Origin of the sequence: Herbaspirillum sp. GW103, assembly GCF_000261365.1 — a bacterium.
In the GTDB taxonomy this organism is placed as follows: Bacteria; Pseudomonadota; Gammaproteobacteria; order Burkholderiales; family Burkholderiaceae_D; genus Herbaspirillum.
This window is the reverse complement of the sequence record NZ_AJVC01000003.1, coordinates 743910-974595: the sequence shown is the minus strand read 5'-3', so window position 1 is coordinate 974595 and position 230686 is coordinate 743910. Positions and strand designations below refer to the sequence as shown.

The following is a 230686-nucleotide window of genomic DNA, read 5'->3' as shown; positions in this document are numbered from 1 at the left end:
AGGCGGCTGTAACCCTCCAGGCCGAAGAAGGCGAACGACGGGAAGATGAACAGCAGCAGCAGGAACTGCATCAGGCGCTGGTGAGTACGAATGAAATCAAACATGTATAGCCAATCAATAAACGATCTGGTCAATGAAGGACAGCGGGGATCAGCGAAGACTGCCGCTGGCGCGCGCCGATAAGAAAAAAGGCGAACTCGCGTTCGCCCTGATCCGGCGCAGGCCCGTCAGGCCCGGGAGACACAACGCACACCGTCATGCTCGCGCGACATTATACACATGCCAATGCCGGCAGGCATCTTTGCCGGGAACCGCTATCGGTCCATCTGGGCCAGCGCCACGCTGCGCAACTGGAAACGGCCATCGTTGTTGAACAGCCAGCTCTCCGAGAGTTCGATACGGCCCTGCTTGAGCAGCGCCGGTGGCGGCTTGGGAAAGGGCGCCGCGGTTTTCAGGCTGCCCAGGGCGCTGGCCTCGGCGTGCTTGTCGCGGTTGCTGCGCAGGATCTCGCTCCTGACCAGGTTTCCCTCACCATCCACCACGTACTTGATGACGATCACCGAGCGCAGCAAGGCTTGCGGGCGCTCTATGTAGACACTGGTGAAATTGACCTGGGAAATGCGCCTGGCCAGGTCGACCTTGTAGCCCTCCACGGTGGTGGCGGTGGAGGTGGCGTCTTCGGTGGTCTTCTTCTGCTCGATCAGGGCGCGTGCCAGTGCGTCACGCTCCTGCTGGGTGCTCTCCGGCGCCGAGCAGGCCGCCAGCATGGCGGCCACGCCCACGCCTGACATCGCCAGCCGCATCCCGGGTCGCCGCCCGGGCTTGCCGTTTTTGTTCATTTGCTCCTCCAAAGGACTGAATGATCTTGCTTCACCCGCCGTACGGCGTCAATGAAGGATCTGACCAAATTTGGACAGTCATTTCCGCCGCGGATTCCCCCGCCGCGAGAGCCCGAAGGCCGATCCATAGCTTCAATCTATAGCAAGGATTCCAGTCCGCTATCACAGCAGGGGGTGTCATCCAGCAGTCATATTAGGCCCGTACCATCCGCTTGCCTTTGAACGGGTCGGCCCGTCAGGCGCAAGCCCGCATGGGCGCTGCGTTTGGGCAAAACCACGAGCCAGCCAGACACCTTCCGAGATGATGCCCACACCCTCTTGCGCCGCCGCCCTCGCGATGCCGGTTTGTCCGCCTGATGATGCCGATGCCGGCGAGCGTTTCCTGTCGGTACGCGGTATCGAAAAACGCTTCGGGGCCTTTACCGCGCTGGACGGGGTGTCGCTGGAAGTGCACCGGGGAGAGATGGTCTGCCTGCTGGGCCCGTCGGGCTGCGGCAAGACCACCCTGCTGCGCACCATCGCCGGGCTGGAGCGCCAGGACGCCGGCCAGCTCGTGGCCGCCGGTCGGGACATTTCCGGTCTGCCGCCGCAATCGCGCGATTACGGCATTCTGTTCCAGTCCTATGCCCTGTTTCCGAATCTGACCGTGGCCGACAACGTCGCCTATGGCCTGCGCAATATGAAGCGCCAGGCACGCCAGGCGCGCGTCACGGAGATGCTGGCCATGGTCGGCCTGGACGGCAGTCAGTCCAAGTATCCCGGCCAGCTGTCCGGCGGCCAGCAGCAGCGCGTGGCTCTGGCGCGTGCACTGGCGCCGTCGCCTTCACTGCTGTTGCTCGATGAACCGCTTTCGGCACTGGATGCGCAGGTACGCGAACACCTGCAACTGGAAATCCGCCGCCTGCAAAAGCAGTTCCGCATCACCACCCTCATGGTCACGCATGACCAGGAAGAAGCGATGGTCATGGCCGACCGCATCGCCGTCATGCAGCACGGGCGCATCGAGCAGTTCGGCACGCCCGCCGAGATCTACCGCCGTCCGGCCACACCTTTCGTGGCGGACTTCATCGGTCATGCCAACTGGCTGCCGTTTTCGCGCATCTCGGGGTCGCAGGTCACCGTGGGGGCCTTGCGCCTCGAAGTGCGTCCCGAAGAAGCGGAGCTGCAAAGCGGCCGCCTGTTCTGCCGGCCCGAGGCCGTGGAACTGTTCGCCACCGAAGACTGTGCCAACCGCTTCCGGGCGCGTGTGGTCGATCGCATCTATCTCGGGCACCGCTACCGCCTGGCCTTGTCAGCGGATGCGCTGCCGGGCCAGACCCTGCTGGCCGACGTCAGCGGCGATTCGCACGAGCGCCTGACCGCCCTGTCGGCACACGACGATCTGTGGGTGGCCTTGCCGCGCCAGGCACTGCGGGTCTTTGCCTGAGCCGCAACATTCATGACGATGCAATCTTCCCTGCCCCCTGCCCGCTCACTGACTGCCATGGCACTCGACCAGACCCTGCCCGCCACGGCACAGGCCGGCCGCGCCGGCACCGACCGCAGCCAGTGGCTGCCGGGCGCATTGAAATGGCTCTTGCTGGTGCTGCTGTCGCTTGGTCTGGGCGGCCCCCTGTTGTTCATCCTGGCACAGGCTTTCCTTACGCCCGAGGGCAACTGGGCCGGTATCCAGCCCTTCGTAGCCCTGTTTGCCAATATCAATTTCCTGCCGCTGCTGGGACGCAGCCTGTGGGTCTCGGCAGTCACTGCCGTGGTCACGGTGCCGCTGGCCTATGTGTTCGCCTACGCCCTGCAGCGCAGCTGCATTCCCTGCAAGGGCCTGTGGCGCGGCATCGGCCTGTTGCCGCTGCTGGCGCCGTCGCTGTTGCCGGGCATCGCGCTGATCTACCTGTTCGGTAATCAGGGACTGTTCAAGGAATGGATGGATGGCAGCATCTACGGCTTCTGGGGCATCCTGCTGGGTGAAGTGTTCTACACCTTCCCGCATGCCATGATGATCCTGCTGTCGGCGCTGTCGCAGGCCGACGGTCGCCTCTACGATGCGGCCCATGCCATGGGCGCCTCGCGCTGGCGCGTCTTCACCACGGTCACCCTGCCGACCACGCGCTATGGCATCTTTGGTGCGCTGTGTCTGGTCTTCACGCTCACCATCACCGACTTCGGCGTGCCCAAGATCACCGGTGGCGCCTACAGCGTGCTGGCCGTGGAAGCCTACAAGGCCGTGGTCGGTCAGCAGCAGTTCGGGCGCGGTGCGCTGATCGGCTTGCTGCTGCTGGTGCCGGCCCTGTTGACCTTCGCCCTGGACGCCTGGCTGCAGCGCCGCCAGCGCGCCACCATGAGCAGCCGTTCGGAAGCCTACATACCGCGTCCCGACTGGCGCCGCGATGGCCTGAACCTGCTGGCGGTGGCGCTCATCGCTGCGGCCATCCTGATGATGATCGTGGTCGCCATGGGTGCGTCGGTGGTCAAGCTGTGGCCCTACAACCTGCAGCTGACCTGGCAGCACTACGACTTCGACAACATGGATGGCGGCGGCTGGCTGGCCTACTGGAACAGTCTGAGACTGGCCTGCGGCACCAGCGTGGCTGGCACCGTGGTCATCTTCACCGGTGCCTGGCTGATGGAAAAGACGCGCGGCCAGCGCTGGCTCTCGCCCCTGCTGCGCATGCTGTGCTTCCTGCCCATGGCCGTGCCCGGCCTGGTGCTGGGCCTGGGCAGCCTGCTCTTCTTCAACCGTCCGGCCAATCCGTTCAACTTCCTCTACGGGACGATGACACTGCTGGTGCTGTGCTGCATCGTGCACTTTTACACCACGGCGCACCTGAGCGCCGTCACTGCCCTCAAACAGCTCGATCCGGAATTCGAGGCCGCCTCGCTGTCGCTGAAGGTGCCACTGCTGCAGACCTTCCTGCGCGTGACCGTACCGCTGTGCCTGCCGCAGATGCTGGAGATCTTCCGCTACCTGTTCGTGTCCTCGATGACCACGGTATCGGCGGTGATCTTCCTGTATCGCCCCGATACGGTGCTGGCCTCGGTGGCGGTACTCAACATGGACGATGCCGGCGACGTCGGTCCGGCGGCGGCCATGTCCACGCTCATCCTGCTGAGCTCGGCGCTGGCCTCGCTGCTCATGCACCTGGCCGGCAGCGGCTGGCTGGCGCGGGCCCAGGCCTGGCGCCGGGGCCGCGCCCACTGAACCGGACTGACTACACCACGATTTCCCCACCTAGCGTCCTCGACGCGTTTTCAACCCAGCCATTCACAGACGAAGGCCATCATGAAAAAAACCAAGCTGTTTTCCCTGCTCGCATCGCTGATCGGCGCCGGCATGCTGTTCTCGGCCCAGGCCCACGCCGCCACCACGCTGACCGTCTACACCGCCCTCGAAGCCGACCAAATCAAGGCTTACCAGGCCGCGTTCCAGAAGGCCAATCCGGACATCGAGATCAAGTGGGTGCGCGACTCCACCGGCATCGTCACGGCCAAGCTGCTGGCCGAGAAGGCCAACCCGCAGGCCGACGTGATCTGGGGCCTGGCTGCCACCAGCCTGGCCCTGCTGGACAAGGAAGGCATGTTGACGCCCTACGCCCCGCACGGCCTCTCGGCCATCGATGCCAAGTACCGCAGCGCCGCCAATCCGCCGGCCTGGGTCGGCATGGACGTGTGGGCTTCGGCGATCTGCTTCAATACCGTGGAAGCACAAAAGCAAGGCTTGCCCAAGCCGACCTCCTGGGCTGACCTGACCAAGCCGGTCTATGCCGGCAAGATCGTGATGCCCAATCCGGCTTCTTCGGGGACCGGCTACCTGGATGTCTCGGCCTGGCTGCAGATGATGGGTGAAGAAAAAGGCTGGGCCTACATGGACGCCCTGCACAAGAACATCGGCCAGTACACCCACTCCGGCTCCAAGCCCTGCAAGCAGGCCGCGACAGGTGAATTCCCCATCGGTATCGCCTTCGAGTACCGCGCCGTCAAGACCAAGAAGGAAGGCGCCCCGATCGACGTGATCCTGCCCTCCGAAGGTCTGGGCTGGGATATCGAAGCCACCGCCATCGTCAAGGGTACCAAGAACCTGGAAGCGGCCAAGAAACTGGCTGACTTCTCGGCCAGCAAGGATGCCATGGCCCTGTATGAAAAGAACTTCGCCGTGGTCGCCGTTCCCGGCGTGGCCAAGCCGGATCCACTGCTGCCGGCCGACTATGAGAAGCGCCTGATCAAGAACGACTTCACCTGGGCCAGCACCAACCGCGACCGCATCCTGACCGAGTGGAGCAAGCGTTACGAAAGCAAGTCCGAGAAGAAGCAGTAAGACCAGAGCCAGTCGGCAACACCTCACCGTCACGGTGGCGCGTTCGTGCGTCACCGTGACGGTGCCAGGAGAGGATCGCAGGACGCCGCCAGAGTGTCCCCGCACAACAGGCAACACGACATCTCGCAACTGACTCCGACGGAGCAATCTCCCATGACCAATTCCCTCTCAGAACACGATCCGCAGCACTTCGACCTGGCCGTGGTCGGCTCGGGCATCCTCGGCCTGGCCCACGCCTACGCCGCCGTCAAGCGCGGCCTCAAGGTGGCCGTCTTCGAACGCACCGGTACGCCCCTGGGCGCTTCCGTGCGCAATTTCGGCATGGGCCTGGTGACCGGCCAGCCGCCGGGCATCATGCTGGACCTGGCCCGCGAAAGCCGCGCCCTGTGGCTGCACCTGTCCACCCGCGCCCATTTCAGCGCCCGTGAAGCCGGCACCCTGCTGTTTGCCCGCAGCCAGGCCGAGCATGACGTGCTGCTGGAATTCATGACCGTGCGAGCGCGCCAGTACGATTACCGCGCCAGCCTGCTCGAAGGCGACAAACTCAACACCCTCTACAACGGGCGCTTCCGCCATCACCGCTCGGCCCTGCATGGCACCGAAGACCTGCAACTCTATTCGCGTGAAGCCATGCCGGCGCTGGTGGCCTACCTGCACTCGCAGGGCGTGCATTTCCGCTTCAATACGCTGGTCCATGGCACCGCCGACGGACGTCTGTCGACCACCGCCGGGGAGTTTCACGCCGAACGCGTGGTGGTGTGCTCGGGCCACGATTACCAGACCCTCTTCGCCGATCGCCTGCAGCCGATGAACCTGAAGCAGTGCCGTCTGCAGATGCTGCGTCTGAAGACCGAGGAGCCGCTGCCGCTGACCCATGCGGTGCTGACCGGCCTGTCCTGCACGCACTATGGCGCCTTCTCGGACCTGCCGAGCGCGCGCGCGGTGCATGCCGAGATCGAGGCCAACGCCCCGCTGCTCAACAAGCACGGCATCCATCTGCTGGTCAGCCCGACGCCCTACCAGGAGCTCATCGTCGGCGATTCGCACCACTACGGCACCGATGCTCCCCCCTTCAACAGCGAAGAAGTCGATGAACTGCTGCTGGGTCTGGTGGAGCACACCCTGGCCACCCGCGTGAAGGTGATCGAGCGCTGGCAGGGTGTCTATGGCAGCAAGGGGCCTGGCCCCTTCTCGGCGCTGGCCATCGACGACCACACCTCGGTGGTGCTGATGCACACCGGTATCGGCATGAGCGTGGGACTGGGACTGGGCGAGCGTGTGGTCAAGGCGCTGCTGGAAGGTGAGGCCCTGCCCTCGCCGAGCGCGCAAGCCACGCCGGCCACCGCACCGGCCTGACGTCGCTGTCCCCGGCTGACAGGGCGATTTGCATCTGCATCGCCCTGTCACCGCCGTCACGACCGGCTTTCTGGCCGGTCAGGCATGCCGCTGACCCGCATGCCTGGCAAGATGCTTCACTTTCTGTTCCTCATTGCTGACAGAAAATCTTTTTTGCCCCCCCTCCCCAAAAGGCGAGCCCCCGACCGCAATCGCTGCGACGCAATATCCCCTGATACCCCGCAAGGTCTTGCCGGAAGGGCTTTGCGCTGCTGCATCGCAACTAGAAACCGGCTTGCTGCGCTGTAAGCTTGTGTAAGTTTGGAGCAAGTCCTGCGTAAGTTTGGCGTCGCACACTCGCCGCATGGACAAGTGGGTCCTTACGCAGGCAATGCGAAGTCAATATCGCGGTTTGTGTTAGACGGGGAAGCGAGGGGAGGCGATTCTTCATGCTCTGCATGCTCTGTTCTCCGGTGCGTTCCTGCATAACGCCCCATTCGGCCATCTGCTGCATTGTTGCCCCGAGTACCTGGCTGCATTCCATGTAGTAGCACACTCATTAAAACCAAGGAGACAAACATGACCACAGCATCAGTCAACACGACTGCGCGCGGCATCACCCCGGAGGAGAAGAAAGTCATCTTCGCCTCGTCGCTAGGCACCGTTTTCGAATGGTATGACTTTTACCTGTACGGTTCGCTGGCGGCCATCATCGCCAAGCAATTCTTCGCCGGCACCGATCCCAACACTGCCTTCATCTTCGCCCTGCTGGCCTTCGCCGCCGGTTTCATCGTGCGTCCGTTCGGCGCGCTGGTGTTCGGTCGCCTGGGTGACCTGGTCGGCCGCAAGTACACCTTCCTGGTGACCATCCTGATCATGGGTGCCTCGACCTTCATCGTCGGCGTGCTGCCCAACTACAACTCCATTGGCATCACCGCCCCGATCATCCTGATCGCCCTGCGCATCCTGCAGGGCCTGGCGCTGGGCGGTGAATATGGCGGTGCGGCCACCTATGTGGCCGAGCACGCACCGGAAGGCCGCCGCGGCGCCTTTACCGCGTGGATCCAGACCACCGCCACGATGGGCCTGTTCCTGTCGCTGCTGGTGATCCTGGGCGTGCGTACCGCGGTGGGTGAAGCTGCCTTCGCCGACTGGGGCTGGCGCATTCCCTTCCTGGTTTCCATCCTGCTGTTGGCCATCTCGGTGTGGATCCGCATGTCCATGAACGAGTCGCCGGCCTTCCTGAAGATGAAGGCCGAGGGCAAGACCTCCAAGGCACCGCTGACCGAAGCCTTCGGCCAGTGGAAGAACCTGAAGCTGGTCATCCTGGCACTGGTCGGCCTGACCGCCGGTCAAGCCGTGGTGTGGTACACCGGCCAGTTCTATGCCCTGTTCTTCCTGACCCAGACCCTGAAGGTGGATGGCCCGACGGCCAATATCCTGATTGCCGTGGCTCTGCTGCTGGCCACGCCCTTCTTCCTGTTCTTCGGTTCGCTGTCGGACAAGATCGGCCGCAAGCCCATCATCCTGGGTGGCTGCCTGATCGCCGCCGTGACCTACTTCCCGATCTTCAACGGCCTGACCCACTTCGCCAACCCGGCACTGGAATCGGCCCTGAAGAAGTCGCCGGTGATCGTCACCGCTGACCCGGCCAGCTGCCAGTTCCAGTTCAACCCGACCGGCACCAAGAAGTTCACCTCCTCCTGCGACATCGTCAAGGCCAAGCTGTCGGCGGCTTCGGTGAACTACCAGAACGTGGCCGGTGCACCGGGTTCGGTGGCCACCGTCAAGATCGGCGAGCGCATCATCACTTCATATGATGCGGCTGGCCTGTCCAAGGAAGAAGCGGCTGCCAAGGACAAGCAACTGTCCAAGGAACTGGCCGATGACATCAAGGCCGCCGGCTACCCGGCCAAGGCCGATCCGGAGCAGATGAACAAGCCCATGGTCCTGCTGCTGCTGTTCATCCTGGTGCTCTACGTGACCATGGTGTACGGCCCGATCGCGGCTTGCCTGGTGGAGATGTTCCCGACCCGCATCCGCTACACCTCCATGTCCATGCCCTACCACATCGGCAACGGCTGGTTCGGCGGCCTGCTGCCCACCACCTCCTTCGCGCTGGTGGCCTTCAAGGGCGACATCTACTATGGTCTGTGGTATCCGATCGTGATCTCGGTCATCACCGTGGTGATCGGCCTGCTGTTCGTGAAGGAAACCGTGCACAACAACATTCACCAATGATGCAATGATGATCTGATGCGCGTCCCTTTGGCCGACCTGGCTGAGGGACGTCGCAGGATAGGCAAGACGGCCGGACGCAATGAAGATTGCGTCCGGTTTTTTATTGCTGACGGGTGGGGCGCTGTGCGGGGCTCAGCGCATGCGCATGTAAAAAATTAGCCTTCCAGAAGAGACAGCGTAGCGCCGCCCTCGTCGTCTTGTTCCTCGTCATCGTCGTTGTAATTGAACTCGACCTTGCTCTGCACGACGATTTCATCCATGACACTCTGAAGCCCGCCCGACTCCACCACGGCATCAAAAGCTGTCATCAGGTCTTTGACGTTGATGATCTCTTCCACGGCCTTCATGTAGGTCTCCACGATCGCCTCGATCCTGTATTTGGCCAAGGCCTGCTGGCGAATAGCTGTTCGAATCTGCTCGGCGCTCTCGACCGACTTCACGACGAAGCTGATCGGGAAGCGCTGCACCTTGTCGATATCGAGGAAGTATTTGTTGACATCGATGGTTTCCGTCACCTGAAAGAATCGTCCCAGGGGCTTCATGACGAAGTCAATTCCGCCGTCATTGGCATTGGTGCGACCCGTCTTGTAGAGCACGAGAGCGGTCTTGGCAACCGTCTCCTCTGTCTCACCAATCCAAATGCTTTCCTGCCCGTACTTGGCTTTGAGAATTGCGTAGCTGACTATCTCAAAGACGCGCGCATCAACGTTCGACGCAAGCTGCTGCACAACGAATGCGATGGCCTTCTCCGGGGCCTGCTTGCCCAGCTCCGCGATTTGCCGGCAGGTTTCCAGGAACCCTTCAAAGGCGGCACGCTTGGCCTCCACGTAGGCATTGATGATCTCGATCACCGCTGGGGCAATGTTGTAGATGTGGTCCTTGCCATCTTTATGGCGGACAGCGACTTGCAGCAAATCTTCCTGGATCCAGTAGCGCTGGGTCGCCACGTCCCGAACGATAGGAGGCTTGCCGACAGAAGGGTAGAATTTCTTGAACTCGTCATTCAGGCGCGAATTGAGTGCATGATTCTGCAGCTTGGCGCCGAAAGGCAACTCGCGCTGGCGCCGGAACAAATCAGAAAAGCGAGCTCCCTCGTACTTCGCGTAGGACAGGCCAGCATTTTCCTTGGCGTAGCCCTTCTGGATGTAATCTTCAACGACGACGTAGAGCGCATAGTGATTGGCGAACGCGCCTCTGGCCTTCGATCCGCGGTTGGCTGCCCTGGTCTTGTTGTTCAGATAGCCCAGAATTGGGCTGCTCATGAAAACATCGAGGGCATAGTCTCCAAAGTGCTTCTTCAGCACGGCGAGGAGGGTCGGGGTGAAAGCGTGATGGGCACTGTCAAAGCTTGGCATCGAATAGCCCTCCCTGCTCCTGCGCACCTGCCCCGCCTCTTGCCCCGTTGCCGTTCTTGCGAACGTAGGTCTTGTCCGGAGCCGCCAAGGTTTCTCCATTGAGCTGGGTCGCTATGCCAAGCCTGCGCAGGCCGATCTTCACGTAATCGGTCTGCAGCTCGATACCAACGGAGCGCCGGCCCAGACGTTGCGCGACGGCGCATGTTGTAAACGTCCCGCCGAACGGGTCGAGAACCATGTCGCCAGGGTTGGAGCTGGCCTTGATGATGCGTTCAAGGAGCGCCTCCGGCTTCTGGCTCGGGTGCTCTTCGTATTCCGGCATACGGTACCGCACACGCGGCAGGTACCATGTATTGCCTGGCACTTTCGTCGTCTTGTAGGGGCTTGGGACCTCTTTTCGATAGTCCATGAGCTTTCGCACTGCCCCTGTCCGCGCTTCGACTTCAATGTCGGCCGCATTGAACGTGTAGGATTTCGCATCCTTGACGCAATAAAGAATCGGCTCATAGAGCGAGCCGAAAAATTTCTTCGCCTGCACTCCTGAGCTGTCGTAATGCCAGACGATGCGAGACAGTATGCTCATCCGTTGACGCAGCCACAGGTCAAGATAGGGCATCGCCTGTGTGCTGCTCATGACATACAGGCTCCCGCTGGGCTTGAGCTTGCGGATGCAGGCTTCAAGCCACCGATAGCACCACTCGGCATAGGCGAGGTCAGAAGGCCAGGCGTCCCTGAACTCACCGAACTTCTTGCCGATGTTGTAGGGCGGATCAGCAAAAATGAGGTCGACCGACGCATCTGGAATGCTGTCCAGAGCCTCAAGGCAGTCGCCATGAAAGACGGTGGTGACCTCGCCTTCGTATTTGTTTACCAACCCCGTACTCCTTGTAAGATTCGCCCGCACGGTCTGCATTGACGCGCATGCTGACCTGCCGTGAAAAGTCTTGCTTGCCGCTGCCAGCGCCAGCCAGCCCATCTCATTGAATGCCAGACCGAACAAGAAAAAGCCCGTGAAATCACAGGCTTGGGTGTTGTTTTCTGCCGATCAATGCCGGCAGTTTCCAGACATCAGGTCACTCCCACTCAATGGTCGCCGGCGGCTTCCCCGAAATGTCATAGACCACCCGGTTCAAGCCCCGCACCTCATTGATGATGCGGTTGGACACGCGGCCCAGCAACTCATGCGGCAGGTGCGCCCAATGCGCGGTCATGAAGTCCTGGGTCTGTACGGCACGCAAGGCCACCACGTATTCGTAGGTACGACCATCACCCATGACCCCAACCGACTTCACCGGCAGGAACACGGCAAAGGCCTGGCTGGTCTTCTCGTACCAGGTCTGGCCATCCTCATCCTTCGTATTGCGCAGTTCTTCGATGAAGATCGCATCGGCACGACGCAGCAGGTCGGCGTATTCCTTCTTCACTTCACCCAGGATACGCACGCCCAGGCCAGGACCGGGGAACGGATGGCGATACACCATCTCCGGCGGCAGACCCAGCGCCACGCCCAGTTCGCGCACTTCGTCCTTGAACAGTTCACGCAGCGGTTCCAGCAGCTTCAGGTTCAGCGTTTCCGGCAGGCCGCCGACATTGTGGTGGCTCTTGATGGTGTGGGCGGTCTTCTTGCCCTTGCCGGCGCTTTCGATCACGTCCGGATAGATGGTGCCCTGGGCCAGCCACTTGGCGCTGGTCAGCTTGGCCGATTCGGCCTGGAACACTTCCACGAACTCGCGGCCGATGATCTTGCGCTTGGCTTCCGGATCGGTCACGCCCGCCAGATGGCCCATGAACTGTGCGGTGGCGTCCACATGGATCACCTTCACGCCCAGGTTCTTTGCAAACATCTCCATGACCATCTTGCCTTCGTCCAGGCGCAGCAGGCCGTGGTCGACGAACACACAGGTCAGTTGGTCACCGATGGCGCGATGGATCAGCGCTGCCGCCACGCTGCTGTCCACACCGCCAGACAGGCCCAGGATGACTTCATCGCTGCCCACCTGCTGGCGGATCATCTCGACGGCTTCGGCGATGTAGTCCGGCATGTTCCAGTCCGACTGGCAGCCGCAGATCTCGTGCACGAAGCGGGCCAGCATGGCCTTGCCCTGCACGGTGTGGGTCACTTCCGGGTGGAACTGCACACCGTAGAAACGACGCTCCTCGTCGGCCATGCCGGCGATCGGACAGTTGCCGGTGGAAGCCATCAGCTTGAAGCCGGCCGGCATGTCATTGACCTTGTCGCCATGGCTCATCCAGACCTTCAGCATGCCGTGACCTTGGGCATTGGTGAAGTCGCTGATGTTGTCCAGCAGCTTGGTGTGGCCGTGGGCACGTACCTCGGCGTAGCCGAATTCGCGCAGGTGGCCGTTCTCGACCTTGCCGCCCAGTTGCTCGGCCATGGTCTGCATGCCGTAGCAGATGCCCAGCACCGGCACGCCCAGTTCGAAGACCGCTTGCGGCGCACGCGGGGTGTCGCCTTCGGTGACGCTGTTGGGGCCGCCGGAGAGGATGACGCCGGCCGCGCCGTAGTTGCGCACGAACTCGTCGGTCACGTCATGCGGGAATACCTCGGAAAACACACCGGCTTCGCGCACGCGGCGAGCGATGAGCTGGGTCACCTGGGAACCGAAGTCGAGGATCAGGATTTTCGAATGCGAATGCGTGGACATGGGCAGTGAGGTCTGGCTACGTTAAAAATGGACTTCTGAAAAGATCAACAGCCCGACAGCCTGGCATGATGCCGGTGGGCTGTCGGGCTGTGGCCGCATCGAAAATTACTCGGCGCGGTAGTTCGGGGCTTCCTTGGTGATCTGCACGTCATGGACATGCGATTCACGCATGCCGGCCGCGGTGATCTCGACGAACTCGGCGCGCTCGCGGAAGTCGTCGATGGAGCCACAACCGCAGTAACCCATGGAGGAGCGCACACCGCCCACCAGTTGATACAGGATCGCGACCACCGAGCCCTTGTAGGCGACGCGGCCTTCGATGCCTTCCGGCACGAACTTGTCGGCGGTGTTGTCGCCGTCCTGGAAGTAGCGATCGGCCGAACCGTCGGCCATCGCTCCCAGCGAACCCATGCCGCGATACGACTTGTAGCTGCGACCCTGGTACAGGATCACTTCGCCCGGGGCTTCTTCGGTACCGGCGAACATGCTGCCCATCATCACGGCCGAAGCGCCGGCGGCCAGCGCCTTGGCGACGTCGCCCGAGAAGCGGATGCCGCCGTCAGCGATCACCGGCACGCCAGTGCCCTTCAGGGCTTCGGCGACGTTGGCGATGGCCGAGATCTGCGGCACGCCGACACCGGCGACGATACGGGTGGTGCAGATGGAGCCGGGGCCGATACCGACCTTGACGGCATCGGCACCATGCTCGACCAGGGCCTTGGCAGCGGCGGCGGTAGCGATGTTGCCGCCGATGACTTCCACGTGCGGGAACTTGGTCTTGACCCACTTGACGCGGTTGAGCACACCAGCCGAGTGGCCGTGGGCAGTATCGACCACGATCACGTCCACGCCGGCGGCGACCAGCAGCTCGATGCGCTCGTCATTGTCCGGGCCCACGCCGACGGCAGCGCCCACGCGCAGCTTGCCGTGTTCGTCCTTGCAGGCGAAGGGGTGTTCGGTGGATTTCTCGATGTCCTTGACGGTGATCAGGCCGCGCAGCTCAAACGCATCGTTGACCACCATCACGCGCTCCAGGCGGTGCTTGTTCATCAGGCGCTTGGCTTCTTCGGGATCGGCGCTGGAGCCGTTTTCCTTGACGTAGACCAGCTTCTCGCGCGGGGTCATCTTGGCGCGGACTTCCGCGTCCAGTTCTTCTTCGAAACGCAGGTCGCGGTTGGTGATGATGCCCACCAGCGCCTTGCCTTCCACCACCGGGAAACCGGAGATGCCATGCTGCTTGGACAGCGCGATGACATCACGGATCTTCATGGTGGGGGGGATGGTGATCGGATCGCGGACCACGCCGGATTCGAAACGCTTGACCTTGGAAACCTCGCGCGCCTGTTCCTTGGGCGTCAGGTTCTTGTGGATGATGCCGATGCCGCCCTCTTGCGCCATGGCAATGGCCAGGCGAGCTTCAGTGACGGTGTCCATCGCCGCCGAGACCAGCGGAATGTTCAGCGAAATGTTGCGCGTCAGGCGCGTGGTCAGGGAAGTGTCTTTGGGGAGGATGTCCGAGAAGGCCGGAACGAGCAGCACATCATCGAACGTGAGTGCTTTTTGGAGAAGACGCATAGTGTTTCCTATAGGCGCAAAAGCGAATTATACAGAAAAGCTGATCGCGCGTCTTGCTCTACTTGCGTTTTGCCCTCCGGGCGTCGTAAAAATGCCGGAAGGCTGGGGCTCTGGGCCGGGCAGCAGCGCCGCTCAAGGGCGGTCGGCTTGCTCCCGGTGCGCGGCACGGCGGCGGCGCGACTGCTTGGGGTCCGCAATCAGCGGCCGGTAGATCTCGATGCGGTCACGCGCGCGCAGGGGCGTATCCATGGTCTTGAGCTTGCCGAAGATGCCGACCTTGCATACCGACAGGTCGATGGCCGGCTGCTCGCGCAGCAGGCCGCTCTCCAGGATGGCCTGCTGGATCGTGCAACCCGGCGCCACCCGCAAGTCTTTCAGAATCTGCAGTCCGGGCGCGGCGTAGCAGAGCTGGACTTGCAAAAAGGCATCGTCAGCCATATATCTGTTCGGCGCGTTTGCAGAAGGAATCGACGAAGCTGTTGGCGATCATGCTGAAGACCGGCCCGATCACTCCCTCCAGGATGCGGCTGGAAAATTCATATTCCATGTCGAATTCGATCTTGCAGGCATCCTCGCGCAGCGGTTTGAAGGTCCAGCGGCCTTCGAAATGCTTGAACGGGCCTTCCACCAGGCGCATGGTCATGCTGGTGGGGGGCACGTTGGTATTCTGGGTGCTGAAGGATTGCTTCAAGCCGTGATAATTGATCTTGATCTTGGCCGTGAGACTCTGGTCACTGCGTTCAGACACCTCGACACCGCCACACCAGGGCAGGAATTCAGGGTAGTCCTCAACCTTGTCGACCAGGTTGAACATCTGCTGCGCGCTATAGTTGATCAGAACGGTTTTGTGTACGACTGCCATCGAGGGTGATCCGTTTGATAAAATCGCAAAGGCACAATTTTAACCGACGAGACGAATTTTTATTTAGATGAGCATTATTGATAACAAAAAGGCCTTTTTCGATTACTTCATCGAAGAGCGATTCGAAGCAGGCCTCGTCTTGCAAGGTTGGGAAGTCAAATCGATCCGCGCCGGCCGCGTGCAACTCAAGGAAGCCTACGTGATCGTGCGCAATGGCGAGGTCTATCTGTTCGGCTGCCACATCAGTGCGCTGACCAGCACCTCCACGCACGTGCATCCGGAAACCACGCGCACCCGCAAGCTACTCTTGAATGCCGCCGAAATCAGCAAGCTGATCGGCAAGGTGGAACGTTCCGGCTACACGCTGGTGCCGCTGAACCTGCACTACAGCAAAGGGCGCGTCAAATGCGACATCGGCCTGGCCAAGGGCAAGAAGCAGCACGACAAGCGCGAGACCGAAAAGCAACGCGACAGCCAGCGTGAAATCCAGACGGCGATGAAGCAGCACCGCCGCTGATCCCGACCTGCATTCCCCCTCACTGCGACCACGGCTGCCTTGGGCAGCCGTTTTCATGTCGGCACGGTTGGCCTGCTCATGCCCACTCGGCAAAACGCGCACGACAAGCGGCAATGATCTCGTCGACGACACTGCCCCACTGCCCGCGCTCTTGCTGCCGGAACAGCTTCACCGAGGGATACCAGACACTCTGCTCCCCCTCCCTGCCCCAGCGCCACTCCCCCTCCAGCCGCTGCGGCAGAAAACAGGGCAAGCCCAGCGCACCGGCCAGATGCACCACGGCGGTATCGACGCTGATGATCAGGTCCAGCGCACAGGCCAGCGCAGCGGTATCACCCCAGTCTGCAAGAGGCAGAGTCGTGAGCCTGGCGGCCAGGGTCTGATGGAGCGCCTGATCGGTCAGCGGGATCTCCCTCTGCAGGCTGACCACTTCCACCGGCAGATCAAACAGCGGCAGCAGATCGGCCAGCGGCACATCACGGCTGGGATGCGGGGTGGCGTACTGGCGTCCGGCCCAGGCCAGCCCGATACGGGGAAGGCGGACCGGGCTTGCGGCACCGGCTCCCTCGCAGAGACGCCGTTGCCAGTCCTGCACGCGTGCCGGGTCGGCCAGCAGATAGGGAGGGGACGGTGCCTGGCGCGGATGCGGCCGCTCCAGCAGCAGGGGCAGGCTGAGCAGGGAAGCATGGCAATCGTGCGCTCCGACCTCGTCGACATGCGCCACGCAGCGCACCTGCGGAAAGGACGGGGCCACAACGGCCAGCAAGCCCGCCGGTGCACACAGCGTGACCCGGTCCGCCTGCTGCGCCACCAAAGGCAGATAGCGGACAAATTGCAGACAATCGCCCTGCCCCTGCTCGGACCACAACAGTACGTGCTTGCCGCCGAGCGCCTCGCCCGGCTGCCAGCGCGCACTGGGGCTGACAATGGCACGCCGCGCCAGCTCCGGAATCTGGAAGCGAACTTCATGTGCGCACCATCCCTGGACATAGTCCCCGCGCGTGAGCAGCATATGGGCGCGCCCCACCTGGGCTTGGGGGAAGTCGGGGTAGCAACGCAAGGCTTCTTCATATCCGGCCTGCGCCGCCTCGATCCGGCCCATGCGGCGCAGGATGTCGGCACGGTTGAAGGCGATCAGGGCGCGCGTCTCGCCCTCCTCTGCGTCGGGGGAATAGCAATCCAGCGCTTGCTCATGTCGATTGAGCCGCAGCAGGATGTCGGCGTACAGGGTCTGCTGGTCGAGCCAGGGCAGCGGGCAGGCGGCTTCGATGGCCGCCAGCGCCTGCTGCGGCTGGTCGAGCCGGTAATGCAGGCGCGCCAGCAAAACCAGCCTGTCGGTGCGCGACAGGTCTTGCTGGACGCGCCGGGCTTCCAGGGCATCGATCCATTGCAGCAGGACGGCGCGATGCGCCACCCGGGCTTCGTCGTAGTCAGGAACCAGATCGAGACAAGCTTCGTAGGCGGCGGCTGCGCCGGCCAGATCGGCGCGCTCCAGCAGCAGGGCAGCGCGCTGCATGTGCACGGGAAGAAAGCCGGCATCGAGCAGCAGGGCCTGATCCAGTGCGGCCAGGGCCGCGCCAGGCTGGCCGGCACCGCGCAGGGCGATGGCCTCGCACATCAGGCCCATGATGCCGGCCAGGGTGGCGGGGTCGGGAGCATTCATGGCCGGCAGCTTAGCACGGCCACCGTCGACCGAAGCACCCGTCCCCTCACGCGGTCGTGTCGATCAGGTTGCCGGTGGTCTTGCCTGCGGCCAGCTTGCTTTGCAGGTTCTGCAGGAAGCTGGAGAGAGACGTCGTGCTCGAGGACGCACCCAGCGAACTGAGCAGATTGCTGAAGGCGCTCTCCAGCGAAGACACGGTGCCATCGCTGGAACCGGCATCGGTCCCGCTGCTGCTGCCGGAAAGACTGGAAATGAGGCTCTGGAGATCGGTCTCCAGACCACCCCCGGGCGGCGGCGGGCGGCCGCCAGGCGTGTAGGAACGCACGGTAGTGTCGGTGCTGGCCGTGCTACTGGTGCTGGCAGTGCTGCTGGTATCGCTGGTCGCCGCCACGCTGTCGGTGCTGCTGGCGCTGTCCGTGGAAGAGGTCGCGCCGGACGGCGGCGGCCCCGGGGGCGAATTGTTCTGGCCCTGCAACGCCGCCATCAGCTCCTGCAGGAAGGCATCGAGCTTGGAATCGACATTGGAGGACGAAATGCTGCTGGAAGAGGAAGTCGAGGTGGCCGAACTGGCCGAAGTGGCACTGGTGGAGGTGCTGTCGAGCTCCACGCCCAGCGAGGACAGGATATCCTTGAGCGCACCGATCAGGCCGCCGCCCTTCTCTGCGCGCGGTGGCGGCGGCGGTGGCGGCACATCGGTGCGCGCGGTGGCGCTGGTGGAAAAGCCGCTGCTACCGGATAACGCCGACAGATTGGCGAGACTGAAATTGCTGGACGACACGCTGCTCATGGCCATGACGGACTCCTTTTATTGTGCGCGATGCCCCGTGCATCGCTCCCTTGTACATGCCAAAAGTATCGGTCATCAAGACGTGTTAAGTTCACGCCTGCTGCGTAAAGCCGAGTAAAGTCTTGTTAAGCCCGGTTCCCCACCATCCCGCTCCAGGCCAGGCGCGATGCGGGTTGCCGCCTGGCACTGGTGAATATCCGGGAAGCGAAATGCGAGTTCACCTGCTCTTCGGGCAGGTCGCCAAGCGCGGTAAATGAATGTAAAGATGCAATTGTAAAGAAGGACTGAAACACTTCTGCAAAACCTTTTACGGCATATTACGGGCTGCCGACGCCCTGCGGCCTGGAGGCAGGGCAATTCGAGAATGGAATGCAGCAATGTCTAAAGTGCTTTTGATCGACGATGACGTGGAACTCGTCGAGATGCTCAAGGAATACCTGGAGCAGGAAAAATTCGAAGTCAACGTCGCCCATGACGGTGAAGCCGGTGCCGCCGAGGCGCTTACCGGACAGTACGCCATCGCCGTGCTGGATGTGATGATGCCGCGCCTGAACGGCGTCGACACCCTGCGCCGCATCCGCGCCAAGAGCAACATGCCGGTGGTGATGCTCACCGCCAAGGGCGACGACACCGACCGCATCATCGGCCTGGAACTGGGTGCCGACGACTACGTCCCCAAGCCCTGCACCCCGCGCGAGATTGCCGCACGCATCCGTGCCATCCTGCGCCGCGCCTCGGCCGAGAACAGTGAGCAGGCGCCCTATTCCCCGCTGGCCGTGGGTGCCCTGTCGATGTGGCCGGAACAGCGTCGCGCCACCTGGAACGGCCGCCCGCTGGAACTGACCAGCAGCGAATTCAACCTGCTCGAAGTCCTGGCCCGCAACGCCGGCAAGCCGGTCAGCAAGCAGACCCTGTCCGAACAGGGCCTGGGCCGTCCGCTGGCGCGCTTCGACCGCAACATCGACGTGCACCTCTCCAGCATCCGTCAGAAGATCGCCGCGCTGGGCAGCGACAAGAGCTGCATTCAGACCGTCTACCGCCTGGGCTATCAGTTCATCAAGGAATAAAGTGGGCCGGCTTTTCTGGAAGTTCTTCTTCTTCATCGCGATCGCCCAGATCACTGCCACCTTCGGCGTGGGCGTGCTGTTCTGGATCGAGAATCTGGAACGCAGCAACCGCAATTCGGAGATCGACCTCAGTCCGCCGGCTTCCTTCATGATCCGCTCGGCCGCCGCCACCCTGCAGTTCGGAGGCCCGGAAGCCCTGCGCAGCCTGATCAACGAAGGTCGGCCACATCGCCTGCAACTGTATGCGGTCGACGAAAACAACCAGGACCTGATGGGCCGCGAGGTGTCTGCGCATCTGGTAGCACAGGCACGCCGGGTGCTGACCACCGAGCGTGATCGCCGGGTGGTGGAGCTGGTCAAGGCCGCCAACGGCCACAGCTACCTGATGTTCATTCCCACGCCCAACGACGAGTTCGGTCCGCCGCCGGGGGGCATGCCGGGTCCCGAGCCGCGCTTCATGAAGGAGCACGGTCCCAAGCCGCTGTTCTTCCCGACCATGCCCATCGTCGTGGCGCTGCTGGCCAGTCTGGTGTTTGCGCTGCTGCTGGCCTGGTACTTCTCGCATCCGATCCGGCATCTCAAGAACGCCCTCAACCAGGCCGCCAATGGCAATCTGGATCTTGAGCTGGAGCCGGTCATGAGCGCCCGCAACGATGAACTGGCCGACCTGGGCCGCGACTTCGACGTCATGACGAGCAAGCTGCGCACCCTGATGGAAAGCCAGCGCCGCCTGTTGCACGACGTCTCGCACGAGCTGCGCTCACCCATTGCGCGCCTGCAGATGGCCATCGGCCTGGCGCGCGTGCAAGACAAGGACAAGCTGGAACTGACCCTGGAACGCATCGAACGCGAGAGCGTGCGCATGGACAAGCTGGTGGGTGAATTGCTGACCCTCTCGCGCCTGGAAGCCAATGTGCCCGGCTCCATGGAAGAAGCCATCGCCATCCAGCCCTTGCTGGCCGACATGACCAATGACGCCAGTTTCGAGGCCGAGGCGTTGGGCAAGGAGGTGGAAAGCAGCATCGATTGCAGGGTGCAGGTCAAGGGCAATCCTGAACTGCTCTACCGCGCCATCGAAAACGTGCTGCGCAACGCCATCAAGCACACCGCGCCCGAGACGGCGGTACAGGTCGTGACCGAGATCGACGAAGACAACAAGCTGCTGCACCTGTCCATCCTGGATCGCGGGCCGGGCGTGCCGGAGGAAGAAATGGACAGCATCTTCGAACTGTTCTTCCGCAGCAGCCGTACCAAGAGCAACAGTGCCGGACATGGACTGGGACTATCGATTGCCCGCCGCATCGTGGAGGCGCACCAGGGCTTCATCCGTGCCGCCAACCGGCGTGATGGCGGGCTGCGGGTGGACATTACCCTGCCCTTCATGGCCGACGAGCCGGCACGCGGAGAAACGCTGGAGAGCTGAACGCCGCGGTCAGCATCCATCACATCAAGCCCCGTCCCGCTTCAAGCCGGACGGGGCTTTTCAATGTGCGGCTGATCCCTGGGTCAGGGCGCAGCCGGATTGATGATGGCATTCATCAGCCCGCGCTGCACCGCCACCTGGAAAGCCTGCAGCTCGGTCACGCCTTGCTCGGGCGGATAGGGAATCGGCAAGCGGTTCATCAGCACGGCCCAAGTCCAGCCATCGGCACGCCATTGCAGGTAGGCATAGGTGCCGGTAGTCAGTGCGCCGCTGTGGGAGAGGATCTCCACGCCATGGCTGCGGGTGACGACCCAGCCCAGCCCGTAGTTGTTCTCGGCCTGGGCGGGATTGCGCTGCTGCATCAGCGCCAGCGTCTGCGGCTGCAGCAAGGCCGGCATGCCGCGTCCTTGCGTGGCATCGGCAAAGCGCACCAGATCGGTGGCCGTGGCGATCCAGCCAGCGGTGGCATCCATGCTCCGGAAGTGCAGCCCCGAGTAGGACTCCGGACCGGTGGCGCCGCTGCCGTCGCGATCGGCGACCGCGGGCCAGCGCGGGTCATCGTAGTAGACAGTCTCATTGGCCGCGCGCTCGATGCGGCGGTCGCCGGCGATGGCGGCGTCCTCCACCCTGGAAGGCTGGAACACCAGCGACTGTACCGCCTGCTCGTAGGACATGCCGGACTTCTGCTCGATGATGCGGCCCAGGACGTTGTAGGCGAAATTGCTGTAGAAATATTCACTTCCGGGCGCTGCATCCAGCAAGCGTTGCTTGAGCACGTAGGCCATCACGTCGTACGCCGAGGCCGGGGCCGGCACCTGGCGCGCCCTGGCGATGTTGACCAGATCGTATTGCGGATCATAGTCGCTGCCACCCCAGCCGCTGGTGTGCTGCAGGAGTTCGCGCAGGGTGATCTTCAACACCCGCTGATCCAGCGGCTGGGCGAAATCGGGATAGGCCGAGTCCGGCAACAAGCCCTCCGGGCCGAACACGGGACGATCCAGCGCCTGCGGCAATTCCTTCTCGAACAGCTTGAGCACCGCCACAGCCGTCACCGCCTTGGAGATGCTGCCGATACGAAAACGTGTGATGGGCGTGACCGGCGTGTTGGTTTCGGTCACCGCCATGCCATAGCCGCGCTGGTAGACCGGCCTGCCCTGATAGGCAATCGCGATGCTGGCCCCCGGCACCGGATATTGCGCCAGCAATTGCGTCATCTGCTGGTCGACGCGTTCGGCCAGGGCGGCCTGGTCGACCTCCTGCGCGGCGGCGCCAACGGAAATGCACACCAGGCCAGCCGCCAGCAGCCTGACCATGAGAACGGACGTAAAACGTGGACGCATGACTTATTTCTGTTGTTTCACCACTTGCAGGGCCGAAGCGATCAGCCCGCTCATGTCCGACAGGTTGGCCGGCACGATGATGGAATTGTTGGTCTTGGCCAGCTTGCCGAAGGCTTCCACGTACTGCTCGGCCACCTTCAGGTTGACGGCGTCCGAGCCGCCCGGCTGCTCGATGGCGGCGGCGGTCTTGCGGATGGCCTCGGCACTGGCTTCGGCAATCGCAAGGATGGCGGCGGCCTGACCTTGGGCGCGGTTGATGGAAGCCTGCTTCTCGCCTTCGGAGCGGGCAATGGCGGCTTCACGCTCGCCGGTGGCAATGTTGATCTGCTCCTGCTTGCGGCCTTCGGAGGCGGCGATCAGGGCGCGCTTTTCGCGTTCAGCGGTAATCTGGGCCTGCATGGCATGCAGGATTTCCTTGGGCGGGGTCAGGTCCTTGATCTCGTAGCGCAGCACCTTCACGCCCCAGTTCTCGGCCGATTCATCGATGGCGCTGACGATGGCGGTGTTGATGTGGTCGCGTTCTTCAAAGGTTTTATCCAGTTCCATCTTGCCGATCACCGAGCGCAGCGTGGTCTGGGCCAGTTGCGTGACGGCGGCGATGTAGTTGGAGGAGCCATAAGAGGCGCGCATCGGATCGGTGATCTGGAAATACAGGATGCCGTCGACCTGCAATTGGGTGTTGTCCTTGGTGATGCAGACCTGCGGCGGCACATCCAGCGGGATTTCCTTGAGGATGTGCTTGTAGGCCACGCGGTCGATGAAGGGCACCACGATGTTCAGACCCGGGGCCAGCGTGGCGTGGTATTTGCCCAGGCGTTCGACCACCCAGGCGTGCTGCTGCGGGACCACCTTGACCGTCTGCACGACGAAGACGATGGCAAGGAAGAAAATGACCAGAGTAACGCTACCCAGCATGGAATTCTCCTGAAAACGAGAGGGGGGGGGAAGGAATGAAGATACCGATCAACGCGGCGCAACCAGCAAGCGGCTGCCACGGATTTCGCGGATGACGAAGCTGCCGGGACTGGCATGATGGCCGGGCAGCAGCTCCACATCCCACTGTGCGCCGCGATAAGGCACGCGCGCCATGAACTGGTTGCCGTGCGACTGCCAGGCCGCAACCTCGACACTCTGGCCGATATCCAGCAGCAGATTGGGATCATCGTTGGCGCTGCTGCGGCGCAGGCGGCCATAAGGACTGCGGCGCAAGCCCAGCACGGCAGCCACACCCACCACGGCGGCCATCAGCAACTGCCACTCCAGCACCAGCCCGCACCACGCGGCGATGGCACCGGCCGCCATGCCCAGCGCGATCATGAGCAGGTAAAAGGTGCCTGTGAAGAGTTCTGCACCCAGCAGCCCGCCAGCCAGCACCAGCCAGATAGCCCAGTCGGTCATCGTTGAACCCCCATGAAGAAAACTGCAAACACGGCAAGTCTACCGCAGCTTGGGAAAATAGAACTCATTTCACCAATAGGCGTGAGTGTGAGCGAGTCCGTTTGGGATGAAGTGCAAGGCGCGAATTAGGGTCAAGACTGGGCGTCTTGACCCTAATTCGTAACGCAGCAATTCGCCCAAACGGGCCGCTTGCGCTCACGCCTATTGGTGAAATGAGTTCTTAAAACAAAGGCGCGGACATTTCTGCCCGCGCCTTTTACTTCTTTCGAAGTCCGTCGTGAGTGACGCTTAAAGCTTCATCACTTCTTTGCCAGTTGCTGCCAGGTGTCGATGACGGTATCCGGGTTCAGCGAGATGGACTCGATGCCCTGCTCCATCAGCCATTCGGCGAAGTCCGGATGATCCGACGGACCCTGACCACAGATGCCGACGTACTTGCCCTTTTCGCGGCAGGTAGCAATGACCTTGGTCAGCAAGGCCTGCACGGCCGGATCACGCTCGTCGAAGTCAGCGGCCAGCAGTTCCATGCCGGAATCGCGGTCCAGGCCCAGGGTCAGCTGGGTCAGGTCGTTGGAACCGATGGAGAAGCCATCGAAGTGCTCCAGGAACTGCTCGGCCAGAATCGCGTTGGACGGCACTTCGCACATCATGATGACGCGCAGGCCGTTCTCGCCACGCTTGAGACCATACTTGCCCAACAGACCAATGACCTTCTCGGCCTGGCCCAGGGTACGCACGAAGGGCACCATCACCTCGACGTTGGTCAGGCCCATGTCTTCACGCACGCGCTTCATGGCCAGGCATTCCATCTGGAAGGCTTCGGCGAAGTCGTCGGCCAGGTAGCGCGCGGCGCCACGGAAGCCCAACATCGGGTTTTCTTCGTCCGGCTCGTAGCGCGAACCGCCGATGAGCTTCTTGTACTCGTTGGACTTGAAGTCCGACAGACGCACGATCACCGGCTTGGGCCAGAAGGCGGCGGCGATGGTGGCGATGCCTTCGGCCAGCTTGTCGACGTAGAAGGCCTTGGGCGAGGCATGGCCACGGGCCACCGATTCGACGGCCTTCTTCAGGTCGGCGTCGATGTTCGGGTATTCCAGGATGGCCTTGGGGTGCACACCGATGTTGTTGTTGATGATGAATTCCAGACGCGCCAGGCCGACACCGCCGTTGGGAATCGACTGGAAGTCGAAGGCCAGCTGCGGATTGCCCACATTCATCATCACCTTCAGCGGGATCGGCGGCAGTTCGCCACGGGCCACTTCGGTCACTTCGGTTTCCAGCAGGCCGTCGTAGATCTTGCCTTCGTCGCCTTCGGCGCAGGAGACCGTCACCAGGGTGCCATCCTTGAGCACTTCGGTGGCATCACCACAACCCACGACCGCCGGCACGCCCAGTTCACGCGCGATGATGGCGGCGTGGCAGGTACGGCCGCCACGGTTGGTGACGATGGCCGAGGCACGCTTCATGACCGGTTCCCAGTTGGGGTCGGTCATGTCGGCCACCAGCACGTCGCCAGGCTGCACGCGTTCCATTTCAGCCGGATCGCTGATGACGCGCACCGGACCGGCGCCGATCTTCTGGCCGATCGCACGGCCGGTGGCCAGCACGGTGCCCGAACTCTTGAGCTTGAAGCGCTGTTGCGCATCGGTGGCCTTTTGCTGCGACTTCACCGTTTCCGGACGAGCCTGCAGGATGTAGAGCTTGCCGTCGCGGCCGTCCTTGCCCCATTCGATGTCCATCGGACGCTGGTAGTGCTTCTCGATGATGGTGGCGTACTTGGCCAGTTCCACCACTTCAGCGTCGGTCAGGGAATAGCGGTTGCGCAGTTCCACCGGCACATCCACGGTCTTGACCGAACGGCCGGCCTTGGCTTCGCCGGTGAATTCCATCTTGATCAGCTTGGAACCCAGGTTGCGGCGGATCACCGGTTGCTTGCCCAGTTCCAGCATGGGCTTGTGGACGTAGTATTCGTCCGGGTTGACGGCGCCCTGCACCACGGTTTCACCCAGGCCATAGCTGGAGGTGATGAAGACCACATCCTTGAAGCCGGATTCGGTGTCGATGGTGAACATCACGCCCGCCGCGCCCACGTCCGAACGAACCATGCGCTGCACGCCGGCCGACAGGGCCACTTCCGCGTGGGTGAAGCCCTTGTGGACGCGATAGGAGATCGCGCGATCGTTGTAGAGCGAGGCGAAGACGTGCTTCATGGCTTCGAGCACGTTGTCGATGCCGACCACGTTCAGGAAGGTTTCCTGCTGGCCGGCGAAGGACGCGTCAGGCAGGTCTTCTGCAGTGGCCGAAGAACGCACGGCGAAGGACATCTCGGCGGTCGAATCGGCTACCAGCTTGTCGTAGAAGGCACGGATTTCCTGATCCAGGCGCGGCTGGAACGGGGTTTCGACGATCCATTGACGGATCTCGGCACCGGCTTGCGCCAGCGAGCGCACGTCATCGATATCCAGACCTTCGAGACGTTTGGCGATACGGGCGGCCAGGGTCGGGCCGCCATCGGCACTGTGCTCCAGGAAATCGCGGAAAGCTTGCGCAGTCGTGGCAAAACCGCCCGGCACGCGAACGCCCGCGCCGGCCAGCTGGGAGATCATTTCACCCAGCGATGCGTTTTTGCCACCGACGGACTCGACGTCCGTCATGCGAAGATTTTCAAAGGAGGCTACGTATACCGCCCCCTGGGTGTTTACTGCGTTGGACATGACAACCCCTAGCTTGATGATAAGAAATCTTCGCGGGCGCGGCATGGGTCGGTTTATTTTTGTTATTCTGCGACGGTTGCGGCAGCAGGTGCGGCATCGAGGACCAGCCCATGGACAGCATCAGGCGCGCAGCCGCACCGAGGACGTTTGCCAGTGCAAACATCATCAGGAACTCGGGCCAATTGCGCAGGTGCATGACGGTCATCAAGATGGGCTTCTCGAAAGTGTTGCCAAGCATTGTACCGCGTGAAATCATTTTTGTTCGTAGCACCTAATACTTTTTCTATTTTCCAAAAGACAACTAAATGCTCGACCCCATGCCGATCCCGCACCCTTCCCCCGTTCTGGCCGCCAACCGTACCGTGTTCTTCGTCTCCGACGGCACCGGCATCACGGCGGAGACCTTCGGGCATTCGGTGCTGAGCCAGTTCGAGCTGCGTTTCAAGCAGATCCGCCTGCCCTTCATCGATACCCTGGAAAAGGCCCACGACGCCACCCGCAAGATCAATGAAGCCTATGCGGTGGATGGCAAGCTGCCCATCGTCTTTTCTACGCTGGTGAAGTCGGAACTGTCCTCGGTGATCCGCCGCGCCAAGGCCATGCACATGGACCTGTTCCAGACCTTCGTGGAGCCGCTGGAGCAGGAACTGGAGATGAAGTCCACCCACACCATCGGCCGCAGCCACAACACCACCGATTCCGAGGAATACCGCAACCGCATCGAGGCCATCAATTTCTCGCTGGCGCACGATGACGGGCAATCCAACAAGAACCTGTCGGAAGCCGACGTAATCCTGGTGGGCGTGTCGCGCTCGGGCAAGACCCCGACCAGCCTGTACCTGGCCATGCAGTTCGGCATCAAATGCGCCAACTATCCGCTCATTCCGGAAGACTTCGAGCGCGAGAAGCTGCCCAGCGGCCTGGTGCTGCACAAGAAGAAGATTTTCGGGCTGACCATTGCGGCTGAACGCCTGTCGGAAGTGCGCAATGAGCGCCGCCCCGGCAGCAAGTACGCCTCGCTGGAGAATTGCCGCTACGAGATCAATGAGGCCGAGAAGATGATGCGGCGCGAAGGCATCCGCTGGATGTCCTCCACCACCAAGTCCATCGAGGAAATCGCCGCCACCATCCTGCAGGAGATCAAGCTGGAGACGCGCTGAGCGAAAATCGGCGTGAAAATTCAGTAAGCACGCGGGTGCGCTTCCTGGGGCCCTGGATGGACGTGTCCATGGTGAAGGAATTTTCACTATGGGCTGTATACGCCGCCGTATAGCAATCCGGGCCGCACAGGTGATCGGCGGCCGGCATGAGCGCCTGTCCTTGCAGCAGGTAGTCCTGGTAAGGCTGGCCGATGCGCTCGCCGTCGGCAAACAGCACTGCCAGGCGATCAGCGCTGAAACGATAGTCAAAGACGCGGGTAAAGGGGATCAGGCGAGCCGGCGCCGCTACCATGCGCAACTGCCCCTGCTCGCGATAGATCAGCTGGCCGGGCAGCGCGCCCGTGGTGAAGCTCAATTCACCCGTGGCCGTCGCCTGGGGGGACGCGCTGCCCTCCCAGATGGTCCGGGTGAAGAGCCACTCGCCGCGGAAATAGTCGGCCATGGCGGCCATGTCCTTGGGCGGAAAGACAGCCATGGTCGGCACCGCCGTCAACGCCCGACGGTGCGCTGACGCAGTTGTTCGAACAGGCAGACGGCGGCGGCAGCAGCCACGTTGAGCGACTCCATCTGGCCCAGGTGCGGAATCACCACTTCATGCGTGGCCGCATCCTGCAAGGCCGGCGACACGCCCTGCCCTTCATGCCCCAGCAGCCAGGCGACCGGACCGGACAGGTCACAGTCATAGATGGTCTGGGCCGCATGCGAACTGGTGGCCAGCAAGGGGATGCGGCTGGCGGCGCACAGGGCCACCAGATCGGCATTCTCGAAGATATCCAGCACGAAGTGCGCGCCCATGCCGGCCCGCAAGACCTTGGGCGACCAGGCGGCCGCCGTACCCGGCGAACAAAACACCTGTTTCACGCCCGCAGCGGCCGCACTGCGCAGGATGGAGCCGAGATTGCCCGGATCCTGCAGGCCGTCCAGCAAGATGGCCGACTCCTTCAAGGACGTGGGGGCAGCAGGCTCCGGCGTCGTCACCAACAGCAACAAGCCCACGCCGTTTTCCACCGTACTGATGGCGTCATAGAGCTTGTCGGCCAGCACCAGGCATTGCGCGCGCAATGCTTCACATTGCGTCAGAATGGGTGCCACTTCAGGGTGATACCGGGCACCCTCGGCCACCACGCAGACCTGTGGCGCGCCGCGATGCTGCAACCAGGCTTGCGCCAGATGCACGCCATCCAGCAGGCTCTGGCCGGCACGGCGGCGGGCCTGGCTGCTGGTGGCCAGTTGCTTCAAGTCCTTGAAGACCGGATTGTCCTTGGAGGTGATCAGTTTCGTGCTCATCACGTTCACGCCATCCTTGCGGCCTGGCTCGACAGCAAGGCCCTGACCGGCGCGTAGGAACGACGATGCACCGGCGAGACGCCATGCAGGCGCAGCATCTCCAGGTGCAGCGGGGTGGGATAGCCCTTGTGGCGATCAAAACCGTAATGCGGATAAGTGTCATGCAAGACCATCAGCGCCGCATCGCGCGCCGTCTTGGCCAGGATGGAGGCGGCCGAGATGGCGGGCACCTTGTCGTCGCCCTTGACGATGGCTTCGCAGCGAATGCTCATGACCGGGCAGCGGTTGCCGTCGATCAGGGCCAGCGTGGGCGGCGTGGAGAGCGCTTCCACCGCGCGCCGCATGGCCAGCATGCTGGCGTGCAGGATGTTGAGTTCGTCGATCTCCTGCTCGTTGCAGGAGGCAATGGCCCAGGCCAGGGCCGATTCCTTGATTTCCAGCGCCAGGCTGTCGCGCGCGGCTTCGGAGAGCTTCTTGGAGTCGCGCAGGCCCTTGATCGGACGTGCCGGATCAAGGATCACGGCCGCCGCAAACACCGGCCCGGCCAGCGGACCTCGGCCGGCCTCATCGACCCCGCAGAGGATCTCGCCGGTATGGTCGTCAAACAAAGCCAGGGTCTGGGGGGCCGCCTTGGGCATAGCAAATTCCTTCATCAAACTCTCAAACGGATCGCCGCAGCGATCCTTCTTCCCGGTAGATCCGCCGATCAGCGGCGCCGCGCACCCATGACTTCACAGACCGCATTGGCGGCTTCCCGGCTGGTATCGCGCAACAGGGACTGATGTATATCGGCAAAACGCCGCACCAGGCGCTGCTGGTGTGCATGGTCTTCCAGCTGGTGCCACATGGCATCGGCCAGCGCCTGGGGCGTGGCCTGGTGCTGCAACAGTTCCGGCACCAGGAAATCGCGCGCCAGGATGTTGGGCAGGCCCACCCAGGGCTGGTAGGCCATGTGCCGCATGATCTGGTACGAGGCCCAGTTGACCTTGTAGGAGATCACCATCGGTTTCTTGTACAGCGCCACTTCCAGCGAGGCCGTTCCGGAGGCCACCAGCACGGCGTCCGAAGCCTCCATGGCGCTGTGCGACTGGCCACGGATCACGCTGATGCCAAGATCTTCATATCCACGCTGGCGAATCTGTTCTTCAAAAAAGGCCATCTGGCGCTCGCCCGCCATGGGCGTGACGAACTGCAATTGTGCATCACGCTGCCGCAACAACCGTGCTGCGGCGAGGAAACCTTCGCCATTCTGCTTCAGTTCGCTCATGCGGCTACCCGGCAGGATGGCCACCACCCTGCCCGGCCCGGTCAGGCCCAGACGCTGGCGTGCGCCCTCGGTATCGGGTTGCAGCGGGATCACCTCGGCCAGCGGGTGGCCCACATAGGTGACCGGGACGCCCGCCTGGCGATACAGGTTTTCCTCGAAGGGAAAGATCACCAGCATGTGCGACACGGCGCGCTGGATCTTTTTGATGCGCCAGCCGCGCCAGGCCCAGATCTGCGGGCCGATGAAGTGGATGGTCGGGATACCGGACTTCTTGAGTTGCTCTTCCAGGCCCAGGTTGAAACCGGGGTAATCGACACCCACGAAGACGTCAGGCCGGTCCGCCAGCAGCTTGTCGCGCAGCGACTCCTGGATGCCCTTGATCTCGCGGTAACGCGGAATCACCTCGAACAGGCCCCGCACGGTCAGCTTGTCCATCGGCCAGTCGCTGGCAAAACCCTGGGCCATCATGTGCTCGCCGCCAATGCCATGCAGGCGCACTTCCGGCAGGCGCTCGCGCACGCCGGCCAGCAGGCGGCTGCCCAGCAGGTCGCCCGAGCTTTCGCCGGCCACCAGTGCGATCGACTGGCGGCGCGTGATGTCAGCGGATGATGCCACGGGCCGAAGCCTCGATGAACTCGCGCAGCAGGCGGATGTGTTCGGCGCTGTGGGTGGATTTGGCTTCCATGTCCGCCAGTTGCTGCTTGGCTTCTTCCAGCGGCAGGCCGGCGCGGTAGATCACCTTGTAGGCGCGCTTGATCTCCATGATCTGCTCGCTGCTGAAGCCACGCCGCTTCAGGCCCTCGCTGTTGATGCCGGCCGGCACCGCACGGTTACCGGCGGCCGTCACGAAGGGCGGCACGTCCTGGCTCACGGCCGCCGTAAAGGCGGTCATGGCGTGGGCACCGATATGGCAGAACTGGTGCACGGTGGTGAAACCGCCCAGGAACACGTGGTCACCCAGATGCACGTGGCCGGCCAGGGTGGCATTGTTGGCCAGGATGATATGGCTGCCCAGCTGGCAATCATGCGCCAGGTGGACGTAGGCCATGATCCAGTTGTCGTTGCCGATGCGGGTGGCACCGGCATCCTGGACGGTGCCCCGGTTGAAGGTGACGAATTCGCGGATGGTGTTGCGGTCGCCGATCTCCATGGTGGTCGGCTCGCCTGCGTACTTCTTGTCCTGCGGGGCCGCGCCGATGGAGGCGAACTGGAAAATCTCGTTGTCGCGGCCAATCGTGGTGTGGCCTTCGATGACCACGTGAGGACCGATGCGCGTGCCGGCACCGATGCGCACGTCGGGGCCGATGACGGCGTAGGCGCCGATCTCGACCGATTCGTCGATCTGCGCTCCGGGAGCGATCACTGCGCTGGGATGGATCTTGGACATGTCCTGTGCTTCGATGGGTTCACGAGTTGCACATCTTGCAATGAAGCAATCTGTACAATGAATCAGGCCCGGCGCGATCTTGCCGATCACCGCCGGGCCTGGCTTGATGCGTCAAGCCTTGCAGGGTGGCCTGTGGTCAGGCGCTCTGGCTGGCGTCGGCGGCGCTGCGCATGGTGCACATCAGATCGCCTTCCACGGCCACCTGGCCGTCCACGGTGGCCACGGCGCGATATTTCCAGATGCCACGGGCACGGCGGGTGATTTCCACTTCCATCTTCAACTGGTCGCCCGGCTCCACCGGACGCTTGAAGCGGGCATTGTCGATGCCGACGAAGTAGACCACGGTATTTTCATCGGGCTTGCGGCCTTCGGTCAGGAAGGACAGCAGCGCAGCCGTCTGGGCCAGTGCCTCGATCATCAGCACGCCCGGCATCACCGGCTTGTGCGGGAAGTGGCCGTTGAAGAATTCTTCATTCACGGTCACGTTCTTGATCGCGGTGATCGTCTTGCCGCTCTCCCAGTTCAGCACGCGATCGACCAGCAGCAGCGGATAGCGGTGCGGCAGGTACTGTTTGATTTGATTGATGTCGAGGCTATTCATTCTCTTCTTGATTCTCTGAAAGCAGGGCTTGGCCTGCTTGTTCTTGTGTCAACGTCTTAAGCGATTTTTCCAACGCCCGGATTTTCTCACGCATCGTGCCCAGATTGCGCACCAATGCAGCGGATTTTTCCCAGTCGCGGTGTTCGGTGATGGGATAGAAGCCGGTGTACTGCCCCGGCTCCAGGATGGAACGCAAGGCCAGCGTACCGGCCGAGACGTGCACCTTGTCGACGATGGTGATGTGGCCGTGGATCATGGCCGCGCCGCCGATGGAGCAGTATTTGCCGATTTTCGCGCTGCCTGCGATACCGGCGCAGGCGGCAATGGCGGTGTGAGCACCGATGTGGCAGTTATGGGCGATCTGGATCTGGTTGTCGAGCTTGACACCCTCCTCGATCACGGTATCGGCCAGGGCGCCACGGTCGATGGTGGTATTGGCGCCGACTTCGACGTCGTCACCGATCATCACACGACCTACCTGGGGAATCTTGATCCATTGTCCGCCTTCATTGGCAAAGCCGAAGCCATCGGCCCCGATGACGGCACCCGAATGGACGATGCCGCGAGCACCAATCTCGCAGGCGTGATGCAGCGTGGCACGGGCGTGGAAATGGGTGTCCTCGCCCACCCGGGCATGGTGGCCGATGAAGCTGCCGGCGTCGATGCGGGCGCGGGCGCCGATGACGGCACCGGCCTCGATCACCACCAGCGGGCCGATCACGGCATCCGCAGCCACCTGCGCCGATGGATCGACCACGGCACTGGGGTGGATCCCCGCCGGTGCGCGCACTTCGGCCTCGGCCTGGAACAGCTGGGCGGCGCGGGCGAAATAGGCGTAGGGGTTGCGGGTGACGATACGGGCACCGGCGTAGCCCTGCACCTGGGCGTCGTCAGCCTCGGACAGGATCAGCGCCGCCGCCTGGGTCTGGTCGGCCTGCGCGCGGAACTTGGGATTGGAAAGGAAGGTGATGTGGCTGGCACCTGCGGCATCCAGCGGCGCGATGCCCTGGACGGCGATGGTCGCATCCCCCTTCAACTGGCCGCCCAGGCGCTCGACCAGTTGCTGCAGTCGAATACTCATCTTGGCTTTTCCGAATGATAGGTCTTGCTTGGCGTTACGGTAGAACAAAGGCCGCCATCATGGCAGCCCCTGAAGCGACGTGCGGGCGCCAGGGTGTCGCCACCCCGCGCCCGCACGGTATCACAGCGATTACTTGGCCAGTTCCTTCAGGACCTTGTCGGTGATGTCGATGCGCTTGGAAGCGTAGACGGCTTCCTGGAAGACGATGTCGTACTTCTCGGCATCGGCGATCTGGCGGATCACCTTGTTGGTGCGCTCCAGGACCACGGCCAGTTCCTCGTTGCGACGCTGGTTCAGGTCTTCGCGGAATTCACGTTGCTTGCGCTGGAATTCCTTGTCCAGGTCGGACAGGTCACGCTGGCGCTTGGCGCGGTCGGAGTCCGACAGCACGGCGGCATCCTTGTCCAGCTTGTCGGACTGGGCCTTCAGGCGCGCAGCCATGTCTTGCAGGTCGCGGTCACGCTTGGCGAACTCGGCTTCCAGCTTGGCCTGCGCTGCCTTGGCAGGGGCTGCCTCGCGGAAGATGCGCTCGGTGCTCACGAAAGCGATTTTGGAGCCTTCCTGCGCATGGGCGGGGGCAAAGCTCAACAGGCAGGCAGCCATCACGATGGTCTGCAGGGACAGGAACGATTTGGTCATGAACTTCAAGATTACTCTCCGTATTACGAATCAATGATGACCGCTTTAGAAGCCGGTACCCAGTTGGAACTGGAAGGTTTGAGACTTGTCACCCGTCTTCAGGTTCAATGGCTTGCCGAAGCTGAGCTTCAGCGGGCCGATCGGCGATACCCAGCTGATACCGACACCGGCCGAATAGCGCAGGTCGTTGAACTTGATGTTCTGGCCGTCGGCGAAGACGTTGCCGCCGTCAAAGAAGGTGAACCAGCGCAGCGTGCGGTCCTGGCCCGAGCCCGGGAACGGGAACTGCAATTCGGCGTTGCCGTACAGACGCGAGGCGCCACCCATGGAGTCGCCGTACTGGTCTTTCAGGCTACCCAGGGACGAAGCTTCATAGCCGCGGACGGTGCCGATACCGCCGGCATAGTAGTTCTTGAACACCGGATAGGGTTTACCGCCGATGCCGCGACCATAGTCGACCTCGCCGTTCAAGGCCAGCGTGACGGCCTTGCTGAAGAACGGCTGGAAGTACTGGTGCTGGTAGCTGGCGCGGTAGTACTTCAGCGAACCCAGGTAGGAAACTTCCAAGTTGGCTCGCTGGTAGCGACCCGTGGTCGGCACCAGGGCCGAGTCACGACCGTCACGCTGCCAGGCGACGGTCAGCGGGATGCTGGTGGTACGGGCGCTGCCGATGCCGCAGGTAGCCGTCGAGGAAACGTCGGTCACGTCGCAACCGGCACCGCCGGCACCGCCGAAGTCACGCACATACTGGCGATACAGCGAGGGGCTGGTGCTGTCGGTGCTGACCTGGGTATTTTCCAGGCCGATACCAAAGAACACGCGGTCCAGTTCGGAGAACGGCACGCCGAACTTGATGCTGCCACCCAGCGTCTTGACGCGGTAGTCACCGGTCGCGTAGACCGAGGGACGAATCGTGCGCAGGTAGACTTCGTAGGTGCGGCTGATGCCGTCATCGGTGAAGTAGGGATTGGTGGTCGACACCGAGATCGTGCGATAGCGCGAGCTGGTGTTGATGTCGATCCCGACGGTATTGCCGCTGCCGAAGGCGTTTTCCTGCGAGATCGAGCCGGTCAGGCTGAGCTTGTCCGATTGCGAGAAGCCGGCACCGACCATGATGTTGCCGGTCGGCTTTTCCTCGACCTTCATGTTCACATCGACCTGGTCGCTGGTGCCCGGCACTTCCGGCGTATCGATGGTGACTTCCTTGAAGTAGCCCAGACGGTCCACACGGTCGCGCGAGAGCTTGATCTTCTCGCCGTCATACCAGGAATCCTCGAACTGGCGGAATTCGCGGCGGATCACTTCATCGCGGGTCTTGGTGTTGCCGGCAATGTTGACGTGACGCACGTAGACGCGCTTGCCCGGATCGACCATGATGGTGAAGGCGACTTGCTTCTTCTCGCGGTCCACATTGGGATTGGCGTTGACGTTGGCGAAGGCGTAACCGAAGTTGCCCAGACGTTCGCCGATCTTCTTGGTGCTCTCGGTGAGCTTGGCGCCGGAATAGACGTCGCCCTTCTTCAGCTGCACCAGCTTGGCCAGTTCCGGCTCCATGCCGAACATCTCGCCTTCCAGCTTGATGTCGGAGACGGTGTACTTCTCGCCTTCCTTGATGTTGACCGTGATGTAGATGTCTTTCTTGTCGGGCGTGATCGACACCTGGGTCGATTCGACCTGCATTTCCAGATAGCCACGGTCCAGGTAGTAGGAACGCAGGGTTTCGATGTCGCCCTGCAGCTTTTCCTTGGAGTACTGGTCGGCCTTGGTGTACCAGGTGAACCAGCCCGGCGTGGTCAGCTTGATCTGGTCACGCAGGGTGCTGTCGGAGAAGACCTTGTTGCCGACGAAGTTGATCTGCTTGATGCGGGAGACTTCACCCTCGTCCACCGAGAAGGTGATGGCCACGCGATTGCGCTCCACCGGAGTGACGGTGGTGGTGACCTTGGCGCCATACAGGCCGCGCGAGAGGTACTGACGCTTGAGTTCCTGTTCGGCGCGATCGACCTGCGAACGGTCAAAGATGCGCGACTCGGCCACGCCGATTTCCTTCAGGGCCTTGGTCAGCTGTTCCTTGTCGAATTCCTTGATGCCGGAGAAGTCAACGCTGGCGATGGCCGGACGCTCGACCACCTGCACCACCAGCACGTCGCCTTCGGCCTCGATGCGCACGTCGCGGAAGAAACCGGTGGCATACAGCGCCTTGATGGCGGCCGTGGCCTTTTCATCATTGAAGGTATCGCCCACGCGCACCGGCAGGTAGCTGAAGACGGTGCCGGCCTCGGTACGCTGAATGCCTTCGACGCGGATATCCTTGACCACGAACGGCGTGATGGCCATGGCCTGGCTGGAGCACAGGGCAAAGGCGGCAGCGGCAATCAGGCGACGGGAGAGAGTCGGAATGGGATGTTGCGCAGGGTGTAATTTCATCTATCGTTCATCTACAGTTTTTCGCCGCGGCACTGCCTGACATGATGCTGGTAAGCAATTGAAAACGGATTCCTGATCCATTGCCAATTGATTAACAACTGCCATCGGGGTTGGCCGGCAAATGTAAAAAATCCGGTCTTTCTCGCTGCCCTGCCGTCATTCGATTGCTCGACTGCACGGCGGGGGCGGCATCAGGCCGGATTCATCCTTGGAACATCAGTCGCACGATATCGTTGAATGCGGCAACGAGCATCAGCGCCATCAGTAATCCCAGGCCGGCGCGCTGCGCGATTTCCCCAAACCGCTCGGAAACGGGCCGCCCTGTCAAAATCTCCAGCGCATAATACAGCAAATGACCGCCGTCTAAAACCGGGATTGGCAACAGATTCATCACCCCCAGGCTGATACTGATGAAGGCCAGGAAACTCAGGTAGCTCACCAGACCCACGCGGGCGGTCTGTCCGGCATAGTCGGCAATGGTAATGGGGCCGGTGATGTTCTTCAGCGAGACCTGGCCGATGACCATCTTGCCGATCATCTTGATGGTCATCACGCTGGTATCCCAGGTACGCCGGGCGCCCTTGGCCACCGCCGTCAGCGGCCCGTCACTGATGGTCGCCATCTCGGGTGCCAGCGGTATTTCAACCTTGATGCGACCGATGCGCTTGCCGCTCTGGGCCTCTTCCACCGTGTCCGGGGTGACCCGCACCTCAAGCGCTGCGCTACCGCGCAGCCCCTGCAACAGCAATGGCTTGCCGGCGGACTCGCGGATCTTTTCCACGAAGGCCAGACCATCCTGTACCGGCATGCCATCGATGGCCGTGATGCGGTCGCCGCTTTGCAGACCCGCCGCCTTGGCCGGGCCCTCCATGATCTTGCCCAGCACGGCGGGTGGACGAGCCAGTGCCAGGCCCAGCTTGGCCAGGAAGTCGCCTTCCAGGTCATTGCTGTCGATGCCGCCCAGGCGCAGGGTGACGGTGTCGAGCAGCTTGCCGCTGCCGTCGCGATTGGGGCGCTCGACGTCGATGCGGGCGTCGGCCTTTTCCAGCACCAGCTGCATCAGTTTCCAGCGCACCTCTGACCATACCTGCACCGGCGCACCATTGATGGCGGTGATGCGGTCACCTGCCCGCAGGCCGGCCTGGTAGGCTGCCGTCTGTTCGGCCGCCGCGCGCAGTACGGGCACCGGCTCCGGCACGCCGTGCATGTAAAGACCTGCAAACAGGACAATGGCCAGCAGGAAATTGGCGATCGGACCGGCGGCCACGATGGCGATGCGACGCCAGACGGATTGGCGGGTGAATTCGCGCTTGAGATCGGCTTCCGGGATGTCTTCCAGCGGCTGCTCGCGGGCATCCAGCATCTTCACATAGCCGCCCAGCGGCAGGATGGAGATGGCCCACTCGGTCTGGTCGCGACCGAAGCGGCGGGACCAGATCACCCGGCCCATGCCGACCGAAAAGCGCAATACCTTCACACCACACCATCGCGCCACCAGGTAATGCCCCAGCTCATGGACCACCACCAGGGTGCCCAGGGCCACGAAGAAAGCGATCAGGGTATGCAGCAGGGTCATCGTGAAATCAGGGCGCAGGCAAGGTCACGCGCCTGCCGGTCCTGATCCAGCAGGGCCGTGATGTCGTCGGCTTGCCGGTTGGGAATGGCGGACATGACCTCTTGGATCAGGGGGGCGATCTTCCCGAAGCCGATGCGGCGATCGAGGAAGGCTTGCACGGCGACTTCGTTGGCGGCGTTGAGGATGGCCGCCAGCGTACCACCGGCTCGCAGGGCATCATACGCCAGTTTCAGGCAGGGGAAGCGCTGATAGTCCGGCGCAAGGAAGGACAATTGGGCAATCTGCGCCAGTTCCAGCGGCGCCACGCCCGAGGCGATACGCTCCGGATAGGCCAGCGCATTGGCGATGGGCGTGCGCATGTCGGGATTGCCCAGTTGCGCCAGCACCGAGCCATCGGCATAGGAGACCATGGAATGGATGACGCTCTGCGGGTGAATGACCACCTCGATCTTCTCGGCCGGCGCCCCGAAGAGCCAGTGCGCCTCGATGACTTCCAGGCCCTTGTTCATCATGGTGGCCGAATCCACCGAGATCTTGCGCCCCATCACCCACTTGGGATGGGCCACCGCCTCCTCTACCGTGACCTGGTCCAGCGTATTCACGTCGCGCTGCAGGAATGGGCCGCCGGAAGCCGTCAACAGGATCTTCTCGACCCCGTGCGCCGCCATCGAGCGGGTATAGCCCGCAGGCAGGCACTGGAAGATGGCGTTGTGCTCGCTGTCGATAGGCAGCAGGCTGGCGCCATGGGCCTGTACCGCATCCATGAGCAGCTGGCCGGAGATGACCAGCGCCTCCTTGTTGGCCAGCAGGATCTTCTTGCCGGCACGCGCCGCAGCCAGGGTAGAGGCCAGCCCGGCGGCACCGACGATGGCCGCCATGACCATGTCGCAGCCGTCGGCCGCGGCGATATCGCACAGTGCCTGTGGGCCGTGCAGCACCTCGGTGGACAGGTCGGCGGCACGCAGCAGGGCCTGCAATTGGGCTGCCGCATCGGCCGAGCCGACCACCGCCACTTGCGGACGGAAACGCCGGCACTGCTCTGCCAGCTCGGCCACCCGGGAGTGGGCGCTCAACGCAAAGACGCGATATCGGTCGGGATGACGGGCCACCACGTCCAGCGTGGATACGCCGATGGAGCCGGTAGCGCCGAGAATGCTGATGGACTGCATGGAATTTCCAGGAGGAAAGTGGCGGCTCAGGCAGCCGCCAGCCACAGATCGACCAACGCTGCCAGCGGCAGCACCGGGATGAGCGCATCGATACGGTCGAGCACACCGCCATGGCCGGGCAGCAGGTTGCTGCTGTCCTTCATGCCGGCGCGGCGCTTGAGCTGCGACTCGAACAGGTCACCGACCACGCTGGCGGCCACCATGAGGCTCAACACGCCGACAAAGCCGCCCCAGCCCCAGCGATTGAAGAGCTGATACTGGAAGGTCTCGCCCCCGCCCATGGACATGGCCACCGCCGCCGAGATCACCAGCACGGCCAGCCAGCCGCCGATGGCACCTTCCCAGGACTTGCCCGGGGAAATGGTGGGCGCCAGCTTGTGGCGGCCGAACCCCTTGCCCGAGAAATAGGCGCCGATATCGGCCACCCACACCACCGCCATCACCGAGAGCAGATACAGCGGCGAATGCTGGAACAGGTCCACGATGGCCACGAAGCAACCGAGGATGGACAGCATGTAGGTAGCGTTGAGCAGGCGATTGCTGAAGGCCTCGATCCCGGGCAGCCCCAGCCCCAATGCCGGTACGAAGCGCAAGACCCACAACAGGACGCACAACACGTACAGGGCGCGCACGCTGGGCAGGCCCGAGAAGAACAGGATCACGCTGAAGACCAGCGTCCACACGGCCGCCCACAGGGTCGGCCGCGGGCTCTTGAAGAGCCGGAAGCATTCCCACGAACCGGCGGCAAAAAATACCAGCACCGCCATGGCAAAGGCCGGGAAATAAGCGAAATACAGGATCGGCAACAGGATTGCCAGCAGGATCAACGCCGTGATGACACGCGTCTTGAGCATCAGGAAACCTTTTTCTGGTCCAGCACCTGGGCGCTGGTGCGCCCGAAGCGGCGCTCGCGTTGTTGATAGGAACCGATCGCCTGGTCCAGCGCCTTGGCATCAAAATCAGGCCAGAAAGTCTCGGTGAAATACAGCTCGCTATAGGCCAGCTGCCACAACAGGAAATTGGAGATACGCTGCTCGCCGCCGGTGCGGATGAACAGGTCAGGCTCGGGAGCGTAGGCCATGGCCAGGTAAGGGGCCAGCTCTTCTTCGGTGTAGTCGGTCGCACCCGGCTTGTCCTTGACCATCCTGGAGACAGCCTGCATCACATCCCAGCGGCCGCCATAGTTGGCACACACGGTCAGCGTCAGGCGGCTGTTGGCGGCGGTCTGGGCTTCGGCCTTGGCCGCCATTTCCTGCAGTTTGGGATCGAAACGGCTCATATCGCCGACGATGCGCAGGCGGATGCCATTGTTGGCCATCTTGCCCACTTCGCGCTCCAGCACCGTCATGAACAGACGCATCAGGACCGACACTTCGTCGGCAGGACGGCGCCAGTTCTCGGAGCTGAAGGCAAACAGGGTGAGAAATTCGATACCGCGCTCGGCGGCGGCCTCGACGATGGAGCGCACCGCGTCCACCCCCTTGGCATGGCCCGCCACACGCGGCAGGAAACGTTTGGTCGCCCAACGACCATTGCCGTCCATGATGATGGCAACATGGCGCGGTACCGCGGAGGTCTCCGGAACCGCCAGAGTTGAGCTTTGATGCTTCATGTAAATGATTTATTGCTTTTCCGTGCAAGGGAGGGAAGCGACTCATGGTAATGGGGCGGGGCCGCTTTGACAAACCGGCCAGTTCTGCCCCTACCGCCTTCCCCGCTCCCCGCCTGCACTTTTTCTGTCTTCGACTGGTCGTGCAGCGCGGTCGCCAGAGCAGCCGCGCGTAGGCCCTGCAAGGACGGCTTACACCGTCATGACTTCCTTTTCCTTCTCGGAGACCATCTTGTCGATGTCGGCGACGAACTTGTCGGTCAGCTTCTGGATCTCGTCCTGGCCGCGACGCTCTTCGTCTTCCGAGGCGATCTTGTCCTTGACCAGCTTCTTCAGACCTTCGTTGCCTTCGCGGCGGATGTTGCGCACGGCGATCTTGGCATCTTCGGCTTCGCTCTTGACCAGCTTGACCATTTCCTTGCGGCGTTCTTCGGTCAGCGCGGGCATCGGCACGCGGATCAGGTCGCCGTGGGTGGCCGGATTGAGGCCCAGGTCGGCTTCGCGGATGGCCTTTTCGATGACGGCGGCCATCTTCTTCTCGAAGGGCTGCACACCGATGGTGCGGGCATCGATCAGAGTCAGGTTGGCGACCTGCGACAGGCCGGTCGGCGAACCATAGTATTCGACCATGACCTGGTCCAGCAGGCCGGTGTGGGCACGGCCGGTACGGACCTTGGCCAGGTTGGCCTTCAGGGTTTCGATGGACTTGGCCATCTTCTGCTCGGTATTTTTCTTGACGTCAGCGACACTCATGCTGCTCTCCTAACTTTGGTGCAATAACTTGGCTTGTCTTGATGGCAAATGCCTGAAAGACGGGCATTGTAAACGGGAATCCCGGCCTGCGGCCGGTTTCTGCACTGCAATATCGTTCAGATATGATCAGACGTGGACCAGGGTCCCTTCGTCATCACCCATGACCACGCTCTTCAACGCGCCCGGCTTGACGATGGAAAACACCTTGATCGGCAGCTTCTGGTCACGGCACAGCGCAAAGGCGGTCGCATCCATCACCTGCAGGTGCTTGGCGATGGCTTCGTCGAAGGAAATCGACTGGTAGCGGGTTGCTGTCGGGTCCTTCTTGGGGTCGGCGGTGTAGACGCCATCGACCTTGGTGGCCTTCAGCACGATCTGGGCACCGATTTCCGAACCACGCAGGGCGGCCGCGGTGTCGGTGGTGAAGAAGGGGTTGCCGGTACCGGCGGCGAAGACCACGATCTTGCCTTCTTCCAGGTATTGCAGCGCCTTGGGGCGCACGTAGGGCTCGACCACCTGCTCGATGCCGATGGCCGACATCACGCGGGCCGTCAGGCCGGCCTGGCGCATGGCATCGGCCAGGGCCAGCGAGTTCATGACAGTGGCCAGCATGCCCATGTAGTCGGCGGTCGCACGATCCATGCCCTGGGCGCCCGGCGCCACGCCGCGGAAGATGTTGCCGCCGCCGATCACGATGGCCAGTTCCACGCCCAGTTTGCTGATTTCTGCTACATCCGCGACCATGCGTTCGATGGTCGCGCGATTGATACCGTAGGCGTCGTCGCCCATGAGTGCTTCGCCGGAGAGTTTGAGGAGTACGCGCTTGTAAGCTGGTGTTGTCATTGCAGGGCTCCGTGTTCTTTCCGAGGTTGAATTACGTATTGACGCGCCGGCACTCGCTGTAGCCCGACGAAATGGCGCATTTTCGTCATCAGGGATCGTCCGAACGCATGAGGGGATTGTGCTGCTGCGCCTTGATGTACTGCCTGTACTGCCTGTATTGCCTTTATTGCTGCTTGCTGCTGGTACTGCAGATTCCACCTGCCTTGCCCTGCCCTCATCAACGCCAGCCAATTGCTGACCCTGACTGTAGATGCAGGCGGCCGCGAAAGTTCCCGGTGGCCGGCTTAAAAAAACGGGCCTCTCGGCCCGTTTTTCCTGCGACGCTTACTGAGCTTGTTTCGCTGCAGCCACTTGCGCTGCGACTTCAGCTGCGAAGTCGTCCTGCTTCTTCTCGATACCTTCGCCCACCACGTACATGGCGAACGACTTGACGGTGGTATTGGCAGCCTTCAACATCTGTTCGACGCTTTGCTTGTCGTTCTTCACGAAAGCCTGGTTGAACAGCGACACTTCCTTCAGGTACTTCTGCACCGAACCGTCCACCATCTTGGCGACGATATCAGCGGGCTTGCCGGATTCGGCAGCCTTCAGGGCCGCGACCGAGCGTTCCTTCTCGATCAGGTCAGCCGGCACTTGCTCGGCCGACAGAGCGACCGGCTTCATGGCGGCGATGTGCATGGCCACGTCCTTGCCGACCTGCTCTTCGGCGCCGTCGAACTCGACGATCACGCCGATGCGGGTGCCGTGCAGGTAGGAAGCCAGCTTGCCGGTGGTTTCGAAACGCTGGAAGCGACGGAACGACATGTTCTCGCCGATGCGGCCGATCAGTTCGGTGCGCAGTTCTTCCAGGGTCTTGCCGTCGGCCAGCTTGCAGGCGCCCAGGGCAGCCACGTCAGCCGGGTTCTGCTCCACCACCAGCTTGGCAGCGGCTTCGACCAGACCGATGAACTCGTCGTTCTTGGTCACGAAGTCGGTTTCGCAGTTCACTTCGACCAGCGCGCCGACCTTGCCAGCGATGTAGGTCGAGATCACGCCTTCTGCGGTGATGCGGGAAGATGCCTTGGAAGCCTTGCTGCCCAGCTTGACGCGCAGAATCTCTTCGGCCTTGGCCATGTCGCCATCGGCTTCGGTCAGCGCCTTCTTGCATTCCATCATCGGCGCGTCGGTCTTCGCACGCAGATCGCCCACCATTGCTGCGGTAATTGCCGCCATACTTTTCTCCTGACTTGGAGGCATCCCGCATTTGCGGCATGCCTGAAACTCGAAAATTGAATCAAAAAAAAGGGGCCACTGCGTCACTACCCGCTGTCACCCCTTTTTGGACTACCGTACTACCGGAAGAGCAGAATCAAGCCTGCTCGACCTCGACGAATTCATCGCCCTTGACTGCTTCGACAACGTCGTTGACGGCGTTGGCGCGGCCTTCCAGCACGGCGTCAGCCATGCCGCGAGCGTACAGAGCGATCGCCTTGGCGGAGTCGTCGTTGCCCGGGATCACGTAGGTGACGCCTTCGGGCGAGTGGTTGGTATCGACCACGCCGATGACCGGAATGCCCAGCTTGGCGGCTTCGGTGATGGCGCCCTTGTGGTAGCCGACGTCGATGACGAAGATGGCGTCAGGAATGCCGCCCATGTCCTTGATGCCGCCGATGGCCTTCTGCAGCTTTTCTTGCTCGCGGCTGAACAGCAGGGCTTCCTTCTTGGACAGCTTCTCGACCGAACCGTCTTCCATGGCAGCTTCCATGTCCTTCAGACGCTTGATGGAGGTCTTGATGGTCTTGAAGTTGGTCAGCATGCCGCCCAGCCAGCGCTGGTCAACGTAGGGCACGCCAGCGCGTTGCGCTTCAGCGGCCAGAATGTCGCGAGCTTGACGCTTGGTGCCGACGAACAGGATGGTGCCGCGATTGGCCGACAGCTGGCGCACGTACTTGACGGCTTCCTGGTACATGCCCAGGGTCTTTTCCAGGTTGACGATGTGAATCTTGTTGCGATGGCCGAAAATGAAGGGGGCCATCTTGGGGTTCCAGAAGCGGGTTTGGTGACCGAAGTGGACACCGGCTTCCAGCATTTCGCGCATGGTAACGGACATGAATTTCTCCAGGGTTAGGTCTGGAATCCGCTCGGTCATCTGGCTCATGCAGCCGGACACCCTTTTAGCGAACGGATTCGCGTTTCAAAAGATTTTTACGACAGTTTTTACAACATTTATTGTCAAAGCCACATGAAGAATCATTCCGCACATCACATTCGACAACCAATCCGTGGTTTCAGATCAGCCCGGCATTCTACTCGACCCTGCCCTTTTGTTCAAGTAGCACATGAAGCCAGGTCGCCCCGAGCGCACAAAACAGAAACCACCCCCGTCGTCTATAATCCTGACTTGACGATTTTCTAGCGAATTGCGATTCATCATGGGCAACATCACCATCAAGACCGCCGAAGACATCGAAGGCATGCGCGTGGCCGGCCGGCTGGCCGCCGAGGTGCTGGACTACATCACCCCCTTCGTGAAACCGGGCGTGACCACCGGCGAGATCGACCGCCTCTGCCACGAGTACATGACCAACGTGCAAGGCAGCATCCCGGCCCCGCTGAACTACTGTCCGCCGGGCTACACGCCCTACCCCAAGGCGATCTGCACGTCCCTCAACGACGTGATCTGCCATGGCATCCCGGGCGACAAGGTGATGAAGAACGGTGACGTGCTCAACATCGACGTCACCATCATCAAGGATGGTTACCACGGCGACACCAGCCGCATGTTCTTCCTGGGCGAACCCTCCATCCTGGCGCGCCGCCTGACCGAAATCACGTATGAGTGCATGTGGCTGGGTATCTCCAAGATCAAGCCCGGTGCCCACCTGGGCGACATCGGCCATGTCATCCAGCAGCATGCCGAAAAGGCCGGCTACAGCGTGGTGCGCGAATTCTGCGGCCACGGCATCGGCAAGGTCTTCCATGAAGAGCCGCAGGTGCTGCACTACGGTCGCCCCGGCACGCTGGAAAAGCTGGAAGCCGGCATGATCTTCACGGTCGAACCGATGATCAACGCCGGCCGCCGTGAAATCCGCGAAATGGGCGATGGCTGGACCATCAAGACCAAGGATCGCAGCCTGTCGGCCCAGTGGGAACACACCGTGCTGGTCACCGAGACCGGTTTCGAGGTGCTGACGGTGTCGCCCGGCATGCCGGCGCCGCCCGCCTTCATCCAGAACCAGGTCGCCACCCCGGCGTGATCCTGGCCGCCGGAACCATGTGCCCATCCACGCTGCGCACAGTTTCCGGCACGAAACCTGCTTGGGGCCCGAAGCCGCATGGGGATGCGGCTTCGTTCACGTTTGGCGCCGCCCCGCCGCCTTGCCAGCACTGATTGTCTGATTGTCTACCACGATGCCCACACTCGCCATCACGCTCAAGAAACAGCTCAAGGCCGCACGCCAGCAAGCCATCGAGGTGTTCCAGTCCAACCACAAGACCGAGCAGTTGCTGGCGCAGTTGCGCCGCAACGTGGATGAGGCCCTCACCACCGCCTGGGAGGAACTGGGCATGTCCGGCAACGCCGCCCTGGTGGCCGTGGGCGGCTATGGTCGGGGCGAGCTGTTCCCGCATTCGGATGTGGACGTGCTGATCCTGCTGGACCAGACCCCGGATGCCACCAAGAAGGAAAAACTGGAGTCCCTGGTACAGTTGTTCTGGGACATCGGCCTGGAAATTGGCCACAGCATCCGCACCATCGACGAGTGCCTGGATGAATCCGCCGCCGACATCACGGTACAGACCAGTCTGCTGGAAGCCCGCCTGGTGACCGGCAACCGCGCTCTTTTCAAGCAATTGCAGGAACGCTACCTGGCCGCACTGGACCCGCTGGCCTTCTTCCAGGCCAAGACCCTGGAAATGCGCCAGCGCCACATCAAATATGAAGATACCCCCTACAGTCTGGAACCCAACTGCAAGGAAAGTCCCGGCGGCCTGCGTGACCTGCAGGTGATCCTGTGGGTAGCCAAGGCAGCGGGCCTGGGCAATTCCTGGGGCGAACTGGCCGAGCACGGCATGCTGACCTCCACCGAGGCGCGCCAGTTGCGTCAGAAGGAACGCGCCTTCAAGGACATCCGCATCCGCCTGCACATCGTCACGGATCGCCGTGAAGACCGCCTGGTATTCGACATCCAGACCCCGATTGCCGAGACCTTCGGCTTCAAGACCACCGACACCCGGCGCGCCAGCGAATACCTGATGCAGCGCTACTACTGGGCCGCCAAGGCGGTCACCCAGTTGAACACCATCCTGCTGCAGAACATCGAAGCGCACCTGTTCCCGCAGCAGGCCGTGCCGCGCCCGCTCAACGAGCGCTTCAATGAAGTCAACGGATTCGTCGACATCGCCCATGACAAGGTCTTCGAGGAGACGCCTTCGGCCATGCTGGAAGTGTTTCTGGTGCTGTCCGAGCATCCGGAACTCAAGGACATGTCCGCGCGCACCCTGCGTGCGCTGTGGCACGCGCGCTTCAAGATCGACAACGCCTTCCGCGCCAATCCGGACAATCACCGCCTGTTCATGCAGATCATCCAGAGCAAGCGCGGCATCACCCATGCCCTGCGCGGGATGAACTCCACCAGCGTGCTGGGCCGCTATCTGCCGAACTTCCGCCAGATCGTCGGGCAGATGCAGCATGACCTGTTCCACGTCTACACGGTGGACCAGCACATCCTGATGGTGGTGCGCAACGTACGCCGCTTCACCATGAGCGAACACGCGCATGAATACCCCTTCTGCAGCCAGTTGATGGCCAACTTCGGCCAGCCCTGGGTGCTGTATGTTGCAGCACTGTTCCACGACATCGCCAAGGGCCGGGGTGGCGACCACTCCAAGCTGGGCATGGCCGACGCCCGCGCCTTCTGCGAGCAGCACGGCATCTCGCCGGACAATACCGAGCTGATCGTGTTTCTGGTCGAGCAGCATCTGGCCATGTCGCACGTGGCGCAGAAACAGGACATGTCGGACCCCGACGTCATCACCGCCTTCGCCCAGCTGGTCAAGGATGAGCGCCATCTGACCGCACTCTACCTGCTGACGGTGGCCGACATCCGCGGTACCAGCCCCAAGGTCTGGAACGCCTGGAAGGGCAAGCTGCTCGAAGACCTCTACCGCATGACTCTGCGCGTGCTGGGCGGAGAAGCCCCCTCGGCCGACCGCGAACTGAAGAACACCCAGCAGGAAGCCATCAAGACCCTGCGCCTCTACGGCCTGCCGGCCGATGCCCACGAAAAGCTGTGGAAGCAGCTGGACGTGGCTTACTTCCTGCGCCACGACGCCTCCGACATCGCCTGGCAGACGCGCTGCTTCTACGACAAGGTGGAGACCGGCGTACCGCTGGTGCGCTGCCGCCTGGCGCCCATTGGCGAAGGGGTGCAGGTGGCGGTTTACACACCCGACCGCCCCGACCTGTTTGCGCGCATCTGCAGCTATTTCGATGAAAAAAGCTTCAGCATCTTCGACGCCAAGATCCACACCACCCGCAACAACTACGCGCTGGATGCCTTCCTCATCAATGCGCCGGTGTTCGCCAAGAACTACCGCGACATCATCAACCTGATCGAGCACGAGCTCGGCGCCCTGCTGCTGTCGGAGGAGCCGCTGCCGGCACCGTCCAAGGCGCGCCTGTCGCGCCTGTCGCGCACCTTCCCGGTCAATCCCTCGGTGGACCTGCGCCCGGATGAACGCGGCCAGTATTACCTGCTGTCGGTCTCGGCCAATGACCGCGCCGGACTGCTGTATTCGATCTCCAACGTGCTGGCCAAGTATCGGATCAACCTGCACACGGCCAAGGTCATGACGCTGGGCGAGCGCGTGGAAGACGTGTTCCTCATCGACGGCCCGGGCCTGTCCCAGCCGCGCAACCAGATCATGCTGGAAACCGAGCTGCTCCAGACCCTGCGCATCTGACCCGCCTCACCCTGTCCGCGCTGCCGCCCGCTCTGGCGCGGCGGCGCGGCTGGCCGTACAATCTCACCCTCGCCGCTGGCCGGCCCTCCGTTTTTCGCAAGGCAATCCCCATGACTGAACCTGTACGACTTTCCAAACGCATGTCCGAACTCGGCCTGTGCTCCCGCCGCGAAGCCGACGAGTGGATCGAGAAAGGCTGGGTGCGCGTGGATGGCCAGGTGGTGTCGGTGCTGGGCAGCAAGGTGCTGCCGCACCAGAAGGTCACCGTGGAACGCCAGGCCAGCGCCGAACAGGCGCAGCGTGTGACCATCCTCATCAACAAGCCCATGGGCTACGTCAGCGGTCAGGCCGAGGATGGCTACAAGCCGGCCGTGGTGCTGGTCAATGAACAGTCGCGCTGGGCCGAAGACCAGACCGAGATGCGCTTCCACCCGCGCCAGTTGAAGAGCCTGGTACCGGCCGGACGGCTGGACATCGATTCGGTGGGCCTCTTGGTACTGACCCAGGATGGCCGCATCGCCAAGCAGTTGATCGGCGAGGATTCGGCGGTCGACAAGGAATACCTGGTGCGCGTGCAATACACCCGCCCCGGCAAGCTGCCCGAATCCGATCTCAAGCGCCTGAACCACGGTCTCATCATCGACGGCAAGCCGCTGCGTCCGGCCAAGGTGATGTGGCAGAACGAAGATCAGCTGCGCTTCATCCTGCGCGAAGGCAAGAAGCGCCAGATCCGCCGCATGTGCGACATGGTGGGGCTGAAGGTGATCGGCTTGAAGCGCGTGCGTATCGGCGGGGTGAAGCTGGGTGAACTGCCGACCGGCCAGTGGCGCTATCTGCGACCGGACGAGAAGTTCTGAACGCGATCCCCTGGATGAAAAAACGGCCCTGACTCACCATCAGGGCCGTTCTCTTTTGCAGCAGGCAAAAGGGGTCAGAGGAAGCGATCCAGAATCTTGCGGCTGTGCTTGTCCAGCGCCTTCTGGTCGCGGATCAGGAACTGGATGCCGTGACTGTCCGCAATCAGCAGTGCCGGCGCCGCCAGGCGGCGGATGTCTTCCTCGCCCTTGAGCGTGAAGGTGGTGGTGCCACGCGTGGTCTGCACGGTCCAGTCGCTGGGCGTGGCGAAGGTGGAGACACTGACGATGCGCTGGATCTCCGGCATGAATTCGCGGCTGGCGAGTTCTTCCTCGATCAGGCGGCGCGTCGCGGCATCCACTTGATCCAGCGTGTCGATCCAGGCCAGCTCATGACCATCGCTGCTGACCAGAGATAGCCCGCTTTCAGGCGATGTGATCGGAAATGCACGCACCGGAATCACGTGCTCGTGCACGCCGCCCTGGGCGTCGGTGAGCACCAGGCGCCCGAAAGGATTGCGTACCAATGTGAAGGTTTGGGCAAAATTCATCGTGGTGCTCATGGCCTTATTCGCCCTTCTCTTCTTCGCTCACCGAGACCTCGGCCTCGCCATCAGGATTGCGCGCCTGGGCCTGGTAGAGCTTGTAGTAATGCCCTTCACGGGCCATCAGTTCTTCGTGGTTGCCGACCTCGACCACCTGGCCGCGATCCAGCACGACCAGGCGATCAGCCTTGCGCAGCGTCGACAGGCGGTGCGCGATGGCAATCGTGGTACGGCCTTGCACCAGGTTGTCCAGCGCCTTCTGGATTTCCTTTTCAGTGGTGGTATCGACCGAGGAAGTGGCTTCGTCCAGGATCAGGATGCGCGGATCGATCAGCAGCGCACGCGCAATCGAGATGCGCTGGCGTTCGCCGCCCGACAGTGCCTGTCCGCGCTCGCCGACCAGCGAATCGTAGCCTTGCGGCAGGCGCAGGATGAATTCATGCGCATGGGCGGCACGGGCGGCGGCGATGATTTCTTCACGCGTGGCTTCCGGCTTGCCGTAGGCGATGTTCTCGGCAATCGTGCCAAAGAACAGGAAGGGTTCCTGCAGCACCAGACCGATGTTGCGGCGATATTCGGAAATCGGCAGCGAACGAATGTCCACGCCGTCGATGCGAATCGCGCCTTCCGAGACATCGTAGAAGCGGCAGATCAGGTTCACCATGGTGGACTTGCCGGAACCGCTGTGGCCGACCAGGCCGATCATCTCGCCCGGCGCAATGGACAGGCTCATGTTGCGAATCACCGCGCGGTTGCCATAGCGGAAGCCAATGTTGCGCACTTCGATGGCGCCCTGCACTTTTTCCAGATGCACCGGATTGGCCGGCTCCGGCACGCTGGAGACGTGGTCCAGGATGTCGAAGATGCGCTTGGCGCCGGCCGCGGCCTTCTGCGTGACCGAAACGATGCGGCTCATCGAGTCCAGGCGGGTATAGAAACGGCTGATGTAGGCCAGGAAGGCGGTCAGCACACCGACCGTGATCTGGTTGCTGGAGACCTGCCAGATCCCGAACACCCACACCACCAGCAAGCCCACTTCGGTCAGGAAAGTGACCGTGGGCGTAAAGAGTGACCAGATCTTGTTGACGCGGTCATTGACCATCAGGTTGTGCCGGTTGGCCTCGCGGAAACGCGCCACCTCACGCTTTTCCTGCGCAAAAGCCTTCACCACGCGGATGCCGGGAATCGTATCGGCCAGCACGTTGGTCACTTCCGACCAGATGCGGTCGATCTTTTCGAAGCCGTGTCGCAGGCGGTCGCGCACCACGTGAATCATCCAGGCGATGAACGGCAGCGGCAACAGCGTCACCAGCGCCAGCCAGGGATTGATGGAGATCAGGATGGCCGCCGTCATGATGATCATCAGCACATCGATGGCGAAATCCAGCAGATGCAGCGACAGGAACACGCAGATGCGGTCAGTTTCCGAGCCGATGCGCGCCATCAGGTCACCGGTACGCTTACCGCCAAAATACTCCTGCGACAGTCGCAACAGGTGGGCATAGGTGGTGGTGCGCAGGTCCGCGCCGATGCGCTCGGACACCAGCGCCAGGATGTAAGTGCGCGCCCAGCCCAGGCCCCAGGCCAGCAATGCCGCGCCCAGGAGGCCCGACAGGTAGAGCGTGGCCAGGTGGGTGTTGATGGGGGTGCCGTTCTGGAACGGGATCAGCACATTGTCCATCAGCGGCATGGTCATGTAGGGCGGCACCAGCGTGGCAGCGGTGGAGGCCAGCGTCAGCAGAAAGCCCAGCAGCAGCGAGCCCTTGTAGGGCTTGGCAAAGCGCGACAGCCGGAACAGCGCCCAGGTGGATGGCGGCGCTTCCTTGGTCTCGGGGCAGATGGCGCAGGTTTCCTGGCCTTCCGGCAGCACGGCCTTGCAGGTCGGGCAGACGTCGCCCTCTTCCTCGACCTGTACGCCCGAGGCCAGCAGATCGCGTTGTTGCTCGAACAGCTTGATCAGGCGCAGTGCCTGCGGATTCTGGGCCAGCGTATAGCGCCAGGCTCCCTGGCGACCGGCGTCGTCGCACAGCTCCAGCGTCCCCACGCCGGCGTGGTCGACATGCTTGAGTTGCAGATCGGCGCGATAGGCCCAGTCCTGCCACGGCTGGCCGTCCGGTGCCGCGGCCAGCAGGCGACGGTCGGTCGCCAGCACCAGCGACGACTTGAAGTGCAGTTGGGCGTCCAGGTCCAGTTCCAGCCAGGCCAGTACGGATTCACCCGGGGCCAGGCGGGCAGCGGTCTCCGTCTGCCAGCGCTCGGGCAGGCTGGCGGTCGCGGAAGGAATTGAGTCAGTAGTCATGTAACGGCAGCGTTGAGGCCCGAAGTGAGCAGTGTGGCTATTGTTTTAGGAGGTGCAGGTCTCGCCGGACCTGTTGTCTTGATGCCTGCAGTGATGTGCCAGCGGGCAGCGCGGGATTATAGCGCAGCGGCCCCGACTGCCCATGCGCAATCTGCACCCGCTGCCCGTCCATCCCGCAGCAGCCCTTCGATAACGCGAGAAGCCGTCAAACGGTGCACCGGCATGTTCACTGGAAGAGATGCCGGGATGATCTTTCTCGCTAGATGCGAACGGCTGATCGACACAAGCCTTCAGTCAGTACAGGCATCGCCTGTTTTTTCCGCCCGTGTTGCCACGGCAGCGGGACAGTCTGCGACAATATCGTTCACATCCACCTCCAGCCTTCCCGCATGAACGTCGCAGCTCGCCTGGTTTGCCCTGCCCGCATGTCCCCACGCAGGGGCCGACCTTGATACCATCAAGGCAACTTTCGTTTTCATTCAGTTATTCCCTCTGGCAAATGCAGTAAACCAAAAGCCGCCCTGCGCGTTAGTGAACCATGCGTTATTCTGACAGAGCGCTGACCGGCCTGCCGGGTGGCGCTGCAGCATGTCCGATGCGGCCAACATCGGGCAGCCCTGTCGGGCAACTTGGGCGAACTTGGCTTGGGCAACTACCGCGGACCATCCACCACACATGAAAAACATCGAATTCCTCCGTTTCCTGAATCTCAAGGGCCCCAACATCTGGACCTACCGCTCTGCCCTCGAAGTGTGGATCGATATCGGCGAACTGGAAGATTTTCCCTCCAATACCATCCCCGGCTTTCCCGAGCGCCTGACCACCTGGCTGCCGACCCTGATCGAACACCGCTGCAGCTATGAAGAGCGCGGCGGCTTCGTGCGCCGCCTGCATGAAGGCACCTGGCCCGGCCACATCCTCGAACACGTGACCCTGGAACTGCAGAACCTGGCCGGCCTGCCCGGCGGCTTCGGCAAGGCGCGCGAGACCAATGTGCGCGGCGTCTACAAGGTGGTGGTGCGCGCCCGCCATGAAACGGTCACCCGTGCCGCGCTCTTCGCCGCCCGCGACCTGGTGATGGCCGCCATCGAAAACCAGCCGTACGACCTCGATACCACCCTGCGCAAGCTGCGCCGCATGGTCGACCGCCTGTGCCTGGGCCCCAGCACTGCCTGTATCGTCGATGCCGCCGACGAGCGCCGCATCCCGACCATCCGTCTCTCCGAAGGCAACCTGGTGCAGTTGGGCCACGGCTGCAAGTCGCGCCGCATCTGGACCGCCGAATCCGACCAGACCGGCGCGATTGCCGAAGGCATCTCCCGCGACAAGGATCTCACCAAGTCGCTGCTGCAAACCTGCGGCGTGCCGGTCCCCGAAGGCCGCCTGGTGGAAAGCCCCGAAGACGCCTGGGATGCCGCCCAGGACATCGGCCTGCCGGTGGTGGTCAAGCCTTGTGACGCCAACCACGGTCGTGGCGTCTTCATCGACCTGAATACCCGGGAAGAAATCGAGACCGCCTACAAGGTCGCGCTGGAAGAAGGTAGCGGCGTGCTGGTCGAACGCTTCGTGCCGGGCCTGGAACACCGCCTGCTGATCGTCGGCGGCAAGCTGGCCGCCGCCGCCCGCGGCGAACCCATCTTCATCGTCGGCGATGGCAAGTCCACCGTGCAGGAGCTGCTGGACGAACTGAACCGCGATCCGCGCCGCGGCCTGCTGGAAGAACACCTGCTGGACCCGGTGCTGCTGGACCGCGAACCTGCCGCCGTGCTGGAACTGCAGCGCCAGAATCTGACCACCGAATCGGTTCCCGCCGCCGGCCGCCGCATCCTGCTGCTGCGCAATGGCAACGTCTCCTCCGACATCACCGACCTGGTCCACCCCAGTGTCGCCGCCGCTGCCTCGCTGGCCGCGCGCATCGTCGGCCTCGATATCGCCGGCGTGGACATCGTGGCCGAAGACATCTCGCGTCCGCTGCAAGACCAGGGCGGTGCCATCGTCGAGGTCAACGCCGGCCCCGGCCTCTTGATGCACCTGAAGCCCTCGGACGGCAAGCCGCGTCCGGTGGGCGAAGCCATCATCGACAACCTGTTCGGCCCGGAAGAAAACGGCCGCATCCCCGTCGTCGGCGTCACCGGCACCCACGGCAAGACCACCATCGCGCGCCTGATCGCGCGCATCGTGCACCTGTCGGGCAAGCACGTGGGCCTGGCCTGCGGCGAGGGCCTCTACTTCGGCGAACGCCAGATCGAGCGTGGCAACCGCGCCACCTGGGATGCCGCCCATCGGGTGCTGCTGAACCGCGCCGTGGAAGCCGCCGTGTTCGAGAACGGCAGCGCTGCCATCCTCTCCGAAGGCCTGGCCTATGACCGCTGCCTGGTGGGCGTGGTGGCCAACATCGACCCCAACGACAGCCTGCCCGAGTTCTACATCGAGAACGCTGAACAGATCGCCACCAAGGTCAAACGCACCCAGGTCGACCTGGTACTGCCGGATGGCGCCGCCGTGCTCAATGCCGACGACCCGCTGGTGGCCGACATGGCCCAGCTGTGCGATGGTGAAGTGATCTTCTTCAGCACCGATCCCGCGTCCGAACTGCTGGCCAGCCATCTCAAGGAAGGCGGCCGCGCCGTGTTCCTGCGCGATGGCGACCTGATCCAGGCCGACGGCGAGCGCCAGTGCAAGGTCAGCTCGGTCGATGCCATCCCGCTGACCGAAAACGGTGCCGTCGCCTACCAGGTCGAGAACGTCCTGGCCGCCGTCGGTGCCGCCTGGGCGCTGGGCATCGGCCCCGAGGTGATCCGTGCCGGCATCGAGCTCTTCGGCACCGAACGCGCCGAGGAACAAGGGCTGAAGTTCAAGAGCCAGGCCGCCTGAGCCCGGCAAGACCGACCGATTCAAGATCAAGAGACACCTAGGAAAAATTGTCCATGGACGTATCCCGCATTCGCGCCCTGCGCGGCCCCAATCTCTGGAGCAGACACACTGCCGTCGAAGCCATCGTTTCCTGCCCGGAAAACGAGCGCGTCATCGATGACATGCCCGGCTTCGAACTGCGCCTGCGCGCCCGCTTCCCGCAGATCGGCTTCCTCGAGCCCGATGGCGGCAAGCAGGTCGTCTCCATGGCCCATGCCCTGGCCGCCGCGGCCCTGGCGCTGCAAAGCCAGGCCGGCTGCCCGGTGACCTTCAGCCGCACCGTCTCCACCGTCGAGACCGGCATCTATCAAGTGGTGGTGGAATACAGCGAAGAAGAAGTCGGCCGCCTGGCCTTCGATCTGGCGCTGGAACTGGTCCGCGCCGCCCAGGCCGATGCGCCCTTCGACCTCACCGGCGCGCTGGCCCGCATCCGCGAACTGGATGAGGACGTGCGCCTGGGCCCCTCGACCGGCTCCATCGTCAATGCAGCCATCAAGCGCGGCATCCCCTATCGCCGCCTGACCCAGGGCAGCATGGTGCAATTCGGCTGGGGCAGCCGCCAGAAGCGTATCCAGGCTGCCGAGACCAGCAACACCAGCGCCATTGCCGAATCCATCGCCCAGGACAAGGATCTGACCAAGATGCTGCTGCACGCCGCCGGTGTGCCGGTGCCCAACGGTCGCGTGGTCGAGACCGTGGAAGATGCCCTCAAGGCCGCCGAGGAAATCGGCTCGGCCGTGGTCATCAAGCCGCTGGACGGCAACCAGGGCAAGGGGGTGGCCGTCAACATCAGCACCCCGGAACAGATCACCCGCGCCTTCAACAATGCGGCCCTGATCAGCGACGAAGTCATTGTCGAGCGCTACCTGCCCGGCCACGACTTCCGCCTGCTGGTGATCGGCAAGACCCTGGTGGCTGCCGCCCGCCGCGATCCGCCGCAAGTCATCGGCGATGGCGTGCACACCATCCGTCAGCTGATCGACCAGGTCAACGCCGACCCGCTGCGCGGTGACGGTCACGCCACCTCGCTGACCAAGGTACGCCTGGACGACATCGCCCTGTCGGTGCTGTCCGGCCAGAACCTGGACCCGGAATCCATCCCCGCCCAGGGCGTACGCGTGGTCCTGCGCAACAATGCCAACCTTTCCACCGGCGGCACCGCCACCGATGTCACCGATGACGTGCATCCGGACGTGGCCGCGCGCGCCATCGCAGCCGCACAAATGGTCGGGCTGGACATCTGCGGCGTGGACGTGGTCTGCAATTCGGTCCACATGTCGCTGGAAGAACAAGGCGGCGGCATCGTCGAAGTCAACGCTGCGCCCGGCCTGCGCATGCACCTCTCGCCCTCTTACGGCAAGGCGCGTGACGTCGGCGAAGCCATCATCTCGACCATGTACGAGGATGGCGACGATGGCCGTATCCCCGTGGTGGCCGTGGCCGGCACCAACGGCAAGACCACTACCGTGCGCCTGATCACCCATCTGCTGGCCAAGACCGGCCTGCGCGTGGGCATGACCAATACCGATGGCGTCTACATCGACGGCCAGCGCACCGACACGGGCGACTGCAGCGGCCCGCGCAGCGCCCGCAACGTGCTGTTCCATCCCGACGTGGATGCAGCCGTGCTGGAAACCGCCCGTGGCGGCGTGCTGCGCGAAGGTCTGGGCTTTGATCGCTGCGCCGTGGCGGTGGTCACCAACATCGGCATGGGGGACCACCTGGGTCTGTCCTACATCAGCACCGTGGAAGACCTGGCGGTGGTCAAGCGTGTCATCGTCGAGAACGTGGCGCCAACCGGCACTGCGGTGCTCAATGCGGCCGACCCCATGGTTTCGAAGATGGCTTCTTCCTGCCCCGGCTCGGTGACCTTCTTCGCGCTGGATCCGACCCACCCCATCATGGCCACCCACCGCGCACAGGGCCACCGCATCGTCTATCAAGACGGCGACGCCATCGTGGCCGCGCAGGGTACGTTCGAAAAACGCCTGAAGCTGTCCGGCATTCCGCTGACCCGCAGCGGCGCCATCGGCTTCCAGGTCGAGAACGTGATGGCTTCCGTGGGTGCGGCCTGGGCGCTGAACCTGGACTGGGAACAGATCACCGGCGCCCTGGCCAGCTTCATCAGCGACAGCGGCACTGCACCAGGCCGCTTCAACCTGTTCGACTACAAGGGTGCCACCCTGATCGCCGACTACGGCCACAACCCGGATGCGATCCAGGCGCTGATCAAGGCCGTCGACAGCATGCCCGCCAAGCGCCGCTCGGTGGTCATCAGCGGCGCCGGTGACCGCCGCGACGTCGACATCACCCGCCAGACCGAACTGCTGGGCGATGCCTTCGATGAAGTCGTGCTGTATCAGGACCAGTGCCAGCGTGGCCGAGAAGACGGGGAAGTGATTGCTCTGTTGCGTCAGGGACTGGAAAAGGCCTCGCGTACCAGCGATGTGAAGGAAATCAACGGCGAATTCCTGGCCATCGATACCGCCCTCGCCAGCCTGCAGCCGGGCGACCTTTGCCTGATCCTGATCGACCAGGTGGAAGAGGCGCTGGCCCATATCGACCAGCGTGTGAAGGAAAGCGCCTGATTTCAGGTGTACGCTTCACCGCGCCTTGAAACGAACATCCCGGCCTTGCGCCGGGATGTTTTTTTGGGCTTCGCCAACGGACTGGAGAGTTTTTCTCAGTCGTCCTGGTTGGGGTCGAGCTCGGGGAACAGCACTTCCGTAAAGCCGAACTGACGGAAATCCCGGATGCGCATCGGATAGAGGATGCCCTGCAGGTGATCGCACTCATGCTGCACCACGCGCGCATGGAAGCCATCGACGGTACGGTCAATCACCTTGCCATACTGGTCCACGCCCTGGTAGCGCAACCGTGTCCAGCGCGGCACTACGCCGCGCATGCCGGGCACGGACAGGCAGCCTTCCCAGCCGTCTTCTTCCTGCTCGGACAAGGGTGTCAGCACGGGATTGATGAGCACCGTCTCCGGCACGGCCGGCGCATCCGGATAGCGCTGGTTGTGGCCAAAGCCGAAGATCACCAGTTGCAGATCCACCCCGATCTGGGGTGCGGCCAGACCGGCGCCATTGACGGCGCGCATGGTCTCGAACATGTCCTCGACCAGTTGTTCCAGTTCGGGCGTACCGAACTGCGTCACCGCTTGCGCCTGGCGCAGCAGGCGCGGGTCGCCCATCTTGAGTATCTCGCGTATGGCCATTGCCTCTCTCCATGAAACACGCCCGGCAGGAACCGGGCGTCATTGTGCAGCAGTGCGCCCTGATGGCGCCGGGTATCCCTGCTCAGCGCGCCTTGTTGGCCACTTCCTGCAGATATTCCGAGAACGCCGGGCCGGTTTCATGATGTTTCAGACCCATGGCCACCATGGCCTTCAAGTAGCCCAGCTTGGAACCGCAATCATAACGCTGGCCCTGGTAACGGTATGCCAGCACCGACTCGGCCTGCATCAGCTTGGCGATGCCATCGGTGAGCTGGATCTCGCCACCGGCTCCGCGCGGGATGTTTTCCAGATAGTGGAAGATGCGGCTGTTGAGCACATAGCGGCCCACCACGGCCAGCGTGGACGGGGCTTCTTCCGGGGCCGGCTTTTCGACGATGGCATTGATGCGTTCCAGGTCCGGCTGGTAAGGCGTGGCGCTGACGATACCGTACTGGCGGGTATCGCTCTTGGGCACTTCCTGCACGGCCAGCATGCTCATGCCTTCACGGGCGTAGATGTCAGTCATCTGCGCCAGCACCGGCTTGACGCCAGGATCGGTATCCATGAAATCGTCGGCCAGCAGGATGGCGAAGGGCTCTTCCCCCACCACCGGACGGGCGCACAGCACGGCATGACCCAGGCCCAGCGGTTCGGACTGGCGGATGAAGATGCAGTTGACACTCTTGGGCACCACGTTCTGCACGATCTCCAACAGCTTCTTCTTGCCCGCGGCTTCCAGTTCGGACTCCAGCTCGTAGGCCTTGTCGAAGTGATCTTCGATGGCGCGCTTGTTGCGACCGGTGATGAAGACCATCTCGGTGATGCCGGCAGCAACCGCCTCTTCCACTGCGTAATGGATCAGCGGCTTGTCGACGATAGGCAGCATTTCCTTGGGCTGGGCCTTGGTGGCAGGCAGGAAGCGGCTACCGAGACCGGCGACGGGGAAAACGGCTTTCTTGATCTTCTTGATCATCATGACTCCGAGGTAAAGATGGGTCTTGTTGTGTTGTTATGTTGTTATGCTGACTAACCCGCAGCGCAGTCCCCGCGTGCGGGACTGCATACGGGCGGCATTGTATATGAATAAAAAGACAAGGCAATTACGTTCCTGACACATCCTGACCCGCGCAAAGCGCCTTCAGTGCGTCCTCGTCGAGGATGGCCACGCCCAGTTCCTCGGCCTTGGCCAGCTTGCTGCCGGCTTCGGCGCCGGCGACCACGTAACTGGTTTTCTTTGAGACTGAACCGGAGACCTTGCCACCGGCGGCCTCGATCATTTGCGAGGCGTCATCGCGGGACAGGTTGGGCAAGGTGCCGGTCAACACGAAGGTCTTGCCGGCCAGGTGCTTGGCACCCGCATCGACACCTTCGCTCTCGGGCCAGTGCACGCCGACCGCGCGCAATTGCTCCACCAGCTCGACATTGATCGGATCATTGAAGAAGGCGCGGATCGAGGATGCGACTACCGGACCGATATCGGCCACTTCCAGCAGTTGTTCTTCACTGGCGGCGAGCAGCTTGTCGATACCGCCGAAATGGCGCGCCAACTCCTTGGCCGTAGCCTCGCCGACGTGGCGGATGCCCAGCGCATAGATGAAGCGCGCCAGCGTGGTGGTCTTGGACTTTTGCAGGGCGTCCAGTACATTCTGCGCCGATTTCTCGGCCATGCGATCCAGCTCGGCCAGGGCCGACAAACCGAGGCGATACAGGTCAGCCGGCGTGTTGACCACCTGGCGATCCACCAGCTGCTCTACCAGCTGTTCGCCCAGGCCTTCAATATCCATGGCGCGACGTGAAGCAAAATGCTGCAGTCCCCCCTTGCGCTGCGCTGAACATTTCAGCCAGCCACCCGAGCAGCGTGCCACCGCTTCCTCCTCGGCCCGCACGATGGGCGAGCCGCACACCGGACAGGCCACCGGCATGACGAAGGCGCGCGCATCCTCAGGGCGCTTCTCGGGGACGAAGGCGACCACTTCCGGGATCACGTCACCGGCGCGGCGGACGATGACGGTATCGCCGATCCGGATATCCTTGCGGCGGACTTCATCTTCGTTGTGCAGGGTGGCATTGGTCACCGTGACGCCGCCGACGAAGACGGGATTGAGGCGCGCCACCGGCGTAATGGCCCCGGTGCGGCCGACCTGCACTTCGATGTCCTGCACCACGGTCAGGGCTTCCTGGGCCGGGAACTTGTGGGCCAGCGCAAAGCGCGGGGCGCGCGAGACGAAACCGAGGTGCTTCTGCTGGTCCAGCCGGTCGACCTTGTAGACCACGCCATCGATCTCGTAGGGCAGGCTCTCTCGCTTGGCGCCGATACTGCGGAAGAAGTCCAGCAAGCCGGCCGCACCGCTGACCACGGCGCGCTCCTTGCAGACCGGCAGACCCAGTTCCTGGTACCAGTCCAGCAGGGCCGAGTGCGAAGGCGGCATCTCGGCCCCTTCCAGCACACCAATGCCATAGGCGAAGAAACGCAGCGTACGTTGCGCGGTGATGCGCGAATCGAGCTGGCGCAGGCTGCCGGCGGCGGCATTGCGGGGATTGGCAAACTCCTTCTGGCCGGCATCGCGCTGGCGCTGGTTCAGGCGCGCAAAATCCTCCTTGTACATCAGCACTTCGCCGCGCACATCGATTACCTGCGGCAGGTTGTCACCATGCAGACGCAAGGGAATGGCGCGCACCGTGCGGATGTTGGCCGTGACGTTCTCGCCCGTGGTGCCATCGCCGCGCGTAGCGGCCTGCACCAGTACGCCGTTCTCGTAGCGCAGGCTGATGGCCAGGCCGTCGAATTTCAGCTCGGTGGCGTAGCGCACTTCCTGCAGGGTTTCCAGGCCGTCGCGCACGCGCTTGTCGAAGGCTTCAATGTCTTCGTCGGCAAAGCCGTTGCCCAACGAGAGCATGGGGATGTCATGGCGCACCGGCTCGAATTGCGGCAGCGGGCCGGCACCCACGCGTTGCGTCGGCGAATCCGGCGTGAGCAGCTCGGGATGGGCGGTTTCCAGCGCCTGCAACTCCTGGAACAAGCGGTCGTACTCGGCATCCGGAATGCTGGGCTGGTCCAGCACGTAGTAACTGTGGTTGTGGCGGTTCAATTCGTCGCGCAGCGTGCGGGCGCGCGCGCGCCAGTCCGGCTCCCCTTGCGGGGGCCGTCCGGCGGAAAACAAGTCGTCTTGCATCGTAGGGAGTGTAAAAACGGGGCCTTAGCTGAACAGGCGCAAGGCGCGGGTGGAGCCGGCCGGAATCTCGGCCGATTCCATGGCGCTGTAGAACGCGGCCACCTGTTCGGCGATATCAGAAAGCGCTTCATCGGTCAGCGGCTGATCGCTGTCATCGACGATGACGCCGCCCAGACGCGCCGATAGCGACCTGGCGCAGGCCACCAAGGCACCGTAGCCATCGCGCGACGGCGCCACGCGGGGCACGTCCAGCAACAGCGTGAGGCGGTCGGTGGTTTCGTCGGTCGGAGTGGCATTGGTGGAGAGCGCGAAGAGCACTTCACCTTCGCCATCCTGCATCACCAGATAGCCTTCGGTGCGGCGATCGAAGCCCTGACGGGTCAATGCCGCCAGCAGGGTCGCCAGGCTCCACGGGGCCCCTTGCGAGCGCACGTTCACCGACAGCTGCGCATCATGGTCGATGATGAACTGGTGCAGCGCCTGGGCGGTACGGATGACGTCGGGCATGTCCGGCAATTCCGGCTCGCCCGACAGCGAATCGGTCAGGTCGCGCAGGCGCATGACCAGTTCCGAATATTCGAGTTCGTTGATGGCATTGCTGCGATTGGCCAGTTGCGCACCGGCCAGCAAGGCGTTGTAGATGCTGCCATGGGTGATGGCTTCCCATTCCCCCTCGGTGGTGCGGCCGATGAAGTGCACCGGCTTGTTGCCGACATGGCGCAGACCCTGCAGCATCGGCAGCAGCTTTTCGCCGCGCAGCGGGTTGTCCAGGCCGATGGGGATGTTGCAGTCGATCAGTTCGTCCACAGGCAGCTCGCGCTTGGGCGCCAGGCGCGCCTGCATTTCGGGCGGCGGCGTGAAGGCCGGAACGGCCTCGCCCTGCTCTTCGGCCCCGGCGATGATCTGGGCCACCGTCGATTGCGGTGCCTGCGCCAGGGCGTCGCCGAGCACAGCGTCATCGGCGGCGGCGCCGGCCGGGGTGGGCGCCGGCGGATCTCCCAGGAAGGGTTCACGCGGCTCGAACCCGGCCTGTTCCTGGTAGGCCTTCACGGGTGCGGGGACCGGTTTGCGCTCGGGCAGCTCATACAGCGAAGGTTCGGCACGCTCGGCATCGGGTTCGAGGCTTGGCTCGGCCATGCGCGCAGCAGGTGCGGTGCGCTCGCCCACCGGCGCTACGAAGACTGGCTCAGCGGTAGCGGGTTCATCCGGCGACATCAGCACGTCATCGTGCGACGAAGAAAAGGCGCGCTCCACGGTCTTGCGCGCCTTGTGCTCCTGCCACTTGTTGTAGGTGATGACCCCGGCGACGAAGACGCCGCCAAGAATGATCAGGCTGGTCTGGAGATCCATCATCATGCTGCACGACCTTTCAGGCTGGCGGGCTGGAGGGCGCCATCATGGGCGCCGCGTGGCATGGTCGGCTGGGAAGAGCTGCTCATCGAAGAAATCCGATTCCTATCAATCCAAGAAAGCCTGAACCGCGCGGGCCGCTCTGGCGGCCATCCGTCGGTGCTGCCGCAGCGCTGGCAGGCACCTGCACCGGCCTCGGCTCCACGGGAGCCATGCAGGTGAATCGAACGGATCGGGTACGGCAAGTGCGCGGTCAAGATATTGTTATTTTTCCATGGCCCGTGGGGGCCGAATCAGTACGGTTCCAGCTGTGGCCTGCGCCCGCTCCGGGCTGGCCGGCAAGGTTTTCAGGGTACGGTCACACCCCCTGCTTGTCAAGCCGACAAAGCCCCGGGCCACTGCTGCACAAGTCATCAGGCGGCCTGCTCGGCGCTGGAGAAGTTGGCGGCCGACTCCATGTCCACCGCCACGATGCGGGAGACGCCCTGTTCCTGCATGGTCACCCCGATCAACTGCTGCGCCATTTCCATGGCGATCTTGTTGTGGGAGATGAAGAGGAACTGGGTGTGATCCGACATGCGCTTGACCATGTTGGCGAAGCGCTCGGTGTTGGCGTCGTCCAGCGGCGCATCCACTTCGTCGAGCAAACAGAACGGGGCCGGGTTCAGCTGGAACATCGAGAACACCAGCGCCGTTGCAGTGAGCGCCTTTTCGCCACCGGAGAGCAGGTGAATCGTGGCGTTCTTCTTGCCTGGCGGCTGGGCCATGACCTGCACGCCGGAATCGAGGATCTCGTCGCCGGTCATGATGAGCTTGGCCTGGCCACCGCCGAAGAGTACCGGGAACAGTTCGGAGAAGTGGTGATTCACCTTGTCGAAGGTATCCTGCAGCAGGTCGCGGGTTTCCATGTCGATCTTGTGGATCGCATCTTGCAGCGTGGTAATGGCTTCGTTCAGGTCGGCGTGCTGGGCATCGAGGAAGTGCTTGCGCTCGGATGCGGTCGCCAGTTCGTCCAGCGCAGCCAGGTTGACCGCGCCCAGCGCCGCGATGGCGTTGGTCAGGCGGGTCACTTCGCCTTGCAGGTAGGACGGGCGCATGTCGCTGGTCAGTTTTTCCGACAGGGCAGCCTCGTCGGCCTGCGTCTGGGCCAGGGCTTCCGAGAACTGTTCCTGGTTCAGGCGCGCGGCCTGTTCCTTCAGTTGCAGTTCGGTGATGCGGTCACGCTGGGGCTGCAAGCTGCGCTCCGCCTGCATGCGCGATTCTTCATGTGAACGAAGTTGCTGCGACAGTTGATCGAGCTCGTGACGGGCATCGGCCAGGGCGCGTTCCTGTTCGCTGCGGCGATCCAGCAGTTCCTGCAGACCGGCCTGGGCCGCCTGGTCATCCAGGCTTTCCAGTTCCAGCGAGCCTTGCTGCATGCTGGCAAACAGTTGCGCCGCCTGTTCCAGTGCAGTGGCGATACCGCGCTTCAATTCCTCGATCTTGTTGCGATGCGACTTCTCGGCGAATTCGGTTTCCTGGGCGGCACGCTCCAGCTCGCGCAGGCGGGTGCGGGCGTCGTTGAGCTGCTGTTCCTTGTTGAGGTAATCGGTCTGGCCGTTCTCGTGCTGCTCCTGCAGTTCGGCCAGTTCGATGTCCAGTGCTTCAAAGCGGGCCTCGGATTCGGCCTGCACCTGCTGCTGCTCGGCTTCCTGCATGCCGATTTCTTCCAGATCGGTGGCGATCTGGGTACTGCGCTGGTTGAAGCGCTCCTGCACCTCGGCCAGCTTCATGACCTCGATCTGCAGGCTGTGGGCCGATTGCGTGAGCGAATTGACGCGCTGGCGCAGTTCCTGCAGGCGCTGCGATGCGCCCGACAAGGCTGCCTCGGCGCGCACGGCGCGGCCCTTGGCTTCCTCGGCCAGCATCGCTTGTGCGCGTTGCTGCTTGGTGATGTTCTCGATTTCCTGCTGGCGCGCCAGCATGCCATCCTGCTCCGAGTCGGAGGCATAGAAACGCACGCTGGAATTGCTGACCACATGGCCCTGGCGCGTCACGAAGAGCCCACCCAGCGGCAGCTTGGCACGCTCGGCAAAGGCGGTGGCGGTGTCGTCGGCGATGTAGATGTGGTTGAGCCAGTCGTTCATCAGGGCGCGCAGGCCCGGATCGTTCAACTGCAGCAGCGTCACGAAGGGCTTCAGGCCCGCCACCGGCTGGGCTTCAGGCTGGGCCAGGCCGGCGTTGGGCGCGTACAGCGCCAGCTTGGCCGGGGGGGCATCGCTGAAGAAAGCCTTGGCCCAGTCCAGGTTGGACATTTCCAGGGCCGACATGCGCTCGCGCAGCACCGCTTCCAGCGCGGTTTCCCAGCCGGATTCGATGTGCAGCTTCTGCCACAGGCGCGGCAGTTCAGCCAGGCCGTGCTTTTCCAGCCAGGGCTGCACCTTGCCCTGGGCCTGCACGCTTTCCTGCAATTGCTTCAGGGCCGTCAGACGGGCTTCCAGCTGGGCATTGGCCGAGGTTTCCTTGCTGACCAGTTCCTGAGCGGTGCGGCGCTCTTCTTCCAGGCGCGGCAACTGCTCCTGCGCCTCTTCCAGGTACATGCTGGCCTCTTCCAGCGAAGCCTGCTTTTCTTCCAGCTGCATGCGCAGGTTGGACAGGTGCGTCTCGTCGGGCAGGGCCATACCGTTCTTTTCCTGCATCAGGCGTTCGCGGCGCGCGGCCAGGCCGGAGAGGATGTTGGAAGCATTGCGCTGGTGCGTCGATTGCAGTTCGATCTGCTGCTGCACCTGCATGATCTTGCCGCGCGATTCGGTGGTCTTGAGCTGCGACTCGCGCCAGGCCGCCTCCAGCGAAGGCAGGCGGTCGCTGGTGTCCTGCACGGCGTGCTGGGCCTGCTCCACGCGCATGCCGAATTCTTCCAGCTGGATTTCCGCTTCAGCCAGTTCTTCCTGCTGCTGCGTGCCCTGGCGCTGCCACTGGTCGCACTGCGCGCCCAGCGAGTTCAGCTGCGCTTGCAGGCGATTGCGCGATTCGATGACGAACTTGATCTGCGCTTCCAGGCTGCCGATCTCGGAATTGGTCTGGTACAGGTGGCCTTGCGCCTGGTGCAGGCGGTCGCCGGCGGCGTAGTGCGCCTGGCGCATGTGTTCCAGTTCGGTTTCGACGTGGCGCAGCTTGGCGGTCTGCTCTTCCAGGTCGATCTGGGCGCGCTCGATTTCCTTGAAGAAGCGCTCCTGCTCGGCTTTGGCCTCATTCTTGCGCAGCAGCCAGAGCAGTTTCTGCTTTTCTTCCTGGTCGTTCTGCAACTCGTGGAATTTCTTGGCCACGGCGGCCTGGGCTTCCAGTTTTTCCAGATTGGCGTTCAGTTCGCGCAGGATGTCTTCCAGGCGCGTCAGGTTTTCGGTGGTGTCGTGCAGGCGGTTCTCGGTCTCGCGGCGGCGCTCCTTGTACTTCGAGACACCCGCCGCTTCTTCCAGGAAGATGCGCAGCTCTTCAGGACGCGCCTCGATGATGCGCGAGATCATGCCCTGCCCGATGATGGCGTAGGCGCGCGGGCCCAGGCCGGTGCCGAGGAAGATGTCCTGGATGTCGCGACGACGTACCGACTGGTTGTTGATGTAGTAGGAGGACGTGCCATCGCGGGTCAGCGTGCGCTTGACGGCGATTTCGGCGTACTGGCCCCACTGTCCGGCGGCCTTGCCGGCGGAATTGTCGAATACCAGTTCGACCGAGGCGCGCCCGGCCGGCTTGCGGTGGGTGGAGCCGTTGAAGATGACGTCCTGCATCGACTCGCCGCGCAGCTCGGAGGCCTTGGATTCGCCCAGGACCCAGCGCACGGCATCGATGATGTTGGATTTGCCGCAGCCATTGGGCCCGACCACCCCGACCAGCTGCCCCGGAACCTGAAAATGCGTAGGCTCGACGAAGGACTTGAATCCGGATAATTTGATGGAAGTTAGACGCACGTTATCGACAAATTGAATCAGTTAGGAGGAAGCAGGATTTTTGCTTCCGGAACGGGCGGTATCATAACATCGCGCGGCCCCGGCAAGACCAAAAACCGCGCCAGATTGCCTGTTCCCGCCCCTTTGGTCGATGCACTCACCGCCCGTGAAAAGGCCATGCCGGGCACCCCCGGTGGAAAGTCCATTTCTTCATTTCGATGTGATGGAATCAGAAACTTCACGCTCAGCATCAGCCTGTGCGGGCGATGACCTGCCCGCACAGGCAAGCCTGGCGGGGGCGGCAGGCTTGCCGGTGGCGCCAGCGGGCCCACCACCTTGAACACCTTGAACAGGCCGGCTCGCGCTGCCAGAGCACGGCAATGCCGTCAAATGACGGTATAATCGCAAGCTTTCCCAGCCCTTTGCCGTGGCCGCCCGATCTCGCTGACGCCCTCGCGAGACGCTGGCCCGGAAAGCTTTACTCCAGTCCAGCGACGTGAATCCCCTACTCGACAAACTGCAGCCCTATCCCTTCGAAAAGCTCAAGAAGCTCTTCGCCGGCATCACGCCCGACCCGGCCTATCGCCCGATCAGCCTGGGCATCGGCGAGCCCAAGCACCCCACGCCCGCCTTCATCCAGCAGGCGCTGACGGACAACCTGTCCGGTCTGGCCTCGTATCCGGCCACCCTGGGCAGCGACGCCCTGCGCGGCGCGATCGCCGACTGGCTGCAAAAGCGTTACGACATCCCGCGCCCGGACCCGGCCACCGAGATCCTGCCGGTGATCGGCTCGCGCGAGGCGCTGTTCTCGCTGACCCAGACCGTGGTCGATCCGACCCGTCCGGGCGCGCTGGTGATGTGCCCCAACCCGTTCTACCAGATCTATGAAGGCTCGGCCTACCTGGCCGGTGCCGAGCCCTACTTCGTCAATTCGGACCCGGCGCGCAACTTTGCGCCCGATTTCAGCCAGGTGCCTCAGGAGGTGTGGGAACGCGTACAGCTGCTGTTCGTCTGCTCGCCCGGCAACCCCACCGGTGCCGTGCTGACGCTGGAAGACTGGAAGGAACTGTTCGCCCTGTCGGATCGCTATGGCTTCGTGATCGCCTCCGACGAATGCTATTCCGAGATCTACTTCAAGCAGGATCCGCCGCTGGGCGGCATGCAGGCCGCCCGCCTCCTGGGCCGCGACTATCGCAACCTGATTTCCTTCTCCAGCCTGTCCAAGCGCTCCAACGTGCCGGGCATGCGCTCGGGCTTCGTGGCAGGCGACGCCGCCATCCTCAAGAAATTCCTGCTCTACCGCACCTATCACGGCGCGGCCATGAGCCCGGTGATCCAGGCCGCTTCCGTGCTGGCCTGGCAGGACGAGACCCACGTCCAGGACAACATCGCCAAGTACGTCACCAAGTTCTCGCAGGTCACCCCGCTGCTGCAAGAAGTGATGGACGTCGCCTTGCCCGATGCAGCCTTCTACCTGTGGGCCAAGGTCGACAAGCTGGTCAATATCAGCGACACCGAATTCGCCCAACGTCTGTACGCCGAATATAATGTCACGGTACTGCCCGGCAGCTACCTGGCGCGCGAGGCGCATGGCGTCAATCCGGGTGCCGGTCGCATCCGCATGGCGCTGGTGGCCGAAGTCGAAGAATGCCTGGAGGCGGCGCAACGCATCGTCGCCTTCACCAAGAAACTGGCCGGCCAGGCATAAGCCCTGTCAGCGCAGCCAGATTCCCCCCTTTCACCCAACCGTTCATAGATACCAACATGACACAGTCCATTCAGCAAATCATCGATCAGGCGTGGGAAGACCGCGCCAGCCTGTCCCCCAAGAGCGCTCCGGCCGACATCCGCAATGCGGTGGCCGAAGTGATCGCAGGCCTGAACGATGGCACCCTGCGCGTCGCCAACCGTCAAGGCGTCGGCCAGTGGGAAGTCAACCAATGGGTGAAGAAAGCCATCCTGCTGTCCTTCCGCCTGGAAGACAACGTGCCGATGTCGGCCGGTACCGGCTACCCGCAGTTCTACGACAAGGTGCCCACCAAGTTCGCCAACTACACCGCTGAAGATTTCGCCAAGGGTGGCTTCCGCGTGGTGCCGCCTGCCGTGGCCCGCCATGGTTCCTTCATCGGCCGCAACGTGGTGCTGATGCCCTCCTACGTCAACATCGGCGCCTACGTCGATGAAGGCACGATGGTCGACACCTGGGCCACCGTCGGTTCGGCTGCCCAGATCGGCAAGAATGTTCACTTGTCTGGCGGTGTCGGCATCGGCGGCGTGCTGGAGCCGGTCCAGGCCGGCCCCGTCATCATCGAAGACAATTGCTTCATCGGTGCCCGTTCGGAAGTGGTCGAAGGCGTCATCATCGAAGAAAACTCGGTGCTGTCCATGGGCGTCTACATCGGCCAGTCGACCAAGATCTATGACCGCGAAACCGGCGAAGTGCACTACGGCCGCGTGCCGGCGGGCTCGGTGGTGGTGCCGGGCAACCTGCCCTCCAAGGATGGCAAGTACAGCCTGTACGCTGCGATCATCGTCAAGAAGGTCGATGCCCAGACCCGCTCCAAGACGTCCATCAACGAACTGCTGCGCGGCGAGTAATCCCGTCCTGCGGCTTGCCTGAAGTCCTGAAGCACCCACGCGCCGCGCCGGTCGTCCTGTCCGGCGCGGCGTCGTATTTGAGAATGAGCATGAGCGACAAGATCACCCTTTTCGGCATCCCCAACTGCGACACCGTCAAGAAAGCCCGCGTGTGGCTGGACGAGCAAGGGATCGCCTTTGACTTCCACGATTTCAAGAAGGCCGGCCTCACCGCCGAACAGGCGCAAGCCTGGCTGAAGGACGTGGAGCGCGACCTGCTGGTCAACCGCAAAGGAACGACCTGGCGCGCCCTGCCGGACGAACGCAAGGCCGCCATCACCGATGACGCCGCAGCCGTCGCCCTGATGGTGGAAAACCCCTCGGTGGTGAAGCGCCCGGTGCTCTTCGATGGCAAGCAGTATCACGTCGGCTTCAAGGCCGATCAGTATCAACACATTTTCGAGAAATGATCATGAGCAAGACGCTGGCCCTGACCCAGGAATTGATGTCCCTTTCTTCCGTCACCCCCGAAGACAAAGGCTGCCAGGCCAGGCTGGCGGAATTGCTTACACCGCTGGGCTTTGTCTGCGAAACCATCCAGTCCGGCGAGGTCACCAACCTGTGGGCGCGCAAGGGAACGGCGCAGCCGCTGGTGGTCTTTGCCGGCCACACCGACGTGGTACCGACCGGTCCGCTGGAAAAATGGCAGTCGCATCCCTTCCAGCCGACCCTGCGCGATGGTCGCCTGTACGGACGCGGCGCCTCCGACATGAAGACCTCGATTGCCGCCATGGTGGTGGCTTGCGAAGAGTTCACTGCAGCCCATCCGGAGCACAAGGGTTCGATCGGTTTTCTCATCACCAGCGATGAAGAAGGCCCGGCCATCGATGGGACGGTCGTCGTCTGCAATGCCCTGAAGGCGCGCGGCGAACAACTGGACTACTGCATCGTGGGCGAACCGACCTCGGCCAAGACCCTGGGCGACATGATCAAGAACGGCCGCCGCGGCACCATGTCGGGCAAGCTGACCGTCAAGGGCATCCAGGGCCATATCGCCTACCCGCAACTGGCGCGCAATCCCATCCACCAGGCTGCGCCGGCACTGGCCGAACTGGTGGCCGAACAGTGGGATGCGGGCAATGAATACTACCTGCCGACCTCCTGGCAGATTTCCAATATCCACGGCGGTACCGGTGCATCCAACGTGATCCCGGGTGAAGTCGTGATCGACTTCAACTTCCGATTCTCCACCGCCAGCACCGTGGAAGGTTTGCAGCAGCGCGTACACGCCATCCTCGACAAGCATGGCCTGGAATACGACCTGAAGTGGACCGTCGGCGGCCTGCCCTTCCTGACCCCGCGCGGCGACCTCTCGGATGCGCTGTCCAAGGCGATCAAGGACGAGACCGGGCTGGACACCGAGCTGTCGACCACCGGCGGCACCTCCGATGGACGCTTCATCGCCCAGATCTGCCCGCAGGTGATCGAGTTCGGCCCGCCCAATGACAGCATCCACAAGATCGATGAGCACATCGAAGTGCGCTACATCGATCCCCTCAAGAACATCTACCGCAAGACGCTGGAAAACCTGCTGGCCTGAACGCCGCCGCATTGAAGAGAAGCTCATGACCCCCAACAATTTCGCCACCGTGCGCGACCTGCTGCGCTACGCCGTGACCCGCTTCAACACCGAACAACTGTTCTTCGGCCACGGCAGCAGCAATGCGCTGGATGAAGCGGCTTACCTGATCCTGCATACGCTCAAACTGCCGCTGGACCAGCTCGATCCCTTCCTCGATGCACGTTTGCTGCCTGAGGAAATCGCGTCCGTCATGCGCGTCATCGAAAGCCGCAGCAAGGACCGCGTGCCGGCCGCCTACATCACCAATGAAGCCTGGCTAGGCGCTTACCGCTTCTACGTCGATGAGCGCGTGATCGTGCCGCGTTCCTTCATCGCCGAACTGATTCCGCAGCATTTCTCGCCCTGGATCCAGGACCCGGAAGCCATCGAAAACGCGCTGGACCTGTGCACCGGTTCCGGCTGCCTGCCTGTTCTCCTGGCCGATGCCTTCCCGAATGCGCAGATCGATGCCGTGGACATCTCCGCCGATGCGCTGGCCGTGGCGCGCAAGAACGTGGATGACTACCAGCTGCAAGACCGCATCAACCTGGTCGAATCCGACCTGTACACGCAACTGCCGCTGCGCAAGTACGATCTGATCATCAGCAATCCGCCCTATGTGAATTCCGGTTCCATGGCCAAGCTGCCCCAGGAATACCTGCGCGAGCCGCAACTGGCGCTGGCCGGGGGCGAGGATGGCATGGACCTGGTGCGCAAGATCGTCGCCGGTGCCGCCGAGCGCCTCACGCCCGAGGGCCTACTGGTGGTCGAGATCGGCAACGAACGCGCCTTCGCCGAAGCGGCCTTCCCGGAACTGGAGCTGACCTGGCTGACCACCAGCGCCGGGGACGACATGGTGTTCCTGGTGACGGCCGAACAACTGCAACTGGCCTGAGCCTGAGCGCCCCTTTGAGTCTGAATCACCGATGATCCGTTTCCAGCAAGTTTCCCTCCAGCGTGGCGTCAAGCCACTGCTGGAGAATGTCGACCTGACGCTCAACCCGGGCGACAAGATCGGCCTGATCGGCGCCAACGGCGCCGGCAAGTCCAGCCTGTTCGCCATGCTGCGTGGCGAGCTGCACGCCGACTTAGGCAATATCGACTACCCGGCGCGCTGGCGCATGGCCTACGTGGCGCAGGAAACCCCGGCGCTGGACCGTCCGGCCATCGAGTACGCCATCGATGGCGATGCCCATCTGCGCCAGCTGGAAGCCGAACTGGCGCGTGCCGAAGCCCAGCCGGACGACAAGCACGACGGCAATCACATCGCCGAACTGCATACCGCCCTGGCCGATGCGGATGCCTATACCGTGCGCTCCCGCGCCGAGCAATTGCTGCTGGGCCTGGGATTTTCGCTGGAACAGATGGCGCGGCCGGTGGCCAGCTTCTCCGGTGGCTGGCGCATGCGCCTGAACCTGGCGCAGGCGCTGATGTGCCCGTCCGACCTGCTGCTGCTGGATGAACCGACCAACCACCTGGACCTGGATGCCATCATCTGGCTGGAAGACTGGTTGAAGCGCTACGAGGGCACCCTGCTCATCATTTCCCACGACCGCGATTTCCTGGATGGCGTGGTGAACGTGATCGTTCATATCGATGATCGCAAGTTGAAGCGTTATTCCGGCAACTACAGCGCGTTCGAGCGCCAGCGCTCGGCCCAGCTGGAACTGATGGCGGGGATGATCGAGAAGCAGCAGCGCCAGCGCGCGCACCTGCAATCCTTCATCGACCGCTTCAAGGCCAAGGCGACCAAGGCGCGTCAGGCGCAGAGCCGCATGAAGGCTTTGTCCAAGATGGAAGAACTGGCTCCGCTGCGGGCGGCAGCTGAATTCTCGTTTGAATTCCGCGAGCCCTTGTCCGCACCCAATCCACTGCTGGTGATGGAAAAGGTCAACGCCGGTTATCACATCGAAGGCAAGAACGGTGCACCGGACGAAGACAAGATCATCGTGCATGGCATCGATTTCTCGCTGCAGAATGGCCAGCGTATTGGCCTGCTGGGTGTCAACGGTGCAGGTAAATCGACGCTCATCAAGACCGTAGCCGGCGAGATCGATCCGCTGTCCGGCACGGCGCGGCTGGGCAAGGGCCTGGTGATCGGTTACTTCGCCCAGCACCAGGTGGAGATGCTGCGCCATGACGAATCGCCGCTGTGGCATCTGACTCGCCTGGCGCCCGATGTGCGCGAGCAGGAGTTGCGCAATTTCCTGGGCAGCTTCAACTTCAACGGCACCATGGCCACGTCGTCCATCGCGCCCTTCTCGGGTGGCGAAAAGGCGCGCCTGGCGCTGGCCCTGATCGTCTGGCAGCGCCCCAACCTGCTGTTGCTCGATGAACCGACCAACCACCTCGACCTGGAAACCCGCGAAGCGCTGACCATGGCGCTGGCGCAGTTCGAGGGCACCCTCGTGCTGGTGTCCCACGATCGCCACCTGCTGCGCGCTACCACCGACCAGTTCCTGATCGTGGCCGAAGGCAAGCTGCAAGCTTTCGATGGCGACCTCGACGACTACAAGGACTGGCTCTTCAAGACCAAGCTGGCCGCCCGCAACGATGCGGCCGCTGCCGCGCCTTTGCCCGCAGCCAGCCAGCCGGTGGCTGAGGCCCCGGCCTCGCTGGTGGACCGCAAGGAACAGAAGCGCCTGGAAGCCGAGCAGCGCCAGAAGATGTCGGCCCTGAAAAAGCCCATCGAGGCCCGCATCAAGCGCCTCGACGAGCAGATCGCCAAGCTCAACGTCCGCAAGGCCGAGATCGATGCGCGTTTGGCCAGCCCCGACATCTATGATGCCGCCAACAAGGAAGAACTGAAGACCCTCATCACCGATCAGGCCTATTGCAGCAAGGAACTGGACCAGCTGGAAAACGAATGGCTGGAACAGCAGGAAGCGCTGGAGCAATTGCAGGCTTGAGCCGGCGGAACCGCGGCTGGCATAAGCTTTCTACATCAATGTCTTAAGCCAGCCCTTGCAGTTGGGCAAAACGAGGGCATCATTGCGCCCTGGCCGCAGTTTTTGTGGCGAAAGTTTTTATAAGGACATCGACATATGAACAAGAACATCAAGCAATGGCTGCTGGCCGGCGTCGGCGCGGCGCTGCTGGCCTCCTCCCTGAGCGTCTCGGCAGCGGACCTGCTGCAATCGGTCAAGAGCAGCGGCACGCTGAAGGTGGCGCTGGAAGGCAACTATCCGCCGTTCAACTTCAAGGATGCCAAGACGGGCGAGCTGACCGGTTTCGAAGTTGACGTGGCCAAGCTGCTGGCGGCCAAGCTGGGCGTCAAGCCAGTGTTCACCACCACCGAGTGGAGCGGCATCCTGGCCGGTCTGGGTGCGGGCAAGTATGACGTCATCATCAACCAGGTCGGCATCACCGATGAGCGTCAGAAGGCCTTCGATTTCTCCGATCCCTACACCCTCTCCAGCGCCCAGCTGATCGTGCGCAAGGATGAGAAGCGCGAATTCAAGAGCCTGGACGATCTGAAGGGCAAGAAGCTCGGCCTGGGCCAGGGCACCAACTTCGAGCAGAAGGCCAAGGCCGTGCCGGGCATCGACGTGCGCACCTATCCGGGCTCGCCCGAGTATCTGGCTGACCTGGCGGCTGGCCGCATCGACGCTGCCCTCAACGACAGCTTGCTGGTGGGCTACATCCTGAAGTCGACCAACCTGCCCTTGAAGGCCGGCAGCCCCATCGGCACCGTCGACAAGATCGGCATTCCCTTCCGCAAGGGCAATCCGGAATTCAAGGCTGCGCTGAACAAGGCCCTGGCTGACATCAAGGCCGATGGCAGCTTCAAGGCCGCCTCCGAGAAGTGGTTCGGCATTGACGTGAGCCAGCCGCCGAAAGCACAATAAGGCGCGCCTGATCCTGGGCTCCCCGCCGCCCGGCATGGTCCGGGCGGAACGACTTATCCCCGCATTGCGGGGATAATTTTTTTATTCGAATGCTTATGGAAATCCTCGAACTGCTGCAGCAAGCCGCCCCTACCCTGATCAAGGGCGTGGGCTATACCCTGCTCTTCGCACTGGCCTCGATGGTCGGCGGACTGGTGCTGGGTTTCGTGCTGGCGGTGGCGCGCATCCTGCCCTGGCGTCCGATTCACTGGCCAGCGGCGATCTACGTCAGCATGATGCGCGGCACACCGCTGCTGGTGCAGATCTTCGTGGTCTATTACGGCTTGCCCGGCATCGGTATCGAATTCTCGCCGCTGACGGCGGGCGTGCTCACGCTCAGTCTCAATGCCGGGGCCTACCTGTCGGAAAGCCTGCGCGGTGCCATCCTGGGGGTAACGCGTGGCCAGTGGAATGCTTCCTACAGCGTCGGGCTGACCTATTTCCAGACCTTGCGCTACATCATCGTGCCGCAGGCGGTGCGCATCGCCGTGCCCTCGATGAGCAATACCCTGATCAGCCTCATCAAGGATACCTCGCTGGTCTCGGTCATCACCGTGACGGAATTGATGCTGGCGACCAAGGAAGTCATTGCGGTGACCTTCCGTCCGCTCCCGCTTTACCTGGCCGCTGCCGGCATCTACTGGCTCCTGAGCCTGTGTTTCGAAGCCGTCCAGCACCGATTGGAAAAGCGGCTGGGCAAGGCACATGAGAACTGATGCCTGCCAGCCACAAGGAAAAAGCCCGGATGCGATGCACCCGGGCTTTTTATTGGGAGAAAGGGGAATCTTTCCCGGTGGCCGAACTCAACGCTTGACGCGGTAGATATCCTGGCCGACTTCATTGATCTGGCGACGCAGCTCACGCCGCTCATCGGCACTGAGTCTGCCGCCACGGCGCTGCTCCTGATCACTGGCGATCTGACTGCGATGATCCTGCGGGGCAAAATCACCACCGCGTTGCCTGAAGTCACCCGGCTGACCCGGCATCGGCCGACCGCCCTGGGGTGGGCCAGCCAGCGCGGCCGCTCCCACACCGAGCGCCAGCATCGCTGCCAGACATAGCTTGTTGATGACTGCAATCTTCATAATGCGATTTTTCCGGAGACAGAGAATCAGGAAGAGAAAGCGCTGACCACCGTGCTTTCCCGACGTGATTCCAGTTTAGGGCGCAGGCCGCGATGGTATAAGATGATTAAGGTAAGGTATGTAACAGTTTGTAATGGATCAACAGCCCCGACTTGCTCAAAATCGCCAAGACGCTACCATAGGCACCATGAATACAACCAACGGCAACAATACTAATACGACAACATCCGCCAATCAATTCAAAGTGTTGGTGGTGGATGACGACATCCGTCTGCGCGACCTGCTGCGCCGCTACCTGACCGAGCAAGGTTTCAATGTGGTCACGGCCGAAAACGCCCAGGCCATGAACAAGCTGTGGATCCGCGAGCGCTACGATCTGCTGGTGCTGGACCTGATGCTTCCCGGTGAGGACGGCCTGGCCATCTGCCGCCGCCTGCGCGGTGCCGGTGACCAGACGCCCATCATCATGCTCACTGCCAAGGGTGAGGACGTGGACCGCATCATCGGCCTGGAAATGGGCGCCGACGATTACCTGCCCAAGCCCTTCAACCCGCGCGAACTGGTCGCCCGCATCAACGCGGTGCTGCGCCGCAAGGGCCCCGATGAGCTGCCGGGTGCACCGTCCGAAACCCCGGAAACCTTCGAATTCGGCGATTTCATCCTGGACCTGGGCACCCGCACCCTGAAAAAGAGCGGCGAAACCATTTCCCTGACCACCGGTGAATTCTCGGTACTGAAGGTCTTTGCACGCAATGCGCGCCAGCCGCTGTCGCGCGAAAAGCTGATGGAAATGGCCCGTGGCCGCGAATATGAAGTATTCGACCGCAGTCTCGACGTGCAGATTTCGCGCCTGCGCAAGCTGATCGAACCGGACCCGGCCAATCCGCTCTACATCCAGACCGTGTGGGGCCTGGGTTATGTCTTCATCCCGGAAGGGAAACCGCGCTGATCGCCCGTTTCACCCCTCACCCGCAGGCCGCTTGCCGATGAAAACCCGCCCTCAAACCGGATGGTTCAGCAACGGCCTGTTCTGGCGTACCTTCTTCCTCCTGACCTTCCTGATCACCGCCAGCATGGTGGCCTGGGTAGCCAGCTTTCGCATGGTCGAACGCGGCCCGCGAGCCGAGCAGCTGGCCGCACAGATCGTCTCGGTGGTCACCATCACGCGCGCTGCGCTGACGCACTCGGCGCCCGAGATGCGGCGCGAACTGCTGTTCGATCTGGCCAGCAATGAAGGCATCCGCATCTATCCGCTGGAAAAGAGCGACCGCATCGTACCGCCCGAGGACTCCCCCATCGTGCCTGAGCTGGAGTACTACGTGCGCCAGTCGCTGGACGAGAACACCATCTTCGCCTCCAGCGTCAACGAGGTGGAAGGTTTCTGGATCAGTTTCAACATCGACGATGACCAGTACTGGCTCATGCTCGACCGCGGCCGCCTGGACCGCACCTCGGGTCTGCAATGGCTGGGATGGGGTTCGATTGCGCTGTTCCTGTCACTGATCGGGGCAGTCTTCATCTCCACCCTCATCAACCAGCCGCTGGCCCGGCTGACGGCAGCGGCCCGCGCCATCGCCAAGGGACGCCAGCCGGAACCGCTGCCCGAATCCGGCCCGACCGAGATCGAGGAAGCCAATCGCAGCTTCAACCAGATGGTGGCCGACCTCAATCGCATCGAATCAGACCGCGCCCTGATCCTGGCCGGCATCTCGCACGACCTGCGCACGCCGCTGGCGCGCATGCAGCTGGAAGTGGAGATGGCCAACCTGTCGGACGAATCGCGCGACGGCATGCACTCGGACCTGGCGCAGATGGACAGCATCATCGGCCAGTTCCTCGACTACGCCAAGCCCTTCGATACCAACAGCCTGGAAAGCATCAACCTGGCCGACGTGCTCGACGATGTGGCCGCCAAGTCGGCGCGCCTGTCCGACGTCAAGCTCACTACCGAGATCACACCCGCCACCGAGGTTGCGGGCAATGCGACCGAACTGGCGCGGGTGTTCAGCAACCTGGTGGAAAATGCGCGCCGCTACGGCAAGACGCCCGGTACCGACTGCGCCGAGATTCATCTGCGCAGCCGCATCGAAGGGCATCATGTCCTGGTGGAAGTGTTCGACCATGGCCCGGGGGTGCCCGAGAACGAGTGTGAACGTCTGCTGCGCCCCTTCACCCGCCTCGACAGCGCGCGCGGTCAGGCCAATGGCTCCGGCCTGGGGCTGGCCATCGTCAACCGCATCGTGCTCAAGCACAATGGCAAGCTGGTCCTGAAGGGCCATGAAGAAAGCCACGGCGGCCTGCTGGTGCAGATTTCGCTGCCCTTGAAGGGGCATCGGCGTCATGCCTGAGCGGGCATTCATCCGGCGCCTGCTGCCCTGGCTTCTGGCGGCTGCCCTGCCCGCACTGGCGTGGGCGCAGACCTATGCAGACCGCAACCTGAGCATTCCCGCCGCCGGCAGCGACGGCAGCAAGCGCCCCATCGTGATCCTCTCGCCGGTAACGCCAAGCGGTCCCTCGCCGCTCAATATCACGCCGGCCCATGGCGGACCGTCCGGTGCCTATGCCTCTGACGTACCCGGTCCGGATATCCGCGCCCGCAACGCCGACTACATCACGCAATTCACGGTGGTGGGACAGGTACCGCCGGGCGCAACCATTCGCAAGGTCAGCTGGCGCTATACCCTGGCCAGCAAGCCCCCCGGCTTCGAGGCCAGGCTGTGCTGGAAGGATGCGGGCGTGTGCTGGGACGTGAGTCAGACCAGTGCCGGCAGTACCGATTTCTTCAACGGGCGCGATGCCCGCCAGCCGTTCCAGCTGCATTACAGCCTGCGCGGCACGGCACGCACGGGCGAGCCCCCCATCAAGGGCGAGATCAACCAGGTCATCGTCACCTTCGACACGCCCGGCTGAAGGGCTCCACTGCCGACGGGGATTCAGGCAGCGTAATCGTCGATCTCGCGCGCTTTCTGCAAGGCATCATCGATGCGCTCCACCGCAATGACTCGCAGCCCCTCGATGGGCTGCTTGGGCGCATTGGCCTTGGGGATCACCGCCATGGAGAAACCGAGCTTGGCCGCCTCCCGCAAGCGTTCCTGACCGCGCGGTGCCGGACGGATCTCGCCGGCCAGCCCCACTTCCCCGAACACCACCAGTCCACGTGGCAAGGGTTTGTTGCGCATGGAGGAATTGATCGCCAGCAGCACCGCCAGGTCGGCGGCGGGCTCGGTAATCTTCACCCCGCCTACCGCATTGATGAACACATCCTGATCGAAAGCCGCCACGCCCGCATGCCGGTGCAGCACGGCCAGCAGCATGGCCAGGCGGTTCTGCTCCAGACCGACCGAGAGACGGCGCGCATTGGGTACGTGCGAACTGTCCACCAGCGCCTGGATTTCCACCAGCAGGGGCCGCGTCCCCTCCTGGGTCACCATGACGCAGGAGCCGGGCACCTGGTTTTCGTGCTGCGAGAGGAACAGGGCCGAGGGATTGGATACCCCCTTCAAGCCCTTCTCGGTCATGGCAAACACGCCCAGCTCGTTGACGGCGCCGAAACGGTTCTTGAAAGCGCGCACCAGGCGGAAGCTGGAATGGGTATCGCCCTCGAAGTAAAGCACCGTATCGACGATGTGCTCCAGTACGCGCGGGCCGGCCAGCGCGCCTTCCTTGGTCACGTGGCCGACCATGATGATGGTGATGCCGGAAGTCTTGGCCACCCGCGTCAGTTGCGCCGCGCATTCGCGCACCTGCGCCACCGAACCGGGCGCCGAGCTCAGTGCATCGGAATAAATGGTCTGGATGGAGTCGATCACGGCCACTTCGGGCTTGTGCTCGGCCAGGGTGGCGAGGATCTTTTCCAGCTGGATCTCGGCCTGCAATTGCAGCGCACGCGCATCCACCGCCAGGCGCTTGGCGCGCAGGGCGATCTGCGAACCGGATTCTTCACCGCTCACGTAGAGCACCTTCTTGAGCCTGGAAATATTGGCCAGCGCCTGCAACAACAACGTCGACTTGCCGATGCCGGGGTCGCCACCGATGAGCGCCACCCCACCCGGCACCAGGCCACCGCCCAGCACCCGGTCGAATTCCTCGATGCCGGTGCCAAAGCGCGGCACATCGATTGCTTCAATATCGGCCAGGCTCAACACCGGTGCGGTCTGCGCCAGGCTTTGCGGAGTGGACGAGTAGCGATTGCCGCCGCTCTCCACCAGCGTCTCGACCAGGGTATTCCACTGCCCGCAGGCCGGGCACTGGCCGGCCCATTTGTTGCTGACCCCGCCGCATTCGGTACAGGTGTAATTGGTCTTGACCTTCGCCATCGTCGCCTTGCCGCTCTCTGCTCTATGCTGGTATGCCTGCTGAAACGTCCCGGAAATCTGCCAGGAAGTTCATCTTCTTCAGATCACGCCACTTCACGCACCGCCACCCGTGGGGCCAGCGCGCACATCAATTCATATCCGATCGTACCCGCCGCAGAAGCGACCTCATCGATGGGCAACTGCTGGCCCCACAACTGGACGCGGCTGCCCACAGCAGCGCCGGGGATCGCGGTCAGGTCCACGCACAACATATCCATCGAGACCCGACCGACGGTGCCGGTTCTGGCGCCATCGACCAGTACCGGTGTGCCGGTCGGTGCGTGGCGCGGATAGCCGTCGGCATAGCCGCAGGCCACCACGCCCACGCGCATGGGCTTGTCGGCCACGAAACGGCTGCCATAGCCGATGGCTTCGCCCGGTCCGATCTCTTGTACGCCGATGATCTGGCTTTCCAATGTCATGGCCGCCCGCAGGCCGAAATCAGCCGCAGTGCCGCCGCCGGGCGTCCCACCATAGAGCATGATGCCCGGACGTACCCAGTCATGGGCCAGTTGGCCGTGCATGAGGTCGGCGGCTGAATTGCACAGGCTCTTCGGGCCGGTCAGCCCTTGCGTGCCGGCCTCGAAACGGCGCACCTGCTCGGCCAGCGGCAGGGCCGGGTTGCCGGCATCATCGGCGTTGGCGAAGTGGGTCATCATGGTGATGCTGCGCACGCTGGCGATCTTGCTCACCCGCGCATGGGCGGCGTGGAAGTCCTCGGGCTTGAAACCCAGGCGGTTCATGCCGCTGTTCATCTTCAGATGCACATGGAAGGCGGCATCGGTGACGAATTGTTCCAGCAGCGCAATCTGCTCGTCGCAATGCACGGCGAACTGGATATCGTGACGGGCCAGCACCGGCAGGTCATCGGCATCGAAGAAACCTTCCAGCAGCAGGATCGGCTTGGTCCAGCCCAACTCCCGCAGGCGCACCGCATAGTCCGGCTCGACCAGCGCCAGGCCGTCGGCGTCGGCCAGGCCGCGCATGGCGCGCTCCAGTCCGTGACCGTAGCCGTTGGCCTTGAGCACGCCCCAGAGGCGGGCATTGGGTGCATGGGCGCGGGCCACCGAGAGGTTGTGTTGAAGAGCAGAAATGCTGATGGAAGCGACGATGGGTCTTGGCATGATATCCAGTAGCGGTAACGGAGCGGATGGCTGACAGACAGAGATCGGCGGGAACCGGCAATGTGCACGGCCAATGAGAAGGTCGCCACGGACCTGCCTGTCGCGGTTCGCCCGGCAGTTTTTGCCCTGCAGGGAACAAGCGGGCATTTTACCGGACGAACATCTTTCTGGTTGGACTTATGACGGAGCGTGCATGGTTTCATGGTATAAAGCTACCCGGACATCATTTGTTATACATCTTGGACAGGGATGAATCGCGGTTTCTATACCATCATGGCGGCGCAGTTCTTTTCGTCGCTCGCCGATAACGCGCTGCTGATCGCCGCCATCGCCCTACTTGCCGAAATGCACTCGCCAGCGTGGATGACCCCGCTGCTGAAGCTGTTCTTCGTGCTTTCCTATGTGCTGCTGGCGGCCTTCGTGGGCGCCTTCGCCGACGCCTTCCCCAAGGGCAAGGTCATGTTGATCACCAACATGATCAAGATCGGCGGCTGTTCCCTCATGTTCTTCACCGTGCACCCGCTGCTGGCCTATGCGGTGGTCGGCTTCGGCGCGGCGGCCTATTCGCCGGCCAAGTACGGGATCCTCACCGAACTGCTGCCGCCGGAAAAACTGGTCGCCGCCAATGGCTGGATCGAGGGGCTGACGGTGGGTTCCATCATCATGGGCACGGTCCTGGGCGGGGCGCTGGTCAATCCCAAGGTGTCGGCCGTGATCCTCAGCTTCGATTTCCCGATGATCGACCTGCCCATCAACACCCCTACCGAAGCGGCCCTGTGCATCATCTCCTGCATCTACGTCATCGCCGCGCTGTTCAACTTCTACATCCCTGATACCGGCGCCCGCTACGAGCACCAGGAACGCAATCCCATCCGTCTCATCGTCGATTTCGCCGGCTGCTTCACCACCCTGTGGAAGGACAAGCTGGGCCAAATCTCGCTGGCCGTGACCACGCTCTTCTGGGGCGCCGGGGCGACGCTGCAGTTCATCGTCCTGAAGTGGGCCGAGAAGTCACTGCACATGCCGCTGGACAAGGCCGCCATCCTGCAGGGCATCGTCGCCCTGGGCGTGGCGCTGGGCGCGGTGGCCGCAGCGCGCTTCGTGCCGCTGAAGAAATCGCTGACCGTCATGCCGCTGGGCATCATCATGGGCATCGTGGTGATGCTGATGACCACCACCACCTCGGTGTGGGTGGCCTATCCGCTGCTGGTGATCGTGGGCGCCCTGTCGGGGTACTTCGTGGTACCGATGAATGCCCTGCTGCAACACCGTGGTCACGTGCTCATGAGCGCCGGTCACTCGATTGCCGTGCAGAACTTCAACGAAAACCTCTCGGTGCTGACCATGCTGGTGCTGTATGCCTTCATGGTGCGCATGAACCTGGATGTCAATACCGTCATCATCATCTTCGGTTCCTTCGTGGCCGGCATCATGTATCTGATCATGCGCCGCCATGCCGCCAACCAGCGCGAGCACGACTCGCTGGCGCTGATCGGCGAGGACAAGCATCCCCACCACTGATTCCCCGCTGCATTGAAAGGTCCGGACCGCCGGTTCAGACCTGGACGATGGCGTGCTGCACGGTCGTGGCGGCGCGCGCTTCCCACTGTGGCGGCACCACGAAACCCCGCATCACTTCCAGCAGTTCCGGCTCTGTGCCCTCCTGCGGCCGACACTGCGCCACCATCACCGGGCTGTCGTCAGCGCAGAACATCTCCTCCAGCCTGTCCATCAATTGCCCCAGCGACAGCCCCTGCGCGGCAGGCAGACGGGCTGGCGCCAGCCAGGACAGGCGCGGCAACAAGGCGTAGCGCATCGGCTGCTCGTCGATGGCCGGCAGGCAGGCCGCATCGCACCAGAATCCCCGGCAATGATCGTCGGCAATGCCCATGGAAACTGGCAACGCCAGCGCTGCGCCCAGCGGATAGAACAACCATCCCTTGACCAGGGCGCGCGCTGCCACCACCGGCGCAGGCAAGACAGCCTGGGCAGAGGGATGCGCGGACAGCCGCAACTGCTGCTGCAGGATCTTGCGCATCTTGCGCCCGAGCGAATCGGCCAGATTGGGACCGACGAAGGCCTCCGCCCCGGCCGAACCGGAAAGCTGCCGCGCCTGCAGCAAGTAGAACTTGGTGGCGAACTCCCAGTGGACGAGTCCGCCATCGGTCTCGGCCTCGGGGGAGCGGATCAGGAAATCGAACTCGCCCAGGGTTTCCCGCGCGCCCTCCTGATTGCGCACCTGCAGATTGGCCGCGACCAGACAGTCCTGATGACGCAGATAGAAGCCGAGCAGCTTTTCGGCGTAGCGGCCCAGGCGGCCCGAGGGCTGCTGCGCCATGTGCGCGTGCAGCGCCGCGTTGCCAGCGGGATCGAATTGCAACTCGTGCAGCCAGTCAGCCACCTCGGACGAAAGCTGGCCCAGCGTGGCAATGCGGCCCTCCCAGCAGGCCGCATGCGGTGCCAGCAGATCGGGGGCATACAGCAGCCAGGCCAGCGCGCGTACGTGGGGATCGCGCAACTCCGGCCAACGCTGGTGAAAGCGCGCCTGGTGCGTGGTCAGGTCCATGCCCGGCATCGCCTCAGCGCGACTGCGCCTGGTAGGTACTCATGGCCAGGCACAGGTCGGCCCAGGCCTTGCTTTTATCGGTGAGCGTGCGCAACAGATAGGCCGGGTGGTAGGTCACCACCAGCGGACGGTCCTGGTAGCGATGCACCGTGCCACGCAGGCGCGAGACCGGCGTCGCCGGATCCATGCCCAGCAGCGAAATGGCCGCCGTCTTGCCCAGCGCCACCAGCACCGTGGGCTGGATCAGCTCGATCTGGCGCTGCAGATAAGGCAGGCAAGCGGCCACTTCCTGGGGGGAAGGCGGACGGTCGCGCCCGTTGTCGTCGGTGGGACGGCATTTGACGATATTGGCGATGTAGGCATTCTCGCCGCGCTTGACGCCCATGGACAGCAGCATGTTGTCCAGCAGTTTACCGGCGGGGCCGACGAAGGGTTCGCCCTGCTGGTCCTCATTGCGGCCCGGACCTTCGCCGATGAAGAGCCACCGGGCCTTTTCATCGCCTACGCCAAAGACCGTATTCTTGCGCCCCTGACACAGGCCGCAACGGCGGCACCCGGCGACCTGCTGCTTCAACTGCGGCCAGTCCATGGTCTTGAGGCGGGCGATCAGGGGATCGACGGACGGCGCGTCTTGCTCCTCGTCGCCGTCCGGAATGAGCACGGGCTCCAGTGCGGTGCCGAAGTCCATATCGTCCAGCCAGGAGGGTGGGCCGCCCTCTTGCTCCACCGGCGCAGCCGCGGGAGCAGGCGCGACGGGCAAAGGTGGAGATGGTCGCGCATGCGTCACGACGGCTGCCTTGGCTTCTGCTGCGACCGGCTGCGGTGCGCTGACGTTGGGCGATTCGACCGGAGCGGCAGGGGTCGGGGCAAGGGTTTCTTGCGTGGCGGCTGCGCCCTGCACTTCTTCCACCGCCAGTTCACGCCGCACCCAGACCGGGCCGATACCCAGCGCATCCAGCAGGGCCAGGGAGGAGCCGAAACCGGGCTCTTGTTTCAATTCTTCACTCATAAGGGCAGGCTCATGACGATAGCCCCTTCTCGGGTCTGGTTGGCAGCGGGATAGTAGTTCTTGCGTCGGCCGATTTCAGTAAAGCCGTACTGGCGATAGACCTTGGCGGCATGCTGGTTGGACTCGCGCACTTCCAGCAGCATGGTGCGCATGTGGCGCTGGCGTGCCGTGGCGCTGGCCTGGTCCAGCAGCAGGCGGCCCAGTCCCTGATGCTGATGCAGGGCCGCCACGCTGATGTTGAGCAGGTGGGCCTCATCGACGGCCAGCATGACCAGAAAATAACCCAGCAATTCGCCGTGTACGTCTCGCAAGGTCTGCGCCTGGTAGCCACTGTAGAGCGAATCCTGAAAGTTGCCACGCGTCCAGGGGTGCGAATAGACGGCCTCTTCGATACGCACCACCGCATCCAGGTCGCTGGCGCCCATGGCCGCAAATTGCAGGCGTCCATAGCGCGGATGCGATACGGACCGGGGCAACACCGGGTCCTCCGGCATCATGCCGCCCCCTTGGCGGCATCGCGCACCTCGCGTTCGGCCGTGGTCAGGGCGACCTTGTTGCGCAGGTAGAGCGGCTGCGCCTGCTGCGCCGGCAAGGCGACGCCCGCGCTGAAATGGACCTGGCCCAGAGTCGCCACCTGGCGCGCATGCGGCATGGCCAGCGGATGCACGCTGGCAAAGGCGGCCTCGCAGAAACCGGTACTGAAATGCGTGGCATGCACCGACAAGCCGTTGCCGCAGGCATGGGGCCGACCCTCCACCGGCACCTGGGCGGCCGATGACAAGGCCGGCGCGGCCAGGACATCCCAGCCGCCATCGGCGCGGGCCCGGTAGCGGGCCCAATAGACCTCCCCCATGCGGGCATCGAGGATGGCCAGCACATCGGCGGCCTCCGGTGTTTCATCGCGGCAGGCCTGGGCCGCCGCTTCCAGGGTGAGCACCGGCACCACCGGACGGTCGCAACCAAAGGACAAGCCCTGCACCACACCGCACGCGGTGCGCACGCCGGTGAAGGAGCCCGGCCCGACGCCAAAGGCCAGCGCATCGCATTGCGACAGCGCCAGGCCGGCATCGGCCAGCAATTGCTGGATCATGGGGAGAATGGCATCGGAATGGGTCTGGGCGCCGGAGGATTGACGCGCAATCAGTTCGCCCCGGTAGAGCAAGGCCGCCGAGGCCAGCTCGGTGGAGGTTTCAATGGCAAGAATCGTGGACATCCCGCTATTTTACCGTGCGGCGCGCAATTGTTCGGTTCGTTCGCATCCATCGTGAGCCTTTGTGCGGCAGCGCAAAACCCCGCGCCGCGAAGGGGGTAAAATAGGCGCGCCATGTCCTACCAGAAATTAGACCAAACCAACCGCCGCCACCTCGCCGAGGCGCTTCGCAACGACACCTGGGTCGTGGCTTGCCTGTGTGCGAACTGGTGTGGCAGCTGCCGTGAATATGAAGCTGCTTTCCAGGCCTGGGCGGCGCGCTATCCGCAACATCATTTCGTCTGGATCGATATCGAGGACCAGGCCGACCTGGTCGGTGATCTCGACATCGACAACTTCCCCACCCTGCTCATCGAACGAGGCGCCACGGTGGCCTTCTTCGGCCCCATGGAGCCAGATACCCGGCTGGCCGAGCGTATCCTGCTGGCCCAGGTCGACAAGAGCGACGCCGATCTGCAGCGCGAAGCCGCCAGCTCCGCCGAACGACGCAGCTGGCAGCAAGACTGCAGCCTGCTGGGCAAGCTGGCCGATGTGATCGGCTAAGCACTTGTGTTGCCCGGAACGCTCGGCATCGGGGCGTCAGGTCAGCCAGGGATCGGTTTCGGGATGCGGGAAACGGGCGCTGATGAAATCGGCAAAACTGCGCACCTTGGCCGAGAGCAGCCGGCGGCTCGGATAGACCATCGAAATGACCACCTGCCCCATGTCGAAGTCCGGCAGCACCTGCACCAGCTTGCCGCAACGCAGATCATCACCCAGCGAGTAGGAGGGGCGCATCACGATGCCCATGCCCGCCAGCGCCAGGTCGCGCAGCAACACGCCGCTGTTGGAGACCACCTTGCTGACGATGGGCACATCCATCACCCCGGCCTCGGTATTGACATGCCAGTGATGGCGCAAATATTCATGCGAGAAGTTCAGGCAGCTGTGACGCGACAGATCTTCGGGCTGTTCGGGCGCACCGGCGCGGGCCAGGTAAGCAGGTGAAGCACAAAGGATCACCTTGGCCACACCCAGTTGTCGCACGATCATGCTGGCGTCGAACTTTTGCAAGCTGCTGAAGAATCCGATGTCGATGCCCTCCTCCACCAGGTCGATGGAGCGGTCCGACAGATAGATGTCCAGCCCCACATCGGGATAGCTGCCGCTGTAGGCAGCCAGCATCTCGCCCAATTGCGATTGCCCGAAACCGGCATTGGAGTAGATCGCCAAGGTGCCGGCCGGGCGCTTGGTTTCCATCGATACCAGGGCCTCGGCATCATCGACCTCGGACAGGATCATGCGGACCCGCTCCAGATACGCTTGTCCGGCCTCGGTCAGGGACAGCCGGCGCGTGGAGCGGTTGAGCAGGCGCGTACCCAGGTGCGCCTCAAGATCAGCAATGAAGCGGGTCGCCACGGCATTGGAGATGTCCAGCAACTCGGCCGCCCGCACGAAACTACCCTGCTCGACCACCTTCGCAAACACCCGCATTGATTGCAACCGATCCATTTTTCAAGTCCCCGATTGTTCCACAAAGAGAAATAGTCAATTCCGATTAAACCTATTTTTCTTCGTCTTCGCAATATTTACACTTCAGTCATCGGTTGGCGCAACGCAGCAAAGCAACAAGCCCGGCGCCAGCCGACTTCACCAGATCGCCCACGAGTGGGCTTTCCCACAAGGAGAGCATGGCTCGTTCCCACGACTCGTCGGCGTTTGGAGAAGAACAACCACCACTTATCCAGACAGAGGACATTATCATGAACATCAAGAACATCGTCGTTGCCGCCTCCCTGCTCGCCGCCGCCGGCGCCGCCATGGCTGAAGCCCCGTATCCGCCGGAAACCCCGTTCCACTCGACCCGGACCCGCGCCGACGTCAAGGCCGAGCTGCAACGTGCCCAAGCCAATCACGAGATTGCCCTGCGCAATGAATACCCTGTCATCCGCCAGGCTCCCTCGCAACTGAGCCGCCAGGATGTCGCAAGCCAGGTGCAACAGGCCAGCAGCGCAGCCCAAAATCTGTACAACGGCGCCTGATCGAAGCGATCCGCATCCGCTATCCGGATGAACCGATTCCGTCAGGGCAGTGTTCCGCACCGGCGCATCCCCCGCGTTGTACCTGAATGAACGCGAACGAGTGCCAGCCGCCTGCGTCCGAACCGCCGTGCCAGGATGACGTGACAGCCCAGCAAAGCATCACCAGCAGTACCGCAGTCTCCGTACCGCAGCACCATCTGCCATGCCGCCAGCCTTGAACGGGCGCATGACAGCTGGTGCACCAGACCTCCTCCTTCATCCTGCCCCTCCCGCTTTTCTTCACCTGACACGCCCTTGACGCACCTGACGTGCATTGCTGCCGTGTGCGCAAGCGCAATCATGCGCGCCACAGTGTGTCGATGCACTTTTCTTGCTGCAACGCGTCATGCAAAAATCCCTGCAAAACCGTGTGCAATCGCGCTTTTCCTTGAGATTTTGGCGCACCGCATGTAAAGTCAAGGGTTTGTTCCTTCCGGCCTAGCTCAGGGTTTTCTTGTCAAAGTCGGGCCACCTTTTTTTATCCCCTATGGCTTTATACGTTCACAAATACGGCGGCACCTCGATGGGCTCGATCGAGCGCATCCAGAATGTCGCAAAGCGCGTTGCCAAATGGCACGACGCCGGCCATCAGATCGTTGTCGTGCCTTCGGCGATGTCTGGTGAAACCAACCGCCTCCTGGGCATGGCCAAGGAAATCATGGCCCAGCCCGACGGCCGCGAGCTGGACATGCTGGCCTCGACCGGCGAACAGGTCTCGGTGGCGCTCCTGGCCATTGCCCTGCAGGCGCTGGGCAAGCAGGCTGTCTCCTATGCCGGCTGGCAAGTGCCCATCAAGACGGACTCGGCCTTCACCAAGGCGCGTATCCGCTCCATTGATGACGCCAAGGTGCGCAAGGATCTGAATGCCGGCAAGGTCGTCATCATCACTGGCTTCCAGGGGGTGGACGCCGACGGCAACATCACCACCCTGGGCCGTGGCGGCTCGGACACCTCGGCCGTTGCCGTGGCCGCAGCCATGAAGGCTGCCGAATGCCTGATCTACACCGACGTGGATGGTGTCTACACCACCGACCCGCGCGTGGTGAGCGACGCCCGTCGTCTGAAGACCGTGACCTTCGAGGAGATGCTGGAAATGGCCTCCCTGGGTTCCAAGGTCCTGCAGATCCGCTCCGTGGAATTTGCCGGCAACTACAAGATGCCGACCCGGGTGCTGTCGTCGCTGACCGACCCGCTCACGCCGCTGGCCGAAGAAGCCGCCTCCGGCACCCTGATTTCGTTTGAGGAAGACAAGAACATGGAACAAGCAACCATCACCGGCATCGCCTTCAGCCGCGACGAAGCCAAGATCACCGTGCTGGGCGTGCCCGACCGTCCGGGCATCGCCTACCAGATCCTGGGCCCGGTGGCCGATGCCAACATCGAAGTGGACATGATCATCCAGAACCAGTCGGTGGAAGGCAAGACCGACTTCACCTTCACGGTCCCGCGCGCCGAATACGCCAAGGCCGTGGAAGTGTTGAACAGCAGCGTCAAGGCGCACATCGGTGCGGCAGCCATCAATGGCGACACCAAGGTCTCCAAGGTCTCGGTGGTGGGCGTGGGCATGCGCAGCCATGTGGGTATCGCTTCGCAGATGTTCCGCACCCTGTCCGAAGAAGGCGTGAACATCCAGATGATCTCCACCTCGGAAATCAAGATCTCGGTACTGATCGACGAGAAGTACATGGAGCTGGCCGTGCGCGCTCTGCACAAGGCTTTCGACCTGGACAGCGCCAAGTAAATCAAGCGCCGTTCAAGGCGAAGACCGTAGCGGTGAAAAAACGGTGATTATTTGCAAGACCACTGTTGACCGGATGCAAATGAGAAGATATTATCTCGGTCTTCGCTGAGGCAACGCAGCAATGCGATAACTGCCTTCAGTGTGGAGACGTGGCCGAGTGGTCGAAGGCACTTCCCTGCTAAGGAAGCATACGGGCTTAAACCTGTATCGAGGGTTCGAATCCCTCCGTCTCCGCCAAGCATTACTAAGCCCCTGTTTTTACAGGGGCTTTTTTATTTGGTTTTCGGATGTGGAGTCGCCCGCAGGCCCCCTCCCTTTTTCAGTAAAAGGCCCATGCGAATCCCCAGCGGAATCCATCAATCTCGCCACGGCGTCTATTATTTTCGCCATCGCTTGATCTGGAAGCCAAACCAAGGACTCGGCATTCCTGCAGAAAGCTTGATCAAGCCGCCTAAAGCAATTGCCGCATAGCCAGTCATTGGAAACTACAGAAATGGGTTCTAGTTATCTTGAAGATTGATGGCAACGCTCCACCTGATCCCGGCCCCATACTCAGGCCCGGAAGGCCACATCCCTACTGGATCACACCACACGCCAGTCGCGCACCCCCACCACCCAACGCCGCCGGATGATCCGCGTGATTATCCCCGCCCACGTGCACCATCAGCGCATGCCCACGGACCTGATCCAGGGTCTTCAGGCGCGGTGCCAGCACCGGATAGTTGGCCTTGCCGTCAGCCGTAACGTAAAGCGCCGGCAAATCGCCCAGATGCCCCTGGCCGTACGGACCTTCATGCTGACCGGTCTGCTGCGGATCCCAGTGACCACCCGCAGCCAGTGCCGCCTCCATCTTTCCATCCTTTTCCTGCGGCGCGCAGGAAGCGTTCTGATGCAGATGGAAGCCGTGCACACCGGCAGGCAAGCCCGACAACGCCGGCTGGAATACCAATCCATAAGGCGTCTGGCTGATGGTCACCTCCCCCGCCGGGGAGACCACCCCCTGGCCATTGACCAGGTTCAGCGCCACCTTGACAGACTCACCGGCAGCCATGGCGGCCGAAGCCGCAGATGCGCCGGCCAACAGGGCCAGCAATGCTATACGTTGTTTCATGGTCATTCTCCTTCGTTGGTTGAAAGGTGAAGAATAAGCACTGACACGGCAGCACACGGAAAACCGGCGAAATCCGCGATGAAATCTGGACAACATTCTCCCCTCAGACCGAAAAAGTTCTAGAGAATGCCCGAAGGTATCAAGTTTCCGGCAACACGCTCCCGGACCAGGCCCAGGCAGAGGACAAATCGTCAGTTGAGGAAGACAGCAGGAAGCCGACCAGCGAGAAGGCGCTGCCCGCTCACTGGCATCATTGGCATCATTGGTCAGGAAGACCGGTGGCCGGCGGGATCGTATCCGGTGCGACGTTGAGCTTGCGCCCCTCCAGCAGCATGGCATGGAAGTCCGCAGCAGGAATCGGGCGCGAGAACAGGAAGCCCTGCAATTCATTGCAACCGGCCTCGCGCAGGAAGTTGAACTGTTTTTCAGTCTCCACGCCTTCAGCAATGACCTTGTGGCGCAATTGCTTGGCGATGCCGATGATGGCGCTGGCAATGGCGCAGTCATTGGTATCGTCCGGAATGCCCATGGTGAAGGAACGGTCAATCTTGAGCGTATTGATGGGGAAACGCTTCAGATAGGACAGGCTGGAATAGCCGGTGCCGAAATCATCCAGCGAAATCGTGATACCCAGACTACAGATCTTTTCCATGATGGAAATGACGCGATCGGTGCTGTGCATCAGCATGCTTTCGGTGATTTCCAGCTCCAGCCAGTCGCCGCTGAGCGAATGGCGGTTCAGGGCGGCACGCACGCGATCCGGCAGCGAGCGGGTGAATTCACGCGCCGTCACGTTCAGGGCGATGCGGATCGGCGCCAGGCCGGCATCCCGCCATGAACGCGCCTGTCGGCACACGGCATCCAGTACCCAGTCACTGAGCTGGACGATCAGACCCGTTTCTTCAGCAATCGGGATGAATTCGCCCGGCAGCAACAGTCCGCGCTCCGGATGCTGCCAGCGCACCAGGGCTTCGCCACCGGTGATGGCCAAGGTGTTCATATCCACCTTGGGCTGGTAATACAGCAGCAGTTCGTTGTATTCGAAGGCGTGCAGCAGGCCGGTTTCGATGCGCAACAGGTCCAGCGTGTTGCGGTTCATCTCTTCGCTGTAGTAGACGTAGCCGCCTTCATTGTTGTCGCCGCCCTGCTTGGCACGATACATGGCGATGTCGGCCAGTCGCAGCAGGGTTTCGGTATCGGTGGCGTCTTCCGGATACATGCTCACGCCAATGCTGGCGCCCACGCGCAGCTCATGGCCGTCGATGAAGAAGGGATCATCAAATACGGCCAGCAGTTTCTGGGCGACGAAGCCGGGGTGATAGTCCTTGTCGATGTCGAACAGCGCCACCGCGAATTCATCAGCCCCCAGGCGCGCCACCACGTCCTGCTCGCGCAAGGCACGACGCAGGCGGATGGCCACTTCCACCAGCAGCATGTCGCCGGCGACGTGACCCAAGGTGTCGTTGATGGGCTTGAAACGGTTCAGGTCGATGAACATCACGCAGCCGTGCATGTCTTCATGACGCGCTTCCGTGAGCGCCTGGTCGACCGTGCGCGTGAGCAAGGTGCGGTTGGGCAGTCCGGTCAGCGCGTCGTAATAGGCCAGGTGATGGATCAGCTTTTCGGCATTCTTGCGTTCGGTGATGTCGTTGAGATAACCGATCAGACCGATCGGATGGCCATTCTGGTCGCGCATGACCGACAAAGACAGACTGGCCCAGAACACCTCGCCGGACTTCTTGCGGCGACGCACTTCCATTTCGCGGCCGCCCTGCTCCAGGAACAGGTCGTGCAGGCAATCCTCTTGCTCTTCGTTCTCATAGAGGAACAGCACATTGCGACCGATGGCCTCCAGCGCACTGTAACCGAAGAGCTGCTCGGCGCCCCGGTTCCAGCTGGTGATGAAACCGGCCGGGTCCATGGTGATGACGGACTCGTGCATCTGATTGAGGATCTGCGCCTGCTGCTCCAGCTTGGCCTCGATCTGGTCCAGCGAGCGGGCGCGCTTGTCGGTCTCGGCGCGACGCTGCATCAGTCGGCCCAGGAAGGCCGCCAGCATGGTCAGGCGGGTGCGCTCCAGCTCGGTGTAAGGACGGGTCAGGGCCGGGAAGACGAAGTAACCGAACTGGGCGCCCTCATGCTCCACCGCCTGGCACAGCCCGTTGGGCGCTTCCATTGGCGGGCTGAGGACATAGCGTCCACCGGGACGCTTGAGAAAACCCGACGCAATCCCTCCGAGTGCGGCATGCAGGGCCATGCCCTGCAGGCTCTGCATGGCGTCCAGCAGTGCCGAACAGCATGCCAGATCGTCAGTGCCCACGGAGGAAATCATCGTCATCACGCCTCAGTACTGACGCGTGTAGCCCAATTGAAGGCCTGGATCAGACAACGGCAATACACCTCGGCATCAAGACCGGCCGCATCCAGATCCACGTGGCGCAGCGGAATGCGGCCATCTTCGGAGCGCTCGACCACGTCCAGCAGCTTGCCCAGCCGACCGCTGCGATGCACCAGCGCATTGACGATATCCACCGGCAGCTTGAGCGGCTCGATGATGTCATTGAGCGGCATGCCCAGCAGGATGTCCAGCAGCGAGAACATGCCGGTGATGAAGGCCCGATCCAGTTCTTCCTGGGTGCAGGTGACCTTCTGTGCCATCGCCTCCATCATCGCCGCACGGGCTGCCGCGCGCGGCAGCAGCGGATTGGCCGACTCGTCGCCGGGGAAGCGCGCATACAGCAGCAATTGCAGCCAGCGCTGCAGCTGGCGACGGCCCAGCAGGTTGATGGCCTGGGTGAAATTGGTGATATGCGCCGAGAAGCCGAAGGCGGCCGAGCTGACCAGCTTGAAAAGCTGATAGGACAAGGCCGGATCCTGCTTCAACAGGGATTCCAGTTCATTGGCGTCGGCATCGCGCGCCACCAGCTCAAGCAGCTTGAGCAGGCGCGCACGGGAAATGGAATTCTTTTGCGACAGGCGGCTGTCGGGATGCAGGGCGTAGTCGCCCGAGAACCAGCGAAAACCTTCCACCCGGCAGGCATCGAACTGAATCGCATCGCCCACGTTCTCGGCCAGATGCGGACCGCGCAGGCGTTGCAGCCATTGACCCGTTTCAGGCAGGTGGCCGACACCGGCGTCCAGCGCCATCGATTCGACGAAGGGGAAGACACTGGCCCCCTGTGCCGGCAAGCCATCAGCGATGATGGCAAAACCCCGGCTGTAGAGCCAGTCCAGGGCATCGATCTTGCCGGGATCGACGCAATGCTCAACCGGCACGCGCAATGCGAGCTGACCTTGCGGAATCTCGTGCTGGAATTCCGGCGCGAAGACCGCCGGATCACGCACCGGGATGATGCAGCTCAGGCCGCCCAGTGCGTCATGCAGGTCAAATTCATTGAACAGGCGAGACAGCAAGGCATTGTCGTCTTCCACCGCAGGTGAAATGTGCAGCGACAACGCGGTCCAGACGTGATGAACGTCCGCAACGGGCTGCAAAAACACGAGTGGAAATGGAACGCTTTTATCCTGAACAGCCATATTTTTATCGTGGCGCGCCGCATCGATTTGCTGAGACGCTCTGCAATGTTAAAAGAATATTAACAAGTTTCCCAGCAGAATACTTAATTAAAATTAAATTTTTTCTAAATATACCTGATAAAAGCCACCTTGCAACATGGCTTTACTCTGACAAGAAAATTTCCTGCAAATCATTCAGAAAACGACGTCCGAGATCGCTTGGCCGGATCAAAGCGTGATCGCGATACAACATGCCTTTCTGCTCGGCCAGGTCGAGCGCTTTCCCGATCTGGTTCAAGCTCATGCCGGTACGCTCGGCAAAGAGATTCGGTGAGAATCCTTCGGTCAGGCGCAAGGCATTGAGCATGAATTCGAAGCCCAGGGCATCACGGCCGATTTCGGCTTCCTCCTGAATGTGCGTACCGGCCCGGGCATGGTCCAGATAGGCCTGGGGATGCTTGTACCGCATCTGGCGCACGATGCGATGCGGGAAGGATAGCTTGGAATGCGCCCCCGCACCGATGCCGAGGTAGTCGCCGAACTGCCAGTAATTCAGATTGTGCCGGGCGCGGCGCTTGGGCTGGGCGTAGGCCGAGACTTCATAGTTGGCGTAGCCGGCAGCATTGGTCAGCTCGGCGATCATGTCCTGCATGTCGGCGCTGGTGTCGTCATCCGGCACCGGCGGCGGATACTTGGCAAAGAGCGTGTTGGGCTCCAGCGTCAGGTGGTACAGCGACAGATGCGGCGGTGCAAAGCCGATGGCCGTGGCGATGTCGGTGCGGGCCTCTTCCAGCGTCTGCTGCGGCAGCGCGTACATCAGGTCGAGGTTGAAATTGTCGAAGTTGGCGTGCGCGATCTCCACCGCCTTGCGCGCCTGATCGCCATCATGGATGCGCCCCAGGGCATGCAGATGCCGGCTGTTGAAGCTCTGGATGCCAATGGAGAGGCGGTTGACGCCGCTGTCCCGATAGGAGCGGAACTTGTCAGCCTCGAAGGTCCCCGGATTGGCTTCCATGTTGATCTCGATGTCGTTATCGAAGGGCAGCAAGGTGCGCAGATCGGACAGCAGGCGGTCCAGGCCGGCCGCCGACAGCAGGCTGGGGGTGCCACCACCGATGAAGATGGTGTGGATCTTGCGTCCCCAGATCAGCGGCAGTGACTGCTCCAGATCACTGCGCAGCGCATCCAGATAAGCCTCTTCCGGGAAACTGCCCTTCACTTCATGGGAATTGAAGTCGCAATAAGGGCACTTGCGCACGCACCAGGGGAAATGCACGTAAAGCGACAAAGGCGGCAAGGCCGTCAGCTGCAGGCTGCCCGGCTTCAAAAAGGCCAGCGCGGCCTGGGCCGGGCCGCTGGCCGCGCGGCTGGCCGGGATATCGGCCGGTACCGGCTTGATCGGGATCATGCCAGCTTCCCGACCAGGGCACGCAGGGCTTGCCCACGATGGGAGACGGCATTTTTCTCGGCCGCCGTGAGTTCGGCAGCGGTCTTGCCCAACGCAGGCAGCAGGAAGTACGGGTCATAGCCAAAACCGCCCTGCCCGCGCGGCTGATCGATGATCTCGCCCTTCCAGAGGCCATCGGCGATGACCGGCTGCGGATCGTCGGCATGACGCACATAGACCAGCACACAATAGTAATAGGCGGACTTGTCGGCATGCGCTGCCAGCTCGGCGATGAGCCTGGCGTTGTTGTTGGCGTCCGACTTGGGCTCGCCGGCATAGCGGGCGGAGTATACGCCCGGCGCACCGCCCAGGGCATTGACGCAGACCCCGGAATCATCGGCCAGCGCCGGCAGGCCGGTCAGGCGGGCGGCATGGCGGGCCTTGGCCAGCGCGTTCTCGACGAAGGTGCCGAAGGGCTCCTCCGCCTCGGGTACGTCGAACTCGCCCTGGGGGCGGACGTCCAGTCCGATCTCGCCCAGGAGACTGGCGAATTCCTTCAGTTTGCCGGCGTTGTTGGACGCCATCACGATCTTTTGCTTGGGCTGCATGTCTGGTCCTGATCTCTACGGAGCGCGCGGGATGGGCATCTTCGCCACCGCGTCTCCAATGAAAAACGCCATGTCGGTGTGGCACATGGCGTTTTTGTTCATATCGCTTCTCAACCGCATTGTACGGCGATTTGCGCCGGGACGTGGCCGGGGCTTACAGGCCCAGGGCCTGCTTCTGCAAGCCGTTGAGCGTGGTGATGCCCTGCTGGGCCAGGTCCAGCAGGCTGTTCAAGGTGGCGCGATCGAACGCCGCACCTTCGGCGGTGCCCTGCACTTCGACGAAGTGGCCGCCATCGGTCATGACCACATTCATGTCGGTATCACAATCCGAGTCTTCCAGGTAGTCCAGATCCAGCACCGGCACGCCCTGGTAGACGCCCACCGAGATCGCCGCCACGAATTGCTTGACCGGAATGGTCTCGATCAGGCCGCGCGACTTGAGCACGTTGAAAGCGTCATAGGCGGCCACCATGGCACCGGTGATGGCGGCGGTGCGGGTACCGCCATCGGCTTGCAGCACGTCACAGTCCAGTTGCAGGGTGCGCTCGCCAAAAGCTTCCAGGTCGAAGGCGGCGCGCAGGGCGCGGCCGATCAGGCGCTGGATTTCCTGGGTGCGACCGGACTGCTTGCCCTTGGCGGCTTCGCGGTCCATGCGGGTATGGGTGGAGCGCGGCAGCATGCCGTACTCGGCGGTCAGCCAGCCTTGTCCCTTGCCCTTGAGGAAGCCGGGGACCTTTTCCTCGATGGAGGCGGTGCACAGCACGCGCGTATCACCGAACTCCACCAGCACCGAGCCTTCGGCGTGCTTGGTGTACTGGCGGGTCAGGCGCACGTCGCGCAATTGCGAAACGCTGCGGCCGCTGGGGCGGTGGGAAGTGGTCATGGTGTTCCTTGTCTTGGTCTGAGCGTGGCTGGTCCGGGGGCGGGCCGGCCCACGGGCGCACAATGCGGCTTGTCGGGGGCCAATCGCCGCCAAAAACCGGCCGATTGATGTTTTTGATAGCGCGGCGCCGCCAAACTTCATTAAAATGCGGGCTCCGACCGGGTGGCACCCGGGCAGGCCGCAAGCAGCGCCGGAACATTCAAGTCCGGCATTGTAAAGGAACACGATGCCTGCCGTCGCGGCATCGGTCATCGAACATAGTCCCTGCCCCTCGCCCACCCCACCCGCAACACGATCCGCCGGCGCGCCCTGGCTGCGCCGTCCGCCCGCTTTATGGAGTCCCGACCTTGACCATCTACAGCATGACCGGCTATGCCGTCACCACCCGTGAAACCACTGCCGGCACGGTCACCCTGGAAATGAAGAGCGTCAATTCGCGCTTCCTCGACCTGCAATTCCGCATCAACGATGACCTGCGCGCAGTCGAACCCATGCTGCGCGAAGCCATCATGGGCCGCCTGGTGCGTGGCAAGGTGGAATGCCGTCTGTCTTTCGGCCGCAAGGTCGCCAGTGGCAACAGCCAGGCCCTGAACCACACCTTGATAGGCCAGCTGGCCAGCCTGCAAGACCAGCTGCGCGCCCAGTTCCCCGATGCCGCGCCGCTGTCGATCAATGAGCTGCTGCGCTGGCCCGGCGTGATGGAAGAGGCCGAAATCAGCCAGGACACCCTGCAAGCCGACATCCTGTCCACCATGCAGCAGACGCTGGACGCCTTCGTCGAATCGCGCGCCCGTGAAGGTGCTGCCCTGCAAGCCGTGATACTGGCGCGGGTGGATGCGATGGAAGCCATCGTGGCCCGCATCACCCCGCTGGTGCCGCAGCTGGTAGAGCAATTCCAGCAGAAGGCTACCGAACGCATGACCGAAGCCCTGGGTCTGGCCCTGCAGACCCAGAACGGCGCCGCCCCGGTGGCCACCCGTGAAGAGTCGCTGGAACGCATCCGCCAGGAAGTCACCCTCTACGGCATCCGCATCGACATCGCCGAAGAGCTGGCGCGTCTGTCGGCCCACCTGGCCGAAACCCGCCACATCCTCAACAAGGGCGGCCAGGTCGGCAAACGACTGGACTTCATGATGCAGGAACTGAACCGCGAGGCCAATACCGTCGGCTCCAAGGCCGCCGTCAAGGAGCTGGCCGATGCCTCCATGGAACTGAAGCTGCTCATCGACCAGATGCGTGAGCAGGTGCAGAATCTGGAATGACGCTGCCACGGCCCCATTCCGCCCCGACCTTGATCAGTTAAAAGACATTTTCAGCGAGGACCCCATGCCCGTCCAAAAACCCACTTCCGGTAGCCTCTTCATGGTGGTCGCCCCATCCGGCGCCGGCAAATCCACCCTGGTCAACGCCCTGCTCAAGCAGGAACCGGCCATCAAGCTGTCGATCTCCTACACCACCCGCCCGCCGCGCCCGGGCGAGGAACATGGTCGTGAATATTATTTCACTGATGCCGAAGATTTCCTGAAGCGTCAAGCAGAAGGCGAATTCCTCGAATGGGCCGAGGTGCACGGCAATTACTATGGCACTTCGCGCCTGATGATTGCCGACCAGATCGCCAACGGTACCGATGTGCTGCTGGAAATCGACTGGCAGGGTGCGCAGCAGGTCAAGAAACAGTTTTCCAATGCGATCGGCATCTTCATCCTGCCGCCTTCCATTGCGGCACTGGAAGAGCGCCTCAAGAAGCGCGGCCAGGATGAACCCCACGTCATCACGCGCCGCATCCTGGCCGCGGGCGGCGAAATCGCTCACTCGCCGGAGTTCGAATATGTTATTATCAATCAAGAATTTGCCGTCGCTTTGTCCGAACTGACGGCAATTGTCCAGGCCGCCCGCTGCCGCTTCCCGCAGCAAGCCGCCCGCAATGCCTACCTCTTCACCCAGCTGGGCATCCACGCGAGCTGAGCGGCACGAGGCGAACCAGCCACCGGCGCCGGACCCATCAATCCACAAGCAAGACCGTCATTCAGGAGTATCACATGGCCCGCATTACCATCGAAGATTGCCTCAAGCAGATCCCCAACCGTTTCCAGTTGACCCTGTCGGCCACCTACCGCGCCCGCCAGCTGCTGCAAGGCCACACCCCCAAGGTGGAAGCCAAGGACAAGCCGACCGTGACCGCCCTGCGCGAAATCGCCGCCGGCAAGGTCGGCATCGAGATGCTCAAGAAGGTTCCGGCCTGATCCTGCTCCGTCCATGAAGCTGATAACGGACCAGTATGAGCCTCACCACTACCGACTCCACCTTATCAGCCGCTGCTAGCTCCAAACGTGCCGCCGGTTCCGGCCGCACCGCATCTCTCCCTGAAGTCGCCCCGACCGCCCACAGCGGCGTGGCGACTTTTGCGCATCTGATCCCCAAGCTTGAAGAGTACCTGACCCCTTCCGAACTGAAGAAGGTCAAGGAAGCCTATCGCTTCGCCGATGAGATGCACCTGGGCCAGATGCGCAAGTCCGGCGAGCCCTATATCTCGCATCCGCTGGCGGTGGCCGAGATCTGCGCTGAATGGAAGCTGGACGCCCAGGCCATGATGGCCGCCTTCCTGCACGACGTCATGGAAGACCAGGGCGTCAAGAAGGAAGAGCTGATCGAACGCTTCGGCGCCTCGGTCGCTTCGCTGGTGGATGGCCTGTCCAAGCTGGACAAGATCGAATTCCAGAGCCAGGTCGAAGCGCAGGCGGAGAACTTCCGCAAGATGCTCTTGGCCATGGCGCGCGACGTACGGGTGATCCTGGTCAAGCTGGCCGACCGCCTGCACAACATGCGCACGCTGGGCTCCATGCCGCCCGAGAAGAAGCGCCGTATCTCGCGCGAGACCATGGAAGTCTACGTGCCCATCGCGCACCGCCTGGGCCTGAACAACATCTATCGCGAGTTGCAGGAGCTGTCCTTCTCGCACCTGTATCCGCTGCGCCACCGCACCCTGTCCAAGGCAGTCAAGGCCGCGCGTGGCAACCGCCGCGAAGTGGTGACCAAGATCATGGAATCGGTCACCAGCACCCTGATCGCCGCCGGCATCCCGGCCCAGGTCGATGGCCGCGAAAAGACCCTCTACGGCATCTACCGCAAGATGCGCAACAAGCACCTGAGTTTCTCGCAGGTGCTGGACGTCTACGGTTTCCGCGTGGTGGTGGACAGCTTCGCCAACTGCTATGTGGCGCTGGGTACCCTGCACTCGCTGTTCAAGCCCATGCCGGGCAAGTTCAAGGACTACATCGCCATTCCCAAGCTCAATGGCTACCAGTCGCTGCACACCACCCTGATCGGCCCCTACGGCACACCGGTCGAGTTCCAGATCCGCACCACCGACATGCACCGCGTGGCCGAGTCCGGCGTGGCCGCCCACTGGCTCTACAAGGACGACGAGGGCAGCCTCACCGACCTGCAGCAGCGCACCCATGCCTGGCTGCAGTCGCTGCTGGACATCCAGAAGCAGACCGGCGATTCGGCCGAGTTCCTGGAGCACGTCAAGGTCGACCTGTTCCCCGATTCGGTCTACGTCTTCACGCCCAAATCGAAGATCATCGCCCTGCCCCGTGGCGCCACGGCGCTCGATTTCGCCTACAGCATCCACACCGACATCGGCGACCAGACCACCTCGGCCATCATCAACCACGAACCGGCCGCGCTGCGCTCGGAGCTGCACAACGGCGACATCGTCGAGATCATCACCTCGCCGACCTCGCGCCCCAGCCCCAACTGGCTGGGCTATGTACGCACCGGCAAGGCGCGTTCGGCCATCCGCCACCGCCTGCGCACGGCCAATCGCGTCGAGTCACAAGCCGTCGGACGCCGCTTGTTGGGCAACGCTCTTCATACGCTGGGCATTGAACCTGAACTTCCTTCCCATATCGTCGAGCGACTGCTCAACGAATCCAGCGCCAAGACCATGGATGACCTGTATGCCGAGATCGGCATCGGCACCCGCATGGCGCCGCTGGTGGCACGCCACATCATGACCATGATGGATACCGGCGTGAGCGTGCCGCAGCTCGATCCGGAAGGTCACATGCTGCCCAACAAGCCCGATCCGGTGGTCATCACCGGCAGCGAGGGAGCCTCGGCGCAACTGTCCTCCTGCTGCATGCCGATCCCGGGTGATCGCCTGACCGGCTACCTCAAGCCGGACCAGACCCTGATCGTACATACCCAGGAATGCGACACCGCCAAGCGCCTGCACGAGAAGGAACCCGACCGCTGGATCGATCTGGTCTGGGGCCACGACCTGAACCGTCGCTTCGATTGCCGCATCACCATCCTGATCCACAACGAGCGCGGTACGCTGGCGCGCATTGCCGCCGAAATCGGCGAATCGGACGCCAACATCGTGTCGGTGGCCATGGATGACGAAGGGGGCAATGCCTCGATGAAGTATCTGCGCTTCACCATCCAGGTTGAGGATCGCGTCCATCTGGCGCGCCTCATGCGCGGCATCCGCAAGATTGACAGCGTGGCGCGTATCCTGCGCGAACGCGGCTGAGCCGTCTACCTGCCCGCCATGACAAACGCCCGCTGACTGCGGGCGTTTGTCATTGAGCCGGACCAGGCGCTCGTTCAGGCCACCGCCTTGACCGGCACCGAAATGCCCTTGCCCTCGTCTTCCAGAATTTTCTGGCAAGCCTGCGCACCTTTGTCGGCGATGCCGCGCTCGAGCTTGTCGGCGAAGAATTCGATGAGTGCGCTCACCGCGCTGGGCAACTGGCGCCGGTGCACGTACACCGCATAAAAGCCCATGGTGTCGCGCTGGTAATCCGGCAGGATGTTGACCAGGCTGCCGCTGCGCAGATCTTCGGAGGCCAGCATGGTCGGCAGCAGCGCAATCCCCAGGCCGGAGCGCGCGGCCCGCAATTGCCCCTGTGCCGTATTGATGCACAGGCGCGGCACCACCCGCACGCTTTCCGGACCGTGCGGCCCTTCCAGCTTCCACACCGTATGCTGCGGGGCCTGCGAGGTCGCCAGGCAGGCATGTCCAACCAGATCGGCCAAGGTCTGCGGCGTGCCCCTGCGTTCCAGATAACGCGGGCTGGCAATCAGGGCCATGTGACTTTGCACCAGCTTCCTCGCCACCAGGCTGGAATCAGGCAGGACACCGCCGCGAAAGGCCAGGTCGATACCCTCGGCAATCAGATCGGCACGACCATCGTTGAGCACGAACTCCAACTGCACCTTGGGATACAGATACATGAACTCGTGCATCCACTCGATGGAAAAATTGTCGAAGAAATCCACCGGCGCCGCCACCCGCAGGCTGCCGGAGGGCTCGCCCTGGCTTTCGGTCAGGCTGACGCTGGCGTGTTCGATGTCTTCCAGACCCGGCGCGCAGCGCGCGAAGAATTCGCGTCCCGCCGCGGTCATGTTGAGCTGGCGCGTGGAACGTTGCAGCAGCCGCACGCCCATGGCCGCCTCCAGCGCCTGCAAGCGGCGACTGATGGTATTGGGCGGCATGGACAGCTTGCGCCCGGCCGCTGCAAAGCTGCCGGCGCGCACCACATGGACGAACAGCCAGATGTCGTTGAGGTCTAGCATGGCGATAGTCGATTCCCACCAAAAATGGATCAGTGAAATGCGATTCTCGCATCTATTGGAAGAAATGAAAACTGGGTATCGTTGACCCCAATGCAAACGCACTCATTGGAGGCGTTGCCCACCGAACAACGAAAGGACATACCATGAGCACTCTCCTGCACATCGACTCCAGCGCTCGCAGCGGCGGTTCCATCTCCCGTCAACTGACCGCTTCCTTCGCCCAGCAATGGCAAGCCAAGAACCCCGGCGGCAAGGTGGTGCACCGTGACCTGGCGGCCAATGCCCTGCCGCACCTGAGCGAATCGCTGCTGGGTGCCTATTTCACCCCGGCTGACGCTCGCAGCGCCGAGCAGGCAGAAGTGATCAAGCAGTCCGACGCCCTGGTGGACGAGTTGCTGGCCGCCGACACCATCGTCATCGGCGTACCGATGTACAACTTCGCCCCGCCGTCGACCCTGAAGGCCTGGATCGATCACGTCTTCCGCGCCGGCCGTACCTTCAAGTACACCGAGACCGGCCCGGTCGGCCTGGCCACCGGCAAGAAGGCCGTCATCATCCTCTCGCGCGGCGGCAAGTATTCCGAAGGCCCGATGGAAGCGCTGGACTTCCAGGGCAAGTACCTCAAGGGCGCGCTGGGATTCATCGGCATCACCGATGTGGAACTGGTGGTCGCAGAAGGCGTATCCATGGGTGAAGAAGCCGCCAAGGCCGCCGTGGCCGATGCGCAAGCCAAGATCAACGCTGCGGTCTGATCCTCGCCTGAACAATTCCCTGCAACGGGGCGCGCCGCCAACGCGGTGCGCCCCGTTGGCTTTGGAGCGTCTTCAATGGTTGCCCAGGTCTTTGTGCATGCGGCGCAAGCCCAGCCAGACGCACGCCGCCACCACCGGCACCACCAGGCCCGTGGCCAGGTCGGGATTGATGGGCAGCCCCGCCGCCTTGGCCGCCTTGCCGGCATAACCCAGCAGGCCGATCACGTAATACGAGATTGCCGCCACCGACAGGCCCTCCACCGCCTGCTGCAGCTTCAGTTGCTGGGCGGCCCGGGCATTCATGGATTCGAGGATCTGGCGGTTCTGGCGCTCCTGCACGATGCCAATGCGGGTACGCAGCAGGTCATTGGTATGGGCGATGCGCTCGGCCAGTGCTTCCTGGCGACGGGCGATGGCCTGGCAGGTGTTCATGGCCGGGGCCAGGCGACGCTCCATGAATTCGCCGATGGTGGGCACCCCTTCGATGCGCTGCTCGCGCAATTCCTCGATACGCGCCTGCACCAGGCGGAAATAGGCCTGCGAGGCCGAGAAGCGATAGCTGTTTTCCAGCGACAGCTTTTCGATCCGCGCAGCCAGCCCGGTGATCCTGCGCAGGATGCGCTCATCTTCGGCCATCTCCTCGGGCGTGCCGCTGGTGGATTGCTCGGACTGCACCATGGCGGCCGTCAGGGCGGCCAGATCACCTTCGATCTCGTTGAGCAAGGGACCGGACTGCTGGGCATGCGGCAAGCCCAGGAGCGCCATCATGCGGTAGGTCTCGATCTCCAGGATGCGTTGTGCCAGACGTCCGCCCTGCAGTTCACGCAGGCCGATGTCACGCACCACGAAACGCGAGAAACCATCCGACTGGATCTGGAAATCGGTCCAGATCTCGCCACCTTGCAAGACCTTGCTGGAACTCATCAGCTTGCCCTCGAAGATGCGCTGCATCTGGCGCGCGGTCGCAGCGGTATCATCGGCGCCCGGCTCGACCACCACGTGGGCGGCCACCATCAGCTTGCCCTTGAGCCCCAGCAACCAATGCTGCGGAATATGCGCCAGCGGCGCGCGGGCGAAGGCCTCATCGGTGCCCAGGTCTTCTTCATGGGCCTGGGCGAAGGTATAGGTGGCGAACTCGGTGTGACATTCCCACTTCAGGCGAAACCGCCCGAAATCGTGATAGAAGTGCTTGGCCTCGCCACCCGGCGCCACCACGCCGAAATGCGCGCACAGCTCGTCCAGCAGGGCATGCTGGGCACTGGCGTGACGGCCGCTGTTACCGTCCTCGCGCACGTAGACGGCCAGGTGCGTGAGGGTTTCCGAGCGCGTGAGCTGCAGAAAGGGGCGCGAATGCACCTCGGCGGCCAGGACGACGCGCTGCGGGTGATTCAGGCTGGCAAAGACGATGGACATGAAGGTTCTCGTGGAGGATTGAAATGGGGTGTCCCCGGCGCCGGGAGCATCGCCGACGGCAGCGGCCTGCCCCACGCAGCGGGCACCGGCGCTACTGCGGCGCCGGGTAGGATACTTCCAGGATGGTCAGTTGCTCCACGCCGGACGGGGTCTGCAAGACCACCTCGTCGCCCTCGCGCGCCTTGGTCAGTGCCCGCGCCACCGGCGAGATCCAGCTGATGCGCCCCTTCAGGGGATCGAGTTCATCGATGCCGACGATGGTGACGGTGTGCTCTTCGCCGCGCTGATTTTCGTAGGTCACGGTGGCACCGAAGAAGATCTGGTCGCTGCCGTGATGCACCGAAGGATCGACCACCTCGGCATTGTCCAGCCGCTTGGTGAGAAAGCGGATGCGACGGTCGATCTCGCGCAGCCGCTTCTTGCCGTAGAGGTAGTCGCCGTTTTCGGAACGGTCGCCATTGGAGGCAGCCCAGGACACCACACGTACCACTTCCGGCCGCTCTTCATCGATCAGGTGCAGCAGTTCATCCTTGATGCGCTGATGCCCCTGCGGGGTCATGTAATTCTTGCTGCCGGGCGGAATGGCCGGCAAGGCGATCTCGTCATCGTCGTCGGCACCGTCGGATTCTTTTACAAAAGCCTTGTTCATGCTGGAGTGGAGTTGGTATGCAGGTTTGCGCTTATTGTAGCCGCATGCGGGGGTGTGCAACGGTACAGTTGCGTCCATTAATGCGCGTGGCACTGTGTCAGGCTCGCCCTTTGCGGCGCACTCGGCGATAATCTGCACTCGCGCCTGCGCATGCTCTCCATGCCAGGTCCTCCAACTCGCCTGCTTGCGCCCATGTCTTCCATCGCTCCCCGCTATCGCATCGGTCTCATTGCCAACCGCGCCCATCAGGACGCTTCCGATTCCGCCCTGGTCCAGTTGCTGACCGGCTCGCGCCATCGCATCGAAAGCCTGCAACCTGAACTGATCGTGGTCGGCCGCACGCTCGATGCCATCGGCCAGATGAATCTGCTGCCCGGCTACGAACACCTGGTACGCTTTCCCTATGGTCGTCATGGCGGCCTGATGAAGCTGGTCTCGCGCACCGTCGATCCCGATCCGGAGCGCACCCTCGATGCCGTGATCTACCTGATCGACCCGGTCGATCCCTCCTCCACCTTCCCGGAAGCGGTGGCCCTGAAGCGCCAGTGCGTGATCCACGGCAAGCCCTTCCTCTCGACCCTGGCGGGCGCCCAGGAATGGTTCGAGCTGGAAGCCCTGGCCAACGGTGCGGCACCGGACAGTTTCCTGGATGATCGTTTCCATCTGCAAGACGAAGGGATTGCCCTCATCGCCCACGACGCCATGAAGACGCGCATGTTGGAACTGGCCGAAAAGCACTTCGAGGTGCTCGACCAGTTCGCCTTCCGCTGCGCCACCGGCACCACCGGCGGCCTGCTCAACCAGCTGGCCATGAAGAAGAAGGGCGAAGCGGGCCGCCACTGGGTCAAGCCCTTCCTCTCCGGGCCCCTTGGGGGCGATGCCCAGATCGCCGAACTGATCCTCGAACGTCAGTGCCGCCGCGTACTGTTCCTCGAAGACCCGCACGTAGCCCGCCAGCACGAAGCCGACATCCAGCTGCTGGAACGCGCCGCCCGCACCGTCACCGGCTACGCCTCCTGCATGAGCGACGTGAAATGGGGGGACCGCTGGCTCTCGCTCATCAAGGCGCGCGCCGTCTGATTGCCGGATGACTGACGCCACTGCGCCGCCGCGTCGGCCCTCCCGCTGGCGCCGACGCCTGCTGGCCCCCTTGATCTACACGGCGGCCCTGCTGCTGATGCTGGAAGAATGGCTATGGGAGGCTACCGAGGCCGTACTGGCGCGTATCCCCGACTGGCCCTGGCTGGTCCGCCTGCAGCGCTGGGTGGAACGGCGCTCACCCTATGCGGCACTGGCGGTCTTCCTGGCGCCGACCTTGCTGCTGCTGCCGGTGAAGATCCTGGCACTGCTGTCGATCACACACGGCCACCCAACCCTGGGCCTGATCATCGTGCTGGCCGCCAAGGTGCTGGGCACCGCCCTGGTGGCGCGCATCTATGCACTGACAAAGCGCAGCCTGCTGTCGCTGGCATGGTTCCAGCGCTATCACGACCGACTGCTCGCGCTCAAAGCCAGGCTCACGGCGCAATTGCAAGCCACGGCGCTGTGGCAGCGGGTGCAGCGCCTGCTGCGGGCAGTGAAGAGCTCCATCGCCACCCTCAGACACACACTGGCGGCCCGCATGACCACCGCGCCTACAGCGCCGTCAGCCCGGCTGTTGCGGCTGCTGCGCCGGCTGGTGGCCCGCATGCGTAGCAAGTAGATTCAGATTTCTGATCGCAGAAATGAAGCGGGCTGCAAAAATGCAGCCCGGATTTTCATGGCGATACGGGTTCGCCCTGGGGAGCGGCGGGCTCAGTCATCGTCATCATCGTCATCGATGTAGCCTTCTGGCGGGGGCGACATCTGCATGGTGGCATGCTGGCCGATATTGTTGTTGGCGATACTGTTGCCCCACTCAAAGGCCTGTTTTTCGGCGGCAAAGAAATCGTCCGCCGACAGTTGCAGCTCTTCCAGCAGGCGCTGCATCTCGGCCTGGTCGGGGGCGCGCAGCTCGGTGCACTCCACCAGGCGCAGCACGGTGCCATAGAAGCCGGTGCGGCGCAGCAGCGCTTCGCGGATCTCGGTGCTGACGGTAATCTGGCGCAGCACGGTTTCCATGCTCATGCCGAAAAGTGCATCGACCAGCGACATGATGCCGACCGTGAAGGCCATCTCCGACATCTTGCGACGACCCGGGCGAATCCTGGCGGTGATCAGTTCCAGCATCTTGCCGCGCGTGGCCGCCAGGATCATCAGCGGCGACATGGCATGGGAGCGATCCTTGTCGGTATTGGCAAACAGCAGGATCTGCAGCCAGCGCTTGAGCTGGCGGCGACCCAGTACGATGAGCGCCTGTCCCAGCGAATCGATGAACTTCTGGAAACCGTAGACGGGCGTGTTGACCAGCCGTAGCAGCGTGAGTGACAAGGCCACGTCGCGCTTGATGTAACGCACGATCTCGGCGTTGTCGACATTGCGCACCAGGAGGGTCAAGAGGTGCATGATGATCATCTTCGAGGCTTCCAGCTTCTTGCCCTGGAGGATCATCGGCTTGGCGAAGTAATATCCCTGGAAGTAGTCGAAACCGAAGGTCATGCAGTCATTGAACACTTGCAGGCTCTCGACCTTCTCGGCCAGCAGTTCCTTCTGCGCCCGCTTGAAGTGCACCGACAGCTTGAGCAGCTTGCTGGGATCGACCTCCATGACATCGATCTTGATGATCTTCACCAGCGGCAGCAGCTCTTCGATCTCCTGCGATTCGGCCACCACGTCGTCCAGCGCAAAGACGTAACCGGCCGCCACCAGTTCACGCACCCGCATCACCAGCTCGGGCGTCACGCGTACTGTCTCCAGGATCTCCAGCACCACCTTGTCGGCCGGCAGGAAATAAATGAAGTCGCTCATCAGCACAGCTGCATCGACATTGATGAAGCCGTGCAGATTGCCGATCACGTTGGACAGCCCCAGCTCGGACGCATGGGCAATCACGGCTGCGGTGGCCGTGACGTCATCCTTCACATTGGCCGGACCGAAGGCGGCACTGCGAAACAGCAGTTCGTAGCCGATCAGGTCTTGCTCACGGCTCAGGATGGGCTGGCGCGCCAGGAAGAAATCCAAGGCCTGGTGTGCGGGAAGGGGCGATGCGGTTGGGTCGGCGGACTGGTCTGACATGGTTGTTCTTCTACGGGCCCCTGGTGTTGCGATCTATCTTGACGTGCAGCAATCCGCTTATTGTATGCCGATTTGGCATGGTTTCAGCGACATTGCCGCCACTCCCGGTGAAAAAATCACGAATATTCACACGCCAGACCTGCATGGCTCAGTTTTCGCCCGATTCGAGCAGATACTCTGCGCTGTCGTCCACGCCCAGCACCTCGATCAGGTAGGGCATGACTTCCTTCAACTGCGCCTCCAGGGTCCAGGGCGGGTTGAGGATGAACATGCCGCTGTTGTGCAAGCCGAAGCCATCCGGCGCCGGGCCATGGATGGCCAGGGTGACATTGAGCCAGCTTTTGGCGCCCAGGCGCTTGAGACGCTCGGGCAACTGACGTGATTCATTGCGTTGCAGGACCGGGTACCACACCGCGTAGGTGCCGGTGGGGAAGCGGGTGAGCGCATCGGCCAGTACCTGGGCCACATGGGTGTAGTCACGCTTGTCTTCATAGGGCGGGTCGATGAGCACCAGGCCGCGCCGCGACGGAGGCGGCAACAGCGCCTTGAGCCCCTGGAAACCGTCTCCCCGATGCACCATCACCCGCTTGCCGCGCGCGGACGGACGCTGGCCCTGGGCGGCGGCGTGGGCTTCGAGCTTGCGGAAGTTGTCTTCCAGCACCTTCACTTCGCTGGGGTGCATTTCGAACAGGCGCAGGCGATCCTGCTCGCGCATGGTCTTCTCGGCGCAGTAGGGCGAACCGGGGTAGTAACGCATCTTGCCGCTGGGATTGAGCGACCTGACCAGATCGACATATTCCTTCACCACCGCCGGCAGGTCCTTGCGGTCCCACAGCTTGGCGATGCCGGTTTCATATTCGGCGTTCTTGCTGGCGTAATCTCCATCGAGCGCGTAGACGCCCGCGCCGGCATGGGTGTCGATGACCATGTAGGCAGTGTCTTTCTGCCCGAGATAGCGCATCAACTGGATGATCACCATATGCTTCAGGACATCGGCATGGTTGCCGGCGTGAAAAGCGTGGCGATAACTCAGCATGGAAAATTCACTTCTAGGATGGGGGTTGAAATCGGATGACGCACGGATGCGAATGCAGTTTGCGCCAAGACCACCGATGAGGCGGAAACGTTTCGCATTTTATCAAGGATAAGTGAGCAGTTGTCGGACTACTCTGTCATTGTTACAAACAACGCCTGCCGCAGCGCTCTGCCCTGCACCGGTGCGGGTCGCTGCGGATGCGCGCCGACATCCTCAGTTGCCGGCGCGATCAAGGCGGAAATAGGCATCCAGCAGCGAGGTCTTGAAGACCACGCCCAGCAGGCGCGGATCGTCGGCGCTGGCGATCACCGGCAGGCGCTCGCCCTGGTGATCCAGGAACAACTGCAGCGCTTCGCCCAGGGACATGTCGGGCGTGACCTCATGCAGGAAATGCGGCCGCAGGAAATCGCGCGCCACGCGGCCTGTCGCTTCCTTCTTGTCCAGCAGCCAGGAGGTGATGTCCTGCAAGGCCACCACACCCTGGTAGCGCTCTTGCGCATCGACGATATAGACATACTTGACCGGATACTTCAGGAACAGCGCGCTGAGCTCTTGCAGACTGGCCGTCTCGGGCAGTACCGTCTCCGCCGGCCGGATCAGCTCGCTCATCTGGGTGCCGCGCAGGCGCAGTCGCTCCTCGTTGTCATGGTGGCGCTTGAGGGTGATCTCGTACATCGAGCGACCATCGACGCTGCGCGCCACCACATAGGCCACCACGCAGGACAGCATGAGCGGCAGCACGACCTGATAGCTCAGGGTCATCTCGAAGATCATCAGGATGGCCATCAGCGGCGCATAGGACGCCGCCGCCAGGAAGGCTCCCATGCCCACCATGGCATAGGCGAAGGGCTGCGACATGTGGAAGGGCAGCAAGGCCTGCGCGGCATCGCCGAACAGGTAGCCCACCGCCGCACCGACGAAGAGCGTGGGCGTAAAGATACCGCCGACCGCCCCCGATCCGACCGTGATGGCCGTGGCCAGCACCTTGACCACCAGCACCACCAGCACTGCCTGCCATAGCCAGGTGGTATGCAGCAGCGAATTGACCAGGCTGTAGCCATTGCCCCAGACCTCCGGCACCTCAACGGAGATCAGTCCCACCAGCAAGCCACCCACGCCCAGTCGTACCGGCAGCGGCAGCCTGAACCTGGCGAAGCCCTGCTTGCCCAGTTCGAGCACGCGCAGGAACTGCGGCGCCAGAATCCCGGCCAGCACGCCCAGTACCAGAAACAGCAGCACTTCCCAGCCGCCGATCTCGGGGAAATACGGCATCTGGTAGCTGGCGCGGTAGCCGGGCAGTTCGCGCATGGTGATGTTGGCCACCACCGAGGCCACCACGACAGGGCCGAAGCTTTCCATGACCAGCGAACCGAGCACAATCTCCGTAATGAAGAAAGCGCCCGCGATGGGCGCGTTATAGGCCGAGGTAATGCCCGCTGCGGCCCCGCAGGCCACCAGCAGGCGCAGGCGAGATGAAGGAAAATGCGAAAACTTGCCCATCAGCGATGCACACAGTGCCGACAGTTGCACCATGGGACCTTCGCGACCGATGGAGCCCCCAGAGGCAATCGAGGCCAGCGAGGAAATGCTGCGCAAGAGCGTATTGCGCACGGGGATGGCGCCATCACCGATGGCCACCGCTTCCATGTAGTCGCCGCCGTTACCGGCCGGCGTGCGCTTGGCCCAGACCAGGAACAAGCCGGCGACGACCCCGCCACAGGCCGGCAGCAGCAGGCGCACCGGCCAGGACAAACCCTTGGCGATATCGACAAAGCTGCCATCGTGACCGGTGAGCCAGATCTGCAGCAGCGCAATACATTCCCGGAAGGCAATCGTGGCCAGTGCACCGACGAAGCCGGCCAGCGCGCCCCACAGCAGCATGGAATGGTTTTCGGACACGCGGCAGGCATTCAAGACGCGCAGCCGGGACTTGATCCAGAGTTCACGCATCGTGACCGTCGCCCTCTTCATCGCGCGCTGCATGGCCGGCGTCATCAGGGGCGCGCATGAGCCCCTGCAGATGCGCGAGATCGGCGGCGATGCTGGCCGCCGCCTTCTTCTGCATGCGGCGATAGCGCGCCAGCACTTCCTGCCCCAGCTCGGTCACCGCCGCCCCGCCCCCGCGTGCGCCCCCGGTGGCGGTGGCCACCAGCGCACTGGCAAAACAGCGGTTCATCTCCTCCACCAGCAGCCAGGCACGCCGATAGGACATCTGCATCTTGCGCGCCGCCGCGGAAATCGAACCGGTCTGCGCGATCGCCTGCAGCAGGTCGGCCTTCCCCGGGCCGAAGGCAATGGTCTGCCCCTGCATCACGCGCACTCTTAGGGTCTTGGAATCATTCATGCGCGTGATTGTACTAGCGGGCAGACAAAGCGGCGAGGCAGCTGCACGCAATTGACGTTCGTTATATCCTTGCGTATATTTCGCCGACTTGACTTGCTTCGTTTTTTTGTCTTTTTCTTCAGTTGTCACGACCAAGGACTGCACCATGTTGAAAACCGCCCGCCTCAAGGCCGCCCTGGGCGCCGTCTGCGCCGCCACGCTGCTGCTGGCTACTACCAGCGCGCACGCCACCGACCTGGTGGTGTCGGCGGCAGCCAGCCTGACCAATGCCTTCAAGGAACTGGCACAGAGCTTCGAACAGCAGCATCCCGGCGTGAAGGTCATTACCAACTTCGGCGCCTCCGACATCCTCATGCAGCAGATCGTGCGCGGCGCTCCGGCTGACGTCTTCGCCTCGGCCGACCAGACCGCCATGGACAAGGCCGTTGCCGCAAAGGCTGTGGACCCGGCCACGCGCAAGACCTTTGCCGCCAACCAGATCGTGCTCATCGTCCCGCACGACGCCAGGGAGCAACCGGCCGCGCTGGCCGACCTGACCGGCACGGCCTACCAGCGCATTGCCCTGGGCAATCCGGCCTCCGTCCCCTTCGGCCGCTACACCAAGGCAGCGCTGGAGCAGGCCGGACTGTGGACGCAAGTACAGGCCAAGGGTGTACTGGCCGAAAACGTGCGCACCAGCCTGGACTACGTGGCGCGTGGCGAGGTCGATGCCGGCTTCGTCTTTGCCACCGATGCGGCCATCATGCCCGACAAGGTCAAGGTCGCCCTGCGCATCCCGTCCACCACCCCGGCCACCTACCCCATCGCCGTGACCTCTGGTAGCCGGCAACAGGCGCTGGCGGCGCAGTTCGTGGCCCATGTGCTGTCGGCCAACGGACAGGCGGTGCTGATGCGCTACGGTTTCCAGAAACCCTGAAGCCCCGACGCGGCGCGCCTGATGCACCCGGTCTGGATACCCCTGCTGCTCTCGCTGAAGGTCGCGGGACTGGCCACCCTGCTCAACCTGGTGCTGGGCGTGGCGGCGGCCTTCGGCCTCTCACGCTGGCGTTCGCCGCTGCGCGACTTCATCGATTCGGTATTGACCCTGCCGCTGGTGCTGCCGCCGACCGTACTGGGCTATTACCTGCTGGTGCTGTTCGGCCGCCGTGGCGCGCTGGGCGCCTGGCTGGAGCAATGGGGCATCGAGCTGGTCTTCACCTGGCAGGGGGCGGTGCTGGCCTCCACCGTCGTGGCCTTTCCGCTGGTACTCAAGGCGGCGCGGGCGGCCTTCGAGAGCGTGGATCACCAACTGGAGGATGCCGCCCGCGTACTGGGCGTGTCCGAAGCGGGCGTGTTTTTCCGCGTCAGCCTGCCGCTGGCTGCGCGCGGCATCACGGCCGGCGTGCTGCTGGCCTTCGCGCGCGCGCTGGGCGAGTTCGGTGCCACGCTGATGGTGGCGGGTAACCTGCCGGGACGCACGCAAACCCTGTCGGTCGCCATCTACGAAGCCGTGCAGGCCGGTGACGACGGCACGGCCACCTTCCTGGTCGTGGTGACCTCGCTCACCTGCATCGTGCTGTTGATGGTGGCCGGGCGCCTGATGCCGGACCGCGCGCGGCTGCCGCTCCGTTAAGATTCTTCCTCTTTTCTCCTGTTACCTGAACGATCACGTGAGCGTCGACCTCCACCTCCAGAAGCAACTGCGCGCCGCCGACCGGGTCTTTTCGCTCGATATCACCCTCGCCTCGGACAGTCAGCGTATCGTGCTCTACGGTCCCTCGGGCTCGGGCAAGAGCCTCACGCTCAAGGCCATCGCCGGGCTCATGCGGCCTGACAGCGGCCACATCCGCGTGCAGGGACGCTCGCTCTTCGACAGCGCGCAAGGCATCGATGTACCGGTGCAGGAGCGCAACGTCGCCTATCTGTTCCAGGATTACGCCCTCTTCCCACATCTGACGGTGGCGCAGAACATCGCCTTCGGCCTGGCGCGCGGCAGTTTCAACCTGCTCCACCCGGCGCAACATCCCAAGGTGCGCCAGTGGCTGCAGGCGTTTGAACTGGAAGCCATCGCCCACAGCCGCCCGGCCCAGATCTCCGGCGGCCAGCGCCAGCGGGTGGCGCTGGCGCGGGCACTGATGGCCGAACCCGACATGCTGCTGCTGGACGAGCCCTTCTCGGCCCTGGATCTGTCGCTGCGCCAGCGCATGCGCAGCGAGCTGGCCGAGCTGCAAACCCGGCTGCAGGTGCCGATGCTGCTGATCACGCACGATCCGGCCGATGTACAAGCACTGGGGCAGACCGTCTTCGAACTGCGCGACGGTCGCCTGCATCACGGCTGATCGCCCAACAGGGACGAAAAAAAGCCGCACTCTTGTGGAGTACGGCATCAAGTTCGGGGATCGCCCCACCGGCCCGCGCAAGGATGCGGGCCGGTTTTCCTCACACACATTCACTCAGGACTCGGAACTGTCTCGCTTCAGGCCGCCTTCTTGGCCTTGTCATCGAAGAATTGTTCATCTTCGGTCGAACCGTGCAGCGCCGTGGTCGACGACTGGCCTTGCTGGATGGCCTGGGTCACGGCATCGAAGTAGCCGGTGCCGACTTCGCGCTGGTGCTTCACCGCGGTAAAGCCCTTGGAGGCGGCAGCGAATTCGGCTTCCTGCAGTTCCACGAAGGCCGACATCTGGTTGCGGGCATAGCCATGGGCCAGATTGAACATCGAGTAGTTCAGCGCATGGAAACCGGCCAGCGTGATGAACTGGAACTTGTAGCCCATGGCGCCCAGCTCGCGCTGGAACTTGGCGATGGTGGCATCGTCCAGGTTCTTCTTCCAGTTGAAGGACGGCGAGCAGTTGTAGGCCAGCAGCTTGCCCGGGAACTTGGCATGGATGGCTTCAGCGAAGGTCTTGGCGAAAGCCAGGTCGGGCTTGCCGGTTTCACACCAGACCATGTCCGCATACTCGGCATAAGCCAGGCCACGCGAGATCGCCTGATCAATGCCCGGATGGGTCTTGAAGAAACCTTCGACGGTGCGCTCGCCCGACAGGAAGGGCTTGTCGTTGGCATCCACGTCGGAAGTCAGCAGGTCGGCGGCTTCGGCATCGGTACGGGCGATCACCAGGGTCTTGGTGCCCATGACGTCAGCGGCCAGACGGGCAGCGTTGAGCTTCTCACAGGCTTCGCGGGTCGGCACCAGCACCTTGCCCCCCATGTGGCCGCACTTCTTGACCGAGGCCAGCTGGTCTTCGAAGTGCACGCCGGCGGCACCGGCTTCGATCATCGACTTCATCAGTTCGAAGGCATTCAACACGCCACCGAAACCGGCTTCGGCATCGGCCACGATGGGCGCGAAGAAGTCGATGTCATCACGGCCTTCGGACCACTGGATCTGGTCGGCGCGGGCGAAGGTGTTGTTGATGCGCTTGACCACCATCGGCACCGAGTTGGCCGGGTACAGCGACTGGTCGGGATACATTTCACCGGCCAGGTTGGCGTCGCCGGCCACTTGCCAGCCAGACAGGTAGATCGCCTTCAGACCGGCCTTCACCTGCTGCATGGCCTGGTTGCCGGTCAGCGCGCCCAGGGCGTTGACGAAGGGTTCGTTGTGGACCAGGTTCCAGAGCTTGTCGGCACCGCGCTTGGCCAGGGTGTGCTCGATCTGCAGCGAGCCGCGCAGGCGGACCACGTCGGCTGCGCTGTAGTTGCGCTTGATGCCTTTCCAGCGCGGGTTCTCTGCCCAGTCGCGTTCCAGGGCCTGGATTTGCTGTTCACGTGTGCTCATGTGGATCTCCTTGTTGGTCAATATGAAGTGGCTTGAAACCGGATGAAATCGTTGATTCCATGACTTCATAGTAGGCCTGGCGGCGCGGAGCAACAATGTCTTATATAAGATATCTGTAAAATTTTTATACCAATTAAATCAATAACTTGAACACTATATTTTGCGATACGAAACGAAAATCCGGAGAATGAAAAAGAATTTTGATGCAGCGCACTCGAGCTTTTCACAATACGAAATGACGATTTCGTATCGTAAAAAAGACGCCGATATGAAACCTCTTGCACGCGTATTGTTCATAGCAACGCGATCATTGATGATGCTTTTTACCGATCCGGGCCGCCAAGGCGGTACGAAATCAGCTTTTTTGTTCATCTTGCCGCTTGTTTAACTGTCTTTCTTCACCCGATGCACTCGGGTTGTCTAATTGGAAAAGAAGGCAGAGAATAAGCCCCTGACTCATTCTAGAAACGGCGATGCAACGCCGCCCTGTCTACATGCACTACGCCCTGGACATTCGCACCTTCCTCTTCAGTCATTATTTCTATACGGGTGTGCGAATCGCGATCGGGGTGGTCGGCCTGACCCTGCTGGTGTTCAACGTGGCCGACATGCCGACCACGATGACGGTCTTCCTCGGTGCACTCTGTACCAGCCTGATGGACCTGCCCAGCCCGCTGCGCCACAAGTTCAACGAAATGCTGGCCGGGGTGCTGCTCTGTACCGTGGTCATGCTGGTCATCAGCCTGTGCGCGCCGGTGCCCTGGCTGGTCAGCGCCATGATGGTGGTGGTGAGCTTCTTCGCCAGCATGATGGTGGTCTACGGCAAGAAGACCATGCCGCTGCAGTTCGCCGCGCTCATGGTGATGACCCTGTCGATGGAAAACCAGGTGCCCATCACCGATGCCTTCCTGCATGCGGCCCTGTTCCTGGGCGGCGGGCTGGGTTACCTGGCCTATTCGATGACGGTGTCGTGGTTCCTGCGCCGCCGCATCAAGCAGCAGGTACTGGCCGAGGCGCTCTTCGAGCTGGCGCGCTACCTGCGCATCAAGGCCGACTTCTACGATGTCAGGCATGACCTGGCCAGCCAGTTCAACCAGCTGGTGCGCCAGCAGATCGTGGTGGCCGACAAGCAGCAAGCCTCGCGCGACCTCATTCTGCGCGACCTGCATACCAAGCAGGATGGCCTGCTGGTGCAGGTGCACCTGTCGATGCTGGAGCTCTATGAACAGGTGCTCTCGACCCACGCCGACTATGCCTTGCTGCGCCAGCACTTCGGCGAGTCCGACGTGATGATCTTCCTGCGCGACCTGGCGACCAAGGCGGCGCAGGATATCGAATCGATCGCCTATGCGATTACCCGCAAGAAGGCTTCCGAACCCAGCGTGAACTACAAGGCCGAACTGCGCGCCGTGCAGTTCGAGATGCAGGAACTGGCCCAGCCCGGGCCGCGCCAGGCATCCCGGGAAGCCCTGACCCTGCTGCGGGTGACCTACAACAAGATCGGCGACATCATTGAATTCATCGGCCAGTTGCACCAGGCCACGCAGAACCCGGTGGATCCCTTGCCCATCCTGCCGGGCTCGGACATGACGCCCTTCCTGACCCAGCAGAAATTCAAGTTCAACATGCTGCTGGTGAACCTGCGCTGGCAGTCGCCGATCTTCCGCTTTGCCATCCGCGTGGCGCTGGCGGTGACCACGGGCCTGTGGATCGCCGACCACCTGCCCTACATGTCGCACGGCTACTGGATCGTACTGACCATCGTCATCATCCTCAAACCCAATTTCAGCGCCACCAAGCAGCGCATGTCGGACCGCCTGATCGGCACCATCATCGGCTGCCTGATCACCATGCTGATCCTGCGCTTCGTGCACAATCCGCTGGGCCAGCTGGCGGTCCTGTTTGCCGCCAGCGTGGCCGCGCCCGCTTTCACCTACATCAAGTACCGTTACACCGCCATTGCCGCCTCGGTGCAGATCCTGATGCTGCTCAACCTGCTGGTGCCGGCCGGGCATCAGGGCGTCATCGGCGAGCGGCTCATCGATACCATCATCGGGGTGCTCATCGCCACGGTCTTCAGCTACGTACTGCCGGCCTGGGAGTACCGCGACCTGCCCAAGCTGCTGCGCAACGTGCTCAAGGCCAGCCAGCGCTATCTGACGGCCAGCCGCGACCTGCTGGAAGGCAAGGTCAAGGATGACTTCTTCTACCGGGTCTGCCGCAAGGGCTTCATGGACAGCCTGGCCGCGCTCATCTCGGCCCTGGTGCGCATGATGGACGAACCGGCGACCAAACAGCGCGCCGTACGCGAACTGAACCGCTTCATCGTGCAGAACTACCTGGTGGCGGCCCACATCGCCGCCTTGCGCCTGATGCTGCGGCGTCATCAGGAGAACATGCCGCACAGCGCAGTGACCCGGCTGATCGAAGAAACCTACCTCGAAGCCAGCCAGCACCTGGCCGAAGCCCAGCGCCTGCTGGCACCTCAGCCGAGAAAGCGCGGCGGTGCCGTGGTGGTGGCGCCCGAAGCCGCCGAGGACAAGGCCCTGTCGGGCAAGATCGAACTGATCGGGCCGGTCGCGCCGGAACCGGTGCCGGTCGAAGCCAGCGCCTGGTCAGGCTGGGACAACCTGCGCCGCCGTACCAGCCTGCTGAATCAGGATCTGAAGGAAATTGTCAGCCAGACTGCGGCCATCGATCAGGTACTGCGCAAGGCGCCGGACTGAGCGGCTGCGCGGGCAGGAACAAAAGCCCGCGCGTGGCGGGCTTGCGGGTGCACCAGGGAAACTGAAGAAAAACGCTCAAAGTTGGCTGCGCGACACCAGCACTCCATCCACATCGGCATAGATCCAGTCGCCGGGATGCACGGCCACGCCGGCGATGCCGACCTTGATATCGGCATCCCCTGCCCCCTTGCGGAAACTGCGCTGCGGATGGGTGGCCAGTGCCCGGATACCGACCTCGCAGGCATTGAGTTCAGCCGCATCGCGCACACAGCCATTGACCAGGATGCCGGCCCAACCGTTGTCCTGGGCCAGTTGCGCCAGGTTGCCACCGACCAGCGCGCAGCGCAGACTGCCGCCACCATCGACCACCAGCACCTGACCATTGCCCGGGGTCTCCAGGGTTTTGCGCACCAGCACGTTGTCCTCGAAGACCTTGAGCGTCCTGGCCGGACCGGCGAAGACCTGCCTGCGGCCGAAGGAGGCAAAGATCGGTGGCAATACGTGCAGCGTCCCGGCGGCCAGCTTGTCTTCGTTGGCGTCGCACAGGTCGCAGGTGGCAAAGCTGGCAAGGGTCATGAATTTCTCCGGAACGTTCGATGGGATGGATGAGATGGATGGGATGATCGCGGGCACAGCTGCATTCACACCGACAGGATGCGATGCAGGCGCTTCTGGTCGAACATACGTGAATCGGCCACCCGCAGCAAGGTTTCCACATCCAGGCCGTCGTCCGGGTAGAGCGACACGCCCACCGACGCGTCCACCGTGTAGCGCTGGCCATCGCGTCCCTCGATGGGCTTGTTGACGGCGTGGCGGATCTTGTCGGCAATGCTGCGCGCCACTTCCATCTCGGTCACGCCATGCAGGTAGACGACGAATTCATCACCGCCGAAGCGCGCCACCGAATCATCATGGCGCAGGCTATGCTGCAAACGATCGGCGATGGCGATGAGGACCTTGTCGCCCTCGTCGTGGCCGTATTCATCGTTGACCGCCTTGAAGCGGTCGAGATCGATGAAGAGCAAGGCGAAATGCAGTGGTACGGCCTGCGAGCTGTTGCGACGGCGGAAATCGATCTGGGCGATCAGCGAATCGCGATTGAGGACGTTGGTGAGGCGGTCGGTGCGCAGGTTGCGCTCCATTTCCACGAAGCTTTGGGCGAGCTGGCCGATTTCATCGTTGCGGTCGATGTTGAGCGCCGGGAAGGGGCTGCCGTTGCCGATGCTCTTGGCTGCCAGGGTCAGCTTGCGGATGTCGCGCAGCACCCAGCGCAGGAGCAGGAAACCGATCACGAAGGTCAGGCAGACCGCCATCAGGCCCAGGACCAGGGTCTGATAGACACCGCTGGTCACCGATCCCAGGAAATCCGAGCGCGGTGCCGCGCTGATGGCAAGCCATGCCAGCCCGGCCGGATCGCGCACCAGGCGGAACGCCACCTCGATCTTGCTGCCCTGGCTACGTGCGCCCAGCAGGACCAGCCTGTCGGGCTCGCCCGAGTGCACGCTCAGGTAGCGCCGCACCTCCTCATAGGCTTGCCGAACCAGCAGCGAGCTGCTCTGGCTGGCATTGAGCCGCAAGGGTTCGCCGCCACCCTCGCCGGCCTGGTAGATCGGTTCATCCAGGGAGGTGGCCACCATATCTCCCTTCAACTCGGTAACAAAGGCGACCCCCTGCGCGCTCAGCGGTACCTGGCGCAACAGATCGGTCAGCTGCTGCAGGCCGATGCTGCTGTTGGCCACGCCCAGCAGGCTGCCGTCCTCGGCGTAGATCGGCTTGGACAGGTTGATGCCGACAATGGCCTTGTTGCGGTAATCCACATAGACCGGTGACCAGGTCTCCCGCCCTTGCTGCACTGCCTGCAGATACCAGGGCCGCTTGCGTGGTTCGTAGTCCTGCACGGCGGTGAGCTTCATCTCGGTGCCGGGACCGCGCAGGTAATACACGAAATTCTTCTCGCCCGGCTCGCGCACGCTGTACATGAACAGCGAAGGCTGCTCCTGCTTGATCCCCAGGAAACTCCCGTCAGCGCCGCCGAAATAGACGTAGCTGGGCGCGTCGAAGAGCGAATTGGCCAACCACAGGCGGTCTTCCAGCTCCTTGCGACTCTTTGGGAAAGGCAGCGCAGCGGGCGCCTGCCCGGCCTCGGCCGGCGGTACCGGCGGCGGTGCGATCACGTTGAGGGTTTCGCGGGCACCCATGGTCTGCCGAGTGATGGCCTGGCTCACGCGCCCCATCACTTCGGTGAGCGCATTGCGCGCCAGGACCTCGGTGGCGTCATCGCCGGCCCGATACAGAAACCAGCCGATGGTCAGCATCAGGCAGACCATCAGGAAGATGAACGGCAAGATGAACAGCCGCTGCAGGGACGATCGCTTCAGAATCGCCCCCATACGCCGGTGCTGCTGACGTGACCGCAATTGACGGATATGACCATGAATTCCTTGCTGCCAGCATGGCAAACCGACCCGGCCGCAGCCGCGCTGGCTTGCATCTTTCATCGATGGCGCACCGGTCTCAATAATTCAGGCGCGTCCCCCTAAGAGTGAAGTAAATATCACATTCCCCCTCTCTCGGGGAGGTTTTTTTGCAATGCGGCGTAATAAAGCACGACCGTCAACCTCGCCAGGACCCGCACTGGGCGCGGAGGAATGGAAATTCACCTGGCATTCTAAATGTATTACAACTTTCGGGAACGCCTGTCCAACACCAGGACTTGTCCTTGCACCTTTATTGCCACAAGCGTCATAAAAAAGCGGCGGGACATGAACATGTACCCGCCGCTTCTGCCCCTGCCGGCGCAGGGGCCTTCACCTCGATGACGCAGGCCCGGGCCTGCTCCTTCAAGCCTTGCTGAAGACCAGCTGGCCGTTTTGCACCGTCACGTGGACCACGTCCTTGGGACCGAACTGGCCGGCCAGGATCTGCTTGGACAGCGGGTTCTCGATCTCCTGCTGAATGGCGCGCTTGAGCGGTCGGGCACCGTAGACCGGATCGAAGCCGGCCTCGGCGATCTTCTGCAGGCCGGCCTCGCTGATCTCCAGGCCGATCTCCAGCTTGGCCAGGCGCTGCTCCAGGATGCGCAGCTGGATCTTGGCGATGGCGCCGATGTTCTTGGCGTCCAGGGCGTGGAAGACCACGATCTCGTCCACCCGGTTGATGAATTCCGGGCGGAAGTGCGTACGCACCTCGGCCATCACTGCCAGCTTGACCAGCGCCGGATCGCTGTCTTCCATGCTCTGGATCTTGTGCGAACCCAGGTTGGAAGTCATGACGATCACGGTGTTCTTGAAGTCCACGGTGCGGCCCTGGCCATCGGTCATGCGGCCATCATCGAGCACCTGCAGCAGCACGTTGAAGACATCCGGGTGCGCCTTCTCGATTTCATCAAGCAGGATCACGCTGTAGGGCTTGCGCCGCACCGCTTCGGTCAGGTAGCCGCCCTCCTCGTAGCCGACATAGCCAGGCGGCGCGCCGATGAGACGGGCCACGGAATGCTTCTCCATGAATTCGCTCATGTCGATGCGGATCATGGCTTCCTCGGTATCGAAGAGATAGGACGCCAGCGCCTTGCACAGCTCGGTCTTGCCCACGCCGGTGGGGCCCAGGAACATGAAGGAACCGTAGGGCTTGCTGGGATCGCCCAGACCCGCGCGGGAACGGCGAATGGCGTCGGAGACGGCCACGATGGCCTCATCCTGGCCGACCACGCGTTCATGCAGCACGTCTTCCATATGCAGCAATTTTTCACGTTCGCCCTGCATCATGCGTGAGACCGGAATACCGGTGGCGCGCGCGACGATCTCGGCGATTTCTTCGGCGCCCACTTGCGTACGGACCAGCTTGGGCTTCTCGTTCTTGACGCCTGCCGCATCCTTCTTGTTCTGCACTTCCAGGGCGGCTTCCAGCTCGGCCAGCTTGCCGTACTTCAGTTCGGATACCTTCTGCCAGTCGCTCTTGCGGGTGGCCTCTTCCATCTGCAGGCGCACCTTCTCGATTTCTTCCTTCAGTTGCTGGCCACCCTGGGCAGTCGATTTCTCGGCCTTCCAGATTTCTTCCAGGTCGGCATATTCGCGCTCGAGCTTCTCGATCTCTTCCTCGATCAGTTGCAGGCGCTTCTGCGAGGCTTCGTCCTTCTCGCGCTTGACGGCTTCGCGCTCGATCTTCAGCTGGATCAGGCGACGGTCGAGCTTGTCCATGACTTCCGGCTTGGAGTCGATTTCGATCTTGATCTTGGAAGCGGCTTCGTCGATCAGGTCGATGGCCTTGTCCGGCAGGAAGCGGTCGGTGATGTAGCGATGCGACAGCTCGGCGGCCGCCACGATGGCCGGATCGGTGATGTCCACGCCATGGTGTACCTCGTATTTTTCCTGCAGGCCGCGCAGGATGGCGATGGTGGCTTCCACGCTGGGCTCGTCCACCAGGATCTTCTGGAAGCGGCGTTCCAGCGCGGCATCCTTCTCGATGTACTGGCGGTATTCATCCAGGGTGGTGGCGCCCACGCAGTGCAGTTCGCCGCGCGCCAGGGCAGGCTTCAACATGTTGCCGGCATCCATGGCGCCTTCGGCCTTGCCGGCACCGACCATGGTGTGCAGCTCATCGATGAAGACGATGGTCTGGCCTTCGTCCTGGGCGATTTCCTTGAGGACCGCCTTCAGCCGCTCCTCGAATTCCCCGCGATACTTGGCACCGGCCAGCAGCGCCGCCATATCCAGCGACAGCACGCGCTTGGACTTGAGGCTGTCCGGCACCTCGCCATTGACGATGCGCTGGGCCAGGCCCTCGACGATGGCGGTCTTGCCCACGCCGGGTTCGCCGATGAGTACCGGATTGTTCTTGCTGCGCCGTTGCAGCACCTGGATGGCGCGGCGGATTTCATCGTCGCGGCCGATCACCGGGTCGAGCTTGCCGGCGCGGGCGCGCTCGGTCAGGTCCAGGGTGTACTTCTTGAGGGCTTCGCGCTGGCCTTCGTCCTGTTGCGAGGACACGGAAGCACCGCCGCGCACGGCCGTGATGGCGGCTTCCAGCGACTTGCGCGTCAGGCCGTTCTCGCGCGCGGCACGGCCGGCCTCGGACTTGTCGTCCACCAGGCCCAGCAGCACCATTTCGCTGGCGACGAACTGGTCGCCATGCTTTTGCGCTTCCTTGTCGGCCAGGTTGAGCAAGGCCACCAGCTCGCGGCCGACCTGCACTTCGCCGCCATTGCCGGACACCTGCGGCAGGCGCTTGACGGCCGCCTGCAAGGCGGTGGAAAGACCGTTCACATTCACGCCGGCACGCTGCAGCAGCGAGCGGGCGCCGCCGTCATCCTGGTTCAGCAGTGCCAGGATGAGGTGAACGGGTTCGATGTATTGATTGTCGTGGCCGACTGCCTGGGATTGCGCATCGGCCAGCGCTTCCTGCAATTTGGTGGTGAGTTTGTCGAGACGCATGGTTCGCTCCAATTTTTCAATGAGATGAAAGTTGGGCCTGCGCCTGCGATTTTCAAGCAATGATCGTGCCGTCCGTTTTGATCTGCATCAGGTCGCGCGGAGTGATCATCCGGCCAATGCACGATAGCTTGCAAAGCCGGCAACGCAGAGCACGATGGAACCCAGCAGATGCAGGCCGGAGTGGCCGATGGCCCACAGGTAATCACCGCGCTGCAACAGGATCATGGATTCGGCCGTGAAGGTCGAGAAGGTGGTCAGTCCGCCCAGCACCCCGGTGACGGCAAATAGCCGCCATTCGGGCGCCAGCGCCGGATGCTGCTCGAAATAGGCCACCAGGAAGCCGATCACGTAGGCGCCAATCCAGTTGGCCGCCAGCGTGCCCAGCGGCACGAAGTGACCGTCGACGTTCCAGACCACTGAAATACGCCAGCGCAGCCAGGCGCCCAGTGCCGCTCCCATTCCCACTGCCAGCCATCCCATGGCGCTCTCCCTTGATTGATCAGGCCAGCTGGCCGCCGCGCAGGGCCAGGCCCTGCATTTCCTCGCGCAGGCTGCCCAGGCGTTCCAGGGCCTGATGATCTTCCTGCAAGGTCTTGTCCACCGTTTCGTGCATCCAGTCCACCCAGGTGCTGATCTTGGCGTCCAGATACTGACGGGAAGGATACAGTGCATAGACGCCCATGTCCTGCAGGCGATGCTGCGGCAGCACCCGTACGATGGTGCCGGCGCGCAGGGCGTCCACCGCCGAATAGATGGGCAGCACGCCAATGCCCATGCCTTCGCGGATGGCGGTGAGCATGGCCTCGGCCACGTTGACCTGGAAATTGCTCTTGACGGCAATCACCGCCCCGCCTTCCGGCCCTTCCAGCACCCACTCGTCCAGCGGCGAGATGGGGCTCACCAGTTGCAGGCAGGCATGATTGAGCAGATCGGCCGGCTGCTGCGGCACACCGTATTTATCCAGATAGGCCGGTGCAGCGCACAGCATGCTGAAGGTGGTACCAAGCTGGCGGTAAATCAGGCCGGAATCGGGCAATTCGCGCGCCAGCACCAGCGAGACGTCATAGCCCTCTTCGAGCATGTCCGGAATGCGCTGGGCCAGCGTCAGCTCTACCGCCACGTCCGGATAGCGTTTGTGGTAGCCCGAGATCGACGGGATCACGTAGCGCTGCCCGAAGCTGGTCATGGCATGGATGCGCAGGCGCCCGGAGGGCTTGACGTAGGCCGCACTGGCCTCGGCCTCGGCCTCGTCGACATAGGCCATGATCTGCTGGCAGCGCAGCAGATAGCGTTCGCCCGCTTCGGTCAGGGCGATGCGCCGGGTGGTTCGGTTCATCAGGCGCGTGCGCAGATGACGCTCCAGATCGGCCACCGCCCGCGAGACATGGGCCGTAGTCAAGCCCATCTGCTGGGCCGCCTGGGTGAAGCTGCCAGCCTCGACCACGCGCGCGAACACGCGCATGTTTTGCAGGGTATCCATCGTTTTCCTATCACTGTACAAGGCGCAGGCATGCACAGACACAACACTGCCTGCAAAAAGACGCACTACGCCACGGCAGCATTGTTACTCAGAATGGAGCAATCATTATTGCTGTATTCGATATAAACCTTTGCCAAATAGCGGATTTTTTCTGAGATATTTACAAAATAGAATACGTAACTTCTGATATTTGCATATTTTTGGGTAATTCCATGACACGTATCGCCTTCTCCAAGCTGCCCGCGCTGAGCGTCATTGCGCTTTCGCTGACAATGGCCGGCTGTGCCGACCAGGGCGGCATCCAGCCACAGGCCCAGGTGCGGGACGTGGCCGTGCTCGATGTCGGCCAGGCCATCAGCCGGGCCGCCAGCGAGGCCGGTTGGCCGCAGCGCGCCTGGTGGCAGGCCTACGGCGATGCGCAACTCGATGCGCTGGTGCTCCGCGCGGTGGCGGGCAATCCCGGCATGGCGGTGGCCGCAGCCCGTGTGCGCCAGGCGCAGTCGATGGCCGTGGTGGCGCATGCCGGTGAACTGCCCGGCGCCCAACTGGATGTGGCGGTCGGCCGCAAGGACTGGTCCGACAACGTCTATTACGGTGCAGCCTTCCGCGACAAGCTGACCTGGAACAACACGGCGACCCTGGGCCTGTCCTACAACGTCGATCTGTGGGACCGCAATAAGAACACCACCCTGCGCGCCCAGGATGAAATGCACGCCGTGGCCGCTGATGCACGCGCCGCCCAGTTGGACCTGGAAGGCAATGTGGTGCGCACCTATGTGCAACTGGCACTGCAATACGGGCTGCTGGAGAACACCGAAGCCATGCTCAAGCAAGAGCAGAATATCCTCGACCTGGCCCGGCGCCGCTTCACGGGTGGCCTTGGCACCCAGCTGGAGATCACCCAGGCCGAAGCGCCGCTGCCGGAAACCCGTCGTCAGATCGAAGCCCTGCAGGAAAACATCGCCCTGATCCGCAATCAACTGGCCGCGCTGCTGGGCGCCGGCCCCGGTGCCGCCGACGGCATCACCCGTCCGACCCTGCAGTTGCACAGCACCCTCGGCCTGCCCAGCGTGCTGCCGGCTGATCTGGTGGGTCGCCGTCCGGACATCAGTGCCGCCCGCTGGCGCGTGGAGGCGGCGGCCAAGGGCATCTCGGTGGCCAAGGCGGCCTTCTATCCCAATATCAACCTGCTGGCCGGCATCGGCCCGGCGGCGGCGGGCGGCGGGCTGTTCTCCTTCCTCTCCGCGCCCAATCTGCAGACCACCTACGGCCCGGCCATCTCGCTGCCGATCTTCGAGGGCGGGCGCCTGCGCGGCCAGCTCGGTGCCGCCAGTGCAGGGTATGACATTGCGGTGGAGCACTACAACGGCCTGCTGTCGCAGGCCTTGAAAGGGATCTCCGACCAGGTCGTGACCCTGCAATCGGTAGTGCGCCAGCAGAAGCAGGCGCAGGAATCGGTGCGGGCCGCACAGAAGAACGTGGACATCGCCACCCGTGCCTACCAGCGCGGCCTGACCGACTACCTCAACGTGCTGCATGCGCAAACCCAATGGCTGCGTCAGCAGCAGATCGTGCAGCAATTGCAGGCACAGCGACTGGCCGCCTTTGCGGCCCTGCAGACGGCGCTGGGGGGCGGCATCGACGATGAAGCACCAGCCAGAGTGGCCGCGCAATGAATACCCCTGCCCTTTCCCTGAAGGCCCAGTTGCGCGAGGCTGCCACCGACTGGTGGCGCAGCGATGCAGCAACCTGGGTCTATGTCTTCAAGATGGTCTTCGCCGGCCTGCTGGCACTGGGCATCGGCTATGGGCTGGACCTGGAATCGCCGCGCTCGGCGCTCATCACCGTGTTCATCGTCATGCAGCCGCAAAGCGGCATGATCCTGGCCAAGAGCTTTTATCGGGTCATCGGCACCCTGGTCGGCTCGGCAGCCATCGTGGTCTTCGTCGATCTGTTTGCACAGACACCGGAACTGTTCCTGCTGGCCTCGGCGCTGTGGATCGGTCTGTGTACCGTGGGCTCGGCCCATAACCGGAATTTTCGTTCATATGGCTTCGTGCTCTCGGGCTATACGGTCGCCCTGATCGGCCTGCCCTCGGCCCTGCATCCGACCATCACTTTCGATTCGGTGATGACGCGCGTCAGCGAGATCATGGTCGGCATCGTCTGTGTCGGCCTGGTCAGCGCACTGGTGTTCCCGCAGGCCAGCGCACCGGGGCTGGTACGCGTCATCCGTGGCCGCTTCACGGCCTTCGTCGATCTGATCAGCGCCACGCTCGGCGGCAGCGCTGACCGCAAGCAGCTCGAAGCCGCCAATGCCCGCTTCGTGGGCGACATCATCGGGCTGGAGGCCATGCGCAGTTCGGCCATCTTCGAGGATCCCGAAGTACGTCTGCGCAGTGGCCGTCTCACACGCATGAACAGCGAGTTCATGGCCCTGTCCACCCGCATGCACGCATTGCACCAGTTGATGAACCGCTTGCACGCCAACCCGGCACCCGGCGCACAGGTGGTGATCGATGCCCTCTCTCCCTACTACCGCGAAGTACAGCCCCTGCTCACCCGCGCCAGCGGGGAGCCGGTCATGAGTGCGCTGGACGCCGCCGATGCGGCCCTGAAGCTGGACGCCTACAAGCGCGAGCTGCCGCGCCGCGTGCGTGCCACCCGCAACACGCTGTCCGAACAGTGCCAGAGCGACAGCGCCATGCTGGACTTCGATACGGCCTCCGAGCTGCTCTATCGCGTCATCGAGGAACTGCACGCCTACACGCTGACCTATGCCTCCCTGACCCAGCGCCACCACGAGCGCGAGCAGTGGGAACATTCGTACGCCCCCAAGACCAGCATGACCACCGCCCTCATTGCCGGTGCCCGTGCGGCCATCGTGATGCTGGCCCTGGCCGGATTCTGGATCGCCAGCGGCTGGCCCAGCGGTGACGTGGCCGTACTCAACGCCGCCGCCTTCTGCGCCATCACCTCGGCTGCGCCCGATCCGGCCAAGGCCACCCGGACGGTTGCCATCGGTGTGCTGTTTGCCGCCGTGGCCGGTTACGTCTACACCTTCCATATCCTGCCGCGCCTGGATGGGTACTGGATGCTGGCCAGCGCCTTGATGCCGGTACTGATGCTGGCCGTCTACCTGACCACCCGTCCCGCTTATGCAGGTTACGGCCTGGGGATCTGCATTTTCTTCCCCTTCCTGGCGGTGCCGGACAACTTTGCGCACTTCAATGCGGCGGCTTATCTGAACGAATCGGTGGCGCTGGTGATCTCCCTGCTGGTCACGGCCGCGGCCTTCATGGTGCTGCTGCCGCCGACCACTGACTGGACCGTGCGCGTGCTGGAGAGACAGTTGCGCAAGCAGGTGGTCGATGCCTGCTTCGGCAAGCTCGCTCATCTGGCCCTGAAGTTCGAGAGCGGCACCCGCGACCTGATGCACCAGATCACCATGTTCACCAGCAGCCGTCCGCTACTACGCCAGAAGGCGCTGGGCTGGATGTTCGCTACGCTGGAAGTGGGCCACGCCATCATCGAACTGCGTAACGAGCTGCAAGGCATTCGTACGGAAGCACCGGATCTGCTGCCGGCCTCTGCCTATGCTGCCCTGAACCGCCTGCGCGAAGCCATCCCGGCGCTGTTCGCCCGGCCCTCGGCGGCGAGCCTGGCCACCGCCCTGGCCGCCAACGATGCCACCATCGCCGAAGTCCAGGCCGCCATTGGCCCGCATTACCGCGAACGCAGCCAACGCCATCGTCTGCAACGCACCTTGAGCTATCTGCATTTCATCCGTACCGCCCTGCTCGACGAGCAATCGCCGCTGCACACCATGCGCGCCGGGGCTGCGCACAATACAACGGGAGCCCGCCATGCCACGTGAGATTTCCTTCTTCGACGCCTACATTCCGACCGTCCTGCTGCTGGCCGTGGTGGCCGCCGTACTGGCCATGCTGGCCGACCGCGTGCTGGTGCGCCTGGGCTTCTACGAGCTGACCTGGCATCCGGCGCTGTTCCGGGTGAGCCTGTTCGTCTGCCTGGCGGCCTTGCTGGGGCTGGCGGTATACCGCTAGCCCGGCGCCCCTGGCGCACGCATCCCTTACGAAAAGATAAAGAAACAAACAGGAGTAGTTCACCATGTCGGTCAAATCGATTTTCCGCGTTCTCATCACCTCGGCCATCTTCCTGCTGGCCATCCTGCTGGCCTGGAGCCTGTGGCAGCATTACATGCACTCGCCCTGGACGCGCGACGGTCGCGTCCGTGCCGAGGTCGTCAACGTCGCTCCGGATGTCTCCGGCCAGATCGTGGCATTGCCGGTCCGTGACAACCAGTTGGTCAAGAAAGGTGACCTGCTGATGGAGATCGACCCGGCTCGCTACACGCTGGCGCTGCAGCAGGCCGACGCCGCCGTCACCGCCCGCAAGGCCGAGCTGGAGGTGCGCAAGGCAGAAGTGGACGCGCGCCGCGCCGAGCTCAACATGCGCCGTGCGCAAGCCCGCCGCCGCGCCGATGTGGACGCCCTGGTGGTCTCGCGTGAAGCCCGCGAGGATGCCGGCAGTCAGGTCACCGCCTCGCAAGCCCAGCTGGAAGCGGCCCAGGCCCAGCTGCAAGGTGCCCAGGCGCAATACCAGGCAGCCTTGTCGCAACGCGATACCGCCAAGCTGAACCTGGAGCGCACCAAGGTCTTCTCACCGGTGGATGGCTACATCACCAACCTGAACGTGCGGCGGGGGGACTATGCCGCCGCCGGTGCGGCCAAGATCGCGCTGATCGACAGCCATTCCTTCTGGGTCTATGCCTACTTCGAGGAAACCAAGCTGCCACTGCTGTCCATCGGTGACCGTGCGAAGATCCAGCTGATCAACGGCGCCTCCATGGAAGGCCACGTGGACAGCATCGCCCGCGGCATCTACGACCGCGACAACCCGCAGAGCCGCGAACTGACGGCCGACGTCAACCCGACCTTCAACTGGGTCCGCCTGGCCCAGCGCATCCCGGTGCGTATCCACCTCGACAAGGTGCCGGAAAACGTCTTGCTGGCCTCGGGACTGACCTGCACGGTGGTGCTGGAGCCGGGCAGCGGCAAGCAGCTGCCGGTAGCGAAGAATTGATGACCTTGCAGTGAGATGAACCGATGAGGCGACCTGACGACGGGTCGCCTTTTTCATGGGCGCTTGCGCATCACGGCCCCGACGCACATGCCGACCGGCTTGAGCAGCTTGTCGGCCGTGGCCAGGGTGGGACTGGATTCACCGCGTTCAATGTCCTGCAGGGTACGGGCCGATACGCCGCACACCTTGGCATATTCGGCGATGGTCAGGCGCAAGGTGGTGCGAATCTTGCGAACCACGGCCGGTACCGGCAAGGTGGGATCGGCGGCCAGTTCATCGAAGAGTGCGCGGCGCTCTTCCATCTGCTCGATGGCGCTCAGGGGTTTGAAGCGCTTGTCCATTCAGAGCGCCTCCAACTGTGCCCGTACCTGGTCCACGGTGGCCGCCAGCGGATCGAGGAAAGTGCCTTCGATACCCAGGCTGCGGCCATATTGCAGCAAGTCCGCCAACGGCAATGCCATCTCACGCACGGCCGACCTGACCGGTAACTGTTCGATCTGCGCGGCTTCGCAGGCCTGCGTGATGACGCTGGCCCACTGCGGCGAGCCCCCATCGTCACGCTCCCAGCGCATGCGCCGTGCAATGCCATCCGGATGCAGCCACATCGGGGCAAAGTCGAACAGCGGCGTGAGGCCGATCCGCCCCTGCGCATCGCGCCGGATGGCGGTATTGCGGGCGTGATTGTCCTTGTTGCGCAGGACGATGTTGGCGATGTCGCGCTTCAGATATTCGATGATCTCGGGGAGCGGATCGGTGGCGACTTCACCCAGCCTGGCGCAGACAGCATTGTGTGACGGGATGGCCGCAAAGCCCGTCACACCGCACAGGGAAGCAATGCTTTCCTGGGCGTGGCGTACGACTTCGGTCCCGCGCACTTCGCGGTCAAAACGGGGGATGAACAAGGCCTTGCCATGCAGTTCCAGCGCGCCGTGGACCTTCAGGCCCAAGTGCATCGCCAGCTGCATGTAGGGTGCCTCCAGACGCAGGATGTGCGCCAGATCCGGGTCGGGCCCGCGTCCGAACTTGACGATGTAATGGCGCTCGGCCAGCTCATCGGGCAAGGCGTGGTCGAGGTAGAACAGGCCATCGCGGGCACGGGTGAGCAGGATCTTGGGCCATTCGCCCTGTACCCCCGACGAGCCCGCCAGGAACAGGCCATGCTGGGCGAGGTATTCATTGAAGTCTTCGGAGCGTGCAGCGATGTCCTCCATCGCAAAGCCGCGCAGCTGCGGTCCGCTGCGCGCCTGCGCCCACTCCCAGGCTTCCTGCACGCGCAGGTTGCCGATGGGATTGCCCGCGCCAGCACACAGCAGCGGCCAGTCGGCGCTGGCTTCGGCGCGCTCATCCAGACCCAGCTGGCGCAACAGTTCGCCACGACCGTAACCTTGCGGCAGCAGATCGATCAGGCAAGCTGGCCAGCGCGCCTCACTAAGGCTCTCCAACCCCACCGGCACGTTCACCGACAAGGCCGCAGCATCGCGCCTGCCCATGTAATCGATGGCGTGCACGGCGTCATAGCTGAAGTAAGTCGAAGCCGCCATGCCCAGCTCGACCGGCGCAGTCAACGACAACGCACCGGCCTGCCGCCAGGCCCCGTCGATATGAACTTGAAGTGTGCAGGAAGTCTTCATATACACATCATACTATCATCATTGACCCGAAAAGCCAGGATAATCGTGATAGTTTGATGTGCAAATGGCTTTTTACTACTCCGCAAACACCTGCCACACCAACCACACATTGGCCGCCGAAATGGTCACGAAGAGCAGCCAGGCCACCGCGCTCACCCACCAGCGATTGACCAGGTCGCCCATCAGATCCCGGCGGCTGGTGAGGCGGATCAGCGGATACATGGCAAAGGGCAGCTGCAGCGACAGCACCACCTGGCTGGCGACCAGCAGCTTGCCTACCGAATGCGGTCCCAGGGTGAGCACGCCGATCAACGCGGGCACCAGGGCCAGCGCGCGGGTGATGACGCGGCGCTGCCAGCAGGGAATCTTGAGCTTGAGAAAACCCTCCATGATGACCTGCCCGGCAATGGTGCCGGTGAAGGTCGAACTCTGTCCGGAAGCGAACAAGCCTACGCCAAACAGAATGGCGGCCATGGCCGACCCGGTGATGGGGTCCAGCAGGTGATAGGCCTCATCCAGCTCGGCGACCTGCGTATTGCCGCTCTTGTGGAAGGCCGCTGCCGCCAGGATCAGAATGGTGGCGTTGATGACCATGGCGATCAACAGCGAGACCGTGGTATCGACCCGCGTGTAGCGTACCGCCTCCAGCAGCGACGCCGGATCACGCTGCACGCTGCGGGTCTGAACGATGGAGGAATGCAGGTAGAGATTGTGCGGCATCACCGTGGCACCGATGATGCCGATGGCCAGGTACAGCGGTTCGCGGCTGGAGATGGCCTGCAGCGAGGGGACGAAGCCCTGCATCACCTCATGCCAGTCCGCCTTGACGAAGGCCAGCTGCGCCAGCAGGCAGGCGGCGATGGTGATGACCAGGCCCAGGATGATGGCCTCGACCTGGCGGAATCCCCTGCCCTTCAACCCCAGCACGATGAGCGTGTCCAGCGCCGTCAGCAGCACGCCCACCGGCAGCGACACCCCCAACAGCAGGTTGAAGGCCAGCGCGCAGCCCAGCACCTCGGCCAGATCGCAGGCGATGATGGAGAGCTCGGCCAGCACCCACATGCCCTTGCCCACGGCCGGCGGATAGTGCTCCCGCGAATGCACTGCCAGGTCCTTGCCGGTAGCGATCCCCAGCCGCGCGCATAGGCATTGCAGCACGATGGCGGCCAGGCTGGAGAGCATCACCACGAACAGCAGCTGGTAACCGAACTGTGAACCTGCCTGGATCGATGTCGCCCAGTTGCCGGGGTCCATGTAGCCGATCGAGACCAGCAGGCCTGGCCCCACGTAGATGCGCAGCTTCTGCCAGACCGAAGCACCGCGCGGTACGTTGACGGTACCGGCGACTTCGGAAGGGCAGAACGGAGCCGTGGCCGTCGTGGGCAAACCCGGGATGCGGGGAAAGCGGAAAGTGAATGGCAAGACGAAAATCCCCTTTTGTGCCGTTGATGGCGTCGCCGGGATCAACGTCCCGGGCGATGCTGCCTTATTGCGCCCACTTGGCCAGCGCCGTGTCGTCGCTCTCGCGGGCGTCGACCCAGCGTGCGCCGTCCGGCGTCTGTTCTTTCTTCCAGAACGGGGCCTGGGTCTTGAGGTAATCGATGATGAATTCGCAGGCGGCAAAGGCTTCGCCGCGATGCGGTGAAGTGACCGCCACCAGCACGATCTGCTCGCGCGGCTGCATGGGACCGACGCGATGGATCACCAGCGCATCGAAGATCGGCCAGCGTGCCTTGGCTTGCTCCACGATCTGTTCCAGGGCACGCTCGGTCATGGCGGGATAGTGTTCCAGCTCCATCTCCGAGACCGCCGCGCCCTCATTGAGATCGCGCACGGTGCCCACGAAACTGACTACTGCGCCGACGCGCGGATTGGCCAGGCGCAGCTGCGCCACTTCAGTGGAGAGATCGAAATCGGCAGTCTGGACGCGGACGGGCATGGTTCAACCGGAAATGAATGCAGGCTGCGATTCTACCAGCGCCAGCCCGCCCGCGAGTGCAGCGGGATCAGACCAGCAGTCCCCATAGCAGCAGCGTCATGCCCAGCCCGATCACCGAGACCAGCGTCTGGATCACCGACCAGGTGGCCAGGGTCTGCTTCAGGTTCAGGCCGAAGTATTCCTTGACCATCCAGAAGCCGGCGTCATTGACGTGGCAGAAGAACACCGAGCCCGCACCGATGGCCAGTGCCATGAGCGAATTGTGGGTGGCAGAAAGGCCCGCCACCAGCGGCGCGACGATGCCGGCGGTGGCAGTCGTGGCGACGGTGGCCGAACCGGTTGCCTGGCGCAGCGCCACGGCGATGATCCAGGCCAGCAGGATCAGCGGCATGTGAGTGCCATCGGCGATCTTGGTGATGGTGTCGCTGATGCCGGCCGACAGCAGGGTCTGCTTCAGGCCGCCACCCGCGCCGATGGTCAGCAGGAGACCGGAGATGGGCGGCAAGGCGCGGCGCAGCGTGGCGCCGACTTCGAAGCGGCTGCTGCCCTGGCCCCAACCCAGCACCACCACGGCAAAGAGTACCGTCACGGTCAGCGCGATGATGGGTTCACCGAAGAAGTTGAGCATGTCAAACAGCTCGGTCTTGGGCGTGACCCAGATGCGCGCCACGGTGCGGCCCAGCATCAGCACCACCGGCAGCAGGATGGTCACCAGCGCCACCGGGAAGCTGGGCTGGGATTGGCCTTCACGGGCGCTGAAGAGTTTGCCGATCTGGTCCGGTTCGGCCAGGTTCAGGCGCGGCGCGATGAAGTTGCCGTACAGCGGACCGGCAATGATCACCGCCGGAATGGCCACGATGAAGCCCAGCAGCATGGTCGTGCCCAGGTCGGCATGCAGCGCGGACACGGCGATCAGCGGGCCCGGATGCGGCGGCAGCAGCGCGTGCAAGGTGGTCATGCCTGCCAGCGCGGGAATGGCCACGCGCATGATCGGCAGTTCGGAACGACGCGCCATGACGAAGATGATCGGGGCCATCATCACCAGCCCCACTTCAAAGAACAGCGGCAGGCCGACCACCAGCGCCACCAGCGCCATCATCCAGGGGATGATGCTGCCGCGCGCATAGCGCAGCAGCGTGTTGACGATGCGGTCGGCTGCGCCCGATTCGGCCATGAGCGCGCCCAGCATGGCGCCCAGCGCGATGATGATGCCGGCTTCACCGAGCAGGCTGCCGGCCCCTTTGCTGAAGGCCTTGGCGATGTCTTCCAGCGGCAGGCCGGCACCGATGCCGGCCACGAAGGTGCCGATGAGGATGGAGAGGAAAGGAGCGATGGACAGGAAACTGATCAGCACCACAATGGTGACCAGTGCGGCCAGCGTCACCAGCAGCAATTGCGTGTCCTGGGCCGCCCAGGCGGCCAGATGCGTCGAAATCAAGATAGATCCTTCTACAGGTGTGGATGAATGCGCATCGCTTCATTGAACGATGTCTTTTGCACCCCTCCGCAAGCCTGTTTGGCGCAGGCCTGGTCTCCTCCCAAAGAATCCGGCATGCCGAATGTCCGGTCTCAGCCCGCTGGATGCGGGTCTTCCATCTTCTGCCAGACGCTGGCCAGCCACGGCTGCTGCTCGCGCGGCAAACCGTCAGGGCGGTAATAATGCCGCAATTCAACGAAGCCCGCTGGCACCACATAGCGCCGCCAGCCTTCCAGGCTATGCCAGACCCCATAGCGCGGACCGCTCCAGCCTTCCAGATCATTGCCGCGCGGATTGGAACTGAAGAGGATGCCACCCGGCTTCAGGCTGGCATGCAGCTGTCCCAGCACGCGCGGCAGCTCGGTGGACGGCACGTGAAACAGCGAGGCATTGGCAAAGATGCCGTCAAAGCGTGCCAGCGGCAGATCCAGCTGCAGGAAATCCTGATGCAGGACTTCACAGCCGCTGGCCGCGCGCGCCATCTCGACGAATTCGGCCGTGCCGTCCAGCCCCACGGCCACATGGCCAAGCCGGGTGAATTCGATCAGGTCTCGTCCCGGACCACAGCCGAGGTCCAGGATCGTGAACGGTCCCTGCCGGGCTGGCCCCGACCTGGCGTGCAGGGCATCGAGCAGGGCCGCCATGTTCTGGCTGACGTCATGATCCCAGGTCCCCTCGCGGAAACTTTGCGCGTTGCTGCTGTAGTGCGCAATCGTGCCCACTACCGGATCGCGACCGGTGCTCACGTCAGCCCCCGGTGACGGGCGGGAAGAAGGCCACCTCGCCACCATCGACGATCTCGGTATCGGCCTCAGTCATTTCATGGTCGTAGGCCATGCGCAGGTTCTTTTCCGGTCCCAGCACTTCGGCCCAGATGCCGCCCCGGCCCATCAGGAAGGCGCGCACGTCGCCGACGGTCTTGACGCTGTCGGGCAGCTCGATGATTTCCTGCGAGGTCTGCAGGGCTTCGCGCACGCTGGCGAAGAAACGGAGTTCGATTTTCATGGGATGTCCTTGATGATGGCAGCAGACCCTCAGTGGGCGATATGAATCTTGCTGCGGATATGCTTGAGATGAACCACGATGGTAAAGGTCATCATCACCAGCAACGACCAGGCACTCCATTTGCCCAGGTGCACGGTGGACCAGGCTCCCATCTGGTTGGGATAGCGCCAGATGCCGAAGAAGGTACTGATGTTCTCGGCCAGCCAGATGAAGAACCCGATCAGCAGGAACGCCAGCAGCAGCGGCATCTTGCGGTCCCGGTCCAGCGGGCGGAACAGCACCGTGGAGCGGGCATACAGACCCAGTGCGCAAGCCGCCAGATACCAGCGGTAGTCGCCGATGTAATGATGCGTGAAGAAATTGACGTAAATCAGCAAGGCGATCAGGGTCGCCATCCAGTACGGGGGATGATGCTGGATGCGCAGGTCGAACAGGCGCCAGGCCTGGATGATGTAGCTGCCCACGGCGGCATACATGAATCCGGAAAACAGCGGCACCCCGAACAGCTTGGTATAGGCGAAGTCAGGATAACTCCAGGACTGGATCGCCCCCGAGGTCTTGAACACCTCCAGCGCAAAACCGACCACGTGGAAGACGCTGATGGCCTTGAGTTCGGCCATGGTTTCGATCCGGGTCGAGACCATCCATGCCTGCACCAGCAAGGCGAAGAGCAGCAAGGCATCATAGCGGGGAAGGCCGAGCAGTCCAGCGCGCGGCATCAGGAAAACGGCGGCGAAGAAGAGGCCCGCAAACAGGCAACAGCGCGCTTCCTTGATGCCGAACATGAGAAATTCCAGCACGAAGCGACGCCAGCCGGTGGCCTCGCTGGGAATGCTGCTGCTCAGGTACTGATCGATGTCAGCCAGTCTCATCGGAGCTCCGTCGGCTTCAGTTCAGCAGCGCATCGAACGCCAGGAACTGCACCGTATCGCCGGCAGCGATGGTTTGTCCGGGCGGATTGTCAATCAGACCATCGGCCCAGACGGTCGAGGTCAGCACCGCCGACCCCTGACTGGGGAAAAGATCCAGCCCGCCCTGAGCGTTGCGACGTACCCGCAGGAATTCCCGGCGGCGGTCGGCGCGCGGCCAGTCGAAGTCGGCCCGCATGGCCACCGGCTGCGGCAACACGGACTCGTGCGGCAGCCCTTGCAGGCGCAGGATGAAGGGCCGTACGAACAGCAGGAAGGTCACAAAGGACGACACCGGATTGCCCGGCAATCCCAGGAAGAAAGCTTCACTTCCCTCTTCACCCACCCCTGTTCCGCGCCGCACCTGGCCAAAGGCCAGCGGCTTGCCAGGCTTCATGGCGATCTGCCACATGTTGATACGGCCCTCAGCTTCGACAGCGGGCTTCACATGGTCTTCTTCCCCCACCGAGACGCCGCCGCTGGTGATGATGAGGTCGTGCTCGCGAGCGGCCTCGCGCAGGGTCAGGCGGGTCGCCTCCAGACTGTCGGGCACGATGCCGAAGTCGCTCACCTGGCAGCCCAGTTTCTGCAACAGGCCACGCAGCAGAAAGCGATTGGAATTGTAGATGCCGCCCGGCTTCAATGGCTGGCCGGGCATGGTCAGTTCATCGCCAGTGAAGAACACCGCCACACGCACCGGCCGCAGCACCTGCAGCCGCGCCTGACCGATGGAGGCCGCCAACCCCAGTTCCTGCGGGCGCAGGCGGGTGCCGGCCGCGAGGATGGTGCTGCCCTGGCGGATGTCTTCACCGATCATGCGCACCCATTCACCGCTCTTGGGGACATGGCGGATCACCACGTAGTCGCCCTCGGTCTCGCAGGCTTCCTGCATGACGACGGCGTCAGCGCCCTGCGGCATCATCGCACCGGTAAAGATGCGCGCCGCCGTACCCGCTTCCAGCGGCTGGCCCACGTGGCCCGCCGGAATGCGCTGCGACACGCGCAGGCGGGCCTGGCCCGATGCGCAATCGGCCGCACGCACGGCGTAGCCATCCATTTGTGAATTGTCCATGCCGGGCACATCGATGCAGGCCGTGACCGGCTCGGCCAGCACGCGGCCACCAGCCTCCAGGACATCAACGCTCTCGTGTTCCAGCACCGGCACGGCAGCCGCCAGCAAGGTGTCGAGCGCCTGGCTGACGTCCTGCATGGGAGCACGGGGCGGCTGGTCGGATGAGGGGGCGACGGCGGGAGTGGACGTGGCGGACATGGCAAGCCTGAGGGAGAAGATCGGATGACGGGTGAGCGTTGTTTTCTGGTCGATACAGCGACCCGACATTCTAATGCAATCAGCGCCCCGCCGCGCTCCATGAAAAACGCCGTCCGGGCGCTGGGCGCGGACGGCGTTGCAATGACGACTGCGCGGCTTACAGGCCGGTATGCTCGGCCACGTAAGCCTTCACGCGGGCGGCATCGGCCGGCATCACCTCGAAGCGCTGCGGCAGCGCCTCGATGTTCTCGAAACCGGCGGGACGATCGGCATCGCGGCCCAGGGCTTCGCGGATGGTTTCATTGAACTTGGCCGGCAAGGCGGTTTCCAGCACGATCATGGTCACGCCTGGTACCAGATGTTCGCGGGCCACCTTGATGCCGTCGGCAGTGTGGGTGTCGACGGTAATGCCATAGGCCTTCTCGGCGAAGCGGATGGTCTCCAGACGGTCGGCGTGGGTCGACTTGCCGGAGGCAAAACCGTACTGCATGACGCTGGCGAATTCATTGCCGTCGCTGCCGGCCTGGCCGCTGAGGTCAAAGCCGCCCTCGGTCTCGACCTTGTGGAACAGGGCTTTCACGCGGGCGCTGTCGCGGCCCAGCAAATCATAGACGAAGCGCTCGAAGTTGGAGGCCTTGCTGATGTCCATGCTGGGGCTGCTGGTGTGGTAGGTCTCGGCCGACTTGCGCACGCGGTAGTGGCCGGTGCGGAAGAATTCGTCCAACACGTCGTTCTCGTTGGTGGCCACCACCAGCTTGTCGATGGGCAAGCCCATCATGCGGGCAATGTGGCCGGCGCAGATGTTGCCGAAGTTGCCCGAAGGGACGGTGAAGGACACCTTCTGCTCATTGCTGGTGGTCGCGGCCAGGTAGCCCCGGAAGTAGTACACCACCTGGGCCACCACGCGTGCCCAGTTGATCGAGTTGACGGTACCGATCTTCTTGGTGGCCTTGTACTCCAGGTCGTTGGAGATGGCTTTGACGATGTCCTGGCAATCGTCGAAGACGCCTTCGACCGCCAGGTTGAAGATGTTGGGGTCTTGCAGGCTGAACATCTGGGCGGTCTGGAAGGCGCTCATCTTCTTGTGCGGCGACAGCATGAAGACGCGGATGCCCTTCTTGCCACGCATGGCGTATTCGGCAGCGCTGCCGGTGTCGCCTGAGGTGGCGCCGACGATGTTCAATTCCGCGCCCTTTTTGGCCAGCGCATATTCGAACAGATTGCCCAGCAATTGCATCGCCATGTCCTTGAAGGCCAGCGTGGGGCCGTTGGACAGGCTTTGCAGCACCAGCTTCTTGCCTTGCTCGTCCTGCAGGGTACGCAGCGGGGTGATCTGGCTGGCATCTTCACCGACGCGGGTGTTGCGGTAGACGTCGGCGGTATAGGTCTTGTGGGCCAGCGCCTTGAGGTCCGCTTCCGGAATGTCGGTGGCGAATTTCTTGAGGACTTCGAAGGCCAGGTCGGCATACGACAGCGTGCGCCACTGATCCAGTTCGGCGCCGCTGACCTGCGGATACGCTGCCGGCAGGTACAGGCCGCCGTCAGGGGCCAGGCCGCCCAGCAGGATGTCAGAAAAGGAAGGAGTTGCAGCGTGACCGCGGGTGGAAACGTAGTGCATGTCGATAGGATGCGCCGGCAGGCGGCGAGAGCGTGGAGTGGGAGGAAAGTCCTCGATTATACGGCCAGCGGGCGCCGCACAAAAGCGCGGCATGGAAGAAAGCTGCACCGGGATGCCGTGCCATGGCCAACGATGCTGGTCGTGCGCGGCCAATGTTGCACCGAATCATCATGGCATGGAGGGCAGCTGAAATAAAACGTTACCGCCCTTGAAAGCCGCGCATGGCCGGGCTATGCTGCGCCACTTCGTGCAGCACCGCCGGGATGGCGGGAATGTTTGCGCGCTGGCCACATCAAAGACGCATTTCACACTCAAAAGGATGGAAAACGGCATGAACCACAAGATCAAGACCCTGCTGGCCACGGCCGGCCTGTTCGGCGCCCTGCTGGCGAGCCTGCCGGCGCATGCCGAGAACTGGCAATCGCTGGGCGGCACGGACAGCTCCGAGCTGCTGGTGGACACCGACTCCATCATCGAATCCGGCGGCATCCGCGAGGCCTGGTCGATGTGGAACTTCAAGCAAGCCCGCCCCAACAACGGCGACCCGAGCTTCCCGACCCTGAAGTCCTACAAGGACTTGCACCAGTACAACTGCAAGGCCGGCTCCATGAAGCTGGTGCGTGAAATCATCTTCGCCGAGAACGATGGCAAGGGCGACAAGCGTGACCACAGCGATGCCCTGAAGGGACAAGAGTTCAACAAGCCCAAACCGATGTCGGTGGGCGACGCCATGCTGCAGGCGGTCTGCAATTTCGAACTGAAGAAATGATCATAGGGGGCCTTGACCACCCTCTTTCCCGATTTAATGAAAAACGGAGCCCGCGGGCTCCGTTTTTCATTGCTGCCTTGAGCGCTGATCAGCCCAGTTCTTCCAGGCGGATCTTGGTGACCTGACCAACCACGGTCGCCAGGGATTCGATCTTGGCGATGGCGGCCTCGATGTTCTTTTCCTGGGTCTGGTGGGTCAGCATGATGATGTCGGTCTGCTGCTCGCCTTCGGCCGGCTCCTTCTGCAGCATGGCATCGATGGAAATGGTCGAATCAGCCAGGATGCGCGTCACATCGGCCAGCACGCCAGCCTGGTCGGCCACGCGGATGCGCAGGTAGTAGCTGGTCACCACTTCGCTCATCGGCAGCACCGGGGTATCGGCCATGGCATTGAGCTGGAAGGCCAGCGAAGGCACGTGGTGCTCCGGATCGGCGGTCGCCAGGCGGGTAATGTCGACCAGGTCGGCGATGACCGCTGAGGCGGTCGGCTCGGAACCGGCACCCTTGCCGTAGTACAACGCTTCGCCCACGGCGTCGCCGCGCACCACCACGGCATTCATCGCGCCCTCGACATTGGCGATCAGGCGCGAGGCCGGGATCAGCGTCGGGTGTACGCGCAGCTCGATGCCCTTCTCGGTCTGGCGGGTAATGCCCAGGAGCTTGATGCGATAGCCCAGCTTCTCGGCGTAGGTGATGTCGCTGGCCTGCAGCTTGGTGATGCCTTCCACATGGGCCTTGTCGAACTGCACCGGGATGCCGAAGGCGATCGAGGCCATGATGGTCAGCTTGTGGGCCGCGTCCACGCCTTCGATGTCGAAGGTCGGGTCGGCTTCGGCATAGCCCAGGCGTTGCGCTTCCTTGAGCACCACGTCGAAGTCCAGCCCCTTGTCGCGCATCTCGGAGAGGATGAAATTGGTGGTGCCGTTGATGATGCCGGCGACCCACTGGATGCGGTTGGCGGTGAGACCTTCGCGCAGCGCCTTGATGATGGGGATGCCACCGGCCACGGCGGCCTCGAAGGCCACCATGACGCCCTTTTCCTGCGCCGCCTTGAAGATTTCATTGCCGTGCTTGGCGATCAGGGCCTTGTTGGCCGTGACCACGTGCTTGCCGTTGGCGATGGCCTTGAGCACCAGGTCGCGGGCGATGTCATCACCGCCGATCAGTTCCACGACGATATCGATCCCGGGATCGTTCACCACCAGGTTGCCGTCGTTGACGACCTTGACTTTTCCCTGGGTCAGTTCGGTCGCGCGGGCAGTATTGCGAGCGGCGACCATGGTAATTTCAATGCCCCGGCCTGCACGGCGCGCAATCTCTTCCTGGTTGCGCTGGAGAACATTGAAAGTACCGGAACCCACGGTGCCGATGCCGAGCAAACCTACTTTGATGGATTTCATATTGTCTTCGTGGTTGATGAAAAATGACCGTCACGCCGCTGGCCGCAGCATGACGGGGACTGCAGAAACGGATCAGGCCGTACCGTGACGACGGCGGTAGCCTTCCAGGAAGTGCGCAATGCGCCCCATGGACTCGGTCAGGTCGTCGGTGTTGGGCAGGAACACCACGCGGAAGTGGTCCGGCGTGGGGCAATTGAAGCCGGTGCCCTGCACGATCAACACCTTTTCCTCGGCCAGCAGCTCGTAGGCGAATTCCTGATCGTCCTTGATCGGATAGATCTCCGGATCCAGGCGCGGGAACATGTACAGCGCCGATTTGGGCTTCACGCAGGTCACGCCGGGGATATCGGTCAGGAGCCGGTGTGCCAGGTCGCGCTGCTTGGTGAGGCGACCATTGGGCGCCACCAGGTCGTTGATGCTCTGATAGCCGCCCAAGGCGGTCTGGATGGCGAACTGGCCAGGCGCATTGGCGCACAGGCGCATGGAGGCCAGCATGTTCAAGCCTTCGATGTAGTCGCGGGCATGCTTCTTCTCCCCCGACACCACCATCCAGCCAGCGCGGTAGCCGCAGGAACGATAGTTCTTGGACAGGCCGTTGAAGGTGATGAACAGCACGTCATCGGCCAGCGAGGCCAGCGAGGTATGGGTGTTGCCGTCGTAGAGCACCTTGTCGTAGATCTCGTCGGCCAGAATGATCAACTGGTGCTGACGCGCCAGTTCGATGATTTCCTTGAGCACGTCCACCGAATAGAGCGCGCCGGTCGGGTTGTTGGGATTGATGACGACGATGGCCTTGGTGTTGGGCGTGATCTTCTTCTTGATATCGGCGATGTCGGGCTGCCAGCCTTGCTGCTCGTCGCAGACGTAATGGACCGGAGTACCGCCCGACAGGCTCACCGCCGCCGTCCACAACGGATAGTCGGGCGAAGGGACCAGCACTTCGTCACCGGTGTTGAGCAGCGCGTTCACGCTCATGACGATCAGTTCGGAGGCGCCATTGCCGAGATAGATGTCATCGATGGTGACACCCTCGATCTTCTTTTGCTGGGTGTAGTGCATGACCGACTTGCGCGGGGCGAACAGGCCCTTGGAATCGGTATAGCCGGAGGCATTGCCCATGTTGCGGATCATGTCCTGCACGATCTCGTCGGGCGCATCGAAGCCGAAGGCGGCCAGATTGCCGATATTGAGCTTGATGATCTTGTGGCCCTCTTCCTCCATCTGACGCGCTTTTTCCAGCACGGGACCCCGAATGTCGTAACACACATCTGCCAGCTTCTTGGATTTCTGAATCGGTCGCACAGCTCTTCCTCTATTCGTTTCGCGCCAGGCCGCACCGGCTGCCGGCCGGGCCTGCCCTGCTTCATCGGCCGCATGCGCCGGACCGGAACCTTTACCTCGCGGCTCTCTCCATTACCACGCTTGCCGTCATTTTCCTGCATGTTTTTGCCTGCTGCAGTGCAGTGTAAAGCACTTGCAAAGAGGCCTGCGGCGGCGCCCCATGGGCTTGCCGGGAACCGGCCATTTTGCCCAAAGCTAAGCATTTTATCAATCAAATAGGCGTGCGCCAGGGTCGGAAACGGCTACAATGGCGCACTTTACGACCAGGTTGCCGCGATGTATGTCGACCTGACATCATGGCCTGGACGTTCGCCCCGCGGGGCCGCCTGCAACCCATCCTGCCCATCTGCGATGAAGCTCCATTCGACCGAAACCAAGCAATACCAGACCGTCACCGCCTACGACGAAGACGGTGTCGAGCTCAATGCCATCCGGTTCACCAACAGCCTGCTGGTACTGCCCGAAAGTGAACCGGTGCCGTGGCCGGTAGAGCGCTTCGAGGCACTCACCACCGAGCATTTCGCCCAGATCGATGCTACCGCGCCCGATGTGGTCATCCTGGGCACCGGCGAACGCCAGCGCTTCGTGCATCCCAGGCTGACCACGGCGCTGACCGCGCGCCGCATCGGCGTGGAGTGCATGGATAACCAGGCGGCCTGCCGCACCTACAACATTCTCATGGCCGAAGGGCGCAAGGTGGCCCTGGCGCTGATCATCGCACCCCAGGCCTGACGCCGGCACCTGCCGCGACAAGAAACCGAAGAACACGCAACAAGGAACCGCTGTCAATGCGCGAACTGTACAAATCCAAGGCGTTCGTCTGGACGCTGATCATTCTCTTCCTGCTGGTCTGGTTCTGGATGCTGGGCGCCCGCGTGCTGGTGCCCACCGACGAGGGCCGCTATGCCGAAATGGCGCGCGAGATGGTGGCCACGCAAGACTGGATCACCACCCGCCTGAACGGCATCAAGTACTTCGAGAAGCCACCCCTGCAAACCTGGATGAATGCCATCACCTTCGAGCTGTTTGGCCTGGGTGAATGGCAGGCGCGCCTGTGGACGGGCCTGTGCGGCCTGCTCGGCATCGGCCTGGCGAGCTATACCGGCACCCGCATCTTCAATGGCCGCGTGGGCTTCTATGCGGCACTGGTGCTGGCCTCCAGCTTCTTCTGGGCGGGCATGGGCCACATCAATACGCTGGACATGGGGCTGTCGGGGATGATGACCATCGCCCTCTGTTCGCTCCTGATGGCGCAGCGCGACGGCGCCTCCCGCGAGAGCCAGCGCAACTGGATGCTGCTGTGCTGGGCCGGCATGGCGCTGGCGGTGCTGTCCAAGGGTCTGATCGGTATCGTCCTGCCGGGCGCGGTGTTGGTACTCTATTCAATCTTCGCGCGCGACTGGGCGATCTGGAAGCGGCTGCACCTGATCAAGGGCCTGATCCTGTTCTTTGCGATCTGCACCCCCTGGTTCCTGGCGGTGTCGCTGCGCAATCCGGAGTTCCCGCAGTTCTTCTTCATCCACGAACACTTCCAGCGCTTCACCACCAAGATTCATAGCCGCACCGGTCCGTGGTACTACTTCATCCCCATTCTGGTACTGGGCATCATTCCCTGGCTGGGCGTGTTCTTCCAGAGCCTGTGGAAAGGCACCCGCGAACAGCGCGATACGGCCGGCTACAACAGTCTCAACGGCGGACGCTTCCAGCCCAAGCGACTGCTGCTGGTGTGGGCGGTATTCATCTTCGTGTTCTTCAGCATCTCGGACTCCAAGCTACCCTCCTACATCCTGCCGATCTTCCCGGCGCTGGCATTGCTGATCGCCTGCTATCTGGAAGAAGCCGACTACAAGGCGCTGGCCTGGGCCGGCTCGCTGGTGGCCCTGCCCTCGGCGGTGGCGCTGGCCTTCATCCCGCGCGTGCCCTCGCTGGCCAAGAACGCCTACTCCCTGCCGCTGATCGAAGCCCACGTGCCCTACCTGTATGCGGGTGCCCTGATCTTCTTCGTCGGCGGCATCGCCGCCATCCGTCTGGCGCGTCAGCACAAGGACTGGGCCGTGACCTCACTGGCGACCACCGCCTTCCTGGCCGGCCAGTTGCTGATGCTGGGCCATGACCCGCAAGGCCGCTATTCCGCAGGCGTGGACTACGTGCCCGTCCTGCAGGCCGAACTGAAGCCGGAAACACCGATCTATCTGGTCGGCCGCTATGAACAGGCCCTGCCCTTCTATCTGCGCCGCACCATGATCCTGGTGGAGCATGCCGATGAGATGGAGTTCGGCCTCAAGCAGGAACCGCAGCTGTGGCTGCCGACCGTCGATGCCTTCGTGGCACAGTGGGTGGCCGACCATGCCGCCGGCAAGAAGGATATCGCCATCATCGATCCGACCATCTACAAGCAGCTGGTCGAGCGCAAGCTGCCCATGCGCCTGATCGGCCAGGACCCGCGCCGGGTGATCGTGGCCAATGATCCGGCCCCCGCCGTTCCGGCCGCTGGCGAGAAGAAGGCCGCGAAATGAACCTGACGACATTTGGCTTCATCTTTGTCGGCATCTGCCTGAACGCAGTTGCACAATTGCTGCTCAAGGCCGGCACCAATGCCGTCGGCGCGATCCACCTGACGGCGGACAACTGGTTTTCCACCGGGCTCAAGCTGGCCACCCAGCTGCCCATCATCGGTGGCCTGTCCTGCTACGTGATTTCGGTCGGCGTGTGGATCATCGGCCTGTCGCGCGTGGATGTGACCATCGCCTACCCGCTGCTTTCCCTGGGCTACATCATCAATGCCATCGGTGCCTGGTACTTCCTGGGTGAGGCGGTCACCCCGCAGCGCCTGCTGGCCATTGGCGTGATCATCGTCGGTGTGGTCTTGCTGACCAGAAGCTGATTTACAATACCGCGTTGCCGTGCGCCCGGCGCGCCGGCAACAGCCCTGCCGCCTGGCGCGGCCCTCCCCCCTGAATATCGTCTGACCGGATTTCACCATGAGCCTGCCCTTTCTGCCGTTTGCCAAACCCACCATCGATGAAGCCACCATCGCCGCCGTCGGCGACGTGCTGCGATCGGGCTGGATCACCAGCGGCCCCAAGGTGCAGGCCTTCGAAAAGGCCTTGTCGGAGTACCTGGACGGGCGCATCGTGCGCACCTTCAATTCCGGCACCTGCACGATGGAAATCGCCCTGCGCATCGCTGGCATCGGGCCGGGCGATGAGGTCATCACCACCCCGATCTCCTGGGTCGCCACCGCCAACGTGATCCTGGAGACCGGCGCCACCCCGGTCTTTGCCGACATTGATCCGGTCACCCGCAACATCGACCTGGATCAGCTGGAGGCGGCCATCACCCCGCGTACCAGGGCCATCATCCCGATCTACCTGTCCGGCCTGCCGGTGGACATGGACCGCCTCTACGCCATTGCCGCCAAGCACCAGCTGCGCGTGGTGGAAGACGCCGCCCAGGCACTGGGATCGACCTGGAACGGCAAGCGCATCGGCGCCTTCGGCGACTTCGTTTCCTTCAGCCTGCAGGCCAACAAGAACGTCACCAGCTCCGAAGGCGGTTTCCTGGTGCTCAACAATGCCGAGGAAGCCCGCCTGGCCGAGAAATACCGCCTGCAGGGCGTCACCCGCAGCGGCTTCGACGGCCTGGAAGTGGACGTCCTGGGTGGCAAGTTCAACATGACCGATGTGGCCGCCGCCATCGGCCTGGGGCAGTTCGCCCATATCGACGCCATTACCGCCCATCGCAAGGCGCTGGCACGCCACTATTTCGCCTGCTTCGGCAGCGACTTCGAAGCCAACTACGGTGCCCAGCTGCCGGTGGCCGATCTCGACAACTCCAACTGGCACATGTTCCAGCTGGTCCTGCCAGAACGCATCACCCGCGCCGCCTTCATGGAAAAGATGATGGAAAAGCAGATCGGCATTGGCTATCACTACCCGGCCATTCATTTGCTCAAGCTCTACCGTGAACGCGGCTTCAAGGAAGGCATGTTCCCGGTGGCCGAGCGCGTCGGCCAGCGCATCGTCTCGCTGCCCATGTTCAATGCAATGAGTAAAGAAGACGTTGAGCGCGCAGTTGAAACGGTAAAATCGGTGCTTGGCTGATTTTTGCGGTTGATGCGAAGAAATTCGGCATAATTCGATTTATTTGCATTCCTGCAATGTCGCAGCAGCACACTCCCTGGCCTGAACGCCGCGATGAAGCTGATCGTGGCGCATCGGGCCTTTGATTTATGGACGTCGATACGGCTCCGTCCGTGCCGACACCACGCAATTCCAGCAATTTACGATATTTGATGAAACCAGAACTGTCCGTCGTCATCCCGGTATACAACGAGGAATCCGGGCTCTCCAAACTGTTCGAGCGCCTCTACCCGGCGCTGGACGCCCTGGGATACCGCTATGAAGTCATCTTCGTCAACGATGGCAGTCGCGACCGCTCCGCCGGCATCCTGGCCGAGCAATACCGCATCCGCCCGGATGTGACGCGCGTGGTGCTCTTCAATGGCAACTATGGTCAACACATGGCCATCATGGCCGGCTTCGAAGCCACCCGTGGCGAAGTCGTGGTGACCCTGGACGCCGACCTGCAGAATCCGCCCGAAGAAATCGGCAACCTGGTGGCCAAGATGCGTGAAGGCTACGACTACGTCGGCTCGATCCGCCGCAAGCGCCAGGATTCGGCCTGGCGCACCTATGCCTCCAAGGCCATGAACCGCCTGCGTGAAAAGATCACCCGCATCAAGATGACCGACCAGGGCAACATGCTGCGCGCCTATGGTCGCAATGTCATTGACCTGGTCAATCAGTGCCGCGAGGTCAATACCTTCGTACCGGCGCTGGCCTACACCTTCGCGCGCAATCCGACCGAGATCGTGGTGGAACATGAAGAACGCTCGGCCGGGGAATCGAAATATTCCTTCTACAGCCTGATCCGCCTGAACTTCGACCTGGTGACGGGCTTCTCGCTGGTGCCGCTGCAATTCTTCTCGCTGCTGGGTATTGCCCTGTCGTTCGCTTCGGCCGCGCTGTTCATCCTCATCGTGCTGCGCCGCCTGCTCATCGGTGCCGAAGTGGGCGGGGTGTTCACGCTGTTCGCCATCACCTTCTTCCTGATGGGCGTGATCCTGTTCTCCATCGGCCTGCTGGGCGAATACATCGGCCGCATCTACATGCAGGTGCGCTCGCGCCCGCGCTATGTGGTGCAGGCCATCCTTGAGCAAGCTACTTCAGAAGACAAGCAAGCCCTATGAACGCCGTCGTCTTTGCCTACCATGATGTGGGTGTACGCTGCCTGAAGGTCTTGCTCGCCCGCGGCGTGCAGGTGTCCCTGGTGGTCACCCATGAGGACAACGCTGCCGAGAACATCTGGTTCGGTTCGGTGGCCGGCCTGTGCCGCGAGCACGGCATTGCCTGCATCACCCCCGCCGATGCGCGCTCGCCGCAGTTGCTGGCCCAGCTGCAGGCCGCACAGCCGGACTTTATCTTCAGTTTCTATTACCGCCATATGCTGCCGGTGGAAGTACTGGCCTGCGCCAGGCGCGGTGCCTACAACATGCACGGCTCGCTGCTGCCCAAGTATCGCGGGCGCGTGCCCATCAACTGGGCGGTGCTGCACGGCGAAACCGAGACCGGCGCCACCCTGCATGAAATGACGGTCAAGCCGGACGCCGGCGCCATCGTGGCGCAGACGGCCGTGCCCATCCTGCCCGACGACACCGCCCATGAAGTCTTCGGCAAGGTCGTCGTGGCCGCCGAAATGACGCTCTGGAACGTGCTGCCGGCCATGCTGGCCGGCCAGACCCCCAACCTGCCCAATGAGCTCTCGCAAGGCAGCTACTTCAGCGGCCGCAAGCCCGAAGATGGCCGCATCGACTGGCGTCGTACCGCCGGCGAGGTCCATAATCTGGTGCGCGCGGTGGCCCCGCCCTATCCTGGCGCCTTCGAAGAAATCGCGGGTGATAAAATTACGGTCACGAGAACCCGGCTGGTTCCGCCAGCGGCCCATCCCGCGCTGCAGCGGGCCCACGGTACGCAGGACAAGTTCTTCGAAGGTGGCAAGTTGTACGCCCGTTGTGGCGATGGCAACTTCCTGCAGATTCTGGGCATCCAGATCAATGATCAGGATGCTTCACTCAACAATTACCTGAAATACATGGCCTCCTGAAGTCCGGCCATTCACTAGCTCTCAACATTATGAAAAAAGTCCTCATTCTCGGCGTCAACGGCTTCATCGGCCATCACCTGTCCAAGCGCATCCTGGAAACCACGGACTGGCACGTCTATGGCATGGACATGATGACCGACCGCATCACCGACATTCTGGAAAACGAGGCCTACAAGTCGCGCATGCACTTCTTCGAGGGCGACATCACCATCAATCAGGAATGGGTGGAATATCACGTCAAGAAGTGCGACGTGATCCTGCCACTAGTGGCCATCGCCACCCCGTCGACCTACGTGAATGCCCCGCTGCGCGTCTTCGAGCTGGACTTCGAAGCCAACCTGCCGATCGTGCGTTCGGCGGCCAAGTACAAGAAGCACCTGGTCTTCCCCTCGACCTCGGAAGTCTATGGCATGTGCCATGACGAGGAGTTCGATCCGGAAGAATCCGAACTGATCTGCGGCCCCATCAACAAGCCGCGCTGGATCTACTCCTGCGCCAAGCAACTGATGGACCGCGTGATCTGGGGCTATGGCATGGAATCGGGCCTGAACTTCACCCTGTTCCGTCCGTTCAACTGGATCGGCGCCGGCCTGGACTCGATCCACACCCCCAAGGAAGGTTCGTCGCGCGTGGTGACCCAGTTCTTCGGCCACATCGTCCGTGGCGAGAACATCTCCCTGGTCGACGGCGGCCAGCAGAAGCGCGCCTTCACCTACATCGATGACGGCATCGATGCCCTGATGAAGATCATCGCCAACGAAGGCGGCGTAGCCTCCGGCAAGATCTACAACATCGGCAACCCGACCAACAACTACTCCATCAAGGATCTGGCTGACATGATGTTGAAGCTGGCCGCCGAGTATCCTGAGTACGCCGAGACCGCCAAGCAGGTGCAACTGGTCGAGACCACCTCCGCGGCCTACTACGGCAAGGGTTACCAGGACGTGCAGAACCGCGTGCCCAAGATCACCAACACCTGCGAAGAACTGAACTGGGCGCCCAAGACCACCATGGCCGACACCCTGCGCAATATCTTCGACGCCTACCGCAGCCAGGTGGCTCAGGCTCGTGCGCTGATGGACTGATCGTCTGCTTGTCAGATGGACCAAGGCAAACCGCGCTTCGGCGCGGTTTTGCTTTTTTGCTCATTTCCCGGCCTGCTTGAATGCAGAACAGATCCCTTAGCTGACACTGCATTGCCCCTCAATGCTGCGCCGCTGCATATTGTTCTATCCCGCGCAGGATGCTAGTCTCGCAACTTGTCGTCCGTCACCGCAGACCAACGCCTGGCGCCACGCCCAGAACATGGCGGACCACCGCCGATTACCTTCTTTTCCGGTCCAGCGAATTGCCCAAACTCACTCTCAAGATCGACGCCGATACCTACCGCGGCACCCGCGTGGGCGTCCCCAACCTGATCAATCAGCTGCGTCGCCATGGTGCGGGCGCCACGTTCCTCTTTTCGCTGGGCCCGGACCATACCGGCTGGGCACTCAAACAGATCTTCCGCCCCGGTTTCTTCAGCAAGGTCTCGCGCACCTCGGTGGTGGAACACTACGGCCTGAAGACCCTGATGTACGGCACCCTGCTGCCGGCCCCCGATATCGGCAAGACCTGCGCGCAATTCATGCGCGCAGCCCGGGACGCCGGCTTCGAATGCGGCATCCATACCTGGGACCACCGCGTCTGGCAGGACGACGTGCGCACCGCCCCGGCCCAATGGACGGTCGAAACCATGCACCGTTCCCATGCCCGCTACCGCGAGATCTTCGGCCAGGCGCCGCGTACCCACGGTGCGGCCGGCTGGCAGATGAATGAGCACGCCTTCGTCCAGCTGGACCAGTTCGGCATGGCCTATTCTTCGGACGGCCGCGCGCAGTTGCGCGAGGATGGCCGCCTGGCCGATGCCGATGCGGGCCCGCATCGCCTCTCGGCCTTCGGCAAACCGCTGTCCTGCGTGCAATTGCCGACCACGCTGCCCACGCTGGACGAAATCCTGGGCCGCGAGATCGGCGGCAAGATGATCGATGCGGACAATGCCGCTGAGTTTTTGCTTCAGTTGACCAAAGAACCACGTGATCACGTTTTCACTCTGCACGCGGAACTTGAAGGACAGAAACTCGGCCCCATTTTCGAACGACTGCTCACCGGCTGGCGTGCCCAAGGCTATGAACTGGTGTCCATGGGCGACTACTACCAGAGCATCAAGAATGACGTCCTGCCCATCCTGCCGATCGCCTGGGGCGAGTTGCCCGGCCGTTCAGGCGAGATGATCGTGCAGGCCATGTAATCCCGCCAGCCAACCCTCCACCAACAAGATTTCACCTACGGGGCGCCACTTTGACAGACCGACCATCCCTCCTGAACAAGACCGTGCCGGACTTCTCGGCCGCCATGACCAGTGGCAAGACCTTCAACCTGGCCGACTATCGCGGCAAGAACCTGGTCCTGTACTTCTATCCCAAGGACAACACCCCCGGCTGCACCACCGAGGGCATGCAGTTCCGCGACCTGCATCCCGAGTTCCAGGCCGCCAATACCGAAATCTTCGGCATCAGCCGCGACAGCCTGAAGTCCCACGAAAACTTCAAGGGCAAGCTGGGCATGCCCTTCGAGCTGATCTCCGATCCCGACGAAAGCCTGTGCACCATGTTCGATGTCATGAAGATGAAAAACATGTATGGCAAGCAGGTGCGCGGCGTGGAGCGCAGCACGTTTGTGATTGACGCCGCAGGCAAAGTGGTGAAAGAATGGCGTGGAGTGAAGGTTCCTGCACACGTGGATGAGGTGCTGTCCTTCATCAAAACCCTGGCCTGAATGAAGTTTCATACCTGAACAGACGGTCCGGTTGCTGCATCGCAATAGCCCATCAGGCTGCTGCGTCCAGCCTCCGGAAGCAGACTTCGATTCAGGCCGCGGCGCCGGTACCTGGCAAGTGCCTGCGACGTGTTCCAACCATGCGGTCAAACGATACAAGCCATTGAATTCAAACAGAAAAACGTTTGCTGGAAGCCGTTTCAGGTTAAGGCCCGAGGCCTGCCGAAACGGCTTTTTTACTTTTTACTTTGCCACCCTCGCCGTCCAGGCCAATCAAGCCCTCGCCCATTGCCTGTCGGCATACCGTCCGGACCCGTCCGGCACGCTGCACGACAGGTGCAAGGATTTCATTGGCATGCCCGGCCCCGCAGCAAGATCCCTCCCTTTGCTGTCTGATGTATTGCTTCACCTGTTCGCTCTGACAAAGCGGTGTTTTCTTCATCCACTTCCGAGGTCCTGATGCCCCTGCCCAAAATGCCGAGCAAACCAGCTTCGATGCTGTCTCCCGAGGACTATCCCAAGGCCGATCGCAACAAGCCCGTCAAACCGAACATCACTCTCGTTGAAACCTCCGCTCCCGTAGTTGCACCACAAGAAGTTGCAGTTGCCGTTGCCGACGTCTCCGACACCAAGGTCGCAGCGCCCCGTGCGCGCATCACCGGCAAGACTGCCGCCGTGGCCGAGAAACCCAAGGTCGCTCCCAAGAGCACCGAAGTCCGTCCCAAGTCGCCCACCAGCCGCGTGGCCGACAAGCTGGGCAAGTCCAAGCTGTTCGTGCTGGATACCAACGTGCTGATGCACGATCCGACCTCGCTGTTCCGCTTCGAGGAACACGACATCTACCTGCCCATGGTCACGCTGGAAGAACTGGACAACCACAAGAAGGGCATGTCCGAAGTGGCCCGCAATGCGCGCCAGATTTCGCGTTCGCTGGATGCGCTGGTGTCGGATATTGCCGAAGATGCGATCGACCTGGGCATTCCCTTGTCCAAGCTGGGCAACAAGGATGCCAAGGGTCGTCTGTACTTCCAGACCAAGCTGCAGAACGCCGCCCTGCCCGAAGGCCTGCCCGAGGGCAAGGCCGACAACCAAATCCTGGGTGTGGTGCGCGCGCTGGACCAGCAGTATCCGGACCGTCCGGTGGTGCTGGTCTCCAAGGACATCAACATGCGTCTGAAGGCGCGTGCCATCGGTCTGCCCGCCGAAGATTACTTCAATGACCATGTGCTGGAAGATACCGACCTGCTGTATTCGGGTATCCAGCAGTTGCCGGATGACTTCTGGAACAAGCACGGCAAAGGCATGGAGTCCTGGCAGGAAAGCCGCCACGGCAGCAGCTATACCTACTACCGTGTGACCGGCCCCTACGTGCCGTCGCTGCTGGTCAACCAGTTCGTCTTCATCGAACCCAAGAATGGCGAGCCGGCCTTCTACGGTCAGGTCAGCCAGATCAACGGCAAGACCGCCGTGTTGCAGACCCTGCGCGACTTTGGCCATGCCAAGAACAGTGTCTGGGGCATCACTGCACGCAACCGCGAGCAGAACTTCGCGCTGAACCTGCTGATGAACCCGGAGTGTGATTTCGTCACCCTGCTGGGCCAGGCCGGTACCGGCAAGACCCTGCTGGCACTGGCCTCGGGCCTGGCGCAGGTGCTGGAGACCAAGCTCTACAACGAAATCATCGTCACCCGCGTGACGGTGCCGGTCGGTGAAGACATCGGTTTCCTGCCGGGCACGGAAGAAGAGAAGATGGGGCCCTGGATGGGCGCCTTCGATGACAACCTCGAAGTGCTCAACAAGTCCGATGGCGATGCCGGTGAATGGGGTCGCGCTGCAACCCAGGATCTGATCCGCTCGCGCATCAAGATCAAGTCGCTCAACTTCATGCGCGGCCGCACTTTCGTGAACAAGTTCTTGATCATCGACGAGGCCCAGAACCTGACGCCCAAGCAGATGAAGACCCTGGTCACGCGCGCCGGTCCCGGCACCAAGATCGTCTGCCTGGGCAACATTGCCCAGATCGACACGCCCTACCTGACCGAAGGCTCCAGCGGCCTGACCTATGTGGTCGACCGCTTCAAGGGCTGGGCGCACAGCGGGCATGTCACCCTGGCGCGGGGCGAACGCTCGCGCCTGGCCGATCACGCCAGCGACGTGTTGTAATCATTTTTCTTCAGCATCAATGCAAAAAGCCACGTGAAAACGTGGCTTTTTGCTTTTGCACGGCGCGGCGAGTGCCGCGCCAACGGGAACGACTTACAGCACGTGCACGCCGATCCACCACGCGATCGCCGCCACGAAGGCCGAGGCCGGGATGGTGAAGATCCACGCCCAGACGATGTTGCTGGCCACGCCCCAACGCACGGCCGACATCTTCTGTGCTGCCCCCACGCCGACGATGGCGCCGGTGATGGTGTGCGTGGTCGAGACCGGAATGCCCAGCGCCGTGGCGATGAACAGAGTGATCGCGCCACCGGTTTCGGCGCAGAAACCACCGACCGGCTTCAATTTGGTGATTTTCTGGCCCATGGTCTTGACGATGCGCCAGCCACCGAAGAGCGTACCCAGGCTGATGGCGCAGTAGCAGGCAATGATGACCCACATCGGCGGTGCATCCGGCGAGGAATAGCCGGAGGCGATCAGCAGCATCCAGATGATGCCGATGGTCTTCTGCGCATCATTGCCGCCGTGGCCCAGGCTGTACATGGAGGCCGACAGCAATTGCAGGCGCCGGAACCAGCCGTCGATCTTGCGCGGCGTGGAGCGGTAGAAGATCCACGATACCGCAAGCATCATCAGCGAGCCGAACACCAGGCCCAGCAAGGGAGACAGCACGATGAAGAGAATCGTCTTCAACAGACCCGCCGAGATCAGCGCCCCGGTACCGGCCTTGGCCACGGCCGCACCGACCAGGCCGCCGATCAGGGCATGCGAGGACGAGGACGGAATACCGTAGTACCAGGTCACCAGGTTCCAGAAGATGGCACCGATGAGGGCACCGAAGATGACGTACTGGTCAACGATGGCTGGCTCGATGGTGCCCTTGCCCACCGAGGCCGCCACGTGCAGCTGGTGAAACACGAACACGGCGGCCAGATTGAAGAAGGCCGCCATGGCCACGGCGGTCTGCGGGCGCAGCACGCCGGTCGAGACCACGGTAGCGATCGCGTTGGCGGCATCGTGGAAACCGTTCATGAAATCGAACAGCAAGGCCAGGACGATCAACAACGCGAGAATATGTAAGCTGATTTGGATTGTTTGCATGGGGAAACCGTTGTGTGAAAGCAGCGGCGTCCCCGTCGGAAATCGAGGGAATCGCCGCTACGCCGACAGATCAGGCGTTTTCGACGATGATGCCTTCGATGATGTTGGCCACGTCTTCGCAGCGGTCGGTGACGGTTTCCAGGATTTCGTAGATGGCCTTGAGCTTGATCAGGGTGCGTACATCAGGTTCATCGCGGAACAGCTTGGACATGGCCGCACGCATGACGTGGTCGGCGTCGGATTCCAGGCGGTCGATTTCCTGGCAGATCGCCAGGATCTGGCGCGAATTGTCCATGTTCGACAGCAGGCCCACGGCCGCCTGCACCTTCTCGGCGCAGGACAGGCACAGCTCGGCCAGGCGCTTGGCCTCCGGCGTGATGGACTTGATGTCGTACAGCGAAATGGTCTGGGCAGCGTCTTCCAGCAGGTCCAGGATATCGTCCATGCGCGTGATCAGCTGGTGGATGTCATCACGGTCCAGCGGCGTGATGAAAGTCTTGTGCAGCAGTTCGATGGCATTGTGCGTGATCTTGTCGGCTTCCTTCTCGACGGCTTCAATGGCATGCACACGGATTTCGAGGTCATCGAAATTGGTCATCAGCGCTACCATTTCCTTCGCACACTTGACCGCCAGCTCTGCATGCTGATTGAAAAGGTCAAAGAATTTGCCTTCAGTCGGCATCAATCGTCCAAACATTTTTCTCTCTCATCAATGGTTAGCGCCCGGTTCAAGCGCCGTTTCGAACCGGCCTGCGGCTGCCCCCATGGAAGCCGGTATCCCGCCCTGCCGGTCCTGCACGAACGGCCTTGGGAGCCGTCCGCCTTGCATGCCACGGGCGCCCCAAGGCTGCCCGTGATCCTCCGGCGACGCACCTGACCGGCGCGTCGCCCATGGCCTCAGTCGCCGCCGTAAGGCTGCGCCAGATTGCCGATATAGTTGTCGTACTTGGTATACATCCCCAGGAAGGACAGGCGAATGCTGCCGATGGGGCCATTACGCTGCTTGCCGATGATGATTTCCGCCGTACCCTTGTCGGGCGAGTCCGGATTGTAAACTTCATCGCGGTAAATGAACAAAATGACGTCCGCATCCTGCTCGATGGCACCCGATTCGCGCAGGTCGGACATCACGGGACGCTTGTTGGGACGCTGTTCCAGCGAGCGGTTCAGCTGCGACAGGGCGATCACCGGACAATTGAGTTCCTTGGCCAGGCCCTTCAGGCTACGCGAGATTTCCGAGATTTCGGAGGCGCGGTTTTCGGAAGAGCTGCCGCCGTTGCCGGACATGAGCTGCAGGTAGTCGATGATGATCAGGCCCAGCTTGCCGCATTGACGCGCCAGGCGGCGCGAACGTGCGCGCAATTCGATGGGCGACAGCGCCGGGGTTTCATCGATGTAGAACTGAGCATCGTTCATCTTCTGGATGGCGTGCGTCAGGCGCGGCCAGTCCTCGTCGAGCAGGCGGCCGGTACGCAGGCGGTGCTGATCCAGCCGACCAACCGAACCCAGCATACGCATGGCCAGCTGGGCCCCGCCCATTTCCATGGAAAATACGGCCACCGGCAGACCCGACTCGATGGCCACATGTTCGCCGATGTTGATCGAGAAAGCGGTTTTACCCATGGAAGGACGACCCGCGACGATGATCAGGTCACCCGGCTGCAGGCCGGAAGTCATCTTGTCCAGGTCCATGAAGCCGGTGGGTACGCCGGTGATGTCGCTGGAGCTGTCGCGGTTGTAGAGTTCGTCGATGCGCTCGACCACCTGCGTCAACAGCGGCTGGATTTCCATGAAACCCTGGGAGCCACGCGAACCTTCTTCGGCGATGGCGAAGATCTTGGATTCGGCCTCGTCCAGCATGGACTTCACATCCTTGCCCTGCGGATTGAAGGCGTTACCGGAAATTTCGTCGGCCACCGTGATGAGCTTGCGCAGGATACCGCGATCACGGACGATCTCGGCATAGCGGCGGATGTTGGCAGCAGAAGGGGTGTTTTGCGCCAGCGCATTCAGATACACCAGGCCACCCACCTCTTCGGCCTTGCCGCTGGTGGACATGGCTTCATAGACGGTGATGACGTCAGCCGGCTTGGTGCTGTTGATGAGCTTGACGATGTGCTCGAAGATGATGCGATGGTCGTAGCGATAGAAGTCGTCAGCGCTGACGAAATCGGCAATGCGGTCCCAGGCTGCGTTGTCCAGCAGCAGGCCGCCCAGCACCGACTGCTCGGCCTCGATGGAGTGTGGCGGCACGCGGAGCGCATCGATCTGGGGATCGGAGGACTCCTTCTGGCCACGGAAAAATTCTGGATTGCCGCGGGACGATTCTTTCATGGCGCGCATTATAACCTGCTGATGTGAAGCCGTAGGTCAGGCCGAACGTTTTTGCACGACCTGCCGCTTCATATGAACGAATGCCATATGAAGCCCCCGACATCCCGGCGGATCGCGACGACCGCCAGCGGGACGCCGGAGGCAAAGACAATAAAAAAGCCAGGCGAACCCGGCTTTTCCATTGCAAAACGAATTGCAGCAAACAGGCGTATTACGCTTGCTCGCCCTTGACTGCGATGGTGACGTCGACCACCACGTCGGTGTGCAGAGCCACCGACACCGGGTGTTCGCCAACGATCTTCAGCGGGCCGTTGGGCAGACGCACTTGCGACTTTTCGACGGCGAAGCCCTTCTTGCCCAGCGCTTCAGCGATGTCGAAGTTGGTCACGGAACCGAACAGACGACCGTCAACACCGGCCTTCTGAGCGACTTCCACGGTGGCGCCAGCCAGCTTTTCGCCTTGGGCTTGAGCGGCGGCCAGCTTCTCGGCAGCGGCCTTTTCCAGCTCGGCGCGCTTGGCTTCGAATTCAGCGATGGCTGCATCGGTAGCGCGGCGGGCCTTGCGTTGCGGGATCAGGAAGTTGCGTGCGAAACCGTCCTTGACGCGCACGACATCACCCAGACCGCCGAGATTCACGATTTTTTCCAACAGAATGACTTGCATGTTTTTCTCCTATTTCTCGACGCTGATTAGGCGTTGTGCAGATCGGTGTACGGCAGCAGGGCCAGGTAACGCGCGCGCTTGATGGCGGTGTCAACTTGACGCTGGTAGTGGGCCTTGGTACCGGTCAGGCGTGCCGGCATGATCTTGCCGTTTTCCTGGACGAAGTCCTTCAGGGTGTCCACGTCCTTGTAATCGACCTGTTCAACGCCAGCGGCGGTGAAACGGCAGAATTTCTTGCGCTTGAACAGCGGGTTTTGCTGTTGACGCTTGTTTTTCAGCTTGCTTTTATCGAACTTTTTACCGAATGCCATGGTTGGCTCCTGTATCTAAAAATTGGGTAAGGTCTGTTTGGCTACCTTGCGTCTTCAATCCGACGCGACCGGGCCAAAATCAACGATATGAAACACGACACTCTTGCTGTTGCGATTCCTGCGGGCCAGAAAGCCGGTGAACCGGAAGACTTCACCCAGTGCCGCCTTGTTGAGGGCACCGGAGATTTCCCCTGCTGCCAGCGCTGCGATCTCGAATTCGACCTGACGCTGCATGCCAGCTTCCATCTGTTCCGACTGATGCTGCAACCTGGCAGTGACAATCGGGATACCGGCCGGCGTGTAACGTAAAACATCACGTTCTGCCAGGCTGGCGATGACTTGAAACTGGTTCACTCTCCGCGATGTTCGCAGCGCTTAAGCTGCCGGTGCTTCGGTACGGCTCTTGGCCGCGTCTTCCTTCTGCACTGCCTTCAGGATGGGGGAAGGACCGGTTTCGGCCTTCTTCATCTTGACGGTCAGGTGGCGCAGGACGGCGTCGTTGAACTTGAAGCCGGTTTCGATTTCAGCCAGCGTTTCGCTGTCGACTTCGATGTTCAGGCAGACGTAGTGAGCCTTGGCCAGCTTCTGGATCTGGTAGGCCAGTTGACGACGGCCCCAATCTTCGACACGGTGGACCTTGCCGCCGCGGGTGGTGACGATGCCCTTGTAACGCTCGATCATCGCCGGCACTTGCTCGCTTTGGTCCGGGTGGACGATAAATACGATTTCATAATGACGCATGTAGACTCCTTATGGACTTATTGAAGACGCCCACCCCGGCGTCAAGACGGGTGTGGGAAGAGGAAAACCCGAGATCATACTAGCTTTCGCCCACCAGGGCAATGTCGGAGCCCACAAACGCCGCCCCGGCGGTGAGATCGAGCGGTCAGCGCGCCACACTTTCCGACTTGGCGGCATCAAATCTCATGTGTCTGCCTATATATATGCAGGAGAAAGATTGCCTTTTCCGCCTCGCAAAGTGCATGTTGCCGTTGACACAAGGATTGTACCTGTATAAAAATACAGACTGTTCATCCAGACAGCCTTCCCTCCGAGAAAGGCCACCCCCATGCTCAAACTGACTGCGCGCCAGGAACAGATCCTGAACCTGATCAAGAACGCCATCGAGAACACCGGCTTCCCTCCCACGCGCGCAGAGATCGCCGCCGAATTGGGCTTTCGCTCCGCCAATGCGGCCGAAGAGCATCTGCAGGCCCTGGCCCGCAAGGGGGCCATCGAGATTTCTCCCGGCACCTCGCGCGGCATCCGCCTGCGCGAGTCCGGCGGGCTCCCAGGATCGGTGGCAGCACGACAAATGGCCCTGCCCCATCCGGCGCTGATGCAGCTGAGCCTGCCACTGATCGGACGGGTGGCGGCGGGTTCGCCCATCCTCGCCCAGGAACATGTGGAAAAGACCTACCAGGTCGACCCGGCCATGTTCCCGGCCAAGCCGGATTACCTGCTCAAGGTGCGCGGCATGTCCATGCGCGACGCCGGCATCCTCGACGGCGATCTGCTGGCAGTGCGCCGCGCCGATCAGGCGCGCAACGGCCAGATCGTGGTGGCCCGTCTGGCCGATGAAGTCACGGTCAAGCGCTATCAGAAGACCGGCAGCGTCATCACCCTCTTCCCCGAGAATCCGGAATTCGAACCCATCATCGTCAAGCCGGAAGAAGACCAGTTCGCCCTCGAAGGACTGGCCGTCGGATTGCTGCGCAGCTGGAACTGATCCCCGGGGCAGCCCACCGCCCCGCACCAGGCGAGCAGGCCGCAAGCCGCTCCAGCAGGCTGCGCGCCGTCTCTTGCTGCATCAACCTCCGCCTAAAACGGAGGTTTTTTGCTTTCTATTCAGCTCTTCGCAAGTGACGGGTTGCGCATATCATGCCTGCTGGATAGCTATGTCCGGCGCCAGCGATGCGCCCAACCAAGAGGACCCCTTTCGATGTCGACGCGCAAGAGCAGCAACAAGCACGGCAAACCCGTTCCGGCCCCGGCCGCCGCCAAGGCCAACCTGCAGGATCTGCTGGATGTCCGCAAGAGTCTCGATCTGCTGGACAGTCGCCAGACCGAACAAGCCAAGGCCATCTGCGTGGCCGTTCTCAAACGCGACCCGGAACTGGTCTTTGCCAATCACGCGCGCGGTCTGATCGCCACCCAGGAGGGACTGCACCCGGAGGCTGAGCACTATTTGCGCAAGGCCTTTGCGGCCGATCCCGCCAATGCCGAATACCTCAGCAACCTGGCCGCCGCCGTGCTGGCACAGGACCGGGTGGACGAGGCCATCAAGCTGTACGAGCAGGCCATCTCGCTGGACCGGGAAAACCGGGCAGCACGCATCGGCCTGGCCAATGCGCTGCACGAAAAGAATGACCCGGAAGCCTCCATTGCCTACTTCGAGGACGCGGTCAAACGGGAGCCGGATGCCCCCGGCCCCCTGTCCCACCTCGGTCGCGCCCTGGTCGAGGCCAAACGCTATCAGGAGGCGGTGGCCACGATTCTCAAATCGCTGGAACTGGACATCAGTTTCGCACCCGGACATACCGCCTTGGGCGAGGCGTTTTACGGCATGGAGATGTACAAGGAAGCACTGGAATCGCTCAAGACGGCCATCCTGCTCGACCCTCAAGACACCTATGCCCAGATCAAGATCGCCGATGCCTATCTGAAACTGGAGAAAATCAGCGAAGCGCACGAGCACCTGCAACGCATCATCGAGATTGCCCCCAGGGATCCCAACAGCTACATCCGCCTTGCTTCCAGCCTCTTTGCGACCCAGGACCGCTTCGAGGATGCCATGCAGCTCTTCAACAAGGCCCTCGAACTGGATCCCAGGCAGGCGCTGACTTACAACAACATGGGCGCGGTCCTGCATGATCACGGCGACACCCATGAGGCCGTAGCCAACTTCCGCAAGGCATTGACGCTGCGCCCCAACTATCCGACGGCGCAACACAACCTGGCCTTGAGCCTGTTGCTGCACGGCGAACTCAAAGAAGGCTGGGCCTGCCACGAAAGCCGTCTGGTCACGCGCGAGCGCGCCCATGTCTACAAGTTGATCCACAAGCTCTTCGGCATCATCCCGAAATGGGATGGAAAGTCCTCGCTGGCCGGGAAGTACATCCTCCTGATGCACGAGCAAGGCTTCGGCGACAGCATCCAGTTCCTCCGTTATGTCCGGCTGCTGGTCGCACAGGGCGCGCGGGTGGCGCTGCACGTCAAGAATCCTCTGTACCGGCTGTTCCAGTCCTTCACACCGGAAATCACGCTCATCCGCGAAAGCGATCCGCTGCCACCCTGCGACTGCGCCTATGTGCTCATGAGCCTGCCCTACGCACTGGGAACCGATACGGTGGAAGACATCCCGGCATTCCCGAGCTATCTGGCAGCCGATCCGGCCCTGGTCGAGGTCTGGCGCGAGCGCATCGCCGCCATGGGCGGCGCCGCACCCGGCAAGCTGCGTGTGGGCGTAGTCTGGGCCGGCAATCCGGAACACGGCAACGACCGCCATCGCTCCATCAGCCTGAACAAATTTGCCAGATTGTTCAGCCTGCCGAACATCGAGTTCTACTCTTTACAGAAAGGCAAGCCCACTGAAGGGCTGCGCACCCTGCCGCCAGACCAGAAGGTTCACAACCTGGGCGATCTGTGCACGGACTTCGCCGATACCGCCGCAGCCATCCACAATATGGACCTGATGATCAGCGTCGACACCTCCGTGGTTCACCTGGCCGGTGCCCTCGGCCATCCGACCTGGGCCCTGGTGCCACATGTACCGGATTGGCGCTGGCTCCAGAATCGCGACGACTCCCCTTGGTATCCGAGCATGCGCCTGTTCCGCCAGCCCGCCATCAGTGACTGGGACTCGGTCCTGACCCGGCTTGCCGACGAATTGGTCATCTTGCAACAGAAAAAAATGCAGGGATAAGACGCCCCTCTCCAGAGACCGCCCCGCTTTGTGCGCAGCACCAGCGGGGCTTTTTGTCAGCGGCGGACAAAATTTCTCAGTTTCAACAAAAAATCGCTAAAGTTTTCTGAAGTGCCGTCGAAAAACATGTGCTTGGAGTTTCAAAGCACGTAGTTTTAGGTCGGAAAGCCTTGAAAAAGATTTTTTTGCAGCAAACCCTAAACTTTTTCCAAGACTGCCCGATAAAGCAATCAACAGCGGTTGAAACGCCTGGGGCTCATGGGTAGAAGACCAAAGTTAAGCACTGAAACTCGGATCATCGGTCTCAAATCTTAGGAGAATTAACATGGCAGCAGTCATTAATACCAACATTGCGTCGCTCAACACCCAGCGCAATCTGAATTCGTCGCAAGCGTCGCTGAACACCTCGATCCAACGTCTGTCGTCGGGCCTGCGCGTCAACAGCGCCAAGGACGACGCCGCCGGTCTGGCCATTGCCGACCGCATGAACGCCCAGATCAAGGGCCTGGCAGTTGCACAGCGTAACGCCAACGACGGTATCTCGATGGCGCAGACCGCTGAAGGCGCTCTGTCGACCGTCGGCGACAACCTGCAACGTATGCGTGAGTTGGCTGTGCAGGCTGCCAACGGCACCAACAGCGCACAAGACCGCAAGACCCTCAACGACGAATACACCCAGCTGTCGCAGGAAGTGTTCCGCGTTCTGAACGGCACCAGCTTCAACGGCCAGAACCTGTTCACCGGTGTCGGTCAAGGTGCTTCGGCTGGCGTGGGCTCTTCGTCGGCCAACGTCAAGGCTTCGCTGACCCTGTCCTTCCAGGTCGGCGCCAACGTGTCGGACAACAAGCTCAACGACCAGATCACCATCACTCTGGATGACCTGTCCAACAACGGCACCATGGCCGACGTCATCGGCACCAGCGCCAAGGGCCTGATCGGTCTGGGCGACACCTCCGGCGTGAGCGCTGCTCAAACCACCTACACCTCGGCCAAGGCTGCCCTGGACAACCTGTTCGCCACCGGCTCCTCGCTGTCGGCCAGCGCCCTGGCTGCTTCGGCTGTGACCCTGCAGAAGGCCGTGGACAGCGCCAAGCTGTCCCTGGACAAGGCAGTGGCTGCTCCGTCGGCACAGAGCGATGCCCAGAAGGCGATCAAGAACCTGGACAAGGCCATCAGCCTGATCTCCTCCAAGCGTGCAGAGTTCGGTGCAGTGCAGAACCGCTTCAGCGCCGTCATCAGCAACCTGCAAGTGTCGAGCGAGAACATCACCTCGTCGCGCAGCCGTATCATGGATACCGACTACGCGCAGGAAACCGCGAACCTGACCCGTGCGCAGATCCTGCAACAAGCTGGTACCGCCATGCTGTCGCAGGCGAACTCGGCACCCCAGCAAGTGCTGTCGCTGTTGAAATAAGCCTGATAGCTAGGTAGGATGACGTGCGGGGGATAGACCTTATTCTCCGCACGTTCCTTTAAGGAAGGGAGTAGTACCATGTCGATTGCCCCACTTAACATCACTGCTGCTGGCGACTCCGGTACTGCATATGCAGCACCGAAGGCTGCCGACAAGCCCAATCCCGTGGTATCGACGGTCGCACCGGCGGCCACTCCGGAAGCCCGCCGCGCAACCGAAAGCGAAGTCAATGATGCCGTCGGCAAACTCAACGATTTTGCCGCCGCCAATGCCGCCGCCTTGAATTTCTCCAAGGACCAGGATACCGGCAAGACCATCATCAAGGTCGTTGATACTGCGACTGACACCGTGATTCGCCAGATTCCCAGCGAAGAAGCGATTGCCATCGCAAAGTCCATCGACAAGATGCAAGGCCTGTTGATCAAGGACAAGGCTTGAGTGTCAGCTCGAGTCTGGTACGAACTGCAGTGGCTCGAATAACCGCATGCGCCAATGCTCGCTCATTGCGCATGTCGGATTCGACTACTCTAGTTCATAACGGATTCAGATAGTCATCCCGCACAGCGTCCCTCTTTCCCCGACGCCGTACTCGAGAGCCCGTCTCCTCTTGACCGCGCTGGAAACTGCACAGCGCTGTGCTTCACGCAAAGTATCAGGAGTTGAACCGTGGCGACTTCCACCGGCACCATTTCCACATCGGCAGGCCCGCTTGATGTAGCCACTCTCGTAAGCCAGCTGGTTTCGGCCGAGAGTCAATCGCAACTGACCCCGCTGACCACCCAGGCGAGCAGCTACAACACGCTCATCTCCGCGTATGGAAGCCTCAAGAGTGCATTGTCGAGCTACCAGTCGGCGATCAAGTCGCTCACGTCGGCCAGCTTCAGTTCGCAGAAAAGCACAGTCAACAACGCCGGTACCGGGTCCACTCTGACCACCGATCCGTTCACCGCCGATATCAACGGCGACGACTCCACCAAGATCCTGGCGCAGAAGATCCAGTCGGCCGGCGTAAGCAGCGGCACCACCTACAATGCCGGGGATTCGATTGCGATCAAGATCGGCACGGGTTCACCGACCTTCATCACCCTCAAGGCCAACGCTACCCTGGCCGGCGTACGCGACGCGATCAATGCCGCCAAGGCTGGCGTGACCGCCTCCGTCGTCACCGATGGCAGCGGCGATCACCTGGTGCTGGAGTCCAACACCGGCGGCACGGCCAACACCATCAAGGTGAGCGCCAACAACAGCCTGTCCGCCTTCGCTTACGACCCGTCCAGCTCGACACCGAGCACCATGACCCAGACCCAGGCGCCGCGTGACGCCACCAAGGCGGCCTCGGGCACTTATTCGGTCAGCGTATCGCAGCTGGCGCAAACTCAAAAGCTGAGTTCGGCCAGCATCGTCCCCGGCACCACCTTCGACAGTGGCATCCTGGCCATCAAGACCGGCACCGGCTCGACTACCATCATCCAGCCTGCCACCAATAGCCTGACCGGCGTGCGTGATGCCATCAACAGCAGCGATGCCGGCGTGAACGCCACCATTGTCAGCGACGGTACCAACGACCACCTGGTCATCACGGCCAAGGACAGCGGTGCGGCCAACACCATCAAGATCACCGGCACCGGCAATTATTCGGTGTTCAGCTCGGACCCCAGCGGCACGGTGATCTCACCCAACGTCAGCACCAGCCAGACCTACAGTTCCGGCACGCTGAACCTGAAGGTGGGCGACACCACCGTGGCCATCAACCCCACTGCCAACGGCAGCGGCAACATCGACCTGAACCAGGTCATGAGCGCCATCAACAGTGCCAGCGCGGGAGTGACCGCCTCCATCAGCAACGATGGCAGCAACGACCACCTGGTGCTCACACCCACCGGCAGCAGCGCGACGGCGGCTGTTTCACTGACCGGGACCGGTGATTACTCCGGGCTGACCATGAGCGGCATGGGCCAATTGCTCAAGGCACAGGATGCCAAGCTGTCCATCGACGGCGTGACCGTGACCAGCACCAGCAACAAGGTCGAAAACGTCATTTCGGGCGTGACGCTGAACCTGTCCAAGGTCACCACCTCGTCCGACAGCTTCACGCTCAACATCAGCAACGACACCTCCGGCATCACCACGGCGGCCAACAGTTTCGTATCGGCCTACAACACCCTGGCCAAGGCCGTGGCCAGCATGACGGCGCAGACACCCTCGACGACCTTGGGGCAGGCCAATACGTCGGCACCGCTGGCCAGCGAGTCATCGGTGCAGACCATCATGAGCCAGTTGCGCAACACCCTGTTCTCCAGCGTGGATGGCGGCAACGGCATCAGCACCCTCTCCGACATCGGCATCGCCTTCCAGAAGGACGGCACCCTGGCACTGGATGCCACCAAGCTGTCGACGGCGACCACCAACAACTTCGCGGGCATTGCCAATCTGTTCACTGCCACTGATCCGGATCCGACCAACACCACATCGTCCAAAAATGGTATCGTCACCAAATTGCAGACGTTGATGACCAATCTGCTCAGCGATACCGGCATCATTGCCTCCAAGACCAACGGACTGCAAGCCAGTCTGAAGATCAACCAGGATCGCCAGACCGCGGTGCAGACCCGTCTGTCGAATCTGAAAGACGACTATACCAATCAGTTCAACCGCCTCAACGTCACGCTGGCCAGCATGCAGTCCACCCAGAGCTACCTGACCCAGCAATTGGCCAGCCTGGCCAAGAGCGGTTGAAGTGATACCGCGAACATAGGAGAACGTCATGTTCGGAACCATGAAACGCGGGGCCAACGCCTACGCAAATATCGGCGTGGAAACCGGGGTGGTTGCGGCCAGTCCGCACAAGCTCATCACCATGCTCTTCGACGGCGCACTGGTGGCCATCGCACTGGGCAGGAAGTCCATGGGCGAGGGCAACATCAAGGACAAGGGCGAATCCATCACCAAGGCCATCCTGATCATCGACAACGGCCTGCGCGCCAGCCTGAACAAGGAAGTCGGCGGCGAACTGGCGCTCAATCTCGATTCGCTCTATGAATACATGAGCCGCCGCCTGTTCGAGGCCAACGCGACCAACAACCCGGCCATCCTCGACGAGATCCACGGACTGCTTGAGGATATCCGTTCCGCGTGGGAACAGATCGGTCCGAATGCAGCGCAGCCCGCTGCGCCGATGACCATGGTGCAAGACGTCCCTCTCTCCAGCTTTGCAAAGGCATGACTGACATGAACGGTGACGACGTCATCGCGCTCTACGAGTCCATCTCGAAGCTGACCAACGAGATGCTGTCGGCCGCCCGTGCCGGTGACTGGGACTTGCTGGCCGCACTCGAAGCCCAGTGCGGCCAGCACATCGCCAGCCTGCGCGACAGCGAGGAACATGTCGCCCTGCCTGAGCCGCTGCGCCATCGCAAGGTCGACATCATCAAGAAGATCCTCGAAGACGACCGCGACATCCGCAACCTCACCGAACCGGGATTGCGCAAACTGTCGGCAATGATCCAGAGCAACCAGACCGAACAGAAGCTCCTCAATACCTACGGCATGGGTAGTTGACCATGTTGCCGCGGGCCGATATTGCCAGCGCCGTCCAGCCCGTCAATCCTGTCGAAGCGGCGACCGCCGTCGTTTCGGTTGCCGATGCGCGGCAGGAAGCCTTCAGTCGCCTGGCCCAGATTGCAGTGGGCCAGCAGATGTCGGGCCGCATCCTCTCCAATTTCAACGACGGCACCTTCCTGGTGCGCATCGCCAATACGGCCGCGCGCATGGTGCTGCCCAACAGCGCCAAGGTAGGCGATACCCTGACCCTGACGCTGGTCTCGAAGGATCCCCGCCCGACTTTCTCGGTCAACGAAGGCAGCATCCACCCTGACGAGGAAAGCGCCTCCGTGGCCTTGAGCAGTGCCGGGCGCGCGATGCAGAAGGACCTGAAGTCGCTGCAGTTCGTTACCCGCGACGAAAGCGGTGCGGGACAGATCGCGCAGAACGAGGATATCGCTGCCGATGCCCAGGCAAAAGGCCCTCGCCAGGGGCAATCGGGCGCTCCCGCCAGTACCACCACCACGCTCAGCCATGCCGGCCGCCTGATCGACACGCTGTTGCACGCATCCCAACAGGGCGACGTGGCCGATCACATCAATGCGGCCACCCCCTTGCTGCCCAAGGCCGGGGTCGCCCCCGAACAGATGGCCGCAGCCTTGAAGGATGCCATTACCAACAGCGGCGTCTTCTACGAGTCGCACGTGGCCGCCTGGGCCGCCGGACAACGTCCGGCCGCAGACCTGATGAAGGAACCGCAAGCCCAGGTCGCTGCGCGACAGGGTGGCGACATCAATCTGCTCAGCGACAGCGATCCCTCCCAGAATCAGCTGGGACAGATCATCAACCTCCAGCTCAACGCCCTGGAACAGCAGCGCGTGGTCTGGCACGGCGAAGTCTGGCCCGGCCAGAAGATGGAATGGGAAATCAATCAGGAACAGGGCCAGAACAGCCGCGAACAAGCCGGCGCCGAGGACGAGAACACGCCCACCTGGCATAGCGTGGTGCGCTTCAACTTTGCCCACCTGGGCAGCGTCTCGGCCTCGATCCGGTTGATTGGTCAGCAGATCCACGTACAGGTGAAAGCCGACAACGAAGCCGCCGCCGCTGCCCTGCGCGGCAACAGCGCGCTGTTTTCCGGTGCCATGGCGGCTGCCGGCACCTCCCTGGACTCACTGATTGTCAAGCAAGCCGATGGAGAAACCTAATATCCCCCTGCAAAACGCCGTGGCCCTGGCCTACAACGCCAGCCAGGCAGCCCCGCAGGTGGTGGCCAAGGGCCGCGGCCTGGTGGCAGAAGCCATCATTGCGCGGGCGCGCGATGCGGGCGTCTATGTCCATGAATCCAAGGAGCTGGTCTCACTGCTGATGCAGGTCGAACTGGACCAGCAGATCCCCCCTGCCCTGTACCGCACCGTGGCGGAATTGCTGGCCTGGCTATATCGTATTGAAAATATGCAATTAAGCGGGTCAGTGATGTATGATACGGGGTTAAATTATTCCAACAAATCCTCAGGGGAAAGCGATCCCACTCGCTGAATTCAGACGTACAAGACGCACAGATGGCTAACCACGACGAGATCGACGACGACAGCCCATACCGGGTTCATTCACGGAGGGAGATCATTGCCCTGCTGACCAGCATGATGGAGAAGAACCAGCTCCTGAGCCTGCTGATCAAGGGCGGATCCGAGTCCGTGATCACTTCCATTCTGGAAGTCGATGACGATGACGACTCGCTCATCATCGACGCCGCCCCCAGCGCCATGCTCAACGAGAGCATCGTGTCGAGCAAGCGCATCAATTTCGAGGCGCTCTACAACAGCATCCGCATTACCTTTGCCGTCGATGGCGCACGCCAGGTCGAATACCAGAGCCGCCCGGCATTGCGGGTCGATATCCCCGAAAGCCTGGTGCGCCTGCAGCGCCGCGAGTATTTCCGCATCCCCACGCCGATCGCCAAGCCGCTGCGCTGCACTTTCCGCATCACCCAGCCGGATGGCTCCTTCATCACGGTCGTTACGCTGCTCAACAATATCAGCGCCGGCGGCGTGGGCATCACCGACGAAAAGAAGCTGCTCCCCACCACTCCGGGCGTGACCTACGAAGATTGCCAGCTGGAGCTGGGTGACAATACCCTGGTATCGGTCAAACTGCAGGTGCGCGACTGCAAGGAATTCAAGATGACCAATGGCAAGGTGGTCAATCGCTTCGGTCTGCAGTTCATCGACATCCCGCGTACGGTGCTGGCCGCGATCCAGCGCTTCATCACCAAGCTGGAACGCGAACAGAACGCCAAGGCCTCAGGCATGATGTAAGCCGGTGCGCCCTGCCGGGCGCGCCAATGACAAAACACCCCAGCAACCGGATCACCGGTTCTGGGGTGTTTTGTCATGTACAACCGTCCCTTGCCAGGGGCGACCTCAAGCAGAAAACTTCACACCTGCATGGTCATGATGTCACGGTAAGCCGAGACCAGCTTGTTGCGCACCTGGATACTGGTCTGGAAGGAAATGTTGGCTTTCTGCGAAGCGATCATCACATCCGACAGGTTCACGTTGTCATCCCCCATGGCAAAGGCCTGCGACATCTTGGCCGCCTTCTGCTGAGAATCGTTGACCTGGTCGATCGCGCCCTTGAGCACGTCGGCAAAATCCACCCGCTGGGCCGGTTTTTCGGCTGCCACGCTGCTCTGAACCGGGTCCACACCCCCTTGGGCGCGGGCCGCTGCCGCCTTCAGCTGGGCTACCATTGCTTCGATCTTGCTGGTGTCGATCACGCTGTCAATTGCCATTTCCCACCTCTTGAGTTCATTTTGCCGCCTGGCAAAAGTACCACACGCACCTTCGCCATCTACAGCAGCACCTTAACACTGCTGCATTGACAAATCGCACCAATAAGCGGGGAATTTGCCATTCTGTTCGGCCGATCAAATTCCCGCTACCAACGGACAATCCACACTGAGCAAAAAACCTCACAAAGGTAGGCAGTGATCAAAGTATTCATCAAGCTGGCAATCGAGGGAACGCCAGAGGGGAAATCATGGCGGTAGCAGCCGACGGCACGATGACCGGCGAGACCAACAATTCGGGCGAACTCGGCAACAACGAGGGCATGCCCCAGGGGCAGTCCGCCCAGGGCGGCATGATGGGCTACGCCCGTTCGCCCCAGGGCAAGCGCATTCTGCTCATCATTGCCGCCGCTGCGACCCTGGCGCTGATGGCCGGCATCTGGCTGTGGAGCCAGAAGGTCGAGTATCGCGTCCTGTTCGCCAACTTCAATGACCGCGACGGTGGCGCCATCGTGGCCTCGTTGCAGCAGATGAACGTGCCCTACAAGTATTCCGAAGGCGGCACGGCCATCCTGGTGCCCGAAAACATGGTGCATGACGCGCGCCTGAAACTGGCCGCTCAGGGCCTGCCCAAGGGCGGCAATGTCGGCTTCGAGCTGATGGAGAACCAGAAGCTGGGCATTTCCCAGTTCCTGGAACAAGTCAATTTCCAGCGCGCCCTGGAAGGCGAACTGGCGCGCTCGGTGGAATCCCTGGCGCCGGTCCAGACCGCCCGTGTGCACCTGGCCCTGCCCAAAGCGTCGGTGTTCGTGCGCGACCAGCAAAAGCCGACCGCCTCGGTGATCCTGAGCCTCTATCCGGGCCGCTACCTCGATCAGCAACAGGTCAGTGCCGTCGTGCACCTGGTCGCCAGCAGCGTCCCCGAGCTCTCGCCCAAGGCCGTGACCATCGTCGACCAGAACGGCAATCTGCTCTCCGACACCACCAAGCAAGGCCAGACCAACACCCTCGATCCGACCCAGCTGAAGTATGTCCAGGATCTGCAGCAGGACATCGTCAAGCGCGTCGAATCCATCATTGCACCCATCGTCGGCAACGGCAACGTGCGTGCCGAGGCCACGGCCGATGTGGACTTCTCCCGCTCCGAGCAGGCTTCCGAAGCCTACAAGCCCAATCAGACCCGCGACACCGCCGCCGTTCGCAGCAAGCAGAGCAGCGAGTCCAACAGCGCCACCTCCGGCACGTCGGGCGTACCCGGCGCGCTGACCAACCAGCCCCCTGCCCCGGCCACCGCCCAGATCGTCAATCCGGCGGCCGCCAATGGTGCAGCCAACCAGAATACTGCGGCCACGCCCAATGGCGCAGCACCGACTCCTGCGGCCAGCGGCAATTCGCGCAAGGATGAGACCATCAACTACGAGGTCGACAAGACGGTGCGCTACACCCAGCAACCCATGGGTGGCGTGCGTCGCCTGACGGTGGCCGTGGTGGTGAACTACAAGCGCACCCTGGACAACACCGGCAAGATCGTCATGCGCCCGCTGACCGAAGCCGAGCGCAACCAGATCACCGATCTGGTCAAGGAGGCAATGGGTTACAACAAGGATCGCGGCGACTCGCTCAACGTGGTCAATACCCAGTTCAGCACCGACATGGAACCGGAAGTGCCACTGTGGAAGCAGCCGGGCATGATCGAACTGGCCAAGGAAATCGGCAAGTACGTACTGGTGGCCGCGGTCCTGCTGTTCCTCTACTTCCGCGTGCTGCGCCCCATCGTCTGGAAGCTGTCGGGCCGCGAAGAACGCGAACGCCTGGCCAAGGAAAAGGCCGAGGCCGAAGCCGCCGCCGCTGCCGCAGCGGTTGCCGCCGGCTTCGATCCGGACGATCCGGACGCCATCGTCAACCTCTCCGGCGAGCCGGCAGTGGACGAACGTGCCCAGTACAAGGCCAATCTGGAAACCGCCAAGCAGTGGGCCAAGAATGATCCGAAACTGGTGGCAAGCATCATCAAGTCATGGGTGAACAATGAGTAACGACGGCGTTCAAAAAGGCGCCATCCTGATGCTCGCCCTGGGCGAGGATGAGGCCGCCGAAGTCATGAAATATCTGGGCCCGAAAGAGGTCCAGAAGCTGGGCGCGGCCATGTCGGCCCTGCGCAATGTCAGCTTCGAAGAAATCAACGAAGTGCTGGAAGCCTTTGTCGCCGAGACCGGCCAGGCCTCCTCGCTGGGACTGGATTCGGACGAATACATCCGTAGCGTGCTGACCAAGGCCCTGGGCGACGACAAGGCCACCTCCCTGCTCAACCGCATCCTGGGCGGACGCGATGCGTCCGGCATCGAAAGCCTCAAGTGGATGGACGCGCAGTCGGTGGCCGAGCTCATCCGCAACGAACACCCGCAGATCATCGCCACCATCCTGGTCCACCTGGAGCGCGACCATGCCTGCGGCATCATCAACAATTTCACGGAACGTTTGCGCAACGACGTCATCCTTCGTATTGCAACCCTGGACGGCGTGCAGCCGGCCGCGTTGCGCGAACTCAATGACGTGTTGACCAAGCTGCTGACCGGCAACGAAAGCCTCAAGAAGCAACAGATGGGCGGCATCCGTACTGCGGCCGAGATCCTCAACTTCATGTCGGGCGAGAACGAGACCTCGGTGATGAACAACCTGCGCTCCTACGACGAGGACATGGCGCAGAAGATCATGGACGAGATGTTCGTCTTCGAGAACATCATCGATATCGACGGCCGCGGCATCCAGCTGCTGCTGCGCGAAGTCCAGTCCGAGTCGCTGATCGTGGCCCTCAAGGGTGCCTCGCAAGGCCTGCGCGACAAGATCTTCGCCAACATGTCGCAGCGTGCGGCCGAGATGATGAAGGAAGACCTGGAGTCCAAGGGACCGGTGCGCCTGTCCGAAGTGGATGCGCAACAGAAGGCCATTCTGCAGATCGTGCGCCGCCTGGCCGACGAAGGCCAGATCGTGCTGGGTGCCAAGGGCGAGGACGCGTTCATCTGATGCACTTGAAGCGGTCCATGCAGGATGCTGTCGGCATGCCGGCCTGAGGAGTCAAAGAAGCCATGCGTGCAAAGATCATACCCAAGGAAGAGATGACGCCCTACCAGCGCTGGGAGCTGGCGTCCTTCAACGAAGAACCCGAACCGGAGCCGGAACCGCTGCCGGAAGAGGAAGAGTTTCTGGAAGAACCGCCGCCAGTCCCCCAACTGACGGCCGAGCAGCTCGACGCCATCCGCGAGGCCGCACGCCAGGAGGGCTTTGCCGAAGGCCGCGGGCACGGCCTGCAGGCCGGCCGCTCGGAGGGCTATATGGCCGGATTGCAGCAAGGCCAGCAGGAAGTCAACGAAGTCATCCAGCACTTCCGCCAGATCGCCGTCAACTTCAGCACCGAAGTCTCCCAGTGCAGCGAAAAGATGGCCCCCGAACTGCTGGACCTGGCACTGGACCTGGCCAAGTCCATGTTGAAGACGGCCTTGAACGTGCGCCCCGAACTGATCCTGCCGACGGTGAGTGCCGCCATCCACGCCCTGCCCGTGCTGCAACTGCCGGCCAGCCTGACACTGCACCCGGACGATGCCGCGCTGGTGCGCAAGCACCTGGGCGAAGAACTGGCCCAGCAAGGCTGGAAGATCGAGGAAGACGCCCTGCTCGACCGCGGCGGCTGCCGTGTCGAAACCCGCACCAACCAGATCGATGCCACCACCCAGACGCGCTGGCAGCGTCTGGGCGAGTCGCTGTCCAAGCAGCTCGACTGGCTGGAATGAGGTGTCCGCCGTGATACCGACCTGAACGGGAGACCCGCATGAACTCCCCGATGCCATCCCATAGCAGCCTGTGGCAAGCCTATCTGCACAACTGTCGCAGCCTGGTGGCCATGGCCGAGCCTACCCGCACGGCCGGGCGCATCACGCGCGTGGCCGGACTGGTGATGGAAGCGGTCGGACTGAAGCTTCCTGTGGGCAGCCCCTGCAATGTACCGCTGCCCAACGGCACGATGATCGAAGCCGAAGTCGTCGGTTTTCAAGATGAACGTTTGTTCCTGATGCCGCAGAGCGATGTCGAAGGCATCGTTCCCGGCACCCGCGTCTATCCCGTCGAACCGGTGCGTCCACCGCCGCGCACCGGCCCCATCAGCTTCACCCCGCGCCGCGCCGACGAGCACAGCCGCCGCCTGCCGGTCGGCGACGAACTGCTGGGCCGCGTGCTCGACGGTGCCGGTCGGCCGCTGGACAATCTGGGCCCCCTGCATACCGAACGCTCGGCCCCGTTGGCCGTGCGTGCCGCCAACCCGCTGGGACGCGCACCGATCCGCGACATCCTCGACACCGGCATTCGCGCCATCAACACCATGCTTACCGTAGGACGGGGCCAGCGCATGGGCCTGTTCGCCGGCTCGGGCGTAGGCAAGAGCGTGCTGCTGGGCATGATGGCGCGCTATACCAGCGCCGATGTGATCGTGGTCGGCCTGATCGGTGAGCGCGGTCGCGAAGTGAAGGAATTCATCGAACAGATCCTTGGTGCCGAGGGCCTGGCACGCTCGGTGGTGGTGGCTGCACCGGCCGACACCCCGCCGCTCATGCGCCTGCAGGGCGCCGCCTATTGCACTTCCATTGCCGAGTATTTCCGCGACCAGGGCAAGGATGTGCTGCTGATCATGGATTCGCTGACCCGTTACGCCATGGCGCAGCGCGAAATCGCCCTGGCCATCGGCGAGCCGCCGGCCACCAAGGGCTACCCGCCCTCGGTCTTCGCCAAGCTGCCGGCCCTGGTGGAACGCGCCGGCAATGGCGATGAGGGAGGCGGCTCCATCACCGCCTTCTACACCGTGCTGACCGAAGGCGACGACCAGCAGGACCCGATCGCCGATGCCGCCCGCGCCATCCTGGACGGCCACATCGTGCTCAACCGCCAGCTGGCCGAAGCCGGCCACTATCCGGCCATCGACATCGAGCAATCCATCAGCCGTGCCATGCACAGCATTACCGACGCCGACCATCAGCGCCGTTCACGCCATCTGAAGCAATTGTATTCACGTTTCCAGCGCAACCGCGACCTCATCAGCGTGGGCGCCTATGCCGCCGGCAGCGATCCCATCCTGGATGAAGCCATTGCCTTGTTGCCAAGAATGGAAGCCTTTTTGCAGCAAGGCATCCATGAGCAAGCCGATGTATCAGAGAGCTTGAGGCAACTTACCGCTCTATTCGGGTGATTGAGCGCGCATCCTCAAAAATATAATCAGAGCGATCATGGCTACTCCCTCCGCACTTGATACGCTGATTGAATTGGCGACCAAAGAGACCGACGAAGCGACCAAGCGCCTCGGTCGGGCTATTCGCGTGAGTGAAGAAGCACAGCAGAAGCTGGGCATCCTGCAGCAATACCGCGACGATTACGCCGCGCGCTTCCAGGAAACACTGACCAATGGCCTGACTGCGCTGGCCTATCGCAATTTCCAGTTGTTCCTGGAAAAGATCGACAACGCCATCGACGGCCAGGTCAACGTGGTACAAAGCAGCCAGCAGCGTGTGGCCGAAGCCCGTGCAGCATGGCAGGCCTGCGAGCGCAAGCGCATGTCCTATGACACCCTGGCCACCCGCGCCCGGGACCAGGAGCAGCGCAAGGAAAACAAGCGCGACCAGAAGTCCATGGACGAGCATGCCGCCCGCATCAGTTTCTACAAGCGCTGAGCGCTGAAACGCCCAGCCACGCAATACCGAAACCGTACGCAACGCACCACAACCCGCATCCTAGAGCAGCAGACAGCACTTACCGACAGGCCCACCATCATGAACACTTCCCTGCCGTTGTTGAACGTGATTACCGGCTCCCAGGCCGCCACAGGCGCGCGCTCGGGCAATCCTGCCGACAGCTTCTCGGCCGATGTCCCCTTCAACCAGGTGCTCAACAGCCAGGTCAGCACGCGCGTGCAGGACAACCAGGCCCAGGCGCGCCAGGCACAGCAGAACGCCGACAACCAGGCCGCCAATGCCCAGGCTGCGGCCAAACAGGCGGCCGCCAGTCAATCGGCTGCCAGCCAGCAATCCCCCAACGCCGCCAACAGCGCCAGTCACGCCGGCAAGAGCGACGGCAGTGACGAGAGCAGCCAGGTCAGCGACAAGGACAAGGACGAAGACGGCAGCGACACCACCACCCAGGCCTCGGCCGAACTGCTGGCCCTGGTGGCCAACATCGCCCAGAACGCCGTCAAGCACGGCGATGGCAAGGCCAAGGGCGAGAGCAGCGAGGCTGACCTGCTGGCCCAGGCCAAGCGCGGCGGTGGCAAGCTGTCCCTGGCGGATCAGCAGCAAGCCCTGGCCGAAGACAAGCAAGGCAAGCTCGATCCGGCCGCCCTGCAGGATGCCCTGGCTGCCGCCAGAGGCAAGCAGGGTGCCGCCGCCGGCGAACTGGCCGGCAAGAGCAACGCCGAGGCCAACCCGCCCCAGCAAAACGGCCACGGCAAGGACGGCAAGCCAGCCATCGACCTCAGCGCCGCCGCCAAGGCCGAGCCCAAGGAAGATGCCAGTGCCCTGGCCGCACGTGCCCAGCTGAACAAGACCGCGCCCGAGATGGCAGCGCCTGCCCGACAGGACCAGGCCCAGGCGGCCCCGCAGCCGCTGGCCCTGCCCGTCATGCAGCAAACCGCTGCGGCCAACCAGACGCAGGCCGTGTTCGCCCCGGCCTACAGCGACAAGATCCAGTCCAACGTCGGCAGCGCCGGCTGGAACCAGGCCCTGGGCACCAAGATCACCTGGATGGCCACCGCCGGCATGCAGAGTGCCTCGCTGAGCCTGAACCCGCCGGACCTGGGCCCGATGCAGGTGGTCCTGAACGTGCACAACCAACAAGCCGATGCCACCTTCATCACCGCCCAGCCGGAAGTGAAGCAGGCGCTGGAAGCGGCCCTGCCCAAGCTGCGCGAAATGATGGACCAGGCCGGCATCCAGCTCGGCCAGGCCAATGTCCAGACCGGCATGCCCAACCAGCATCAGGGGGCAGGCAATGGCCAGCAGCAGGCGCGCAGCGGGTCCTCCTCCAGCTTCGGCAAGGAACAGGAGGGCGACGTCGCCCTCGGCGGCAGCGTCACGGCAGCCGCAACCTCCAGTGGACTGGGCCTGGTCGATACCTTCGTGTAAGCGCCGAGACCGGAAACCTTAAAAAACATGCAATTTTCGTCCGTGCGGGACTCAACAATGCGATTTGGCTGCCGATAAGCAGATAAGCCCTCAACCCGCGCTGACGAACTGAAAGGAATAGTAGATGGCAACAAAAGGAAAAGCCCCGGCCAAGGGAGCTGAAGCAGAAGCAGCACCGGCAAAATCCAGCAAGAAGATGCTCTTCATCATCATCGGTGTCGTGCTGGTACTGGTGATCGGTGGTGCAGCAGCTTTCTTCATGATGGGTGGCAAGGGCAAGAAGGGTGAGGATCATGCCGAAGAGAAGGTCGAGGCCAAGGCGCCAACCTTCGTGGTGATCGAACCCTTTGTGGTGAACCTGCAGCAGGAAACCGGCGACCAGTACCTGCAAGTGGCCATGACCCTGCAGGTGCCGGACAGCCAGACCGCCGAAGCCCTCAAGCTGTACATGCCCCAGGTGCGCAGCCGCCTGCTGATGGTGCTCTCCAGCAAGAAGGCGTCCGAACTGCTCACCAGCGAAGGCAAGCGCCGTCTGACCGACGAGATCATCGACCAACTGGGCGAGCCGTTCTCGGGCAAGGGCAAGGGACCGCAGATCACCGACGTGTTCTACACCTCGTTCGTGATCCAACAGCAGTAACACCGTATCGAAGTCAGAGATCGTCGACCATGGCCGAGCATTTTCTATCACAGGAAGAAGTCGATGCCCTTTTGAAGGGCGTGACGGGAGATGAAGACGAAGAAAAAATCGTCGAAGAAGCTCCTGGTACGGTACGTACCTACAACCTGGCCACGCAGGAACGCATCGTGCGTGGGCGCATGCCCACGCTGGAAATCATCAACGAGCGTTTCGCGCGTCTGTTCCGCATCGGCTTGTTCAACTTCATTCACCGTACCGCCGAGATCTCGGTCGGTCCGGTGAAGGTGTCCAAGTACAGTGAATTCATCCGCAACCTGGTGGTCCCGACCAACCTGAACCTGGTCCACATCAAGCCCTTCCGTGGCATCGGGCTGGTGGTGTTCGACCCGCAGTTCGTGTTCATGCTGGTGGACAACATGTTCGGCGGCGATGGTCGCTTCCATACCCGCATCGAAGGCCGCGAATTCACGCCCACCGAGCAGCGCATCATCATGCGCGTGCTGGAGATCACCTTCGAGACCTACGCCAAGTCGTGGGAACCGATCTATCCGATCGAATTCGAATTCATCCGCTCGGAAATGAATACCCAGTTCGCCAACATCGCCACGCCCAACGAAGTGGTGGTCTCGACCACCTTCACCGTCGAGCTGGGGCCGGTGTCGGGCGAGATCCACATCTGCACGCCCTACTCGATGATCGAGCCGGTGCGTGACCGTCTCACCAGCAGCATGCAGGGCGAAGCGCTGGAAGTGGACAAGCGCTGGATCCGCCTGATGAAGCAGCAGATCCAGACCGCCGAGGTCGAACTGATCGTCAATTTCGGTACTGCCCGAGTCAATTTCACCGATCTGCTGAACATGCAGGTCGGCGACGTCATCGCGCTGCAGACCAATACGACCGTCGAGGCACAGGTTGACGGCGTACCGGTGATGGAATGCAGCTATGGCCAGTCCAATGGTCAATACGCCCTGCGCGTGGAGAAACTGCTGTCCATCACCCATCAAGAAACACCGGAAAGCTTTCAAGGAGATTAGCAATGGCTGATGAGAACGTAGCAGGCGCAGGCGCAGCGGAAGACGATCCGTGGGGCGCGGCCATGGCCGAGCAGAGCGAGGCCGAAGAGGCGCAGAAAAAAGGCGAGATGGAAGACGAGAAAGGCATCACCGCAGCCCCTGCGATGGCCACCGTCTTCAAGGACCTGAGTGCGGCCGATATCAAGACCAATACCCCCAACGACATCGACTTCATCCTCGATATCCCGGTACAACTCACCGTGGAACTGGGCCGCACCAAGATCGCCATCAAGAACCTGCTGCAACTGGCGCAGGGCTCGGTGGTGGAACTCGATGGCATGGCCGGTGAACCGATGGACGTACTGGTCAACGGCTGCCTGATCGCACAAGGCGAAGTGGTGGTGGTCAACGACAAGTTCGGTATCCGCCTGACCGACATCATCACGCCGGCCGAACGCATTCGCAAGCTCAACCGCTGAGCGCAATGACTTCCGTTTCATGAGACGTATTTACGCAGCATCGATGAGACAAGCCTTGCGTCAGTCCCGGGCGGACCTGGTGTCCGCCCTGATCTTTCTGGGCGGCAGTCTGGCCGTCACGGCCCAAAGCCGGGCCGACAACACCACCGCCGGCAGCGTCGCTGTCCCGGCACCGGCAGCAGCCGGCGCTCTACCCTCCTCCACCGGCAGTGTCTTGACCATGCTCTTGGGGCTGGTCGCGGTACTGGCTGTGATGGCCGCAGTCGCCTGGCTGTTCAAGCGCTTCGGCCTGGCCAGCGGCATGAGCGGCAACGCCGTGGCCAAGGTCGTCGGCGGCGTGTCGGTGGGTACCCGCGAGCGGGTGATGGTGGTCGAAGTCGGCGACCAGTGGATCGTGGTCGGTGTGGCTCCCGGTCGGGTCAATGCCCTGGCCACCCTGCCGCGCCAGGAAGGCGTGGCGGCCCAACCGGTCACGGCCGGACCGGCCTTTGCCACCTGGCTCAAGCACACCATGGACAAACGAAATGGCGGTACCGGCAACGGCGACCGTCCGGGTAATGATGGCAGCACATCCTAAGCCGCGAGGCACACTCTCTTTCCTGCGCCACCGCACCGCCGCGTTGCTGCGCAGCCCCTACTGGTGGCTGGCGCTGCTGTGCCTGCCGCTGGCGGCCTCGGCCCAGCAGGGCCTGCCCGCGCTCAACAGCATGCCCGCCCCAGGCGGCGGCACGAATTATTCGCTGCCGATCCAGACCATGCTGTTGCTCACTTCGCTGTCGTTCATTCCGGCGGCGATGCTGATGATGACCTCGTTCACCCGCATCGTGATCGTGCTGTCCTTGCTGCGCCAGGCACTGGGCACCCAGTCCACGCCACCCACGCAGGTGCTGGTCGGGTTGTCGCTGTTCCTGACCTTCTTCGTGATGAGTCCGGTGTTCGACCGCATCTACACCGAGGCCTACCAGCCCTTCTCGGAAAACAAGATCCAGATGATGGAAGCGCTCGACAAGGGGGCCGCACCGCTCAAGGAATTCATGCTCAAGCAGACCCGCCAGGCCGACCTGGCACTGTATGTGAAGCTCTCGCGCGGACCGGCCCTGCAAGGCCCGGAAGACGTGCCGCTGCGCCTGCTGGTACCGGCCTTCGTTACCAGTGAACTGAAGACCGCTTTCCAGATCGGCTTTGCCATCTTCATTCCCTTCCTCATCATCGACATGGTGGTGGCCAGCATCCTGATGTCGATGGGCATGATGATGATGTCGCCGGCCATCGTCTCGCTGCCCTTCAAGCTGATGCTGTTCGTGCTGGTGGACGGATGGCAGTTGCTGATCGGCTCCCTGGCCCAGAGTTTCTACTAGTCGCCGACCAAGGCAAGGATCACTATGACACCCGAAAGCGTCATGACCATGGGCCGCCAGGCCATCGAAGTCACCCTCCTGGTCGCGGCCCCGATGCTGCTCACTGCCCTGTTCATCGGACTGCTGGTGAGCATCTTCCAGGCCGCGACCCAGATCAACGAGCAGACCCTGGCCTTCATCCCCAAGCTGGTCGGCGTGTTCCTGGCCATGATCATCGCCGGTCCCTGGATGCTGACCATCATCCTCGATTACATGCACACCATGTTCAGCGGCATCCCCGCCATGGTCCAGTAGCACGCCCGCGCGCGGGGCCGCCGCCCTGCGCTTGCCGACCATGCTCACCTTCTCCAGCCAGCAGCTCTATGCCTGGGTCGCCATGTTCATCTGGCCGACCACGCGCATCCTTGGATTGCTCTCCATTGCGCCGCCTTTCGGCAGCACCAGTGTCCCCATGTTGGTGAAGGTGCTGCTGGGCATTGCCATCGGCGCGGTGCTGGCACCGGATGTGCCGGTGCCGCCGGCCATCGATCCGATGTCGATGACGGGCCTGCTGATCCTGTTGCAGCAACTGCTGATCGGTCTGTCCATGGGCTTTGCCATGCGTATCGTCTTTGCCGCCGTGGAGGCCGCCGGGGAGCTGACCAGCTCGACCATGGGCTTGTCCTTCGCGGCCTTCTTCGACCCCCAGACACAGGGGCGCACAGCCGTCATTGGCCAGGTCTTCTCGCTGCTGGCGACCATGGTCTTCCTGAGCCTGAATGGCCACCTGGTGTTGCTGCAGGTGATGGCCGAAAGCTTTCACACCCTGCCCATCACCGGCGTACCGATCACCACCGAAGGCTTCCATCAACTGGGCCTGTGGGGCGCCAAGGTATTCAGCATGGGGGTGCAATTGTCGCTACCGCTGCTCATCGCCCTGCTCATCACCAACTTTGCCCTGGGCATCCTTACCCGTGCGGCTCCCCAACTGAATCTGTTCGGCATCGGGTTTTCGATTACCATGCTGGCTGGCTTCGTCCTGATCGCCTTGGCCCTGCCCTACATGCTCACCCCCTTGCAGCGCTTCCTGGTCGAGGGCGTGGAGATGGTGCGGCTGCTGGGCAGCGTACCGCCGGTCAATGCCTTGCCCAAGCCCTGAGGCCGGCAACCTCCGCTTGCACAAAATTTACGTCTCCTGACGTGCACTCCGGCCGAATTGCCTCACACTGTCGCCTCTGCGGCCGGGTCCGCAGGGCCTTCCTTCGCACTGCCTTCTGACGCATGAACATCGCCTATTTCCGCCGTCCCAAGATCATCTTCGCCGCGCTTGCCATCCTGCTGCTCGCAGGCTATCTGGGGTACCGGGCCTTCACCCCGCCGCCGCCGCCCGCCTACCTTGCCGCCACCGCGGCCATCGCCGACATCCAGGACGTGGTCCTGGCCAGCGGTACCGTCAAGGCCTACAAGCAGGTCAGCGTGGGAGCCCAGGTGTCGGGCCAGATCAAGTCACTCAAGGTCGCGCTCGGAGACCACGTCAAGAAGGGCCAACTGGTGGCCGAGATCGATTCCCTGACCCAGGCCAATGCGCTGGCCAGCGCCGAATACTCGCTGCAGAACCTGCAGGCCCAGTTGCGTTCCAAGCAAGCCACCTTGAAGCAGGCGCAACTGGCCTATGCGCGCCAGCAGATGATGCTGGCCGGTGAGGCCAGCTCGCGCGAGAACTTCGAGAGCGCCGAGGCGACCCTGAACTCCACCCGCGCCGACATCGCCGCCCTGCAGGCGCAGATCAGGGACGGCGCCATCAAGGTCGATACCGCCCGCCTGAACCTGGGCTATACCCGCATTACCGCACCCATCGACGGCGAAGTGGTGGCCATCGTGGCGCAGGAAGGCCAGACCGTGAACGCCAACCAGTCCACTCCGACCATCATCAAGGTGGCCCGCATGGATACCGTGACGGTCAAGGCGCAGATCTCGGAAGCCGACGTAGTCCGCGTCAAGCCTGGCCTGCCGGTGTACTTCACCATCCTGGGCGACCCCGACCACCGCTATCGCACCACCCTGCGCGCCATCGAGCCGGCCCCGGATTCGATCCTGCAGGACGACACCAGTACCAGCACCACCACCAGTACCAGCAGCAGTTCCAGCTCCACGGCGATCTACTACAACGGCCTGCTGGACCTGCCCAACCCGGATGGCAAGCTGCGCATCTCCATGACCACGCAGGTCAACATCGTGCTGGCCGAGGCCAAGGATGCGCTGGTGGTGCCCTCCACCGCACTGGGGGCCAAGGATGCGCAGGGCCGTTACACCGTGCGGGTGCTGGATGCGCAAGGCCAGGCACAGGAACGCCAGGTGCGCATCGGCATCAACACCAATGCCCAGGTACAGATCATCGAAGGACTCAAGGCCGGTGAGCGCGTGGTGACCGGCACCGCCCTGGCGGGCAGCGCCGACAGCAGCAGCGAGCGCCGTGGCCCGCCGCCGCGCATGTAAGGCGGCCATGACGACGCCCCTGTTGCAACTGCGCGGACTGCGCCGCGACTTTCCCGCCGGTGATGACACCATCACCGTGCTCAACGACATCAACCTCGACATCGCTGCCGGCGAGATGGTCGCCATCGTCGGCGCTTCCGGCTCGGGCAAGTCGACTCTGATGAATATCCTCGGCTGCCTGGACAAGCCCAGTGCCGGCAGCTACCTGGTCGCCGGACGCGAGACCGGCAAGCTGGAGCCGGATGAACTGGCGCAATTGCGGCGCGAGCATTTCGGCTTCATCTTCCAGCGCTATCACCTGCTCTCGGACCTGGATGCCACGGCCAACGTGGAAGTACCGGCGGTCTATGCCGGTCAGGAACCGGCCCAGCGCCGCCAGCGCGCCGCGCAACTGCTGGCGCGACTGGGCCTGGCCGAGCGCGGCCACCACAAGCCGGGCCAGCTCTCGGGCGGGCAGCAGCAGCGCGTCTCGATTGCGCGCGCGCTGATGAATGGCGGCGACGTGATCCTGGCCGACGAACCGACCGGCGCGCTGGACAGCCACAGCGGTCACGAGGTGATGAACATCCTCAAGGAACTGCATGCCGAAGGCCACACCATCATCATCGTCACGCATGACATGCAGGTGGCCGGCAATGCCCAGCGCATCATCGAGATCAAGGACGGCGTGATCGTTGCGGATCGTCGCAACCAGGTACCCGCAGCGACAGCGGTGAGCAGCGCGCACAAGCAGCAAGGCCAGCAGAGCCGACAGGCCAGCGCCTGGCGCGCCGGACTGGATCGCTTCAAGGAAGCGCTGCGCATGTCCTTGCTGGCCATGAATGCGCACCGCCTGCGCAGCTTCCTGACCATGCTGGGCATCATCATCGGCATCGCCTCGGTGGTATCGGTGGTCGCCCTGGGCAGCGGTTCGCGCGCGCAGATCCTGTCGGACATCAGCGCCATGGGCACCAATACCATCGACATCTTCCCCGGCACCGATTTCGGCGACATGAAATCAGCCGCCATCCGCACCCTCACGCCCGCAGATGCCGCCGCCCTGGCCGAGCAGAACTATGTCGACAGTGTCACACCCAGCGTGTCCACGGCCTCCTCCGCACGCTATGGCAACATCTCGGTCAGCGCCACCATCAACGGCGTGGGCGAGCAATATTTCCGCGTACGCGGGCTGAAGATGGCGCAGGGCATGAGCTTCGACAACGACGGCATCCGCCGCCAGGCGCAGGAAGTGGTGATCGATGCCAATACCTACAAGAAGCTCTTCCCCAACGGCGGCAATGCACTGGGCGAAGTGATCTTCCTGGGCAGCGTGCCATGCCGCGTGATCGGCGTGACGCAGAAGCGCGAGAACGGCTTCGGCAACAACAGCGCCCTCAATGTCTGGGTGCCCTACACCACCGCCATGACCCGCGTGATCGGCCAGCGTTACCTGAGCGGCATCACCGTGCGGGTCAGCGACAAGGTCCCCAGCGCGGCCGCCGAGCAGGGCATTACGCAACTGATGACGCTGCGCCATCGCACCAAGGACTTCTACATCTTCAACACCGACAGCATCCGCCAGACCATCGAGAAGGCCACCGCCACGCTGACCCTGCTGGTCTCCATGATTGCGCTGATCTCGCTGGTGGTGGGCGGCATTGGCGTGATGAACATCATGCTGGTCTCGGTCACCGAGCGTACCCGCGAGATCGGCGTGCGCATGGCCGTGGGCGCGCGCCAGGGCGACATCATGCAGCAGTTCCTCATCGAAGCGGTGCTGGTCTGCCTGGCCGGCGGACTGCTGGGCGTGCTGGTGGCGCTGTCCTTTGGCGCGGTGTTTGCCCACTTCGTCAGCAGTTTCCACCTGATCTATTCGACTGTCTCCATCGTCAGCGCCTTTGCCTGCTCCACCCTGATCGGCGTGGTGTTCGGTTTCCTGCCGGCGCGCAATGCCGCGCGCCTCAATCCGGTGGACGCCCTCGCCCGCGAATGAAATTGCACGCCATGTCCAAGCTCCCGAATTTCCCTTCACTTTCCCGCCTGACGCTGTTGCTGGCCCTGGCCCTGCTGGGCGGCTGCAGCAGCCTGGTGCGCACTCCCTACACTGCACCGGCGACCCGGACCCCTGCGGCCTGGCAACAGGGTGACCCGGCCGCTGGCGTCAACGCCAGCCAATGGTGGCAAGCCTTCGGCGACCAGACCCTCAACGGCCTCATCGATGAGGCCCTGCGCAAGAACAACGACCTGGCGGTGGCGACCATCAAGCTCAGGCGCGCCCAATTGCAGGCCGGGATCGCCAACGATGCCTTCGTCCCGGCCCTCAGCGCCCAGCTCGGCAGCAGTGCCGGCAAAGCGCTCGATGGCAACGGCCAGACCACCCGCGCCAGCCAGAATTCGGTGAGCCTGTCCTATGAAGTCGACCTGTGGGGCCGCCTGGGCGCCAACTACGACGTGGCCCGCTGGGAAGCCCTGGCCACCGAGCAGGACCGCGCCGCCACTGCCCTGGCCCTGGTCGGCACCACCGCCAACCTCTACTGGACCGGCGCCTACCTGAACCAGCGCATCCAGAACGCCGAACAAAGCATCGCCTACGCGCAGAAGACGCTGGACCTGGTCAATACCCAGTACCGTGCCGGTGCGGTGTCATCCCTGGAGGTGCTCACGGCCCGGCAAAACCTGCTGAGCCAGCAATCCAGCTATACCGAACTGGTGCAGCAGCGGGTGGAAAATGACAATGCCCTGGCCATCCTGTTCGACAGTCCGCCCGGCCAGCGTCGCCAACTGCCGCCGGCCCTGCCGGAGCAGCCCTTGCCGTCCCTGGCGGCGGGCCTGCCGGCCGAACTGCTGGGACGACGTCCGGATCTGCGGGCAGCCGAATTGCGACTGCGCGAAGCCCTGGCCAATGTCGACCTGACACGGACCGGCTTTTATCCGCAGCTGAGCCTGACCGGCTCGCTCGGCACCAGCAGCGATGCCCTGCTGCGTCTGGTGCAGAATCCGGTGGCTTCGCTGGCCGCGCAACTGACCCTGCCCTTCCTGCAACAGACCCAGATGAAGCTCAAGGTCGGCGTCTCCCAGGCCGACTACGACAGTGCCCTCACGCAGTTCCGCCAGACCTTGTACGCCGCCTTCAGCGATGTCGAAAACGCCCTGTCGGCGCGCGAGCAATATGCCCGGCAGCAGGCGCTGCAGGCCCGCAACGTCGAGGTGGCACGCGCGGCCGAGCAGCTCTACGCGCTGCGTTACCGGGCCGGCTCGGCCACCTTGCAAGCCTGGCTGGACCAGCAGGACAAGCGCCGCAGCGCCGAGGACACCCTGGCCCAGGTGCGGCTGAACCAGTTGAAGAACCAGATGACGCTATACCAGGCCCTGGGTGGCGATGCCCGCGCGACTCCTCCCCGGTGAAACGCGATGGCCCCAAGCAAAAAGGCGAACCCGCGGGTTCGCCTTTTTGCATTTTCCTTCACTGCGATCGGCCTGCAACGCCGTCGCTGTGAAGGTAACTTCATTATTTGAGGTAATTCAGCAAAGTCAGGCCACTGGTGGTGACGAAGACCTTCTGGGCTGCCGACAGATAGGTCTGCTTGAGCGTGAGGTCGCTGATCAGCTCGCTGGTATCGGAAAGATTGCGGCCCAGCAGGTTGTTGATGGTCTGGGTGTAGTTTTCCTTGTTGACCTCACCGGCCGCATCCAGGTTGTCCAGCTCGTTCTGGCGGGCACCGATGGACGCCTTGACGGTGGAGACACTGCTGGCAATCGAGTCAATCTGGGTATTGAACTTGGCCAGGTTGCGCGACAGCGCTGCCTGGCTGCCCGCCACCGGCGTACGCGCCGCATCGGCAGCATCGGCCTGCAGCTTGAGCGCCGCCGTTTCGGTGAACTTGGCCTGATAGGTCGGATCGTCCGGCTTGAGGGCATCCAGTTCAGATTGTGCCGTCTTGTAGGCGGCAATCGGGGTCTGGCCGGAACCGGACGGATATTCGAAATTGTTGGCAGCGGTCTCGTCGGCAGTGTTGGCCGCTTCGGTCACCGGCACGGACAGCACATTGATCATGTTGGTCATGGTCTTGAAGATATCCTGACCATTGCCCTGGAACACCGTCTGGCCCGAGGCGCTGATATCCATCTGGCGGGTCGAGTCGACCTGCAGCGTCATGGCGCCCTGGTCGCCGTTGTAGACCACGCCGCCGGTGCCGTCCAGGGTGAAGGGCTGGGTGGTGCTCTTGAAACCGGCGAAGATGTAATTGCCCTGGCCGTCCTGGGCATTGGCATAGCCCAGCACTTCGTTGAGGTTGCCCTTGATCTCGGAAGCCATGTTGATGCGCTCGGCATTCGAATACGAGGCATTGCCTGCAGTGATGACATTGGACTTGAGCTTGGTCAGCATGTTGGTCAGGCTGTCCAGGGTCCCCTGCACGGTCGACAGGGCGCTGTTGGCGTTCTGGCGATTGGTCTTGTACTGGTCGTTCAGGGCCGAGGTCTGGGTCATGTCCAGGGCGCGGGCGGCGGCCACCGGATCATCCGAGGGCAGCAAGACCTTCTGCTGCGCCGTCACCTGCTGGGTCAGCTTCAGGATCTGGCCCTGCATGCTGGTCAGGTCATTGTTGCTCGACTGATAGAGCATCTGGGTGCTGATACGCATGGTCATCTTCCTTTAACTGATTAGCTGCCCAGGGTGAGCAGGACATTGATCATGTCGCTGGCGGCCTGGATGATCTTGGCCGCAGCCTGGTACTGCTGCTGGTTGCGGATCATGTTGGCCAGTTCCTCGTCCTGGTTGACGCCGGACTCGGACTGCTGCTGGGTCTGGATCGCCGTCAGGCGCGATTTCTCGGCCGTATTGGTGACGTTGATCTCGTTGGTCTTGTTGCCGATGGTGGCCACCAGCTGCGAGTAGGAGCCCTGGAAGCTGGTGCCATTGATGGTGTTGGCCGTCTGCAGGTTGGCCATGGCCAGCGCATTGCGATTGTCCGACGCCGCATTGGTGTTGGCCGAGATGGTGAACTGGTCGCCATTGGAGGGCTGGCCGGAGATCTGGAACTTCACACCGCTGATCTCGTAGGTATCGCCGGCCTTGTACGGGATGTTGGTATCACCCGCATTGATCGTGGTGGTCGTGCCGTCCAGATGGGTAATGGTGCCTGTACCTGGCGCTGCCGGCGACATGACGAACACCGGGGGCGTGGCCGTGCTGTCGTAGCTCAGCGTGGTGGGCTTGGTCAGCGGCGTGGTCGTGGTCAGGTAGTCCGCCGTCACCGAACCGGTACTGATGGTCGCCGTGCCCTTGTTGGCCGCCACCGGGGCAAAATTGAACGTGTCACCGGTGCTGGGCGTACCGGTCAGCGTATAGGTCACGCCGCCGCTGCTGATGGTCATGCCCGGCGTGTAATTGAACGCGGCCCCGCCCGTGGCCGTACCGGTGGTCCCGTCCGGGTTGGTATAGGTCACGTCCGGCGCGGGCGTATTGTTGGTCCAGGTGGCGGCCAGCTGGAGCTGGTTCGGCGTCACCGTGGTATCGAGCGTAGTGCTGAACGATACCGACGAACCCTGCTTGAACGAGCTCGGATCCAGCGAGGTGTTGGAAATGATCGCGTTGCCGGTGTTGCTGGCGCCGGTACTGGCGTTGACGTTGTTGGTCGCGTTGATCGAGGTCGAGATCGGCGCGGCCGTGGCCAGCAGTTGGGTATTGCTCAGCAGCAGCGAGAAGGCCGCGGCACCGTTGGCCGTCGGCTGGATCTTGTAGATATTGCCGCTGGCCATGGTCGGCGCGCCCGCCGGAGAGCCACCGTCGGAGTAGGTCACGCCGTCGAGCGTGACCGGGAAGTCGCCGGCGGCCTTGACGGTCTTGGTGTTGTCCGACAGACGCGTAAAGGTGTAGTTGGTGCCGTCGTAGGTCAGCGTGTAGTCACTCGTGCTCAGCGCCGAGGGGTCGCTGATGGTCGTCGTCAGGTTGGTGGTGCCGGTATTGGTCGGATAGCCGATCAGGTTGGGCGAACTGACGTTGAACATGTCGGTGCCCGCGTTACCGTTCTGGTCCAGTCCCAGCTTTTGCTGTTCATTGAACGCGGTCCCCATGGCGATGGCGATGCGGCCCAGGGCGTTCTGGGTCGGATCCAGGGTTTCCGTACGGTACTTCAGCAGGCCACCCAGACTGCCACCGTCATAGAAGAAGCTGTCGGGAATGGTCGCCGTGCCGCCACCGGGCAGCACCTGGCCGACCTGCAGACGAGAGACATCGGTGGGCGAATTGGTCACCGCCAGCTGGGTCACCTGGTCACCGGTCACCAGCGACTGGCCGGTGCCGATGAACACGCTCACCGCCCCGGTATCCTGCGGCACCGTGGTGATCTTGACGTACTTGTTGAGCTCCGCCACCAACTGGTCGCGCTGATCCAGCAGATCGTTGGGCTGCTGCCCGCCGCCGGTCCCCACGGCATTGACGATGGCCTGGTTCAACTGGGCGAGCTGTTGCGCGTAGGAATTGATGGTGGTCACCGTCGAGGTGATCTGACTGTTGACGCTGGCGCTGCTCTGGGCGAGCTGGTCGTTGATGCTGGACACGCGCGCCACCAGGGTCGACGCCTGCGACAGCACCGACTGGCGCGAGGCCTGGGTATTCGGGTTGGAGGCCAGATTCTGCACGGCCGCAAAGAAATCCTGCAGGGCCGGCGACAGACCGGCCTTGGTGTCGGCCACCGTGTTGTTGATCTGCGAGATCTCCGAGTAATACGAATCCAGCGAGCTCGCCGAGCTCTGCGAGGCCAGTGCCTGCTTGGTCAGGAAATCGTTGTAGATGCGCTTGATCTGGGTGACCTGGGCACCCTGGCCGACGAAGCCGTAGCCATAGTTGATGCCGCCGGCCGAGCTTTGCACGACTTCCTGGCGGTTGTAGCCGGGAGTGGTGGCGTTGGAGATGTTGTGGCTGGTGGTGGCCTGCGCCGCCATGGCCGCCTGCAACGCGCTTTGCCCGATACTGAAGATGTTAGTTGCCATGCTAGGTTGTCGTCCCTGAAAGCTTTTAGCGGAATAACCAAGTCAACGGCAGGATTGACCAAAACTTTAGCGGCTCCGGCCCGAATTTGTTTCCGGTCGGAACCGATGAGCTTGCCGCGCGATCATGCCCTGCGGCGGCGCGGGATCAGGCCGACAGTGAGGTACGGATGATGCGCGAGAGCTTTTCCGCATAGTGCGGATCGGTGGCATAACCGGCGCGCTGCAGACCGTAGGCGAAACCGTGGGCATCCTGGGCGCTGGCCAGGACCTTCTCGTAGCGCGGATTGCTGCGCAGCAAGTTGGCGTAATCCTTGAAGGCATCCGCATAGGAATCATAGGCGCGGAATTTTTCCACGCGCTTCTGCGGCTTGCCGTTGATGTATTCGATGGTGGTGGCCTCGACCACCTTGCCGGTCCAGTTGCCGGTCGCCTTGATACCGAACAGGTTGTGGGCGGAACGACCGTCGCGGGTGACGATTTCCTTCTTGCCCCAGCCGGTTTCCAGCGCCGCCTGCGCCAGCATGAACTTGGCCGGGATGCCGGTCATCTTGCTGGCCAGTTCGGCATCGGCCTGCAAACGGTTCTGGAAGGCTTCCACATGGGCCGGCTTGTTGGAACTGCGGCGCTGCTTGTTGCGACCGTCCTGGTCGGTGCTTTCGGCGGCCTGCTGGCTGGCGAAGCTCTGGATGAACTTGGCGCGGTCGGCATCGCTCATGTCCTTGACCAGCGGGATGCCCATCGGCAGGCCATCATCGCCCGGTGTGGAATTGCCGTCCAGGTCCTGAGCATCAGGCAGCTTCTTGGGCAGCGAGGCCGAGAGCTGGCGCGTGAGCACATCGGCCAGCCCGACCCCGCGCTGGGCCAGGCTCTGGCTCAGTTGCTGGTCCAGCATGGAGGTAAACATCTTGGTCTGCTCGTTGTCGAACGGCCCGTTCTGCGGCGTGGCATCCCGCATGCTCTTCATCACCATGTTCAGGAACATGGCCTCGAACTGCTTGGCGGCACCCTTGATGGATTCCGGTGAATTCTGCTTGGCCGCCTCGCGCAGGCCATTCAGCCCATTCGCATCGACGGCAAGACTCTCGGTCGGATTGGATGGGTTGATCTTGTTGAGCATGGATGACCTTGGTGGAAAGCGTTGGATGTTGAATCGGCCTGCAGCGTCAGATCACTTCGAGTTCGGCGCGCAAGGAACCGGCCGCCTTCATGGCCTGCAGGATCGCCAGCAAGTCCTGGGGCGTGGCGCCGATGGCATTGAGCGCCTTGACCACATCCGACAACGAAGCACCGCCCTTCAACAGCATGACCTTGCCCGGCTCCTTGTTGATGGAGACCTGGGCATTCTGCACCCCCGCCGTCTGGCCACCGGCCAGGGCATTGGGCTGGCTGACCGCATTGTCGGCCTGGATCACTACCGACAGGTTGCCGTGCGAGACCGCGCAGGTCTCCAGCATCACGCTCTGGTTCATCACCACCGAGCCGGTACGGGCATTCAAGATCACCTTGGCCGCCAGCTTGCCGGGGGTGACATCCACGTTTTCCAGGGCACCGAGGAAGGCTACCCGATCGCCACTGGAAATGGGCGCGCGCACACGGATCACACGGCCATCCTGAGCCACGGCGGTATCGCTGCCGAAACGCTTGTTGAGCGCATCGACCACCCGGCTGGCAGTCGAGAAATCATAGTCATTGAGCTCCAGCACGACTGCGTCGCCGCCGCCGAGCGAACTGGGCACGGCCCGTTCCACGGTCGCTCCGCCGGAAATGCGGCCGGCCGACAGCTGGTTGACGATGGTGCTGCTGCCGGCAGCCGAACCGCCCGCACCGCCGATGACGATGTTGCCCTGGGCGATGGCGTAGATCTGGCCGTCAGCACCCTTCAGGGGGGCCATCAGCAGCGTGCCGCCACGCAGGCTCTTGGCATTGCCGATGGAGGACACCGTCACGTCGATCAACTGGCCCGGCTGGGCGAAGGCTGGCAAGGTGGCCGTGACCATGGCGGCAGCCACGTTCTTCAACTGCATGTTGCTGCTGGTGCCGGAGGGCACGTTCACGCCCAGCTGCTGCAGCATGCTGATGACGCTCTGCACCGTAAACGGCGTCTGCGTGGTCTGGTCGCCACTGCCATCCAGCCCCACGACCAGGCCATAACCGACCAGCTGGTTCTGGCGCACGCCCTGGATGCTGGCCAGGTCCTTGAGACGCTCGGCATGGGCCGGCATGGCCGCTGCCAGGCACAGCGCTGCAACGGCTGCCGCCGAAAGCAGCTTGCTGCCCATCCTGATCATGTCCATGGCGAAAAATCCTTTCCGGGTCATTGCACTACTCCACATCAGAAAGGAGAAACGCTGAAGAAGAATCGGCCCAGCGAAGACATGAAGTCAGCCATGTCCACGCGGGTGTTGGTACGGTATTCGACTTTCGCATCCGCCACCAGCGTGGAGGAAACGGTGTTGCCGGTCTGGATGTTGTCGGGGCTGACGGTGCCGGAGAAGCGCACGTATTCCACGCCCTTGTCCAGTGACACCTGCTTTTCGCCCGAGACCACCAGGTTGCCGTTGGGCAGCACCTCCACCACCGTCACGCCGATGGTACCGGTGAAGGTATTGCTGGCGGTCGTGGCGCCCTTGTCATCGAACTTGGAGGAGGAACTGCCGGAGGCCGACAATTCCTTGATCGAGGTGCCGAAGATGGTCGGTGCGGGCGAGGCCACTTCGCCGGTCTTGCTGGCCGAACTCGCGGCGGACTTGGCGGCACTGGTCTTCTCGTTGATGATGATGGTGAGCGTGTCACCGACCAAACGCGCGCGACGGTCTTCCAGCAAGGGGCGATAGACCGCCGACTGGAAAATCGCACCCGAGGTCGGCGGCGCGTAGGACGCCGGCTGCGGACGCGCCGTCTTGGGGCCTGTCACGATACTGTCGGGAACGGTGGTGCAAGCACTCACGCTCAACACGCCCGCCATGGTGACCAATTTCAGCATGCTCTTCATCTCTGCCTCGTCCTTCTTCTGCTACCGACTACCTTGTTCAACATCCACTGCGCGAAGCCTTACAGCTGCGAAAGCTTGGCCAGCATCTGGTCGGACGTGGTGATGGCCTTGCTGTTGATTTCATAGGCGCGCTGTGTCTGGATCATGTTGACCAGCTCTTCCACCACGTTCACGTTGGAAGTTTCCACGTAACCCTGCCACAGGGCACCGGCACCGTTGGTCCCCGGGGTGTTCGGGTTGGGCGTACCGGAAGCGGCGGTTTCGACGTACAGGTTCTCGCCACGGCTTTCCAGGCCAGCCGGGTTGATGAAGGTGGCGACCTGGATGGTACCGATCTGCGTGGTAGCGGTGGAACCGGCCTGCATGATCGAGACGGTACCGTCACGGCCCACGGTCAGCTTGGTGGTGTTGAGCGGAATGGTGATCGGCGGCTGCAGGGTGTAGCCGCTGGAGGTCACCATCTGGCCCTGGCTGTCGGTCTGGAAGGAGCCATCGCGGGTGTAGGCGGTGGTGCCGTCGGGCAGCAGGATCTGGAAGAAGCCATTGCCCTGGATCGCCAGGTCCTTGTCATTGTTGGTCTGGTTGACGTTGCCCTGGGTGAAGATGCGCTCGGTGGCCACCGGACGCACACCGGTACCGATCTGCAGGCCCGAGGGCAATTGCGTCTGCTGCGAAGACTGGGCACCAGGCTGGCGCACGGTCTGGTACAGCAGGTCTTCGAAGACGGCGCGCGAACGCTTGAAACCATTGGTGCTGACGTTGGCCAGGTTGTTGGAAATCACGTCCAGCTGCGTCTGTTGCGCATCCAGGCCGGTCTTGGAAATCCACAGGGAACGAATCATTTGTTTCTCCGGTAATCAGCGCTTGCGCTGCGGGTACATCATTGAGGTCAAGTGCGTGACCAGCATCAGGACAGCGTCAGGATCGAGGTCGCCTTGGTCGCATCGCTCTCGGCGGTCTGGATCACTTTCATGTTCATTTCGAACTGGCGCGACAGGTTGATCATGTTGACCATCGCCTCCACCACGTTCACGTTGCTGCCCTCCAGCGCACCGCTGGCCAGGCGCACGTTGGCGTCGGGCTGGGCGGCACCGGTGATGGTGCGAAACAGGCCGTCATCACCACGCTGGAGATTCTTGTCGTCCGGGTTGACCAGCTTGATACGACCCAGCACGTTGACCGCATTGGGAATGCCGTTGGTCGGGATCGAGGACACCGTGCCGTCGGCAGCAATGGCCACGGTGGTATCCGGCGGAATCGTGATCGGACCGGCGTCACCCTGCACGGACTGGCCGTTCTGGGTCTGCAGGATGCCGTTCTCGTTGATCTTGAAGCTGCCGTTGCGGGTGTAGGCTTCGCCACCGTCAGCGGTCTGCACCGCGATCCAGCCACGGCCCTGCACTGCCACATCCAGAGCACGGCCAGTATCCTGAATCGGCCCCTGGGAAAAATCGTTGCCGGCCGTGGAATCCACCACGAAGGCGCGCGTGGGCAGGCCCGGGCCCACCACCGGCGCCGAACGGAAGGTATTGAGTTGGGCGCGAAAACCCGTGGTCGTGGCATTGGCCAGGTTGTTGCTGGCGCTGGCTTGCTGCTCAAGCGTGTGCTTGGCACCCGACATCGCTGTATAGATCAGACGATCCATATCACCCCTTAGTAATGGCGTCCATCCCTGGCACCATCGGTTCAAACCGGCCACCGACGACGCCGGCAGCCTTGAAGCAGGCGCGCCGCACGGCGCGCCGGGCACATCCTGTGAAACTTATCAGCGCAGGCTGACCAGGGTCTGCAGCACGGTGTCCTGCACCTTGATGGTCTGCGAGTTGGCCTGGTAGACGCGCTGGGCCACGATCATGTTGACCAGCTCGGCGGTCAGGTCGACGTTGGAGTCTTCCACCGCACGCGCCTGCAGAGTGCCGAAGGTACCGGTGGTCGGCTTGCCCACCAGCGCGCTGCCGGCTGCGCCGGTAGCCTGGTACAGGTTGTTGCCCAGCGGCTGCAGGCCGTTCGGGTTGGCGAAGTTCACCAGCACCACGGTACCCAGGTTCTTGGTCTGCTGATTGCTGTAGGAGCCGACGATGGAACCGTCCTTGTCGATCGAGAAACTGGACAGGGTGCCGGGCGGCATGCCGTTCTGGCTCTGCGCCAGGTTCACGAAGGCCGAACCGGTCTGGGTCGAGCCGGTATAGCTGAGCGAGATGGCGCTGGCAAAGTTGCCGCCGCCGGCAGCCACATCGGAGTTCGCGCCGGTCGCGGTGAGGTCGATGCTCATCGTGCCGCCGCTGATGAGCGCACCGGTGGAATCGAATGTCATCGTGCCCAGGGACAGCGGGACCGAACCGCCGCTGGTGGTCACCAGGGTCTTGTCACCCACCTTGGCGTAGACGTCCCAGCTGGTGGTGGGCGGCGTCACGGTGGTGTCCGGGTCGTGCTTGACGTAGTAGGTCTGGACGCTGTACGGATTACCCAGGCTGTCGTAGATGGTCACGCCCGTGGAATTGTTGTAGGTCGTCGGATCGGCCGCATTGAACGGCGTGGTGGTCGGCGTATCGAGGCGCGAATCCAGGTTCACCTTGGTGGTGATGGAAGTCGTCGTGGTGGCCGGAATGGCCGAGGTATCAATCTGCAGCGCAACCGGGTCCCCTCCCGAAGTACCGGCCGCCCAGCCCATCAGGTAAGCGCCGTTCATGCTGGGATTGACGATGTAGCCATTCTTGTCCAGCTGGAACTGGCCGTTGCGACCGTACATCGGCGACAGGTCGGTCAGCGAGGGAGCCACCTGGAAGAAGCCATCGCCATTGATGGCGATATCCAGCGGATTGTTGGACGAACTGATGTTGCCCTGGGTGAACTGTTGTGCCACGTTGGCCACGGTCACGCCGATGCCCACCGGCGAATTGCCGGAACGGTTCATCGAATTGGCATACATATCGGCAAACTGCGTCTGCGACTGCTTGAAACCCACCGTGCTGGCGTTGGCCACGTTATTACCGATGACGTCCAGGCTCTTGGCTGCGCCGTTCAGTCCGCTCAGACCTTGTTGAAAACTCATGAGATATCCCCTTGTTCCGAATGTTGTCGGTAATGACGATTAAAGAATTTGCACGACGTCGGTCGGCTTGATGGTGCCGATGTTGGAGACGTTGAGCTTGACGCCGTCCGACGCAGTCGAGACGCTTGATACGGTGCCGAAGGACAAGGTCGAGGCACTCACCGCCGTACCGTTGTTGGAGGCGCTGACCGTGAAGGTGTAGTTGCCGTCGGCCACCTTGCCGCCGGTGTTGTTGGTGCCATCCCAGATCACCGGCACCACGCCGGCTGCCTGGGTACCGAGATCGGTGGTATGCACCACGGCGCCGGTGGAATCCTTGATGGTCACCACCACCGAGGAAGCGGTACCGGAGAGGTTCACGCCGAAGACGGCCTTCTGGCTGGTGACATCGTTGCCGCTGCTGTCCTTGGTGGTATCGGAGGTCAGCTGGATGCTGTTGCCCGGGGCCAGCACGCTGTGACCGATCATGTTGGCCGTGGACAGTGCCTGCGAGGAATTGAGATTGCCCATCAGCGTGGACAGCGAGTTGTTCAACTGGCTGATACCCGAGACGGTCGAGAGCTGCGCCATCTGGGTGGTGAGCTGCGAGTTGTCCATCGGGTTGCTGGGATCCTGGTTCTTCATCTGCGCGATCAGCAGCGTCAGGAAGCGATTCTGGATCGCGTCCGGGCTGTTGTCGTCCAGACTGGAAGAGCTGGTGGTGGTGGACGAGCTGCTGCTCGTACCATTCATTGCGGTGAGCAGGTCACTGGAGACGATTGCCATGATTCAGGTCCTGGTTATTGGCCGATGGTAAGGGTCTTGACGAGCATGGCCTTGGCCGTGTTCATCGTTTCCACATTGGTCTGGTAAGAGCGCGAAGCCGAGATCATGTTGACCATTTCCTCGACCGGATTGACGTTGGGCATGGCCACGTAGCCATTGCCATCGGCCATGGGATGCTTGGGGTCATAGACCAGCTTGGGCGGGGCCTGGTCCTCGACCACGGCCGCGACCTTCACGCCGCTGTCCTTGACCCCGCCCACGGGAATGGCTTCGAACACCACCTGCTTGGCCTTGTAGGGCGTACCGTCGGGGCTGGTGGCACTGTCGGCGTTGGCGATGTTGCTGGCCGTGGCATTGAGCCGCTGGGCCTGGGCGCTCATGGCCGAGCCGGCCACGTTGAAGATGTTGGAAAGAGACATGGTTTATCAACCCGGTTGGATGGCGTTCAACATCGCCTTGATCTGGCCGTTCACGGCAGTGACGCCGGCTTCGTAGCGAAGGCCGTTGTCGACGAATTCATTGCGTTCCACGTCCAGATCGACCGTGTTGCCGTCCACGCTGCCCTGGGCCGGCGTACGGTACTGCAAAGGCGAACCGCCGATGCTGCCCGGACCATTGTCGGGCGCGGTACCGGCCACGTGGGCCGCGGCAGTGCGCTCCAGCTGCAGGGGCGGCAGGGTGGTGCTCTTGCTGTCCAGCGCATTCTTGAGCGCATCGGCAAAGTTGACGTCACGCGCCTTGTAGTTGGGCGTATCCGCATTGGCGATGTTGGACGCCAGCACCTGCTGGCGCTGGGCCCGCAGGTTCAGCGCCATCTCGTTGAAACGGAAAAAATCGTCGAGCTTAGAGACCATCGGGTCCTCCGGAAATACCGTCGCTGCGCCGCTCTCGCCTGCCCTTGCCTGGCCGCTTGCGGACTGCGCCGATGATGGAATTACGTAGGCTTGATCATACGTTCGGTCCCCGGACTCTAAGGGGCGATAAAGAGAGAAAAGCCTCCCCTGTTTGCGCTTTTGACCTCGCGCGCGCGAAGTAACATCACTGCCAAGATTCGCCTACGCCCTGCCGGCAAGTTGCACAACATGAAACACCTGAACCACCCCTTGCGCGCCCTGCGCCGCACCTTCGCCGCCCTGGCCCTGCTGGCAGCCGGCCTGGCGACGCTTGCACCTGCCCACGCCCAGAGCAGCCCCAACAGCACCAACACGGCCAATATTTCCGCTACGCCCAATACTGCGCAAAAGCAGGACTTATCAGCCTTGCAACAAGTGGCGGAAGAATTCCTGAAAGGCCAGACCTCGGGCCTGCCCGGCAGCGTCACGGTCACCATCGATCCGGTCGATACACGCCTCACGCTGGCGGCCTGCCTGGAACCGCAAGCCTTCATGCCCAATGGCGGCCGCCTGTTCGGCCGCACCACGGTCGGCGTCAAGTGCGTGGCGCCCTCCCCCTGGACCATTTACCTGCGCGCCAACGTCCAGGTGATCTCGGATTACCTGGTCGCCGCCGTACCGCTGGCCCAGGGCCAGACCATCAGCGCCAGTGACGTCACCCGCATCCATGGTGACATGTCGACCCTGCCCAGCGGGGTCGTCACCGAAGAATCGCAAGTGGTCGGCCGGGTGGCCAACATGTCTCTGCGCGCCGGCACGCCCCTGCGCCTGGATGCCATCCGCAACCAGCGCGTGGTGCAGCAGGGCCAGGCGGTGCGGGTGGTTTCGACGGGACCGGGTTTCCAGATCTCCACCGAAGCACGCGCCCTGACCAATGCCAACGAAGGCCAGATGGCCCAGGCCCGCACGGCAACCGGCCAGGTCGTCAGCGGCATTGCCAAGGCCGGCGGGATCCTGGAAATCAATTATTGAGCCGGCCAGGCCGGTTTCTTTATTGATATGAAGCAATTTCCCGGAGAACAACGCCCAGGCGGAACGCAGCGGATCGCCCTGGCAGGAATGTGAAGAAAAGTACCCGAAATGCGCTGATTTCAGGTGCGGGAATGTTAAAGTTTGCCCAGAACTGGTCGATAATCCATACGACAGGCGGGTGCGCTGCGCCCCCACCCTACAAGGAATACTGCCGTGAACGTTAACGACGCCCTCAAATCCGCTGCCCTCAACACCGAGCAGACGCAGACGCAAGCCCGCACCACCGCCCAGGGCGGCGCTGCCGCCGGCAACGGTGCGGCGGCCACCGCCGCCACCTCGGACAGCGTGCGCCTGTCCAGCACCTACCAGGCGCTGGAAACCAAGGGCGACAGCAAGAGCAGCAGCTTTGACGCCAAGAAAGTGGCCGAGATCAAGGCCGCCATTGCCAATGGCACCTTCCAGATCGATCCCGAGAAGGTCACCAATGGCCTGATCGATACCGTCAAGACCCTCATCAGCGCCCGCCCGGCCTGATCACCTTTCGTTTTTGCAGAGGATCTTTCGCATGAATCCGGCCAGCAAACTGTCCCAGGAACACGCTGCCATGTCGCGCCTGGTGGAAAAACTGACCCAGGAACAGGCTCTGCTGGCCGAAGCCACTGCGGAAGGGCTGACCGACATCATTTCCGAAAAAGCTGCCATCGTTGCTGAAATGTCCACCCTGGCTGGCAACCGTCATGCCTTGCTGGGTACGCTGGGCTACAGCGCAGATGAAGCCGGCATGCAGAAGTGGATGAATGAACAGGCCAGCGAGGCCGACCGCGATCTCTGGGCCGACCTCTTCGAACTGGCCCAGGATGCCAAGGAACTGAACCGCGTCAATGGCCTGCTGATCGGCAAGAAGCTCTCCATCAACCAGAGCGCACTCACGATTCTGCAAGGCAAGACCGGCACTGGCAATTTCTATGGCCCCGACGGTCAGAACAGCATCAAATCCTCGGGCCGTCGACTGGGTGTGGTGTAGCGCTTCCCGCTCAGGCGCGGTGACCAGCAAAAAGCCCGGCATGGCCGGGCTTTGTCGTTAACGTTTCTGCAAATGAGGCATCGGCAAATACGGCATGCTGCTCATTGTCGTACTGCGGACTCAGGCCACCCCGCTCCAGGAATGCTCGCGCAGATAGGAACGCATGCGCGAAATCGCTTGGCTGTGCAGCTGGCATACGCGCGATTCGGAGACACCCATGACCGCACCGATTTCCTTGAGGTTCATTTCCTGCTCGTAGTACAGCGCCATGAGGAGCTGCTCACGCTCGGGCAGGGCCTTGATGGAATCCACCACTGCTTCACGGAAACCGCCGTTGATCAGGGTCTGCAGCGGATCATCCTCACCCTCGCCGGTCTGATAGCGGTCCAGGAAGTGCTCATGACCGCCCTCGTCGTCGTGAAAGTCCTCGTAATAAATCAGTTGATGGCCACCACAGTCGGTCAGCAGGGCCTGGTAATCGCTCAGACTGATCTTCATGTGCTGCGCCACTTCCGCCTCCTGCGGCTGGCGGCCCAGTTGCTGCAGCAGGGTCTGCATGGCCTCTTCCACCTTGCGCGCATTCTGGCGGATGCTGCGCGGCAGCCAGTCGCTGCTGCGCAGTTCGTCGAGCATGGCGCCACGGATACGCTGCACGGCATAGGTCTCAAACTGCGCGCCATGGGTTTCCTCATAGCGGTTGACGGCGTCGAGCAGGCCCATCATGCCGGCCTGGATCAGGTCGTCCACCTCTACGCTGGGGGGCAGCTTGGCCTTGAGCTGATGCGCCAGCTTCCTGACCAGCGGCGCATGCTGCTCCAGCACGTCGTTCTTGCCCTTTTTTCCCTTGACGTTATACATGCACGTCACACTCCCAGGCTGGCACCGTCGGTGGCCATGCGGTAGCTGCTGCCGGTCGCGTCCGGGGTCGCCGTAAAGCGCTTGGAGAGGCGCTGGAACGCCAGCGCCGCCCCGGCGAAGGGAAACACGTCCATCACCGCCCGGCCCTGCCCGGTGGCCCGGCGGATATGGTCATCGGCCGGAATCGACCCCATGAAATTCAATTGCGCCGCCAGGTAGCGGCTGGCAGCCTGGGCCATGTTGGCATAGACGGTGCGGGCTTCGGCTTCGGTGGCATCGTTGACGATGAGACTGAAGGGACGGCGACCGATACGGTCGCTCAGGCTCTTCAGGAGCACATAGGCCGATTTGATCGACGAGGCCGTGGTCGAGACCTGGATCACGATCTCGCCCATTTCCATGGTCGGCACCGGCAGCGACAGGTCGCGCGCCAGCACGCCATTGACCAGGGTGATCTCGGCCTGGCCAATCAGGCTGTCGAAGATCTCGGCCAGCCGTCCTGCGTGCGGGTCGGTGGCCGAAGGAACGCTGCGGCGGGCGATGCGCGCCATCGAAAATCCTTCCGGCAGCAGACGGGTAGCCTCGATCAAGGGACGCTCCATGCGCGCCACCTCCTGCAGCGTGGCCACGTCATGGCGCAAGCCGATGCGCGTCAACAGTCCGGTACTGGCCACGTCGCCATCCACGACCAGCACACTGTGCTTGGCCTGGGACAGCGAGGCCGCCAGGTTGATGAGCATGGCGCTCTTCTCTTCCTCGCCGAGGACGGAGAAGAAGGTAAACAGTCGCGGCACCGGCCTTTCCAGCATCCGGCGCAGTCCTGCTGCCTGGTCGATGTCGTAACTAGCCAAAGCTCACCTCGCGCAGGCCCTTGTCATTCATCGACATCGCGGTCGGCCCGATCACGCCCGGCAACTCGCCCTCCTGGAACTCGAAGGGCGCGGTTTCGCGCTTCTGCTTGAAGGCGCGGTCGGCCAGATACAGCTTGTTGGCCACGTGCAGGTCTTCCGGCACGCGCTGGCCATTGGCCACGTAATGCAGGTTGAGCTTGTGGCGGATCACCACATCGAGCACATTGCCGATGGTGGCGGCTTCATCGAGTTTGGTGATGATGCAGCCGGCCAGACCGGAGCTGGAATAGGCATGCACTACTTCGTTGAGGGTCCCGCCGGTGGCGGTGGCGTTCAGGCACAGCAGGCGCTTGATGTCCACGCCGGCACCGGCCAGCATGGCGTCCTGCTCGGCTACCATCTGATCGCGCTGGCCCACGCCGGCGGTGTCGATCAGCACGGTGTGCTTGCCTTTCAACTCTTCCAGAGCGATGCGCAGGTCGGTCTCATCCTTGACCGAGTGGACCATCACGCCCAGGATCTTGCCGTAGATGCGCAGTTGTTCGTAACCGCCGATGCGGTAGCCGTCTGTGGTGATCAGGGCCAGCTTGCCGGAGCCGTGGCGCATCACGCAGCGCGCCGCCAGCTTGGCGGTGGTGGTGGTCTTGCCCACGCCGGTGGGGCCGACCAGGGCGAAGACGCCGCCGTTTTCGAGCAGCTCGTTTTCGTTGGCCAGGGTGTTGAGATTGCGTGCCAGCACCGACTTGACCCAGAACATGATGTCCTGCGACTTCGAGTTGGCGGGCAGGTTTTCGGTAATCAGACGCGACAGGCTGGCCGAAAAACCGGCCGCCAGCATTTCCTTGAGGACCACACCCTTGAGCGGGTCGCGCTTCTGCGTGCCGCCCCAGGAAATCTCGGCCAACTGGGTTTCCAGTACGCCGCGCATGGAGCGGATTTCACTCATGACCTCGGACAGGATTTCGTCATAGTCCTTGCCATCGAATTCGGGCAGCGCCGAGCGCGGGCGCATATCCTGCTCGCCGGACTCCTGCGCCTGCTGCGCCGAGGTCGCTGCCCGGCCGCCAGCGGCCTGCTCGGCGCGGCGGCTGCGCCAGACGCGGGCGTCGCTGGCCGACGCAGGTTCTGCCGCGCGCGCCGGGGTACGCGCCTGGGCGGGCTGATCCAGTAGTGGCGCGTTCTCGGGGCGTGCTGCGCGAGTGGGCTGCTGCGCCACCGGGGAGGACAGCAGGGCCGGACGCCGCGGCTGCTGGGCGCTGGGCAAGCCCGACTGCTGCTGCAGCGAAGCCGCCTGGGCACGTCCGTTTGGATCGCGTGCGCCGGTCGGCGCCACCAGGGTGGTCATGTCCTCGTTGGCCATGGCCAGGATCTCCACCCCGTCAGGAATGTTGCGGTTGGAGAGAATGACGGCATCCGGACCAAGCGCCTCGCGAACCTGGCGCCAGGCCTCGCGAGAAGAATTGGCGATAAATTTCTTGACGTTCATGCTTGCCCTCCAACTAGGCTGGTAACTTTAATCGTTTTCGACTCGGGGACTTCAGCGTGCGACAGCACGCGCAACTGCGGCATGGCGCGGCGCAAGAAGCGCGCCAGCAAGGTCCGCAGCGGTGCGCCGACCAGCAGCACCGGCGCCAGGCCCATCTGTTCCTGGCGTTGCGCGGCCATCTCGGTCTGCTGTACCAGCGAATCGGCCAGGCCCGGCTCGATACCGCCGGTCTCGCCGCTGGCTTGCAGTGCCTGCATGAGCAGGCGTTCGAGCTTGGAATCGAGGGCCATGACGGCCAGCTCGTTCTCGCCCGGGAAAATCTGTTGCACGATGGCCCGGCCCAAGGCAATCCGGACAATCGCCGTGAGGTCGGTCGGGTCCTGAATGCGGGCGGCATGCTCGGCCAATGTTTCGATGATAGTGCGCATATCGCGGATATGCACCCCTTCCAGCAAGAGGTTTTGCAAGACCTTCTGCAGGGTGCCCAGCGGCAGCATCTTGGGCACCAGGTCTTCCACCAGCTTGGGAGCTTCCTTGGCCAGGTGGTCCAGCAGGCTCTGCACTTCCTGGCGGCCCAGCAGCTCGGCGGCATGGGTGGTGATGAGGTGATTGAGGTGGGTCGCTACCACGGTGCCGGCATCGACCACGGTATAACCCATGGTGGAAGCCTGTTCGCGCAGGCCGCTGTCGATCCACACGGCCGGCAGGCCGAAGGCCGGGTCCGAGGTCATCATGCCCGGCAGCGGACCGGTCACCATGCCGGGATTGATGGCCAGGTACTGCCCGGCATGCGCCTCGCCATTGCCCACTTCCACGCCCTTCAAGGTGATGCGATAGGCCGAGGGTTTCAGTTCCAGGTTGTCGCGGATATGAATCGGCGGCGACAGGAAACCGACCTCCTGGGCGAACTTCTTGCGGATACCCTTGATGCGCTTGAGCAGTTCCCCGCCCTGCCCCTTGTCCACCAGCGGAATGAGGCGATAACCCACTTCCAGGCCCAGGGTATCGACCGGCATGACGTCGTTCCAGGTGGCCTCCTCGGCCTCGGAGGGCGCAGCGGCCGAAGCCGCTGCCTGGGGCGCCGACGCAGCAGCCTCGGTCTTGGCCTTTTCGGTACGCTTGCCGATGGCATAAGCGCCGCCCGCCATGGCCGCCGCCAGCAGCAGGAAGGCAATGTGCGGCATGCCCGGGATCATGCCCATGCCGCCGATGATGATGGCGGTGATGTAGAGCACCTCCGGCTTGGCGAAGAGCTGATTGATCAGCTGTCCGCCCACGTCCTGATCGTTGGCCACGCGCGAGACCACCACACCGGCGGCCGTCGAGATGATCAGCGAGGGAATCTGCGCCACCAGGCCGTCACCGATGGCCAGCAACGTGTAGTTCTTCAGGGCTGCATCGAAGGCCAGGTCATGCTGCACCATGCCCACCACCAGGCCGCCGACGATGTTGACCACGGTCACGATGATGCCGGCGATGGCGTCACCGCGCACATACTTGGAGGCACCGTCCATGGCGCCGTAGAACTCGGACTCCTGCGCCACTTCCTTGCGGCGGGCGCGCGCCTCGGGCTCACCGATGAGGCCGGCGTTGAGGTCGGCGTCGATGGCCATCTGCTTGCCGGGCATGGCGTCCAGGGTGAAGCGTGCGCCCACTTCGGCGATACGACCGGCACCCTTGGTCACCACCATGAAGTTGATGATGGTCAGGATCACGAACACCACGATACCGACGGTGTAATTGCCACCGATGAGGAAGTGACCGAAGGCCTCGATCACCTTGCCGGCCGCATCCGGGCCGGTATGTCCTTCGGTGAGCACGATACGGGTGGAGGCCACGTTGAGCGAAAGGCGCAGCATGGTCGACACCAGCAGCACCGCCGGGAAGGCGATGAAGTCCAGTGGCTTGACGGTGTAGAGCGCAGTCATCAGCACGATCACCGACAGCGAGATGTTGAAGCTGAACAGCAGATCCAGCATGAAGGCCGGCAAGGGCAGCACCATCATCGCCAGCATCATGATGATGAGGATGGGCGCCGCCAGCGCCCGACCATTCTTGATCGGGACCCAGGCCGGGATTTTCATGGTGTTGAGTTTGGTTGCCATTGTTACCGTCTGTTTCTATTCTTGGGTCCGCGCGGTTTCTTGGGCGCGGTCGCCGGATCGAGCTCTCTGGGCACGGCCAGATCGGTCGGTTCGACCGGACGATTGCCGCCGAACTGCCCATAGGTACGCAGCTGGAACACATAGGCCAGCACTTCTGCCACGGCGGTGTAGAGCGCCTCGGGGATCTCGTCGCCGATCTCGGTATGGGTGTGCAGCGCACGCGCCAGGGGCGGCGCTTCCAGCAGCGGAACCTTGTGCTCGCGGGCCAGCTCGCGGATCTTGGCGGCGATGTCATCGGCACCTTTGGCCACGACCTTGGGCGCGCCCATCTTGCCTTCGGCGTACTTCAGCGCCACCGCATAATGGGTCGGGTTGGTGACCACCACGTCGGCAGTGGGCACTTCAGCCATCATGCGGCGACGGGCCATGGCGCGCTGCATCGCGCGGATCTTGCCCTTGATGTGCGGGTCGCCTTCGGATTCCTTGTGCTCCTGCTTGACCTCTTCGCGCGTCATGCGCAGCTTGCGACCGTAATTCCAGATCTGGTAAGGCACATCCAGCACGGCGATGAGGATCAGCGCCGAGACCATGGTGATGAAGCTGAACCACAGCAACTGCGCCGAATGCGCGCCGGCGGTCTTGAGCGACTCCACCCCCAGCCCCAGCACGGCATCGAGCTGGCTGCGAATGGCCATCCAGGCCACGATTCCCACCAAGAGAGTCTTGAGCACGGCCTTGCCCAGTTCCACCAGCGAATTGACCGAAAACATGTTGGACAGGCCGCTGATGGGGTTGAGCTTGCTGAATTTGGGCGCCAGCGACTCGACATTGAACAGCCAGCCCCCCAGCATCAGCGGGGCCGCGATGGTCGCCAGCACCATCATGAAGGCGATGGGAATGAGCGCGATGGCCACATCCAGCAGGTGCGCGGCGAGCATGTCGAACATCACCACCGGATCGAAAGCCGCCGCCCGCTCAAAACTCATGGTCGCCACCAGCACGCGATCCAGGCTGGTGACCACCGAACCACTGAAGAGCCAGACACAGCTGCCACCAACCAGCAGCATCAAGGTCGTGGCCAATTCACGCGAACGCGGGACATCCCCCTGCTCACGGGCACGCTCAATGCGTTTGCCCGTGGCGGGTTCGGTCCGCTCCATGTCGCTGTCTTCGGCCATCCGCCGTATCCCCCTGCTAAACCGCTTTTCCTCCAGCACTGCACGCGCTGGACGGATTTCTAGAACAATAGGCTAGGATTATTGGCGAGCAAGCGCCCCGAGCATCAGGGGAATAAGGGCGAAAAGCTGCCCCATTTCGGACTAGGCAAAAACCCAAGGGTCTGCCTGCGACAAAACGCTGCGTATCGGTTCAGCAATAGATGAAGAAAGTCAAGCCGGACGGGCCCTCGCGGCCACCTGCCCGGCCCGGAAGGCAGGTCCCGCGTGGCGTACAGGCCACATCAAGACAAAACGCTCCGAAGTTGCCTTAATGGCAAGTCGCGGAGCGTTTGCGGGTAAAACGGCAGGAAGAGAACGACTTCAGAAGCCCAGGCTCTCCAACAGGTCGTCCACCTGGCCCTGGTTGGCGATGACATCCTTGCCGGCCGGATCGATCTGCGGGCCGTTGAGCAGGCCGGTATCTTCGCGCTTGGTCTCGGACGGGGCATAGTCCACCAGCAGTTGCACCAGTTGCGACTCCAGGTCATGCGCCAGCTTGGTGACGCGCTTGATGACCTGGCCGGTCAGATCCTGGAAGTCCTGGGCCATCATGATGTCCAGCAGTTGCTGCTTGGTGAGGCTGCTGTCCTCGCTGGTCTGGGCCAGGAAGGCCGAAGTCTTTGCCGCCAGGGCGCGGACATCGGCTTCGGCAAAGCTGCCGGTGGCCGCTGCATCCCATTGCGCCTTGAGTTCGCTGGCACCCTCATTGATGCGCTCCTGCAGCGGACTGGCCAGTTCGGTGGCATTGAGCACGCGCTGGGCCGCCTGCTCGGTCATGCGGGCCACGTATTCCAAGCGGTCACGCGCGTCGGGCATGTCGCTGGCGGCCTTCTCCAGAAGCCGGTCAAAACCCAGACCGCGCAAGCTGTCGTGCAGGTTGCGCGTCATGTGGCCGATGCGGACCAGCACCTCGTCGTTGACCCCGGCACCCTCGCCGGAAGCGGTACGGGCAGGATTGGCAGCGTTGTCCACCTCAGCCACCTGCGGCCATCTTTTCGAAGATCTTGCCCAGCTTTTCATCCAGCGTGGCGGCGGTGAAAGGCTTGACCACGTAGCCGTTGGCACCGGCCTGGGCGGCGGCGACGATGTTCTCCTTCTTGGCTTCGGCGGTCACCATCAGCACGGGCAGCTTGGAGAGGGCCGGATCCTTGCGGATTTCCTGCAGCATGGTCAGGCCGTCCATGTTGGGCATGTTCCAGTCGGAGACGACGAAGTCGAACTGGTCGCTGCGCAGCTTCTGCAACGCCTGCACGCCATCTTCGGCCTCATCCACGTTGGTGTAGCCCAATTCCTTGAGCAGGTTGCGCACGATGCGGCGCATGGTCGAAAAATCGTCGACGACTAAGAACTTGGTATTGGGACCCGACATGCTAAGACTCCATCTGAACAATTGAATTCTTGGTTATCGGCAAGTGCATGAGCCAACTTGAACCGATACCTCTTTTCACCTCAGCACGGGCTGAGCGCCCGTGCTGCCCCTCATCTGCCTCGCATTGTAGTGCAGCAAAACAAAATCGGCAGAACAATCCGCGCCGAAACCCGCTTCAGACGCGCAGTGCGCGACTTCCGTGTTCCGCCAGCCACGCCAGCACCCTGCCCGGCATGGCCTGCAGCGACAGGACTTCGTGCGCGGCACCGATGGCGATGGCTTCGCGCGGCATGCCGAAGACCACACAGGACGCTTCATCCTGGGCAAAGTTGTAGGCACCGGCATTGCGCATCTCCAGCATGCCCTGGGCGCCATCCTTGCCCATGCCGGTCAGGATCACGCCCACCGCATTCTTGCCGGCACAGGTGGCGGCCGACTGGAACAGCACGTCCACCGAGGGGCGATGACGGTTCACCGGCGGTCCCTGATCGAGCTGGGTCATGTAGTTGGCGCCGCTGCGCACCAGCTTGAGGTGCGAGTGGCCCGGTGCGATATAGGCATGGCCGGGCAGCACGCGTTCATTGCCGGCCGACTCCACCACCGAGATCTTGCACAGGTTGTTCAGACGCTGGGCGAAGGAACGCGTAAACCCCTCCGGCATGTGCTGGGTGATGAGGATACCCGGGCAGTCGGAGGGCATGCGGATCAGGAATTCCTTGATGGCTTCGGTGCCGCCGGTGGAGGCGCCAATGATGATCAACTTTTCGCTACTGGTCAGCGGATTGCGAATCTGCGGCAAGGCCTCGCCGGGCGTGGCGGCCTGCTCGGCCGCGCGCGACGGACGGGCGCGTACGCGCGCCTTGGCGGCGGCGCGGATCTTCTCGGCGATCATGTCGGCATACTCCTGCATGCCGCTCTGGATCGAGATCTTGGGCTTGGTCACGAAATCGATCGCCCCCAGCTCCAGCGCGCGCAGGGTGATTTCGGAGCCGCGCTCGGTCAGCGAAGACACCATCACCACCGGCATGGGGCGCAGACGCATGAGCTTTTCCAGGAAATCCAGGCCATCCATGCGCGGCATTTCCACGTCCAGCGTGAGCACGTCCGGATTGGTCTGCTTGATCAGCTCGCGGGCAATGATCGGGTCCGGCGCCACGCCGACCACTTCCATGTCCGGCTGGCTGCCGATGATTTCGCGCATGACACTGCGGATCAGTGCCGAATCGTCGACGATAAGAACTTTAATTTTCATCACTCAGTCACTCAAACTCAATATTGCAGGTTGTCCCGGTTACGGCCGGGCAGTGCCCGCCCCACCCCGTCAGAACAGATCCACCTCGCCACCGACCGGCTTGGTGACCAGCTTGCTGGCGTAGGCTTTTTCGCGATTGACCAGCGTGTCGTTGTGCATCTGTTTCAGTTTCTTGACCAGCACCTTGCCGGTCCGCGGGAAAAAATAGACCTTGCGCGGATAGATGTCGTTGAGATCTTCCGCGACCACGCGGATGTTTTCCGCTTTCAGGTAGCGCCGCACGAATTCGGCATTGCGCTCGCCCACATTGATGGCCGAGAAGCCCCGTAGCACATTGCCGCCACCAAATACCTTGGCTTCCAGGTTCTCGCGTCGCGCGCCGGACTTGAGCACGTCGTTGATCAGCACTTCCATGGCATAGGTACCGTAACGTGCCGAGGCCGAGACCGGGCTGCCGTCGTCGCCGCCGCCGTCGGGCAGCATGAAGTGGTTCATGCCGCCGATGCCGGAGACGCGATCACGGATGCAGGCCGACACGCAGGAGCCCAGCACGGTGACGATCATCATGTCCTTGGTGGTGAAGTAGTACTCGCCCGGCAAGATCTTAGCCGCATCGCAATCGAAGGTGCGATCGTAATAGAGATTGGTGGCAATCTGCTCCGAGGCCTGGCTCATGGCTTGGTCCTTGCGACGCGCTGCGTGGCATTGAGTTCATAGACCGTCTTGCCCTTGAGCTTGAGGGCATCGGAGACATACAGGAAGTTCTCCGAATGGCCGGCGAACAGCAGGGCATGAGGCTTCATCAAGGGGACGAATCGGGACAGGATCTTGCTCTGGGTCGGTTTATCGAAATAGATCATCACGTTGCGGCAGAAGATCACGTCGAACTGACCGCTCAGGGGCCAGCCGTCGCCCAGCAGATTGAGCTGCTTGAAGGTAATCAGCTTGCGCAGTTCAGGACGCACGCGTACGTAGCCCTCATGGCTACCCTTGCCGCGCAGGAAGAATTTCTTGACCCGCTCGGGCGACATCTTCTCGATGCGCTCCATGGGGTAGACGCCATTGGCGCCGGTGGCCAGCACATTGGTATCGATGTCGGTGGCCACGATCTGTACCGGTGGCGTCATCGAGCCATAGGCTTCGCAGGCGGTCATGGCGATGGTATAGGGCTCTTCTCCGGTGGAGGCCGCCGAACACCAGATGGTCGCGGGTTCCTTCAGGGTCTTGAGGAAATCGGCCAGGATCGGGAAGTGATGCGCCTCGCGGAAGAACGAGGTCAGATTGGTGGTCAGCGCATTGGTGAAGGCTTCCCACTCGTCGGAGTCGTGGGTGCGTTCCAGCATGTCCAGGTATTGCTGGAAGGAGGTGATGCCGGTGGCCCGCAGGCGCCGCGCCAGGCGGCTGTAAACCATTTCCTGCTTGCTGTCGGCCAGCGCGATGCCGGCCCGCTGGTAGATGAGGCCACGCACACGCTCGAAATCACGGCTGTTGAAATCGAACTCCTTGCCGGATGATTCGCCCTTGCCTGGTACCGTCGGCTTCACTGTCTTTCCTTCCCTGGCGCAGCGCCCCTTGAGACGCTGCTTGCTGTCTATCGCCCGCCCTATCTGGACGGACACCCCCTTGGCGCATAATCTATCAGCCGTCTGGCGGGGTCAAGCGAATCAGCCGTGGAAATGAAACGGTTTTACCCCCCTATTGCGGCAAGTCAATCAGGGGCCGACGTGCATAGGCTTCTCAAACCTTGGAAATCCTCACCGGCCGCGCGGGACGCCCACTCCCCGACGAGCGTGCTGCGGCCTTGCTGACCGGAGCCGCAGCCTCTGGGGCCGGTGCGGAAGACTGCGCCGGAGTATGGCTGGACCGATACCCTACCCGGAACCCGCCCCAGTGCTTGCCGTTGACGTAGATCGGCACCGACAGGTCGTGCATCACCTCGCCGGTATCGCGTCTATAGGTCTGCAACAGGAAGGGCCTGGTGTTGGCCCCGCAGCGCTTGCCGGTACGGTCGCTGAAGATGCGCTTGGTGCGGTTGTTGACCAGGTCGGTGTCGTAGTCGCCGGTCAGGGGCTGGGAGAACTTCTTGTTGTGGGTTGGAAAGTAACCGTTATTGTCGACGGCACCCGCATAGGCCAGTTGCGGCATGCTGGCCAGCAGTGCTTCCTGGATCGCCGGCAGGACGCGGTCGGTGAAACCGTCGAACTGGCTGGAATGCTTTTGTGGCGAGGTGTTGGGAATGGGCTTGTAGCTGCGGTCGAACAGGGCTGCTTCGCTGATCTGACCGGACCGGATCGAGGCCTCGAAGAGCTTGCCCACCGCCTGCGCGGCACCGCTTGCTGCCACACGAATGGCGTCGTGTCCGCTGCGCGCGCCGCCATCGATGATGGCCTCGAACACGGCCTCGGCCCGCTCCGAGAGCAGCATGGCCGACGCCGCCACGCGCGGCAGTTCGTGATCAGTCTGCAGCATGCCGTTGCGAATGTCGGTGATGGCCTCGGCGATCTCCTGGGTAGTCTGCACGTGTTCGCGCGAGGCTACCGCGATTTCCTCGATCTGTTCCTGCGACTGGCTGGCGGAACGTTCGATGCTGTTGAGCAGCCCATGCACCTTTTCCACGTTCTGCGCCGCCTCCAGCACGCGGCTGCTGAGCGAATTCATGCCCGTGGCGGCACGCTCGGCTTCTTCGGTGATGGCGCGCACCATCACGCCGATGTCGTCGGTAGCTTCCTTGGTGCGCTGGGCCAGCTGGCGCACCTCCCCGGCCACCACGGCAAACCCGCGCCCCTGCTCGCCGGCGCGGGCCGCTTCGATGGCCGCGTTCAAGGCCAGCAGGTTGGTGCGGGCGGCAATCTCGCTGATCACTTCGGTGATGCCATGGATGCGTCGCGACTTTTCCTGCAACTGCGCCATCATCGACGACGCCGACAAGGCATCCGTACGCGCCTGCCCAATCTGCTCCAGCCCTCGGTCGACTTCGGAACGGCCGCTGACGCTTTCGGTACGGACTTCAGCCGCAATGGCCGAGGCGCGCTCGGCATTGGCCGCAATCTGTTCGGTGGTGGTCGCGTTCTGCTCGGCACTGACCGTGATGCGATCGGCGGCGACCACGTCCTTGCTGATCTTGCTCTTGATAGTATCGACGAAGAAGGACGTCTCGGCCGCCCCGATCATGATGTGATCGATCTCCCCACCGATCTTGTCCACCAGTTGCCCATCCCCGGTCTGCCCGCGCCGCTGCGCCAGCGAAAACGCCAACAGGCCCAGCAGGACAGCTACGCCGCTGCAGCCTGGCGCGCTCAGCCACTGCGCCGCACCGGCAGCATGCAGCGCCAGCGCCGTTGCGCCGCCCAGCACCAGGCCCGCCATCCAGGGCAATGCGCCGCTCCATGTCCGGGCGGATGCACCGGTCTCCGTGATCTTCCCCATTCTTGTCTCCTCGCGGATTTTTCCGCTTTTCTTCACCTGTTCCCACACAGGTTTGGGTGCGGACCAAATACACCGCAGTTTCCAGAGGCTATAGCGGCCAGCTTACGCCTAACTGAACGAACAAATCTTCATATCCCCATATTGCCACATCACAACAGGCCCGATACCTCCCGCACCAGGCACCCAACACTTTTTTCTCCGGTACGACTATAATCGCCCCACTTTATAGGATAGGGGGGTATGGTATATGGCTCATCTGACACAGCACACGGATGCCCTGCTCAATCGTGTGCGTCGCATCGGTGGTCAGTTGCAGGCGCTGGAGCGCGCGCTGGAAGGTCAAGCCGACTGCGCCAGGACCTTGCACCTGGCGGCGGCCATTCGCGGTGCCGTGCACGGCCTGATGGATGAACTGATCGAATCGCATGCCCGCGAACACGTGGCCCGATCGGGTCTGAGCGACGAAGAACGCCAACAGGGGCTGGAAGAGCTCCTGGAAGCGATCCGCCGCTATGCCAAATGAGATCAAAGGAGACAGCATGAACAGCCACGCCACTTACCGCCACGACCACAACTATCTGGGCGCCAACCATGACCGCAACACCCGCCGCACACTGTGGGTGGTCGCCCTGACGGCGGTGATGATGGTGGCCGAAATCGCAGTCGGCTACCTGACCGGCTCCATGGCCCTGCTGGCCGACGGCTTCCACATGGCTACCCACACGGGGGCGCTGGCCATTGCCGCGGGCGCCTACGTGTTTGCCCGTCGGCATGCGCACGACGAGCGATTCAGCTTTGGCACCGGCAAGGTCGGCGACCTGGCGGGATTTGCTTCGGCGCTGGTACTGGCGGTCATCGCCATCGGTATCGGCGGCGAATCGCTGTGGCGACTGGCCACTCCCAGCGTGGTGGATTTTGGCGAGGCGATTCAGATTGCGGTCGTCGGCCTGATCGTCAACATCGTCAGTGCCCTGTTGCTGATGGAGGGGCATGGGCACGATCATGCGCATGCCCATGAAGCGGCGCATGCACATCCCGCTCACGAGGATCACCACGGGCATGGGCACGATCATCACGGCCATCATCACGAAGGGCATGACAACAACCTGCGTTCGGCCTATCTGCACGTGGTGGCCGACGCCCTCACTTCGGTGCTGGCCATTGCCGCTCTGCTGGCGGGGCTCTATCTGGGCTGGACCTGGCTGGATCCGTTGATGGGGGTGGTGGGCGCGGTGGTGATTGCACGTTGGTCGTGGAGCCTGTTGCGCTCCAGTGCGGCGGTGCTGCTGGACGTGACCGATGCGCAGGTGGCGACGCGGATCGAGCGGGCGCTGGCTGATGCACCGGTGCAGATCGAGGACCTGCATGTCTGGCGCATCGGTCCTGCGGCGCGGGCGGCCATTGTCAGCGTATCGGCCAGGCAGGTCATGACGGAGGCGCAACTGCGCCAGAAACTGGCGACCGTGACCGAGCTGCGCCACCTGACACTGGAACTGCATCAAGCCCGATAAACAGGTGGCACCGGGTGCCGGGAGGGATCAAGAAAAAACAGCGGCCGAGGCCGCTGTTGTTGCGTCTGGCCCATCCGTTGGGCTCAGGTTCAGCGCCAGCCGCGATGCCAGCCGTAGCGCGGATGATGCCAGCCCCAGCCATAGTGGGCGTGATATTCCCAGACCCAGCCGGGACCGGGCGAGGCATAGGTGGGCTGCACGTACACTACGCCGGGCGGTGCCACGTAAGCCGGCTCGGCCACATAGGCCGGCCGCACCGTGGGCGGGGCCACGACGCAGCCGCTCAGGCCGAAGGCCGCGGCCAACGCCGGTATCAATACGAGGGATTTCATGGGCTTGCTCCTGATTTTGTTTGGCGGAAAGGGCCGGCGCCCGAAGGCGCCGGAACCACTTGGGGGGTGGTGATCAGGTAACGAGCTCAAGCATTCGGCAGAGGACGCCAAATTGTGTGTTTGTGTAACGCGTCAAGCAACGCCGTAAAAATATACTCGAGCTCATCAGGGAACTACTCGGCCAGCATTGCTCAAATTGCCAGCAGCTTCGACGCCCGGCTCAGCGCCGCGCAGTCAAGTCAGGGCAATTGAACAAGAACCGCGAGCTGAGCATGACCCACAAAGATCACTTCCTCACCCTGGACGGTTTCCGGGGCATTGCTGCCATTCTCGTGGTTCTCCGTCATACCACTGCGTATTTCGGTGACAACCCGTTCTTTTCAAGCTATCTGGCCGTCGATCTTTTCTTTTTGCTCAGTGGCGCAGTGGTGGCGCGCTCCTATGAGCAGCGCCTCAAGACTGACATGAATCTGCCCCGGTTCATGTGGATTCGCCTGCTACGGCTCTATCCGCTGTACTTTCTCGGAATCTGCATCGGCATCTTGGCGGTACTGACCGGTTTGTCAGCCTTCCAGGGGAAACTGCCGATTGCGGCCATGGCGGGCCTGCTCATGCTGCCAGCACTGTACTCCAGCCTGCTCTTTCCACTGAATGGCCCGGCCTGGTCGCTGTCCTCGGAAATGATCGCCAACTTCATCTATGGCTGGAAAGTGCGCCGGCTCAACGACCGCGCCTTGGCGGCACTGATGCTGACTTGCTTGGCCGGAATGATTCTTTTTGTGGCCATGTCTTCACAACATAGCCTGGACGCCGGCTTCCATCGACGCACTTACCATGTCAGCCTGTTACGTGTGGGATTTTCCTTTGCGGCGGGCGTTCTGCTGTACCGCTGGCTTGTACGCGTCAACCATCGCGCCGTGCTCGGCAATGGCAGAGCGGGCCTGGCCATTATCGCGGTGACCTTGACGCTGATGGCATCACCCTCCGCTGGTATTGTCCCCTTCTACGATGTGGTGGCGGTGTGCCTCATCTTCCCGCTCCTGGTCTATGCGGGAATGCGGTACCAGCCATCGGGCAGTCTGGCTCGGATCTGCCAGTTCCTCGGCGTGATTTCCTATCCGATCTACATCGTCCATAGTCCACTGGCCGAACTGATCAGACACACCTTCCCGATCTTCGCGAGCGGTCGCCAGGTGTCCGAATTTGCCCCGTGGGCTGGGATCATGTTTCTTGCCCTCCTGATCGGGATCGCATGGGTGCTGCATTACTTCTATGACGCGCCCGTTCGCAAGGTCATCGGAGAACGAGGACGGGCATTTTCGGCATCTGCGACCAGCGGGCAGTTGAAATAAGCAGCGCGGCAAGCCGAGGCTTGGACGGTCTGATCTTTGAGGCAGCCATTCTTCTGCCAGAAGCAGACCGCGAGATCATCCACGACCACGCGCCATCGATAGCCAGAAACAAAAGCGACTAAGGAAATTCGTTGCGTCGCCCTCCTGTGTGCCAATTGCTGACGCACCTTAGTTTTCCAGGTGAGAACAGAGATGCAGCACCTAGTCTTGGCACGGGCTTCTTTCTCGCCACTCTGAGCTTGTCAGGCCCCATCACGACCTCCTCCGTCAAGACTCTTCAACTGGCAGTGCATTTGTCGTCACAATCTGACAATTAACTGACAGTTAATCAATTTGCAAGTAATATTGCGCGGCCAAGCACAACTGCGGGCACTCGGGGACGGAGTAGATTAGGGGCAACAGAATATGAACACGCGTGAGGAGCAGGGACCTGCAGTTCAGGAAACCCAGGAGAACAAACTCATTCTTAGGGAAAGGATGAATACCCATCCAAAGCTCGGGGTAGCATTCATTTTAACGGGCGTGACGGGCTGCACTTTGCTATCCCAAGAATTTGATCTTGCTGAAGAAATTTTCATCCTAGGAATGCTGGCTGGAAATTCGATAGCAGCGCTTGGAGCACTTCTCGTAGCCCTTTGGTTTGATGCCCAAAGGTGATGTGTGCGGCACCATTTGACCTTTCATCGAACTACGTAAATGCTCCTGGGTGAAGCTGATTGCTCAGTTTCCCAAACTTTGCAAAACACATCGATTGGCGCTAGGCGCGCTGCGCTCAAGACTTACGTCTTCCGCCAAGATACGTTCGCGCCAAGCATCCCCAAAACGCAGCGACAAGCAATCAAGAGTAAGTCCAAATAAAAAGCGGCACCACGAAATTCGTGATGCCGCTTTTTTGTGCGCCGATATTGCTGACGCCATTTCATCTGTTGGTCGGGACGGTGTGATTCGAACACACGACCCCTTGCACCCCATGCAAGTACGCTACCAGGCTGCGCTACGCCCCGACTGAAGACAAAGATTATAGAGCGTCTGTGTTATTAAATCAACTGTTTCTGGAAAACATTTTTAATCATTTATCGGGAGGACTCGCGCGCATCTGTCCGCACGCTCTCCCCTTCCACAAGACTCAAATACTCACCGCTCGCCAAAGAATTCGTTGAGCAGGAAATTCTGCAAGCCCTTGGTATCTTCCAGTCTGGCCGACAAGGTCACCACCCGCCCCAGCTTCTGTGAATCGAAATTGAAATCACCCTGATAGTACCGACGGATCAACGCGATCATGCTGTTGACCACCGCCAGCTGCACGTTGCCGCCAAAACCGGCGTCCACCTCGATCAACTGGTTCTGGCTGCGCCGCTGGTCGGTCGTCCAGCCACGGAAGCTGTATTGCGCCACGCGCGGGCCCATGCTGATGATCTGGAAAACGCCATTGGTGCCGCGACCACGCCGATCCTGGAAGGCGATGTTGGCACGTGCAATATCGTTGGCAGACGGGTTTTCCGCCGCCCGCGCGGCTGCATTTTCCTGGGCAGCGGCCTGCTCCGCCTCCTCGCGCTTCTGACGATTGCGGTTGATCGACGTCATGAAGTCTTCCGCCGGTGCTGCAGGCGCCGCCGCGGCTTGACTGCTGGGCGCCTGCGTCACCGGCAGCGGCGTACGCTGCGGCACAGAACGGCGCACCGCTGGCGCGCTGTGGCGCGGAGCCGGCCTGGAAACCGGCTTCTTGTGGACCGGCTCGGGCTTTTTCGGCTCCGGCACAGGCTTGGGAGGCTCAGGCTGGACCACCGGAGCCGCAGGCCTGACGAACGTGACCTGCAATGGCGCATCCGGTCGGCCGGGCGCATCAAATCTCGGGGGCGCTTCATTCAGCTTGGCGCGCACGAACATGAACAGTGCTGCGTGGACCAGCACCGACGAGGCAATGCCCAGCGCAGTGCGGCGCCGCGATCGGGAAATCACCTCTGTTCGGGTCGACGAAACGGAAAAACTCATACGGTGTGAAGACGGCTGCGGCGCAACGGCCTGCAATCAGTGCCGCAGAGCTCGGATACGAGCGCCCCATGCGCCTCGTCCCGCTCTTGCCCTGTCCTGCATGCCCATCGGCAAAGGCGCCATTTTAGCCGGTTTTGTCATGGGAACCGGACAACATTGCGAACAAGCACCTCGCCCTCCCTAACGCCAGCGTCGGTGACCACCCCAACCACTGCTGTAACCAAAATAGAAGGACGAAGAGGGATAACTGTAAGCCGGGTAGGCAGGATAAGCGGGATAGCCGTAATAAGGAGAATAGACCGGCTGCGCCGGATAAACCGCCGCACCGCTGTACGGGCTTGCAGGGACTGCCACACAACCACCGAGCAGCAGAACCGTCGGCAATGCACACGACAAGAGCGCAAGACGCGAAAGATGCTTCATATGAATGGCTCCTCAGGCGCTGCAGCGCCAACGTGACACTATCGCCCAGCGGCCCCGGCGCAGCCATCACGCTTACCCTTTGTTACGCGCTCTACCTGTCGGTATATGAACATGTCGGCAGGCAAATGGACGTCACCAGGTGTTTTTACTGCCTATACCCGCGCAACCATAATGCAGGATCACGCAACTTATATAATGGCGCAGCAACAAGCCATGCCGCACGCCAGTGCGGCGCCATCATAAAACGAGACCTCCGCGCGCCTTGCCCTGCACGGTGCCGCGCTTCAGAACAAGCCGCTCAACATGACCATGCCAGCCTCCTCCCACCGCGCCCCCGTTGTTGTCATCGCTCCCGATTCGTTCAAAGGTTCACTCTCGGCTCAAGAGGTGGCCGCCGCCATCGGCGCGGGCATCAAGCGCGCCATCCCTGATGCCGAGGTCCGGCTATGCCCGATTGCCGATGGCGGCGAAGGCACCCTGGATGCGCTCATGCACGCCGGTGGCGAGCGCCTGACCGTAACCTGCCGCAATGCGGCGGGAGAACCCTTCATGGCACCAGTAGGCATCCTCAACAATGGCAGTGCAGTCGTGGAATCGGCGGCCATCGTCGGCTTGACCGATGCGGCCGGCACCGCGCTGCCCGTCGATGAGCGCACCACCCTGGGGGTGGGGGATGCCATCCTCAGCCTGCTCGATCGCGGTGCCCGTCATTTCCTGGTGGCCCTGGGCGGGAGCAGCACCAATGATGGTGGCGCCGGCTTGCTGGCAGCGCTCGGCGTGAAATTCCTGGATGCTGCCGGCGAGCCTGTGCCTCCGGTTCCGGCACAGCTGCAGCGCATTGCCCGGGTAGATGCTTCCTTGCTGGATCCGCGGGTGAAGCAGGCGCAATTCGTGGCCATGTCGGATGTCGACAATCCCCTCTGCGGTGAAGAAGGTGCGACCGCCGTGTTTGGTCCGCAAAAAGGCGTACAGCCGGAACAGGTGCCCGTGATCGACCGCGCCCTCGCCCATTTCGCCCGCGTGCTGGAGGCTGCACTGGGCCACCAGGCGGCCACGCGGCCGGGTGCCGGGGCTGCAGGCGGCCTGGGCTACGCCTTGCTGATGCTGGGCGCGCAATTCCGCTCAGGTGCAGAGACGGTGGCCGACCACATCGGACTGGATCAGGCCCTGGCCGGTGCAGACTGGCTCATTACCGGCGAAGGCCGCAGCGACGCCCAAACCCTGCACGGCAAGGCCCCCTTCATTGCCAGCCAGCGGGCGCGCCGCGCCGGAGTTCCAACGACTCTGCTCTCCGGCGGGATCGACCGCAAGTCACTGGAAAAACTGCAGACCAGCTTCTCCGGCTGCTTTTCGATTGCCTTCGGTCCCATGAGCCTGCAAGAGGCCATTGCACAGGCGCCTGACCTGCTCAAGGACAGCGGCGAACAACTGGCGCGCCTGTGGCACGCCAGCGCCGACCAATAAGCTTGAGCCGCTCTGACGGTACCGGGGCAGACCGACCGGTCTGCCCCGGTACCGTCCACCTCCCCTCCTCACCTCAACGCTCCCTGCCTCCATCGGGAATGCGTTCGCATCTTCCGGCCCGACGATCCAAGCCCGCTCTTCTGCGCTGAATGCCAGCGGAGAAATCGACGTACGGATGCTTTATCAATAAAACAACCCCCCGCCTCTCTCAATGCAATTTGGATGTCATTCTGGCAATCCTGCCACTGGTAAAGATCGTCTCTATTTAGTTTTCATTTAGACATTATTTAAAATGCAATTTTAGATGTTATTTAATTAACTAAATCTGCTAAAATCGTTGTCAATAGAACAAAATAATTGCCACACGGATTTCTTAGTTTCCGCAGTGCACAATTCTGCACTAGTGCCCGGCAGAAATTGTTGAAATCCTTTACTGGAGCGGGTTTCCGGCCGATGAAAAAAATCAGGAAAAGTGAATTTTCAGCCCAAACTTCATTGCTCAGCTGGGGTCAGAATGTTATAGTTCCGACATCAGCACATTTTTTGTAACATCCGTCAGAATTTGTCAGGAATCAATTGATTTCAGACAACAAAAAGATTGGCCACGACGCAAGTGTCCGAGGGCAATCCGGCAGCAAAGTGAGTTGATCTGCTTTTGAATGGAGAGCGCCACGCGCAATCCTCATTACACATAGTTACAAACTTAAGGATTGATCCCATGAAAAAACTTCTCGCCACTTCCGCAGTTGCCCTGGCACTGTCGATGGCCGGCACTGCGGCCCACGCTACCTCCTTCGTACTGGACACCACCGGTGGCACCGCGTCCATCAGCTCGCCCAAGTACCTGGCCAACCAGTCTTTTACCGATAGCTACACCTTCACCATCTCCAGCCTGACCGACATCTCGTCGGCGGTGACGGCGACCTTCGTTTCCACCAATGGCGGCGGCCTGACCAGCTATAACCTGGTCAACACCACCACCAACGCGACCATCGCCACGGGCGTGTCATCGAGCTCCACGGCGGGCAAGAACACCATCATCACCTTCAGCGTGGACGCCTCGCGCCTGAGCGCCGGCAACTACTCGCTCAACATCACCGGCAAGGGCACCTACGGCGGCAACCTGACCCTGACCTCGTCGGTCCCCGAAGTCTCCACCACCGCCATGATGCTGGGCGGCCTGGTCTTCGTGGGCATGATGGCGTGGCGTCGTCGCCGTGGCGAACAGAAGCTGTCGATGCCCATGGGCATGACTGCCGCCTGAGCCGCCATTCGGCCGATATGAATAAAAAAGCCCGGGCACAAAGTGCTCGGGCTTTTTTACGTCTGCGATATCGAGGCGGGACCGGCAGCGTAGCGCTACCGGATGTGCAGCCACTGCCCCTGCACAATTGCCCCCCCCTTGCGGACAGGTGAAGCTTTATTCCAAAAACCGCTTATGCCGGCGAATCCGCCGACGGCATTGCCACGATCCTGGCGGGCGCCCCCACTGCCGTGGCTCCGGCGGGAACGTCGTGCAATACCACCGACATTGCCCCGATCTTGCAACCATCTCCGAGATGAATCCCCCCGAGCACCTGGGCATAGGCCCCCAGTTCGACATCATCGCCAATGACCGGCGAAGGCCCGTCCGCATGGCGATTGCCGATGGTCACCCCCTGCCGCAGCGTGCAACGTGCACCGATGACCGCCTGTTCATTGACGAAGATATTGCCGAAGTGCCAGATCCGCAGTCCGGGGCCAATCCTGGCACCCCGCGGCAGGCTGATGCCGAATGCGGTTTCAGTGAGGCGAAATACCGGCCAATAAAACACATTGTGCAACTTGCGCACCCATCCGGCCGGTCGGGCCTCGATGCGCCGCCCCCAGCGATAGACCCAGATGGCCCAGATCGATTGTTCTTTCAAGAACGGGCGGCGCAGGTTGTAGCGCTCCAGATCAGCCCTCCAGTCAGGATCCTGCGACATCCATGTTCCTTTCAAAATCGGTCATTGATCAAGCTTTTATCTGCATCAGCCGCGATCTTGTCGCCTTGTCATCATGAAGGTCAAAAACTTCACATACAGACAACAAAAACTTCGCAGCGTTTCACAACGGTTTTTTGCGTCAAAAGACGACTGTGCAGCGCAACAATATGATAAATTTGCCGAACAAGCCAGCAACTGCGAGTAATTGCGGCGAAAAATTTCCGATCGGAAAATCGTCACGGAACTTTTCGTTCAGCTTCTGATCCGTGCAGCTGGCTTCACGAAGCATCACAATTCCTCACCGTGGCACCCCAGGGATGGCACGCTGAGGAAGCGGCTCCGACTTCGATTCATGATAAGAGCAAATGCCGTCACGCCGGACCAGAAGAACGATGCAGGGAGCTTGGCCCATGGGTTCTTTGAGCGTCGTTGCGAAGGCGGCTGAGACCTGAACAATCGAATCCGGGTGGCCGGGCGGCATCATCGGCAATCCCGATGAAGGCGGCGACCGGTGCTTCTGCAAGGCATTCCCTCTCATCTGAAAGCACTTCCATGACCACGGTATCGAACTGGCCCGAGACATCCCTCTTCCTGAGCATCACCTGCATTGCCTTCATCGCCGCGCTGGTTCGCCCTCTTCTTCCTCTTGGTCTTCTTGCCCCTTGTCGCGCGCTTGATGCTGCCCAGGCAGGCCGCATTGCCTCTGCGCATTGCGGTATCTGCGCGTGAGCCCCGCCATGCGCTGTATCGCCGTCATTCCCGCCCGATTCGGCTCCAGCCGCTTGCCGGGCAAACCGCTGGCCGACATCCTGGGCAAACCCATGATCCAGCACGTCTACGAGCGCGTCAAAAGCATCGATGAACTGGCCGATGTGGTGGTGGCCACCGATGATGAGCGTATTGTGGCGGCCGTGAGCTCCTTTGGTGGCAAGGCCCTGCTGACCTCGCCCGATCACCCTTCGGGCACCGACCGTCTGCGCGAGGTCATGCAGCATCATCCGGCAGACCTTTATCTGAACGTCCAGGGCGACGAGCCGCTGGTCAATCCGGCCCACCTGCGCAGCCTGCTCCAGGCCATGCTGACAGCACCACAGGTACAAGCTGGCACGCTGTGCCACCCGATCAGTGCAAGCGAGGCCGAGAACCCCAATACCGTCAAGGTGGTGCGCAATCGCGCCGGCGACGCCCTGTATTTCAGCCGTGCCCGTATCCCGTTCGAACGCGAGTCCACCGGCAGGACGCGCTATTTCAAGCACATTGGCGTCTACGCCTATCGCGCCGAACTGCTGGCCGCCTTCCCCGGCCTGCCGCCGAGCGAACTGGAAGGTGCCGAGATGCTGGAACAGCTGCGCATCATGGATGCCGGCTGGCAGATCCGGGTGATCGAAGTCGATCACGCTGCTCCCGGCGTCGATACCCCGGCTTGCCTGGAGCGGGTGCGCGCGCTCATGTCCGGGCAGCCCGATCCGGCGCTCGAAGCCGGCAGCCTGGCCGATGTCAGACTGGTCATCACCGACATCGATGGCGTGCTTACCGATGGCGGCATCTGGTACGACGACAGCGGCGAGTGTCTGAAGCGTTTCCATGTGCGCGATGGCATGGGCATCAAGATGCTGCAGGAAGCCGGTGTCAACGTCGCCGTCATTTCCGGGCGCGACTCGGCCACCCTGCGCCGCCGTCTGGCGGACCTGGGCATTACCGTGTTCCACCTCGGTGCCAAGGACAAGGCAGCAGCTTGCCGGGCCATCATGGAGCACTATCAGGTCGGCCCGCACGCCACCGCCATGATCGGCGACGACAGCATCGACCTGCCCGGCTTTGCCGCCTGCGGCTGGCCGGTGGCCGTGGGTGACGCACCGGATTACGTCAAACGTCACGCTCGCGTGGTGCTGGCCAAGGCCGGCGGCCACGGTGCCTTCCGTGAATTTTCCGACAGCGTATTGAACGCGCAGAACCGTTCTGCCATCTATGACAGCGTCGCTGGTTATGCCCAGGCCATGAGCCGCATGACGCAGTGAACAGCCCTACAACAAAGTGAGCACAGCATGAGAACAACCGGAATCCGGGTCTTCCACGAACAGGCGCAAGCCTTGAACATGATCGCCGAACGCCTGGCCAATGAATTCGAGCAGGCCGTCGACTTGATGTACCACACCCGGGGGCGCGTGATCGTCTCCGGCATGGGCAAGTCCGGCATCATCGGCAGCAAGATCGCGGCCACCCTCGCCTCCACGGGGACGTCCTCCTTCTTCGTGCATCCGGGCGAGGCCTATCACGGCGACCTGGGCATGTTCACCGAGGCCGATACGGCCATCCTGATCTCCTACAGCGGCGAGACCGAAGAGGTCATCCGCCTGATCCCCTCCCTGAAGCATTTCGGACTGCGCATCATCGCCATCGTCGGCAAGCGCGCTTCCACGCTGGGCAAGAACGCCGACGTGGTGCTGGATGTCTCGGTGCCGCGCGAAGCCTGCCCCAACAACCTGGCGCCCACCACTTCCACTACCGCCACGCTGGTGATGGGCGATGCGCTGGCCGTGGCGCTGATCGAAAAGCGCGATTTCAAGCCCAACGACTTCGCCCGTTTCCATCCCGGTGGCAGCCTGGGCAAGCGCCTGCTCACCCGCGTCAAGGATGTGATGCACACCCAGTTGCCGTGGGTCATGCGCGATACCGCCATCGTCGACGTGATCAGCCAGATGACCGAAGGCGGCCTGGGCATGGCGCTGGTGAGCGCCGATGGCAACCGCCAGGCGCTGTGCGGTGTGATCACCGACGGTGATTTGCGCCGTGCCCTGGCCGCGCGCAAGGACATCTATCACATCACCGCTGCCGACCTGATGAACAGCTCGCCCAAGACCGTGTCGGAAAACGAGATGTTCGTCGATGCCGAAGCCAAGATGCTGGAATTGAACATCACCGCCCTGGTCGCGCTGAACGAACAGCAGCATGTGGTGGGCGTACTCAAGCTGCTGGATGCCAAGCGGCTGTGATTGCGGCGCAAAACCACGTATTCTCCCCTCCGGGCGCCGATGCACAGGCGCCGGAATTTGAAAATAACCTCCTGCATGAGGAAACGGAACATGATCAAGATCAATGAGATTCAGGTTGGCAACGAACTGCCCTTCGTCCTTTTCGGCGGCATCAACGTCCTGGAATCCGAACAATTCGCCGTGGATGTCTGCGGTGAATACGTGCGCATCACCAAGGAACTGGGCATTCCCTATGTCTTCAAGGCGTCCTTCGACAAGGCCAACCGTTCTTCCATCAAGAGCTACCGGGGTCCCGGTCTGGAAGCCGGCCTGAAGATCTTTGAAGCCGTCAAGAAAGCCCACGGCGTGCCGGTGCTGACCGACGTGCACGAGCCCTACCAGGCCGCCGAAGTGGCCAGCGTCTGCGACGTGCTGCAGCTGCCCGCCTTCCTGGCGCGCCAGACCGACCTGGTGATCGCACTGGCCAAGACCGGCAAGGTCATCAACATCAAGAAGCCGCAATTCGTCAGCCCGCCGCAGATGAAGAACATCGTCGAGAAATTCGAAGAAGGCGGCAACACCAATGTGATGCTGTGTGACCGTGGCGCGCAGTTCGGCTATGACAACCTGGTGGTGGACATGCTGGGCTTTGGCGTGATGAAGCAGGTCAGCGGCAACAAGCCGGTGATCTTTGATGTGACGCACGCGCTGCAACAGCGCGAATCCGGTGCCGCCGCATCGGGTGGCCGTCGCGGCCAGGTGACCGAACTGGCCCGTGCCGGCATGGCACTGGGTCTGGCCGGTCTGTTCCTGGAGGCGCACCCGGATCCGACCAAGGCCTTGTGCGATGGTCCGAGTGCATTGCGGCTGTCGCAGCTCAAGGCGTTCCTGGAACAGGTCAAGGCCGTCGATGACCTGGTCAAGAGCCTGCCTGAGCTGGATACGCATTGAGCATGGCCGCATCGCCCCAGACGCACCCGACCGCACTGCGAGGACGCCCGTGAGCGCCGCCGCCAACGCCCGCTGGATTGCCCTGACGCAGGTCGTCAAGATCGTATCCCAGCTGGTCAACATGTTTGTGTTGACCCGGCTGATCGCCCCTTCCGAATATGGTCTCATGGCCATGGCCGGGGTGGCGACCAACCTGGCCTTCGTGCTGCGCGACATGGGTACCGCTGCGGCCATCATCCAGAAAGCCGAAATCAGCGAGGCCGATACCTCCTCGGTGTTCTGGCTGAACATGGCTGGCGGAACTCTGCTGATGGTTTTGCTGTTAGCAACTGCCCCCTTGCTGGCAGGAACGTTCCACGAACCACGTCTGACCGAAGTGCTGTGGATACTGTCGTTGTCGTTCCCGATTGCGGCCAGTTCGACCGTGCACCAGGCGCTGCTGGAACGCGTTTCGCGCTTCCGGCTGGTCGCCGGAATTGAGTCCGCCTCCTCGTTGATGGCCCTGGTGATCGCCCTGGTGCTGGCCTACCGTGGCCTGGGGGTATGGAGCCTGATCGCGCAGGCGCTGCTGATGGCGGCTTGCACCACGGTGCTGATGTGGTGGTTCTCGCCCTTCCGTCCCAAGGCGGTATTTGACAGGGAGGCACTGCGCGGCGTCTTCAAGTTCAGCGGTTCCATGGCCGGTCATCAGTTGGCCAGCTACCTCTTCCGCAATGCAGACAGCTTCATCGTTGGCAAGATGCTCGGCATCACCGTACTGGGCAACTATTCGCTGGCCTACAAGCTCATGCTGTTTCCGGTCCAGAACATTTCCTGGGTCGCGGTACGCTCGCTGTTCCCCGTGATGAGCCGACGACAGGATGACAAGCCCTACATGGCCGCGCTGACGCTACGCTCCCTGAAACTCGTTTCGTTCATTTCGGCCCCGATCATGTTCGGCGTGGCCGGCGTCTCGGATCTGTTCGTCGACAGCTTCCTGGGTCCCAAGTGGTATCTGGTGGGCGGCATCCTCACCTTCCTTGCGATGGTCGGCTACGTACAGGTCATTTCCAGCATCGCCAGCCCGGTGCTGATGGCACTGGGCAAATCCGACTGGCTGTTCCGCATGTCCATGGTGGGTACCCCACTGCACATCGTCGCCTATGTCACCGGCGCTTGGATCGATGGTGCCCGGGGCCTGGCGATAGCCTATCTGGTGGCTGCCATCATGATGGCGCTACCGGGCTTCTATCTGGCAGGCAAGGCCTTGTCGATCAGGTTTAGGGATTTCCTCAGTAGCCTGATGCCATCGGCGCTCAGCGGACTGGCCATGGCGCTGTTGCTGCAGCTTGCCCGCAAGCAGTTGCCGCAGTATTCGGGCCATCTGCTCTTCGCCATGCTGGTGGGCGGGGGCATCCTGTTCTGGGCTCTCACGGTAGCACTTTTCCAACGGCGGGAAGCGGGCGAGTTCATCCAGCTTGCCTTCCGTCGCCTCAAAAAATGAAGTCGTCCGGCGACAGAAAACCTATGGAATACCTTGCGCTGATCCGCACGTTCAACAGTCTTCCCCTGGTCGAAGAAGTCATTGGCTGCCTGCGCATGCAAACCTGCCCGCCAACGGCCATCATGGCCGTCGATAGCGGCTCCGATCCGGGGCAGGCAGAGGCGCTGCGTGCGCTGGTAGATGTCTGGCTGGATGTATCGGGCCAAGCTTTCAACTACTCTCGCTCAATCAACCTGGGGGTACAGGCTGCCACGCTGGAGAACGTACTGATCATTTCCTCCCACGTGATGTTGCGTGAGCAGGACGTCATGGAGCGCTTCTTCGCCGAGCTGGCCAGCAAGGGCGATCGTGTCGGGTCGGTCATATCCAACAAGTCCCAGGCCTGGCTGGTGCGGCAGGTGAACAATGCCAGCTTCACCGGCGTCAACGGACTGACCAATTCGTGCAGCTTCGCGCCGACGGCCTTGCTGCGTGAATTGCCGTTCCGGGAAGAGGTATTCGCTTCGGAAGATCAGGAATGGACCAAGCGCTTCCTGGCCATCAAGGCTGGTAGCCTGACCGTCGTCGAAACCGGCCAGATCGACTATCTCAACAAGCATTTCAGCTACAAGAAAAAATACAATGAAGAAATGGCCTTGGCCAGCTTCGTCGATACCCGCCGCAAAGGGCTGCCGGCCATTCTGACGTGGCTGCTCAAGTCGATCTGGTCGATCTGCTTCCGCGGTGACAAGGCCAAGGCCGGACATCGCTTCAGGGTTGCGATGGGACTGTGCAAGGCACGCTTCAAGAAACCGGACATCAACTCCAAGTATTACTAAGCGACCTCTCCATGAAAATCGCCATCTTCGTCCTGGCCGACATGTTCGTGCCGCTCATGCTCAGCACCGGCAATTGCCTGGAGCAGCACCATGGTCATCAGGTACGCTACCTGAACTTCCTGCCCCACGATCACAAGCTGCTGGCCACCAATACCGACCAGCTCTACCCGCGCAATCTGGAAACGCTCGATGGCAGCAAAGAGGAGGCCAGCACCCTGTTCTCCCCGGACGAAGTGAAGGAAATGGTCGGCTTCATGCAGACCAAGCACGGCGGGAGCCTCAATGAATGGCATGGTCGCGTCAATACGGTGGCGCGCTATGTACATCGCTTCCTTGACGAGCAACAGCCCGAGCTGTTCGTGGTCTGGAACGGGCAGGACCATATCGGACAGATCATCACCATCTTGTGCCGTCGCCGTGGCATTACCGTGGTCTATCTGGAGAACGGCTACTTCGCCAACACCTTGCAGGCCGACCTGGGCGGGGTCAACGCTTCGGCCACACTGGCCTCCATGGACTTCGACGCGGTGCTGGCACAGGCGCGATCGCAAACAGCTGCCGTGGCGGCAGAGAAGGCGGCGCCCTCCTTGCACCTGCGCCCCCTGACCCGTACGCAACTGGCTGCGATCGCGCTGGCGCACCGCGCCAACCTGTCCTACTACGCGCAATATCCCGAGCAACGGGGCTTCAGCCGGATCAAGACCTGGAAGATCAAGCGCCAGCGCGCCGCCATCGCCAACGATGAGGCTACGCTGCCGACGCAGTTTGCCTTCATCCCGCTCCAGGTGCACGACGATACCCAGGTGCTGCTCAATTCGAAGCTGGTGCACTCGGTGGAAGAGTTCTTCGAAACCGTCCATGCCGCGATCCGCCGCACCTGCGGACCGGACTACCCCATCATCGTCAAGGAGCATCCTGAAGACCTGGGCCGCTACGACTACAGCCAGTTGCGCCAGAAATATCCGGATGTCCTGTGGCTGCGCAAGTTCGACGTCGAACTCCTGCTGGATCGCGCCACCATGGTCTTCGTCATCAATTCATCGGTGGGCCTGCAAGCGATTCGCCGCAAGAAGCCGACGGTGGTACTGGGTGAATCGTTCTACTCCAAACCGGAGATCGCCTTCGTGGTCAAGCGCCTGGACCAGCTCGATGCAACCGTGCAGCGCGCGGCAGCAGGTGTGGATGAGCAGATGTCCGCACGTATCGACGATTTTCTTGATGCCCTGGACCGGACTCTTTTCGTCAAAGGCACCTGGAAGCATCCCGCCTGCCTCCAGGCCGGACCGGCGCTGGCAGAAAGACTGCTGGCATTGCACGCCCGCAGCCGCAAGGCAGCCATCACGGCGCACGCAACGTCGCATCAACGCATTGGCAACGTCTGAGACAGCGGCCCCGGCAATAAAAAAAGGAGAGCCTCAAGCTCTCCTTCCTTTTTTCATGGAGACTTCGCAGTCTCAGGCGCGCTTGTAGACGTCGTCAAAGCGCACGATGTCATCCTCGCCGAGATAGCTGCCCGACTGTACCTCGATCAGATGCAGCGGCAACTTGCCCGGATTCTCCAGGCGATGGGTGACCCCGATGGGCAGATAGATCGATTCGTTCTCGCTCAACAAGGTCACTTCCTCGCCACGCGTGACCAGGGCCGAGCCGCTGACCACCACCCAGTGCTCTGCCCGATGGTAGTGCATCTGCAGCGACAGCTTCTCGCCCGGCTTGACGATGATGCGCTTGACCTGGAAGCGCTCGCCCGCGTCGACACTCTCGTAGCTGCCCCAGGGACGGAAGACGCGTTTGTGATGAACGTGTTCGGTTCGCTTGGCTTGCTTCAACTTGTCGACGAAGACCTTGACGTCCTGGACCTTGTCGCGATGAGCCACCAGCACGGCATCATCCGTTTCCACCACCACCAGATCTTCCACGCCCAGCACCGCGACCAGACGACTCTCCGCACGCACCATGGTGTTCTTCACCTGGTTCAGGTGCACGTCGCCACGTACCACGTTGCCATCGTCATCGGCCGGCAGCACTTCATGCAGCGCGCTCCATGAGCCCACATCGCTCCAGCCGATGCTGGCGGGCACGACGACGGCGCGGGTCGTGTTCTCCATGACGGCATAGTCGATCGACTCCGACGGCGAGGCTGCAAAGGCGGTCTCGTCCAGACGGCAGAAATCGAGATCGTTGTAGGCCTTGGCCACGGCT

General features: G+C 62.4%; 211 protein-coding genes and 2 tRNA genes (2 of these 213 only partly in view). 98 read left to right on the top strand and 115 right to left on the bottom strand.

The window, feature by feature from the left end; genetic code table 11:
* Positions 1-104, bottom strand: partial view of a SurA N-terminal domain-containing protein gene (locus GWL_RS07950; RefSeq protein WP_008328551.1) — the start only. 1816 nt of this gene lie to the left of the window's left edge; the window shows 104 of its 1920 coding nt (coding positions 1-104); it begins with the start codon at positions 102-104; the stop codon falls past the left edge of the window.
* Positions 105-314: 210 nt separating this feature from the next.
* Positions 315-803 carry a hypothetical protein gene (locus GWL_RS07945; protein ID WP_008328549.1) on the bottom strand — a complete coding sequence of 163 codons (489 nt, stop codon included), beginning with the start codon at positions 801-803 and terminating at the stop codon, positions 315-317.
* Positions 804-1176: 373 nt separating this feature from the next.
* Here GWL_RS07945 and GWL_RS07940 point away from each other — a divergent pair, with 373 nt between their 5' ends.
* The 5 genes from GWL_RS07940 to GWL_RS07920 all read left to right on the top strand — a co-directional run bounded on the left by GWL_RS07940 (position 1177) and on the right by GWL_RS07920 (position 8724).
* A complete protein-coding gene (locus GWL_RS07940) occupies positions 1177-2265 on the top strand; it encodes a putative 2-aminoethylphosphonate ABC transporter ATP-binding protein (RefSeq protein ID WP_008328548.1) in 1089 nt (362 codons plus the stop codon).
* A gap of 12 nt (positions 2266-2277) precedes the next feature.
* Positions 2278-4035, top strand: a complete 1758-nt coding sequence (locus GWL_RS07935) for a putative 2-aminoethylphosphonate ABC transporter permease subunit (RefSeq protein WP_008328546.1) — start codon at positions 2278-2280, stop codon at positions 4033-4035.
* 132 nt (positions 4036-4167) lie between these two features.
* Positions 4168-5148, top strand: coding sequence for a putative 2-aminoethylphosphonate ABC transporter substrate-binding protein (locus tag GWL_RS07930; RefSeq protein ID WP_085943567.1), 981 nt, complete (start codon positions 4168-4170; stop codon positions 5146-5148).
* Positions 5149-5301: 153 nt separating this feature from the next.
* Positions 5302-6504: a TIGR03364 family FAD-dependent oxidoreductase gene (locus tag GWL_RS07925; RefSeq protein ID WP_008328543.1), complete on the top strand. Its 1203-nt coding sequence runs from the start codon at positions 5302-5304 to the stop codon at positions 6502-6504.
* Positions 6505-7062: 558 nt separating this feature from the next.
* The gene (locus GWL_RS07920) at positions 7063-8724 is read left to right on the top strand and encodes an MFS transporter (protein WP_008328541.1); all 1662 of its coding nucleotides are present in this window, start codon (positions 7063-7065) and stop codon (positions 8722-8724) included.
* Positions 8725-8879: 155 nt separating this feature from the next.
* Here the strand turns inward: GWL_RS07920 and GWL_RS07915 are convergent, their stop codons facing one another.
* From GWL_RS07915 to GWL_RS07890, 6 genes are all read right to left on the bottom strand, one after another.
* The gene (locus GWL_RS07915; protein ID WP_008328539.1) at positions 8880-10079 is read right to left on the bottom strand and encodes a hypothetical protein; all 1200 of its coding nucleotides are present in this window, start codon (positions 10077-10079) and stop codon (positions 8880-8882) included.
* Entirely contained in the window at positions 10066-11079 is a 1014-nt protein-coding gene (yhdJ, locus tag GWL_RS07910) for an adenine-specific DNA-methyltransferase (RefSeq protein ID WP_237713539.1), read from the bottom strand. Before yhdJ ends, GWL_RS07915 begins: the two co-directional genes overlap by 14 nt.
* Positions 11080-11152: 73 nt before the next feature.
* Entirely contained in the window at positions 11153-12745 is a 1593-nt protein-coding gene (gene guaA / locus GWL_RS07905) for a glutamine-hydrolyzing GMP synthase (protein ID WP_008328528.1), read from the bottom strand.
* 105 nt (positions 12746-12850) lie between these two features.
* A complete protein-coding gene (guaB, locus tag GWL_RS07900) occupies positions 12851-14320 on the bottom strand; it encodes an IMP dehydrogenase (protein WP_008328526.1) in 1470 nt (489 codons plus the stop codon).
* Positions 14321-14452: 132 nt separating this feature from the next.
* Positions 14453-14758 carry an RnfH family protein gene (locus GWL_RS07895; protein WP_008328524.1) on the bottom strand — a complete coding sequence of 102 codons (306 nt, stop codon included), beginning with the start codon at positions 14756-14758 and terminating at the stop codon, positions 14453-14455.
* Positions 14751-15182: a type II toxin-antitoxin system RatA family toxin gene (locus GWL_RS07890; RefSeq protein WP_008328522.1), complete on the bottom strand. Its 432-nt coding sequence runs from the start codon at positions 15180-15182 to the stop codon at positions 14751-14753. Before GWL_RS07890 ends, GWL_RS07895 begins: the two co-directional genes overlap by 8 nt.
* Before the next feature lie 67 nt (positions 15183-15249).
* Between GWL_RS07890 and smpB the strand changes: the two genes are divergently transcribed.
* Positions 15250-15699, top strand: a complete 450-nt coding sequence (gene smpB / locus GWL_RS07885; RefSeq protein WP_008328521.1) for an SsrA-binding protein SmpB — start codon at positions 15250-15252, stop codon at positions 15697-15699.
* A gap of 76 nt (positions 15700-15775) precedes the next feature.
* Here the strand turns inward: smpB and GWL_RS07880 are convergent, their stop codons facing one another.
* On the bottom strand, positions 15776-17362 hold the full coding sequence (locus GWL_RS07880) for a tetratricopeptide repeat protein (protein WP_008328512.1): 1587 nt from the start codon (positions 17360-17362) through the stop codon (positions 15776-15778).
* Positions 17363-17408: 46 nt separating this feature from the next.
* On the bottom strand, positions 17409-18155 hold the full coding sequence (locus tag GWL_RS07875) for a hypothetical protein (RefSeq protein WP_008328502.1): 747 nt from the start codon (positions 18153-18155) through the stop codon (positions 17409-17411).
* Between the two features lie 371 nt (positions 18156-18526).
* Here GWL_RS07875 and GWL_RS07870 point away from each other — a divergent pair, with 371 nt between their 5' ends.
* On the top strand, positions 18527-19216 hold the full coding sequence (locus GWL_RS07870; RefSeq protein ID WP_008328501.1) for a response regulator transcription factor: 690 nt from the start codon (positions 18527-18529) through the stop codon (positions 19214-19216).
* A gap of 1 nt (position 19217) precedes the next feature.
* The gene (locus GWL_RS07865; RefSeq protein WP_008328500.1) at positions 19218-20639 is read left to right on the top strand and encodes an ATP-binding protein; all 1422 of its coding nucleotides are present in this window, start codon (positions 19218-19220) and stop codon (positions 20637-20639) included.
* 83 nt (positions 20640-20722) lie between these two features.
* Here the strand turns inward: GWL_RS07865 and GWL_RS07860 are convergent, their stop codons facing one another.
* The 5 genes from GWL_RS07860 to GWL_RS07840 form a co-directional block, all read right to left on the bottom strand.
* On the bottom strand, positions 20723-21979 hold the full coding sequence (locus GWL_RS07860; RefSeq protein ID WP_237713538.1) for a serine hydrolase: 1257 nt from the start codon (positions 21977-21979) through the stop codon (positions 20723-20725).
* Positions 21980-21982: 3 nt separating this feature from the next.
* The gene (locus GWL_RS07855; RefSeq protein WP_008328498.1) at positions 21983-22894 is read right to left on the bottom strand and encodes an SPFH domain-containing protein; all 912 of its coding nucleotides are present in this window, start codon (positions 22892-22894) and stop codon (positions 21983-21985) included.
* A gap of 48 nt (positions 22895-22942) precedes the next feature.
* The gene (locus GWL_RS07850) at positions 22943-23377 is read right to left on the bottom strand and encodes an NfeD family protein (protein WP_008328497.1); all 435 of its coding nucleotides are present in this window, start codon (positions 23375-23377) and stop codon (positions 22943-22945) included.
* Between the two features lie 299 nt (positions 23378-23676).
* Positions 23677-26031, bottom strand: a complete 2355-nt coding sequence (ppsA, locus tag GWL_RS07845) for a phosphoenolpyruvate synthase (protein WP_008328473.1) — start codon at positions 26029-26031, stop codon at positions 23677-23679.
* A 10-nt stretch (positions 26032-26041) separates the two neighbouring features.
* A complete protein-coding gene (locus GWL_RS07840) occupies positions 26042-26329 on the bottom strand; it encodes a hypothetical protein (protein WP_237713537.1) in 288 nt (95 codons plus the stop codon).
* A 67-nt stretch (positions 26330-26396) separates the two neighbouring features.
* Here GWL_RS07840 and GWL_RS07835 point away from each other — a divergent pair, with 67 nt between their 5' ends.
* Complete coding sequence (locus tag GWL_RS07835; protein ID WP_034350275.1) at positions 26397-27251, top strand: pyruvate, water dikinase regulatory protein; 855 nt, start codon at positions 26397-26399, stop codon at positions 27249-27251.
* Here GWL_RS07835 and GWL_RS07830 read toward each other — a convergent pair.
* From GWL_RS07830 to rpsB, 17 genes are all read right to left on the bottom strand, one after another.
* The gene (locus GWL_RS07830) at positions 27232-27726 is read right to left on the bottom strand and encodes a DUF6314 family protein (RefSeq protein WP_008328462.1); all 495 of its coding nucleotides are present in this window, start codon (positions 27724-27726) and stop codon (positions 27232-27234) included. The two genes, GWL_RS07835 and GWL_RS07830, sit on opposite strands and share 20 nt — an antisense overlap.
* Before the next feature lie 14 nt (positions 27727-27740).
* On the bottom strand, positions 27741-28538 hold the full coding sequence (locus GWL_RS07825) for an RNA methyltransferase (protein WP_034350274.1): 798 nt from the start codon (positions 28536-28538) through the stop codon (positions 27741-27743).
* A gap of 5 nt (positions 28539-28543) precedes the next feature.
* Positions 28544-29176, bottom strand: coding sequence for a ribonuclease HII (rnhB, locus tag GWL_RS07820; protein ID WP_008328460.1), 633 nt, complete (start codon positions 29174-29176; stop codon positions 28544-28546).
* Positions 29177-29244: 68 nt separating this feature from the next.
* Positions 29245-30420: a lipid-A-disaccharide synthase gene (lpxB, locus tag GWL_RS07815; protein WP_008328459.1), complete on the bottom strand. Its 1176-nt coding sequence runs from the start codon at positions 30418-30420 to the stop codon at positions 29245-29247.
* Positions 30404-31192, bottom strand: a complete 789-nt coding sequence (gene lpxA, locus GWL_RS07810; protein ID WP_034350272.1) for an acyl-ACP--UDP-N-acetylglucosamine O-acyltransferase — start codon at positions 31190-31192, stop codon at positions 30404-30406. The genes lpxB and lpxA overlap by 17 nt, the downstream gene beginning before the upstream one ends.
* Positions 31193-31328: 136 nt before the next feature.
* Positions 31329-31793, bottom strand: a complete 465-nt coding sequence (gene fabZ / locus GWL_RS07805; RefSeq protein WP_006462531.1) for a 3-hydroxyacyl-ACP dehydratase FabZ — start codon at positions 31791-31793, stop codon at positions 31329-31331.
* Positions 31786-32874 carry a UDP-3-O-(3-hydroxymyristoyl)glucosamine N-acyltransferase gene (gene lpxD / locus GWL_RS07800; RefSeq protein ID WP_034350270.1) on the bottom strand — a complete coding sequence of 363 codons (1089 nt, stop codon included), beginning with the start codon at positions 32872-32874 and terminating at the stop codon, positions 31786-31788. The genes fabZ and lpxD overlap by 8 nt, the downstream gene beginning before the upstream one ends.
* A gap of 129 nt (positions 32875-33003) precedes the next feature.
* Positions 33004-33513 (bottom strand): OmpH family outer membrane protein, encoded by a 510-nt coding sequence (locus GWL_RS07795; RefSeq protein WP_237713536.1) that lies wholly within the window; start codon positions 33511-33513, stop codon positions 33004-33006.
* A 45-nt stretch (positions 33514-33558) separates the two neighbouring features.
* Positions 33559-35940 carry an outer membrane protein assembly factor BamA gene (gene bamA, locus GWL_RS07790; RefSeq protein ID WP_008328437.1) on the bottom strand — a complete coding sequence of 794 codons (2382 nt, stop codon included), beginning with the start codon at positions 35938-35940 and terminating at the stop codon, positions 33559-33561.
* Positions 35941-36142: 202 nt separating this feature from the next.
* Positions 36143-37516: an RIP metalloprotease RseP gene (rseP, locus tag GWL_RS07785; RefSeq protein WP_008328435.1), complete on the bottom strand. Its 1374-nt coding sequence runs from the start codon at positions 37514-37516 to the stop codon at positions 36143-36145.
* On the bottom strand, positions 37513-38685 hold the full coding sequence (ispC, locus tag GWL_RS07780) for a 1-deoxy-D-xylulose-5-phosphate reductoisomerase (RefSeq protein WP_008328433.1): 1173 nt from the start codon (positions 38683-38685) through the stop codon (positions 37513-37515). Before ispC ends, rseP begins: the two co-directional genes overlap by 4 nt.
* A 26-nt stretch (positions 38686-38711) precedes the next feature.
* Positions 38712-39539 carry a phosphatidate cytidylyltransferase gene (locus tag GWL_RS07775; protein WP_008328431.1) on the bottom strand — a complete coding sequence of 276 codons (828 nt, stop codon included), beginning with the start codon at positions 39537-39539 and terminating at the stop codon, positions 38712-38714.
* Entirely contained in the window at positions 39539-40297 is a 759-nt protein-coding gene (gene uppS / locus GWL_RS07770) for a polyprenyl diphosphate synthase (RefSeq protein ID WP_008328429.1), read from the bottom strand. Before uppS ends, GWL_RS07775 begins: the two co-directional genes overlap by 1 nt.
* A gap of 189 nt (positions 40298-40486) precedes the next feature.
* Positions 40487-41047, bottom strand: a complete 561-nt coding sequence (gene frr / locus GWL_RS07765) for a ribosome recycling factor (RefSeq protein ID WP_008328427.1) — start codon at positions 41045-41047, stop codon at positions 40487-40489.
* Positions 41048-41173: 126 nt separating this feature from the next.
* On the bottom strand, positions 41174-41890 hold the full coding sequence (gene pyrH / locus GWL_RS07760; protein WP_008328425.1) for a UMP kinase: 717 nt from the start codon (positions 41888-41890) through the stop codon (positions 41174-41176).
* A gap of 324 nt (positions 41891-42214) precedes the next feature.
* Positions 42215-43102, bottom strand: a complete 888-nt coding sequence (gene tsf / locus GWL_RS07755; protein WP_008328423.1) for a translation elongation factor Ts — start codon at positions 43100-43102, stop codon at positions 42215-42217.
* 136 nt (positions 43103-43238) lie between these two features.
* A complete protein-coding gene (rpsB, locus tag GWL_RS07750; protein ID WP_034350269.1) occupies positions 43239-43979 on the bottom strand; it encodes a 30S ribosomal protein S2 in 741 nt (246 codons plus the stop codon).
* A 322-nt stretch (positions 43980-44301) separates the two neighbouring features.
* On the opposite strand from rpsB, the gene map reads away from it, so the two are divergent.
* The 3 genes from map to GWL_RS07735 all read left to right on the top strand — a co-directional run bounded on the left by map (position 44302) and on the right by GWL_RS07735 (position 48690).
* Positions 44302-45126 (top strand): type I methionyl aminopeptidase, encoded by an 825-nt coding sequence (gene map / locus GWL_RS07745; protein ID WP_008328419.1) that lies wholly within the window; start codon positions 44302-44304, stop codon positions 45124-45126.
* 154 nt (positions 45127-45280) lie between these two features.
* Positions 45281-47833, top strand: a complete 2553-nt coding sequence (locus GWL_RS07740; RefSeq protein ID WP_008328416.1) for a [protein-PII] uridylyltransferase — start codon at positions 45281-45283, stop codon at positions 47831-47833.
* Between the two features lie 110 nt (positions 47834-47943).
* Entirely contained in the window at positions 47944-48690 is a 747-nt protein-coding gene (locus GWL_RS07735) for a pseudouridine synthase (protein WP_008328415.1), read from the top strand.
* A 74-nt stretch (positions 48691-48764) separates the two neighbouring features.
* Here the strand turns inward: GWL_RS07735 and GWL_RS07730 are convergent, their stop codons facing one another.
* Positions 48765-49250: a DUF1854 domain-containing protein gene (locus tag GWL_RS07730; RefSeq protein ID WP_034350268.1), complete on the bottom strand. Its 486-nt coding sequence runs from the start codon at positions 49248-49250 to the stop codon at positions 48765-48767.
* A gap of 4 nt (positions 49251-49254) precedes the next feature.
* Entirely contained in the window at positions 49255-51531 is a 2277-nt protein-coding gene (locus GWL_RS07725) for an ABC transporter ATP-binding protein (RefSeq protein WP_008328410.1), read from the bottom strand.
* 675 nt (positions 51532-52206) lie between these two features.
* On the opposite strand from GWL_RS07725, the gene cphA (GWL_RS07720) reads away from it, so the two are divergent.
* Both cphA (GWL_RS07720) and cphA (GWL_RS07715) read left to right on the top strand, forming a co-directional pair.
* Positions 52207-54405, top strand: a complete 2199-nt coding sequence (gene cphA / locus GWL_RS07720) for a cyanophycin synthetase (protein ID WP_008328405.1) — start codon at positions 52207-52209, stop codon at positions 54403-54405.
* Positions 54406-54458: 53 nt separating this feature from the next.
* A complete protein-coding gene (gene cphA, locus GWL_RS07715; protein ID WP_008328397.1) occupies positions 54459-57032 on the top strand; it encodes a cyanophycin synthetase in 2574 nt (857 codons plus the stop codon).
* Between the two features lie 95 nt (positions 57033-57127).
* On the opposite strand, the gene def is transcribed toward cphA (GWL_RS07715), so the two are convergent.
* The 6 genes from def to GWL_RS23315 form a co-directional block, all read right to left on the bottom strand.
* Positions 57128-57664 (bottom strand): peptide deformylase, encoded by a 537-nt coding sequence (gene def / locus GWL_RS07710; RefSeq protein WP_008328395.1) that lies wholly within the window; start codon positions 57662-57664, stop codon positions 57128-57130.
* A gap of 82 nt (positions 57665-57746) precedes the next feature.
* The gene (gene galU, locus GWL_RS07705; protein WP_008328393.1) at positions 57747-58637 is read right to left on the bottom strand and encodes a UTP--glucose-1-phosphate uridylyltransferase GalU; all 891 of its coding nucleotides are present in this window, start codon (positions 58635-58637) and stop codon (positions 57747-57749) included.
* Positions 58638-58764: 127 nt separating this feature from the next.
* On the bottom strand, positions 58765-60837 hold the full coding sequence (gene ligA, locus GWL_RS07700; protein WP_034350266.1) for an NAD-dependent DNA ligase LigA: 2073 nt from the start codon (positions 60835-60837) through the stop codon (positions 58765-58767).
* Positions 60838-60861: 24 nt separating this feature from the next.
* A complete protein-coding gene (locus GWL_RS07695) occupies positions 60862-62193 on the bottom strand; it encodes a cell division protein ZipA C-terminal FtsZ-binding domain-containing protein (RefSeq protein WP_008328390.1) in 1332 nt (443 codons plus the stop codon).
* 407 nt (positions 62194-62600) lie between these two features.
* Entirely contained in the window at positions 62601-66131 is a 3531-nt protein-coding gene (gene smc / locus GWL_RS07690; protein ID WP_008328385.1) for a chromosome segregation protein SMC, read from the bottom strand.
* Positions 66132-66148: 17 nt separating this feature from the next.
* Positions 66149-66361 carry a hypothetical protein gene (locus tag GWL_RS23315; RefSeq protein ID WP_157174205.1) on the bottom strand — a complete coding sequence of 71 codons (213 nt, stop codon included), beginning with the start codon at positions 66359-66361 and terminating at the stop codon, positions 66149-66151.
* Positions 66362-66606: 245 nt separating this feature from the next.
* Here GWL_RS23315 and dapC point away from each other — a divergent pair, with 245 nt between their 5' ends.
* From dapC to GWL_RS07650, 8 genes are all read left to right on the top strand, one after another.
* Positions 66607-67818: a succinyldiaminopimelate transaminase gene (gene dapC / locus GWL_RS07685; protein WP_008328375.1), complete on the top strand. Its 1212-nt coding sequence runs from the start codon at positions 66607-66609 to the stop codon at positions 67816-67818.
* A 56-nt stretch (positions 67819-67874) separates the two neighbouring features.
* Entirely contained in the window at positions 67875-68708 is an 834-nt protein-coding gene (gene dapD, locus GWL_RS07680; RefSeq protein ID WP_006462557.1) for a 2,3,4,5-tetrahydropyridine-2,6-dicarboxylate N-succinyltransferase, read from the top strand.
* An 89-nt stretch (positions 68709-68797) separates the two neighbouring features.
* The gene (locus GWL_RS07675) at positions 68798-69157 is read left to right on the top strand and encodes an ArsC family reductase (protein WP_034350265.1); all 360 of its coding nucleotides are present in this window, start codon (positions 68798-68800) and stop codon (positions 69155-69157) included.
* Positions 69158-69159: 2 nt separating this feature from the next.
* Positions 69160-70287, top strand: coding sequence for a succinyl-diaminopimelate desuccinylase (gene dapE / locus GWL_RS07670; protein WP_034350584.1), 1128 nt, complete (start codon positions 69160-69162; stop codon positions 70285-70287).
* Positions 70288-70312: 25 nt separating this feature from the next.
* A complete protein-coding gene (prmB, locus tag GWL_RS07665; protein WP_008328367.1) occupies positions 70313-71203 on the top strand; it encodes a 50S ribosomal protein L3 N(5)-glutamine methyltransferase in 891 nt (296 codons plus the stop codon).
* Between the two features lie 31 nt (positions 71204-71234).
* On the top strand, positions 71235-73217 hold the full coding sequence (locus tag GWL_RS07660; RefSeq protein ID WP_008328366.1) for an ATP-binding cassette domain-containing protein: 1983 nt from the start codon (positions 71235-71237) through the stop codon (positions 73215-73217).
* Between the two features lie 135 nt (positions 73218-73352).
* A complete protein-coding gene (locus GWL_RS07655) occupies positions 73353-74156 on the top strand; it encodes a cystine ABC transporter substrate-binding protein (RefSeq protein WP_006462562.1) in 804 nt (267 codons plus the stop codon).
* A 95-nt stretch (positions 74157-74251) separates the two neighbouring features.
* Complete coding sequence (locus GWL_RS07650; protein ID WP_008328360.1) at positions 74252-74911, top strand: amino acid ABC transporter permease; 660 nt, start codon at positions 74252-74254, stop codon at positions 74909-74911.
* 87 nt (positions 74912-74998) lie between these two features.
* Here the strand turns inward: GWL_RS07650 and GWL_RS07645 are convergent, their stop codons facing one another.
* A complete protein-coding gene (locus tag GWL_RS07645) occupies positions 74999-75280 on the bottom strand; it encodes a hypothetical protein (RefSeq protein WP_008328358.1) in 282 nt (93 codons plus the stop codon).
* Between the two features lie 187 nt (positions 75281-75467).
* On the opposite strand from GWL_RS07645, the gene ompR reads away from it, so the two are divergent.
* From ompR to GWL_RS07630, 3 genes are read left to right on the top strand one after another with little or no spacing between them, the layout of a single operon-like run.
* Complete coding sequence (gene ompR, locus GWL_RS07640; protein WP_008328356.1) at positions 75468-76229, top strand: two-component system response regulator OmpR; 762 nt, start codon at positions 75468-75470, stop codon at positions 76227-76229.
* A gap of 37 nt (positions 76230-76266) precedes the next feature.
* Positions 76267-77628: a sensor histidine kinase gene (locus GWL_RS07635; protein ID WP_008328353.1), complete on the top strand. Its 1362-nt coding sequence runs from the start codon at positions 76267-76269 to the stop codon at positions 77626-77628.
* A complete protein-coding gene (locus GWL_RS07630; protein WP_008328351.1) occupies positions 77621-78190 on the top strand; it encodes a flagellar protein FlhE in 570 nt (189 codons plus the stop codon). Before GWL_RS07635 ends, GWL_RS07630 begins: the two co-directional genes overlap by 8 nt.
* Before the next feature lie 23 nt (positions 78191-78213).
* Here the strand turns inward: GWL_RS07630 and radA are convergent, their stop codons facing one another.
* Positions 78214-79596 (bottom strand): DNA repair protein RadA, encoded by a 1383-nt coding sequence (gene radA / locus GWL_RS07625; RefSeq protein ID WP_008328350.1) that lies wholly within the window; start codon positions 79594-79596, stop codon positions 78214-78216.
* Between the two features lie 83 nt (positions 79597-79679).
* The gene (gene alr, locus GWL_RS07620) at positions 79680-80759 is read right to left on the bottom strand and encodes an alanine racemase (protein ID WP_008328349.1); all 1080 of its coding nucleotides are present in this window, start codon (positions 80757-80759) and stop codon (positions 79680-79682) included.
* A gap of 249 nt (positions 80760-81008) precedes the next feature.
* Here alr and lplT point away from each other — a divergent pair, with 249 nt between their 5' ends.
* Positions 81009-82280: a lysophospholipid transporter LplT gene (gene lplT, locus GWL_RS07615; protein ID WP_008328348.1), complete on the top strand. Its 1272-nt coding sequence runs from the start codon at positions 81009-81011 to the stop codon at positions 82278-82280.
* 34 nt (positions 82281-82314) lie between these two features.
* Here lplT and GWL_RS07610 read toward each other — a convergent pair whose 3' ends face one another.
* From GWL_RS07610 to tsaB, 4 genes are read right to left on the bottom strand one after another with little or no spacing between them, the layout of a single operon-like run.
* Positions 82315-83325 carry a DUF1853 family protein gene (locus tag GWL_RS07610; protein ID WP_008328347.1) on the bottom strand — a complete coding sequence of 337 codons (1011 nt, stop codon included), beginning with the start codon at positions 83323-83325 and terminating at the stop codon, positions 82315-82317.
* 13 nt (positions 83326-83338) lie between these two features.
* Positions 83339-84334, bottom strand: coding sequence for a uracil-DNA glycosylase family protein (locus GWL_RS07605; protein WP_008328346.1), 996 nt, complete (start codon positions 84332-84334; stop codon positions 83339-83341).
* A complete protein-coding gene (rimI, locus tag GWL_RS07600) occupies positions 84331-84831 on the bottom strand; it encodes a ribosomal protein S18-alanine N-acetyltransferase (RefSeq protein WP_237713535.1) in 501 nt (166 codons plus the stop codon). Before rimI ends, GWL_RS07605 begins: the two co-directional genes overlap by 4 nt.
* Entirely contained in the window at positions 84828-85547 is a 720-nt protein-coding gene (gene tsaB / locus GWL_RS07595; protein WP_008328322.1) for a tRNA (adenosine(37)-N6)-threonylcarbamoyltransferase complex dimerization subunit type 1 TsaB, read from the bottom strand. The genes rimI and tsaB overlap by 4 nt, the downstream gene beginning before the upstream one ends.
* Before the next feature lie 111 nt (positions 85548-85658).
* Between tsaB and GWL_RS07590 the strand changes: the two genes are divergently transcribed.
* Positions 85659-86087 carry a thioredoxin family protein gene (locus GWL_RS07590; protein ID WP_008328321.1) on the top strand — a complete coding sequence of 143 codons (429 nt, stop codon included), beginning with the start codon at positions 85659-85661 and terminating at the stop codon, positions 86085-86087.
* Between the two features lie 36 nt (positions 86088-86123).
* Here the strand turns inward: GWL_RS07590 and GWL_RS07585 are convergent, their stop codons facing one another.
* Complete coding sequence (locus GWL_RS07585; protein ID WP_034350261.1) at positions 86124-87035, bottom strand: LysR family transcriptional regulator; 912 nt, start codon at positions 87033-87035, stop codon at positions 86124-86126.
* A 251-nt stretch (positions 87036-87286) separates the two neighbouring features.
* Here GWL_RS07585 and GWL_RS07580 point away from each other — a divergent pair, with 251 nt between their 5' ends.
* The 3 genes from GWL_RS07580 (at position 87287) to GWL_RS07570 (ending at position 89582) form a co-directional block, all read left to right on the top strand.
* Positions 87287-87565 (top strand): DUF4148 domain-containing protein, encoded by a 279-nt coding sequence (locus GWL_RS07580; RefSeq protein ID WP_008328319.1) that lies wholly within the window; start codon positions 87287-87289, stop codon positions 87563-87565.
* 526 nt (positions 87566-88091) lie between these two features.
* The gene (locus GWL_RS07575) at positions 88092-89345 is read left to right on the top strand and encodes an aspartate kinase (protein ID WP_034350259.1); all 1254 of its coding nucleotides are present in this window, start codon (positions 88092-88094) and stop codon (positions 89343-89345) included.
* Between the two features lie 143 nt (positions 89346-89488).
* Positions 89489-89582 (top strand) — tRNA-Ser (locus tag GWL_RS07570).
* A 337-nt stretch (positions 89583-89919) separates the two neighbouring features.
* Here GWL_RS07570 and sodC read toward each other — a convergent pair.
* The 6 genes from sodC to rph form a co-directional block, all read right to left on the bottom strand.
* Entirely contained in the window at positions 89920-90456 is a 537-nt protein-coding gene (sodC, locus tag GWL_RS07565) for a superoxide dismutase family protein (protein WP_008328317.1), read from the bottom strand.
* 259 nt (positions 90457-90715) lie between these two features.
* The gene (locus tag GWL_RS07560; RefSeq protein ID WP_034350580.1) at positions 90716-92788 is read right to left on the bottom strand and encodes a bifunctional diguanylate cyclase/phosphodiesterase; all 2073 of its coding nucleotides are present in this window, start codon (positions 92786-92788) and stop codon (positions 90716-90718) included.
* A gap of 5 nt (positions 92789-92793) precedes the next feature.
* A complete protein-coding gene (locus GWL_RS07555) occupies positions 92794-93993 on the bottom strand; it encodes an EAL and HDOD domain-containing protein (RefSeq protein WP_034350257.1) in 1200 nt (399 codons plus the stop codon).
* 142 nt (positions 93994-94135) lie between these two features.
* Positions 94136-95380, bottom strand: a complete 1245-nt coding sequence (gene hemW / locus GWL_RS07550; protein ID WP_008328309.1) for a radical SAM family heme chaperone HemW — start codon at positions 95378-95380, stop codon at positions 94136-94138.
* A complete protein-coding gene (rdgB, locus tag GWL_RS07545; RefSeq protein WP_008328307.1) occupies positions 95377-95967 on the bottom strand; it encodes an RdgB/HAM1 family non-canonical purine NTP pyrophosphatase in 591 nt (196 codons plus the stop codon). The genes hemW and rdgB overlap by 4 nt, the downstream gene beginning before the upstream one ends.
* Positions 95968-96121: 154 nt before the next feature.
* On the bottom strand, positions 96122-96850 hold the full coding sequence (rph, locus tag GWL_RS07540) for a ribonuclease PH (protein ID WP_008328305.1): 729 nt from the start codon (positions 96848-96850) through the stop codon (positions 96122-96124).
* Positions 96851-97197: 347 nt separating this feature from the next.
* On the opposite strand from rph, the gene GWL_RS07535 reads away from it, so the two are divergent.
* From GWL_RS07535 to GWL_RS07520, 4 genes are all read left to right on the top strand, one after another.
* The gene (locus GWL_RS07535) at positions 97198-98112 is read left to right on the top strand and encodes a YicC/YloC family endoribonuclease (protein WP_008328303.1); all 915 of its coding nucleotides are present in this window, start codon (positions 97198-97200) and stop codon (positions 98110-98112) included.
* A 64-nt stretch (positions 98113-98176) separates the two neighbouring features.
* Positions 98177-98815, top strand: a complete 639-nt coding sequence (gene gmk / locus GWL_RS07530; RefSeq protein WP_008328301.1) for a guanylate kinase — start codon at positions 98177-98179, stop codon at positions 98813-98815.
* Between the two features lie 74 nt (positions 98816-98889).
* Entirely contained in the window at positions 98890-99093 is a 204-nt protein-coding gene (gene rpoZ / locus GWL_RS07525; protein ID WP_008328299.1) for a DNA-directed RNA polymerase subunit omega, read from the top strand.
* Between the two features lie 35 nt (positions 99094-99128).
* Positions 99129-101390, top strand: a complete 2262-nt coding sequence (locus tag GWL_RS07520) for a bifunctional (p)ppGpp synthetase/guanosine-3',5'-bis(diphosphate) 3'-pyrophosphohydrolase (protein ID WP_008328297.1) — start codon at positions 99129-99131, stop codon at positions 101388-101390.
* Positions 101391-101464: 74 nt separating this feature from the next.
* Here GWL_RS07520 and GWL_RS07515 read toward each other — a convergent pair whose 3' ends face one another.
* Positions 101465-102436, bottom strand: coding sequence for a LysR family transcriptional regulator (locus GWL_RS07515; RefSeq protein WP_008328295.1), 972 nt, complete (start codon positions 102434-102436; stop codon positions 101465-101467).
* 143 nt (positions 102437-102579) lie between these two features.
* Here GWL_RS07515 and GWL_RS07510 point away from each other — a divergent pair, with 143 nt between their 5' ends.
* Complete coding sequence (locus GWL_RS07510; protein ID WP_008328294.1) at positions 102580-103188, top strand: FMN-dependent NADH-azoreductase; 609 nt, start codon at positions 102580-102582, stop codon at positions 103186-103188.
* Between the two features lie 72 nt (positions 103189-103260).
* Here the strand turns inward: GWL_RS07510 and GWL_RS07505 are convergent, their stop codons facing one another.
* Both GWL_RS07505 and greB read right to left on the bottom strand, forming a co-directional pair.
* The gene (locus GWL_RS07505) at positions 103261-104601 is read right to left on the bottom strand and encodes a DUF3422 family protein (protein ID WP_008328292.1); all 1341 of its coding nucleotides are present in this window, start codon (positions 104599-104601) and stop codon (positions 103261-103263) included.
* 91 nt (positions 104602-104692) lie between these two features.
* Complete coding sequence (greB, locus tag GWL_RS07500; RefSeq protein ID WP_008328290.1) at positions 104693-105250, bottom strand: transcription elongation factor GreB; 558 nt, start codon at positions 105248-105250, stop codon at positions 104693-104695.
* Positions 105251-105442: 192 nt separating this feature from the next.
* On the opposite strand from greB, the gene GWL_RS07495 reads away from it, so the two are divergent.
* Entirely contained in the window at positions 105443-106330 is an 888-nt protein-coding gene (locus tag GWL_RS07495; protein ID WP_008328288.1) for a methylglyoxal synthase, read from the top strand.
* Positions 106331-106337: 7 nt separating this feature from the next.
* Positions 106338-106952 carry a hypothetical protein gene (locus GWL_RS07490; RefSeq protein WP_008328286.1) on the top strand — a complete coding sequence of 205 codons (615 nt, stop codon included), beginning with the start codon at positions 106338-106340 and terminating at the stop codon, positions 106950-106952.
* 92 nt (positions 106953-107044) lie between these two features.
* Here the strand turns inward: GWL_RS07490 and GWL_RS07485 are convergent, their stop codons facing one another.
* From GWL_RS07485 to GWL_RS07470, 4 genes are all read right to left on the bottom strand, one after another.
* Complete coding sequence (locus GWL_RS07485; RefSeq protein ID WP_034350253.1) at positions 107045-108403, bottom strand: EAL and HDOD domain-containing protein; 1359 nt, start codon at positions 108401-108403, stop codon at positions 107045-107047.
* Between the two features lie 148 nt (positions 108404-108551).
* Positions 108552-109439 carry a 23S rRNA (adenine(2030)-N(6))-methyltransferase RlmJ gene (locus tag GWL_RS07480; protein WP_008328283.1) on the bottom strand — a complete coding sequence of 296 codons (888 nt, stop codon included), beginning with the start codon at positions 109437-109439 and terminating at the stop codon, positions 108552-108554.
* A gap of 213 nt (positions 109440-109652) precedes the next feature.
* Positions 109653-111389 (bottom strand): ClcB-like voltage-gated chloride channel protein, encoded by a 1737-nt coding sequence (locus GWL_RS07475; protein WP_008328280.1) that lies wholly within the window; start codon positions 111387-111389, stop codon positions 109653-109655.
* Positions 111382-111783 (bottom strand): winged helix-turn-helix domain-containing protein, encoded by a 402-nt coding sequence (locus tag GWL_RS07470; protein WP_034350251.1) that lies wholly within the window; start codon positions 111781-111783, stop codon positions 111382-111384. Before GWL_RS07470 ends, GWL_RS07475 begins: the two co-directional genes overlap by 8 nt.
* Before the next feature lie 145 nt (positions 111784-111928).
* On the opposite strand from GWL_RS07470, the gene modA reads away from it, so the two are divergent.
* Genes modA through GWL_RS07455 form a run of 3 tightly spaced genes read left to right on the top strand, consistent with a single transcriptional unit; the run spans position 111929 to position 114101 of the window.
* A complete protein-coding gene (gene modA, locus GWL_RS07465) occupies positions 111929-112699 on the top strand; it encodes a molybdate ABC transporter substrate-binding protein (RefSeq protein ID WP_008328275.1) in 771 nt (256 codons plus the stop codon).
* Between the two features lie 21 nt (positions 112700-112720).
* Positions 112721-113395: a molybdate ABC transporter permease subunit gene (gene modB / locus GWL_RS07460; RefSeq protein WP_008328274.1), complete on the top strand. Its 675-nt coding sequence runs from the start codon at positions 112721-112723 to the stop codon at positions 113393-113395.
* A gap of 37 nt (positions 113396-113432) precedes the next feature.
* The gene (locus GWL_RS07455; protein ID WP_008328272.1) at positions 113433-114101 is read left to right on the top strand and encodes a sulfate/molybdate ABC transporter ATP-binding protein; all 669 of its coding nucleotides are present in this window, start codon (positions 113433-113435) and stop codon (positions 114099-114101) included.
* A gap of 137 nt (positions 114102-114238) precedes the next feature.
* Here GWL_RS07455 and aceA read toward each other — a convergent pair whose 3' ends face one another.
* Positions 114239-115543, bottom strand: a complete 1305-nt coding sequence (aceA, locus tag GWL_RS07450; protein ID WP_034333643.1) for an isocitrate lyase — start codon at positions 115541-115543, stop codon at positions 114239-114241.
* A 187-nt stretch (positions 115544-115730) separates the two neighbouring features.
* On the opposite strand from aceA, the gene GWL_RS23310 reads away from it, so the two are divergent.
* On the top strand, positions 115731-115931 hold the full coding sequence (locus GWL_RS23310) for a hypothetical protein (RefSeq protein ID WP_157174204.1): 201 nt from the start codon (positions 115731-115733) through the stop codon (positions 115929-115931).
* Positions 115932-116037: 106 nt separating this feature from the next.
* A complete protein-coding gene (locus GWL_RS07445; RefSeq protein WP_008328268.1) occupies positions 116038-118269 on the top strand; it encodes an FUSC family membrane protein in 2232 nt (743 codons plus the stop codon).
* Positions 118270-118344: 75 nt separating this feature from the next.
* Here GWL_RS07445 and rraA read toward each other — a convergent pair whose 3' ends face one another.
* From rraA to GWL_RS07420, 5 genes are all read right to left on the bottom strand, one after another.
* The gene (gene rraA, locus GWL_RS07440) at positions 118345-118845 is read right to left on the bottom strand and encodes a ribonuclease E activity regulator RraA (protein ID WP_008328267.1); all 501 of its coding nucleotides are present in this window, start codon (positions 118843-118845) and stop codon (positions 118345-118347) included.
* Positions 118846-118910: 65 nt separating this feature from the next.
* Entirely contained in the window at positions 118911-120659 is a 1749-nt protein-coding gene (locus tag GWL_RS07435; protein WP_008328266.1) for a diguanylate cyclase, read from the bottom strand.
* Between the two features lie 450 nt (positions 120660-121109).
* Entirely contained in the window at positions 121110-123698 is a 2589-nt protein-coding gene (gene clpB, locus GWL_RS07430; protein WP_008328264.1) for an ATP-dependent chaperone ClpB, read from the bottom strand.
* Between the two features lie 105 nt (positions 123699-123803).
* Positions 123804-124178: a fluoride efflux transporter CrcB gene (gene crcB, locus GWL_RS07425; protein ID WP_008328263.1), complete on the bottom strand. Its 375-nt coding sequence runs from the start codon at positions 124176-124178 to the stop codon at positions 123804-123806.
* A 19-nt stretch (positions 124179-124197) separates the two neighbouring features.
* Positions 124198-125178 carry a LysR family transcriptional regulator gene (locus GWL_RS07420; RefSeq protein WP_008328262.1) on the bottom strand — a complete coding sequence of 327 codons (981 nt, stop codon included), beginning with the start codon at positions 125176-125178 and terminating at the stop codon, positions 124198-124200.
* 212 nt (positions 125179-125390) lie between these two features.
* Here GWL_RS07420 and GWL_RS07415 point away from each other — a divergent pair, with 212 nt between their 5' ends.
* The 4 genes from GWL_RS07415 (at position 125391) to GWL_RS07400 (ending at position 130284) form a co-directional block, all read left to right on the top strand.
* Complete coding sequence (locus tag GWL_RS07415; RefSeq protein ID WP_008328261.1) at positions 125391-126854, top strand: efflux transporter outer membrane subunit; 1464 nt, start codon at positions 125391-125393, stop codon at positions 126852-126854.
* Positions 126851-129055, top strand: coding sequence for an FUSC family protein (locus tag GWL_RS07410; RefSeq protein ID WP_008328260.1), 2205 nt, complete (start codon positions 126851-126853; stop codon positions 129053-129055). Before GWL_RS07415 ends, GWL_RS07410 begins: the two co-directional genes overlap by 4 nt.
* The gene (locus GWL_RS07405) at positions 129045-129245 is read left to right on the top strand and encodes a DUF1656 domain-containing protein (protein ID WP_008328259.1); all 201 of its coding nucleotides are present in this window, start codon (positions 129045-129047) and stop codon (positions 129243-129245) included. The genes GWL_RS07410 and GWL_RS07405 overlap by 11 nt, the downstream gene beginning before the upstream one ends.
* A gap of 64 nt (positions 129246-129309) precedes the next feature.
* On the top strand, positions 129310-130284 hold the full coding sequence (locus GWL_RS07400) for an HlyD family secretion protein (RefSeq protein WP_008328258.1): 975 nt from the start codon (positions 129310-129312) through the stop codon (positions 130282-130284).
* A gap of 53 nt (positions 130285-130337) precedes the next feature.
* On the opposite strand, the gene GWL_RS07395 is transcribed toward GWL_RS07400, so the two are convergent.
* From GWL_RS07395 to thrC, 10 genes are all read right to left on the bottom strand, one after another.
* Positions 130338-130625, bottom strand: a complete 288-nt coding sequence (locus GWL_RS07395; RefSeq protein ID WP_008328257.1) for a helix-turn-helix transcriptional regulator — start codon at positions 130623-130625, stop codon at positions 130338-130340.
* Positions 130626-131915: a type II toxin-antitoxin system HipA family toxin gene (locus GWL_RS07390; RefSeq protein WP_034350248.1), complete on the bottom strand. Its 1290-nt coding sequence runs from the start codon at positions 131913-131915 to the stop codon at positions 130626-130628.
* A gap of 75 nt (positions 131916-131990) precedes the next feature.
* The gene (locus GWL_RS07385) at positions 131991-133337 is read right to left on the bottom strand and encodes an Nramp family divalent metal transporter (RefSeq protein WP_008328255.1); all 1347 of its coding nucleotides are present in this window, start codon (positions 133335-133337) and stop codon (positions 131991-131993) included.
* Between the two features lie 64 nt (positions 133338-133401).
* The gene (gene moaE / locus GWL_RS07380; protein ID WP_008328254.1) at positions 133402-133854 is read right to left on the bottom strand and encodes a molybdopterin synthase catalytic subunit MoaE; all 453 of its coding nucleotides are present in this window, start codon (positions 133852-133854) and stop codon (positions 133402-133404) included.
* Positions 133855-133921: 67 nt separating this feature from the next.
* Positions 133922-135292 carry a gluconate:H+ symporter gene (locus GWL_RS07375; protein ID WP_008328253.1) on the bottom strand — a complete coding sequence of 457 codons (1371 nt, stop codon included), beginning with the start codon at positions 135290-135292 and terminating at the stop codon, positions 133922-133924.
* Between the two features lie 131 nt (positions 135293-135423).
* Positions 135424-136077, bottom strand: a complete 654-nt coding sequence (locus GWL_RS07370; protein WP_008328252.1) for a bifunctional 2-polyprenyl-6-hydroxyphenol methylase/3-demethylubiquinol 3-O-methyltransferase UbiG — start codon at positions 136075-136077, stop codon at positions 135424-135426.
* Position 136078: 1 nt separating this feature from the next.
* Positions 136079-136336: a molybdopterin converting factor subunit 1 gene (gene moaD, locus GWL_RS07365; protein WP_008328251.1), complete on the bottom strand. Its 258-nt coding sequence runs from the start codon at positions 136334-136336 to the stop codon at positions 136079-136081.
* A gap of 29 nt (positions 136337-136365) precedes the next feature.
* The gene (locus GWL_RS07360) at positions 136366-137208 is read right to left on the bottom strand and encodes a DUF817 domain-containing protein (protein WP_008328250.1); all 843 of its coding nucleotides are present in this window, start codon (positions 137206-137208) and stop codon (positions 136366-136368) included.
* Between the two features lie 16 nt (positions 137209-137224).
* Complete coding sequence (glp, locus tag GWL_RS07355; protein WP_034350245.1) at positions 137225-138514, bottom strand: gephyrin-like molybdotransferase Glp; 1290 nt, start codon at positions 138512-138514, stop codon at positions 137225-137227.
* Between the two features lie 157 nt (positions 138515-138671).
* Positions 138672-140132, bottom strand: a complete 1461-nt coding sequence (gene thrC, locus GWL_RS07350) for a threonine synthase (protein WP_008328248.1) — start codon at positions 140130-140132, stop codon at positions 138672-138674.
* A 331-nt stretch (positions 140133-140463) separates the two neighbouring features.
* Between thrC and GWL_RS07345 the strand changes: the two genes are divergently transcribed.
* Positions 140464-140901, top strand: coding sequence for a surface-adhesin E family protein (locus GWL_RS07345; protein ID WP_034350578.1), 438 nt, complete (start codon positions 140464-140466; stop codon positions 140899-140901).
* A gap of 88 nt (positions 140902-140989) precedes the next feature.
* On the opposite strand, the gene GWL_RS07340 is transcribed toward GWL_RS07345, so the two are convergent.
* A complete protein-coding gene (locus tag GWL_RS07340; protein ID WP_008328246.1) occupies positions 140990-142300 on the bottom strand; it encodes a homoserine dehydrogenase in 1311 nt (436 codons plus the stop codon).
* Positions 142301-142372: 72 nt separating this feature from the next.
* Positions 142373-143602, bottom strand: coding sequence for a pyridoxal phosphate-dependent aminotransferase (locus GWL_RS07335; protein WP_034350244.1), 1230 nt, complete (start codon positions 143600-143602; stop codon positions 142373-142375).
* Positions 143603-143992: 390 nt separating this feature from the next.
* On the opposite strand from GWL_RS07335, the gene GWL_RS07330 reads away from it, so the two are divergent.
* From GWL_RS07330 to GWL_RS07285, 10 genes are all read left to right on the top strand, one after another.
* Entirely contained in the window at positions 143993-144373 is a 381-nt protein-coding gene (locus GWL_RS07330; RefSeq protein ID WP_008328242.1) for an Mth938-like domain-containing protein, read from the top strand.
* A 56-nt stretch (positions 144374-144429) separates the two neighbouring features.
* On the top strand, positions 144430-146157 hold the full coding sequence (locus GWL_RS07325) for a glycosyltransferase family 39 protein (RefSeq protein ID WP_008328241.1): 1728 nt from the start codon (positions 144430-144432) through the stop codon (positions 146155-146157).
* Positions 146154-146525, top strand: coding sequence for a multidrug efflux SMR transporter (locus GWL_RS07320; RefSeq protein WP_008328240.1), 372 nt, complete (start codon positions 146154-146156; stop codon positions 146523-146525). The genes GWL_RS07325 and GWL_RS07320 overlap by 4 nt, the downstream gene beginning before the upstream one ends.
* A gap of 97 nt (positions 146526-146622) precedes the next feature.
* Positions 146623-147744, top strand: coding sequence for a DegT/DnrJ/EryC1/StrS aminotransferase family protein (locus GWL_RS07315; RefSeq protein WP_008328239.1), 1122 nt, complete (start codon positions 146623-146625; stop codon positions 147742-147744).
* A gap of 191 nt (positions 147745-147935) precedes the next feature.
* Positions 147936-148892 carry a glycosyltransferase gene (locus tag GWL_RS07310; protein WP_034350243.1) on the top strand — a complete coding sequence of 319 codons (957 nt, stop codon included), beginning with the start codon at positions 147936-147938 and terminating at the stop codon, positions 148890-148892.
* A complete protein-coding gene (locus GWL_RS07305; protein WP_008328237.1) occupies positions 148889-149806 on the top strand; it encodes a formyltransferase in 918 nt (305 codons plus the stop codon). The genes GWL_RS07310 and GWL_RS07305 overlap by 4 nt, the downstream gene beginning before the upstream one ends.
* A gap of 29 nt (positions 149807-149835) precedes the next feature.
* On the top strand, positions 149836-150891 hold the full coding sequence (locus tag GWL_RS07300; protein ID WP_008328236.1) for a bifunctional UDP-4-keto-pentose/UDP-xylose synthase: 1056 nt from the start codon (positions 149836-149838) through the stop codon (positions 150889-150891).
* Between the two features lie 263 nt (positions 150892-151154).
* On the top strand, positions 151155-152096 hold the full coding sequence (locus tag GWL_RS07295; RefSeq protein WP_008328235.1) for a polysaccharide deacetylase family protein: 942 nt from the start codon (positions 151155-151157) through the stop codon (positions 152094-152096).
* Between the two features lie 50 nt (positions 152097-152146).
* Complete coding sequence (locus GWL_RS07290) at positions 152147-152623, top strand: peroxiredoxin (protein ID WP_081486042.1); 477 nt, start codon at positions 152147-152149, stop codon at positions 152621-152623.
* 495 nt (positions 152624-153118) lie between these two features.
* Positions 153119-154786 (top strand): PhoH family protein, encoded by a 1668-nt coding sequence (locus tag GWL_RS07285; RefSeq protein WP_008328233.1) that lies wholly within the window; start codon positions 153119-153121, stop codon positions 154784-154786.
* 93 nt (positions 154787-154879) lie between these two features.
* Here the strand turns inward: GWL_RS07285 and GWL_RS07280 are convergent, their stop codons facing one another.
* From GWL_RS07280 to rpsF, 7 genes are all read right to left on the bottom strand, one after another.
* Entirely contained in the window at positions 154880-155887 is a 1008-nt protein-coding gene (locus GWL_RS07280; protein ID WP_034350240.1) for an inorganic phosphate transporter, read from the bottom strand.
* A gap of 70 nt (positions 155888-155957) precedes the next feature.
* Entirely contained in the window at positions 155958-156584 is a 627-nt protein-coding gene (locus GWL_RS07275; protein WP_008328231.1) for a DUF47 domain-containing protein, read from the bottom strand.
* Between the two features lie 200 nt (positions 156585-156784).
* Positions 156785-158230 carry a replicative DNA helicase gene (locus GWL_RS07270; protein ID WP_008328230.1) on the bottom strand — a complete coding sequence of 482 codons (1446 nt, stop codon included), beginning with the start codon at positions 158228-158230 and terminating at the stop codon, positions 156785-156787.
* Between the two features lie 202 nt (positions 158231-158432).
* Complete coding sequence (gene rplI / locus GWL_RS07265; RefSeq protein WP_008328229.1) at positions 158433-158885, bottom strand: 50S ribosomal protein L9; 453 nt, start codon at positions 158883-158885, stop codon at positions 158433-158435.
* Positions 158886-158911: 26 nt separating this feature from the next.
* Positions 158912-159196 carry a 30S ribosomal protein S18 gene (gene rpsR / locus GWL_RS07260; RefSeq protein WP_006462643.1) on the bottom strand — a complete coding sequence of 95 codons (285 nt, stop codon included), beginning with the start codon at positions 159194-159196 and terminating at the stop codon, positions 158912-158914.
* A 54-nt stretch (positions 159197-159250) separates the two neighbouring features.
* Positions 159251-159550: a primosomal replication protein N gene (gene priB, locus GWL_RS07255; protein ID WP_008328228.1), complete on the bottom strand. Its 300-nt coding sequence runs from the start codon at positions 159548-159550 to the stop codon at positions 159251-159253.
* Between the two features lie 21 nt (positions 159551-159571).
* The gene (gene rpsF / locus GWL_RS07250; RefSeq protein WP_006462645.1) at positions 159572-159937 is read right to left on the bottom strand and encodes a 30S ribosomal protein S6; all 366 of its coding nucleotides are present in this window, start codon (positions 159935-159937) and stop codon (positions 159572-159574) included.
* 328 nt (positions 159938-160265) lie between these two features.
* Between rpsF and lexA the strand changes: the two genes are divergently transcribed.
* From lexA to GWL_RS07200, 10 genes are all read left to right on the top strand, one after another.
* On the top strand, positions 160266-160925 hold the full coding sequence (gene lexA, locus GWL_RS07245) for a transcriptional repressor LexA (protein ID WP_008328226.1): 660 nt from the start codon (positions 160266-160268) through the stop codon (positions 160923-160925).
* A gap of 213 nt (positions 160926-161138) precedes the next feature.
* A complete protein-coding gene (locus GWL_RS07240) occupies positions 161139-163121 on the top strand; it encodes a tetratricopeptide repeat protein (RefSeq protein ID WP_008328215.1) in 1983 nt (660 codons plus the stop codon).
* Positions 163122-163446: 325 nt separating this feature from the next.
* Entirely contained in the window at positions 163447-164535 is a 1089-nt protein-coding gene (locus GWL_RS07235) for a flagellin (protein ID WP_008328213.1), read from the top strand.
* Between the two features lie 78 nt (positions 164536-164613).
* Entirely contained in the window at positions 164614-164973 is a 360-nt protein-coding gene (locus GWL_RS07230; RefSeq protein ID WP_008328211.1) for a flagellar protein FlaG, read from the top strand.
* A gap of 228 nt (positions 164974-165201) precedes the next feature.
* Positions 165202-167271, top strand: coding sequence for a flagellar filament capping protein FliD (fliD, locus tag GWL_RS07225; RefSeq protein ID WP_008328209.1), 2070 nt, complete (start codon positions 165202-165204; stop codon positions 167269-167271).
* Positions 167272-167299: 28 nt separating this feature from the next.
* Positions 167300-167758 (top strand): flagellar export chaperone FliS, encoded by a 459-nt coding sequence (gene fliS / locus GWL_RS07220; protein WP_008328208.1) that lies wholly within the window; start codon positions 167300-167302, stop codon positions 167756-167758.
* A 5-nt stretch (positions 167759-167763) separates the two neighbouring features.
* Entirely contained in the window at positions 167764-168093 is a 330-nt protein-coding gene (locus GWL_RS07215) for a flagellar protein FliT (RefSeq protein ID WP_008328205.1), read from the top strand.
* A 2-nt stretch (positions 168094-168095) separates the two neighbouring features.
* Positions 168096-169283, top strand: a complete 1188-nt coding sequence (locus GWL_RS07210; RefSeq protein ID WP_034350238.1) for a flagellar hook-length control protein FliK — start codon at positions 168096-168098, stop codon at positions 169281-169283.
* Positions 169270-169614 (top strand): EscU/YscU/HrcU family type III secretion system export apparatus switch protein, encoded by a 345-nt coding sequence (locus tag GWL_RS07205; protein WP_034350237.1) that lies wholly within the window; start codon positions 169270-169272, stop codon positions 169612-169614. Before GWL_RS07210 ends, GWL_RS07205 begins: the two co-directional genes overlap by 14 nt.
* A 23-nt stretch (positions 169615-169637) precedes the next feature.
* Positions 169638-170393 (top strand): flagellar brake protein, encoded by a 756-nt coding sequence (locus GWL_RS07200; protein WP_008328199.1) that lies wholly within the window; start codon positions 169638-169640, stop codon positions 170391-170393.
* Positions 170394-170512: 119 nt separating this feature from the next.
* On the opposite strand, the gene fliE is transcribed toward GWL_RS07200, so the two are convergent.
* The gene (gene fliE / locus GWL_RS07195) at positions 170513-170869 is read right to left on the bottom strand and encodes a flagellar hook-basal body complex protein FliE (protein ID WP_008328197.1); all 357 of its coding nucleotides are present in this window, start codon (positions 170867-170869) and stop codon (positions 170513-170515) included.
* 248 nt (positions 170870-171117) lie between these two features.
* On the opposite strand from fliE, the gene fliF reads away from it, so the two are divergent.
* The 16 genes from fliF to GWL_RS07115 all read left to right on the top strand — a co-directional run bounded on the left by fliF (position 171118) and on the right by GWL_RS07115 (position 187369).
* A complete protein-coding gene (gene fliF, locus GWL_RS07190) occupies positions 171118-172899 on the top strand; it encodes a flagellar basal-body MS-ring/collar protein FliF (RefSeq protein WP_008328195.1) in 1782 nt (593 codons plus the stop codon).
* Positions 172892-173887, top strand: a complete 996-nt coding sequence (gene fliG / locus GWL_RS07185) for a flagellar motor switch protein FliG (protein WP_006462657.1) — start codon at positions 172892-172894, stop codon at positions 173885-173887. Before fliF ends, fliG begins: the two co-directional genes overlap by 8 nt.
* A 62-nt stretch (positions 173888-173949) precedes the next feature.
* Entirely contained in the window at positions 173950-174651 is a 702-nt protein-coding gene (gene fliH, locus GWL_RS07180; RefSeq protein WP_008328191.1) for a flagellar assembly protein FliH, read from the top strand.
* A gap of 38 nt (positions 174652-174689) precedes the next feature.
* Entirely contained in the window at positions 174690-176096 is a 1407-nt protein-coding gene (gene fliI / locus GWL_RS07175; RefSeq protein ID WP_034350235.1) for a flagellar protein export ATPase FliI, read from the top strand.
* A 37-nt stretch (positions 176097-176133) separates the two neighbouring features.
* Entirely contained in the window at positions 176134-176574 is a 441-nt protein-coding gene (gene fliJ / locus GWL_RS07170; RefSeq protein ID WP_034350233.1) for a flagellar export protein FliJ, read from the top strand.
* Between the two features lie 99 nt (positions 176575-176673).
* Positions 176674-178020 carry a flagellar hook-length control protein FliK gene (locus GWL_RS07165; RefSeq protein ID WP_008328186.1) on the top strand — a complete coding sequence of 449 codons (1347 nt, stop codon included), beginning with the start codon at positions 176674-176676 and terminating at the stop codon, positions 178018-178020.
* Between the two features lie 124 nt (positions 178021-178144).
* Positions 178145-178660: a flagellar basal body-associated protein FliL gene (gene fliL, locus GWL_RS07160; protein WP_008328183.1), complete on the top strand. Its 516-nt coding sequence runs from the start codon at positions 178145-178147 to the stop codon at positions 178658-178660.
* A 29-nt stretch (positions 178661-178689) separates the two neighbouring features.
* Complete coding sequence (gene fliM / locus GWL_RS07155) at positions 178690-179694, top strand: flagellar motor switch protein FliM (RefSeq protein ID WP_008328180.1); 1005 nt, start codon at positions 178690-178692, stop codon at positions 179692-179694.
* A 2-nt stretch (positions 179695-179696) separates the two neighbouring features.
* Entirely contained in the window at positions 179697-180152 is a 456-nt protein-coding gene (gene fliN / locus GWL_RS07150; RefSeq protein WP_008328178.1) for a flagellar motor switch protein FliN, read from the top strand.
* A gap of 43 nt (positions 180153-180195) precedes the next feature.
* On the top strand, positions 180196-180729 hold the full coding sequence (gene fliO, locus GWL_RS07145) for a flagellar biosynthetic protein FliO (RefSeq protein WP_157174203.1): 534 nt from the start codon (positions 180196-180198) through the stop codon (positions 180727-180729).
* Positions 180713-181510, top strand: coding sequence for a flagellar type III secretion system pore protein FliP (gene fliP / locus GWL_RS07140; RefSeq protein WP_369770097.1), 798 nt, complete (start codon positions 180713-180715; stop codon positions 181508-181510). The genes fliO and fliP overlap by 17 nt, the downstream gene beginning before the upstream one ends.
* 24 nt (positions 181511-181534) lie before the next feature.
* Positions 181535-181804, top strand: a complete 270-nt coding sequence (gene fliQ / locus GWL_RS07135) for a flagellar biosynthesis protein FliQ (RefSeq protein WP_008328172.1) — start codon at positions 181535-181537, stop codon at positions 181802-181804.
* A 40-nt stretch (positions 181805-181844) separates the two neighbouring features.
* The gene (gene fliR, locus GWL_RS07130) at positions 181845-182648 is read left to right on the top strand and encodes a flagellar biosynthetic protein FliR (RefSeq protein WP_008328169.1); all 804 of its coding nucleotides are present in this window, start codon (positions 181845-181847) and stop codon (positions 182646-182648) included.
* Positions 182649-182770: 122 nt separating this feature from the next.
* Positions 182771-183985 (top strand): efflux RND transporter periplasmic adaptor subunit, encoded by a 1215-nt coding sequence (locus GWL_RS07125; RefSeq protein ID WP_008328167.1) that lies wholly within the window; start codon positions 182771-182773, stop codon positions 183983-183985.
* A gap of 7 nt (positions 183986-183992) precedes the next feature.
* Positions 183993-185957 carry a MacB family efflux pump subunit gene (locus GWL_RS07120; RefSeq protein WP_008328164.1) on the top strand — a complete coding sequence of 655 codons (1965 nt, stop codon included), beginning with the start codon at positions 183993-183995 and terminating at the stop codon, positions 185955-185957.
* Between the two features lie 11 nt (positions 185958-185968).
* A complete protein-coding gene (locus GWL_RS07115) occupies positions 185969-187369 on the top strand; it encodes an efflux transporter outer membrane subunit (RefSeq protein WP_008328162.1) in 1401 nt (466 codons plus the stop codon).
* A gap of 103 nt (positions 187370-187472) precedes the next feature.
* Here GWL_RS07115 and flgL read toward each other — a convergent pair whose 3' ends face one another.
* From flgL to flgB, 11 genes are all read right to left on the bottom strand, one after another.
* The gene (gene flgL, locus GWL_RS07110) at positions 187473-188606 is read right to left on the bottom strand and encodes a flagellar hook-associated protein FlgL (RefSeq protein ID WP_008328160.1); all 1134 of its coding nucleotides are present in this window, start codon (positions 188604-188606) and stop codon (positions 187473-187475) included.
* A gap of 20 nt (positions 188607-188626) precedes the next feature.
* On the bottom strand, positions 188627-190957 hold the full coding sequence (flgK, locus tag GWL_RS07105) for a flagellar hook-associated protein FlgK (protein WP_008328156.1): 2331 nt from the start codon (positions 190955-190957) through the stop codon (positions 188627-188629).
* 145 nt (positions 190958-191102) lie between these two features.
* Positions 191103-192074 carry a flagellar assembly peptidoglycan hydrolase FlgJ gene (gene flgJ / locus GWL_RS07100; protein WP_008328154.1) on the bottom strand — a complete coding sequence of 324 codons (972 nt, stop codon included), beginning with the start codon at positions 192072-192074 and terminating at the stop codon, positions 191103-191105.
* A gap of 46 nt (positions 192075-192120) precedes the next feature.
* On the bottom strand, positions 192121-193251 hold the full coding sequence (locus tag GWL_RS07095) for a flagellar basal body P-ring protein FlgI (RefSeq protein ID WP_008328152.1): 1131 nt from the start codon (positions 193249-193251) through the stop codon (positions 192121-192123).
* 38 nt (positions 193252-193289) lie between these two features.
* Positions 193290-193949 (bottom strand): flagellar basal body L-ring protein FlgH, encoded by a 660-nt coding sequence (locus GWL_RS07090; protein ID WP_008328151.1) that lies wholly within the window; start codon positions 193947-193949, stop codon positions 193290-193292.
* Positions 193950-194008: 59 nt separating this feature from the next.
* Complete coding sequence (gene flgG / locus GWL_RS07085) at positions 194009-194791, bottom strand: flagellar basal-body rod protein FlgG (RefSeq protein ID WP_008328148.1); 783 nt, start codon at positions 194789-194791, stop codon at positions 194009-194011.
* Between the two features lie 65 nt (positions 194792-194856).
* Positions 194857-195594 carry a flagellar basal-body rod protein FlgF gene (gene flgF / locus GWL_RS07080; protein WP_008328146.1) on the bottom strand — a complete coding sequence of 246 codons (738 nt, stop codon included), beginning with the start codon at positions 195592-195594 and terminating at the stop codon, positions 194857-194859.
* 120 nt (positions 195595-195714) lie between these two features.
* Positions 195715-197001 (bottom strand): flagellar hook protein FlgE, encoded by a 1287-nt coding sequence (gene flgE, locus GWL_RS07075; RefSeq protein WP_008328143.1) that lies wholly within the window; start codon positions 196999-197001, stop codon positions 195715-195717.
* Positions 197002-197040: 39 nt separating this feature from the next.
* Positions 197041-197766 carry a flagellar hook assembly protein FlgD gene (locus GWL_RS07070; protein ID WP_008328141.1) on the bottom strand — a complete coding sequence of 242 codons (726 nt, stop codon included), beginning with the start codon at positions 197764-197766 and terminating at the stop codon, positions 197041-197043.
* 14 nt (positions 197767-197780) lie between these two features.
* Positions 197781-198185 carry a flagellar basal body rod protein FlgC gene (flgC, locus tag GWL_RS07065; protein WP_008328139.1) on the bottom strand — a complete coding sequence of 135 codons (405 nt, stop codon included), beginning with the start codon at positions 198183-198185 and terminating at the stop codon, positions 197781-197783.
* A gap of 6 nt (positions 198186-198191) precedes the next feature.
* Positions 198192-198620, bottom strand: a complete 429-nt coding sequence (gene flgB, locus GWL_RS07060; RefSeq protein WP_008328136.1) for a flagellar basal body rod protein FlgB — start codon at positions 198618-198620, stop codon at positions 198192-198194.
* 228 nt (positions 198621-198848) lie between these two features.
* Here flgB and flgA point away from each other — a divergent pair, with 228 nt between their 5' ends.
* The 3 genes from flgA to GWL_RS07045 all read left to right on the top strand — a co-directional run bounded on the left by flgA (position 198849) and on the right by GWL_RS07045 (position 200655).
* A complete protein-coding gene (gene flgA, locus GWL_RS07055; RefSeq protein ID WP_008328135.1) occupies positions 198849-199631 on the top strand; it encodes a flagellar basal body P-ring formation chaperone FlgA in 783 nt (260 codons plus the stop codon).
* 213 nt (positions 199632-199844) lie between these two features.
* A complete protein-coding gene (flgM, locus tag GWL_RS07050; protein ID WP_008328134.1) occupies positions 199845-200165 on the top strand; it encodes a flagellar biosynthesis anti-sigma factor FlgM in 321 nt (106 codons plus the stop codon).
* Positions 200166-200196: 31 nt separating this feature from the next.
* Entirely contained in the window at positions 200197-200655 is a 459-nt protein-coding gene (locus tag GWL_RS07045; protein WP_008328133.1) for a flagella synthesis protein FlgN, read from the top strand.
* A gap of 120 nt (positions 200656-200775) precedes the next feature.
* Here the strand turns inward: GWL_RS07045 and GWL_RS07040 are convergent, their stop codons facing one another.
* The 11 genes from GWL_RS07040 to GWL_RS06990 all read right to left on the bottom strand — a co-directional run bounded on the left by GWL_RS07040 (position 200776) and on the right by GWL_RS06990 (position 213219).
* Complete coding sequence (locus GWL_RS07040; RefSeq protein ID WP_008328132.1) at positions 200776-201513, bottom strand: RNA polymerase sigma factor FliA; 738 nt, start codon at positions 201511-201513, stop codon at positions 200776-200778.
* A gap of 5 nt (positions 201514-201518) precedes the next feature.
* Positions 201519-202322, bottom strand: a complete 804-nt coding sequence (locus GWL_RS07035) for an antiactivator of flagellar biosynthesis FleN protein (protein ID WP_008328129.1) — start codon at positions 202320-202322, stop codon at positions 201519-201521.
* Positions 202323-202356: 34 nt separating this feature from the next.
* Positions 202357-203850: a flagellar biosynthesis protein FlhF gene (gene flhF, locus GWL_RS07030; protein ID WP_008328127.1), complete on the bottom strand. Its 1494-nt coding sequence runs from the start codon at positions 203848-203850 to the stop codon at positions 202357-202359.
* Positions 203847-205955, bottom strand: a complete 2109-nt coding sequence (gene flhA / locus GWL_RS07025; protein WP_008328124.1) for a flagellar biosynthesis protein FlhA — start codon at positions 205953-205955, stop codon at positions 203847-203849. The genes flhF and flhA overlap by 4 nt, the downstream gene beginning before the upstream one ends.
* Positions 205956-205957: 2 nt before the next feature.
* The gene (gene flhB, locus GWL_RS07020; protein ID WP_008328122.1) at positions 205958-207133 is read right to left on the bottom strand and encodes a flagellar biosynthesis protein FlhB; all 1176 of its coding nucleotides are present in this window, start codon (positions 207131-207133) and stop codon (positions 205958-205960) included.
* Positions 207134-207493: 360 nt separating this feature from the next.
* Positions 207494-208153: a protein phosphatase CheZ gene (cheZ, locus tag GWL_RS07015; protein WP_008328120.1), complete on the bottom strand. Its 660-nt coding sequence runs from the start codon at positions 208151-208153 to the stop codon at positions 207494-207496.
* On the bottom strand, positions 208146-208541 hold the full coding sequence (gene cheY / locus GWL_RS07010; RefSeq protein WP_006712751.1) for a chemotaxis response regulator CheY: 396 nt from the start codon (positions 208539-208541) through the stop codon (positions 208146-208148). The genes cheZ and cheY overlap by 8 nt, the downstream gene beginning before the upstream one ends.
* Before the next feature lie 175 nt (positions 208542-208716).
* Positions 208717-209793: a chemotaxis response regulator protein-glutamate methylesterase gene (locus GWL_RS07005; protein ID WP_034350229.1), complete on the bottom strand. Its 1077-nt coding sequence runs from the start codon at positions 209791-209793 to the stop codon at positions 208717-208719.
* Between the two features lie 69 nt (positions 209794-209862).
* Positions 209863-210468, bottom strand: a complete 606-nt coding sequence (gene cheD, locus GWL_RS07000) for a chemoreceptor glutamine deamidase CheD (RefSeq protein ID WP_008328106.1) — start codon at positions 210466-210468, stop codon at positions 209863-209865.
* A complete protein-coding gene (locus GWL_RS06995; protein WP_008328105.1) occupies positions 210465-211337 on the bottom strand; it encodes a CheR family methyltransferase in 873 nt (290 codons plus the stop codon). Before GWL_RS06995 ends, cheD begins: the two co-directional genes overlap by 4 nt.
* A gap of 193 nt (positions 211338-211530) precedes the next feature.
* On the bottom strand, positions 211531-213219 hold the full coding sequence (locus tag GWL_RS06990; RefSeq protein WP_237713533.1) for a methyl-accepting chemotaxis protein: 1689 nt from the start codon (positions 213217-213219) through the stop codon (positions 211531-211533).
* A 247-nt stretch (positions 213220-213466) separates the two neighbouring features.
* On the opposite strand from GWL_RS06990, the gene GWL_RS06985 reads away from it, so the two are divergent.
* Both GWL_RS06985 and dmeF read left to right on the top strand, forming a co-directional pair.
* Entirely contained in the window at positions 213467-213742 is a 276-nt protein-coding gene (locus tag GWL_RS06985; RefSeq protein WP_008328095.1) for a metal/formaldehyde-sensitive transcriptional repressor, read from the top strand.
* A gap of 16 nt (positions 213743-213758) precedes the next feature.
* Complete coding sequence (gene dmeF, locus GWL_RS06980) at positions 213759-214730, top strand: CDF family Co(II)/Ni(II) efflux transporter DmeF (RefSeq protein ID WP_008328093.1); 972 nt, start codon at positions 213759-213761, stop codon at positions 214728-214730.
* Between the two features lie 89 nt (positions 214731-214819).
* Here dmeF and GWL_RS06975 read toward each other — a convergent pair whose 3' ends face one another.
* Complete coding sequence (locus GWL_RS06975; protein WP_034350226.1) at positions 214820-215062, bottom strand: hypothetical protein; 243 nt, start codon at positions 215060-215062, stop codon at positions 214820-214822.
* Positions 215063-215334: 272 nt separating this feature from the next.
* Between GWL_RS06975 and GWL_RS06970 the strand changes: the two genes are divergently transcribed.
* Both GWL_RS06970 and GWL_RS06965 read left to right on the top strand, forming a co-directional pair.
* Positions 215335-216414 (top strand): acyltransferase, encoded by a 1080-nt coding sequence (locus GWL_RS06970; protein ID WP_081486041.1) that lies wholly within the window; start codon positions 215335-215337, stop codon positions 216412-216414.
* 405 nt (positions 216415-216819) lie between these two features.
* Positions 216820-217071 carry a hypothetical protein gene (locus GWL_RS06965; protein ID WP_034350224.1) on the top strand — a complete coding sequence of 84 codons (252 nt, stop codon included), beginning with the start codon at positions 216820-216822 and terminating at the stop codon, positions 217069-217071.
* A gap of 270 nt (positions 217072-217341) precedes the next feature.
* On the opposite strand, the gene GWL_RS06960 is transcribed toward GWL_RS06965, so the two are convergent.
* Together GWL_RS06960 and GWL_RS06955 are read right to left on the bottom strand one after the other, a co-directional pair.
* Positions 217342-217418, bottom strand: a tRNA-Pro gene (locus GWL_RS06960).
* A 130-nt stretch (positions 217419-217548) separates the two neighbouring features.
* Entirely contained in the window at positions 217549-218442 is an 894-nt protein-coding gene (locus tag GWL_RS06955; protein ID WP_237713532.1) for a hypothetical protein, read from the bottom strand.
* 696 nt (positions 218443-219138) lie between these two features.
* Here GWL_RS06955 and GWL_RS06950 point away from each other — a divergent pair.
* Both GWL_RS06950 and GWL_RS06945 read left to right on the top strand, forming a co-directional pair.
* Positions 219139-220293, top strand: coding sequence for a glycerate kinase (locus GWL_RS06950; RefSeq protein ID WP_034350571.1), 1155 nt, complete (start codon positions 219139-219141; stop codon positions 220291-220293).
* A gap of 718 nt (positions 220294-221011) precedes the next feature.
* A complete protein-coding gene (locus GWL_RS06945; protein ID WP_008328086.1) occupies positions 221012-221557 on the top strand; it encodes an FxDxF family PEP-CTERM protein in 546 nt (181 codons plus the stop codon).
* Positions 221558-221729: 172 nt separating this feature from the next.
* Here GWL_RS06945 and GWL_RS06940 read toward each other — a convergent pair whose 3' ends face one another.
* Positions 221730-222260, bottom strand: coding sequence for a serine O-acetyltransferase (locus GWL_RS06940; RefSeq protein WP_008328084.1), 531 nt, complete (start codon positions 222258-222260; stop codon positions 221730-221732).
* 371 nt (positions 222261-222631) lie between these two features.
* Positions 222632-222877, bottom strand: coding sequence for a hypothetical protein (locus tag GWL_RS06935; RefSeq protein WP_034350222.1), 246 nt, complete (start codon positions 222875-222877; stop codon positions 222632-222634).
* 120 nt (positions 222878-222997) lie between these two features.
* Between GWL_RS06935 and kdsB the strand changes: the two genes are divergently transcribed.
* From kdsB to GWL_RS06905, 6 genes are all read left to right on the top strand, one after another.
* Positions 222998-224278 (top strand): 3-deoxy-manno-octulosonate cytidylyltransferase, encoded by a 1281-nt coding sequence (gene kdsB, locus GWL_RS22930; protein ID WP_008328081.1) that lies wholly within the window; start codon positions 222998-223000, stop codon positions 224276-224278.
* Between the two features lie 27 nt (positions 224279-224305).
* Positions 224306-225253, top strand: coding sequence for an SIS domain-containing protein (locus tag GWL_RS06925; protein WP_008328080.1), 948 nt, complete (start codon positions 224306-224308; stop codon positions 225251-225253).
* 90 nt (positions 225254-225343) lie between these two features.
* Positions 225344-226183: a 3-deoxy-8-phosphooctulonate synthase gene (gene kdsA / locus GWL_RS06920; RefSeq protein WP_008328078.1), complete on the top strand. Its 840-nt coding sequence runs from the start codon at positions 225344-225346 to the stop codon at positions 226181-226183.
* Between the two features lie 49 nt (positions 226184-226232).
* A complete protein-coding gene (locus GWL_RS06915; protein WP_008328075.1) occupies positions 226233-227666 on the top strand; it encodes a lipopolysaccharide biosynthesis protein in 1434 nt (477 codons plus the stop codon).
* A gap of 23 nt (positions 227667-227689) precedes the next feature.
* A complete protein-coding gene (locus GWL_RS06910; protein WP_008328073.1) occupies positions 227690-228484 on the top strand; it encodes a glycosyltransferase family 2 protein in 795 nt (264 codons plus the stop codon).
* 11 nt (positions 228485-228495) lie between these two features.
* A complete protein-coding gene (locus tag GWL_RS06905) occupies positions 228496-229866 on the top strand; it encodes a capsular polysaccharide biosynthesis protein (protein ID WP_008328072.1) in 1371 nt (456 codons plus the stop codon).
* Between the two features lie 72 nt (positions 229867-229938).
* On the opposite strand, the gene GWL_RS06900 is transcribed toward GWL_RS06905, so the two are convergent.
* Positions 229939-230686, bottom strand: the 3' portion of a protein-coding gene (locus GWL_RS06900) for a mannose-1-phosphate guanylyltransferase/mannose-6-phosphate isomerase (RefSeq protein WP_008328070.1). It continues 680 nt past the right edge of the window; 748 of the gene's 1428 nt are visible here — the last part of the coding sequence; its start codon lies beyond the right edge, outside the window; it ends in the stop codon at positions 229939-229941.

Bases quoted from the DNA above. Each gene is read 5' to 3' on its own strand.
- GWL_RS07945 (WP_008328549.1), bottom strand. From the start codon at position 803: ATGCGGCTGGCGATGTCAGGCGTGGGCGTGGCCGCCATGCTGGCGGCC.
- GWL_RS07940 (WP_008328548.1), top strand. From the start codon at position 1,177: ATGCCGGTTTGTCCGCCTGATGATGCCGATGCCGGCGAGCGTTTCCTG.
- GWL_RS07935 (WP_008328546.1), top strand. From the start codon at position 2,278: ATGACGATGCAATCTTCCCTGCCCCCTGCCCGCTCACTGACTGCCATG.
- GWL_RS07930 (WP_085943567.1), top strand. From the start codon at position 4,168: ATGCTGTTCTCGGCCCAGGCCCACGCCGCCACCACGCTGACCGTCTAC.
- GWL_RS07925 (WP_008328543.1), top strand. From the start codon at position 5,302: ATGACCAATTCCCTCTCAGAACACGATCCGCAGCACTTCGACCTGGCC.
- GWL_RS07920 (WP_008328541.1), top strand. From the start codon at position 7,063: ATGACCACAGCATCAGTCAACACGACTGCGCGCGGCATCACCCCGGAG.
- GWL_RS07915 (WP_008328539.1), bottom strand. From the start codon at position 10,079: ATGCCAAGCTTTGACAGTGCCCATCACGCTTTCACCCCGACCCTCCTC.
- guaA (WP_008328528.1), bottom strand. From the start codon at position 12,745: ATGTCCACGCATTCGCATTCGAAAATCCTGATCCTCGACTTCGGTTCC.
- guaB (WP_008328526.1), bottom strand. From the start codon at position 14,320: ATGCGTCTTCTCCAAAAAGCACTCACGTTCGATGATGTGCTGCTCGTT.
- GWL_RS07895 (WP_008328524.1), bottom strand. From the start codon at position 14,758: ATGGCTGACGATGCCTTTTTGCAAGTCCAGCTCTGCTACGCCGCGCCC.
- GWL_RS07890 (WP_008328522.1), bottom strand. From the start codon at position 15,182: ATGGCAGTCGTACACAAAACCGTTCTGATCAACTATAGCGCGCAGCAG.
- smpB (WP_008328521.1), top strand. From the start codon at position 15,250: ATGAGCATTATTGATAACAAAAAGGCCTTTTTCGATTACTTCATCGAA.
- GWL_RS07880 (WP_008328512.1), bottom strand. From the start codon at position 17,362: ATGAATGCTCCCGACCCCGCCACCCTGGCCGGCATCATGGGCCTGATG.
- GWL_RS07875 (WP_008328502.1), bottom strand. From the start codon at position 18,155: ATGGCCATGAGCAGCGTGTCGTCCAGCAATTTCAGTCTCGCCAATCTG.
- GWL_RS07870 (WP_008328501.1), top strand. From the start codon at position 18,527: ATGTCTAAAGTGCTTTTGATCGACGATGACGTGGAACTCGTCGAGATG.
- GWL_RS07860 (WP_237713538.1), bottom strand. From the start codon at position 21,979: ATGCGTCCACGTTTTACGTCCGTTCTCATGGTCAGGCTGCTGGCGGCT.
- GWL_RS07855 (WP_008328498.1), bottom strand. From the start codon at position 22,894: ATGCTGGGTAGCGTTACTCTGGTCATTTTCTTCCTTGCCATCGTCTTC.
- GWL_RS07850 (WP_008328497.1), bottom strand. From the start codon at position 23,377: ATGACCGACTGGGCTATCTGGCTGGTGCTGGCTGGCGGGCTGCTGGGT.
- ppsA (WP_008328473.1), bottom strand. From the start codon at position 26,031: ATGACGGACGTCGAGTCCGTCGGTGGCAAAAACGCATCGCTGGGTGAA.
- GWL_RS07840 (WP_237713537.1), bottom strand. From the start codon at position 26,329: ATGCTTGGCAACACTTTCGAGAAGCCCATCTTGATGACCGTCATGCAC.
- GWL_RS07835 (WP_034350275.1), top strand. From the start codon at position 26,397: ATGCTCGACCCCATGCCGATCCCGCACCCTTCCCCCGTTCTGGCCGCC.
- GWL_RS07830 (WP_008328462.1), bottom strand. From the start codon at position 27,726: ATGGCTGTCTTTCCGCCCAAGGACATGGCCGCCATGGCCGACTATTTC.
- GWL_RS07825 (WP_034350274.1), bottom strand. From the start codon at position 28,538: ATGAGCACGAAACTGATCACCTCCAAGGACAATCCGGTCTTCAAGGAC.
- rnhB (WP_008328460.1), bottom strand. From the start codon at position 29,176: ATGCCCAAGGCGGCCCCCCAGACCCTGGCTTTGTTTGACGACCATACC.
- lpxA (WP_034350272.1), bottom strand. From the start codon at position 31,192: ATGTCCAAGATCCATCCCAGCGCAGTGATCGCTCCCGGAGCGCAGATC.
- fabZ (WP_006462531.1), bottom strand. From the start codon at position 31,793: ATGAATAGCCTCGACATCAATCAAATCAAACAGTACCTGCCGCACCGC.
- lpxD (WP_034350270.1), bottom strand. From the start codon at position 32,874: ATGAGTATTCGACTGCAGCAACTGGTCGAGCGCCTGGGCGGCCAGTTG.
- GWL_RS07795 (WP_237713536.1), bottom strand. From the start codon at position 33,513: ATGACCAAATCGTTCCTGTCCCTGCAGACCATCGTGATGGCTGCCTGC.
- bamA (WP_008328437.1), bottom strand. From the start codon at position 35,940: ATGAAATTACACCCTGCGCAACATCCCATTCCGACTCTCTCCCGTCGC.
- rseP (WP_008328435.1), bottom strand. From the start codon at position 37,516: ATGACCCTGCTGCATACCCTGATCGCTTTCTTCGTGGCCCTGGGCACC.
- ispC (WP_008328433.1), bottom strand. From the start codon at position 38,685: ATGCAGTCCATCAGCATTCTCGGCGCTACCGGCTCCATCGGCGTATCC.
- GWL_RS07775 (WP_008328431.1), bottom strand. From the start codon at position 39,539: ATGCTCAAGACGCGTGTCATCACGGCGTTGATCCTGCTGGCAATCCTG.
- uppS (WP_008328429.1), bottom strand. From the start codon at position 40,297: ATGAAGCATCAAAGCTCAACTCTGGCGGTTCCGGAGACCTCCGCGGTA.
- frr (WP_008328427.1), bottom strand. From the start codon at position 41,047: ATGAGTGTCGCTGACGTCAAGAAAAATACCGAGCAGAAGATGGCCAAG.
- pyrH (WP_008328425.1), bottom strand. From the start codon at position 41,890: ATGACAACACCAGCTTACAAGCGCGTACTCCTCAAACTCTCCGGCGAA.
- tsf (WP_008328423.1), bottom strand. From the start codon at position 43,102: ATGGCGGCAATTACCGCAGCAATGGTGGGCGATCTGCGTGCGAAGACC.
- rpsB (WP_034350269.1), bottom strand. From the start codon at position 43,979: ATGTCCGTTACCATGCGCGAAATGCTGGAAGCCGGTGTCCACTTCGGT.
- map (WP_008328419.1), top strand. From the start codon at position 44,302: ATGGGCAACATCACCATCAAGACCGCCGAAGACATCGAAGGCATGCGC.
- GWL_RS07740 (WP_008328416.1), top strand. From the start codon at position 45,281: ATGCCCACACTCGCCATCACGCTCAAGAAACAGCTCAAGGCCGCACGC.
- GWL_RS07735 (WP_008328415.1), top strand. From the start codon at position 47,944: ATGACTGAACCTGTACGACTTTCCAAACGCATGTCCGAACTCGGCCTG.
- GWL_RS07730 (WP_034350268.1), bottom strand. From the start codon at position 49,250: ATGAGCACCACGATGAATTTTGCCCAAACCTTCACATTGGTACGCAAT.
- GWL_RS07725 (WP_008328410.1), bottom strand. From the start codon at position 51,531: ATGACTACTGACTCAATTCCTTCCGCGACCGCCAGCCTGCCCGAGCGC.
- cphA (WP_008328405.1), top strand. From the start codon at position 52,207: ATGAAAAACATCGAATTCCTCCGTTTCCTGAATCTCAAGGGCCCCAAC.
- cphA (WP_008328397.1), top strand. From the start codon at position 54,459: ATGGACGTATCCCGCATTCGCGCCCTGCGCGGCCCCAATCTCTGGAGC.
- def (WP_008328395.1), bottom strand. From the start codon at position 57,664: ATGGCCATACGCGAGATACTCAAGATGGGCGACCCGCGCCTGCTGCGC.
- galU (WP_008328393.1), bottom strand. From the start codon at position 58,637: ATGATCAAGAAGATCAAGAAAGCCGTTTTCCCCGTCGCCGGTCTCGGT.
- ligA (WP_034350266.1), bottom strand. From the start codon at position 60,837: ATGCAAGACGACTTGTTTTCCGCCGGACGGCCCCCGCAAGGGGAGCCG.
- GWL_RS07695 (WP_008328390.1), bottom strand. From the start codon at position 62,193: ATGATGATGGATCTCCAGACCAGCCTGATCATTCTTGGCGGCGTCTTC.
- GWL_RS23315 (WP_157174205.1), bottom strand. From the start codon at position 66,361: ATGCTGAGCGTGAAGTTTCTGATTCCATCACATCGAAATGAAGAAATG.
- dapD (WP_006462557.1), top strand. From the start codon at position 67,875: ATGACACAGTCCATTCAGCAAATCATCGATCAGGCGTGGGAAGACCGC.
- GWL_RS07675 (WP_034350265.1), top strand. From the start codon at position 68,798: ATGAGCGACAAGATCACCCTTTTCGGCATCCCCAACTGCGACACCGTC.
- dapE (WP_034350584.1), top strand. From the start codon at position 69,160: ATGAGCAAGACGCTGGCCCTGACCCAGGAATTGATGTCCCTTTCTTCC.
- prmB (WP_008328367.1), top strand. From the start codon at position 70,313: ATGACCCCCAACAATTTCGCCACCGTGCGCGACCTGCTGCGCTACGCC.
- GWL_RS07660 (WP_008328366.1), top strand. From the start codon at position 71,235: ATGATCCGTTTCCAGCAAGTTTCCCTCCAGCGTGGCGTCAAGCCACTG.
- GWL_RS07655 (WP_006462562.1), top strand. From the start codon at position 73,353: ATGAACAAGAACATCAAGCAATGGCTGCTGGCCGGCGTCGGCGCGGCG.
- GWL_RS07650 (WP_008328360.1), top strand. From the start codon at position 74,252: ATGGAAATCCTCGAACTGCTGCAGCAAGCCGCCCCTACCCTGATCAAG.
- GWL_RS07645 (WP_008328358.1), bottom strand. From the start codon at position 75,280: ATGAAGATTGCAGTCATCAACAAGCTATGTCTGGCAGCGATGCTGGCG.
- ompR (WP_008328356.1), top strand. From the start codon at position 75,468: ATGAATACAACCAACGGCAACAATACTAATACGACAACATCCGCCAAT.
- GWL_RS07635 (WP_008328353.1), top strand. From the start codon at position 76,267: ATGAAAACCCGCCCTCAAACCGGATGGTTCAGCAACGGCCTGTTCTGG.
- GWL_RS07630 (WP_008328351.1), top strand. From the start codon at position 77,621: ATGCCTGAGCGGGCATTCATCCGGCGCCTGCTGCCCTGGCTTCTGGCG.
- radA (WP_008328350.1), bottom strand. From the start codon at position 79,596: ATGGCGAAGGTCAAGACCAATTACACCTGTACCGAATGCGGCGGGGTC.
- alr (WP_008328349.1), bottom strand. From the start codon at position 80,759: ATGCCAAGACCCATCGTCGCTTCCATCAGCATTTCTGCTCTTCAACAC.
- lplT (WP_008328348.1), top strand. From the start codon at position 81,009: ATGAATCGCGGTTTCTATACCATCATGGCGGCGCAGTTCTTTTCGTCG.
- GWL_RS07610 (WP_008328347.1), bottom strand. From the start codon at position 83,325: ATGGACCTGACCACGCACCAGGCGCGCTTTCACCAGCGTTGGCCGGAG.
- GWL_RS07605 (WP_008328346.1), bottom strand. From the start codon at position 84,334: ATGAGTGAAGAATTGAAACAAGAGCCCGGTTTCGGCTCCTCCCTGGCC.
- rimI (WP_237713535.1), bottom strand. From the start codon at position 84,831: ATGATGCCGGAGGACCCGGTGTTGCCCCGGTCCGTATCGCATCCGCGC.
- tsaB (WP_008328322.1), bottom strand. From the start codon at position 85,547: ATGTCCACGATTCTTGCCATTGAAACCTCCACCGAGCTGGCCTCGGCG.
- GWL_RS07590 (WP_008328321.1), top strand. From the start codon at position 85,659: ATGTCCTACCAGAAATTAGACCAAACCAACCGCCGCCACCTCGCCGAG.
- GWL_RS07585 (WP_034350261.1), bottom strand. From the start codon at position 87,035: ATGGATCGGTTGCAATCAATGCGGGTGTTTGCGAAGGTGGTCGAGCAG.
- GWL_RS07580 (WP_008328319.1), top strand. From the start codon at position 87,287: ATGAACATCAAGAACATCGTCGTTGCCGCCTCCCTGCTCGCCGCCGCC.
- GWL_RS07575 (WP_034350259.1), top strand. From the start codon at position 88,092: ATGGCTTTATACGTTCACAAATACGGCGGCACCTCGATGGGCTCGATC.
- sodC (WP_008328317.1), bottom strand. From the start codon at position 90,456: ATGAAACAACGTATAGCATTGCTGGCCCTGTTGGCCGGCGCATCTGCG.
- GWL_RS07560 (WP_034350580.1), bottom strand. From the start codon at position 92,788: ATGATTTCCTCCGTGGGCACTGACGATCTGGCATGCTGTTCGGCACTG.
- GWL_RS07555 (WP_034350257.1), bottom strand. From the start codon at position 93,993: ATGGCTGTTCAGGATAAAAGCGTTCCATTTCCACTCGTGTTTTTGCAG.
- hemW (WP_008328309.1), bottom strand. From the start codon at position 95,380: ATGATCCCGATCAAGCCGGTACCGGCCGATATCCCGGCCAGCCGCGCG.
- rdgB (WP_008328307.1), bottom strand. From the start codon at position 95,967: ATGCAGCCCAAGCAAAAGATCGTGATGGCGTCCAACAACGCCGGCAAA.
- rph (WP_008328305.1), bottom strand. From the start codon at position 96,850: ATGACCACTTCCCACCGCCCCAGCGGCCGCAGCGTTTCGCAATTGCGC.
- gmk (WP_008328301.1), top strand. From the start codon at position 98,177: ATGCCCGTCCAAAAACCCACTTCCGGTAGCCTCTTCATGGTGGTCGCC.
- rpoZ (WP_008328299.1), top strand. From the start codon at position 98,890: ATGGCCCGCATTACCATCGAAGATTGCCTCAAGCAGATCCCCAACCGT.
- GWL_RS07520 (WP_008328297.1), top strand. From the start codon at position 99,129: ATGAGCCTCACCACTACCGACTCCACCTTATCAGCCGCTGCTAGCTCC.
- GWL_RS07515 (WP_008328295.1), bottom strand. From the start codon at position 102,436: ATGCTAGACCTCAACGACATCTGGCTGTTCGTCCATGTGGTGCGCGCC.
- GWL_RS07510 (WP_008328294.1), top strand. From the start codon at position 102,580: ATGAGCACTCTCCTGCACATCGACTCCAGCGCTCGCAGCGGCGGTTCC.
- GWL_RS07505 (WP_008328292.1), bottom strand. From the start codon at position 104,601: ATGTCCATCGTCTTTGCCAGCCTGAATCACCCGCAGCGCGTCGTCCTG.
- greB (WP_008328290.1), bottom strand. From the start codon at position 105,250: ATGAACAAGGCTTTTGTAAAAGAATCCGACGGTGCCGACGACGATGAC.
- GWL_RS07495 (WP_008328288.1), top strand. From the start codon at position 105,443: ATGTCTTCCATCGCTCCCCGCTATCGCATCGGTCTCATTGCCAACCGC.
- GWL_RS07490 (WP_008328286.1), top strand. From the start codon at position 106,338: ATGACTGACGCCACTGCGCCGCCGCGTCGGCCCTCCCGCTGGCGCCGA.
- GWL_RS07485 (WP_034350253.1), bottom strand. From the start codon at position 108,403: ATGTCAGACCAGTCCGCCGACCCAACCGCATCGCCCCTTCCCGCACAC.
- GWL_RS07480 (WP_008328283.1), bottom strand. From the start codon at position 109,439: ATGCTGAGTTATCGCCACGCTTTTCACGCCGGCAACCATGCCGATGTC.
- GWL_RS07475 (WP_008328280.1), bottom strand. From the start codon at position 111,389: ATGCGTGAACTCTGGATCAAGTCCCGGCTGCGCGTCTTGAATGCCTGC.
- GWL_RS07470 (WP_034350251.1), bottom strand. From the start codon at position 111,783: ATGAATGATTCCAAGACCCTAAGAGTGCGCGTGATGCAGGGGCAGACC.
- modA (WP_008328275.1), top strand. From the start codon at position 111,929: ATGTTGAAAACCGCCCGCCTCAAGGCCGCCCTGGGCGCCGTCTGCGCC.
- modB (WP_008328274.1), top strand. From the start codon at position 112,721: ATGCACCCGGTCTGGATACCCCTGCTGCTCTCGCTGAAGGTCGCGGGA.
- aceA (WP_034333643.1), bottom strand. From the start codon at position 115,543: ATGAGCACACGTGAACAGCAAATCCAGGCCCTGGAACGCGACTGGGCA.
- GWL_RS23310 (WP_157174204.1), top strand. From the start codon at position 115,731: ATGAAAAAGAATTTTGATGCAGCGCACTCGAGCTTTTCACAATACGAA.
- GWL_RS07445 (WP_008328268.1), top strand. From the start codon at position 116,038: ATGCACTACGCCCTGGACATTCGCACCTTCCTCTTCAGTCATTATTTC.
- rraA (WP_008328267.1), bottom strand. From the start codon at position 118,845: ATGACCCTTGCCAGCTTTGCCACCTGCGACCTGTGCGACGCCAACGAA.
- GWL_RS07435 (WP_008328266.1), bottom strand. From the start codon at position 120,659: ATGGGGGCGATTCTGAAGCGATCGTCCCTGCAGCGGCTGTTCATCTTG.
- clpB (WP_008328264.1), bottom strand. From the start codon at position 123,698: ATGCGTCTCGACAAACTCACCACCAAATTGCAGGAAGCGCTGGCCGAT.
- crcB (WP_008328263.1), bottom strand. From the start codon at position 124,178: ATGGGATGGCTGGCAGTGGGAATGGGAGCGGCACTGGGCGCCTGGCTG.
- GWL_RS07420 (WP_008328262.1), bottom strand. From the start codon at position 125,178: ATGGATACCCTGCAAAACATGCGCGTGTTCGCGCGCGTGGTCGAGGCT.
- GWL_RS07415 (WP_008328261.1), top strand. From the start codon at position 125,391: ATGACACGTATCGCCTTCTCCAAGCTGCCCGCGCTGAGCGTCATTGCG.
- GWL_RS07410 (WP_008328260.1), top strand. From the start codon at position 126,851: ATGAATACCCCTGCCCTTTCCCTGAAGGCCCAGTTGCGCGAGGCTGCC.
- GWL_RS07405 (WP_008328259.1), top strand. From the start codon at position 129,045: ATGCCACGTGAGATTTCCTTCTTCGACGCCTACATTCCGACCGTCCTG.
- GWL_RS07400 (WP_008328258.1), top strand. From the start codon at position 129,310: ATGTCGGTCAAATCGATTTTCCGCGTTCTCATCACCTCGGCCATCTTC.
- GWL_RS07395 (WP_008328257.1), bottom strand. From the start codon at position 130,625: ATGGACAAGCGCTTCAAACCCCTGAGCGCCATCGAGCAGATGGAAGAG.
- GWL_RS07390 (WP_034350248.1), bottom strand. From the start codon at position 131,915: ATGAAGACTTCCTGCACACTTCAAGTTCATATCGACGGGGCCTGGCGG.
- moaE (WP_008328254.1), bottom strand. From the start codon at position 133,854: ATGCCCGTCCGCGTCCAGACTGCCGATTTCGATCTCTCCACTGAAGTG.
- moaD (WP_008328251.1), bottom strand. From the start codon at position 136,336: ATGAAAATCGAACTCCGTTTCTTCGCCAGCGTGCGCGAAGCCCTGCAG.
- GWL_RS07360 (WP_008328250.1), bottom strand. From the start codon at position 137,208: ATGAGACTGGCTGACATCGATCAGTACCTGAGCAGCAGCATTCCCAGC.
- glp (WP_034350245.1), bottom strand. From the start codon at position 138,514: ATGTCCGCCACGTCCACTCCCGCCGTCGCCCCCTCATCCGACCAGCCG.
- thrC (WP_008328248.1), bottom strand. From the start codon at position 140,132: ATGCACTACGTTTCCACCCGCGGTCACGCTGCAACTCCTTCCTTTTCT.
- GWL_RS07345 (WP_034350578.1), top strand. From the start codon at position 140,464: ATGAACCACAAGATCAAGACCCTGCTGGCCACGGCCGGCCTGTTCGGC.
- GWL_RS07340 (WP_008328246.1), bottom strand. From the start codon at position 142,300: ATGAAATCCATCAAAGTAGGTTTGCTCGGCATCGGCACCGTGGGTTCC.
- GWL_RS07330 (WP_008328242.1), top strand. From the start codon at position 143,993: ATGAAGCTCCATTCGACCGAAACCAAGCAATACCAGACCGTCACCGCC.
- GWL_RS07325 (WP_008328241.1), top strand. From the start codon at position 144,430: ATGCGCGAACTGTACAAATCCAAGGCGTTCGTCTGGACGCTGATCATT.
- GWL_RS07320 (WP_008328240.1), top strand. From the start codon at position 146,154: ATGAACCTGACGACATTTGGCTTCATCTTTGTCGGCATCTGCCTGAAC.
- GWL_RS07315 (WP_008328239.1), top strand. From the start codon at position 146,623: ATGAGCCTGCCCTTTCTGCCGTTTGCCAAACCCACCATCGATGAAGCC.
- GWL_RS07310 (WP_034350243.1), top strand. From the start codon at position 147,936: ATGAAACCAGAACTGTCCGTCGTCATCCCGGTATACAACGAGGAATCC.
- GWL_RS07305 (WP_008328237.1), top strand. From the start codon at position 148,889: ATGAACGCCGTCGTCTTTGCCTACCATGATGTGGGTGTACGCTGCCTG.
- GWL_RS07300 (WP_008328236.1), top strand. From the start codon at position 149,836: ATGAAAAAAGTCCTCATTCTCGGCGTCAACGGCTTCATCGGCCATCAC.
- GWL_RS07285 (WP_008328233.1), top strand. From the start codon at position 153,119: ATGCTGTCTCCCGAGGACTATCCCAAGGCCGATCGCAACAAGCCCGTC.
- GWL_RS07280 (WP_034350240.1), bottom strand. From the start codon at position 155,887: ATGCAAACAATCCAAATCAGCTTACATATTCTCGCGTTGTTGATCGTC.
- GWL_RS07275 (WP_008328231.1), bottom strand. From the start codon at position 156,584: ATGTTTGGACGATTGATGCCGACTGAAGGCAAATTCTTTGACCTTTTC.
- GWL_RS07270 (WP_008328230.1), bottom strand. From the start codon at position 158,230: ATGCGCGCCATGAAAGAATCGTCCCGCGGCAATCCAGAATTTTTCCGT.
- rplI (WP_008328229.1), bottom strand. From the start codon at position 158,885: ATGCAAGTCATTCTGTTGGAAAAAATCGTGAATCTCGGCGGTCTGGGT.
- rpsR (WP_006462643.1), bottom strand. From the start codon at position 159,196: ATGGCATTCGGTAAAAAGTTCGATAAAAGCAAGCTGAAAAACAAGCGT.
- rpsF (WP_006462645.1), bottom strand. From the start codon at position 159,937: ATGCGTCATTATGAAATCGTATTTATCGTCCACCCGGACCAAAGCGAG.
- lexA (WP_008328226.1), top strand. From the start codon at position 160,266: ATGCTCAAACTGACTGCGCGCCAGGAACAGATCCTGAACCTGATCAAG.
- GWL_RS07240 (WP_008328215.1), top strand. From the start codon at position 161,139: ATGTCGACGCGCAAGAGCAGCAACAAGCACGGCAAACCCGTTCCGGCC.
- GWL_RS07235 (WP_008328213.1), top strand. From the start codon at position 163,447: ATGGCAGCAGTCATTAATACCAACATTGCGTCGCTCAACACCCAGCGC.
- GWL_RS07230 (WP_008328211.1), top strand. From the start codon at position 164,614: ATGTCGATTGCCCCACTTAACATCACTGCTGCTGGCGACTCCGGTACT.
- fliS (WP_008328208.1), top strand. From the start codon at position 167,300: ATGTTCGGAACCATGAAACGCGGGGCCAACGCCTACGCAAATATCGGC.
- GWL_RS07215 (WP_008328205.1), top strand. From the start codon at position 167,764: ATGAACGGTGACGACGTCATCGCGCTCTACGAGTCCATCTCGAAGCTG.
- GWL_RS07210 (WP_034350238.1), top strand. From the start codon at position 168,096: ATGTTGCCGCGGGCCGATATTGCCAGCGCCGTCCAGCCCGTCAATCCT.
- GWL_RS07205 (WP_034350237.1), top strand. From the start codon at position 169,270: ATGGAGAAACCTAATATCCCCCTGCAAAACGCCGTGGCCCTGGCCTAC.
- GWL_RS07200 (WP_008328199.1), top strand. From the start codon at position 169,638: ATGGCTAACCACGACGAGATCGACGACGACAGCCCATACCGGGTTCAT.
- fliE (WP_008328197.1), bottom strand. From the start codon at position 170,869: ATGGCAATTGACAGCGTGATCGACACCAGCAAGATCGAAGCAATGGTA.
- fliF (WP_008328195.1), top strand. From the start codon at position 171,118: ATGGCGGTAGCAGCCGACGGCACGATGACCGGCGAGACCAACAATTCG.
- fliG (WP_006462657.1), top strand. From the start codon at position 172,892: ATGAGTAACGACGGCGTTCAAAAAGGCGCCATCCTGATGCTCGCCCTG.
- fliH (WP_008328191.1), top strand. From the start codon at position 173,950: ATGCGTGCAAAGATCATACCCAAGGAAGAGATGACGCCCTACCAGCGC.
- fliI (WP_034350235.1), top strand. From the start codon at position 174,690: ATGAACTCCCCGATGCCATCCCATAGCAGCCTGTGGCAAGCCTATCTG.
- fliJ (WP_034350233.1), top strand. From the start codon at position 176,134: ATGGCTACTCCCTCCGCACTTGATACGCTGATTGAATTGGCGACCAAA.
- GWL_RS07165 (WP_008328186.1), top strand. From the start codon at position 176,674: ATGAACACTTCCCTGCCGTTGTTGAACGTGATTACCGGCTCCCAGGCC.
- fliL (WP_008328183.1), top strand. From the start codon at position 178,145: ATGGCAACAAAAGGAAAAGCCCCGGCCAAGGGAGCTGAAGCAGAAGCA.
- fliM (WP_008328180.1), top strand. From the start codon at position 178,690: ATGGCCGAGCATTTTCTATCACAGGAAGAAGTCGATGCCCTTTTGAAG.
- fliN (WP_008328178.1), top strand. From the start codon at position 179,697: ATGGCTGATGAGAACGTAGCAGGCGCAGGCGCAGCGGAAGACGATCCG.
- fliO (WP_157174203.1), top strand. From the start codon at position 180,196: ATGAGACAAGCCTTGCGTCAGTCCCGGGCGGACCTGGTGTCCGCCCTG.
- fliP (WP_369770097.1), top strand. From the start codon at position 180,713: ATGGCAGCACATCCTAAGCCGCGAGGCACACTCTCTTTCCTGCGCCAC.
- fliQ (WP_008328172.1), top strand. From the start codon at position 181,535: ATGACACCCGAAAGCGTCATGACCATGGGCCGCCAGGCCATCGAAGTC.
- fliR (WP_008328169.1), top strand. From the start codon at position 181,845: ATGCTCACCTTCTCCAGCCAGCAGCTCTATGCCTGGGTCGCCATGTTC.
- GWL_RS07125 (WP_008328167.1), top strand. From the start codon at position 182,771: ATGAACATCGCCTATTTCCGCCGTCCCAAGATCATCTTCGCCGCGCTT.
- GWL_RS07120 (WP_008328164.1), top strand. From the start codon at position 183,993: ATGACGACGCCCCTGTTGCAACTGCGCGGACTGCGCCGCGACTTTCCC.
- GWL_RS07115 (WP_008328162.1), top strand. From the start codon at position 185,969: ATGTCCAAGCTCCCGAATTTCCCTTCACTTTCCCGCCTGACGCTGTTG.
- flgL (WP_008328160.1), bottom strand. From the start codon at position 188,606: ATGCGTATCAGCACCCAGATGCTCTATCAGTCGAGCAACAATGACCTG.
- flgK (WP_008328156.1), bottom strand. From the start codon at position 190,957: ATGGCAACTAACATCTTCAGTATCGGGCAAAGCGCGTTGCAGGCGGCC.
- flgJ (WP_008328154.1), bottom strand. From the start codon at position 192,074: ATGCTCAACAAGATCAACCCATCCAATCCGACCGAGAGTCTTGCCGTC.
- GWL_RS07095 (WP_008328152.1), bottom strand. From the start codon at position 193,251: ATGGACATGATCAGGATGGGCAGCAAGCTGCTTTCGGCGGCAGCCGTT.
- GWL_RS07090 (WP_008328151.1), bottom strand. From the start codon at position 193,949: ATGAAGAGCATGCTGAAATTGGTCACCATGGCGGGCGTGTTGAGCGTG.
- flgG (WP_008328148.1), bottom strand. From the start codon at position 194,791: ATGATTCGTTCCCTGTGGATTTCCAAGACCGGCCTGGATGCGCAACAG.
- flgF (WP_008328146.1), bottom strand. From the start codon at position 195,594: ATGGATCGTCTGATCTATACAGCGATGTCGGGTGCCAAGCACACGCTT.
- flgE (WP_008328143.1), bottom strand. From the start codon at position 197,001: ATGAGTTTTCAACAAGGTCTGAGCGGACTGAACGGCGCAGCCAAGAGC.
- GWL_RS07070 (WP_008328141.1), bottom strand. From the start codon at position 197,766: ATGGCAATCGTCTCCAGTGACCTGCTCACCGCAATGAATGGTACGAGC.
- flgC (WP_008328139.1), bottom strand. From the start codon at position 198,185: ATGTCTCTTTCCAACATCTTCAACGTGGCCGGCTCGGCCATGAGCGCC.
- flgB (WP_008328136.1), bottom strand. From the start codon at position 198,620: ATGGTCTCTAAGCTCGACGATTTTTTCCGTTTCAACGAGATGGCGCTG.
- flgA (WP_008328135.1), top strand. From the start codon at position 198,849: ATGAAACACCTGAACCACCCCTTGCGCGCCCTGCGCCGCACCTTCGCC.
- GWL_RS07045 (WP_008328133.1), top strand. From the start codon at position 200,197: ATGAATCCGGCCAGCAAACTGTCCCAGGAACACGCTGCCATGTCGCGC.
- GWL_RS07040 (WP_008328132.1), bottom strand. From the start codon at position 201,513: ATGTATAACGTCAAGGGAAAAAAGGGCAAGAACGACGTGCTGGAGCAG.
- GWL_RS07035 (WP_008328129.1), bottom strand. From the start codon at position 202,322: ATGCTGGAAAGGCCGGTGCCGCGACTGTTTACCTTCTTCTCCGTCCTC.
- flhF (WP_008328127.1), bottom strand. From the start codon at position 203,850: ATGAACGTCAAGAAATTTATCGCCAATTCTTCTCGCGAGGCCTGGCGC.
- flhA (WP_008328124.1), bottom strand. From the start codon at position 205,955: ATGGCAACCAAACTCAACACCATGAAAATCCCGGCCTGGGTCCCGATC.
- flhB (WP_008328122.1), bottom strand. From the start codon at position 207,133: ATGGCCGAAGACAGCGACATGGAGCGGACCGAACCCGCCACGGGCAAA.
- cheY (WP_006712751.1), bottom strand. From the start codon at position 208,541: ATGTCGGGTCCCAATACCAAGTTCTTAGTCGTCGACGATTTTTCGACC.
- GWL_RS07005 (WP_034350229.1), bottom strand. From the start codon at position 209,793: ATGAAAATTAAAGTTCTTATCGTCGACGATTCGGCACTGATCCGCAGT.
- cheD (WP_008328106.1), bottom strand. From the start codon at position 210,468: ATGAGCCAGGCCTCGGAGCAGATTGCCACCAATCTCTATTACGATCGC.
- GWL_RS06990 (WP_237713533.1), bottom strand. From the start codon at position 213,219: ATGGGGAAGATCACGGAGACCGGTGCATCCGCCCGGACATGGAGCGGC.
- GWL_RS06985 (WP_008328095.1), top strand. From the start codon at position 213,467: ATGGCTCATCTGACACAGCACACGGATGCCCTGCTCAATCGTGTGCGT.
- dmeF (WP_008328093.1), top strand. From the start codon at position 213,759: ATGAACAGCCACGCCACTTACCGCCACGACCACAACTATCTGGGCGCC.
- GWL_RS06975 (WP_034350226.1), bottom strand. From the start codon at position 215,062: ATGAAATCCCTCGTATTGATACCGGCGTTGGCCGCGGCCTTCGGCCTG.
- GWL_RS06970 (WP_081486041.1), top strand. From the start codon at position 215,335: ATGACCCACAAAGATCACTTCCTCACCCTGGACGGTTTCCGGGGCATT.
- GWL_RS06965 (WP_034350224.1), top strand. From the start codon at position 216,820: ATGAACACGCGTGAGGAGCAGGGACCTGCAGTTCAGGAAACCCAGGAG.
- GWL_RS06950 (WP_034350571.1), top strand. From the start codon at position 219,139: ATGCCAGCCTCCTCCCACCGCGCCCCCGTTGTTGTCATCGCTCCCGAT.
- GWL_RS06945 (WP_008328086.1), top strand. From the start codon at position 221,012: ATGAAAAAACTTCTCGCCACTTCCGCAGTTGCCCTGGCACTGTCGATG.
- GWL_RS06940 (WP_008328084.1), bottom strand. From the start codon at position 222,260: ATGTCGCAGGATCCTGACTGGAGGGCTGATCTGGAGCGCTACAACCTG.
- GWL_RS06935 (WP_034350222.1), bottom strand. From the start codon at position 222,877: ATGAAGGCAATGCAGGTGATGCTCAGGAAGAGGGATGTCTCGGGCCAG.
- kdsB (WP_008328081.1), top strand. From the start codon at position 222,998: ATGCGCTGTATCGCCGTCATTCCCGCCCGATTCGGCTCCAGCCGCTTG.
- GWL_RS06925 (WP_008328080.1), top strand. From the start codon at position 224,306: ATGAGAACAACCGGAATCCGGGTCTTCCACGAACAGGCGCAAGCCTTG.
- kdsA (WP_008328078.1), top strand. From the start codon at position 225,344: ATGATCAAGATCAATGAGATTCAGGTTGGCAACGAACTGCCCTTCGTC.
- GWL_RS06910 (WP_008328073.1), top strand. From the start codon at position 227,690: ATGGAATACCTTGCGCTGATCCGCACGTTCAACAGTCTTCCCCTGGTC.
- GWL_RS06905 (WP_008328072.1), top strand. From the start codon at position 228,496: ATGAAAATCGCCATCTTCGTCCTGGCCGACATGTTCGTGCCGCTCATG.